At 67.7% G+C, this 222,537-nt stretch carries 219 protein-coding genes, 6 tRNA genes, 2 pseudogenes and 1 riboswitch (2 of these 228 running past the window's edge); of the genes and pseudogenes, 107 read left to right on the forward strand and 120 right to left on the reverse strand.

Translation table 11 applies throughout. The features are described 5' to 3' along the window. Window positions 1–950: the 5' portion of an argininosuccinate synthase gene (locus GB880_RS02230; RefSeq protein ID WP_154492575.1), read on the reverse strand. The gene continues 277 nt to the left of window position 1, outside the view; the window shows 950 of its 1,227 coding nt (coding positions 1–950); its start codon is at window positions 948–950; the stop codon falls past the left edge of the window. Window positions 951–1,096: 146 nt separating this feature from the next. Here GB880_RS02230 and ilvA point away from each other — a divergent pair, with 146 nt between their 5' ends. Beyond that, window positions 1,097–2,335 (forward strand): threonine ammonia-lyase IlvA, encoded by a 1,239-nt coding sequence (gene ilvA, locus GB880_RS02235; protein ID WP_154492573.1) that lies wholly within the window; start codon window positions 1,097–1,099, stop codon window positions 2,333–2,335. A gap of 9 nt (window positions 2,336–2,344) precedes the next feature. On the opposite strand, the gene GB880_RS02240 is transcribed toward ilvA, so the two are convergent. Further along, complete coding sequence (locus GB880_RS02240) at window positions 2,345–2,695, reverse strand: Hpt domain-containing protein (protein ID WP_154492571.1); 351 nt, start codon at window positions 2,693–2,695, stop codon at window positions 2,345–2,347. 100 nt (window positions 2,696–2,795) lie between these two features. On the opposite strand from GB880_RS02240, the gene GB880_RS02245 reads away from it, so the two are divergent. Beyond that, the gene (locus GB880_RS02245) at window positions 2,796–4,073 is read left to right on the forward strand and encodes a PP2C family protein-serine/threonine phosphatase (RefSeq protein ID WP_327077751.1); all 1,278 of its coding nucleotides are present in this window, start codon (window positions 2,796–2,798) and stop codon (window positions 4,071–4,073) included. Between the two features lie 14 nt (window positions 4,074–4,087). On the opposite strand, the gene GB880_RS02250 is transcribed toward GB880_RS02245, so the two are convergent. Together GB880_RS02250 and GB880_RS02255 are read right to left on the reverse strand one after the other, a co-directional pair. Further along, the gene (locus GB880_RS02250) at window positions 4,088–4,525 is read right to left on the reverse strand and encodes an NUDIX domain-containing protein (protein WP_154492569.1); all 438 of its coding nucleotides are present in this window, start codon (window positions 4,523–4,525) and stop codon (window positions 4,088–4,090) included. Window positions 4,526–4,608: 83 nt separating this feature from the next. Continuing rightward, window positions 4,609–4,693, reverse strand: a tRNA-Leu gene (locus tag GB880_RS02255). 248 nt (window positions 4,694–4,941) lie between these two features. On the opposite strand from GB880_RS02255, the gene GB880_RS02260 reads away from it, so the two are divergent. From GB880_RS02260 to GB880_RS02290, 7 genes are all read left to right on the forward strand, one after another. Continuing rightward, window positions 4,942–6,540, forward strand: coding sequence for a GMC oxidoreductase (locus GB880_RS02260; RefSeq protein ID WP_154492567.1), 1,599 nt, complete (start codon window positions 4,942–4,944; stop codon window positions 6,538–6,540). 31 nt (window positions 6,541–6,571) lie between these two features. Further along, the gene (locus GB880_RS02265; RefSeq protein ID WP_154492565.1) at window positions 6,572–7,564 is read left to right on the forward strand and encodes a complex I NDUFA9 subunit family protein; all 993 of its coding nucleotides are present in this window, start codon (window positions 6,572–6,574) and stop codon (window positions 7,562–7,564) included. After that, window positions 7,564–8,367, forward strand: a complete 804-nt coding sequence (locus tag GB880_RS02270) for an undecaprenyl-diphosphate phosphatase (protein ID WP_154492563.1) — start codon at window positions 7,564–7,566, stop codon at window positions 8,365–8,367. Before GB880_RS02265 ends, GB880_RS02270 begins: the two co-directional genes overlap by 1 nt. Before the next feature lie 149 nt (window positions 8,368–8,516). After that, window positions 8,517–10,010 (forward strand): NAD(P)-dependent oxidoreductase, encoded by a 1,494-nt coding sequence (locus GB880_RS02275; RefSeq protein WP_154492561.1) that lies wholly within the window; start codon window positions 8,517–8,519, stop codon window positions 10,008–10,010. Window positions 10,011–10,020: 10 nt separating this feature from the next. Next, window positions 10,021–10,767 (forward strand): hypothetical protein, encoded by a 747-nt coding sequence (locus GB880_RS02280; protein WP_154492559.1) that lies wholly within the window; start codon window positions 10,021–10,023, stop codon window positions 10,765–10,767. Window positions 10,768–10,781: 14 nt separating this feature from the next. Next, window positions 10,782–15,314: a glutamate synthase large subunit gene (gene gltB / locus GB880_RS02285; protein WP_263467252.1), complete on the forward strand. Its 4,533-nt coding sequence runs from the start codon at window positions 10,782–10,784 to the stop codon at window positions 15,312–15,314. A gap of 701 nt (window positions 15,315–16,015) precedes the next feature. Continuing rightward, entirely contained in the window at window positions 16,016–16,903 is an 888-nt protein-coding gene (locus GB880_RS02290) for a cation diffusion facilitator family transporter (protein ID WP_154492557.1), read from the forward strand. 416 nt (window positions 16,904–17,319) lie between these two features. On the opposite strand, the pseudogene GB880_RS02295 reads toward GB880_RS02290, so the two are convergent. The 7 genes and pseudogenes from GB880_RS02295 to GB880_RS02325 form a co-directional block, all read right to left on the reverse strand. Further along, window positions 17,320–17,523, reverse strand: a pseudogene (locus tag GB880_RS02295) (integrase core domain-containing protein); the annotation flags it as partial. Between the two features lie 38 nt (window positions 17,524–17,561). Next, window positions 17,562–18,157, reverse strand: a pseudogene (locus GB880_RS02300) (integrase core domain-containing protein). Window positions 18,158–18,577: 420 nt separating this feature from the next. Beyond that, on the reverse strand, window positions 18,578–19,354 hold the full coding sequence (locus GB880_RS02305; RefSeq protein WP_154492555.1) for a DUF1217 domain-containing protein: 777 nt from the start codon (window positions 19,352–19,354) through the stop codon (window positions 18,578–18,580). Window positions 19,355–19,401: 47 nt separating this feature from the next. Beyond that, window positions 19,402–19,764, reverse strand: coding sequence for a flagellar biosynthesis regulator FlaF (gene flaF, locus GB880_RS02310; RefSeq protein WP_154492553.1), 363 nt, complete (start codon window positions 19,762–19,764; stop codon window positions 19,402–19,404). A 55-nt stretch (window positions 19,765–19,819) separates the two neighbouring features. Continuing rightward, entirely contained in the window at window positions 19,820–20,662 is an 843-nt protein-coding gene (locus GB880_RS02315) for a flagellin N-terminal helical domain-containing protein (protein WP_154492551.1), read from the reverse strand. Between the two features lie 145 nt (window positions 20,663–20,807). Next, the gene (locus GB880_RS02320; protein WP_154492549.1) at window positions 20,808–21,128 is read right to left on the reverse strand and encodes a hypothetical protein; all 321 of its coding nucleotides are present in this window, start codon (window positions 21,126–21,128) and stop codon (window positions 20,808–20,810) included. Window positions 21,129–21,130: 2 nt separating this feature from the next. Further along, entirely contained in the window at window positions 21,131–21,334 is a 204-nt protein-coding gene (locus GB880_RS02325) for a hypothetical protein (RefSeq protein WP_154492547.1), read from the reverse strand. A 96-nt stretch (window positions 21,335–21,430) separates the two neighbouring features. Here GB880_RS02325 and GB880_RS02330 point away from each other — a divergent pair, with 96 nt between their 5' ends. From GB880_RS02330 to GB880_RS02340, 3 genes are all read left to right on the forward strand, one after another. Beyond that, window positions 21,431–22,537: a hypothetical protein gene (locus GB880_RS02330; protein WP_154492545.1), complete on the forward strand. Its 1,107-nt coding sequence runs from the start codon at window positions 21,431–21,433 to the stop codon at window positions 22,535–22,537. 1 nt (window position 22,538) lies between these two features. Next, window positions 22,539–23,207, forward strand: coding sequence for a flagellar hook capping FlgD N-terminal domain-containing protein (locus tag GB880_RS02335; protein ID WP_154492543.1), 669 nt, complete (start codon window positions 22,539–22,541; stop codon window positions 23,205–23,207). A 118-nt stretch (window positions 23,208–23,325) separates the two neighbouring features. Then, window positions 23,326–24,201: a 3-hydroxybutyryl-CoA dehydrogenase gene (locus GB880_RS02340; RefSeq protein WP_154492601.1), complete on the forward strand. Its 876-nt coding sequence runs from the start codon at window positions 23,326–23,328 to the stop codon at window positions 24,199–24,201. A 66-nt stretch (window positions 24,202–24,267) separates the two neighbouring features. Here GB880_RS02340 and plsY read toward each other — a convergent pair whose 3' ends face one another. Genes plsY through GB880_RS02355 form a run of 3 tightly spaced genes read right to left on the reverse strand, consistent with a single transcriptional unit; the run spans window position 24,268 to window position 27,076 of the window. After that, window positions 24,268–24,852 (reverse strand): glycerol-3-phosphate 1-O-acyltransferase PlsY, encoded by a 585-nt coding sequence (plsY, locus tag GB880_RS02345; protein ID WP_154492541.1) that lies wholly within the window; start codon window positions 24,850–24,852, stop codon window positions 24,268–24,270. Continuing rightward, on the reverse strand, window positions 24,849–26,120 hold the full coding sequence (pyrC, locus tag GB880_RS02350; RefSeq protein ID WP_154492539.1) for a dihydroorotase: 1,272 nt from the start codon (window positions 26,118–26,120) through the stop codon (window positions 24,849–24,851). The genes plsY and pyrC overlap by 4 nt, the downstream gene beginning before the upstream one ends. After that, window positions 26,117–27,076: an aspartate carbamoyltransferase catalytic subunit gene (locus GB880_RS02355; RefSeq protein WP_154492537.1), complete on the reverse strand. Its 960-nt coding sequence runs from the start codon at window positions 27,074–27,076 to the stop codon at window positions 26,117–26,119. The genes pyrC and GB880_RS02355 overlap by 4 nt, the downstream gene beginning before the upstream one ends. A 101-nt stretch (window positions 27,077–27,177) precedes the next feature. Between GB880_RS02355 and cobA the strand changes: the two genes are divergently transcribed. From cobA to GB880_RS02390, 7 genes are all read left to right on the forward strand, one after another. Continuing rightward, window positions 27,178–27,918 (forward strand): uroporphyrinogen-III C-methyltransferase, encoded by a 741-nt coding sequence (cobA, locus tag GB880_RS02360; protein ID WP_154492535.1) that lies wholly within the window; start codon window positions 27,178–27,180, stop codon window positions 27,916–27,918. A gap of 53 nt (window positions 27,919–27,971) precedes the next feature. Continuing rightward, entirely contained in the window at window positions 27,972–28,490 is a 519-nt protein-coding gene (locus GB880_RS02365) for a DUF2478 domain-containing protein (protein ID WP_229774328.1), read from the forward strand. Then, on the forward strand, window positions 28,487–28,744 hold the full coding sequence (locus GB880_RS02370) for a sulfurtransferase TusA family protein (RefSeq protein WP_154492533.1): 258 nt from the start codon (window positions 28,487–28,489) through the stop codon (window positions 28,742–28,744). Before GB880_RS02365 ends, GB880_RS02370 begins: the two co-directional genes overlap by 4 nt. Before the next feature lie 75 nt (window positions 28,745–28,819). After that, on the forward strand, window positions 28,820–29,617 hold the full coding sequence (locus GB880_RS02375) for a crotonase/enoyl-CoA hydratase family protein (RefSeq protein ID WP_154492531.1): 798 nt from the start codon (window positions 28,820–28,822) through the stop codon (window positions 29,615–29,617). Between the two features lie 243 nt (window positions 29,618–29,860). Continuing rightward, the gene (gene exbB / locus GB880_RS02380; protein ID WP_154550508.1) at window positions 29,861–30,769 is read left to right on the forward strand and encodes a tonB-system energizer ExbB; all 909 of its coding nucleotides are present in this window, start codon (window positions 29,861–29,863) and stop codon (window positions 30,767–30,769) included. Between the two features lie 3 nt (window positions 30,770–30,772). Beyond that, window positions 30,773–31,210, forward strand: a complete 438-nt coding sequence (gene exbD, locus GB880_RS02385; RefSeq protein WP_154493160.1) for a TonB system transport protein ExbD — start codon at window positions 30,773–30,775, stop codon at window positions 31,208–31,210. A gap of 35 nt (window positions 31,211–31,245) precedes the next feature. Continuing rightward, on the forward strand, window positions 31,246–32,139 hold the full coding sequence (locus GB880_RS02390; protein WP_154493158.1) for a TonB family protein: 894 nt from the start codon (window positions 31,246–31,248) through the stop codon (window positions 32,137–32,139). On the opposite strand, the gene GB880_RS02395 is transcribed toward GB880_RS02390, so the two are convergent. The 12 genes from GB880_RS02395 to hutI form a co-directional block, all read right to left on the reverse strand. After that, the gene (locus GB880_RS02395) at window positions 32,132–33,064 is read right to left on the reverse strand and encodes a hydrogen peroxide-inducible genes activator (protein ID WP_154493156.1); all 933 of its coding nucleotides are present in this window, start codon (window positions 33,062–33,064) and stop codon (window positions 32,132–32,134) included. The genes GB880_RS02390 and GB880_RS02395 overlap by 8 nt on opposite strands. 55 nt (window positions 33,065–33,119) lie before the next feature. After that, the gene (locus GB880_RS02400; RefSeq protein ID WP_154493154.1) at window positions 33,120–34,400 is read right to left on the reverse strand and encodes a hemolysin family protein; all 1,281 of its coding nucleotides are present in this window, start codon (window positions 34,398–34,400) and stop codon (window positions 33,120–33,122) included. Between the two features lie 219 nt (window positions 34,401–34,619). Beyond that, window positions 34,620–35,390: an amino acid ABC transporter ATP-binding protein gene (locus tag GB880_RS02405; RefSeq protein ID WP_154550506.1), complete on the reverse strand. Its 771-nt coding sequence runs from the start codon at window positions 35,388–35,390 to the stop codon at window positions 34,620–34,622. A 3-nt stretch (window positions 35,391–35,393) separates the two neighbouring features. After that, a complete protein-coding gene (locus GB880_RS02410; protein WP_154493150.1) occupies window positions 35,394–36,056 on the reverse strand; it encodes an amino acid ABC transporter permease in 663 nt (220 codons plus the stop codon). After that, window positions 36,056–36,703, reverse strand: a complete 648-nt coding sequence (locus tag GB880_RS02415) for an amino acid ABC transporter permease (RefSeq protein WP_154493148.1) — start codon at window positions 36,701–36,703, stop codon at window positions 36,056–36,058. The genes GB880_RS02410 and GB880_RS02415 overlap by 1 nt, the downstream gene beginning before the upstream one ends. 61 nt (window positions 36,704–36,764) lie before the next feature. Further along, complete coding sequence (locus GB880_RS02420; RefSeq protein WP_154493146.1) at window positions 36,765–37,583, reverse strand: transporter substrate-binding domain-containing protein; 819 nt, start codon at window positions 37,581–37,583, stop codon at window positions 36,765–36,767. Between the two features lie 76 nt (window positions 37,584–37,659). Then, entirely contained in the window at window positions 37,660–39,324 is a 1,665-nt protein-coding gene (gene hutU, locus GB880_RS02425; RefSeq protein WP_154493144.1) for a urocanate hydratase, read from the reverse strand. A 12-nt stretch (window positions 39,325–39,336) separates the two neighbouring features. Continuing rightward, window positions 39,337–40,494, reverse strand: coding sequence for an acyl-CoA dehydrogenase family protein (locus tag GB880_RS02430; RefSeq protein WP_154493142.1), 1,158 nt, complete (start codon window positions 40,492–40,494; stop codon window positions 39,337–39,339). Then, complete coding sequence (locus GB880_RS02435; RefSeq protein ID WP_263467255.1) at window positions 40,487–41,641, reverse strand: CaiB/BaiF CoA transferase family protein; 1,155 nt, start codon at window positions 41,639–41,641, stop codon at window positions 40,487–40,489. Before GB880_RS02435 ends, GB880_RS02430 begins: the two co-directional genes overlap by 8 nt. Further along, window positions 41,638–42,429, reverse strand: a complete 792-nt coding sequence (gene hutG / locus GB880_RS02440) for an N-formylglutamate deformylase (protein WP_263467256.1) — start codon at window positions 42,427–42,429, stop codon at window positions 41,638–41,640. The genes GB880_RS02435 and hutG overlap by 4 nt, the downstream gene beginning before the upstream one ends. Then, on the reverse strand, window positions 42,426–43,967 hold the full coding sequence (gene hutH, locus GB880_RS02445) for a histidine ammonia-lyase (protein WP_263467257.1): 1,542 nt from the start codon (window positions 43,965–43,967) through the stop codon (window positions 42,426–42,428). Before hutH ends, hutG begins: the two co-directional genes overlap by 4 nt. Then, on the reverse strand, window positions 43,960–45,162 hold the full coding sequence (hutI, locus tag GB880_RS02450) for an imidazolonepropionase (RefSeq protein WP_154493140.1): 1,203 nt from the start codon (window positions 45,160–45,162) through the stop codon (window positions 43,960–43,962). Before hutI ends, hutH begins: the two co-directional genes overlap by 8 nt. 91 nt (window positions 45,163–45,253) lie before the next feature. Between hutI and GB880_RS02455 the strand changes: the two genes are divergently transcribed. From GB880_RS02455 to GB880_RS02465, 3 genes are all read left to right on the forward strand, one after another. After that, on the forward strand, window positions 45,254–46,615 hold the full coding sequence (locus GB880_RS02455; RefSeq protein WP_154493138.1) for a formimidoylglutamate deiminase: 1,362 nt from the start codon (window positions 45,254–45,256) through the stop codon (window positions 46,613–46,615). Next, window positions 46,612–47,313 carry a GntR family transcriptional regulator gene (locus GB880_RS02460; RefSeq protein ID WP_263467258.1) on the forward strand — a complete coding sequence of 234 codons (702 nt, stop codon included), beginning with the start codon at window positions 46,612–46,614 and terminating at the stop codon, window positions 47,311–47,313. Before GB880_RS02455 ends, GB880_RS02460 begins: the two co-directional genes overlap by 4 nt. Window positions 47,314–47,378: 65 nt before the next feature. Continuing rightward, the gene (locus GB880_RS02465; protein ID WP_154493134.1) at window positions 47,379–48,167 is read left to right on the forward strand and encodes an inositol monophosphatase family protein; all 789 of its coding nucleotides are present in this window, start codon (window positions 47,379–47,381) and stop codon (window positions 48,165–48,167) included. A gap of 30 nt (window positions 48,168–48,197) precedes the next feature. Here the strand turns inward: GB880_RS02465 and GB880_RS02470 are convergent, their stop codons facing one another. Next, window positions 48,198–50,357 (reverse strand): lytic transglycosylase domain-containing protein, encoded by a 2,160-nt coding sequence (locus tag GB880_RS02470; RefSeq protein ID WP_263467259.1) that lies wholly within the window; start codon window positions 50,355–50,357, stop codon window positions 48,198–48,200. Window positions 50,358–50,463: 106 nt separating this feature from the next. Here GB880_RS02470 and dapA point away from each other — a divergent pair, with 106 nt between their 5' ends. Further along, entirely contained in the window at window positions 50,464–51,339 is an 876-nt protein-coding gene (gene dapA / locus GB880_RS02475) for a 4-hydroxy-tetrahydrodipicolinate synthase (protein ID WP_154493132.1), read from the forward strand. Window positions 51,340–51,407: 68 nt separating this feature from the next. Here dapA and GB880_RS02480 read toward each other — a convergent pair whose 3' ends face one another. From GB880_RS02480 to GB880_RS02505, 6 genes are read right to left on the reverse strand one after another with little or no spacing between them, the layout of a single operon-like run. Then, complete coding sequence (locus GB880_RS02480; RefSeq protein ID WP_154493130.1) at window positions 51,408–51,776, reverse strand: Na+/H+ antiporter subunit G; 369 nt, start codon at window positions 51,774–51,776, stop codon at window positions 51,408–51,410. Between the two features lie 11 nt (window positions 51,777–51,787). After that, complete coding sequence (locus GB880_RS02485) at window positions 51,788–52,057, reverse strand: K+/H+ antiporter subunit F (protein ID WP_154493128.1); 270 nt, start codon at window positions 52,055–52,057, stop codon at window positions 51,788–51,790. Beyond that, on the reverse strand, window positions 52,054–52,545 hold the full coding sequence (locus GB880_RS02490; protein WP_154493126.1) for a Na+/H+ antiporter subunit E: 492 nt from the start codon (window positions 52,543–52,545) through the stop codon (window positions 52,054–52,056). Before GB880_RS02490 ends, GB880_RS02485 begins: the two co-directional genes overlap by 4 nt. Then, complete coding sequence (locus GB880_RS02495; protein ID WP_154550696.1) at window positions 52,542–54,038, reverse strand: monovalent cation/H+ antiporter subunit D; 1,497 nt, start codon at window positions 54,036–54,038, stop codon at window positions 52,542–52,544. Before GB880_RS02495 ends, GB880_RS02490 begins: the two co-directional genes overlap by 4 nt. After that, complete coding sequence (locus GB880_RS02500; protein WP_154493124.1) at window positions 54,038–54,385, reverse strand: Na+/H+ antiporter subunit C; 348 nt, start codon at window positions 54,383–54,385, stop codon at window positions 54,038–54,040. The genes GB880_RS02495 and GB880_RS02500 overlap by 1 nt, the downstream gene beginning before the upstream one ends. After that, window positions 54,385–57,189 carry a monovalent cation/H+ antiporter subunit A gene (locus GB880_RS02505; protein ID WP_154493122.1) on the reverse strand — a complete coding sequence of 935 codons (2,805 nt, stop codon included), beginning with the start codon at window positions 57,187–57,189 and terminating at the stop codon, window positions 54,385–54,387. Before GB880_RS02505 ends, GB880_RS02500 begins: the two co-directional genes overlap by 1 nt. A gap of 108 nt (window positions 57,190–57,297) precedes the next feature. Between GB880_RS02505 and ruvC the strand changes: the two genes are divergently transcribed. From ruvC to GB880_RS02530, 5 genes are read left to right on the forward strand one after another with little or no spacing between them, the layout of a single operon-like run. After that, window positions 57,298–57,792 carry a crossover junction endodeoxyribonuclease RuvC gene (gene ruvC, locus GB880_RS02510; RefSeq protein WP_154493120.1) on the forward strand — a complete coding sequence of 165 codons (495 nt, stop codon included), beginning with the start codon at window positions 57,298–57,300 and terminating at the stop codon, window positions 57,790–57,792. Then, the gene (gene ruvA / locus GB880_RS02515) at window positions 57,789–58,463 is read left to right on the forward strand and encodes a Holliday junction branch migration protein RuvA (RefSeq protein ID WP_263467260.1); all 675 of its coding nucleotides are present in this window, start codon (window positions 57,789–57,791) and stop codon (window positions 58,461–58,463) included. The genes ruvC and ruvA overlap by 4 nt, the downstream gene beginning before the upstream one ends. A gap of 3 nt (window positions 58,464–58,466) precedes the next feature. Next, window positions 58,467–59,408 carry a zinc metalloprotease HtpX gene (gene htpX, locus GB880_RS02520; RefSeq protein WP_263467261.1) on the forward strand — a complete coding sequence of 314 codons (942 nt, stop codon included), beginning with the start codon at window positions 58,467–58,469 and terminating at the stop codon, window positions 59,406–59,408. Beyond that, window positions 59,405–60,430: a Holliday junction branch migration DNA helicase RuvB gene (ruvB, locus tag GB880_RS02525; RefSeq protein WP_154491979.1), complete on the forward strand. Its 1,026-nt coding sequence runs from the start codon at window positions 59,405–59,407 to the stop codon at window positions 60,428–60,430. The genes htpX and ruvB overlap by 4 nt, the downstream gene beginning before the upstream one ends. Then, window positions 60,423–60,833, forward strand: a complete 411-nt coding sequence (locus GB880_RS02530; RefSeq protein WP_154491982.1) for a PaaI family thioesterase — start codon at window positions 60,423–60,425, stop codon at window positions 60,831–60,833. The genes ruvB and GB880_RS02530 overlap by 8 nt, the downstream gene beginning before the upstream one ends. Here the strand turns inward: GB880_RS02530 and GB880_RS02535 are convergent, their stop codons facing one another. Beyond that, window positions 60,834–61,166 (reverse strand): chorismate mutase, encoded by a 333-nt coding sequence (locus GB880_RS02535; RefSeq protein ID WP_154491985.1) that lies wholly within the window; start codon window positions 61,164–61,166, stop codon window positions 60,834–60,836. Between the two features lie 63 nt (window positions 61,167–61,229). On the opposite strand from GB880_RS02535, the gene GB880_RS02540 reads away from it, so the two are divergent. Beyond that, the gene (locus tag GB880_RS02540; protein ID WP_154491988.1) at window positions 61,230–61,424 is read left to right on the forward strand and encodes a hypothetical protein; all 195 of its coding nucleotides are present in this window, start codon (window positions 61,230–61,232) and stop codon (window positions 61,422–61,424) included. Between the two features lie 129 nt (window positions 61,425–61,553). Here GB880_RS02540 and ftsH read toward each other — a convergent pair whose 3' ends face one another. The 12 genes from ftsH to GB880_RS02600 all read right to left on the reverse strand — a co-directional run bounded on the left by ftsH (window position 61,554) and on the right by GB880_RS02600 (window position 72,739). Next, a complete protein-coding gene (gene ftsH, locus GB880_RS02545) occupies window positions 61,554–63,446 on the reverse strand; it encodes an ATP-dependent zinc metalloprotease FtsH (RefSeq protein WP_154491991.1) in 1,893 nt (630 codons plus the stop codon). A gap of 60 nt (window positions 63,447–63,506) precedes the next feature. After that, entirely contained in the window at window positions 63,507–64,748 is a 1,242-nt protein-coding gene (gene tilS, locus GB880_RS02550) for a tRNA lysidine(34) synthetase TilS (protein WP_154491994.1), read from the reverse strand. After that, entirely contained in the window at window positions 64,738–65,670 is a 933-nt protein-coding gene (locus GB880_RS02555; RefSeq protein WP_154491997.1) for a tetratricopeptide repeat protein, read from the reverse strand. The genes tilS and GB880_RS02555 overlap by 11 nt, the downstream gene beginning before the upstream one ends. Beyond that, complete coding sequence (gene pal, locus GB880_RS02560) at window positions 65,670–66,179, reverse strand: peptidoglycan-associated lipoprotein Pal (RefSeq protein ID WP_154492000.1); 510 nt, start codon at window positions 66,177–66,179, stop codon at window positions 65,670–65,672. Before pal ends, GB880_RS02555 begins: the two co-directional genes overlap by 1 nt. A gap of 22 nt (window positions 66,180–66,201) precedes the next feature. Then, window positions 66,202–67,512: a Tol-Pal system beta propeller repeat protein TolB gene (tolB, locus tag GB880_RS02565; RefSeq protein WP_442793779.1), complete on the reverse strand. Its 1,311-nt coding sequence runs from the start codon at window positions 67,510–67,512 to the stop codon at window positions 66,202–66,204. Between the two features lie 75 nt (window positions 67,513–67,587). Further along, window positions 67,588–69,090, reverse strand: a complete 1,503-nt coding sequence (locus GB880_RS02570; RefSeq protein WP_263467262.1) for a protein TolA — start codon at window positions 69,088–69,090, stop codon at window positions 67,588–67,590. A gap of 3 nt (window positions 69,091–69,093) precedes the next feature. After that, the gene (locus tag GB880_RS02575) at window positions 69,094–69,567 is read right to left on the reverse strand and encodes an ExbD/TolR family protein (RefSeq protein ID WP_154493948.1); all 474 of its coding nucleotides are present in this window, start codon (window positions 69,565–69,567) and stop codon (window positions 69,094–69,096) included. Further along, window positions 69,568–70,263, reverse strand: coding sequence for a protein TolQ (tolQ, locus tag GB880_RS02580; protein ID WP_154493949.1), 696 nt, complete (start codon window positions 70,261–70,263; stop codon window positions 69,568–69,570). It abuts the gene before it with no gap. 90 nt (window positions 70,264–70,353) lie between these two features. Then, window positions 70,354–70,746 (reverse strand): tol-pal system-associated acyl-CoA thioesterase, encoded by a 393-nt coding sequence (gene ybgC, locus GB880_RS02585; protein WP_154493950.1) that lies wholly within the window; start codon window positions 70,744–70,746, stop codon window positions 70,354–70,356. Between the two features lie 11 nt (window positions 70,747–70,757). Then, window positions 70,758–71,345 carry a hypothetical protein gene (locus tag GB880_RS02590; RefSeq protein ID WP_154493951.1) on the reverse strand — a complete coding sequence of 196 codons (588 nt, stop codon included), beginning with the start codon at window positions 71,343–71,345 and terminating at the stop codon, window positions 70,758–70,760. A 57-nt stretch (window positions 71,346–71,402) separates the two neighbouring features. Then, window positions 71,403–72,035 (reverse strand): 3-oxoacid CoA-transferase subunit B, encoded by a 633-nt coding sequence (locus GB880_RS02595; RefSeq protein ID WP_154493952.1) that lies wholly within the window; start codon window positions 72,033–72,035, stop codon window positions 71,403–71,405. Next, on the reverse strand, window positions 72,035–72,739 hold the full coding sequence (locus GB880_RS02600; protein ID WP_154493953.1) for a CoA transferase subunit A: 705 nt from the start codon (window positions 72,737–72,739) through the stop codon (window positions 72,035–72,037). Before GB880_RS02600 ends, GB880_RS02595 begins: the two co-directional genes overlap by 1 nt. Before the next feature lie 84 nt (window positions 72,740–72,823). On the opposite strand from GB880_RS02600, the gene GB880_RS02605 reads away from it, so the two are divergent. Continuing rightward, window positions 72,824–73,186: a DUF488 domain-containing protein gene (locus GB880_RS02605; RefSeq protein WP_154493954.1), complete on the forward strand. Its 363-nt coding sequence runs from the start codon at window positions 72,824–72,826 to the stop codon at window positions 73,184–73,186. Here the strand turns inward: GB880_RS02605 and topA are convergent. The 6 genes from topA to GB880_RS02635 form a co-directional block, all read right to left on the reverse strand. Next, window positions 73,183–75,807 (reverse strand): type I DNA topoisomerase, encoded by a 2,625-nt coding sequence (gene topA, locus GB880_RS02610; RefSeq protein ID WP_154493955.1) that lies wholly within the window; start codon window positions 75,805–75,807, stop codon window positions 73,183–73,185. The genes GB880_RS02605 and topA overlap by 4 nt on opposite strands. A gap of 158 nt (window positions 75,808–75,965) precedes the next feature. Continuing rightward, a complete protein-coding gene (locus tag GB880_RS02615; RefSeq protein WP_154493956.1) occupies window positions 75,966–76,802 on the reverse strand; it encodes a ferredoxin--NADP reductase in 837 nt (278 codons plus the stop codon). 15 nt (window positions 76,803–76,817) lie between these two features. After that, window positions 76,818–77,228: a DUF934 domain-containing protein gene (locus GB880_RS02620; protein ID WP_154493957.1), complete on the reverse strand. Its 411-nt coding sequence runs from the start codon at window positions 77,226–77,228 to the stop codon at window positions 76,818–76,820. Beyond that, window positions 77,225–77,956: a phosphoadenylyl-sulfate reductase gene (locus GB880_RS02625; RefSeq protein ID WP_154493964.1), complete on the reverse strand. Its 732-nt coding sequence runs from the start codon at window positions 77,954–77,956 to the stop codon at window positions 77,225–77,227. Before GB880_RS02625 ends, GB880_RS02620 begins: the two co-directional genes overlap by 4 nt. Continuing rightward, window positions 77,949–79,604 carry a nitrite/sulfite reductase gene (locus tag GB880_RS02630; protein WP_154493958.1) on the reverse strand — a complete coding sequence of 552 codons (1,656 nt, stop codon included), beginning with the start codon at window positions 79,602–79,604 and terminating at the stop codon, window positions 77,949–77,951. Before GB880_RS02630 ends, GB880_RS02625 begins: the two co-directional genes overlap by 8 nt. Further along, window positions 79,597–79,941 carry a DUF2849 domain-containing protein gene (locus GB880_RS02635; RefSeq protein ID WP_154493959.1) on the reverse strand — a complete coding sequence of 115 codons (345 nt, stop codon included), beginning with the start codon at window positions 79,939–79,941 and terminating at the stop codon, window positions 79,597–79,599. Before GB880_RS02635 ends, GB880_RS02630 begins: the two co-directional genes overlap by 8 nt. Before the next feature lie 123 nt (window positions 79,942–80,064). Between GB880_RS02635 and GB880_RS02640 the strand changes: the two genes are divergently transcribed. Further along, a complete protein-coding gene (locus GB880_RS02640) occupies window positions 80,065–80,547 on the forward strand; it encodes an Lrp/AsnC family transcriptional regulator (protein WP_154493960.1) in 483 nt (160 codons plus the stop codon). Here the strand turns inward: GB880_RS02640 and GB880_RS02645 are convergent. From GB880_RS02645 to GB880_RS02665, 5 genes are all read right to left on the reverse strand, one after another. Continuing rightward, window positions 80,544–81,650: a pyridoxal phosphate-dependent aminotransferase gene (locus GB880_RS02645; RefSeq protein ID WP_154493961.1), complete on the reverse strand. Its 1,107-nt coding sequence runs from the start codon at window positions 81,648–81,650 to the stop codon at window positions 80,544–80,546. The genes GB880_RS02640 and GB880_RS02645 overlap by 4 nt on opposite strands. 62 nt (window positions 81,651–81,712) lie before the next feature. Next, window positions 81,713–81,949, reverse strand: coding sequence for an Lrp/AsnC ligand binding domain-containing protein (locus GB880_RS02650; RefSeq protein WP_154493962.1), 237 nt, complete (start codon window positions 81,947–81,949; stop codon window positions 81,713–81,715). A gap of 30 nt (window positions 81,950–81,979) precedes the next feature. After that, window positions 81,980–83,356 (reverse strand): MATE family efflux transporter, encoded by a 1,377-nt coding sequence (locus GB880_RS02655; RefSeq protein WP_154493963.1) that lies wholly within the window; start codon window positions 83,354–83,356, stop codon window positions 81,980–81,982. Window positions 83,357–83,420: 64 nt separating this feature from the next. Further along, the gene (locus GB880_RS02660; RefSeq protein ID WP_263467263.1) at window positions 83,421–84,098 is read right to left on the reverse strand and encodes a L,D-transpeptidase family protein; all 678 of its coding nucleotides are present in this window, start codon (window positions 84,096–84,098) and stop codon (window positions 83,421–83,423) included. Continuing rightward, the gene (locus GB880_RS02665; protein ID WP_154494421.1) at window positions 84,095–85,279 is read right to left on the reverse strand and encodes a MalY/PatB family protein; all 1,185 of its coding nucleotides are present in this window, start codon (window positions 85,277–85,279) and stop codon (window positions 84,095–84,097) included. Before GB880_RS02665 ends, GB880_RS02660 begins: the two co-directional genes overlap by 4 nt. A gap of 78 nt (window positions 85,280–85,357) precedes the next feature. On the opposite strand from GB880_RS02665, the gene def (GB880_RS02670) reads away from it, so the two are divergent. The 5 genes from def (GB880_RS02670) (at window position 85,358) to fmt (ending at window position 89,670) form a co-directional block, all read left to right on the forward strand. Then, entirely contained in the window at window positions 85,358–85,879 is a 522-nt protein-coding gene (gene def, locus GB880_RS02670; protein WP_154494420.1) for a peptide deformylase, read from the forward strand. Beyond that, the gene (locus GB880_RS02675; protein ID WP_263467264.1) at window positions 85,872–86,417 is read left to right on the forward strand and encodes a peptide deformylase; all 546 of its coding nucleotides are present in this window, start codon (window positions 85,872–85,874) and stop codon (window positions 86,415–86,417) included. The genes def (GB880_RS02670) and GB880_RS02675 overlap by 8 nt, the downstream gene beginning before the upstream one ends. A 48-nt stretch (window positions 86,418–86,465) precedes the next feature. Beyond that, window positions 86,466–86,966, forward strand: coding sequence for a peptide deformylase (gene def / locus GB880_RS02680; RefSeq protein ID WP_154494418.1), 501 nt, complete (start codon window positions 86,466–86,468; stop codon window positions 86,964–86,966). 76 nt (window positions 86,967–87,042) lie between these two features. Further along, complete coding sequence (locus tag GB880_RS02685; RefSeq protein ID WP_154494417.1) at window positions 87,043–88,686, forward strand: alpha/beta hydrolase; 1,644 nt, start codon at window positions 87,043–87,045, stop codon at window positions 88,684–88,686. 81 nt (window positions 88,687–88,767) lie between these two features. Further along, window positions 88,768–89,670, forward strand: coding sequence for a methionyl-tRNA formyltransferase (gene fmt / locus GB880_RS02690; RefSeq protein WP_154550724.1), 903 nt, complete (start codon window positions 88,768–88,770; stop codon window positions 89,668–89,670). Between the two features lie 7 nt (window positions 89,671–89,677). Here fmt and hrpB read toward each other — a convergent pair whose 3' ends face one another. Further along, entirely contained in the window at window positions 89,678–92,098 is a 2,421-nt protein-coding gene (gene hrpB / locus GB880_RS02695) for an ATP-dependent helicase HrpB (protein ID WP_263467265.1), read from the reverse strand. 156 nt (window positions 92,099–92,254) lie between these two features. Between hrpB and GB880_RS02700 the strand changes: the two genes are divergently transcribed. From GB880_RS02700 to GB880_RS02725, 6 genes are all read left to right on the forward strand, one after another. Then, window positions 92,255–93,622 carry a YcjX family protein gene (locus tag GB880_RS02700; RefSeq protein WP_154494627.1) on the forward strand — a complete coding sequence of 456 codons (1,368 nt, stop codon included), beginning with the start codon at window positions 92,255–92,257 and terminating at the stop codon, window positions 93,620–93,622. 13 nt (window positions 93,623–93,635) lie between these two features. Beyond that, window positions 93,636–94,757, forward strand: coding sequence for a YcjF family protein (locus GB880_RS02705; RefSeq protein ID WP_263467266.1), 1,122 nt, complete (start codon window positions 93,636–93,638; stop codon window positions 94,755–94,757). A gap of 45 nt (window positions 94,758–94,802) precedes the next feature. Then, window positions 94,803–96,854, forward strand: a complete 2,052-nt coding sequence (gene pbpC, locus GB880_RS02710) for a penicillin-binding protein 1C (protein ID WP_263467267.1) — start codon at window positions 94,803–94,805, stop codon at window positions 96,852–96,854. Between the two features lie 66 nt (window positions 96,855–96,920). Further along, window positions 96,921–97,352 (forward strand): alternative ribosome rescue aminoacyl-tRNA hydrolase ArfB, encoded by a 432-nt coding sequence (arfB, locus tag GB880_RS02715; protein ID WP_154494342.1) that lies wholly within the window; start codon window positions 96,921–96,923, stop codon window positions 97,350–97,352. Next, window positions 97,349–97,810, forward strand: coding sequence for an NUDIX hydrolase (locus tag GB880_RS02720; RefSeq protein WP_154494341.1), 462 nt, complete (start codon window positions 97,349–97,351; stop codon window positions 97,808–97,810). The genes arfB and GB880_RS02720 overlap by 4 nt, the downstream gene beginning before the upstream one ends. A gap of 9 nt (window positions 97,811–97,819) precedes the next feature. Continuing rightward, window positions 97,820–99,265, forward strand: coding sequence for an inorganic phosphate transporter (locus GB880_RS02725; protein ID WP_154494340.1), 1,446 nt, complete (start codon window positions 97,820–97,822; stop codon window positions 99,263–99,265). 2 nt (window positions 99,266–99,267) lie between these two features. Here GB880_RS02725 and GB880_RS02730 read toward each other — a convergent pair whose 3' ends face one another. Then, window positions 99,268–100,929 (reverse strand): thiamine pyrophosphate-binding protein, encoded by a 1,662-nt coding sequence (locus tag GB880_RS02730; RefSeq protein ID WP_154550712.1) that lies wholly within the window; start codon window positions 100,927–100,929, stop codon window positions 99,268–99,270. Window positions 100,930–101,064: 135 nt separating this feature from the next. On the opposite strand from GB880_RS02730, the gene smpB reads away from it, so the two are divergent. From smpB to GB880_RS02745, 3 genes are all read left to right on the forward strand, one after another. After that, a complete protein-coding gene (smpB, locus tag GB880_RS02735; protein ID WP_154494339.1) occupies window positions 101,065–101,535 on the forward strand; it encodes an SsrA-binding protein SmpB in 471 nt (156 codons plus the stop codon). Between the two features lie 74 nt (window positions 101,536–101,609). Then, window positions 101,610–102,476 (forward strand): 3-mercaptopyruvate sulfurtransferase, encoded by an 867-nt coding sequence (gene sseA, locus GB880_RS02740; protein WP_154494338.1) that lies wholly within the window; start codon window positions 101,610–101,612, stop codon window positions 102,474–102,476. Continuing rightward, window positions 102,476–103,660: an amino acid aminotransferase gene (locus GB880_RS02745; protein WP_154494337.1), complete on the forward strand. Its 1,185-nt coding sequence runs from the start codon at window positions 102,476–102,478 to the stop codon at window positions 103,658–103,660. Before sseA ends, GB880_RS02745 begins: the two co-directional genes overlap by 1 nt. A gap of 63 nt (window positions 103,661–103,723) precedes the next feature. On the opposite strand, the gene GB880_RS02750 is transcribed toward GB880_RS02745, so the two are convergent. The 3 genes from GB880_RS02750 to ubiA all read right to left on the reverse strand — a co-directional run bounded on the left by GB880_RS02750 (window position 103,724) and on the right by ubiA (window position 107,393). Continuing rightward, on the reverse strand, window positions 103,724–104,056 hold the full coding sequence (locus GB880_RS02750) for a hypothetical protein (protein WP_154494336.1): 333 nt from the start codon (window positions 104,054–104,056) through the stop codon (window positions 103,724–103,726). 31 nt (window positions 104,057–104,087) lie between these two features. Beyond that, window positions 104,088–106,316, reverse strand: a complete 2,229-nt coding sequence (locus tag GB880_RS02755; protein ID WP_263467268.1) for an OmpA family protein — start codon at window positions 106,314–106,316, stop codon at window positions 104,088–104,090. 120 nt (window positions 106,317–106,436) lie between these two features. Then, complete coding sequence (gene ubiA, locus GB880_RS02760; protein WP_229774662.1) at window positions 106,437–107,393, reverse strand: 4-hydroxybenzoate octaprenyltransferase; 957 nt, start codon at window positions 107,391–107,393, stop codon at window positions 106,437–106,439. Window positions 107,394–107,409: 16 nt separating this feature from the next. Between ubiA and GB880_RS02765 the strand changes: the two genes are divergently transcribed. Together GB880_RS02765 and GB880_RS02770 are read left to right on the forward strand one after the other, a co-directional pair. Then, a complete protein-coding gene (locus tag GB880_RS02765; RefSeq protein ID WP_154550597.1) occupies window positions 107,410–108,144 on the forward strand; it encodes a 16S rRNA (uracil(1498)-N(3))-methyltransferase in 735 nt (244 codons plus the stop codon). A gap of 223 nt (window positions 108,145–108,367) precedes the next feature. Further along, the gene (locus tag GB880_RS02770; RefSeq protein WP_154493538.1) at window positions 108,368–108,562 is read left to right on the forward strand and encodes a DUF1127 domain-containing protein; all 195 of its coding nucleotides are present in this window, start codon (window positions 108,368–108,370) and stop codon (window positions 108,560–108,562) included. A gap of 104 nt (window positions 108,563–108,666) precedes the next feature. Here the strand turns inward: GB880_RS02770 and GB880_RS02775 are convergent, their stop codons facing one another. Both GB880_RS02775 and msrA read right to left on the reverse strand, forming a co-directional pair. Then, window positions 108,667–109,548, reverse strand: coding sequence for a 50S ribosomal protein L11 methyltransferase (locus tag GB880_RS02775; protein WP_154493517.1), 882 nt, complete (start codon window positions 109,546–109,548; stop codon window positions 108,667–108,669). Continuing rightward, window positions 109,549–110,133, reverse strand: coding sequence for a peptide-methionine (S)-S-oxide reductase MsrA (gene msrA, locus GB880_RS02780; protein ID WP_154493518.1), 585 nt, complete (start codon window positions 110,131–110,133; stop codon window positions 109,549–109,551). A gap of 139 nt (window positions 110,134–110,272) precedes the next feature. Between msrA and GB880_RS02785 the strand changes: the two genes are divergently transcribed. Then, window positions 110,273–111,280, forward strand: a complete 1,008-nt coding sequence (locus tag GB880_RS02785) for a P1 family peptidase (protein ID WP_263467269.1) — start codon at window positions 110,273–110,275, stop codon at window positions 111,278–111,280. Window positions 111,281–111,517: 237 nt separating this feature from the next. Continuing rightward, window positions 111,518–112,990, forward strand: a complete 1,473-nt coding sequence (locus GB880_RS02790) for an NAD-dependent succinate-semialdehyde dehydrogenase (protein ID WP_154493520.1) — start codon at window positions 111,518–111,520, stop codon at window positions 112,988–112,990. Between the two features lie 60 nt (window positions 112,991–113,050). Here the strand turns inward: GB880_RS02790 and GB880_RS02795 are convergent, their stop codons facing one another. Next, the gene (locus tag GB880_RS02795) at window positions 113,051–113,812 is read right to left on the reverse strand and encodes a DUF1013 domain-containing protein (RefSeq protein ID WP_154493521.1); all 762 of its coding nucleotides are present in this window, start codon (window positions 113,810–113,812) and stop codon (window positions 113,051–113,053) included. Between the two features lie 159 nt (window positions 113,813–113,971). Here GB880_RS02795 and GB880_RS02800 point away from each other — a divergent pair, with 159 nt between their 5' ends. Then, complete coding sequence (locus GB880_RS02800) at window positions 113,972–114,610, forward strand: ribonuclease T2 family protein (RefSeq protein WP_154493522.1); 639 nt, start codon at window positions 113,972–113,974, stop codon at window positions 114,608–114,610. On the opposite strand, the gene GB880_RS02805 is transcribed toward GB880_RS02800, so the two are convergent. Together GB880_RS02805 and GB880_RS02810 are read right to left on the reverse strand one after the other, a co-directional pair. Continuing rightward, window positions 114,607–115,596, reverse strand: a complete 990-nt coding sequence (locus GB880_RS02805) for an NAD(P)H-quinone oxidoreductase (RefSeq protein ID WP_154493539.1) — start codon at window positions 115,594–115,596, stop codon at window positions 114,607–114,609. The two genes, GB880_RS02800 and GB880_RS02805, sit on opposite strands and share 4 nt — an antisense overlap. 11 nt (window positions 115,597–115,607) lie before the next feature. Continuing rightward, on the reverse strand, window positions 115,608–116,294 hold the full coding sequence (locus tag GB880_RS02810; RefSeq protein ID WP_154493523.1) for a COQ9 family protein: 687 nt from the start codon (window positions 116,292–116,294) through the stop codon (window positions 115,608–115,610). Window positions 116,295–116,417: 123 nt separating this feature from the next. On the opposite strand from GB880_RS02810, the gene rpsU reads away from it, so the two are divergent. Further along, window positions 116,418–116,624, forward strand: coding sequence for a 30S ribosomal protein S21 (gene rpsU / locus GB880_RS02815; protein WP_011748553.1), 207 nt, complete (start codon window positions 116,418–116,420; stop codon window positions 116,622–116,624). A 147-nt stretch (window positions 116,625–116,771) separates the two neighbouring features. On the opposite strand, the gene GB880_RS02820 is transcribed toward rpsU, so the two are convergent. The 3 genes from GB880_RS02820 to leuB all read right to left on the reverse strand — a co-directional run bounded on the left by GB880_RS02820 (window position 116,772) and on the right by leuB (window position 119,041). Then, window positions 116,772–116,848 (reverse strand) — tRNA-Pro (locus GB880_RS02820). Window positions 116,849–116,914: 66 nt separating this feature from the next. Further along, the gene (locus GB880_RS02825) at window positions 116,915–117,868 is read right to left on the reverse strand and encodes a DMT family transporter (protein ID WP_154493524.1); all 954 of its coding nucleotides are present in this window, start codon (window positions 117,866–117,868) and stop codon (window positions 116,915–116,917) included. A gap of 54 nt (window positions 117,869–117,922) precedes the next feature. Next, window positions 117,923–119,041: a 3-isopropylmalate dehydrogenase gene (gene leuB / locus GB880_RS02830; RefSeq protein WP_154493525.1), complete on the reverse strand. Its 1,119-nt coding sequence runs from the start codon at window positions 119,039–119,041 to the stop codon at window positions 117,923–117,925. Between the two features lie 153 nt (window positions 119,042–119,194). On the opposite strand from leuB, the gene GB880_RS02835 reads away from it, so the two are divergent. Then, entirely contained in the window at window positions 119,195–119,596 is a 402-nt protein-coding gene (locus GB880_RS02835; RefSeq protein WP_154493526.1) for a hypothetical protein, read from the forward strand. Window positions 119,597–119,642: 46 nt separating this feature from the next. After that, window positions 119,643–120,449 carry a uracil-DNA glycosylase gene (locus tag GB880_RS02840; protein WP_154493527.1) on the forward strand — a complete coding sequence of 269 codons (807 nt, stop codon included), beginning with the start codon at window positions 119,643–119,645 and terminating at the stop codon, window positions 120,447–120,449. Here GB880_RS02840 and GB880_RS02845 read toward each other — a convergent pair. Beyond that, on the reverse strand, window positions 120,446–121,207 hold the full coding sequence (locus GB880_RS02845; protein ID WP_229774377.1) for a protein-disulfide reductase DsbD domain-containing protein: 762 nt from the start codon (window positions 121,205–121,207) through the stop codon (window positions 120,446–120,448). The genes GB880_RS02840 and GB880_RS02845 overlap by 4 nt on opposite strands. Before the next feature lie 124 nt (window positions 121,208–121,331). Between GB880_RS02845 and GB880_RS02850 the strand changes: the two genes are divergently transcribed. Next, window positions 121,332–121,904 (forward strand): YqgE/AlgH family protein, encoded by a 573-nt coding sequence (locus GB880_RS02850; RefSeq protein ID WP_154493529.1) that lies wholly within the window; start codon window positions 121,332–121,334, stop codon window positions 121,902–121,904. A gap of 5 nt (window positions 121,905–121,909) precedes the next feature. On the opposite strand, the gene GB880_RS02855 is transcribed toward GB880_RS02850, so the two are convergent. Then, window positions 121,910–122,875, reverse strand: coding sequence for an L-threonylcarbamoyladenylate synthase (locus GB880_RS02855; RefSeq protein ID WP_263467271.1), 966 nt, complete (start codon window positions 122,873–122,875; stop codon window positions 121,910–121,912). Window positions 122,876–122,994: 119 nt separating this feature from the next. Between GB880_RS02855 and GB880_RS02860 the strand changes: the two genes are divergently transcribed. The 4 genes from GB880_RS02860 (at window position 122,995) to GB880_RS02875 (ending at window position 126,584) form a co-directional block, all read left to right on the forward strand. Beyond that, window positions 122,995–124,686: an acyl-CoA dehydrogenase gene (locus tag GB880_RS02860; protein WP_154493540.1), complete on the forward strand. Its 1,692-nt coding sequence runs from the start codon at window positions 122,995–122,997 to the stop codon at window positions 124,684–124,686. Continuing rightward, window positions 124,683–125,705, forward strand: coding sequence for an MBL fold metallo-hydrolase (locus GB880_RS02865; protein WP_263467272.1), 1,023 nt, complete (start codon window positions 124,683–124,685; stop codon window positions 125,703–125,705). Before GB880_RS02860 ends, GB880_RS02865 begins: the two co-directional genes overlap by 4 nt. A gap of 62 nt (window positions 125,706–125,767) precedes the next feature. Next, entirely contained in the window at window positions 125,768–125,920 is a 153-nt protein-coding gene (locus GB880_RS02870) for an aa3-type cytochrome c oxidase subunit IV (protein ID WP_154493530.1), read from the forward strand. Window positions 125,921–125,936: 16 nt separating this feature from the next. Then, a complete protein-coding gene (locus tag GB880_RS02875; protein WP_154493531.1) occupies window positions 125,937–126,584 on the forward strand; it encodes a hypothetical protein in 648 nt (215 codons plus the stop codon). Here the strand turns inward: GB880_RS02875 and GB880_RS02880 are convergent. From GB880_RS02880 to GB880_RS02890, 3 genes are all read right to left on the reverse strand, one after another. After that, window positions 126,569–126,898: an AzlD domain-containing protein gene (locus tag GB880_RS02880; protein ID WP_154493532.1), complete on the reverse strand. Its 330-nt coding sequence runs from the start codon at window positions 126,896–126,898 to the stop codon at window positions 126,569–126,571. The genes GB880_RS02875 and GB880_RS02880 overlap by 16 nt on opposite strands. Continuing rightward, window positions 126,895–127,674, reverse strand: a complete 780-nt coding sequence (locus tag GB880_RS02885; RefSeq protein ID WP_154493533.1) for an AzlC family ABC transporter permease — start codon at window positions 127,672–127,674, stop codon at window positions 126,895–126,897. Before GB880_RS02885 ends, GB880_RS02880 begins: the two co-directional genes overlap by 4 nt. An 80-nt stretch (window positions 127,675–127,754) precedes the next feature. Then, on the reverse strand, window positions 127,755–128,657 hold the full coding sequence (locus GB880_RS02890; protein ID WP_154493534.1) for a LysR family transcriptional regulator: 903 nt from the start codon (window positions 128,655–128,657) through the stop codon (window positions 127,755–127,757). Window positions 128,658–128,792: 135 nt separating this feature from the next. Between GB880_RS02890 and GB880_RS02895 the strand changes: the two genes are divergently transcribed. The 4 genes from GB880_RS02895 to GB880_RS02910 all read left to right on the forward strand — a co-directional run bounded on the left by GB880_RS02895 (window position 128,793) and on the right by GB880_RS02910 (window position 133,330). Further along, window positions 128,793–129,797 (forward strand): ABC transporter substrate-binding protein, encoded by a 1,005-nt coding sequence (locus tag GB880_RS02895; protein WP_154493535.1) that lies wholly within the window; start codon window positions 128,793–128,795, stop codon window positions 129,795–129,797. An 8-nt stretch (window positions 129,798–129,805) separates the two neighbouring features. Continuing rightward, complete coding sequence (locus GB880_RS02900) at window positions 129,806–130,654, forward strand: ABC transporter ATP-binding protein (RefSeq protein ID WP_229774378.1); 849 nt, start codon at window positions 129,806–129,808, stop codon at window positions 130,652–130,654. A 4-nt stretch (window positions 130,655–130,658) separates the two neighbouring features. Continuing rightward, a complete protein-coding gene (locus GB880_RS02905; RefSeq protein ID WP_154493537.1) occupies window positions 130,659–131,465 on the forward strand; it encodes an ABC transporter permease in 807 nt (268 codons plus the stop codon). 134 nt (window positions 131,466–131,599) lie between these two features. Further along, complete coding sequence (locus tag GB880_RS02910) at window positions 131,600–133,330, forward strand: amidohydrolase family protein (protein WP_154494600.1); 1,731 nt, start codon at window positions 131,600–131,602, stop codon at window positions 133,328–133,330. Window positions 133,331–133,446: 116 nt separating this feature from the next. On the opposite strand, the gene GB880_RS02915 is transcribed toward GB880_RS02910, so the two are convergent. Together GB880_RS02915 and greA are read right to left on the reverse strand one after the other, a co-directional pair. Then, window positions 133,447–134,445 carry a hypothetical protein gene (locus tag GB880_RS02915; RefSeq protein WP_263467273.1) on the reverse strand — a complete coding sequence of 333 codons (999 nt, stop codon included), beginning with the start codon at window positions 134,443–134,445 and terminating at the stop codon, window positions 133,447–133,449. Between the two features lie 16 nt (window positions 134,446–134,461). After that, window positions 134,462–134,932 (reverse strand): transcription elongation factor GreA, encoded by a 471-nt coding sequence (greA, locus tag GB880_RS02920; protein WP_195840890.1) that lies wholly within the window; start codon window positions 134,930–134,932, stop codon window positions 134,462–134,464. A gap of 267 nt (window positions 134,933–135,199) precedes the next feature. On the opposite strand from greA, the gene GB880_RS02925 reads away from it, so the two are divergent. The 11 genes from GB880_RS02925 to GB880_RS02975 all read left to right on the forward strand — a co-directional run bounded on the left by GB880_RS02925 (window position 135,200) and on the right by GB880_RS02975 (window position 147,093). Next, complete coding sequence (locus GB880_RS02925; protein ID WP_154494449.1) at window positions 135,200–136,846, forward strand: electron transfer flavoprotein-ubiquinone oxidoreductase; 1,647 nt, start codon at window positions 135,200–135,202, stop codon at window positions 136,844–136,846. A 107-nt stretch (window positions 136,847–136,953) separates the two neighbouring features. Continuing rightward, window positions 136,954–138,801 (forward strand): tetratricopeptide repeat protein, encoded by a 1,848-nt coding sequence (locus GB880_RS02930; protein ID WP_263467274.1) that lies wholly within the window; start codon window positions 136,954–136,956, stop codon window positions 138,799–138,801. Window positions 138,802–138,804: 3 nt separating this feature from the next. Next, window positions 138,805–139,626, forward strand: coding sequence for a 4-(cytidine 5'-diphospho)-2-C-methyl-D-erythritol kinase (locus GB880_RS02935; protein ID WP_263467275.1), 822 nt, complete (start codon window positions 138,805–138,807; stop codon window positions 139,624–139,626). Between the two features lie 31 nt (window positions 139,627–139,657). After that, window positions 139,658–140,404 carry a pyridoxine 5'-phosphate synthase gene (locus GB880_RS02940; RefSeq protein ID WP_154494037.1) on the forward strand — a complete coding sequence of 249 codons (747 nt, stop codon included), beginning with the start codon at window positions 139,658–139,660 and terminating at the stop codon, window positions 140,402–140,404. 7 nt (window positions 140,405–140,411) lie between these two features. After that, window positions 140,412–140,834, forward strand: coding sequence for a holo-ACP synthase (acpS, locus tag GB880_RS02945; protein WP_154494038.1), 423 nt, complete (start codon window positions 140,412–140,414; stop codon window positions 140,832–140,834). Between the two features lie 57 nt (window positions 140,835–140,891). Further along, entirely contained in the window at window positions 140,892–141,683 is a 792-nt protein-coding gene (gene lepB, locus GB880_RS02950; RefSeq protein WP_154494039.1) for a signal peptidase I, read from the forward strand. A gap of 42 nt (window positions 141,684–141,725) precedes the next feature. Beyond that, window positions 141,726–142,415: a ribonuclease III gene (gene rnc, locus GB880_RS02955; RefSeq protein WP_154494040.1), complete on the forward strand. Its 690-nt coding sequence runs from the start codon at window positions 141,726–141,728 to the stop codon at window positions 142,413–142,415. Then, window positions 142,412–143,323 (forward strand): GTPase Era, encoded by a 912-nt coding sequence (gene era / locus GB880_RS02960; protein ID WP_154494041.1) that lies wholly within the window; start codon window positions 142,412–142,414, stop codon window positions 143,321–143,323. Before rnc ends, era begins: the two co-directional genes overlap by 4 nt. Beyond that, entirely contained in the window at window positions 143,316–143,651 is a 336-nt protein-coding gene (locus GB880_RS02965) for a DUF1491 family protein (protein ID WP_154494042.1), read from the forward strand. Before era ends, GB880_RS02965 begins: the two co-directional genes overlap by 8 nt. Before the next feature lie 97 nt (window positions 143,652–143,748). Further along, window positions 143,749–146,187 carry a DNA topoisomerase (ATP-hydrolyzing) subunit B gene (gene gyrB, locus GB880_RS02970; RefSeq protein WP_154494043.1) on the forward strand — a complete coding sequence of 813 codons (2,439 nt, stop codon included), beginning with the start codon at window positions 143,749–143,751 and terminating at the stop codon, window positions 146,185–146,187. A gap of 153 nt (window positions 146,188–146,340) precedes the next feature. Continuing rightward, on the forward strand, window positions 146,341–147,093 hold the full coding sequence (locus tag GB880_RS02975; protein WP_154494044.1) for an outer membrane protein: 753 nt from the start codon (window positions 146,341–146,343) through the stop codon (window positions 147,091–147,093). A 52-nt stretch (window positions 147,094–147,145) separates the two neighbouring features. Here GB880_RS02975 and pdeM read toward each other — a convergent pair whose 3' ends face one another. Genes pdeM through GB880_RS03000 form a run of 5 tightly spaced genes read right to left on the reverse strand, consistent with a single transcriptional unit; the run spans window position 147,146 to window position 153,212 of the window. Next, window positions 147,146–147,787: a ligase-associated DNA damage response endonuclease PdeM gene (pdeM, locus tag GB880_RS02980; protein WP_154494045.1), complete on the reverse strand. Its 642-nt coding sequence runs from the start codon at window positions 147,785–147,787 to the stop codon at window positions 147,146–147,148. Then, window positions 147,784–150,174: a ligase-associated DNA damage response DEXH box helicase gene (locus tag GB880_RS02985; protein WP_154494046.1), complete on the reverse strand. Its 2,391-nt coding sequence runs from the start codon at window positions 150,172–150,174 to the stop codon at window positions 147,784–147,786. Before GB880_RS02985 ends, pdeM begins: the two co-directional genes overlap by 4 nt. After that, window positions 150,174–151,718 (reverse strand): cisplatin damage response ATP-dependent DNA ligase, encoded by a 1,545-nt coding sequence (locus GB880_RS02990; RefSeq protein ID WP_154494047.1) that lies wholly within the window; start codon window positions 151,716–151,718, stop codon window positions 150,174–150,176. Before GB880_RS02990 ends, GB880_RS02985 begins: the two co-directional genes overlap by 1 nt. After that, complete coding sequence (locus tag GB880_RS02995) at window positions 151,715–152,707, reverse strand: ligase-associated DNA damage response exonuclease (RefSeq protein ID WP_154494050.1); 993 nt, start codon at window positions 152,705–152,707, stop codon at window positions 151,715–151,717. Before GB880_RS02995 ends, GB880_RS02990 begins: the two co-directional genes overlap by 4 nt. Window positions 152,708–152,738: 31 nt before the next feature. Further along, window positions 152,739–153,212: an Lrp/AsnC family transcriptional regulator gene (locus tag GB880_RS03000; RefSeq protein WP_154494048.1), complete on the reverse strand. Its 474-nt coding sequence runs from the start codon at window positions 153,210–153,212 to the stop codon at window positions 152,739–152,741. Between the two features lie 93 nt (window positions 153,213–153,305). Here GB880_RS03000 and GB880_RS03005 point away from each other — a divergent pair, with 93 nt between their 5' ends. Continuing rightward, window positions 153,306–154,709 (forward strand): aminotransferase class V-fold PLP-dependent enzyme, encoded by a 1,404-nt coding sequence (locus GB880_RS03005; RefSeq protein ID WP_263467276.1) that lies wholly within the window; start codon window positions 153,306–153,308, stop codon window positions 154,707–154,709. 133 nt (window positions 154,710–154,842) lie between these two features. Here the strand turns inward: GB880_RS03005 and GB880_RS03010 are convergent, their stop codons facing one another. The 3 genes from GB880_RS03010 to GB880_RS03020 form a co-directional block, all read right to left on the reverse strand. Continuing rightward, window positions 154,843–155,769, reverse strand: coding sequence for a DMT family transporter (locus GB880_RS03010; protein ID WP_154494460.1), 927 nt, complete (start codon window positions 155,767–155,769; stop codon window positions 154,843–154,845). Window positions 155,770–155,918: 149 nt separating this feature from the next. Next, entirely contained in the window at window positions 155,919–156,218 is a 300-nt protein-coding gene (locus GB880_RS03015; RefSeq protein ID WP_019352361.1) for an HU family DNA-binding protein, read from the reverse strand. A gap of 140 nt (window positions 156,219–156,358) precedes the next feature. Beyond that, window positions 156,359–157,840, reverse strand: a complete 1,482-nt coding sequence (locus tag GB880_RS03020; RefSeq protein ID WP_154494461.1) for an AMP nucleosidase — start codon at window positions 157,838–157,840, stop codon at window positions 156,359–156,361. A 97-nt stretch (window positions 157,841–157,937) separates the two neighbouring features. Between GB880_RS03020 and GB880_RS03025 the strand changes: the two genes are divergently transcribed. Together GB880_RS03025 and GB880_RS03030 are read left to right on the forward strand one after the other, a co-directional pair. Further along, a complete protein-coding gene (locus GB880_RS03025) occupies window positions 157,938–158,939 on the forward strand; it encodes an LLM class flavin-dependent oxidoreductase (protein ID WP_154494462.1) in 1,002 nt (333 codons plus the stop codon). Further along, window positions 158,936–159,796: an SDR family oxidoreductase gene (locus GB880_RS03030; protein ID WP_154550622.1), complete on the forward strand. Its 861-nt coding sequence runs from the start codon at window positions 158,936–158,938 to the stop codon at window positions 159,794–159,796. The genes GB880_RS03025 and GB880_RS03030 overlap by 4 nt, the downstream gene beginning before the upstream one ends. 3 nt (window positions 159,797–159,799) lie before the next feature. Here GB880_RS03030 and GB880_RS03035 read toward each other — a convergent pair whose 3' ends face one another. The 7 genes from GB880_RS03035 to dapF all read right to left on the reverse strand — a co-directional run bounded on the left by GB880_RS03035 (window position 159,800) and on the right by dapF (window position 166,626). Continuing rightward, window positions 159,800–160,444: an SH3 domain-containing protein gene (locus GB880_RS03035; protein ID WP_229774442.1), complete on the reverse strand. Its 645-nt coding sequence runs from the start codon at window positions 160,442–160,444 to the stop codon at window positions 159,800–159,802. Between the two features lie 72 nt (window positions 160,445–160,516). Next, complete coding sequence (gene dxs / locus GB880_RS03040) at window positions 160,517–162,445, reverse strand: 1-deoxy-D-xylulose-5-phosphate synthase (RefSeq protein ID WP_154494137.1); 1,929 nt, start codon at window positions 162,443–162,445, stop codon at window positions 160,517–160,519. 24 nt (window positions 162,446–162,469) lie between these two features. Further along, window positions 162,470–163,333, reverse strand: coding sequence for a polyprenyl synthetase family protein (locus tag GB880_RS03045; RefSeq protein ID WP_154494138.1), 864 nt, complete (start codon window positions 163,331–163,333; stop codon window positions 162,470–162,472). Beyond that, window positions 163,333–163,569 (reverse strand): exodeoxyribonuclease VII small subunit, encoded by a 237-nt coding sequence (locus GB880_RS03050; RefSeq protein ID WP_263467277.1) that lies wholly within the window; start codon window positions 163,567–163,569, stop codon window positions 163,333–163,335. The genes GB880_RS03045 and GB880_RS03050 overlap by 1 nt, the downstream gene beginning before the upstream one ends. Beyond that, a complete protein-coding gene (locus GB880_RS03055; protein WP_154494139.1) occupies window positions 163,566–164,483 on the reverse strand; it encodes a histone deacetylase family protein in 918 nt (305 codons plus the stop codon). The genes GB880_RS03050 and GB880_RS03055 overlap by 4 nt, the downstream gene beginning before the upstream one ends. Before the next feature lie 56 nt (window positions 164,484–164,539). Then, the gene (gene mtaB, locus GB880_RS03060) at window positions 164,540–165,802 is read right to left on the reverse strand and encodes a tRNA (N(6)-L-threonylcarbamoyladenosine(37)-C(2))-methylthiotransferase MtaB (protein WP_154494140.1); all 1,263 of its coding nucleotides are present in this window, start codon (window positions 165,800–165,802) and stop codon (window positions 164,540–164,542) included. After that, entirely contained in the window at window positions 165,799–166,626 is an 828-nt protein-coding gene (gene dapF, locus GB880_RS03065) for a diaminopimelate epimerase (RefSeq protein ID WP_154494141.1), read from the reverse strand. Before dapF ends, mtaB begins: the two co-directional genes overlap by 4 nt. A 97-nt stretch (window positions 166,627–166,723) precedes the next feature. Between dapF and GB880_RS03070 the strand changes: the two genes are divergently transcribed. Further along, window positions 166,724–166,799 (forward strand) — tRNA-Lys (locus tag GB880_RS03070). A gap of 117 nt (window positions 166,800–166,916) precedes the next feature. On the opposite strand, the gene GB880_RS03075 is transcribed toward GB880_RS03070, so the two are convergent. From GB880_RS03075 to GB880_RS03105, 7 genes are all read right to left on the reverse strand, one after another. Continuing rightward, the gene (locus GB880_RS03075; RefSeq protein ID WP_154494142.1) at window positions 166,917–167,804 is read right to left on the reverse strand and encodes an SH3 domain-containing protein; all 888 of its coding nucleotides are present in this window, start codon (window positions 167,802–167,804) and stop codon (window positions 166,917–166,919) included. A gap of 446 nt (window positions 167,805–168,250) precedes the next feature. Next, a tRNA-Ala gene (locus tag GB880_RS03080) sits at window positions 168,251–168,326 on the reverse strand. A gap of 90 nt (window positions 168,327–168,416) precedes the next feature. Further along, window positions 168,417–171,254 carry an aminomethyl-transferring glycine dehydrogenase gene (gene gcvP, locus GB880_RS03085; RefSeq protein WP_154494143.1) on the reverse strand — a complete coding sequence of 946 codons (2,838 nt, stop codon included), beginning with the start codon at window positions 171,252–171,254 and terminating at the stop codon, window positions 168,417–168,419. A 173-nt stretch (window positions 171,255–171,427) separates the two neighbouring features. Continuing rightward, window positions 171,428–171,784, reverse strand: a complete 357-nt coding sequence (gcvH, locus tag GB880_RS03090) for a glycine cleavage system protein GcvH (RefSeq protein WP_154494144.1) — start codon at window positions 171,782–171,784, stop codon at window positions 171,428–171,430. 10 nt (window positions 171,785–171,794) lie between these two features. Beyond that, complete coding sequence (gene gcvT, locus GB880_RS03095) at window positions 171,795–172,907, reverse strand: glycine cleavage system aminomethyltransferase GcvT (protein WP_154550621.1); 1,113 nt, start codon at window positions 172,905–172,907, stop codon at window positions 171,795–171,797. Window positions 172,908–173,041: 134 nt separating this feature from the next. Beyond that, window positions 173,042–173,130: riboswitch (glycine riboswitch) on the reverse strand. A 68-nt stretch (window positions 173,131–173,198) separates the two neighbouring features. Further along, window positions 173,199–173,981 (reverse strand): SDR family oxidoreductase, encoded by a 783-nt coding sequence (locus GB880_RS03100; protein ID WP_154494573.1) that lies wholly within the window; start codon window positions 173,979–173,981, stop codon window positions 173,199–173,201. Window positions 173,982–174,053: 72 nt separating this feature from the next. Then, a complete protein-coding gene (locus GB880_RS03105) occupies window positions 174,054–174,776 on the reverse strand; it encodes a response regulator (RefSeq protein WP_154494572.1) in 723 nt (240 codons plus the stop codon). A 151-nt stretch (window positions 174,777–174,927) separates the two neighbouring features. On the opposite strand from GB880_RS03105, the gene GB880_RS03110 reads away from it, so the two are divergent. The 3 genes from GB880_RS03110 to adh all read left to right on the forward strand — a co-directional run bounded on the left by GB880_RS03110 (window position 174,928) and on the right by adh (window position 183,236). After that, window positions 174,928–180,459 carry an alpha-2-macroglobulin family protein gene (locus tag GB880_RS03110; protein ID WP_263467278.1) on the forward strand — a complete coding sequence of 1,844 codons (5,532 nt, stop codon included), beginning with the start codon at window positions 174,928–174,930 and terminating at the stop codon, window positions 180,457–180,459. Window positions 180,460–180,552: 93 nt separating this feature from the next. Next, window positions 180,553–181,605 (forward strand): GAF domain-containing protein, encoded by a 1,053-nt coding sequence (locus GB880_RS03115; protein ID WP_442793955.1) that lies wholly within the window; start codon window positions 180,553–180,555, stop codon window positions 181,603–181,605. 104 nt (window positions 181,606–181,709) lie between these two features. Continuing rightward, a complete protein-coding gene (gene adh, locus GB880_RS03120; RefSeq protein WP_154494539.1) occupies window positions 181,710–183,236 on the forward strand; it encodes an aldehyde dehydrogenase in 1,527 nt (508 codons plus the stop codon). A 28-nt stretch (window positions 183,237–183,264) separates the two neighbouring features. Here adh and GB880_RS03125 read toward each other — a convergent pair whose 3' ends face one another. From GB880_RS03125 to GB880_RS03145, 5 genes are all read right to left on the reverse strand, one after another. Beyond that, window positions 183,265–183,420: a Trm112 family protein gene (locus GB880_RS03125; protein WP_154494540.1), complete on the reverse strand. Its 156-nt coding sequence runs from the start codon at window positions 183,418–183,420 to the stop codon at window positions 183,265–183,267. Window positions 183,421–183,452: 32 nt separating this feature from the next. Beyond that, a complete protein-coding gene (locus GB880_RS03130) occupies window positions 183,453–184,091 on the reverse strand; it encodes an LON peptidase substrate-binding domain-containing protein (protein WP_154494538.1) in 639 nt (212 codons plus the stop codon). 1 nt (window position 184,092) lies between these two features. After that, complete coding sequence (locus GB880_RS03135) at window positions 184,093–185,004, reverse strand: thioredoxin family protein (protein ID WP_263467279.1); 912 nt, start codon at window positions 185,002–185,004, stop codon at window positions 184,093–184,095. Between the two features lie 77 nt (window positions 185,005–185,081). Next, on the reverse strand, window positions 185,082–185,867 hold the full coding sequence (locus GB880_RS03140) for an exodeoxyribonuclease III (RefSeq protein ID WP_154494579.1): 786 nt from the start codon (window positions 185,865–185,867) through the stop codon (window positions 185,082–185,084). A gap of 307 nt (window positions 185,868–186,174) precedes the next feature. Then, on the reverse strand, window positions 186,175–186,861 hold the full coding sequence (locus GB880_RS03145; protein ID WP_154494580.1) for a response regulator transcription factor: 687 nt from the start codon (window positions 186,859–186,861) through the stop codon (window positions 186,175–186,177). A 133-nt stretch (window positions 186,862–186,994) separates the two neighbouring features. Between GB880_RS03145 and ribA the strand changes: the two genes are divergently transcribed. After that, window positions 186,995–188,056 (forward strand): GTP cyclohydrolase II, encoded by a 1,062-nt coding sequence (ribA, locus tag GB880_RS03150; RefSeq protein ID WP_263467280.1) that lies wholly within the window; start codon window positions 186,995–186,997, stop codon window positions 188,054–188,056. Window positions 188,057–188,070: 14 nt separating this feature from the next. Next, complete coding sequence (locus tag GB880_RS03155; RefSeq protein ID WP_154494124.1) at window positions 188,071–188,586, forward strand: L,D-transpeptidase family protein; 516 nt, start codon at window positions 188,071–188,073, stop codon at window positions 188,584–188,586. 28 nt (window positions 188,587–188,614) lie between these two features. On the opposite strand, the gene GB880_RS03160 is transcribed toward GB880_RS03155, so the two are convergent. Next, window positions 188,615–189,763, reverse strand: coding sequence for a THUMP domain-containing class I SAM-dependent RNA methyltransferase (locus GB880_RS03160; protein ID WP_195840888.1), 1,149 nt, complete (start codon window positions 189,761–189,763; stop codon window positions 188,615–188,617). Between the two features lie 225 nt (window positions 189,764–189,988). On the opposite strand from GB880_RS03160, the gene GB880_RS03165 reads away from it, so the two are divergent. Beyond that, window positions 189,989–190,789 carry a VOC family protein gene (locus GB880_RS03165; RefSeq protein ID WP_154494125.1) on the forward strand — a complete coding sequence of 267 codons (801 nt, stop codon included), beginning with the start codon at window positions 189,989–189,991 and terminating at the stop codon, window positions 190,787–190,789. Here the strand turns inward: GB880_RS03165 and GB880_RS03170 are convergent. Beyond that, window positions 190,756–191,577 (reverse strand): metallophosphoesterase family protein, encoded by an 822-nt coding sequence (locus tag GB880_RS03170; RefSeq protein WP_154494126.1) that lies wholly within the window; start codon window positions 191,575–191,577, stop codon window positions 190,756–190,758. The genes GB880_RS03165 and GB880_RS03170 overlap by 34 nt on opposite strands. Continuing rightward, window positions 191,574–192,599, reverse strand: a complete 1,026-nt coding sequence (locus GB880_RS03175) for a diacylglycerol/lipid kinase family protein (RefSeq protein ID WP_154494127.1) — start codon at window positions 192,597–192,599, stop codon at window positions 191,574–191,576. The genes GB880_RS03170 and GB880_RS03175 overlap by 4 nt, the downstream gene beginning before the upstream one ends. Before the next feature lie 411 nt (window positions 192,600–193,010). Here GB880_RS03175 and GB880_RS03180 point away from each other — a divergent pair, with 411 nt between their 5' ends. The 3 genes from GB880_RS03180 to GB880_RS03190 are packed head-to-tail and all read left to right on the forward strand — an operon-like array spanning window position 193,011 to window position 195,537. Further along, a complete protein-coding gene (locus tag GB880_RS03180) occupies window positions 193,011–194,111 on the forward strand; it encodes an isochorismate synthase (RefSeq protein ID WP_229774439.1) in 1,101 nt (366 codons plus the stop codon). Further along, window positions 194,111–194,776: an isochorismatase family protein gene (locus GB880_RS03185; RefSeq protein WP_154494129.1), complete on the forward strand. Its 666-nt coding sequence runs from the start codon at window positions 194,111–194,113 to the stop codon at window positions 194,774–194,776. Before GB880_RS03180 ends, GB880_RS03185 begins: the two co-directional genes overlap by 1 nt. After that, window positions 194,767–195,537, forward strand: a complete 771-nt coding sequence (locus GB880_RS03190) for an SDR family oxidoreductase (RefSeq protein ID WP_154494130.1) — start codon at window positions 194,767–194,769, stop codon at window positions 195,535–195,537. The genes GB880_RS03185 and GB880_RS03190 overlap by 10 nt, the downstream gene beginning before the upstream one ends. Here GB880_RS03190 and GB880_RS03195 read toward each other — a convergent pair. Both GB880_RS03195 and GB880_RS03200 read right to left on the reverse strand, forming a co-directional pair. Next, window positions 195,534–195,785 (reverse strand): phosphopantetheine-binding protein, encoded by a 252-nt coding sequence (locus GB880_RS03195; protein ID WP_229774440.1) that lies wholly within the window; start codon window positions 195,783–195,785, stop codon window positions 195,534–195,536. The genes GB880_RS03190 and GB880_RS03195 overlap by 4 nt on opposite strands. Window positions 195,786–195,795: 10 nt before the next feature. Next, on the reverse strand, window positions 195,796–197,415 hold the full coding sequence (locus GB880_RS03200) for a (2,3-dihydroxybenzoyl)adenylate synthase (protein WP_154494132.1): 1,620 nt from the start codon (window positions 197,413–197,415) through the stop codon (window positions 195,796–195,798). Between the two features lie 182 nt (window positions 197,416–197,597). Between GB880_RS03200 and GB880_RS03205 the strand changes: the two genes are divergently transcribed. Further along, window positions 197,598–198,953 carry a condensation domain-containing protein gene (locus GB880_RS03205; RefSeq protein ID WP_154494133.1) on the forward strand — a complete coding sequence of 452 codons (1,356 nt, stop codon included), beginning with the start codon at window positions 197,598–197,600 and terminating at the stop codon, window positions 198,951–198,953. On the opposite strand, the gene GB880_RS03210 is transcribed toward GB880_RS03205, so the two are convergent. Together GB880_RS03210 and GB880_RS03215 are read right to left on the reverse strand one after the other, a co-directional pair. After that, window positions 198,950–199,357 carry a hypothetical protein gene (locus GB880_RS03210; RefSeq protein ID WP_154550643.1) on the reverse strand — a complete coding sequence of 136 codons (408 nt, stop codon included), beginning with the start codon at window positions 199,355–199,357 and terminating at the stop codon, window positions 198,950–198,952. The genes GB880_RS03205 and GB880_RS03210 overlap by 4 nt on opposite strands. Continuing rightward, window positions 199,350–200,006, reverse strand: a complete 657-nt coding sequence (locus tag GB880_RS03215; RefSeq protein WP_229774441.1) for a DUF5671 domain-containing protein — start codon at window positions 200,004–200,006, stop codon at window positions 199,350–199,352. Before GB880_RS03215 ends, GB880_RS03210 begins: the two co-directional genes overlap by 8 nt. Window positions 200,007–200,148: 142 nt before the next feature. Here GB880_RS03215 and GB880_RS03220 point away from each other — a divergent pair. The 5 genes from GB880_RS03220 to GB880_RS03240 all read left to right on the forward strand — a co-directional run bounded on the left by GB880_RS03220 (window position 200,149) and on the right by GB880_RS03240 (window position 204,719). Then, a tRNA-Gly gene (locus tag GB880_RS03220) sits at window positions 200,149–200,223 on the forward strand. A gap of 189 nt (window positions 200,224–200,412) precedes the next feature. Next, complete coding sequence (gene gndA, locus GB880_RS03225; RefSeq protein WP_154550644.1) at window positions 200,413–201,828, forward strand: NADP-dependent phosphogluconate dehydrogenase; 1,416 nt, start codon at window positions 200,413–200,415, stop codon at window positions 201,826–201,828. A gap of 92 nt (window positions 201,829–201,920) precedes the next feature. After that, window positions 201,921–201,994, forward strand: a tRNA-Cys gene (locus tag GB880_RS03230). A gap of 240 nt (window positions 201,995–202,234) precedes the next feature. Then, window positions 202,235–203,476, forward strand: a complete 1,242-nt coding sequence (gene dcm / locus GB880_RS03235; protein WP_154494269.1) for a DNA (cytosine-5-)-methyltransferase — start codon at window positions 202,235–202,237, stop codon at window positions 203,474–203,476. Between the two features lie 4 nt (window positions 203,477–203,480). After that, entirely contained in the window at window positions 203,481–204,719 is a 1,239-nt protein-coding gene (locus tag GB880_RS03240; protein WP_263467281.1) for a type II restriction endonuclease, read from the forward strand. Here GB880_RS03240 and GB880_RS03245 read toward each other — a convergent pair. The 9 genes from GB880_RS03245 to GB880_RS03285 form a co-directional block, all read right to left on the reverse strand. Beyond that, a complete protein-coding gene (locus GB880_RS03245) occupies window positions 204,628–205,104 on the reverse strand; it encodes a very short patch repair endonuclease (RefSeq protein ID WP_154494267.1) in 477 nt (158 codons plus the stop codon). The genes GB880_RS03240 and GB880_RS03245 overlap by 92 nt on opposite strands. A 36-nt stretch (window positions 205,105–205,140) precedes the next feature. Continuing rightward, a complete protein-coding gene (locus GB880_RS03250; RefSeq protein ID WP_229774458.1) occupies window positions 205,141–205,323 on the reverse strand; it encodes a DUF4326 domain-containing protein in 183 nt (60 codons plus the stop codon). Between the two features lie 174 nt (window positions 205,324–205,497). Beyond that, window positions 205,498–205,818: a hypothetical protein gene (locus GB880_RS03255; protein ID WP_154494266.1), complete on the reverse strand. Its 321-nt coding sequence runs from the start codon at window positions 205,816–205,818 to the stop codon at window positions 205,498–205,500. Continuing rightward, the gene (locus tag GB880_RS03260; RefSeq protein ID WP_154494265.1) at window positions 205,815–206,234 is read right to left on the reverse strand and encodes a hypothetical protein; all 420 of its coding nucleotides are present in this window, start codon (window positions 206,232–206,234) and stop codon (window positions 205,815–205,817) included. The genes GB880_RS03255 and GB880_RS03260 overlap by 4 nt, the downstream gene beginning before the upstream one ends. Then, on the reverse strand, window positions 206,221–206,553 hold the full coding sequence (locus tag GB880_RS03265) for a hypothetical protein (protein WP_154494264.1): 333 nt from the start codon (window positions 206,551–206,553) through the stop codon (window positions 206,221–206,223). The genes GB880_RS03260 and GB880_RS03265 overlap by 14 nt, the downstream gene beginning before the upstream one ends. Then, entirely contained in the window at window positions 206,550–207,053 is a 504-nt protein-coding gene (locus GB880_RS03270; RefSeq protein ID WP_154494263.1) for a hypothetical protein, read from the reverse strand. Before GB880_RS03270 ends, GB880_RS03265 begins: the two co-directional genes overlap by 4 nt. Continuing rightward, window positions 207,050–208,075, reverse strand: coding sequence for a tyrosine-type recombinase/integrase (locus tag GB880_RS03275; protein WP_154494262.1), 1,026 nt, complete (start codon window positions 208,073–208,075; stop codon window positions 207,050–207,052). The genes GB880_RS03270 and GB880_RS03275 overlap by 4 nt, the downstream gene beginning before the upstream one ends. Then, window positions 208,072–208,257, reverse strand: coding sequence for a hypothetical protein (locus GB880_RS03280; RefSeq protein WP_154494261.1), 186 nt, complete (start codon window positions 208,255–208,257; stop codon window positions 208,072–208,074). Before GB880_RS03280 ends, GB880_RS03275 begins: the two co-directional genes overlap by 4 nt. Window positions 208,258–208,450: 193 nt before the next feature. Beyond that, the gene (locus tag GB880_RS03285) at window positions 208,451–208,771 is read right to left on the reverse strand and encodes a helix-turn-helix domain-containing protein (RefSeq protein ID WP_154494260.1); all 321 of its coding nucleotides are present in this window, start codon (window positions 208,769–208,771) and stop codon (window positions 208,451–208,453) included. A gap of 582 nt (window positions 208,772–209,353) precedes the next feature. Here GB880_RS03285 and GB880_RS03290 point away from each other — a divergent pair. The 15 genes from GB880_RS03290 to GB880_RS15850 form a co-directional block, all read left to right on the forward strand. Further along, the gene (locus GB880_RS03290) at window positions 209,354–209,989 is read left to right on the forward strand and encodes a hypothetical protein (protein WP_263467282.1); all 636 of its coding nucleotides are present in this window, start codon (window positions 209,354–209,356) and stop codon (window positions 209,987–209,989) included. Then, a complete protein-coding gene (locus GB880_RS03295) occupies window positions 209,986–211,065 on the forward strand; it encodes a helix-turn-helix domain-containing protein (protein ID WP_263467283.1) in 1,080 nt (359 codons plus the stop codon). Before GB880_RS03290 ends, GB880_RS03295 begins: the two co-directional genes overlap by 4 nt. Further along, a complete protein-coding gene (locus tag GB880_RS03300; protein WP_154494547.1) occupies window positions 211,062–211,448 on the forward strand; it encodes a VRR-NUC domain-containing protein in 387 nt (128 codons plus the stop codon). The genes GB880_RS03295 and GB880_RS03300 overlap by 4 nt, the downstream gene beginning before the upstream one ends. Next, window positions 211,445–211,996: a hypothetical protein gene (locus tag GB880_RS03305; RefSeq protein ID WP_154494546.1), complete on the forward strand. Its 552-nt coding sequence runs from the start codon at window positions 211,445–211,447 to the stop codon at window positions 211,994–211,996. Before GB880_RS03300 ends, GB880_RS03305 begins: the two co-directional genes overlap by 4 nt. Before the next feature lie 222 nt (window positions 211,997–212,218). Continuing rightward, complete coding sequence (locus tag GB880_RS03310) at window positions 212,219–213,595, forward strand: site-specific DNA-methyltransferase (RefSeq protein WP_154494545.1); 1,377 nt, start codon at window positions 212,219–212,221, stop codon at window positions 213,593–213,595. Next, on the forward strand, window positions 213,592–214,329 hold the full coding sequence (locus GB880_RS03315; RefSeq protein WP_154494544.1) for a hypothetical protein: 738 nt from the start codon (window positions 213,592–213,594) through the stop codon (window positions 214,327–214,329). Before GB880_RS03310 ends, GB880_RS03315 begins: the two co-directional genes overlap by 4 nt. 4 nt (window positions 214,330–214,333) lie before the next feature. Next, entirely contained in the window at window positions 214,334–214,975 is a 642-nt protein-coding gene (locus GB880_RS03320; RefSeq protein WP_263467284.1) for an elements of external origin, read from the forward strand. A gap of 159 nt (window positions 214,976–215,134) precedes the next feature. Further along, complete coding sequence (locus tag GB880_RS03325; RefSeq protein ID WP_154494581.1) at window positions 215,135–217,132, forward strand: phage terminase large subunit family protein; 1,998 nt, start codon at window positions 215,135–215,137, stop codon at window positions 217,130–217,132. A gap of 111 nt (window positions 217,133–217,243) precedes the next feature. After that, entirely contained in the window at window positions 217,244–217,447 is a 204-nt protein-coding gene (locus GB880_RS03330; RefSeq protein WP_263467285.1) for a phage head-tail joining protein, read from the forward strand. 1 nt (window position 217,448) lies between these two features. Beyond that, a complete protein-coding gene (locus tag GB880_RS03335) occupies window positions 217,449–218,915 on the forward strand; it encodes a phage portal protein (protein ID WP_263467286.1) in 1,467 nt (488 codons plus the stop codon). 25 nt (window positions 218,916–218,940) lie between these two features. After that, complete coding sequence (locus tag GB880_RS03340) at window positions 218,941–220,911, forward strand: prohead protease/major capsid protein fusion protein (RefSeq protein WP_229774469.1); 1,971 nt, start codon at window positions 218,941–218,943, stop codon at window positions 220,909–220,911. Between the two features lie 108 nt (window positions 220,912–221,019). Further along, window positions 221,020–221,358 (forward strand): DUF2190 family protein, encoded by a 339-nt coding sequence (locus GB880_RS03345; protein WP_154494352.1) that lies wholly within the window; start codon window positions 221,020–221,022, stop codon window positions 221,356–221,358. Further along, the gene (locus GB880_RS03350) at window positions 221,358–221,669 is read left to right on the forward strand and encodes a head-tail joining protein (RefSeq protein WP_154494351.1); all 312 of its coding nucleotides are present in this window, start codon (window positions 221,358–221,360) and stop codon (window positions 221,667–221,669) included. Before GB880_RS03345 ends, GB880_RS03350 begins: the two co-directional genes overlap by 1 nt. Then, window positions 221,666–222,295, forward strand: coding sequence for a DUF6441 family protein (locus GB880_RS03355; RefSeq protein WP_263467287.1), 630 nt, complete (start codon window positions 221,666–221,668; stop codon window positions 222,293–222,295). Before GB880_RS03350 ends, GB880_RS03355 begins: the two co-directional genes overlap by 4 nt. Window positions 222,296–222,336: 41 nt before the next feature. Beyond that, on the forward strand, window positions 222,337–222,537 hold the 5' portion of the coding sequence (locus GB880_RS15850; protein WP_195840867.1) for a TSCPD domain-containing protein. It continues 90 nt past the right edge of the window; only the first 201 of its 291 coding nucleotides appear in the window; its start codon is at window positions 222,337–222,339; the stop codon falls past the right edge of the window.

The raw sequence follows: 222,537 nt of genomic DNA on the forward strand, positions 1-222,537 counted from the left end.
AGCTCGGCATAGCGCGGCATGATCGAATCCTTCAGGTGGCCCGCGCCGCTGTCCAGCGTGATCTGTTCGATGCCGCGATGCGCCTCGAGCAGGATGGTGCCGCCGGGCGTTTCATAGATGCCGCGCGATTTCATGCCGACAAAGCGGTTCTCGACGAAGTCCAGCCGGCCGATGCCGTGCTTGCCGCCCTGTTCGTTCAGCCGCGTCAGGATCGTCGCCGGCGACATCGCCTGGCCGTCGATGGCCACCGCGTCGCCCTTTTCAAAGCTGATCTCGACGAATTCCGGCTGGTCGGGCGCGTCCTCGGGGTTGACCGTGCGCTGATAGACATAGTCGGGCGCGGCCTCGGCGGGGTTTTCCAGCGCCTTGCCCTCGGACGAGGTGTGCAGCAGGTTGGCATCGACGCTGAAGGGCGCCTCGCCGCGCTTGTCCTTGGCGATCGGGATCTGGTGCTTTTCGGCGAATTCGATCAGCTTGGTGCGGCTGGTCAGATCCCATTCCCGCCAGGGAGCGATCACCCGGATCGAGGGGTCAAGCGCATAGGCGCTGAGCTCAAAGCGCACCTGGTCGTTGCCCTTGCCGGTGGCGCCATGGGCCACCGCATCGGCGCCGTGGCGGTGCGCGATCTCGACCAGATGCTTGGAAATCAGCGGCCGCGCGATCGAGGTGCCCAGCAGATAAAGCCCTTCGTAGACCGCATTGGCGCGGAACATCGGAAAGACGAAATCGCGCACGAATTCCTCGCGCACATCCACGATGTGGATGTTTTCGGGCTTGATGCCCAGCAGCTCGGCCTTCTGGCGCGCCGGCTCCAGTTCCTCGCCCTGGCCCAGATCGGCGGTGAAGGTGATGACCTCGCAGCCATATTCGGTTTGAAGCCATTTCAGGATGATCGAGGTATCGAGCCCGCCGGAATAGGCAAGGACGACTTTCTTCGGCGCGTCGGACATGCGGTGACCCCTTTTGGATTTCGGGCAGGGAATAGGCCCATTCGCCGCCTGTCACAAGGGTGAAGGCACGTTCGGACCGCGCTGGCGGACCACACCGCCGCGCAGCCCGACTTGCCAAACGCCGGCTTTCGCGCCATTGCAGGACGATGGAAACCTATGCTGCCTCTGTCCGTCTGGCCCAGGACGCGCTGCGCGACCTGTTCGAGCCGACGCCCTTGCAAAGAAACGACCACCTTTCGGCCCGTTACGGCGCCGAAATCTGGCTGAAACGCGAGGATCTGACGCCGGTGCGCAGCTACAAGCTGCGCGGCGCCTACAACGCCATGCGCAAGATCGGCGCCGGCGCCCAGGGGCATTTCGTCTGCGCCAGCGCCGGCAACCATGCCCAGGGCATGGCCTTTGCCTGCCGCCATTTCGGGGCGCGTGGCACCATCTTCATGCCAGTGACCACGCCGCGGCAAAAGATCGACAAGACGCGCATCTTTGGCGGCGACTCGGTTCAGATCGTGCTGACCGGAGATTATTTCGACCAGACCCTGGCAGCCGCGCAGGGTTTTGCCCGCGACCAGGGCGCAACCTTCCTGTCGCCCTTTGACGATGCCGATATCATCGAGGGACAGGCGACCGTCGGGGCTGAAATACTGCAACAGCTTGATTCGCCCCCGGATCTGGTGGTGCTGCCCGTGGGCGGCGGCGGGCTGGCGGCAGGCGTCACCCGCCTGCTGGCCGAACAGGCCCCGGCCACGCGCATCGCCTTTGCCGAACCGCTGGGCGGCCCCAGCCTGCACGAGGCGCTGCGCGCCGGCCATCCGGTCACCCTGCCCCATGTCGACAATTTCGTCGATGGCGCGGCCGTGGCGCGCATCGGCGATCTGCCGTTTCAGGCCCTTGGCCGCTTTTATCCCGATCAGGTGCATCTGGCGCCCGAGGACCGCATCTGCGGCACCATCCTGGAAATGCTGAACCTCGAAGGCATCGTGCTGGAACCGGCCGGCGCGCTGGCCATCGACGTGCTGCGCGACATCCCCGATCTGGCGGGCCAGCGCGTGGTCTGCGTCTGTTCGGGCGGGAATTTCGATTTCGAGCGCCTGCCGGAGGTCAAGGAGCGCGCGCAGCGGTTTTCCGGGTTGAAGCGCTATTTCATCCTGCGCATGCCACAGCGGCCGGGGGCCTTGCGCGATTTCCTGCAACTGCTGGGCCCGGATGACGATATCGCGCGCTTCGAATATCTGAAAAAGACCGCGCGCAACTTCGGCTCGGTCTTGATCGGCATCGAAACGACGGCGCCGGAAAATCTGGACCGTCTGCGCGAACGGCTGGACCAGGCCGGGATCGGCTACCGCGACATCACCCACGATCCGGTCCTGGCCGAGTTCCTTATCTAGGCCAGCGGATCAGGCGCGGCGCGGCGTCTGACGACGCGTCTGCCCTGCCTGCATATCCCGCATCAGCATCTGTTTCGATTCGGAATAGACCCGCAACAGTTCGTTGATGCAGATGTTGTCGCAATCGCGCGCCGCTGCATGCTGTTCGGCCCGATCGCAAAGACGCCCGAATTCTGCAAAACCCAGGTTTGCCGCGCAGCCCTTGAGGAAATGCAGGTCCGTTTCAAGCCGCGCCGGATCACGACGCGACAGGCGCATCATCACGCCTTCGACTTCGTCGAGAAACAGTTCCAGGATCAGCTGGAACTCGTCGTCGCCAACCTCTTCGCGCAGTTCTTTGATGCGGTCCCAGTCCAGCATTGGCAACCTTTGGCAGAATCACCCCACATGTTTAGCAGATAATTCTCCTCTGGCGGGTTAATGGGGACAATTTTCGCGATTAACGGAACTTTCAGTTCAGTTGGGCTACACCCATGCCATGATGATCCTGGACGCCACGGCTGTGACCTCGATTCCGCAGAACTCGCGGCTAGTTCTGCTGGTCGACGACAGTCGGGCACAGCGGCGGACGCTGGCGGTGCAACTGATCCGCGCCGGCTATCATGTCGTCGAAGCCGCCAGCATCGACGAGGCGCTGGCGATCTGCCAGGAGCGCCGACCCGATATCGTGATCTCGGACTGGATGCCGGGCAGTGCGGGGCTGGAATTCTGCCGCCGCTTTCGCGAGATGCAGTCGGACCGCTATGGCTATTTCATCCTGCTGACATCGCGCAACGACAAGAAGGACGTGACCGCAGGATTGCGCGCGGGGGCCGACGAATTCCTGACCAAGCCGGTGTCGGGGGCCGAACTGCTGGCGCGGCTGTCGGCCAGCGAACGCATCCTGCGGATGGAAGAGCATCTGCGCAATGCCAATGCCCAGCTCAACGACACGCTGACGCGGCTGCGCGAAACCCAAGCGGCCATCGACCGCGACCTGCGCGAGGCGCAGCGCCTGCAACAGGGGCTGGTGCGCGAACGCCAGGGTCATTTCGGCGATTTCGACCTGTCGCTGCTGATGCGCCCAGCCGGACATATCGGCGGCGATCTGGTCGGCTTCTTTCCCATCACGGCGCAGCGTGTGGGAATCTTCGCGCTGGATGTCGCGGGGCATGGCGTGGCCGCCGCGCTGCTCAGCGCGCGGCTGGCAGCATTGCTGTCGGTATCGCCCGATCACAATATCGCGCTGCGCCAGACCGATCGCGGCGAGACCGACGGCCACCCCCCGGCCGAGGTGCTGCGCATGCTCAATGCGCTGATGCTCGACGAAATCCGGACCGATTCCTACTTCACCATGGTCTATGGCGACCTTGACCACACGACCGGACGGCTGCGGCTGGCTCAGGCGGGGCACCCCTACCCGATCCTGCAGCGCCACAACGGCACCATCGAGCGCATCGGTCGCGGAGGCTTGCCCGTGGGCGTGTTCCCCAACGCGGATTACGAAGAGGTGCAGCTGGATCTTGCCCCCGGGGATCGCCTTTTCATTACCTCCGACGGTTTGATCGAGGCAGAGAATCCGCGTGGCGAGCCCTTGGGCGAAGAGGGGCTAGAGGCGATCCTGCGCATCAATGCCAGCCTGCATGGCGACGCGCTGCTGGAATCGATCTGCTGGTCGGCGATGAACTATGCCGGCGGGCAGCGCAGCGACGATATCTCGATCGTTCTGGTCGCCCGTCGTCCCGGCGCGCCGGGCTAGCGCGCCGATCAGGGTCATCGGGCAAGCAACCACGACACAAGCGCCCGCGCCCCCGGGTCTGCCAGCAGATCGGCGACATCGCCCAGCGCGACCCAGTGGGCGCTGTGATGCGGTTCCATCGGCGGGCCGCGGCGCAGGATCGGCCGGGCCAACCAGACGTGGCACAGCTTTTCGGCCCAGAGACCATATTCCGGCATGAAACAGAACCGCCGGTAAGTGCCCAGGTGCCGAGCATTGCCCAGGGTCCAGCCGGTTTCCTCGGCCACTTCGCGATGCAGCGCGACCAGTTGCGATTCGCCCGAATCGATCCCGCCGCCGGGCAGCTGATACTCGGGCTGGGGCTGGTGCTGCAGCGTCAGCAGCGCCCGCCCGCCGCGCAGCAACAGGCCATAGACGCCGGGGCGCAGCCGGTAACGCTGTCTTTGGGGCGGGGGTCCGTATCGGCGGATCATGCGGCTTCATGCACCTGCAAGAAGAACGATTGGTCAGAAACGCAAAACGCGCGCAAGCCCATGGACTTGCGCGCGTTTTGTTTTGGTGCCCAGGAGAGGACTCGAACCTCCACGCCTTGCGGCACACGGACCTGAACCGTGCGCGTCTACCAATTCCGCCACCTGGGCAGGTCGCGTGAGCCGGGTGATTAAGCCCAGTCGCGGGGGGTGTCAACGGCGATTGACGAAAAATTTTTGCCCCATTGTCGTTTTTTGTTTTGACCCCACCGGCGGGCTTTGGCTGACGTCTGGTGCCGCACGGATTTGTGGCCTACACAACCGTGACGAAAGGCGCGATAATCCGCCGCAGCCAAGACGCCTTTCCGCGACAAGTCGTTCAGCCAGCGCAAAAACCATACAGAAAAGCATCGAACTCCATGGACGACATCAGAGCCCGCGATTGGGATGCGATCGTCATCGGCACCGGTATCGGCGGCGGCACTGCGGGGCGCAGGCTGGCCGAAGCCGGGCTTTCGGTGCTGTTTGTGGAAAAGGGCCCAGATCTGGGCGACACGGCGATGCCTGCGCTGAACATGGATGCGCGCCAGCCGGCAGATCGCCTGGCCCGGGGGGCCTGGCCGCGGTTGCTCGAGGCCGAACTCGACGGCCGCTGGTATGAGCTGGACGGCATGATCGGCGCCGGCGTCGGCGGCACCTCGGCCTATTACGCCGCTACGCTGGAGCGCCCCGAACGGCATGATCTGGACGATTCGCCGGAACAACCGCATCCGACGGGCGGCTGGCCCGTGGGCTATGATGCGATGGAGCCCTGGTTCCGCCTGGCCGAGGACTATTTTCACATCAACGGCGAGGCCGATCCCCTGGCCCCGAACGGCGCCTGCCTGCGCCCGCCGGCACAGCCGCTGACCGCCTCGGACGCGGCGCTGATGGACCAGCTAAGACGGTCGGGGCTGCATCCGTATCGGACGCATATGGCGGCGCGCTTTCTGCCCGGTTGCGAAAGCTGCTTCGGCCGCCGCTGCCCGCGGCGCTGCAAGATGGACGGGCGATCGGCCGGCGTGCTGCCCGCGCTTGAGACCGGGCGCGCGGCGTTGCTGGACCGCTGTTCCGTCATCAGGATCGAGGCCGATGCCCAGGGCGTCACCGGACTGCTCTGCCAGCGCGACGGGCATCGCTTCACCCTGCGGGCGCGCCGGTATGTGCTGGCCGCGGGCGGGCTGGGTTCGCCGGCGCTGCTGCTGCATTCCGCCAGCGATCTGTGGCCGCAGGGCCTGGGCAATCGCAACGGTCTGGTCGGACGCAACCTGATGTTCCACCTCAGCGAGATCATCGCCATATGGGCCGGCCATGGGCGGCAGAACGAAGGGCCGTCCCGCTCGATCAGCCTGCGCGATCTGTATTTCATGGGCGGCCAGCGTTTCGGCACCGTGCAGTCGATGGGCCTCAGCGCCGGTTACGGCGAAATCCTGCATTCGTTGAACGGGCATTTCGACCAGTCGCGGCTGCGGCGGCTGCGGCCGCTGCGGCACGGATTGCGGCTGCCGGCGCTGGCGGCGGCGCGGCTGCTCGGCCGGGCAAAGCTGTTTGTCGGCGTGCTCGAGGATCTGCCCTATCTGCACAATCGCCTGCTGCCCGATCCCGCCGATCCCGAAAGGCTGCGCTTTCATTACGACATATCGGACGAGCTGCGCCAGCGTCGCGCCGCCTTTCGCAAGGCGATCCGCGCCGCCTTCCGGCCGCACCGGGCCCTGTTCATGGGCGCCGCGCCACAGCTGAACTTTGCCCATCCCTGCGGCACGCTGCGCTTTGGCGACGACCCGAACACAAGTGTGCTGGACCGCGATTGCCGGATGCACGGCCTGTCGAACCTCTATGTGGCCGATTCGTCCTTCATGCCGACCTCGAACGGGGTCAATCCCAGCCTGACGATCGCCGCCAATGCGCTGCGCGTGGCGGACCGGCTGGCGCAGGGCCTGCACGCCCGGCTTGCCGCTGGCGGCCAGCTTGGCTATTGAGCGCATGAGCACCCACGAACAGGAGCGAGCGATGTCGGCACCCAAGCTTGTCACGATCTACGGCGGCTCTGGTTTCCTGGGCCGGCAGATCGCCCGCATCATGGCCGCCGAGGGCTGGCGCGTGCGCGTTGCCGTCCGCCGCCCCAACCTGGCGGGCGTTGTGCGCACCTATGGCAATCCCGGTCAGGTCGAGCCGGTCCCCTGCAATGTGCGCGACGATGTGTCCGTTGCCGCCTGCATGGCCGAAGCCGATGCCGTCATCAATTGCGTGGGCATCCTGGTGCGCGAGGGCAAGAATACCTTCGACGCCATTCACGAAGAAGCCGCAGGACGCATCGCCCGGATTTCCGCCGAAACCGGCGTCGCGCATATGGTGCATGTCTCGGCCTTGGGCGCCGATCCCGATTCGCCCAGCCGCTATGCCGCCTCCAAGGCACGGGGCGAGGCCGAGGTGCTGCGTTATCGCCCCGATGCGGTGATCCTGCGGCCTTCGGTCATTTTCGGTTCCGACGACAACTTCTACAACCGCATCGCCGCGATGACGCGACTGGGGCCGGTGCTGGTCGTCCCGGGCGCCGATACACCTTTGCAGCCGGTCTATGTGATCGATGTCGCGCGTGCCGCCGCCATGGGCGCCAAGGGCGAGGCTGCCCCCGGCATCTACGAACTGGGCGGCCCCGAGATCCTGACCATGCGCCAGATCGCCCGGCAGGTTCTTGAGGCAACCGGACGCCGGCGCCTGATCCTGGGCCTGCCGCACGCCCTTGCCGGACTGATGGGGGGGGTGCTGGATGCCGTGCAGGTGGTGTCGGGCGGTCTGCTGACCAATCGCATCATCACCCGTGACCAGACGCGCAGCCTACGCCAGCCGAACACCGTCGGCAGCGGCGTCAAGACCTTCGCCGATCTGGGAATCGTGCCGACCTCGGCGCCTGCGGTCATCGGCGACTATCTGTGGCGCTTCCGTCCCGCGGGTCAGTATGAGGCCATTACCGCCTCGGCCAAGAACCTGCGCAGCAACTGATGGACCACAACACGATTGTCGCGGCCCTGCTGGGGCTGCTCGAAGGGCTGACCGAGTTCATCCCGGTGTCCTCGACCGGCCATGTGCTGCTGGCCGGACATTTCCTTGGCTTTGATTCGCCCGGCCGCGCCTTCGAGGTGCTGATCCAGCTGGGTGCCATCCTGGCGATCCTGGGACTTTATGCAGGGCGGCTGTGGCGGATATGTCGCGACGCGCCGACGGATCCGCGCGCACGGTGGTTCATCGCGGCGGTGCTGCTGGCCTTTCTGCCGGCGGCGGTCATCGGGGTGCTGGCGCATCGGCTGATCAAGGAGGTGTTCTTTGAAACGCCGGTGCTCATCGCCTCGATGCTGATCCTGGGCGGGGTGGTGCTGCTGTTCGTCGATCGCATGGCCCGCCAGCCGCGCTATTTCGCGGCCGAGGACATCCCGCTGTCGGCCGCCTTCAGGATCGGGCTGATCCAGTGCCTGGCGATGATCCCCGGCGTGTCGCGATCGGGGGCCACCATCGTGGGCGCGCTGCTGCTGGGGGCCGACAAGCGCTCGGCGGCCGAGTTCAGCTTTTTCCTGTCGATGCCGACGATGCTGGGCGCCTTTGTCTATGACCTCTACAAGAACCGCGACATCCTGGACGCTGCCGCGACCGGCAATATCTTGGTTGGCTTTGTCTGCGCCTTTCTGGCGGCGGTGGTCGTGGTGCGCTGGCTGCTGGGCTATGTTTCGGCCCATGGTTATGCGCTGTTTGCCTGGTGGCGGATCGGTCTGGGAGCCGTTGTCTTGCTGGCTTTGCAGGTTATTGGGTAAGTATTACTTACCTTATTTCCGGCGATACTCGCCGCATCAGGCTTCTGCCGGACGAAAAATCATCAAATAGGTAAGCCCTACTGACTTTTATTTGGCTGCGGCCTGTTCTATCAGGCCTCGACACCCTCGCCAGCGAAGGACGCGCAGCCATGGCCACGCAAAAAATGCTCAGATTCGTCTCGATACCGCGCGAGATGCCCGAGAAGCGCGATGCCACCGCGCGGTCCGAGGATTTTCACGAAATCTACCGCGAATTTGCCGATGCCAAGGCCCGCGAGCAGGCCAGCCGGTGCAGCCAGTGCGGCGTGCCCTATTGTCAAAGCCATTGCCCGCTGCACAACAACATCCCCGACTGGCTGCGCCTGACGGCCGAGGGCCGGTTGCAGGAAGCCTATGCCCGCAGCCAGGAAACCAATACCTTCCCCGAGATCTGCGGCCGCATCTGCCCGCAGGACCGGCTGTGCGAAGGCAATTGCGTCATCGAGCAATCCGGCCACGGCACCGTCACCATCGGCGCCATCGAAAAATACATCACCGACACAGCCTGGGAAAACGGCTGGGTGCAGCCGGCGACCCCGGTGCAGGAACGTCCCGAGTCGGTCGGCATCATCGGCGCCGGCCCGGGCGGGCTGGCAGCGGCCGAGCGCCTGCGGCGCCTGGGCTTTCAGGTCACCGTCTATGACCGCCATGATCGCGCCGGCGGGCTGCTGATCTATGGCATCCCGGGTTTCAAGCTGGAAAAGGACGTTGTCGAACGCCGCACCCGTCTGCTGATCGACAGCGGCGTGGAATTCGTGCTGAACACCGATGTCGGCCGGGACATCAGCTTTGACGCCATCCGCGGCCGGCATGACGCGGTGCTGATCGCGACAGGCGTCTACAAGACCCGCGATCTCGACATCGACAATGCCGCCGCCAAGGGGGTGGTGCGCGCGCTGGACTACCTGACCGCCTCGAACCGGGTCGATCTGGGCGACGATATCCCCGATTACGAGGACGGCGAGCTGAACGCCCGCGGCAAGCGCGTGGTCGTGATCGGTGGCGGCGATACGGCGATGGATTGCGTGCGCACCGCCATTCGCCAGGGCGCACAATCGGTCAAATGCCTGTATCGCCGCGACCGCGCCAACATGCCCGGCAGCCAGCGCGAGGTCCAGAACGCCGAGGAAGAGGGCGTCGAATTCGTGTGGCTGTCGGCGCCGGGCGCCTTCAGCGGCCATGTCACCGGCGAGGCCCGCACCGCCCAGGAACGCGACGTGGACGACACCGGCGAGGTGCCGACCATCAGCGCGGTGCGGGTGCAGCGCATGCGTCTGGGGGCACCTGATGTCAGCGGTCGGCAGTCGCCCGAACTGATCGAAGGCGCCGATTACGACGAGCCGGCGGATCTGGTCATCAAGGCCCTGGGCTTCGAGCCAGAGGATCTGCCGCGCCTGTGGGGGGTCGAAGGGCTCGAAGTCACGCGCTGGGGCACGATCCGCGCCGACTATCAGACCCATCAGACCAGCCTGCCGGGCGTCTTTGCCGTGGGCGACATCGTGCGCGGGGCCAGCCTGGTCGTCTGGGCGATCCGCGACGGGCGCGAGGCCGCCGACAGCATCGCCAGCTATCTGTCGGGCGCGGCCCGTGTCGCTGCCGAATAGGGGCGATGCGATGTCCGCCCCCAGACCTTTCCGCTTCCGGCCCATGGCGGTCGCCGCTTGGCTGAGCCTTGCCGCCGGCGCCGCCCAGGCGGCAGGCTTCACCCCGCCCAAGGGCTGCACGCTGGACATGACCGTGCAGAACCGCAGCTGCACCGTCAGCCAGCATTACCGTTGCGCCCAGGACAAGCCCGGCGACCAGTGGGTGGTCTATTTCGATCGGGACGGCGCCAGCTATCGTTCGCGCATCGATCGCGAAACCCGCTGGATGGAAAGCACCGATCTGCGCACCGGGCTGACCGATGTGCTCGAGGATCAGGCCCGCGACCATGCATCTTTCAGCACGCTGTTGAAAAACGGCCGCGACGATTTCGATTTCTGGACGCGCGCCGACAGCGGCGAAAGGCTGCGCCATGTCGGCCACGACGTGCTGACCGGCCAGAAGGTGCAGATCGACGGCGTCACCCTGGAGGTGACGCAGTTCGAGCTGACCACCTTCAGCGAAGGCGGCGAGGTGCTGATCCAGCGGCGCGGCCAGCAATTCGTCAGCCGCGACCACGGACGGTTCTATGGCGGCATCGAACAATCCAGCGACTGGACCGGCACGGCCCAGGAAACCAACGACAGCCCGGTCACCTTTGCCTTTCCCGGCCAGCCCGGGTTCGGCGCGGTAACACCGGAATATGATTGCGACCTGCAGATGGTGCGCGGCCGGGGCGCCGACATCCTGAGGCAGCTTTTCGAGGAGGCACGGACGTGAAGGGTTTTGAACAGATGAGCTGGGAACAGCAGGAACAGGCCCGCCGCGACTGGATGGCGGAACATTCGCTGTACCGTGCCGAGGACGAACATTCGTCCTGCGGCGTCGGGCTGGTGGTCAGCCTGGACGGCAAGGCCAGCCGCAAGGTGGTGGAAAGCGGCATCAATGCGCTGAAGGCGATCTGGCATCGCGGCGCGGTGGATGCGGATGGCAAGACCGGCGACGGTGCCGGCATCCATGTGCAGATCCCGGTGCCGTTCTTTTACGATCAGGTGCGGCGCACCGGGCACGAACCAGATCAGGACAAGCTGATCGCCGTCGGCCAGTGCTTTCTGCCGCGCACCAACTTTGCCCAGCAGGAACTGTGCCGGACCATCGTGGAATCCGAGGTTCTGCGCATGGGGCATTACATCTATGGCTGGCGCCATGTCCCGGTGAACACCGCGGTTCTGGGCGAAAAGGCCAATGCCACCCGCCCCGAGATCGAACAGATCCTGATCCGCTGTGAAAAGGCCATCGACGAAGAACAGTTCGAGCGCGAACTCTACATCATCCGCCGCCGCATCGAAAAGGCGGCCATCGCCGCGCAGATCGCGGGGCTATACCTGTGCACGCTGTCCTGCCGCAGCATCATCTACAAGGGCATGATGCTGGCCGAACAGGTGGCCGAATTCTATCCCGATCTCAAGGACGAACGCTTTGCCTCGGCCTTTGCGATCTATCACCAGCGCTATTCCACAAATACCTTCCCGCAGTGGTGGCTGGCCCAGCCCTTCCGCATGCTGGCGCATAACGGTGAAATCAATACGCTCAAGGGCAACACCAACTGGATGAAAAGCCACGAGATCCGCATGGCCAGCCGCGCCTTTGGCGACATGGCCGAGGATATCAAGCCGATCATCCCCGGCGGCTCGTCCGATTCCGCAGCGCTGGACGCGGTGTTCGAGGTGATGGTGCGTTCGGGCCGTTCCGCGCCGATGACCAAGACCATGCTGGTGCCCGAGGCCTGGTCCAAGGCCACCACCGACATGCCCAAGCCCTGGGCCGACATGTATGCCTATTGCAATGCGGTGATGGAGCCCTGGGACGGCCCGGCGGCCCTGGCGATGACCGACGGGCGCTGGGTCTGCGGCGGGCTGGACCGCAACGGGCTGCGGCCGTTGCGCTATGTCGTGACCGGCGACAACCTGCTGATCGCCGGTTCCGAAGCCGGCATGGTGCCGATCGACGAAGGCAATGTGCGCGAAAAGGGCGCGCTAGGTCCGGGGCAGATGATCGCCGTCGACATGGCCGAGGGCCGGCTTTACCACGACCGCGAGATCAAGGATCACCTGGCCGCAGCCCAGCCCTTTGGCGAGTGGCTGGAAAAGGTGGTGCAGCTGTCCGAGATGATGAAGGAACTGCCCGAACCGGTCACCTTCACCGGCGAGGAACTGCGCCGCCGCCAGATCGCGGCCGGCTACACGGTCGAGGAAATCGAGACCATGCTGGCCCCCATGGCCGAGGATGGCAAGGAGGCACTGGCCTCGATGGGCGATGACACCCCGCCGGCGGTGCTGTCGGGTCAGTATCGGCCGATGTCGCATTTCTTCCGCCAGAACTTCAGCCAGGTCACCAACCCGCCCATCGACAGCCTGCGGGAATCGCGGGTGATGAGCCTCAAGACCCGTTTCGGTAACCTCAAGAACGTTCTGGACGAATCTTCGGCGCAAACCGAAATCCTTGTGCTGGAATCGCCCTTTGTCGCCAATGGCGAATTCGCCGCCATGATGCGCATGTTCGGTGATGCGGTGACGCAGATCGACTGCACCTTCGCCCAGGATGCCGGGCCCGAGGCCATGGGCGAGGCGCTGGCCCGCATCCGCGCCGAGGCCGAGGATGCCGTGCGTTCCGGCGCCGGCCATCTGGTGCTCAGCGACGAGCGCCAGGGGCCGGAGCGCATCGGATTGCCGATGATCCTGGCCACCAGCGCCATCCACAGCTGGCTGACCCGCAAGGGGCTGCGCACCTTCTGTTCGCTGAACGTGCGCTCGGCCGAATGCATCGATCCGCATTACTTCGCGGTGCTGATCGGCTGCGGCGCAACGACGGTGAACCCCTATCTTGCCCAGGATACCATCGCCGACCGCATCGCCCGCGGCCTGCTGGGCGGCAGTCTGGTAGAAAACATGCGCAACTATCGCGAGGCGATCGATTCCGGCCTGTTGAAGATCATGGCCAAGATGGGGATTTCGGTGCTGTCCTCGTATCGGGGCGGCCTGAATTTCGAGGCGGTCGGGCTGAGCCGGGCGATGGTGGCGGAATATTTCCCCGGCATGCAGTCGCGCATTTCCGGCATAGGCCTGCACGGCTTGCAGGCCAAGCTGAAGGACATCCACCGCAAGGGCTTCCACGAATCCAGCGCCGACCTGCTGCCGATCGGCGGCTTCTACAAGGCGCGGCGGTCGGGCGAAAAGCACGCCTGGGAAGCCAATACCATGCGGCTGCTGCAACTCGCCTGCGAAAAGGCGTCCTATGACGTGTGGAAGCAGTTCACCGCCACCATGCGGGCCAATCCGCCGATTCATCTGCGCGACCTGCTGGACATCAAGCCCCTGGGCAAGCCCGTGCCGCTGGAAGAGGTGGAAAGCATCACCTCGATCCGCAAGCGTTTCGTGACCCCGGGGATGAGCCTTGGCGCGCTGTCGCCCGAGGCGCACATGACGCTGAACATCGCCATGAACCGCATCGGCGCCAAGTCGGACAGCGGCGAAGGCGGCGAGGATCCGGCCCATTCGGCGCCGCTGCCGAATGGCGACAACCCCTGCGCCAAGATCAAGCAGGTGGCCAGCGGCCGTTTCGGCGTCACCGCCGAATATCTGAACGCCTGCGAAGAGCTGGAAATCAAGGTCGCCCAAGGCGCCAAGCCCGGCGAGGGCGGCCAGCTGCCCGGCATGAAGGTCACCGACCTGATCGCGCGGCTGCGCCATTCGACCAAGGGCGTCACGCTGATCTCGCCGCCGCCGCATCACGACATCTATTCGATCGAGGATCTGGCGCAGCTGATCTATGATCTCAAGCAGATCAATCCGCGCGCCAAGATCACGGTGAAGCTGGTAGCCTCCAGCGGCGTCGGCACCATCGCGGCGGGCGTCGCCAAGGCCAAGGCGGACATCATCCTGATTTCCGGCCACAACGGCGGCACCGGCGCCTCGCCGGCGACCTCGATCAAGTTCGCGGGCCTGCCCTGGGAAATGGGCCTGACCGAGGCGCATCAGGTGCTGGCGATGAACCGCCTGCGCGACCGGGTGACGCTGCGCACCGACGGTGGCTTGCGCACCGGGCGCGATATCGTGATGGCGGCAATGATGGGGGCCGAGGAATACGGCATCGGCACCGCGGCGCTGATCGCCATGGGCTGCATCATGGTGCGCCAGTGCCAGTCGAACACCTGCCCGGTCGGTGTCTGCACCCAGGACGAAAAGCTGCGGGCGATGTTCAACGGCTCTGCCGACAAGGTGGTCAACCTGATCACTTTCTACGCGACCGAGGTGCGCGAGATTCTGGCAAGCATCGGCGCCCGTTCGATGGACGAGATCATCGGCCGCGCCGATCTGCTGACCCAGGTCAGCCGTGGCGACAAGTCGCTGGACGATCTGGACCTGAACCCGCTGCTGATCACCGTCGATGGTTCGGAAAAGATCGTCTATGACCGGTCCAAACCGCGCAATGCGGTGCCCGACACGCTGGATGCCGAAATCATCCGCGACGCCAGCCGATTCTTCTCGGACGGGGAAAAGATGCAGCTGAGCTATGCGGTCAGGAACACCCAGCGCACCGTGGGCACGCGCACCAGTTCGATGATCGTGCAGACCTTTGGCATGCGCAACAAGTTGCAGCCCGATCACCTGACCGTGCGGTTGACCGGCAGCGCCGGGCAGTCGCTGGGCGCCTTTGCCGCACCGGGGCTGAAGATCGAGGTCTCGGGTGATGCCAATGATTATGTGGGCAAGGGCCTGTCCGGGGGCACCATCGTCGTGCGCCCGCCCATGGCCAGCCCGCTGGTTGCGTCCGAAAACACCATCATCGGCAACACCGTGCTTTACGGTGCCACTGCCGGATACCTGTTCGCGGCCGGCCGCGCCGGGGAACGCTTTGCCGTGCGCAATTCCGGCGCCAAGGTGGTGATCGAAGGCTGCGGCAGCAATGGTTGCGAATACATGACCGGCGGGGTTGCCGTGATCCTGGGCCGTATCGGCGCCAATTTCGGCGCGGGCATGACCGGGGGCATGGCTTACCTTTACGACATCGATGGCGTTGCCCGCGACTATGTGAATGCCGAAACCCTGATCCTGTGCCCGGTCACCCAGCCGCACTGGGAAGCCGAGCTGAAGGGGCTGATCGAGCGTCATCAGAAGGAAACCGGCTCGCGCCGGGCCAGCGATATCCTGCAGAACTGGGAACAGGAAGTGCAGCGGTTCATCCAGGTCTGCCCCCGCGAGATGTTGCCGCACCTGAAACATCCGATTGCCGACATTCAGGAAGTGGCCGCGGTTCCTGCGGAATAGCCCCGCCGCCGCGAGCCCTGCAGCCGGGCGACACCCACCCGTCGGGCCGCCCGCCCAGGTTGGCCGCGCTGCGGCCAACCTTTCCCGCATCTGCATGTGCGGGACCGGGCCTCGGGGGAGGTTTGGGGTAAAGTCTTGCGCATCCTTTCGACGGTCGAAGAACCGGCCCGGCCGCCCCCGTTCCCTTCTCGGGTCGAATCTGGATCTGCACGGCACCCCGACCTGCACCTCTGATGACAGCCCCCTGGCCTTTCGCCGCCTGTTGGCGCGAAGCCGCGCGCAGGATGCCCGTGCCGGAACCGCCTCATGTCCTGACGCTGGTTCTTGTGCAACACAGCGCCGGGCGGTGGGCCCGGGGATGCGCGCGGGCTGGACATGATCCTGGCCGCGCGGCGTGCAATTGCTGTCCGCCCCCGCCTTGCAACCGGATCCGCTTTGCTGCCGGGACCGATGCTGCGCCGCACTGGTGCCTTGGGCAGCCCCCCTACACCCCACGAACCAGGGATCGCGGGAATCTTGCGTTCTTGCCACAATTGCGGCGACAGAAGGCCCGCCGCCGACCCCGCAGCCGTCGCGCTACGGAAAGAGCGTCCTCTCCCGACCGCCAGCCGATCGCAGGAATATCTCCTTTTGCATGCTTTTCCCGTCACGCATTCCCCGCTAGAAAGCGGCGGCGCCGGCCAGCCAAGAGGAGCCCGACGATGTCCCGCACCGAAAAGATCGCTATCGGCAGCATCGTCGTCGGCCTGGTGGTGCTGGCCTTGAAGGCCGCGGCCTGGTGGCTGACCGGGTCGGTGGCCCTGCTGTCGGATGCGATGGAAAGCACAGTCAATGTCGCCACCGCCATCGCCGCGCTGATTGCCATTCGTATCGCCGCCAAGCCCGCCGACAAGGATCACCCTTACGGCCATCACAAGGCCGAATTCTTCAGTGCGGTGCTGGAAGGTGTCATGATCATTGTGGCCGCGCTGCTGATCCTGCGCGAGGCATGGGCAGCCTTTCAGGCGCCGCGAATGCTGGATGCCCCGATCGAAGGGCTGCTGATAAACGTCACGGCCAGCGTGCTGAACGGATTGTGGTGTTGGGTGCTGATTTCCCGGGGCCGGCAACTGCGCTCGCCAGCACTGGTTGCCGATGGCCGGCACCTGCTATCGGATGTCATCAGCTCCGTGGGCGTCGTGATCGGGGTGGCCCTGGCGCTCGTCACAGGCTGGGCTGTGCTGGATCCGGCCCTGGCGGCGCTGGTTGCGGTCAATATCCTGTGGTCGGGTTGGAAGGTGATGACCAGTTCGCTCTCTGGACTGATGGACGAAGCCGTTTCCGAGGCAACCCTGGACGAGATCCGGGCGACCATCTCGGACACCGCCACCGGCGCGATCGAGGCGCATGATCTGCGCACTCGCCATGCCGGCCAGCGAACCTTCATCGACTTTCATCTGGTCGTCGACGGTCAGACCACGGTGGATCAGGCCCATGATATTTGTGATCGTGTCGAACAGGCCTTGAAATCGCGCTTGCCTGGCGCCCAGATCACCATCCATGTCGAGCCGGAACACAAGGCCAAGCATTCGGGCGTCCTGGTGATCTGAACGCAGCGTTTGCCGGTAGGCTTGGCCCCCGCCCAAGAGCCTGCATGCGCAGCGCTTTTCACGGACATCGCCCCGTTGGCCGCCCGATGCGCCATCCATTTCGCAGCAACCGGCGCTATTGACCGCTAAAGTGAATGAAAGCCATAGTTTCGGGCCAGAAGCCGTTAAGCGACCGATTGGTCAGCACTGACGGATCTGGCCAATGACATCGCCTGCTGCTGGATTTACCTGGATATGATCGCGGCGATGCCTGCTTCAGCATGTCCAGGGCCGGTCTCCATCGAGCATCCGCGCGCGACCTCTCGCAGACTCCGCAAGATGATAACCGACGAGCGTCCCTTGCTTGCTGGGCAAGGCACAGATGGTCCGAGAAAATTGTCGCCATTTTGAGCTGCTTTTGACCTGCCACGGGTCTTTCATCCAGCCACGACCAGAGCCCTGTGGTCATTTACGCCTGTTGGCGCGGGTTGAGCAATCGCTCGGCGCGCGGAACTCTCATCGCGTGCCGCGGGTCGGGCGATTGCGGTTGTCAGATGCAGGGCGAAACCTGCGGGGGTCTGGTAGCCAAGGGCCGAGTGGGGCCGCGCGGTGTTGTAGTAGGTCACCCAGGCGGTGATCAGGTAATCCTCCCCGTATTAACGGGACGCGAGCGTAGCACTCACGCAGCCATTTTCAGCTTCATGGGGGGGGTGTGGCCACCGATGCTCATGCTGGGGCGGTCGTTGTTGTAGGTCCATAGCCATTCGGTGGCGTTCTGCTGCACTTCTTCGATGGTTTCAAAGATGTAGAGGTCCAGCCATTCGTGGCGGACCGTCCGGTTATAGCGCTCGACATAGGCGTTCTGCTGGGGCTTGCCGGACTGGATGCAGGTCAGGACGATGCCCTGCTTCTCAGCCCAGATCGTCAGCGTTGAACTGACATATTCGGGGCCGTTGTCGACCCTGATCGCCAATGGCTTCCCAGCCAGCTCGCGACGCTGATCTGGCCGTGTCACTTTTTTCCTAGAGCCTTTCGCAGCAGATCGGCCTGCATGCTCAGGTCGGCGAACATACGCTTCAGCCGCCGGTTCTCATCTTCGAGCGACTTCATCTGGCTCATCATGGATGCATCCATGCCGCCATACTTGGCCCGCCACTTGTAGAACGTCACGCTGCTGATCCCATGATCGCAGCACAGCCCGGGCACGGGCATCCCGCCCTTCGCCTGGCGCAACACGCCCATGATCTGGGCTTCAGTGAAACGGATCTTCTTCATCGGAATCTCCTCGTTCATCTTGACGAGAAAATTCTACTTCCGCATCCCCTTGACCATGGGGAGGATTACCGCTCCTTCTGCGCATCCGTTAGCCAGAACAAGTTACTCATCATTGCCCCCGTCAGTTCGGGAGCTTGACTCACGCAGCCCGGGCAGTCTCAAGCAGATCAATCGGGCCTGAGCCTAGTTATGGGGAGGATTATCCACTCGACCAACCCAACCGTAATATTCTTCAGCCGGCTCTGGTATCACCCGGAGGAGCTTGGGTAATAGGCAAAGAGCGAGCAGAAGCTGATCCCCATATCGCGAAATATCAGGCGATTAATCAAGCAAGTCACGCAGCAGAGAATAAATAGCAGAATTCGGTATTCCGGATTAAAATTTTCGCTGTGTTGCGCATCCACGTTTACACCCGTGCTATTACCCCCGGAACAGGGCAAGTATCGGTGCCTCTCTGCGGCCATCTTCTGAGTTCTGCTGCATCACAAGGTATCGTGTCAGCAATTTGTCCAGATTTTCCGGGAGAGCAAGCCTGGACAGATCGCTGGTGCCAAAAAACCTTTCGCTAGCATTTTTAACCTCTGCCAGTTGCCGGTCTATGGGCAATCGCATGAACTGCGCCGACCATCCAAAGGCACCCTCGAATACCTTTCGTAACGGTTTGGACGCCAGTATCTGATACCATTTGGCGTCGTTGCTTGAAGCAGACTTCGCCATTTCCGGAAGTTCGCGTTGTGCGTTCATTGCAAGCTCAATCTCCGAATGATTCTTTCCAACCGCCTTTTCGAATAACCTCTGCTGAAACTTTTCAGAAATATCGAGTATCTGTCTTGAGGAAAATCCTGAAAAATCGCTTCGCCACAGACCCAATTCCCGACTCAAGTTGGCATATCTTTTATCCGACAATCGGCCAGCAAGACTGGTCCGGTCGTCAGGATTGGACTCCAGAACCTTCTTGACAAAGTATCGGTTGTTGATATCATCCGCGAGACCGAATGCAGTCAATATCACCGAGCGCAATCGGTAATCGCCGAGGATATCATCTGCGCTTCCAATTCGTGAAGCATTATCCGAGAAATATCTGATGTCGCCCTGAATTTGTCGGTTGGCCGAAAACATGGCGTTCTGCTGCGGCATCGTTCTTTGCAGCATTTTCCAGCCAGCATAGCCGCCTTGTGCCAATCTGACTTGATACATCTATTTCACCGGAACTTGTCAGGGCAATGGTTTTTTGGCTTCACCGATTATTCCAGGTTACCGCGCAAACCCTTCATTATTGCCAGGTTGATATCCACAAGAACATCTGCATCTGCGACGCCGTCAAACACCAAGCTGCCGTGCCTGAGCGAAAACCGGGCCAATGAAAGCAAGGATATTTTTAAATCCTGCGGCAGCCTATTCCCCGCAGCCAACAGGTCATCCTGAAAGCGTGACCACAGCCTGTTGTTGGCATCTATCGCTTTCACCAATAACAAGCGGTCGTCCTGTCGAATGGCGGTTTGCAGTTCCCGGGTAATTCCCGCGATTACCTTGTATTCGATTTCACGATAGGTGCCGATGCCGCTATTGGCATCCCGAAAGGCGTCCGCGGCGGAAAGGAACGACAAGGCGCAACCTCACTAAGAGAAAGTTATGGCGGGCGCTTGCGCGCCCGCTCCAAAATCACTTGAAGAGCGACAGGATCGTTTGCGGCGCCTGATTGGCGATCGACAGGGCCTGAACGCCCAATTGCTGTTGCGTCTGCAGGGCTTGAAGGCGCGCCGAAGCTTCTTCCATGTCGGCGTCAACTAGGGCGCCAATACCGGACTTCAGCGAGTCTGCCAGTTTGGAGACGAAATCGGACTGCTGGTTGATCTGTTTGGCCGCAGTGCCCAAAGCGGCGGCCTGTGTATTGACGATATCCAGCAAGTCTTCGATTTCCCCGATCGCCGTTTGGGCGGTCGTGCTGTCGGTAATCGTGGTGATCGTAGCACCCTCGATATCGGTCTCGAAATCGGCAGAGTTGATGGTGATCGAGTTCTTGGATGTTTGCACCGTACCGGAGGTGCGATCCAGCGAGGCCAGAACGGTGAAGGTGGTCTGGCCAGGAACAGGGTTGGTCTTGAGCAGGTTGACCCCATTCATTTGCGAACCGTCGATGATCTGAGTGATCTGGTTCTTCAACGAAACAATCTGATCGTTGATGGTGCCGAAATCGTTGGCATCGCTGCCGGCGCCGATTGCCAGGTTCTTCATCTCGACCAGACGCTTCTGGATTTCCTCGGCACCGCTGCGTGCCGTGGCCACAACAGCCTCGGCGAGTTTCAGGTTGCTCTGCACGGCCTTGAAGGCCGATTCGTCGCTTTCCATCACTTTCGAGATTGCCCAGACGGCGGCATTGTCCTGGGCGGTGGCGACCTTCTTGCCGGTCGAAATTTCATCCTGGGTCTTGGCCAGGTTGGCGTTGATCCCCTTCAGCGTCTGAAGCGCGACCATCGCACTGTTGTTCGTCAGGATACTGGACATCATTTACCTCCGAAAGAAATGAGATTTGCTGCGGTCGAACATTTGACGCGGCAAGGCATTGGCGGGTTTGTCGTGCCGGCCTGCCATGGCTGGATCAAGGCATGACTCATGGCCGGAAGGCAAACGATTTAATCCAGCAGATTTCTTAAAATCCTTTCCTTTGAACCTGCCGGACAGGATGACGACAAACCTTGCCGAGATCATCGTAAACACGCATCTCTGCATGGTCTGATCTGATCTCCTGGATGTTGGCCAATGCCTGGCGAAAAGCTGCATCCAGAAAGATTGCCCGCGTCTTAATATCGCGCAACAGACCAGCCAATGGGCTGCCTTCGTCCCTGCTTATTTCAGGAATCGGCAATCTGGCAAGTTCCTCGATCCAGATCGCGGCATCTTCATGCTTGCCCTCGATCTGGGCTTTCTGAACCTGACTGGCGATGGATAGCGGATTCCTGATTCGAGCCATGATCAGACCAGACCTAGATCTATCCGCGCTGCAAGCATCTGTGCGTATCGCTCTATCAATAACGAAGAAAATTGACCGCCGTTGAAGTCTTCAGCGGCTGTGCATTTAAGCATCTCGGCCAGAAATACCTGCTCCAGCCCGTCCGCGGAAGCCCGAGCGGACCGGACATTGGCTGTCGTCGGCGCAGAAGTTTCCACAATTTTCATGATTTTCTCCTTTCACAGGGAAAAATACAGCCGAACAGTAAATATTTGGTAATGATGCCAAGGCATGCTGAGGGCAGATTTCCCAGGACAGACCCGATGCCGTTTGCGTTCATGATTTCCCGGCTTGCTCCGTTGCCGATCGCCCCAGATCCCTGCGCCCCGGCGGATACCGCATCCGTCCAGGGTTCAAGTGAGCTGGCCGACGCATTCCTGCGCCAGGTCGAGGCGCCGAGCGGCTGCCCCAAGGACGTAGGCAGGCTTGACCACCCGCGAATGCAGGATCAGACCGAGGATCAGGATGCCCCACCCTTGGGTGGCACAGCAGACCAGCAATCCGACGCGCTGGGGCAAGCTGCAGCACCTGCATCCCAAGGTGCCACTGGCGATCCGGAACCGCAGGCGCAGGGCGAAAGCAGTCTTGATGTGCAGGTATCCGCTGAGAGTGAGGCTGCCATCGCTGCGGCGCCTTCCCTTGCCAAGCCTGCCGCCGAACCCATCGCGGCCAGACATGACCGTGCGGGAGGCGAATCGATATCGACGACGCCTGCGGCCTCGGGGCCGCTTTCATCCCCCCTGGGCGGGTTTGCCGCATCCAGGGCAGAAGCCATTGGCACGCAGGCTGTGGTCACAGACCCTCAAGGCGCCGAAGCGGAAAATGATGCCGAGCACAGTCTTCCCGCGCCCATGATCGCATCGGTCCTTGACGGGCCCGCTCTGCTCGATCAGTTCGCCGCCGCAGTGGCCGAGATCACCGCCCCCTTGCCGTCACCGGACCGACAACCGCCGCCTGCGCACTCTGCCCCTGCACAGCTGCATTCCGACGAACGTCCTGCCGTGCCAATCCATCGGCCCGAAGAGATGAATCTGCAACCACTTCATGGCGCCGAACTGACCTTCGACGCCGATGATCTTGGCCTTATACGAATGGCCATAAATCGATTTGACGATGGCACCATTACGGTCATGTCGGATCGGCAAGAGGTTCTGGAGTTCTTGCGACGCAATTCGGAAATCCTGCACGCCGAGTTGAAGCAGGGCGGCAGCGAAGCGCAGGTGGTCTTTTCCAACGGAATGGGCGGTGGTCGTCGCGATCAGCACCGCGCCGGCAGCGGGCGAGGCGACGCCGTGACGGTTGCCCCCGAACCGGTCGCCACGCCTGCCACACCGCCGGTTTCATTCACACGAATCAGTCTGAGGTACTGACTTGTCCACCATCGAATCACTCCTGTCGACGCCACGCAGCAGCAGCCCATCACTCGGCACCGGCACGGTAACATCAGCCGCCACCGGCCAGTTTGAAACCTTTCTGAAGATGCTTACTGCCCAGATAAAAAATCAGGATCCGCTCAATCCGATGCAAAGCACCGATTTCGCGGTGCAACTGGCGACATTTTCGGGTGTCGAACAGCAGGTGCGCACCAATCAGTTGCTGGAAAGCCTGCTGGCAGGCAGCCAATCCGACCTTGCGGCCTTTTCATCCTGGATCGGGATGCAGGCCCGGACGACCGCACCGGTGGCAGTCGCGGATGAGGAAATTACCCTTGAACATGGCGATATCAGGGCCGGGGACGAGGCCTGGCTGCTGGTGCTTGATAGTCAGGGCAAGGAGGTGGCGCGCAGTCAGGTCAGGCGTGAACAGACAAGCATGGTCTGGTCACGGCTCGACCACGCCGATACCAACCTGCCCGCCGGGAAATACGCCTTCCGGATCGAGATGCGGCAAGGCGGCGATGTCATCGGTTACAGGCCTGTTTCCGTTCCGACCGTCATCACCGGGGTCGAGGCGACCGACACCGGCGTAAACCTGCTGCTGCAAGGCGGCGGCAGCGCACGACCGGCCGAGATCACGCGACTGACAGGGCGCAGCCCGTAAACAAGGCAGGCTTTCTGACGACCCATGCTTCCGCTTCGGGTCAGCCTCCGCGAATTTACATTGATGCGCCCGTCCCTTCTGCCTATCGTCCTGTCTGACCAGTAAGGGGGGCATGGAAATGGCGATTCAATCGGTGGGCGTTATCGGCGCCGGTCAGATGGGTAATGGCATCGCCCATGTCTTTGCCCTGTCGGGCTATGATGTCGTCTTGACCGATATTTCTCGCGACGCCTTGGACAAGGCTCTGGCCCATATCGAACGCAATCTCGATCGCCAGGTCAGCCGCGGCAAGATCAGCGCCGAGGAAAAGGCCGCCGCCATGCGTCGCATCACGACCACCATGTCGCTGGCCGATATCGGCAAGACCGATCTGGTGATCGAAGCGGCCACCGAACGCGAAACCGTGAAACAGGCGATCTTCGAGGACCTGCTGCCGCATCTGAAGCCCGAAACCATCCTGACCTCGAACACCTCCTCGATCTCGATCACGCGTCTGGCCAGCCGCACCGATCGACCGGAACGTTTCATGGGCTTTCATTTCATGAACCCGGTGCCGGTGATGCAGCTGGTCGAACTGATCCGCGGCATCGCCACGAACGAGGAAACCTACAAGGCTCTGGTCGAGGTGGTGGAGCGTATCGGCAAGACCTCCGCCAGCGCCGAGGATTTTCCGGCCTTCATCGTCAACCGCATCCTGATGCCGATGATCAACGAGGCGGTCTATACGCTTTATGAGGGCGTCGGCTCGGTGCGCTCGATCGATCAATCGATGAAGCTGGGGGCGAACCATCCCATGGGGCCGCTGGAACTGGCCGATTTCATCGGCCTGGACACCTGCCTTGCGATCATGAACGTGCTGCACGAAGGCCTGGCCGACACCAAGTATCGCCCCTGCCCGCTTCTGGTGAAATATGTCGAGGCTGGCTGGCTGGGACGCAAGACCGGCCGCGGTTTCTACGACTATTCTGGCGAAGAGCCGGTGCCGACCCGCTAGGCCGGGCCCGCAGGGCCGCGCCGCGCGGGCCCCTCGATGGGGCGCGTGCGGCGCGCCGGTCCGGACTTATCCCTTGCGGCCGATGCGCGGCTCTGTTCCCGCCAGAATCCTGCGGATGTTTGCGTGATGGCGCAGAAAGATCAGCGCCGCCATGAAACCTGTCACCGCCGCCATCGCGCCGCCCTGCAACCACCAGGCAAAGGCCGGGGTCAGCGCGGCCGCAACCAGCGCCGACAACGACGAAATGCGACCCACCGCCGCTGTCAGCAGCCACAGCCCACAGGCGATCAGCCCCAGCCGCCAGTCCAGCGCCAGCAACGTGCCCAGAAAAGTCGCAACGCCCTTGCCGCCGCGAAAGCCCAGCCAGACCGGGAACAGATGCCCCAGGAACGCGGCCGCCCCGGCCAGCATCGCCGCATCCGGCCCCGCCATCGCCCGCGCCAGCAGCACCGCGATCGCGCCCTTGCCCGAATCCAGCAACAACGTCGCCAGTGCCGCCGGCTTGTGGCCGGTGCGCAGCACATTGGTCGCGCCGATATTGCCCGAGCCGATCTGGCGCAGATCGCCCAGGCCCAGGGCGCGGGCAATCACCAGTCCAAAGGGCACCGACCCCAGAAGATAGCCGACGCCGGCCCATAGGATCAGCGTCATGGTTGGCCCCCGAACACGCAGCGGCCGCCGACCCAGGTGCCCAGCACCCGGCCCTGCATCCGCGCGCCGTCAAAAGGCGTGTTCTTCGATTTCGACAGCAGCGCGAAACGGTCCAGGACAAAAGGCGCATCGGCATCGAACCAGACCAGATCGGCTGGGGCACCGGGGCTCAGCCGGCCGGCTTCCAGCCCCAGCCGCCGCGCCGGGTTCAGCGACATTGCCCGCCACAGCTGCGCCAGCCCCAGCCCGCCACCGTGATAAAGCCGCAGCGCCGCCGGCAGCAGCGTCTGCAATCCGACCGCCCCCGGGGCCGCCTCGGCAAAGGGCAGGCGCTTGGATTCCTCGTCCTGCGGGGTGTGAAAGCTGGCGATCACCTCGATCAGCCCCTCGGCCACGGCCTCGATCATTGCCAATCGGTCGTCCTCGGCGCGCAGGGGCGGTGTAAAGCGGAAAAAGGTGCGATAGCCACCGATGTCGTATTCGTTCAGCGTCAGGTGGTGGATCGAAGTGCCGGCGCTGACATCCAGCCCCGCCGCCCGTGCCCGGCGCAGCGCCGGCAGGCTGGCCGCCACGGTGATCTGGTCGGCGTGATAGCGCACGCCGGTCATCGCCACCAAAGCCAGATCGCGATCCAGCCCCATCACCTCGGCCATGGGCGACACCGCCGGCAAACCGTAAAGCGAGGCGAACTTGCCGCTGGTCGCCGCCGCACCCGCCGACAGCCCCGGATCCTGCGGATGGCCGACGATCAGCGCCCCCAGCCCACGGGCATAGCCCATGCAGCGCGCCATCAGCCGGCTGTCGGCGACAACGCGCACGCCATCGGTAAAGGCAACGGCGCCGGCGTCGCGCAGAAAGCCCATCTCGACCATCTCGCGGCCGCTGCGACCCTTGGTCAGGGCCGCCATGTGGCGGATGTTCACCGGCGCATCGGCGGCGCGCCGGGTGGCGAATTCCAGCGATTCGGGGGCGTCGATGGGCGGCTGCGTGTCGGGTCGGGCGATGATCGTGGTCACCCCGCCGGCGGCGGCGGCCAGCCCGGCACTGCGAAAGCTTTCCTTGTGCCGCTCTCCGGGTTCGCCGATCTTGACGCCCCAATCGACCAGACCGGGGGCCAGGTGGCGGTCGCCGCAATCGATCAGCTGCGCCCCCGCCGGGGCCTCGGCCCCCACCGCATCGATGCGGTCATCGCGCACGGTCAGGCTGGCGGGCTCGACGGTCAGCGTCTCGGGATCGACCAGGCGGGCGTTCTGGAAATGCAGGATCATGCCATCATCTCCGCCGCGCGGGCACCGCGTTCGGCCCGAAGGTTGCGCGCCAGCAGGTCCATGGCGGCCATGCGCACCGCCACCCCCATTTCCACCTGATCCTGGATCACGCTGCGGTTGATGTCGTCGGCGATGGTGCCGTCGATTTCCACGCCGCGGTTCATCGGCCCGGGATGCATGACGATGGCATCGGGCGCCGCCAGCGCCAGCTTTTCGGCATCAAGGCCCCAGCGGTGGTAATATTCGCGCTCGGAGGGGATGAAACCGCCGTCCATCCGCTCTTTCTGCAAGCGCAGCATCATCACCACATCGGCGCCCTTCAGCCCCTCGCGCATGTCCTCATGCACCTCGCAACCCCAATCCGCCGCGCCCGAGGGCATCAGCGTCGCCGGCCCGACCAGCCGCAGCCGGTTTTCCATCTTGCCCAGAAGCAACATGTTCGACCGCGCCACGCGGCTGTGGGCGATATCGCCGCAGATGGCGATGGTCAGCCGGTGCAGACGGCCCTTGGCGCGACGAATGGTCAGCGCATCCAGCAGCGCCTGGGTCGGGTGTTCGTGCCGACCGTCGCCGGCGTTCACCACCGCGCAATTGACCTTTTGCGCCAGCAGATCGACCGCGCCCGATTGCGGATGGCGCACCACCAGCAGATCGGGGCGCATGGCGTTCAGCGTCAGCGCGGTGTCGATCAGCGTCTCGCCCTTCTTGACCGATGACGACGCCACCGACATGTTCATCACATCCGCCCCCAGACGCTTGCCGGCCAGTTCGAAACTGGCCTGGGTGCGGGTCGAATTCTCGAAGAACATGTTGATCTGGGTCATGCCCGCCAGCGCATCGGCATGTTTCACCGTGCGCCGGTTCAGATCGACATAGGTTTCGGCCAGGTCAAGCAGGGTGGTGATCTCGGCCGGGGCCAGCGGCTCGATCCCCAGAAGATGGCGGGCGCGGAACATGGTCTGGATCCCCCGGTTCGGTCGCGCCCTCTATCGCAAATGCGCGTCGGCGCGGCAAGCAGCCCCTTGCCTTCACGCGGAAATTGCCGCATCGCCACAGCATGACCAGCAGCGGCCATGTCAGTTTCGTTTCCTCTGGCCCGGGCGATCCCGACCTGTTGACGCTGCGCGCGCTGCAGCGGCTGCAGACCTGCGACGTGGTGCTTTATGACGATCTGGCCTCGGGGCCGGTGCTGGAGCGCGCCCACCCGCAGGCGCTGCGCATCGCGGTGGGCAAGCGCGCCGGCCGCCCCTCGGCCAAGCAAGAGGCGGTGAACGCGGCCCTGATCGAACACGCCCGCGCCGGACGTCATGTGGTGCGGCTGAAATCGGGCGATTCCGGGGTTTTCGGCCGTCTGGAAGAGGAACTGACCGCGCTGCGCCAGGCGGGCATCGCCTATGAGATCGTGCCCGGCGTGCCCTCGGCCATGGCGGCGGCCGCGGTCGCCGGGCTGCCGCTGACACGACGACTGACGGCACGACGGCTGCAATTCGTCACCGGCGCCGATGTGACCGGCGGCTTGCCGCAGGACCAGAACTGGGCCGCGCTGGCCGATGCCCAGGCCACGACCGTGGTGTTCATGGGCCAGCGCACCTTTCCGGCGATGGCGGCCGGGCTGATTGCCCATGGCCTGCCGCCCGACACCCCCGCATTGCTGGCCGAGGCGGTCGGCCACCCGCATCAACGGCTGCTGCGCACCACCGTCGCCGGCCTGGCGGCGCTGCTGGCCGCCGAAGGCCCCAGCCCGCACCCGGCGCTGATCCTTTACGGACCGCTTGCCGCCGGTGACAAGGGTCTCTAGCCGCTTGCACCGCTCTGGTGGCGGTTTATGCTGTTCGGACAAGGGATGAGGACATGATGCTGGCCTATCTGACCTGCCAGGACGCGGCACCGGGGGCTGCCGATCTGCTGATTGCGCAAGCCGTCGCGGAGCTTGAGGCGCGCGGCTTGCGGCTGGCCGGGGCCGTCCAGCACAATATCGATCGCGGCGCAGACCGCGACTGCGACATGGAGCTGCGGATCCTGGGTGACACCGGCTCAGCGGTGCGGATATCCCAGTCGCTGGGCACCTGTTCCCAGGGCTGCCGCCTGGATACGCAGGCGCTTGCCGAAGCCGTCGCCCGCACCGAGGCTGCCTTGGCGCGGGGCGCCGATCTGCTGGTGGTGAACAAGTTCGGCAAGCAGGAAAGCAGCGGCGGTGGCTTTCGCGACACCATTGCCCGGGCCCTGACCCAGGGGATTCCGGTGCTGCTGCATGTGCCGGCCGAACAGATGCCGGCCTTTCATGAATTTGCTCATGATCTGGCGCAGCCGTTGACTGCCGAGGATCTGCCGGACTGGTGCGCGGCCCTGGCCCTGCGGGCCCCGGCATGACCCCCGATCCTGTCATCGACGCGCGCGGCCTGCTGTGTCCGTTGCCGGTCCTGCGGTTGCGCAAGCGGTTGCAGGCGCTGGCGCCGGGCAGCCGGGTGGTGCTGCTGGCCACCGATCCGGCGGCGGCGATCGATGTGCCGCATTTCTGTGCCCAGTCGGGGCATAGATTGCTGGCGAGCCACCCCCAGGCCGAAGGTGCAACCGCCTTCACCGTCGAGCGGGGGCCCGCCTGCGCCATGAAGGCAGGCGTCTGACCGAACGACCCGGCCCCGGGCTGGACGCCGGTGCTACCAGCCCCTATTCCTGCTGCAACTGGTATGGAGCCCGCGATGACCGATCTGACCGAATTGCGCCTGTCAAACCTTCTGGTCGCCCTGGACGGCGATGGCGTTGCCACCGTAACGCTGAACCGCGCCGCCAAGCGCAATGCGCTCAGCGCCGAAACCATCGAGGAACTGGTGACGGTGTTTTCGGCGATGCCGACATCGGGCGCGCGGGCGGTGGTGCTGCGGGCCGAGGGCCCGCATTTCTGCGCCGGTCTGGATCTGGTCGAACACGGGCGCGAAGGCCGCAGCCCGGCCGAATTCATGCGCATCTGCCTGCGCTGGCACGAGGCGTTCAACAAGATTGAATATGGCGGCATCCCGGTCATCGCCGCGCTGAAGGGCGCGGTGGTGGGCGGCGGGCTGGAGCTGGCCTCCTCTGTGCATATCCGGGTGATGGACGAAACCACCTATTTCGGCCTGCCCGAGGGGCAGCGCGGCCTGTTTACCGGCGGCGGCGCAACCATTCGTGTGCCGCGTCTGATCGGTCAGGCGCGCATGGTGGACATGATGCTGACCGGACGGCTGTACTCGGGGGACGAGGCGGTGGCCGTGGGTCTGGCACAATATCGCACCGCCGACAGCGAGGCGCTGGCCTATGACCTGGCGCGGCGCGCGGCCCAGAACACGCCGCTGTCGAACTTTGCCATCTGTTCCGGTATCTCGCACATGCAGAACATGTCCGGCCTGGATGCTGCCTATGCCGAGGCAACGCTGGCCGGCATCGTCAACACCCAGGACGCGGCCAAGGGACGTCTGGACAGTTTTGCCCAGGGCACTGCCGTCAAGATCAAACCCGAATAGGCGTCGCCCGACAGCACGCTTGCACGAACGGGACGGTTTCCGGTCACGGCAACCGACTTGCGGTGTCTTGCCCTGTCGCGGCTCTGCGACAGGGTTCTGCCTGCGCGCGGGCATGAAACCCTCGGGACGCGAGAATAGTTGACAGTTTTACCTTGTTGTTGTTTACCACCCGCCAACCGGCGTGGTGCGGTTCGCGCCCTGTCGCAACAGCACCGCAGCCCAAGGCCGCAAGGACAGACACGCATGACGCCTTCCCCGTTCCTCCGCACGCTTGGTCTCGCCATACTGATGGTCGCAGCCCCCGTCCTGGCGATACCGGCCGGCGCACAACAGGCCGTGGGCGAGCCCGTGGCGCAGCAGGCGTCACCGGCAGGGCCCGCCGAACCCCAGGGCATTGCGCCATCGGCCACCGCGCCCGCAGCCCTGGCCACGCCGGAAAGCGGCGCGGTCGAACGCGACGCAACCCTGCCGCACGACCTGTCACCGCGCGGCATGTTTCTGGCGGCCGATCCGGTGGTCAAGGCCGTGATGATCGGACTGGCCTTCGCCTCTGTGGTCACATGGACGGTGTTTGTGGCAAAGCTGATCGAGCTGTGGACCGCCGGGCGGCGGCTGACCGGCGGCATCCTGCGGTTGGAACGGGCCGCCGACCTGCCCGGCGCGCTGGCCGCCTGCGCGCTGCGCCGCGACCCTGCCGCCCGCATGATGCGCATGGCCGCCGCAGAATACGATCGCGCAGGCCCCCGCCCCCTGGCCGATGGCGTCAAGGAACGTGTCGCCTCGCATCTGGATCAGATCCAGGCGGTCGAAGCCCGCCGCATGACCCGAGGCACCGGGGTTCTGGCCACCATCGGCTCGACCGCGCCTTTCGTGGGGTTGTTCGGCACGGTCTGGGGCATCATGAACAGCTTTATCGGCATTTCCCAGGCTCAGACCACCAACCTGGCGGTTGTCGCCCCCGGCATCGCCGAGGCGCTTCTGGCCACCGCGCTGGGGCTGGTGGCGGCGATTCCTGCGGTGGTGGTCTACAATCTGCTGGTGCGCGTGATCGCCGGTTATCGGCTGCATCTGGCCAACGCCGCTGCGGCCACCAGACGATTGGTCAGCCTTGCGCTCGACAGCCGGTCCGGCAGCGCCCAGACCGAAGGTTGAGCCATGGCGGGCGGGCTGCATGATCCAGACGATCTGGTGGAAAACCACGAAATCAACGTCACACCATTCATCGACGTGATGCTGGTGCTGCTCATCATCTTCATGGTCGCGGCGCCGCTGGCCACGGTGGATGTCAATGTCGATCTGCCGGTCTCGAACGCAACGCCGGCACAGCGCCCGGATCGGCCCGTCTTTCTGAGCGTCAAGTCAGACCTCAGCCTTGCCCTGGGCGACAGCCCGGTGGCTCTGCCGGATCTGGCAGCTGCCCTGGCCACGGCAACCGGTGACGACCGCGAACAGCGCATCTTTCTGCGCGCCGACCGGACGGTCAGCTATGGCGACCTGATGGAGGTCATGAATCGCCTGCGCGAGCAGGGTTATCTGAAGATTGCACTGGTCGGGCTGGAGACCACCTCCGCGCCCGCCACCGTCGCACCATGATCCCCCCTGCATCACGACCCATAGCCGGTGACGGCATGCTGCGCCAGGTAGGGTTGTGGGGCGGCACGGCGGCCGTGGTGCTGGCACTGCACCTTGGGGTTGTCGGCTGGCTCTTCGACAGCGATGCAGTCCCGCCCCCCAGCGGGCTGCCACAGGCCATCATGATCGACCTGGCGCCGCTGCCGGTGGCCCCGCCCGCCGCGCCGGACAATCAGGATTCCGATGCGATGCCGCCGCCGGCCCCCCGGGCCGAGTCCCAGCCTGATCCAGAGCCGGCGCCCGAACCCGAGCCCGAGCCGGCCCCCTCGGAACAGGGGAACATGCAGCAGGATCCAGCGCTGCCTGAACTGCCCGAACTGCCCGAGCTGCCACCGATCGAACAGATGAACAGCCTGTTTGCGCCGCCGCAGGCGGTGGCCCTGCCGCAATCGGCCCGCCCGCGCCCTCGTCCCGTGGCCCAGACCCAGACCCAGACCGAGTCCCAGCGCAAGACCCGGATCACGCAGGACAGAGAGCCGCAACGTCAGACAAAAGCCGCGGCCGAACCCCCGTCCACGCCAGCGTCGGACCAGCCTGCCCGGCGCCAGACTACAGCCTTGCGCGCCCCCACAGCCCCACAAGGCGCCGCGCCACCCGCTGGCGCACCCGCCCCCAGCGCGCGGCAGATGGCAAGCTGGCAGGCGCGGGTCAATGCGGCGGTGGCGCGGCATATGCGGCGCACCCGGCTGTCGATGCGCGACAGCGCCACCATCACCATTCGCTTCACCCTGCTGCCCAACGGTCAGGTGTCAGGCGCACAGCTGATGGGCAGCACCGGAGACCCCGGCAATGACGCGGCGCTGAACCGACAGGCGGCCCGGCTGCCGCGCCTGCCCCCGCCCCCCTCGGGGCAAAGCGCAACCCTGATCCTGCCCGTGCGGATCAACTAGCCTGCCCGGGCAAGGGGGAAACACCCAGCACCGGGGCCAGGCCCCGCACCACCGCCGCCAGCGCACGGGCATCGGCGCCGGCGTCGCCCTTGCGCCGCCAGACCACCGCAAGATCGCGCGAGGGCGCAGGGCTGGCAAAGGGCAGAACCCGCAGCCGGCCGTCGCGGGTTTCCTCGGCCACGGCAAGGCGCGGGATCAGCGTCATTCCCATTCCGCTGGCAACCATGCGCAGCAGGGTCGGCATCGAGGCTGCCTCGAGGTTCAGCTTGCGGCGCGGGCTGTTGAGGCCGCAGACCGCCAGCGCCTGATCCCGCAGGCAATGGCCTTCGGCCAGCAGCAACAGCCGTTCCGGCTGAATGCCATCCGGATGCACCGGATCGGCAGGGCCTGCCGGATCCTGATCGGACAGGGCCACCAGAAAATCGTCGCGCAACACCGGCTCGGCCTGAAGCGCATCATGCGTGGCCGGCAAGGCGACAATGCCGGCGTCGAAGCGGTCGCTGGCCAGACCCGAGAGGATCTCGGCTGTCACGCCCTCATGAAGCTCCAGCATCGCCAGCGGATAGTCGCGGCGCAGGGCCGTCACCAGATGCGACAGCAGATAGGGCGCGACCGTCGGGATCATCGCCAGCCGCAACCGTCCGGTCAGCGGCTTGCGCTCGACCCGGGCCAGGGCCTGCAACCGCCGCGCGCTGTCCATCACCTCTTCCGCCACCGGCAGCAGCCGCTCGCCCAGCGCGGTCAGCCGCACCGTGCCGGCCCCGGCGCTGCGATGAAACAGCGCCCCGCCCAGATGCGCCTCGAGCTGGGCGATCTGACTGGACAGGCCGGGCTGCGACACGTGAACGGTTTCGGCCGCGCGACCGAAACTTCCCTGTCTGGCCACGGCAAGAAAATATGCGATCTGGCGCAGGGTGAACTTCATGCCTGACAGTTAGGTGGGCCACATGAATTGACAAGCCCGACGGCGGCCAGCCGCGTCACTCCCGCGCCTCGCGTGAAATCAGCAGCTTGTCGATGCGCCGGCCGTCCATATCCACCACCTCGATGCGCCAGTCCTGCCAGACGACCACATCCCCCGCCTGCGGCAGCGAGCCGGTGATGTCCAGGATCAGCCCCGCCACCGTCGAATAATCCGGGTCCGGTGGCAGGGTCACCCCGAAGCGGTCGGCAAATTCGTCCACAGGCATCCAGCCCGCAACCAGCATGCTGCCGTCCTCGCGCACGACGACCTTGGGTTCGTCATCGTCCACCCCGGCAAATTCCCCGGTGATCGCTTCCAGCACGTCCATCGGCGTCACCACGCCCTCGAAATGGCCGTATTCGTCATAGACCAGCAGCATCTGGCCGGGCGCGGCGCGCAGCCGGGCGATCACCTCGGGCGCGTCCATGGTCTCGGGGATGATGGGCGCGGGCTGCATCACCTCGCGCAGGTCCAATCGCCCTGACAGCCGCTGCGGCAGCAGATCGACGCTGGCCACCACGCCGATCAGATTGTTGGGATCGCCGTCCTTGACCGGCAGACGCGTGCGGCGCGCAGCCGCAAATCGTGCCGAAACGGTATCCCAGTCGTCAGAGATGTCGATGGCCTCGATCTCGCGCCGGGGGGTCATCAGCCCGCGGGCTGATCGGTCGGCGATACGCATGACGCCGGCAATCATTTCGGTTTCGGCGCGGTGAATGACGCCGGCGGTCTCGGCCTCGGAAATGACCAGGCGGATTTCCTCGTCGCTGATGGTCTGCTTGTCGTCGCCGGACTGGCGCAGCAGGGCCAGAACCAGCTTGCCTGACCGGTCGAGCAGCCAGACCAGCGGCGCGGCCGCCCTGGAAATCATCTGCATCAGCGGCGCCACCCTGGCGGCGACCTTTTCGGGGTTCTTCAGCGCCAGCTGCTTGGGCACCAGTTCGCCGACGATCAGCGAAAGATAGGTGATGGCCACCACCACGCTGCCCATGCCCAGGGGCTGCGCCAGCGAGGCGGGAACCCCCCAGCCGGGCAGCGCAGCCGCCAGCCGCGCCCCCAGCGTGGCCCCCGAAAACGCACCCGAGAGCACGCCCACAAGGGTAATGCCGATCTGGACCGAGCTGAGAAACCGTCCCGGCTGCTCCGCCAGCGCCAAGGCCGTCTGCGCACCGCGATCGCCGCGTTCGGCCTGAACCTTCAGCCGTGCCGGCCGGGCCGAGACGATCGCCAGCTCCGACATCGCCAACAGCCCGTTGACCAGGGTCAGCACGAAAACAATCAGGATCTCGATCCACATCGGCGGGCTCGCTGGAGGTCGGGAAGATGCCAAAGTCGGACAGGACGCGGCAGGCCGCATCGGTCGGATAAGTCGTCCATCATGCGCTAATCGGCAGCTTTCTCCGGCTATGTCCGCCCTTCCTATAACGAGCGGGCGCACGAAGCAATGCCGCGGCGATGCAAAGACCGTGCCGCCGCGTCCGGGGACGCGGCGGTTTGGCGGCGCTGTCGGCAGGAATCAGAAGCTGTTGCGTTCGTGATATGTGCGCAGGAACCCCTGGATGCGGGGATCGTCGGGTTGGTGCAGGATGCGGGCGGGGCTGTCCACGCCCACCAGTTCGCCCTTTTCCATGAAGGCGACCTGATCGGCGACATGGGCGGCAAAGCCCATTTCATGGGTGACCACGACCATGGTCATGCCTTCGCTGGCCAGCGCCTTCATCACGTTCAGCACCTCGCCCACCAGTTCGGGGTCAAGCGCGCTGGTCGGTTCGTCGAACAGCATCAGGCGCGGTTCCATGGCGATGGCGCGGGCGATGGCCACGCGCTGCTGCTGGCCGCCCGACAGCCGCGCGGGATGGTTGTCCATCTTGTCGGCCAGCCCGACCTTGGCCAGCGCCTCGGCGGCGCGACGCTGGGCCTCGGGGCGGGCCATGCCGCGCACCCGGATCAGCCCTTCGGCCACATTGTCGCGTGCGGTCATGTGCGGCCACAGGTTGAACTGCTGGAACACCATGCCGATGCCGCGCCGCATCTCGCGCAGCGCCCGCCCCGACATCCGCCGCCCCGGAGCCTCATAGCCGATCAGCTTGCCGTCGATGCGGATTTCGCCCGAATCGTATTCCTCGAGAAAGTTGATACAACGCAGCAGCGTGGACTTGCCCGATCCCGATGGTCCGATCAGGCAGGTGACCTTGCCGGGCGGAATGGACAGGTCCACATCCTTCAGCGCATGGAACGGGCCGTAGAACTTGTTGACCTTGCGGATCTCGACGGCAGAGGCCTGCATCGCTCAGGTCCTTTCGATCAGATGTTTGGTGATACGGGTTTCCAGCCGGCGTCCCACCCGGCTGATGGTTTCGACCAGCAGCCAGAAGAACAGCGCCAGCACCACATTGGCCTCCAGATAGCGGAAGGTCTCGGTGGACATGCGGCTGACCTGATACATCAGCTCGGGCACGGTGATGATCGACAGGATCACCGTTTCCTTGGTCAGGATGATCGAGAAATTGACCAGCGCCGGCAGCGCCGACACCAGACCCAGCGGCAGCAGGATGCGCCGCACGATGGTCGGTTCGGTCATGCCGATGCTGCGCGCGGCCTCGATCTGGCCATGCGGCACCGCCCGAAAGCCCGAGCGGAAGATTTCCGCGAAATAGGGGCTGCCATAGATGGTCAGGCCCAGCAGGCCCGCCGGCAGCGCGTCCAGCCGCAGCCCGATCAGCGGCCCGCCGTAATACAGCACGAACAGCTGCACCAGGAACGGGGTGCCGCGGATGATCTCGATATAGGCCTGGATCAGCCAGCGCAGCCAGCGCGGGCCATAGCGCTGCATCAGCGCGATGATCAGACCCAGCGCCATGGAAAAGATCGTGCCCAGGATCCAGCACAGGATGGTGACGCCAAAGCCGCGCAGCAATGCGGGGCCGTATTGCTGAAAGATGCCCAGTTCCATCACACCGCCGTCCTGTGTTCCAGATAACGTCCCAGCGCCGCCAGGCACAGGTTGATCGCCAGATAGATGCAGGCGGCGGCGATATAGACCTCGAGCGGGCGGAAGGTGGTCGCGGCCTGCGCCTGGCTGGCGCGGGTGATTTCCAGGATGCCGACCACCGACACCAGCGAACTGGCCTTGACCAGCAGGATCAGTTCGTTGACCAGCGCAGGCAGCGACATGCCGAAGGCCTGCGGCAGGATGATGCGGGTCCAGACGTCGCGCGGACCCATGCCGATGGCCACCGCCGCCTCGGTCTGGCCGCGCGGCAGGGCGGCGATGGCGCCGCGCCAGATTTCGGAAATATAGGCGCTGGCGCAGATACCCACCGAAATCACCGCCGCGGCGATGGGCGGGATGTCGATGCCGATCACCGGCAGCGAATAATAGAACACCAGCAGTTGCACCAAGAGCGGCACCCCGCGCAGGAAACTGACCCAGACCCCGGCAAAGCGGCGCAAGAGCGCATAGGGCGACAGCCGCGCCGCGCAGATCAGCGTGCCGATCACCAGCCCCAGCGCGATTCCCAGCACCGAAATCAGCAGCGTGTAGCGGGCCGCCATCAGCAGGGGCCAGAAACTTTCCAGAAAGACGGGGACAGAGAACATGCGCGCCTCGACTTGGCCGGTCAGGATGGGCGGGCGGGGCCGCGACCCCGCCCGCCTGCGATCATTCGGTCGGAACTTCGCGCGGCAGTTCGGTATAGGTGCCCAGCCACTTTTCCTGGATGGCCTTGACGCGGCCGTCATCGGTCATCTTCAGCAGGGCATCGTTGATTGCCTTGGCCAGGGTTTCGCTGTCGGCTTCCTTGCGCAGCACCCAGGCGAAGTATTTCGGCTCGCCGAACTGGGCGGGCTCGAACAGGGCAAAGGTCTCGGGCCGGTTCTTGACCAGATAGGTCAGGTTCGGCAGCGATCCGGCCACCGCGTCCAGCCGGCCGGCGGCCAGGTCGGCATAGGCTTCATCGGTGGTGCCGTATTCCTTGATGGTGATGCCGCCCAGCTTTTCGCCATAGGCCTGCAACTGCTTGAACTGCGCGGTGCCCTGCTGCACGCCGACGGTCTTGCCCTTGATGTCCTCGGGCTTGGTCAGATCGGCATTGGCCGCGGCCTTGACCAGCGACACGGTGGCATCGGCGATCGGCAGGGTGAAGGTATAGCGCTCGAGCCGCTCGGGGGTGATGGTCACCGGCGCGATCACGATGTCGAACTTCTTCACCTCAAGGCCGGGCAGTTCGGCCGGCCAGGGAATGTCCTGATAGACCGGGGTGACGCCCAGTTCCTTGGTCACCTCGTCGAACAGGTCCTTGGTCATGCCTTCGTAGGTGCCGTTGTTCAGCATGTCGAAGGGCGCGTAATGCATGTCGGTGGCGGTGACGATCTTGCCCGCCGCCTTGATGTCGGCCAGCTGATCGGCCTGGGCGGCGCTGCCCAGCGCCAGGGCGGTCAGGCCGAACAGCGCGGCCTTGAGGCTGTGGGAAAACTTCATCTTCGGTTGCTCCTTGTTGGACGGAGGGGTTTGTCTGGGCGCGGCGCCGGTGCGTTGCGACCCCGCGCCCCTTTGATCAAAGGATCGCGGGCAGATTCAAGCCATGCTCGCGCGCGCAGTCCAGCGCGATCGCATAGCCCGCATCGGCGTGCCGCATGACGCCGGTGGCAGGATCGTTCCACAGCACCCGGGCAATGCGACGGTCGGCATCTTCGCTGCCGTCGCAGCAAATGACCATCCCCGAATGCTGCGAAAAGCCCATGCCGACGCCGCCGCCATGGTGCAGCGACACCCAGGTCGCCCCCGAGGCGGTGTTCAGCAGCGCGTTCAGCAGCGGCCAGTCGCTGACCGCGTCAGAGCCGTCCTGCATCGCCTCGGTCTCGCGGTTGGGCGAGGCGACGCTGCCGCTGTCGAGATGGTCGCGGCCGATGACGATGGGCGCCTTCAGCTCGCCCGTGCGCACCATTTCGTTGAAGGCCAGCCCCAGCTTGTGCCGCAGCCCCAGCCCCACCCAGCAGATGCGCGCCGGCAGGCCCTGGAAGCTGATGCGCTCGCGTGCCATGTCCAGCCAGTTGTGCAGATGCGGGTCATTGACCAGTTCCTTGACCTTCTGGTCGGTCTTGTAGATGTCCTCGGGGTCGCCCGACAGCGCCGCCCAGCGGAACGGCCCGATGCCGCGGCAGAACAGCGGCCGGATATAGGCGGGCACGAAGCCCGGAAAGGCAAAGGCGCGGGTAAAGCCTTCCTCCAGCGCCATCTGGCGGATGTTGTTGCCGTAATCGACGGTGGGGATGCCGGCATCGGCAAAGGCCACCATCGCCTCGACCTGCAGCCGCATCGAGGCGCGGGCCGCCTTTTCCACCGCCTTGGGGTCGCTTTCCTGTTTCGCGCGCCATTCGGCCACGGTCCAGCCGACCGGCAGATAGCCATGCACCGGGTCATGGGCGCTGGTCTGGTCGGTGACGATGTCGGGGCGCACGCCTCGGCGCACAAGTTCGGGAAACACCTCGGCCGCATTGCCGATCAGCGCCACCGATTTCGCCTCGCCCGCCTTGGTCCAGCGGTCGATCATCGCCAGCGCCTCGTCAAGGTCGTGGGTCTTTTCGTCGACATAGCGGGTGCGCAGGCGGAAATCGGCGCTGGCCTCGTTGCATTCGACCGCCAGGCAGCAGGCGCCGGCCATCACCGCGGCCAGCGGCTGGGCGCCGCCCATGCCGCCCAGACCGCCGGTCAGGATCCACTTGCCCTTCAGGTTGCCGCCGTAATGCTGGCGCCCGGCCTCGACAAAGGTTTCGTAGGTGCCCTGCACGATCCCCTGCGAGCCGATATAGATCCAGGATCCGGCGGTCATCTGACCATACATGGCCAGGCCCTTGCGATCCAGCTCGTTGAAATGATCCCAGGTTGCCCAATGCGGCACCAGGTTGGAATTGGCGATCAGCACCCGCGGCGCGTCCTTGTGGGTCTTGAACACGCCGACGGGCTTGCCGGATTGCACCAGCAGGGTTTCGTCGTCCTCGAGCCGCTTCAGGCTGTCCACGATCAGGTCGAAATCCTTCCAGGTGCGGGCGGCCCGGCCGATGCCGCCATAGACCACCAGCTCATGCGGGTTTTCGGCGACGTCGGGATGCAGGTTGTTCATCAGCATCCGCATCGGCGCCTCGGTCAGCCAGCTCTTGGCGGTGATCTCGGGGCCGGTGGGGGGATAGATGTCGCGGATATTGTGACGGGGATTTTCCATGTCTGTCTCCGTTCAGGCCAGCATGTTGCCGGAAATGATGGTGCGTTGGATTTCCGATGAACCTTCGTAGATGCGCATGATCCGCAGGTCGCGGCAGATGCGCTCGACGGGAAAGTCGCGGGTATAGCCATAGCCGCCGTGCAGTTGCAGCGCGGTGTCGGCGATGCGTCCGGCGGCCTCGGATGCGGCCAGCTTGGCCATGCTGGCGGCCAGCGAAAAGCGCCCGCCGCCGCCGTCGTGGGCCGCCTGGCGCTGGCGCGCCGCGTCCTGTGCCAGCAGCAGGGCCGCGCGATAGGCCACGCCCATGTCGGCGATCATCCAGCGGATGCCCTGGCGGTCGGTCAGCGGCATGCCGCCGATCACGCGCTGGCGGGCATAGTCGATGGCCGCGGTCATTGCCGCCTGCGCCATGCCCAGGCATTGCGCCGCGACCTCGATGCGGCCGTTGTCCAGCACCTGCATGGCGGTGCGAAAGCCGCGGCCTTCCTCGCCCAGCAGCGCCTCGGGTGGCAGGTGGCAGTCGATGTTGAGCGTGAACACATGCCCGCCGCGCAGCCCCATGGTGCGTTCGGCCGATCCCGCCTGCAGCCCCGGCGTGCCCCTAGGCAGGATGAAGGCGGAAATGCCGCGATGGCCCAGCGCCGGGTCGGTCACCGCATAAACCACGATGAAATCCGCCACCCCGCCGTTCGAGATGAAGCATTTCGTGCCCTTGAGGTGCCAGCCCTCGGCGGTGCGGCGGGCGCGGGTCTGCATGTCGGCGGGATCAGAGCCGGCGGTGGGCTCGGTCAGGGCAAAGGCGCCCAGCGCCGCGCCCTCGGCCGCGGGCGGCAGCCAATGCTGCCGTTGCGCCTCGGTCCCGCCGATCAGGATGGAATCGGTGGCCAGGTAATGCGCCGTCAGCGCCGATGCGGTCGAGCCGCAGGCCCCCGCCACGATCGCCACCGCAGACAGCAGCGCCGGTGCCGAGATGCCCGAACCGCCATAGGCTTCGGGCAGGTTCGCGCCCATCATCCCGGCCTGGCCCAGGATCGCCAGCTGATCGTGGACGAAACGCCCGCTTTCGTCGGTTTCGGCGGCGCGCGGCGCGATCTGTTCGGCGCAGATGCGGCCCAGCACGTCGCAAAACAGCCGCTCTTCCTCGGCCAGCATGTGCCAATCGTCATTCATGGGTCGCCTCCTTCAGTCCGAACATGCGCAGGATCGCCGCGCGGTCTGCCCCGAGCTGCGGCGCCGATGTCGCCGCCAGCGGCTTGTCGCCATCAAAGCGCACCGGCTGGCCGACGACGGGCGCCCGACCCAGCACCGGATGCGGCAGGTCCTGCACCAGACGCCGTGCGCGGGCGTGCTCGCTGCCTGCCGCCTGGGCGATGTCCCAGATCGGCGCCGCCGGCAGGCCCGCGCCGGCAAGCGCGGCCACCGCCTGTTCGGTCTCGAGCCCCCGCGACCAGGTCTCGATCAGCGCCTTCAGCGCCGGTTCATGGGTGGTGCGGCTTTCGTCGCTGGCAAAGCGCGGGTCGTCGGCCGCCTCGGGGGCGCCGATCAGCGTGGCCAGCGCCGCGAACTGCCGCCCCGACAGCACCGCGATCACCACCTGGCCGTCGCGGGTGGCAAAGCAGCCGAAGGGCGTGGACAGCGGATGGCGGTTGCCCACCCGCTGCGGCAGCAGCCCTGCATACAGGTGCAACGCATGGCTGGTGGTCAGCATGGAAAACAGCGCGTCATACATGGCCACATCCAGCACCGCCCCCTGCCCCGAGCGGTCGCGCCCCACCAGGGCCGCCAGGATCGACCAGCTTGCAAACAGCCCCGCGATCAGGTCGGCGATGCTTTCGCCGGTTTTCAGCGGCGCGCCGCCTTCCTCGCCGGTGCCGGCCATCAGCCCCGACATCGCCTGCACGACCAGGTCATAGGCCGGCAGGTCGCGAAACGGCCCCTGCTGCCCAAAGCCCGAGATCGAGCAATAGATCAGCCGCGGATTGGCCGCGCGCAGCTGATCGGCGCCCAGCCCCAGCCTGGCGGCAACACCGGGGCGAAAGTTTTCGACCACCACATCGACGCGCGCGGCCAGATCGCGGGCCAGCGCCAGATCCTTGGGCTGCTTCAGATCCAGGACCAGGCTGTGCTTGCCGCGGTTGTTCAGGGTGAACAGCGCGCTTTCGCCGTCGCGGAACGGGCCGATATGGCGGTAGTCATCGCCCGCAGGCGGCTCGATCTTGATGATGCGCGCGCCCAGATCGGCCAGCAGAGCCGTGCAATAGGGACCGGCCAGCACCCGCGACAGGTCCAGAACGGTGATGCCCTCGAGCGGCTTCATGGCCGAACCTCGGGCGCCAGTGCGGCCAGGCGTTCCAGGATCGCGCGCAGCGCGTCGCGCAGCGGCTCGGCCCGGGCGGGGTCATAGGCAAAGGGCGGGGCCTCGCTGGCCAGATGCGTGGATTGCGCCAGCTCCATCTGGATCGCATGCACGCCCTGGGCCGGCTGACCGTAATGGCGCGTGGTCCAGCCGCCCTTGAAGCGCCCATTCAGCACATGGCTGCGGCCGGTGGCGGCGCAGAGTTGCAGCGCCGCCGCCTCGATGCGCGGGTCGCAGGACTGGCCGCTGTTGGTGCCGATGTTGAAATCGGGCAGCGTGCCCTCGAACAGGAACGGGATGTGGCTGCGGATCGAATGGCAATCATACAGGATCGCCACCCCGTGCCGGGCCTTGACGCGCGCGATCTCGGCCGCCAGCGCGGCGTGATAGGGGGCGTGGAACCGGGCCTTGCGGGCCGCGATATCGTCGGCGGTCGGCGGCTGGGTCCAGATCGGCTGGCCGTCGAAATCGGTCAGCGGCACCAGCCCGGTGGTGTTCTGCCCCGGATACAGGCTGGCATCGTCGGGCCCGCGGTTGGCATCGATGACATAGCGGTGGAAGGTGGCGCGCACCGTGGTCGCGCCGGGCAGCAGGCCGTCATAAAGCCGCTCGATATGCCAGTCGGTGTCGGCCAGGATCTGGCCGCGATCATTCAGCCGGGCGCGGATGTCGTCGGGCAGCCAGGTGCCGGTATGGGGCAGGCCCAGGATGACCGGGCCATCGCCGCGGCTGACCTCAACCGGGGTCACGGCCGCACCTCGGCCAGCAGATCGGCCGGAACCGCGGCCACCAGTTCGCCCTCGCGGATCAGCCGCGCGGCCTCGACCAGGTCGGGGGCCATGTAGCGGTCCTGGTCCAGCGCCGGAATCGTCCGGCGCAGCGTGGCGATCACCGCCTGCAGCGGCGCCGAGGTTTTCAGCGGCGCGCGAAACTCGACCCCGGCGGCGGCGCACAGCGCCTCGATGCCCAGGATATTCGCCAGGTTGGCATTCATCCGCTTCAGCCGCCGCGCGCCATGGGCGGCCATGCTGACGTGGTCTTCCTGATTGGCGCTGGTCGGGGTGGAATCGGTCGAACAGGGCGTCGCCAGATGCTTGTTTTCGCTCATCAGCGCGGCCGAGGTCACCTCGGCGATCATCATGCCGCTGTTCAGTCCCGGATCGGGGGTCAGGAACGGCGGCAGATCATGGCTGAGCGCGGGGTCCACCATCAGCGCAATGCGGCGCTGGGAAATGGCGCCGATTTCGGCGATGGCCAGCGCGATCTGGTCGGCGGCAAAGGCCACCGGCTCGGCATGGAAGTTCCCGCCCGAGACGATCGCCCCCGCCTCGGTCAAGACCAGCGGGTTGTCGGTGGCGGCATTGGCCTCGATTTCCAGGGTGCGGGCGGCCTGGGACAGCAGGTCGATGCAGGCGCCCGTCACCTGCGGCTGGCAGCGGATGCAATAGGGATCCTGCACCCGGCTGTCGTCGGTGCGATGGCTTTCGCGGATCTCGGACCCCTGCATCAGCCCGCGAATGGCGGCGGCGGCGACGATCTGCCCGCGATGCCCGCGCAGGCTGTGGATTTCCGCAAGAAACGGCGCGGTCGAGCCCATGATCGCATCGGTCGACAGCGACGAGGTGACCAGCGCCGCCCGCGCGGCGGCAAACGCATCGAACAGCCCCGCCAGCGCGAATGCGGTCGAAGCCTGGGTGCCGTTGATCAGCGCCAGCCCCTCTTTGGCGGCCAGCACCACCGGGCGCAGGCCGGCGGCGGCCAAGGCCTCGGCCCCCGACATCTCGCGGCCCTGCCATGTGGCGCGGCCCTCGCCCAGCATGGCGGCGGCCATATGCGCCAGCGGCGCCAGATCGCCCGAGGCGCCGACCGAGCCCTGCGCCGGGATGACCGGCAGCACGCCCTGCGCCAGCATGCCCTCGATCAGGGCGATGACCTCGGGGCGGATGCCCGAGGCGCCGCGCCCCAGCGACAAAAGCTTCAGAACCATCATCAGCCGCACGGTCTGCGGCTCGACCGCCTCGCCCACGCCGCAGCAATGCGACAGGATCAGGTTGCGTTGCAGCGTCGCGGTGTCCTCGGCCCGGATCTTGATCGAGGCCAGCTTGCCGAAGCCGGTATTGACGCCATAGACCGGAACCTCGCCATTGGCGGCGGCGCTGACGCGCGCGGCCGAGGCGGCAATGGCCGGCCGGGCGCTGTCGGCCAGACGCACGGCCAGGCCTTCGCGCCAGACGCGCTGCAACTGTTCAAGCGTGGTTTCGCCGGGGGTCAGGATCAGTTCAGACAAGGGCGCCTCCGAAGATGCGGGCATGAAGGGGGTTGAAGCCGATGCGATAGCTCAGCTCGGCCGGGTGCTGGACGTTCCAGACCGCAAGGTCGGCGCGCATGCCCGCGGCGATGCGGCCGCGATCGGCCAGGCCCAGGGCGCGGGCGGCGTGCCAGGTCACGCCCGCCAGACATTCGGCGGGCGTCAGCCGGAACAGGGTGGCGCCCATGTTCATCGTCAGCAGCAGCGATGTCAGCGGCGAGGTGCCAGGGTTGCAATCGGTGGCCAGAGCCATCGGCACGCCCGCATCGCGCAGCGCCTGCACCGGCGGCAGCCGGGTTTCGCGCAGCGCATAGAAGGCGCCGGGCAGCAGCACCGCGATGGTGCCGGCGGCGGCCATCGCGTCGATACCGTCCTGACCCAGATATTCCAGATGGTCGGCCGACAGCGCCCCGCGCCCCGCCGCCATCGCCGCCCCGCCCAGGTCCGACAGCTGTTCGGCATGCAGCTTGATCGGCAGGCCAAGCTGGCGGGCATGGTCGAAGATCGCGGCCATTTCCGCGCGCGAAAAGGCGATGCCTTCGCAAAAGCCGTCCACGGCGTCGATCAGATCCTCGGCATGGGCGGCATCCATGCCGGCGATGACCACGTCGCGGATATAGGCCTGGCGGTCGCTGGCGTATTCGGGCGGCAGCGCATGGGCCGCAAGCCAGGTGGTTTCGACGTGAATGTCGCGCCGTTCCGCGATCAGTCGGGCGACGCGCAGCATCTTCAACTCGCTGGCCAGATCCAGGCCATAGCCCGACTTGACCTCGATCGTGGTCGCGCCTTCGGCGATCAGATGATCGACCCGCGCCAGCGCCATGCGCAGCAGCTGCGCCTCGTCGGCGGCGCGGGTAGCGCGCACGGTGGACAGGATGCCGCCGCCGGCGCGGGCGATATCCTCATAGCTGGCGCCCTCCAGCCGCATCTCGAATTCGCGGGCGCGGTCGCCGCCAAAGACGACATGGGTGTGGCAATCGATCAGCCCCGGCGTCACCAACCGCCCGCCCATGTCCCGGCGCGGGCCCGCGGCATGACGTTCGGGCAGTTCTGCAACCGGACCGACCCAGCTGATTCGGTCATCCTCGATCACCAGGGCACCCTGGTCGATCAGGCCATAACCGGCTGTGTTTTCGTCGATCGTGGCGATCTGGGCATTGGTCAGAATCTGCATCCCCGCCGGTCCCCGATTGATTTTCATTGCGTCTATGTCTAAACTTATTTCAACGCTATGTCTAAACTTATTTTGCCGGAAAGGGCGCGCGATGGAAACGATCTGGGCACAGTGGGCCTTGCTGCCGCAGGGCTGGGCGCGGAATGTTCGGGTAACGCTGGACCAGGGTCGCATCACCGGCGTGGACAGCGACCAGCCCGAACAGGGGCACCGGGTGCCGCTGCTGCTGCCGGCACTGGTCAATCTGCACAGCCATGCCTTTCAGCGCGCCATGGCCGGCCTGTCCGAGGCGCGCGGGCCGCATCCGCGCGACACCTTCTGGACCTGGCGCCAGATCATGTATCGCTTCCTGGACCACCTCGAGCCCGATGACATCGAAACCATCGCCGCGCTGGTGCAGATGGAGATGCTCGAAGCGGGCTATGCCACCAATGTCGAGTTTCACTATCTGCACCATGCCCCCGGCGGCCGGCCCTACGCCGATATCGCGGAAATGGCCTGCCGCATCGCCGCCGCGGCCGCCCGCAGCGGCATCGGCCTGACCCTGCTGCCGGTGCATTACCAGTTCGGCGGCACCGACCGGCGGGCGCTGGTGTCGGGCCAGGATCGGTTCGGCACCACGCCCGAGCAGTTCCAGCACCTGCTCGAGGCATCCGAGGCCGCCTTGGCCGCCCTGCCCGCCGATACCGGCATCGGTGTCGCGCCCCATTCGCTGCGCGCCGTTTCGCCCGAGGGGCTGGCGCTGTGCGCGGCGCTGCGCCCCGACCGGCCGCTGCATATGCATCTGGCCGAGCAGATCCCCGAGATCGAGGAGATCAGCGCCGCCTATGGCCGCCGGCCGGTCGAATGGCTGCTGGATCATCACCAGCCCGACAGGCGCTGGACGCTGATCCACCTGACCCACATGACCGAGGACGAAAACCGCCGCCTTGCCGCCACCGGCGCCACCGCGGGCCTGTGCCCGATCACCGAGGCCAGCCTGGGCGACGGCATCTTCGACGCCACCACCTGGCGCGAGGCCGGCGGGCGGCTGGGCTTTGGTTCGGACAGCAATATCCGGATCACCCTGACCGAGGAACTGCGCGCCCTGGAATACAGCCAGCGCCTGCGCGACCGTGGCCGCGCCATACTGGCCAGCCGCGAACATTCGACCGGCAGGGTGCTGTATCAGGCAGGGCTGGACGGCGGCGCCACCGCGGCCGGCCGCGACACCGGCGCCATCCGCGCCGGGCTGTGGGCCGACCTGGTCGCCATCGATCTGGACAATACCGTCATGGCCGGGCGCGAGGGCGATCAATTGCTGGACAGTCTGATCTTTGCCGGCCATGACCGGCTGATCCGCGATGTCTGGGCAGCCGGCCGCCATGTGGTCCGCGACGGCCGCCATATGGACCGCGACCGCATCATCGCCGATTATCTGCGCACCATTGCCCGGCTACAGGACCGCATGTGACCGAAAGATCCGCCAGCAAGGCCCAGGCCATCATCGCCGAGGTGCGCCGCCGCATCGTCGACCGCGAATGGCGTCAGGGCGATCGCATCCCCGACGAGGCCGAGCTGGCGGTCGAGTTCGGCGTCGCCCGCGCCACGGTGAACAAGGCCCTGCAGACCCTGGCCGAGGAAGGCCTGCTGGACCGCAAGCGGCGCGCGGGCACCCATGTGACCGTCAACCCCGCGCGCAAGGCCACGCTGACCATTCCCATCGTGCGCGAACAGATCGAACAGGCGGGGATGGTCTACAGCCACCGGCTGGTGGCGCAGCGGCGCAGCCCGCTGCCCGCCGATGTCGCCCGGCGCATGGCCCTGCCGCAGGGCCAGCCGCTGATCCATCTGCGCACCGTTCATTTCGGCGATGACCGCCCGTTCCAGATCGAGGACCGCTGGCTGAACCCCGAGGCTGCGCCGGGCAGCGACGCGGTCGATTTCCAGCGCATAAATGCCAACGAATGGCTGGTGCGCAACTTTCCATGGTCGCGCGCCGACATGGCGTTTTCGGCCGAAAACGCCAATGCCCGCGATGCGCGGTTGCTGGATACCCGTCCGGGCACCGCGCTGCTGATCCTGGAACGCACGACCTGGAACGACCTGGGGGCGATCACCTCGGTCAGGCTGGCCTTTCACCCCGGATATCGGCTGATCGCCACGCCCTGAGCCTGCGACTTCACTTTCGGCCGCGCTTGTCCTAAACGGGGGCCAATCCCCAAAAAGGAAACCCCATGGCCAGCGCCAATCTCAACATCATGATCAAGGCCGCGCGCAAGGCGGGCCGCAGCCTCGTCAAGGATTTCCGCGAGGTGGAAAACCTGCAGGTCTCGGTCAAGGGCGCGGGCGATTTCGTCAGCCGCGCCGACCGCGAGGCAGAACGCATCATCAAGGAAGAACTGCGCGGCGCGCGGCCGAACTATGGCTGGATCGGCGAGGAGACCGGCGAAGAGGCCGGCGAGGATCCGACCCGGCGCTGGATCGTCGATCCGCTCGACGGCACCACCAACTTCCTGCACGGCCTGCCGCATTGGGCGGTCAGCATCGCGCTCGAGCACAAGGGCGAGATCGTGGCGGCGGTGGTGTTCGATCCGGCCAAGGATGAACTGTTCACCGCCGAAAAGGGCGATGGCGCCTTTCTGAACGATCGCCGCATCCGGGTGTCGGCCCGCCGCCAGATGATCGAATCGATCTTTGCCACCGGCGTGCCCTTTGGCGGCCGCGGCACGCTGCCCGCGACGCTGCGCGACCTGTCGCGGCTGATGCCGGTGACCGCCGGCGTGCGGCGCTGGGGCGCGGCCTCGCTGGACATGGCCTATGTCGCCGCCGGCCGCTACGAAGGTTATTGGGAACGCGGCATCAAGTCCTGGGACGTTGCCGCCGGCATCCTTCTGGTCAAGGAGGCAGGCGGATTCGCCGAATCGATCCGCAGCGACGCCAGCCCCATCGAATCGGGCAGCATCCTGGCCGCCAACCCGCAGGTCTTCGACGAATTCGCCGGCATCCTGCGCAGCGCCGACTGATTCCGCATCCGGCCCGTTGTCGTCACGCCGTCATTGCGTGACAGTGCCGGGCGGGCTGGCCTTTTCGGCCTCGGCCGCCGCGGTCTGTTCGGCTGCGGGCGGCCCCAGCACCTCGGCCAGGACACCGCCGGCTGCATAATGGCGCAGGGCGCGTGCCGACAGCATCGGCCGGGCCGAAACCGCCAGCCGCACCGGCGGCGCCGGCGGGGCCGGGCGGATGCCGCCGCCGGTCAAGTCCCAGCTGGGCACCAGCGGCACCGGCGCCCCCTTGATGCGGGCGCGATAGATCGGCAGCGATTCGGCCACGCGCATCACGTAATTGCGGGTTTCGTCAAAGGGGATCATCTCGACCCAGTCGACAGGATCCACGCTGTCGCGCAGATCGCCAAAATCCTGCAACCAGCGCGCCGAACGGCCGGGCCCGGCGTTATAGCCCGCCGCCACCAGCGCGATCGAGGGGCCGAAACGTTCACGCAACCCGCGCAGATAGGCCGCGCCCAGCCGCGCGTTATAGGCCCCGTCCCGCGTCAGCCGCGCCTGGTCGAAAGGCTCGCCCAGACGCCGGGCCATGGCCCGGGCGGTGTCGGGCATCACCTGCATCAGCCCCAGCGCCCCGGCATGTGACGCCACCGTCGGGTTGAACTCGCTTTCGCGGCGGGCAATGGCCATGACCAGTTCCGGCGGCAGGTCCAGCTCCTGCTGTTCCAGGCCGGTCAGCGGGAAATAGGCGGCGGGATAGACCACGCCCTTGGCGGCGGCGGCCTTGGCCAGGCGCAGCGCATGCCAGGGCAGACGCATTTCCAGCATCAGCCGCGCCATGCGGCCGATATCCTCGGGCGCGGCCGTTTCCGCCAGATGCAGAAAGAACCTCTGGCCCTGATCGGGCTGTCCGGCGGCCATCAACCACACGCCAGCCTGCCAGATGCGATCATTGCGCAGGGCCGCGCCGCGCCATTCCGGCAAGCTGTCCCAGCCCTGGCCGGGCAGCGCCAGCTCGGCCTGCATCCCCAGCCCCAGCCGCTCGGCGGCCAATTGGCCATACCAGGCCGATTGCCAGCCCGCCGCACGTCCGAAGGCCGCCTCTGCCTCGGCCGCGCGGCCAGCCCGCTCATGCGCCCGGCCTTGCCAGTAAAGCGCCCGCGACAGCGAGATCGGACTGGCCGAGGCACGCTCAAGCCGCTGGAAATGCGTCAGCGCACGGTCGGCCGCACCTGCGCGCAGCGCGCCATAGCCGGCCAGCCATTCCAGATCCAGAAAGGCCTCGCTGCCCTCGGGCAGGAAATGCGCGCCCGCCAGCCGCTCGGCCAGCGCCCAATCGCCACGGCGCAGGGCAGCACGGGCATAATCGGCACGTTTTCCCGCCCAGGCGGCCGGGTCGCGCAGCGCCTCGGCGCTGGTCGAGCGTTCCAGCATCAGATCGCGCGCCAGGTCGGGCAGCTTGGCCCATACCCGCCAGCGAAACCGGTCGAGCGCCAGGCCGGCATCGGCCTGCTGCGCGGCGGGCAGCGCCAGGATCAGCGCATCCACCCCGGCCTGCCCCGATTGCAGTGCCAGCCGCGCCCTGCCCAATGCCTGCGCCGCGGGCGAGGCCATGGGCAGCACCACCTGCGCGGCCTGCCATTCCCCCAGATCCAGCAAATGCGCCAGCCGCGCATCGTGCAGGTCGGCCACATCTTCGCCATGCGCGGCCAGAAACTGCTGCGCATCCGCCGCGGTCAGCGGCTGTTCCTGCCAGAAACGCCGCGCGGCCTGACGCCCGGCCTCGGCATCCGTGGCCTTCAGCGCCGCGACCAGCGCCAGCGCCCCGTTCACCGTATCGGGCGCGCGCGTTCCGAACCAGGCGATCACCTCGGCCGGCGGCAGGTCGGGGCGCAGCAGCGCATCGCCGCGGCGCCAGAACAGCGCCATTCCCGGCCAGTCGGCATTGCGGGCGGCAAAATCGCGATACTCGGCCCAACTGCCCTGGCCCGCACGCAGGCGCTGCCACAGCACCAGATCGGTGGCGATGGGTCCGGATTGCGCCGCCAGCCGACCGGCCTGTTCCCAGTCGCGCGCGCCCGCAGCCGCCAGGGCACGCGACAGCGCCCCCAGATCCTCGGCCGCCGCCGGCGGCGTGGCCAGCGCCAGCAGCAAGGCCAGCATCGGCATCAGGCGCCCCAGGCGCAGCGTGCTGTCACGCAAAGGATACATCATGGCTTCATTTCTGCGTGGTTGCGGGCGCCGCCGCAACTCACATCCTTGGCAAGCGGCGGCGCTGGATGTAAGGCCATGCGGCAATCAATGTCAGGATAAGCAGATGTTCAAAGGCTCCATGCCCGCGCTGGTCACGCCATTCACCCCGGATGGGGAACTGGATCTTCCCGCGCTGCGAAAGCTTGTGGACTGGCATATCGAGCAGGGTTCTCACGGATTGGTGCCGGTGGGCACCACCGGCGAAAGCCCGACGCTGAGCCACGAAGAACACCGCCTGGTCATCGAAGAGGTCGTGCGCATCACCGCCGGCAGGGTGCCGGTGATCGCCGGTGCGGGGTCGAACTCGACCCGCGAGGGGATCGGGCTGGTCCAGCATGCGCAAAAGGCCGGAGCCGATGCGGCGCTGGTCGTCACCCCCTATTACAACAAGCCTACCCAGCAGGGGCTGATCGCGCATTACACCGCCCTGCACGATGCCAGCGACCTGCCCATCATCATCTACAACATCCCCGGACGCTCGGTCATCGACATGACGCCCGAAACCATGGGCGAACTGGCACGACTGCCGCGCATCGTCGGCGTCAAGGATGCTACCGGCAAGCTGGAGCGGGTGTCGATGCAACGCGCCAGCTGCGGCCCTGACTTCATCCAGCTGTCGGGCGAGGATGCCACCGCGCTGGGCTTCAACGCCCATGGCGGGGTCGGCTGCATTTCGGTCACCGCCAATGTGGCCCCGCGGCTATGCGCCGAGTTCCAGCAGGCGACGCTGGCCGGGGATTACGCCAAGGCGCTGGAATACCAGGACCGGCTGATGCCGCTGCATGTGGCCATTTTCCTTGAACCCGGTGTCGCCGGGGCAAAATACGCCCTGTCGCGTCTGGGCATGTGCGACGAACGCGTGCGCCTGCCGCTTGTCGGGCTGTCGGACCAGACCCGCGGGCGGATCGACGAAGCCATGGCGCATGCCGGCCTGATCTAGGGCCGGCTCCGCGACAGACCCGTCGGCGCGCGGATGCTGTCTGCAATCAGCGCGCAGGTTTCAAGACACTAGCGCGGCAGGTCCGGCTTTTCCGGATCGTCGAACACGGTCCAGACCCGGCCATGGGGCGGCGGCGGCAGTTCGCGCCGCTTCCATCCCAGGTGCATATGCGCCTTGGCGATGAAATAACCGGTCACCGGCGCGGTGATGAACAGAAACAGCGTGATCAGCAGCTCATGCCAGGTGATTCGGCCCAGGTGGGTCGGAAACCAGATCATCGAGGCGATCAGCGTCGTGCCTACCCCCAGCGTCGCCGCCTTGGTCGGGGCGTGCAGGCGCGTCATCGGATCGGGCAGCTTGACCAGGCCATAGGATCCGACCAGCCCGAATATCCCGCCGATGACCAGCAGCGCGGAAACAACGATCTCGGCGATCATGTCCTATCCCCCTATTCGATGATGTCGCCGCGCAGGACGAATTTCGCATAGGCCACGGTCGACACGAATCCCATCATCGCAAACAGCAGCGAGGCCTCGAAATAGATTGCGGTGCCGCGATCGATGCCAAAGATGGTCAGCAGAGCGATCATGTTGATCGCCATCGTATCCAGCGCCAGAACCCGGTCCGACAGACCCGGCGCCACCACCACCCGATACAGGCAGAAAAGCTGCGCCAGCCCGAAACAACCGTAGGCAAAGCTCAGGGCAAGCTCGATCATTCGAAAATCTCCTTCAACCTGGCCTCGTATCGCGTCTTGATGTCATGCAGCACCGCATCCGGATCGGGGGCGTGCATGGCATGGACGAGCAGCGCGCGCCCATCGTCGGACATGTCGCAGCTGACAGTGCCCGGGGTCAGCGTGATGGTCGACGCAAGCGTGACGATCGCCTCGGGCCGGGTCAGGTCCAGCGGCACAACGATCCAGGCCGGGCGCAGCGCATGACGCGGCGTGAACAGAACGATTCGCGCCACGGTGAAATTGGCCCGCACAATGTCCCACAACACCAGGGCGACATAGGCCGGCACCTTGCCCGGTCGGGTCAACCCCCGCGCGCCGGGCCAATAGGGCGCGGTCAACCACGGCACCACCAGCCCCAGCATCGCGGCAAAGATCAGCGAACCCACCGACCAGCCATTCACCAGCAGCAGCCAGGTCGCCGTCAGCACCAGCGACAGCCAGGGATGGGGGAACAGACGGCGCATCATTTCGTGCCCTCCTGTTGCAGCAGGACGGCGGGCAGGTAGCTGTCGGGATCATGCAGCTGCGCCGCGGTCTGGCTGGCAAAGCGCATTGCCGGCTGCGCAAGCAGGCTCAGCGCCACCAGACCCGCCAGCAGCAGCCCCACGGCCAGAACCGCCAGTGGCGGCATCGGTTCGCCCGTCGCCGGCCCGTCGCTTTTCCAGAACAGCAACGAGCCGGCACGGCTGAACCCGTAGATCGCCACCAGCGAGGTGACCAGGATTACCGTCCATATCCAGACGACCGCAGGCGATTGCAGGCTGGCCTGCATCACCAGCAGCTTGCCGATAAAACCCGACAGCGGCGGCATCCCGGCAACGGCGATGGCGCTGACAAAGAACAGTGCCGCCAGCGCGCCCGGCAGCCGGGCGCCCGGACGCAGCCACAGATCGCCGCGACGCTGGCCGATCAGATCCACCACCAGGAACAGCGCCGCGCCTGCCAGGGTGGAATGGACAAGGTAATAGATCGCCGCCGCCGTGGCCTGCGGCGTGAACTGGGCCACCGCGATCACCAGCGTGCCGACCGAACCGATGATGGCAAAGGCCGCCATCCGCCCCAGGTGCCGCGCGCCCAGAATCCCGAACTGGCCAATGACCAGCGTGAACAGCGCCGCCGGCAGCAACAGGTCCGCGACCACCGTCTCGATCACCGCGTCGCGGGGAAATACCATGGTGAAGAAGCGGATGATGCCATAGACGCCCACCTTGGTCATGATCGCAAACAGCGCCGTCACCGGTCCCGGCGCGTTCGCATAGGTCGAGGGCAGCCAGAAATGCAGCGGCACCAGCGCCGCCTTGATGGCAAACATCAGCATCAGCAGCACCGCCCCCACCCGCAGCAGGGCAGTGTCCTGGGCGGGCATCTCGGCCACGCGCTGCGCCATGTCGGCCATGTTCAGCGTTCCCGTGACCGCGTAAAGCACGCCCAGCGCCGCCAGGAACAGGGTCGAGCCGGCCAGGTTGAAGGCGATGTATTGCACCCCGGCGCGCAGCCGCATCTCGCCGCCGCCATGGATCATCAGCCCGTAGCTGGCGATCAGCAGCACCTCGAAGAACACGAACAGGTTGAAGGCGTCCCCGGTCAGGAAGGCGCCGCAGACACCCATCAGCTGGAATTGCCACAGCGCATGGAAATGCCGGCCGCGCCGGTCCCAGCCAGCGCCGATTGCATAGATCAGCACCACCAGCGCCAGCAGCGCCGTCAGCGCCACCATCAGCGCCGCCAGCCGGTCCAGCATCAGCACGATCCCGAAAGGCGCTGCCCAGTTGCCCAGGCGATAGACATGCACCTGTCCGCCATGCGCCTGCGCCAGCAGCATCCCCCCCAGCAGCAGCAGCAGCGCGGTGCCGGTCAGCGACAGCAGCCGCTGGCCGCGCAGATCCTCGCGCAGGGTCAGGATGATCAACGATCCCATCACCGCCGGCAACAGCACCGGCGCGATCAGCACGTGATCCATCATGCGCGGTCCTCCGGCTCGCGGTCGGCGCGGGGCATGTCGACCCGGTCATCGCCGCCTTCAAGGAACGCGCCCAGGGCCATCATCACCAGAACCGCGGTCATGCCAAAGGAGATCACGATGGCGGTCAGCACCAGCGCCTGCGGCAAAGGGTCGCTGTGGGGCGCGCCCTCGACCAGGATCGGCGGCGCCCCGACCATCAGCCGGCCCGAAGAGAACAGGAACAGGTTGATCGCATAGCTGAGCATGGTCATGCCCAGCACCACCGCAAAGCTGCGCCGACGCAGGATCAGATAGATGCCGGCAGCCGTCATCATCCCGATCGCACTGGAAATCAGCAGTTCCATCAGCGCACCTCCGCCTCGCCGCGCGCCTGCCGCGCGATCCGCGCCAGCGAGTTCAGCGCCAGCATCACCGCGCCCAGCACGCACAGAAAAACGCCCAGGTCGAAGCCCATGGCCGAGGCCAGTTCGAACTTCTCGATCCCGGGCAGCTTCACATAGCCGAAGGCCGAGGTCAGGAACGGCCGGTCGAAGAACCATGCCCCGATGCCGGTCACCCCCGCAGCGATCACCCCCGCCCCGATCAGCGCGTGGTAATTGATGCGCTGGCGCTGTTCGGCCCATTCATAGCCCGAGGCCATGTATTGCGATACCAGCGCCACCGACACCACCAGACCGGCGATAAAGCCGCCGCCCGGCATGTTGTGCCCGCGCAGGAAGATGTAGATGCCGATCACCAGCAGGAAGGGCAGCACCAGCCGCGTCGGCACCACCAGCATCAGCGGATGACGTTCGCCCGCGCGGCGGCTGTCGTGCGACCAGTTGCGCAACCGCGCCCCCGAACGGCCCTGGAACAGGTTTTCGGTCAGCGCAAAGATGGTCAGCGCCGCGATGCCCAGCACGGTGATCTCGCCAAAGGTGTCATAGCCGCGGAAATCGACCAGGATGACGTTGACCACATTGGTGCCGCCGCCCAGCTTGTAGCTGTTGGCCAGCATGTAGTCCGAAATCGTCGGAAAGGCGAAGCCGCTGCGCATCACCACATAGGCCAGCGCCCCGAAGCCCAGCCCGGCAGCCACGGCGATGAAGGCATCCAGCCCGCGCTTGCTGTCGGCGCTGTCCACGATGGTGAACTTCGGCAGGAAGTTCAGCGCCAGCAACAGCAGGATCACCGTCACCACCTCGACCGAGATCTGGGTCAACGCCAGATCCGGGGCCGACAGATAGACAAAGGCGCAGGATACCATCAGCCCGATGATGCCCACCAGGACCAGCGCCAGGATGCGCAGACGGTGGAATGCGACCATGCAGGCGGTCGCGACCATCAGCATGACCCATCCGATCAGAACCACCGGCTCGACCGGCAGCATCGGCCGGGTGGCGCCGCCATAGCGGCCGGTGGAAAAGGCCCACAGCCCGCTCAGCAGCACCGTCAGCACGAAGGCGGCAAAGGCGCGCGACATCGACCCGTTGGTCAGCCGCCCGGTCAAGGCCACCGCGGCGCGCGTCACCGCCGCGACCACGGCATCGAAGGTGGCCTTGGCGTCGGGCCAGGCCACCTGCCGGCGCAGCGCCACCAGCCGCGGCTGCAACGCCAGCAGCACCGCCCCACCCAGCACCGCGATCACCGACAGCTTCAGCGCCAGGGTGACACCGTGCCACAGCTTGAAATGCGGATGCACCTCGGCCCCGGTAACCGCGCCTGCCGCCGCCTCGACCAGCCAGCCGGCCATCAGGTTCGGCATCAGCCCGATCAGCACCACCAAGGCCACCAGCACCACAGGCGAGGCCAGCAACCCCGGCCCGGGATCGTGCGGGCGATGCGGGTAATCGCTGCGCTCGGGGCCCAAGAACACCTGCCAGATCAGCCGCAGCGAATAGCCCACGGAGAGCATCGCCCCCAGCGTGGCCAGCGCAGCGATCAGCCAGGGCTGGCCGTGCCAGCTGGTCTCAGCAGCCTGTTCAAGCATCAGCTCCTTGGACAGAAAGCCGTTCAGCGGCGGAATCCCCGCCATCGACAGTGCCGCCAGCGTGCAGATGACAAAGGTCACCGGCATCAGCCGGCGCAGCCCGCCCAGACGGGCCACCGAACGGGTGCCGGCCTCGTGGTCGATGATGCCGGCGACCATGAACAGCGCCGCCTTGAAGGTGGCATGGTTGACGATGTGCAGCATCGCCACCACCGCCGCCGCCTTGGTGCCAAAGCCCAGCAGCATCGTGATCAGCCCCAGATGCGACACCGTCGAGAACGCCAGCAGCGATTTCAGATCGTCGCGGAACAGCGCGATCCAGGCGGCCAGCACCATGGTGATCAGCCCGCCGGTGGCCACCAGATAAAACCAGGCCTCGGTCCCGGCCAGCACCGGCCACAGCCGGGCCAGCAGGAACAGCCCCGCCTTGACCATTGTCGCCGAATGCAGATAGGCCGAGACCGGCGTGGGCGCGGCCATCGCGTGCGGCAACCAGAAATGGAACGGGAACTGCGCCGATTTGGTGAATGCGCCCAGCACGATCAGCAGCAGCGCCGGCAGATAAAGCGGGCTGGCCTGGATCGCCGGCCCGGCCTGCAGGATATCGGAAAGCTCGAAGCTGCCGGCGACCTGGCCCAGAAGCAGCATCCCCGCGATCATCGCCAGCCCGCCCATGCCGGTCACGGTCAGCGCCATGCGCGCGCCTTGCCGCCCCTCGGCCTTGTGGCCCCACCAGCCGATCAGCAGAAAGGACGACAGCGAGGTCAGTTCCCAGAACACCAGCAACAGCAGGATGTTGTCCGACAGCACGATGCCCGTCATCGCGCCCTGGAACAGCATCAGATAGGTCATGAAGCGCGGAAAATTCTCGCGCTCGGACAGGTAGAAGCGGGCATAGGTGATGATCAGCACCCCGATCCCCAGGATCAGGATGCCGAACAGCAGCCCCAGCCCGTCGATGCGAAAGCTGGCGTTCAGCCCCAGCGACGGCAACCATTCCAGACGGGTCATGACCGGCTGGCCAGCCATGACCGCAGGAACATGCAGGCAAAGCCCGATCAAGGCCGCCAGACTGGCCAGGCCGCATGCAAGCGCCGTGGCATTCCGACCCAGACGATAAAACAGGCCCGGCAACAGGGCCCCGACGAAAGGCAAAAGAGCAATCACAGCAGGAGACATGCGGTTTTGTTTCGGGGTGGGGCCCTTTTGTCAAGCCAAACCGGAACTTGCACCTGTTCGATGTTCGCCTTTCGTGCTAGCGATGGGGAAAATCTGTTCGGGACGGGCATGAAGATCATCGGCATAGACCCCGGATTGCGCAACATGGGATGGGGCGTGATCGCCGTGGACGGGCCACGGATGCGGCACCTTGGCAATGGTATCGTCCATTCCGAGGGGGACGATCTGGGGGCCAGGCTGTCGGCGCTGTATCGCGGGCTGTGCGCGGTCATCGCCCGGCACCGTCCCGACAGCGCCGCCGTCGAGCAGACCTTTGTCAACAAGGACGCTGTCGGCACGCTGAAGCTGGGTCAGGCGCGCGGGATCGCGCTGCTCGCCCCGGCCGAGGCCGGGCTGAGCATTGGCGAATACGCCCCCAATGCGGTGAAAAAGACCGTGGTCGGCGTCGGCCATGCCGGCAAGGAACAGATCCAGCATATGGTCGGCTTTCTGCTGCCCGGGGTGGAATTTGCCGGCCCCGATGCCGCCGATGCCCTGGCGGTGGCCATCTGTCACGCCCATCACCTGCAGGGCCGCAGCTTGCGCATCAAGGTGCGGGCATGATCGGTCGCATCGCCGGAACCATCCTGCACCGGGCTCAGGACCATGTGCTGATCGACGTGCGCGGCGTCGGCTATATCGTGCATGTCAGCGAACGCACCGCCGCGGCGCTGCCCCCGGCGGGCCAGGCGGTGGCGCTTTATACCGAATTGCTGGTGCGCGAGGATCTGTTGCAACTGTTCGGCTTTCCGACGCTGGTGGAAAAGGAATGGCACCGGCTGCTGATCTCGGTCCAGGGGGTGGGGGCCCGGGTCTCGCTGGCGATCCTGGGCACGCTGGGCCCGGACGGTCTGGGCCGGGCGCTGGCACTGGGCGACTGGTCGGCGCTGCGCCGCGCGCCCGGCGTCGGGCCCAAGCTGGCGCAGCGCGTGGTGATGGAACTGAAGGACAAGGCGCCCGCGATCATGTCGCTGGGCGGCGGGCTCAGCGTCGATCCCGGCCCGCTGACCGATGACCAGGATGCACCCGCGCCGGCCGCGCGGCCCGCAACGCCCGCCGCACCGGCCGCCGCAACGGCGCAGGCCACGGCCGAAGCCCTCTCGGCGCTGGGAAATCTGGGCTATGCTCCGTCCGAGGCCGCCGCCGCGGTGGCCGAGGCCGCCGGCCGGGAACCCCAGGCCACGACGGCGACGTTGATCCGCGCAGCCCTGCGGCTGCTGGCGCCGAAGGAGTGAGCAATGAACGGAAACATGCGCACCTTTGTGTTGATGGCGGCCCTGACCGCGCTGGTCATGGCCATGGGTTGGCTGCTGGGCGGCCAGGGCGGCGCAGTCATCGCGCTGGTCATGGCGGGGGCGGGCAACCTGTTTGCGTGGTGGAACAGCGACAAGATGGTGCTGCGCCAGCAGGGCGCGCATCTGGTCACCCGCCAGCAGGCCCCCGAACTGGTCGATATGGTGGCGGAACTGGCGCAGCGCGCCCAGTTGCCCATGCCCAAGGTCTATGTGCTGGAAACCGACCAACCGAACGCCTTCGCCACCGGCCGCAACCCGGAAAACGCCGCCGTCGCCGTGACCCAGGGCATCATGCGGGTGCTGGACCGCGACGAGCTGGCCGGGGTGATCGCCCATGAGCTTGCCCATATCAAGAACCGCGACACCCTGACGATGACCGTCACCGCCACCATGGCCGGGGCCATCGCCATGCTGGGGAACATGATGATGTTCTCGTCGATGCTGGGCGGGCGCGAGGACAATCGCGGCGGCGGGCTGGGGGCGCTGCTGGCGATGATCTTTGCCCCGATGGCGGCGGGACTGGTGCAGATGGCGATCTCGCGCACCCGCGAATACGAAGCCGATCGCGAAGGCGCACAGATCTGCGGCCAGCCGCTGGCCCTGGCCGCTGCCCTGGCCAAGATCGCCCGCGCCGCCGGCCGGGTCGTCAATATCCCGGCCGAACGCAACCCGGCCTCGGCCGCAATGTTCATCATCAACCCGTTGCATGCGATGCGGATGGACCGGCTGTTCGCCACCCACCCCCCGACCGAGGAACGCATCGCTCGGCTGCAGGCCATGGCCGGCGGCGGCACGGGCGGGCGCGGCCCCGGCGCGGCCTATGCGCCCTCGCGCATCCCCGCCGCGGGCGGGCGCGAGCCTTCGGGGCCTTGGGGGGGTGCATGATCCAGCCCGATCCGCTGCTGCGCCCGCAGGCGCTGGACACCGACGCCGAGGATCGTGCCCTGCGACCGCAGCGGCTTGAGGATTTTGTGGGCCAGGCCGAAGCCCGCGCCAACCTGCGCGTGTTCGTCGAAAGCGCCCGGCTGCGCGGCAAGGCCATGGATCACACACTGTTTCACGGCCCCCCCGGGCTGGGCAAGACCACGCTGGCACAGATCATGGCCCGCGAGCTGGGGGTGAATTTCAAGATGACCTCGGGGCCGGTGCTGGCGCGCGCCGGCGATCTGGCGGCGATCCTGACCAATCTGGAAGCCCGCGACGTGCTGTTCATCGACGAGATCCACCGCATGAACCCCGCGGTCGAGGAAATCCTGTATCCGGCGATGGAGGATTTCGAGCTGGACCTGGTGATCGGCGAAGGCCCGGCCGCGCGCACGGTCCGCATCGAATTGCAGCCCTTTACCCTGGTCGGGGCAACGACGCGGCTGGGGTTGCTGACCACACCGCTGCGCGATCGCTTTGGCATCCCCACCCGGCTTGAATTCTATACCATCGACGAACTGGACCTGATCGTGTCGCGCGGGGCGCGGCTGATGGGCATTGCCGCCGAACCGGCCGGCACCCGCGAAATCGCCCGCCGCGCCCGCGGCACGCCGCGCATCGCCGGACGGCTGTTGCGCCGCGTGGTCGATTTTGCCCTGGTCGAGGGCGACGGCCGGTTGACCCGCGACATCGCCGACAGCGCCCTGACCCGGCTGGGTGTGGATCACCTGGGGCTGGATACCGCCGACCGCCGTTATCTGGGCCTGATCGCAGAACATTACGGCGGCGGGCCGGTCGGGGTCGAAACCCTGGCCGCCGCCCTGTCCGAAAGCCGCGACGCGATCGAGGAGGTGATCGAGCCCTATCTGATGCAGCAGGGCCTGGTCAGCCGCACCCCGCGCGGGCGCATGCTGGCGCGGCTGGGCTGGCGCCACCTGGGGCTTGATGCCCCCCGAACCCAGGAAAGCCTGTTCGATGGATGAACTCGACCGTCGTATCCGCACCAGTTTCGACCGTCAGACGATGATGCAGACGCTCGGCGCATGCCTGGATGCCATCGCCCCCGGCAGGGTCAGCATCCGCGCGCCCATCCTGCCCCTGGCCCGCCAGCAGCACGGCGCCGGTCACGCCGGTCTGGCCTTCAGCATCGGCGACAGCGCCGCGGGCTATGCGGCACTGACGCTGCTGCCGCCCGAGGCCGAGGTGATGACGGTCGAGATGAAGATCAACCTGATGGCCCCGGCCGTGGGTGACAGCCTGCTGGCCGAAGGGCGGGTGATCCGCGCCGGCCGTCGCATCACCGTTGTTGCTGCCGATGTTTGGGCGCTGACGGCGCAAGGCCGCAAGCACATCGCCCTGTTGCAGGGAACGATGATCCCGGTGTGATCAAGTTCGATCGCCGCCCTGTTCACGCGCCGCCGCCAGAAAGCGGTCCTCTTGCGCGATGAAATGCTCCATCATCAGGCGCCACAATCGTTCGGCAAGATCCGGGTCCAGACCGGCCAGCAGGGCCTGACGCCGCGCGTGGGCGGCAACCTCTTCGACCCTGGCTTCGATGCGTGCGGGCAAGCCTTCGCGCAGCTTGATCCGCGCCGCCTCGTCGATCAGCGCCGATCGTTCCGCCAGCAGGCGGACAAGCCGCGCGTCAAGCGCATCGATGCGCGCGCGCAGGTCGTGCATGGCGGATTGCGGGGGCAAGGGAAGATCGTCCTGACTCATGCTGCAGGCTTGCCCCGGTCCGAGCCGCAAGGCAAGCGTCCCCATCGGCAAGATGTGGCCGATATGTCGCATACTCTCGGCGATTTTCCGCCGATAGGGGAACAAACTGGCACGAATCCCGGTTTCAGGTTCAACTGCAACAGGGCCGCAGGCCTGCTTCGTTCAGAAGGATACGACATGAAAGCAGCCAGTCTTGTCATCAATCTGGGATTCGGCCTGGGCCTGGCCTTGGGGGCGGTGGCCCTGCTGCTGCTGTAGCCGGTCCGGGTCGCCATCGGGCCCTGCCGCCCTCCGGCATGGCCGGGCATCGGCAGAGTTGTCATCAAGACATGCCCCCCGCAAGCGACTGCGAGGGGCATGTTTGAGATCGGGTGGCGGACCACCGGGTCAGGTCTGCGGCGCCACCTCGGGATTCGGTTTTGCAGCCCCCGCACGGGGGATCGCGCTGACCGAGGGGATCGAGGAACTGGGTGTGTCATCATTGCCGCCCAAGGGCTCGCCGCGGATCACCCGACCGATATCCTCGCCGGTAAGGGTCTCATATTCCAGCAACCCCTTGGCCAGGCGCTCGAACTCCTCATGTTTCTCGGTCAGGATGCGATAGGCGGTCTGATAGCCCTCCTCAATCAGGTCGTGGACTTCCTTCTCGATCAGCTCCTTGGTGGCAGCGGACACCGAAAAGCCCCCGGTATTGCCCTGATAGCCCTCATGCGCCTCGGAATAGTCGATATTGCCGACCTTGTCTGACATGCCCCAGCGCATCACCATGGCCCGCGCCAGCTGGCTGGCCTGCTGGATATCGCCCGCCGGACCGTTCGACACGCCCTCTTCGCCGTATTTGATGATCTCGGCGGCCTTGCCGGCCATGGTCATCGCCAGGCGCTGCTTGGCCTCGTCCTTGTGAAAGTTGAGGCGGTCCATCTCCGGCAGGCTGACCACCATGCCCAAGGCGCCGCCGCGCGGAATGATCGTCGCCTTGTAGACCGGGTCGCATTTCGGCAGGCTGAGGCCCACAATGGCATGGCCGGCCTCGTGATAGGCGGTCTTTTCCTTCTGCTCGGGGGTCAGGACCATGCTGCGGCGTTCCACGCCCAGCATCACCTTGTCCTTGGCATTCTCGAAATCTTCCATGGTGACGAAGCGTCGGCCGATGCGTGCCGCCATCAGCGCCGCCTCGTTGACCAGATTCATCAGATCGGCGCCGGAAAATCCGGGCGTGCCACGGGCGATGATGCGCAGATCGACGTCGGGCCCCACCGGCACCTTGCGCGAATGCACCGCCAGGATCTTCTCGCGGCCCTTGATGTCCGGGTTGCCGACATAGATCTGGCGGTCGAAGCGGCCGGGACGCAGCAGCGCCGGGTCAAGCACATCCTTGCGGTTGGTGGCGGCGATGATGATAACGCCTTCATTGGCGTCGAAGCCGTCCATTTCGACCAGCAGCTGGTTCAGCGTCTGTTCGCGTTCGTCATTGCCGCCGCCGATGCCGACGCCGCGGGCGCGGCCAACTGCGTCGATTTCGTCGATGAACACGATACAGGGCGCCGATTTCTTGGCCTGTTCGAACATGTCGCGCACGCGGCTGGCGCCGACGCCCACGAACATCTCGACGAAATCCGAACCCGAGATGGTAAAGAACGGCACGCCGGCCTCGCCCGCGATGGCGCGCGCCAGCAGCGTCTTGCCGGTGCCAGGCGGGCCGACCAGCAGCGCGCCTTTCGGGATCTTGCCGCCCAGGCGGCTGAATTTCTGCGGATTGCGCAGGAATTCGACGATCTCTTCCAGCTCTTCCTTGGCCTCGTCGATGCCGGCCACATCGTCGAAGGTGACGCGGCCATGCTTTTCGGTCAGCAGCTTGGCGCGGCTCTTGCCAAAGCCCATGGCCCCGCCCTTGCCGCCACCCTGCATGCGGTTCATGAAGAATATCCACACCCCGATCAGCAGGATGAACGGCAGCCACACCCCCAGCAGCGACATGAAGCCCGATTGCTGCTGGCGTTCGACACGGACGTCGACGCCCTTGTCGATCAGCCGGTCGGCGATGTCCTCGCCCTGCGGCCGAACCGTGGCATATTGCTTGCCGTCCTTGCCGGTGATGGCGATGTTCTCGCCGTCGATGGTGACGGCGCTGACCTCGTCCTTGTCGACCCGCTGAATGAAATCGGAATAGCTGATCTGGCGGCTGTTCATCTGGGCCGAGCCGTCGCTGAACAGATTGAACAGCGCCAGGATCATCAGAAACAGCACCACCCAGAAGGCGATATTGCGCGCATTGCCCAAGGGCAGGTCCTCCGCGGGAAGAAAGGCTTTGGCCTGAAAATAGGCATTCCCGCGTCAGGTTCAATGCGTTTGAAGCAAGGCGTGGTAATCCGCAAGGCTGCGCAGCGGCTGCAGCCCCCATTGCGATGCTGGCGCAAGGGCGGGCGCTGCAAGCAGACGGTCGCCGCGCCATACCCCCGGACTGGCGGCTGCCTCGTCCCGGGCAAGACCGCTGGCGCGCCAGTCCAGATCGGCCAATGGCCCATGGCCCAGCGCCCGCACCTGCTGGTCCGGGCGCAGGCCATCCACCCGCCAGCGCCCGTCCCAGATCCCGTCCATGCCAAGCAGCGGAGGTGCCCGCAGCGCGGCGGCGGGCTCGCGCATCATCGACAGGTGGCGCGCATCGGCCTGCACGATCACCCCGGCCAGCGTCTGCCGCGTGGGCCCTGCGTCGAGATGCCGCAACAGGTCCAGCAGCGGCTGTCGGCGCGGGCCATAGGGCGCGCCGGTGACGAAGCGCAGACCTGCCACCAACAGCCTGCGACGGATTTCGCGGGGGGCGGCGCGGAAATCGGTCAGCGGCAGCAGCAGCGACCCGGCGCGCACCTGCGCGCGCTGCGAAGCCAGCAACGCGAAATGCGCCAAGGCTTCGCGCGCCATCTCCAGATTGGCTGCCGACTGCGCCATTTGGGCCGCTGACAGCCCGCAATCCGCAAGCGTCTGGCGCATCCGAACCCGCTCGAAATCGCGATTCTGGTTGCTGGGATCTTCGATCCAGTCAATCCCCTGGCCCCGCAGCCATTCGCGCAGGGCTTCCCGCCCCAATCCGAGCAGGGGGCGCAACCACAGCATGCCGCAGGCATGTCGTTGCGCCGCCATCGCCGCCAGCCCGTCCACACCGGCACCGCGTTGCAGCCGCATCAGCAGGGTTTCGGCCAGATCGTCCCGGGTATGGCCCAGCAGCACCGCATCCAGCCGATGTTCGCGCGCCCAGTCTGCCAGCAAGCGCAAGCGCGCCTCGCGGGCCGCCGCCATCAGATTGCCGCCCGGCCCGGGCTGCCAGCGCAAGACCGAATGTGCAACCCCAAGCCGCGCCGCAGCCTGCCCTGCCCAGGTCGCTTCAGCCGCGGATTCCGGGCGCAGCCCGTGATCCACGGTCGCCGCCCGCAAGCCGACGGCACCCCAGCGATGGGCCAGATGCAGCAGTGCCATGGAATCCCCGCCCCCCGACAGCGCAATGCCCACTGCGCCTGTCGCCGGGCCCATCAGCGCCCGCATTGCCGCGCGAAACTCCTGCTCGACAGGTTGCGGGCTAGCCGCCATCCGCCAGATCCGCTGCCGCCTCGGGATCCGTCATGGCTTCGGGCATGATTGCGGCCGGAGCCTCGTCCAATGCGCATTGGCTGGCGTCAAGGCGCCGTTCGGCCTCTTCGGCCTGAGGGGAGTAGGGAAAGCGGGCCAGGATTTCCTGAAGATAATAGCATCCCTCGGCCGGGCCGCCACGCGCAGCCATGGCGCGCGCCAGACCCAGCAGCGCATCCGGGGCATGGGTGCCGTCGGGATCGGCGGCAAAGCTGTCCAGCCAGGCCAGCCCCGCCCCCTGCAGATCACCCGCCGAATCCAGCGCCGCACCGCGCAGGAACATTGCCTGCGCCGTCAGCGCACCACCGGCATGGGTCTGGGCAACGGCCTGGAAGAGTTCGGCAGCGCGGCGAAAGTCACCTTGACCGAGCACCTCCCGGGCCCGGTCGAAATCGGCCTGTTCCGCGGCAGTCGCGACCCCGGCCACGGGGGATTGGGATTTCTGCAAAGCACCCTGCCGGTCGGGCGCAGGTGCCGGGGCGCCGCCACCCTGCTCGCCCAGGGGCGGGGTGGTCAGGCTGCCCAGATCGCAGCCCTCCTCCATCTCGCACAGGCGGAACTCGATGTCGCCGATGCGCGTGGTGCCATCCTTCACGATCCTGTCGATGCGGTTCTGCAACTGTTCGGTCTGCCCGGTCAGGGCGGCCAAGCGCGCCTCCATCGCATTCATGCGGTCGATGGCACTGTCGCCCCCGGCCGCGGCAAAACCGGCCGGCCCCGAGGCCACCAATTCGCCGCGCAGCGCCTGCAGATCGGCCGAAAGCCGCGCCAGTTCCCCGCGAATGTCTGCCAGGGTCTGCGCCTTGTCCTGCGCCAGCGCCGGCAGCGCCGGCAGCGCCAGGACTGCCGACAGCAGCAGGCCGCGAAACGCCGCCCGCGCCATCACATCCCCGCCCCGGGGCTGACCACCGTCACCGCGCGGCGGTTCTTGGTAAAGCATTCCTCGGTCGAACAGATCGCCAGCGGCCGCTCCTTGCCATAGCTGACGGTGCGCAGCCGCCCGGGCTGGACGCCTTGCGAAATCAGATATTCCTGCACCGAATTGGCGCGTCGCGCGCCCAGCGCCAGGTTGTATTCACGCGTGCCCTGTTCGTCGGCATGACCTTCGATCAGCGCGCTGAAGCCGGCATTCTGCCGCAGCCAACCCGCCTGATTGGCCAGGATCAGCCGCGCCTCGGGGGTCAGGGTCGATTGATCCAGCGGGAACAGCACCGTATCGCCGATACTGGTGCGGAAATATTCGGCACTGCCGGGCAGGACAGAACTGCCCACGCCCGCCGGTCCGCCGGCGCCGGCATAGGGATCCTGGATCTGCACATTCTGCGCCGGCCGGGCGCAGGCCGCCAGCACCAGCAAGGCCGCAATGGCGGAAAGTTTGACGATTGGTTTCATGATCCTGTCCATCTCGTGCGCCTTAGGGCAGCAGCGGACCCCAATCGGGGTCCGAAGCCGCGCCGCTGATCTCGACCGGGCGCATGTTGCGCCCGGTGATATCCACCGAATGAAGCCGCGGCTGGCCGTTGCCGCCGGGGGTCACGCGCGTGAACATCACAACGCGCCCATTGGGGGCCCAGGTCGGGCCTTCGTCAAGGAACGATTCCGTCAGCATTTTTTCTTCGGACCCGTCGGTGCGCATCACCCCGATGTGGAACTTGCCCCCCACCTGCCGGGTAAAGGCGATCATGTCGCCCCGCGGAGACCAGACCGGCGTGCCATAGCGCCCCTCGCCAAAGCTGATGCGGCGCGGCTCGCCGCCATTGGCGCCCATGATGTAAAGCTGGGGCGACCCCGAACGGTCGCTTTCGAACACGATCTGGCTGCCATCGGGGCTGAAGCTGGGCGAGGTCTCGATCGAGGGGGCATTGGTCAGCGCCCGCTGCGCACCCGAAGCGGCGTCCATCTGATAGATGTCGGTATTGCCGTTCTGTTCCAGCGAATAGACGATCCAGCGCCCGTCCGGAGAAAAGCGCGGCGAAAAGCTCATCGTGCCCTGCTGACCCGATCCCAGCGGCCGGCTGGCCAGGGTATTGACATCCATCAGCATCGCCTGGGGAAAGCCGGTGGCATAGCTGGTGTAAAGCAGCTTGGAACCATCCGGCGAAAAACGCGGCTTCAGCACCAGCGCCGAATCGTCGGTCAGCCATTTCACATTGGCGCCGTCATAATCCATGATGCCGATGCGCTTGCGCCGCGCGTCCTTGGGCCCGCTTTCCTGCACGAAGGCCACGCGGCTGTCGAAATAGGGGCCTTCGCCGGTCAGCCGGGCATAGACCTGATCGGCCGCCTTGTGCGCCGCGCGCCGCCAGTTGCCGGTGCCGGCATCGAACTGCATGCCGTCGCCCAGCGGCTGGCCGGCAAAGACGTCGAACAGGCGGAACTTGACGATGACCTTGCCGCCCTCGACCCGGACGGCGCCGGTAATCAACGCCTGGGCATTGATCGCCTTCCAGTCCTCGTAGCTGACGGGAGTGTCGAAGCTGTCGGGACGCGCGATATGGGCGCTGGCAGGTATTTCGCGGAACAGGCCGGTGCCGGTCAGGTCGGCCGCAATCAGCTGCTGCACCTTTGCCAGATACTCGCCGGCGCCGCCTTCGTCGTGAAAGGCGGCGATGGCAAAAGGCATCGGCTCGATCACGCCATTGGTGATCTCGATCCGCAGCGGACCGTCCTGCGCCGCCACCGGCGCCACAAGCCCCAGCCCAGCAAGGGCCATGACCGAGGTCAGAAGAAGTCTACGCAACATGAATCGCCCTCGTAAGGTCTGGTTGCAGGATAATGTCTGAAATGCGCGGATGCCATGTCACTTCACCCGCGCGGTGCCGCTGGCGTTGAAGTCGATGATCACGTCCTTCCAGCGGTTGTATTTCTCGACCGGCAGCCGATAGCCGCCGCGCTCGCACATCAGGATCGCGCGGCGCGCGGCCTCATAAGCCTGTTTCGCCGCCGCCTCCGAGCCGCCGTCATGGCCGATCATGCGCAGCGAGCCCTTTTCCACAGTGCCGTCGCGCGCCATCGAGAAGCGCACCGAGACCGTGGTGCGGCTGGCCTCGGTCGACAGCGAGCCGCGGTTCCAGCATTGCTCGACCGCCACCCGGAAGCCGTCCTTTTCGCCCTGCGACAGCGGCGGCCCGTCAACGGCGCCCCCGCCCCCGCCGCTGGCGCCGGCACCCTGCTCGGCCTGATCGGCCTGGGCCTTGGCCAGGGCGGCCTTGCGCTCGGCCTCGGCGCGACGCTCGGCCTCGGCACGTTCCCGGGCCTCGGCGGCCTTTTTCTCGGCGGCGGCCTTTTCGGCTGCGGCTTTCTCCGCTGCCGCCTTTTCGGCTGCGGCTTTCGCGGCAGCAGCCTTTTCGGCGGCGGCCTTTTCGGCGGCTGCTTTTTCTGCGGCAGCCTTTTCCGCCGCCGCCTTCTCGGCCTCGGCGCGACGCTCGGCCTCGGCACGGCGCTCGGCGGCAGCCTTCTGTTGCGCGGCCTGTTCGCGGGCTGCCTGTTCGGCGGCGGCCTTCTGCTCTGACTCGCGCCGGGCGCGGGCGGCGGCGGCATCGGCGGCGCGCGCCGCTTCTGCCTCGGCCTGGCGACGGGCGGCCTCGCGGCGTTCTTCCTGGGCGCGGGCCTCGGCCTGGCGGCGGGCGGCGGCGTCCTGGGCCTGGCGGGCAGCGGTCTCTGCGGCTGCAGCCTCGGCCTGCTCGCGCGCCAGCAGTTCCTGACGCTGACGCGCGGCCTCGGCCGCGGCGCGGCGGGCCTGCACCGCCTCGGCCAGGCCATCCGGGCGCCCGACCGGCCGGCTGGAGGCCAGCGGCGCCAGTGCCGAACGCTGCGCGATCGGGGCCGGGCTGCGCGCCGGGTCAGGCCGGTCGCCGGGCTGCGGCAGCGCGGCGACATCGACCGATTCTGCCGGTGCAGCCGGTTGCTGCGTGCGGCTGAGCACCGCGACCGGACGGTCGGCCCTGGCAAGATCGGACAGGTCGGGGCGGCTTTCCGGCCGCGCCGCGGGCACGGCAAGTTCCGCCGCATCGCCCGCGGTGGCGGGGGCGCCGACCCCTTGCGGCGCGCCGGCGCGATCCTCGACCGCGGGCGGGCGCGGCTGGGCGGGCGTGCTGGCGGCTTCGTCGGCCAGAGGACCATGTCCCGCAGCGGCGGCGGCCAGCGACTGGAACTCGGCCTCGGACATGGTGGCGACCTCGGCCATGCGCACCGCTTCCAGCGGCTGGGGCCGGAACAGCGCCCCGCCGACCAGCGCCGCCCCGATCAGGCCGGCATGGGCGACACCCGACACCCAGTATCCGATGCGATCGGCGCGATCCATGGTCTAGCCACCCGATGCCGCGTCCATGCGCGGTCCGCCGGCATCGGTCACCAGCACGATATTGTTGAAGCCGGCCGCGTTCAGCGCCCCCATCACCTGCATGATCCGCGCATAGGGGATGGAACCATCGGCGCGCAGATAGATCTTGTCGCTTTGTCGTTCGGCCGCCACCGCGCGCAGGCGGGGGATCAGCTGATCCTCGGGCACCTCGGTGGTCATGACCAGGATCGGGCCTTCGGGGGTGACGGAAACGGCCAGCGGCTCTTCGGGTTCGGCCGGCACCGATTGCGCCGCCGTCTTGGGCAGTTCCAGCGGCACCCCCACCGTCAGCAGCGGCGCCGCCACCATGAAGATGATCAGCAGCACCAGCATCACATCCACGAAGGGGGTGACGTTGATTTCGGCCATCGGCTGGCTGCGCGCCCGCCCTCGGCCCCGGCCGCGGCCCGCACCGCACCTGATCACACCCGCGCCCATCTATTCGTCATCCAGCTGACGCGACAGGATGGTCGAGAATTCGTCGGCAAAGGCTTCGTAATTCCCGGTGATCCGGTCGGCATCGGCGCTGAGCTTGTTGTAGAAGATCACCGCCGGAATCGCCGCCAGCAGCCCCAGCGCGGTGGCGACCAGCGCCTCGGCGATGCCGGGGGCGACCACCGCCAGCGAGGTGTTCTGCGAGATGGCGATTTCCTCGAAGGCGGTCTTGATGCCCCAGACGGTGCCGAACAGGCCGATGAAGGGCGCGGTCGATCCCACCGTGGCCAGAAACGGCAGCCCCCCCGTCAGGCGGTCGTTTTCACGGTTGATGGCCACGTTCATCGCCCGGTCGATACGGGCCGTGACACCGGCGATCAGGTTGCCGTCATCGCGGTGGCTGCGGCGCCATTCGCTCATCCCGGCGGCAAAGATGCGTTCGGCCGGGCCCGAGGGCGCATCGCCGATACGGTCGTAAAGATCGTCCAGCGGCTGGCCCGACCAGAAGGCGCGGTCGAAGCGGTCAGCCTCGCGCCGCGCGGCAGTATAGACCAGGAACTTGCGGATGATGATGGCCCATGCCCAGAACGAGGCCAGCACAAGGATCACCATCACGATCTGCACCGTGATCGAGGCGCGAGCAAACAGGGCAATCAGCGAGAAATCGACCGGCTGACCGGCGGCGGCAAGTTGTTCCATGAATTCTGGCCTGTCCTTTGGGCCGCTGGGGCGCGGCTTCTGCCAGCGGGCACTAGCAGATGCGGCGGTCGGGACAAAGACCCGGCGCCGTCAATTATCCGTCAGCAGGGCCGCAGACACCCCTGCGGGGATGCGCGCGGGTCGCCCCCCGGCGCCGACGCAGGCCACGGTGACGCGCGCCGAAAACAGCAGATCGTCCCCGCGCAGAACCTGCTGATCCAGCACCAGCCGCGCTGCCGTGTGCTGATGCAGCACCGACCGCACCGTCAGCGCGTCGTCGAAACGGGCGGGCGACAGATAGTCGGCCTCGACCCGGCGCACGGCAAAGACCAGGCCGTCGCGTTGCATGGCCAGCTGGTCGACACCGCATTCGCGCAACCATTCCGAACGGGCACGTTCGATGAACTTCAGATAGTTGGCATAATAGACGATGCCGGCCAGGTCGGTGTCCTCGTAATAGACGCGCAGGGAAAAGCGGTGCATCCTTGCCCCCTTCATGCTGGCAGGCGTGCCGCCAGGCGCAGCGCATGCGACGGATCGCGCGCTACGGCCGGCAGGATCGGGTCATAGGCGGCGCGGATGATCTGCGCCAGCCGCAGCGATGGCGTCACGTCGCGGGCAAAGGTCAGCATGGCGCGCACCGCCAGCGTCTCGGCCAGCTGGCCCGGATGCGCCCCGGCCAGCGCGCCCCCCATGTTGACCAGGGTGATGCAGGCCCGGATCGCGCCGTCGGCGTCAAAGCGGAACAGCCGGTATTGATCGGCCGAACCCGCCGCCAGCCGCCGGGCCAGGCCCGGTTGCCCGGTCAGCCGGTCGAAGTCGGGCAGGCCCGACAATTCGTCCCAGTCGCGCACGAAAAAGCTCAGCATGTTGGCGCCCATTTCCGGGTCGGTCTCGGTCAGCGGATGGCCGGCATGGGCCAGCACCGCCCCGGTCGCCTGCCGGAACACCGCCAGGCTTTCGTCGGCCAGGCCGAAGATCACCGGCGCCACTGGCCGGCCCCAGCGCGCGCACAGATACCGGCCGTCGCGGGTGAACAGCGCCGCGATGTCGTCGGGATCGGTCTGCGGCACTGCGGGCATCGGCATCCTTGCTGAAGGCGGCCGGGGCGGCAGCGATCGCGCCCCGGCCGGTGTCGTTCAATCGACGATCGTCGCCTCGGTCGCGGCGCGCAGCTCGGCTTCGGTCACGCCATCGGCAAGCTCGACGATCTTCAGCCCGCCGGGCACCACGTCCAGAACCCCGAGGTTGGTGATGATGCGGTTCACCACCTTCTGCCCGGTCAGCGGCAAGGTGCATTCGCGCAGCACCTTGGATTCGCCGGCCTTGTTGGTGTGATCCATCACCACCACCACCCGGCCGACGCCGGCGACCAGATCCATGGCGCCGCCCATGCCCTTGACCAGCTTGCCCGGGATCATCCAGTTGGCCAGATCGCCGTTTTCGGCCACCTCCATCGCGCCCAGGATCGCCATGGCGATCTTGCCGCCGCGGATCATGGCGAAGCTTTCGGCGCTGTCGAAATAGGCGGTCTGCGGCAGTTCAGTGATCGTCTGCTTGCCGGCGTTGATCAGGTCGGGATCCTCTTCGCCTTCATAAGGGAAGGGGCCGATGCCCAGCATGCCGTTTTCCGATTGCAGCGTGACCTCGACCCCCTCGGGGATATAGTTGGCCACCAGCGTCGGAATACCGATGCCCAGGTTCACATACCAGCCGTCCTGCAATTCCCGCGCGGCCCGGGCCGCCATCTGGTTCCGATCCCAACCGGCCATCACGCGGTCTCCTTCTTGCGGGTGGTGCGCTGTTCGATGCGTTTTTCGTGCTGGCCCTGGACCAGGCGATGCACATAGATGCCCGGCAGGTGGATGCTGTCGGGATCAAGGCTGCCCGTGGGCACGATTTCCTCGACTTCGCAGACGCAGACGCGGCCGCATTTCGCCGCCGGCACGTTGAAGTTGCGCGCGGTCTTGCGAAAGATCACGTTGCCCGATTCATCGGCCTTCCAGCCCTTGATGATCGACAGATCCGCAAAGATGCCGCGTTCGAGGATATAGGTCTGGCCGTCGAATTCCTTGTGTTCCTTGCCCTCGGCGATGACGGTGCCGACACCGGTGCGCGTGTAGAAGCCGGGAATTCCCGCGCCGCCCGCGCGCATGCGCTCGGCCAGCGTGCCCTGGGGATTGAATTCCAGTTCCAGCTCGCCCGACAGATACTGGCGCATGAATTCCGCGTTCTCGCCCACATAGGAGGAGATCATCTTGCGGATCTGGCGCGAATCCAGCAGCTTGCCCAAGCCGAAGCCATCGACGCCGCAGTTGTTGCTGGCGATGGTCAGGTCGCGGGTGCCCGCCTTGAGGATCGCGTCGATCAGCAGCTCGGGAATGCCGCACAGCCCGAAGCCCCCGGCCGCGATCAACATTCCGTCATGCAACAGGCCGTCCAGCGCGGCATCCGCGCTCGCATAGACCTTTTTCATCCGTCCCTCCACAGTTGACGGCATTGTTTTGGCCAGTTTCCAACCCCAAGTCAACGAAAGTGCAAGCCGGCACCGAGGGCTGCGATGTTCCCGATCACGCTGCGCCGCGTCTACGATCCCCCGCTTGCCGGCGAGGGCCGCGCCGTCCTGGTCGACCGGCTGTGGCCGCGCGGCATCCGCAAGGCCGAACTGGCCGATGCGCTGTGGCTGAAAGAGGTTGCACCCTCGACCGGGCTGCGGGTGTGGTTTCACCACAACCCGGACCAGTGGGCAGAGTTCAAGCGTCGTTACCGGACGGAACTGGAGGTCGATCCCGCACCCTTGACGCGGCTGCGCCAGCTGGCCCAGACCGGGCCGCTGACGTTGCTATATGCCTCGCGCGACCGCGAACAGAACCACGCGCAGGTGCTGCGCGATCTGTTGCAGGGCGCCGCCCCCCGGGCCTAGCCCTTGGCCGCAGTCTGGGCGCCCGCCTTCGTTGCCGCCGATTTCCTGGGCGCGGCCTTCTTTGCCGCCGGCTTTCCGGCCGCCGCCTTGGCGGTGGTCTTGCCGGTGGCCTTGGTCGCCGCCGCGGCCTTCCTTGCGGCCGGTTTCGCGGCCGGCTTGCGGCCCGATTTCGCGGCCTTTTCGGCGATCAGTTCCAGCGCCCGTTCCAGCGTGACCGATGCCGGTTCCAGATCGCGGGGCAGCGTGGCATTGACCTTGCCCCATTTCACATAGGGGCCATAGCGGCCGTTCAGCACCTGCACCGGACCGCCGTCGGGATGTTCGCCCAGTTCTGCCAGCGGCGCGGCGCTGGCGGCGCGGCCGCGCACGGGCTTGGCGGCCAGCACCTCCACCGCACGGTTCATGCCGATGGTGAACACCTCGTCGACATCGGGCAGGTTGGCATATTTCGACCCGTGCTTGACATAGGGGCCATAGCGGCCGATCCCGGCCTCGACCAGGACGCCGTCGTCGGGATGCGGGCCGATCGGGCGCGGCAGCGCCAGCAGCGCCAGCGCCCGTTCCAGATCGACCGAAGCAGGATCCCAACCCTTGGGGATCGAGGCGCGCGGCGGCTTGGGATTGTCGGCCGTGGCCTCTCCACGCTGGACATAGGGGCCAAAGCGACCGTTCTTCAGGCTGATCTCATCATCCCCGTCCTGGCCCAGCACGGTGTCGCCCACCACCTCGGCATCGGGGCTGCCGATCGGCCGGGTAAAGCGGCACTCGGGATAGTTGCTGCATCCGACAAAGGCACCGCCGCTGCGCGCGGTCTTGAGGTGCAGCCGGCCCTGATGGCACAGCGGACAGGCGCGCGGGTCGGACCCGTCCGGGCGCGGCGGGTAAAGATGCGGGGCCAGCGCCTCGTCGATCGCCTCGAGCACCTCGCTGATGCGCAGCTCGCTGGTGTTTTCCAGCGCGGCGGTGAAATCGCGCCAGAACCGGCGCAGCACCTCGCGGTAAGCCCGCTCGCCCGAGGAAATGTCGTCCAGTTCCCCTTCCAGATTGGCGGTGAAGTCATAGCTGACATAGCGCGGGAAATATTTCAGCAGGAAGATTGTGACCAGCCGGCCCTTGTCCTCGGGGATCAGGCGGTTCTGTTCCTTGCGGACGTAATCGCGGTCCTGGATGGTGGTGACGATGCTGGCATAGGTCGAGGGCCGGCCGATACCCAGCTCCTCCATGCGCTTGACCAGCGTGGCCTCGGTATAGCGGGGCGGAGGCTGGGTAAAATGCTGCTCGGGGGTGATGGCGCGTTTTTCGGCGGCCTCGCCCTGCTGGATCGGCGGCAGGCGGCGGCTGTCCTCGTCATCCTCGTCATCGCGGCCTTGGTCATAGACGCGCAGGAAGCCGTCGAACAGCATCACCTGGCCATTGGCGCGCAGCCCCACCTGGCCGTCGCTGCTGCCGATCTCGACCGTGGTGCGCTCCATCCGGGCCGATTCCATCTGGCTGGCGATGGTGCGTTTCCAGATCAGGTCGTAAAGCGCCTTCTGATCCTTTTCGGCCACCGGCAGACGGTCGGGCGACAGCATCATGTCGGTGGGGCGGATGCATTCATGCGCTTCCTGCGCGTTCTTGGCCTTGTTCTTGTACATGCGCGGGCTTGCGGGCAGGTATTCCTGACCAAATCGGGCGCGGATGGCGTCGCGCGCGGCCATCACCGCCTCGGGCGCCATGTCGATGCCGTCGGTGCGCATGTAGGTGATGTAACCGGCCTCGTAGAGGCGCTGGGCGGCGGACATGCAGGCGCGCGCGCCCAGCCCCAGCTTGCGGCTGGCCTCCTGCTGGAGGGTAGAGGTCATGAAGGGCGGCCAGGGATTGCGGCTGGCGGGCTTGGCGGTGACGCTGGCAATGGACAGATCGCGCGCGCGGATCGCCGCCACAGCCAGCTGCGCCGTCGCTTCGTCGGCGATGTCGAAACGCTCGAGTTTCTTGCCGCCGAAGACGGTCATGGTGGCGTCGAACTCATCACCGCGCGGCGTGGCCAGGCGCGCGTGGACCGACCAGTATTCGCGCGGCCGGAAGGCCTCGATCTCCATTTCGCGGTCGACGATGATGCGCAGGGCGACCGACTGCACGCGGCCAGCCGACTTGGCACCCGGCAGCTTGCGCCACAGCACCGGCGACAGGTTGAAGCCGACAAGGTAATCCAGCGCGCGACGGGCCAGATAGGCATCGACCAGAGGCTGGTCGATCTGGCGCGGATGCGCCATGGCTTCGGTCACGGCCGAGCGGGTGATGGCGTTGAAGGTCACGCGGCTGACCTCGGCGCCCTTCTTCAGGGCCGGGGCCAGGGCCTCGAGCAGGTGCCAGGAAATCGCCTCGCCCTCGCGGTCGGGGTCGGTGGCCAGAATCAGGTGCGGATCGTCGGCCAGCGCGTCCTTGATCGCCTTGACATGCTTGCGCGAGTCGGCGGCGATTTCCCATTTCATGGCAAAATCTGCCTCGGGATCGACGCTGCCATCCTTGGGCGGAAGGTCGCGCACATGGCCGAACGAGGCCAGAACCTTGTAGTCGTCGCCCAGATATTTGTTGATCGTCTTGGCCTTGGCCGGAGATTCCACGACGACGACTGGCATGAACGTTCCTTCGCTTGATTCGGCGCCGGAACATGGGCGCCGGCCGGCGAACTGTCAACGTCAGCCTTTGCCACAGACCCCGCCCAAGGCCACGCCACGGCCCGCGCGCCCCATCGAGGGGCGCCCGTCCCGTGGGGCCATGCCCCCTGGCGCCCCGCTCAGATGCCGTCGCCCACGAAAGCCTTTTCGACCACGAATTCGCGCGGTTCGCTGTTGGCGCCCTCGCGCAGGCCGAAACCTTCGAGCACCTGCTTGACATCGACGTTGAAGGCCAGACTGCCGCAAACCATGGCGCGGTCGTCGGCCGCATTCATCGGCGGCAGGCTCAGATCGGCAAAGACCTTGCCGGTGGTCAGGTTGTCGGTGATCCGGCCCATGCGTGCCGAAGCCTCGCGCGTGGTGGTCGGGTAGTAAAGCAGCCGATTGGCAAATTCGGCCCCGTAGAGTTCGCCCAGCAGCGGATCGTGCTTGAGGTTTTCGACCAGTTCGCGGCCATAGGCCAGTTCGTCGACGTTGCGGCAGGTGTGCATCATGATGACCTGACCGAAGCGCTCATAGGTCTCGGGGTCGCGCATCAGGCTGGCAAAGGGCGCCAGGCCGGTGCCGGTGGCCAGGAACCACAGCCGCTTGCCCGGCAGCAGCGCGTCCAGAACCAGCGTGCCGACCGGCTTGGGGCGCAGGATGATCTGGTCACCCGGCTGGATGTTCTGCAACCGCGAGGTCAGCGGCCCATCCGGCACCTTGATCGAGTAGAATTCCAGTTCGTCGTCCCAGGATGGCGAGGCGATGGAATAGGCGCGCAGGATCGGCTTGCCATTGTCGTCGGGCAGGCCGATCATCACGAATTCGCCCGACCGAAACCGCAGGCTGGCCGGTCGCGTCACGCGAAAGGAAAACAGCCGGTCCGTCCAGTGCCTGACCGCGGTCACGGTCTGGGCGTCGGGCATGGTCTTTGCGGGTTTGGCGGCAGTGTCCAAGGTCAGATCCAGCGTCATGGTCGGGGTCCGGGATTATCTAGTGCAATGAGGAAGGGGACGGAACCCCGAGTTTGAGCCGGCAAGGCGGGCGCGATGGTCCCAGTCCTGCCAATCGGCGCGGGCCTGCCACTGTTCGGCCGGCTGGCGCGCAGCCAGCGCGGCGGTGATGCGCACCTCGTCAAAGCCGACGCGGCGGGCCATGGCATATTGATCGGCGATCAGCCCCCCAACCGCACGCAGGCGACCGCGATAGCCCTTTTCCCGCAGCAACCGCGCCAGGGTAAAGCCCCGACCGTCGGTAAATGCCGGGAAATCCACCGCAACAAGATCATGATCCAGCAGCGAATCCAGCGTTGCCGGATCGGTATCGGGGGCCAGCACCACCGGCTCGGCGCCGTCATCGGCATGAAAGCCGTCATCGCGGACAATGATGTAATCGGTCATGCATTCGCTCCTGCACGGACGGCCTTGCCGCCGATGAAATGGATGCCGCATTCGGTCTTGTTGCTGCCACGCCAGCGCCCGGCGCGCGGATCCTCGCCCGGTTTGATCGGCGAGGTGCAGGGCGCGCAGCCGATCGAGGCATAGCCCTTGGCCACCAGCGGATGGCGCGGCAGATTGTTTTCGGTGATGTAGTCCTGAACATCCTGGGGCCGCCAATGCGCCAGCGGATTGATGCGCAGACGCGACGGCGGTTCCGATTCGAAGAACTCGAGCTGCTGACGCTCGCCCCCCTGGAACCGCTTGCGGCCGGTGATCCAGGCATCGAACCTGGACAGTTCGCGTTCCAGCGGCACGGTCTTGCGAAAATCGCAGCAGGCATCGGTGTTGAACTGATGCAGCGTGCCGTCGGGATCGTTCAGCGCCACCTCGGGCTCGGTGGCGCGGATCACCCGCACATCGGTCAGGCCCAGCTTCTGGGTCACCTCCAGCTGATAGTCCAGCGTTTCCTGAAACAGCATCATCGTGTCGATGAACAGCACCGGGGTGCCCGGCGCAACCACGGAAACCATGTGCAGCAGCACCACCGATTCGGCACCAAAGGAGGACACCAGCGTGGTCGAACCCAGGTCGGGATCGCGCAGCGCCCGGCGCAGAACCTCGGTCGCGGCATGATGGCGATAGCGGTCGTTCAGGCGCGCCGCGCGCGCATCCAGGGTCTGATCAAGCATCGGCTGCATACAGCGCCGCCTTGAACGGAGCCACCCCCACACGGCGATAGGCGTCGATGAAGCGTTCCTCGGGCGATTCGCGCAGCTCGAGATAGGTGTCGATGATGCGGTCGATGGCGCCGACCACTTCCTCGGCCGGGAAACCGGCGCCGGGACGCTGGCCGATGGCCGGGATGTCATAGCCATCGCCACCCAGGGTGATCTGGTAATTCTCGACCCCGGCGCGATCCAGCCCCAGGATGCCGATATGGCCCAGGTGGTGATGGCCGCAGGCGTTGATGCAGCCCGAGATGCGGATGTCGATGCGGCCGATGTCCTCCTCGAGGTCGCGGGCGCGGAAATGGTCGGCGATTTCCTGGGCGATGGGGATCGACCGGGCGGTGGCAAGGGCGCAGTAGTCCATGCCCGGGCAGGCGACGATGTCGCTGATCAGCCCGGCATTGGCAGTGGCCAGGCCCGCGCCCCGCAACTCCTGATACAGGGCGAAAAGGTCGGATTTGTGCACATGCGGCAGGACCACATTCTGGTCGTGGCTGATGCGCAGGTCCGAATGGCCATAGCGCTCGGCCAGATCGGCCAGCAGGCGCATCTGTTCGGCGCTGGCATCGCCCGGGGTCTGGCCCGGCGCCTTGAAGGTCACCTTGACGCTGACATAGCCCGGCGCCTTGTGCGCGGCCAGGTTGGTGTCGGTCCAGCTGCGGAAGGCGGGGTGATCGGCGCGGCGGGCGCTGTAGTCGCCCTCGTCCGCCTCGCGGAACGCCGGCGCGGCGAACAGCCCCTTCAGCGCGGCCAGGTAATCCTGATCGACGCCGGTGAAGGCAGCGCGGCGGTTCAGGAACTCGGCCTCTATCTCTTGACGCATGACCTCGAGCCCGCGCTCGGCCACGGTGATCTTCAGCCTGGCCTTGTATTTGTTGTCGCGCCGGCCCGAGAGGTTGTAGACAGCAATGATCGCCTCGAGATAGGGCAGCAGGTCGGCCTCGGGCAGGAATTCGCGCACCACCTGGCCCAGCATCGGCGTGCGCCCCAGCCCGCCCCCGATCCAGACCTGATAGCCGATGGCGCCCTGATCGTCGCGACGCAGCCGCAAGCCGATGTCATGGGCGGCAATCACCGCGCGGTCCTTTTCCGATCCGGTGATCGCGATCTTGAACTTGCGCGGCAGGAATTGATACTCGGCATGGTCGGTGGACCATTGCCGGATCAGTTCGCCATAGGGCCGCGGATCGGCCACCTCGTCGGCGGCGGCCCCGGCATAGGCGTCCGTGGTGACATTGCGGATGGTATTGCCCGAGGTCTGGATGGCGTGCAGCCCCACCTCGGCCAGAGCGTCCAGCATGTCGGGAATGTCGATCAGCTTCGGCCAGTTGAACTGGATGTTCTGGCGCGTGGTCCAGTGACCGTAGCCCTTGTCCCATTTCTCGGCCAGCAGCGCCAGGGTGCGCATCTGGTCGGGGCTGATGGTGCCATAGGGAATGGCCACCCGCAGCATATAGGCATGCAGTTGCAGATAGACGCCGTTCATCAGCCGCAGCGGCCGGAATTCATCCTCGGTCAGGCTGCCGTTCAGGCGGCGTTCGACCTGGCTGCGGAACTGCTGCGCACGGTGGCGCAGGTATTCGTTGTGCTGGGGACGGGCGTCAAACATTGTTGGCCTCGAATTCGGAGCTGCCCAGATCGGCCTGCTTGCCATGGAAATAGTTGGATGGACCGCGACGACGAAAGGCTTCGCGGAAATGCGCGGGCTCGGGACGACCGTCCGGGCCGCGGCGCGCCTCGGCCAGATAGGGGCCGACCACCAGCGTGCCCTGCGCCATGGCCTCCAGCAATGCCAGTTCGGCGATGGCTTCATCCTCGAAAAGCTGCGCCTCGCGCGGGTCATCCGTCCAGCCGCCGTCGCGCATCCACACGCAATGACCCTGGCGCAGGTCATTTGCGGTAATGACGGCGGGGGTTGCGGGGGATGGGGTAAAGCCTTTGGACATGGCCTGTGCCTTTCGTGTTTCGTGGCCTATATATAGAAAAAAATCCCCCTTATTGACGAGTAGGGCGCGAAAATAAGAAACTTCTTCCGCCCGATAGCGAGACTGCAAGGACCACGTTTCAGAATGAGCGATAACCCCCAAACGCCCGCACGCCTGGATGACACGGACCGCAAAATCCTGTCCCTGCTGCAACAGGACGCCACCCTGTCGCTGGATGACATTGCCGCACGGGTGGGGGCGTCAAAGACCCCGGTCTGGAACCGGATTCGCAAGCTGCGCGAGGCGGGGGTGATCCGTGGCCAGGTGGCGCTGCTGGACCCTGACGCATTGGGGCTGGACGCCTGTTTCTTCGTGCTGATCCGCACCAGCGAACACGATCCCGACTGGGCGCGGCGGTTCCTGACCGCGGTGCGCGCCCGCCCCGAGGTGATCGAGGCCCACCGCCTGGCCGGCGACATCGACTATATCCTCAAGGTGCGGGTCCGCAACGCCCGCGCCTATGACCGCTTCTATCAGGCGTTGATTTCGCAGGTGCGCATTCACAACGTCACCGCGCTTTTGTCGATGGAGGAGCTGAAGGCGACCACCGCCTTGCCGCTCGACTAGCCCCCCAGGGCCCGCAGCGCCCCCGGCAGGGCTTGGGCAAAGGCATCCAGCTCTGCCTCCGGCCCGCAGGAGACACGGATGCAGCGGTTCATCGGCGCCACGCCGGGCATGCGCACGAACACCCCTGCCCGTCCGAGTTCCTGCAACAGCGCGCGGGCAAAATCGCCGTCGCGCCCGGTGTCCAGCGCCACGAAATTGGTGGCCGAGGGCAGCGCGACCAGCCCGTGCTCGGCGCCGATGGCGCTCAGGCGCTGCCGCGCCAGGGCGACCTGATCGCGCAGATGCGCCAGCCAGTCGCGATCCCCCAGCGCCGCCAGCGCCCCGGCCTGGGCAATGCGGTTCACGCCGAAATGATTGCGGATGCGGTCGAAACCCGCGATCAGTTCGGCCGGACCGATGGCATAGCCAATGCGCGCGCCGGCCAGTGCATAGGCCTTGGAAAAGGTGCGAAAGCGGATGACGCGCGCATCCTCGGGGTCGATCCGGGGCAAGGCAGCCTCGGGGGAGAATTCGCCATAGGCCTCGTCCAGCACCAGCAGGCTGTCCGCAGGCATCGCCTCGAGCATCGCCAGGATGCGCGCGCCGGCATGCCAGCTGCCCATCGGATTGTCGGGATTGGCCAGATAGACCAGCCGCGCCCGGTGCTGGCGGGCGGCGGCGACCAGGGCTTCGGGATCCTCGGCATCGTCGCGATAGGGCACCTTGACCAGGCGACCGCCAAAGCCCGCGACATGATAGTTGAAGGTCGGATAGGCCCCGTCCGAGGTCACCACCACCTCGCCCGGCGCCAGCATCAGCCGCACCAAGAGGCCCAACAGCCCGTCGATCCCCTCGCCCAGGATGATGTTTTCGGGCGCGACACCGTGGTGTTCGGCCAGGGCATGGCGCAGGTCGTGATTGTCGGGATCGCCGTATTTCCACACCTCGGCCGCCGCCCTGGCCATGGCCTCGACCGCGCGCGGCGACGGGCCGAAGCCGTTTTCATTGGCCCCCAGCCGGGCGCGAAAGCGGATGCCGCCCTGGCGCTCGAGCGTCTCGGGGCCGGTAAAGGGCACGGTGGCCGGCAGGGCGGCCGCGATGGGGGCAAAGCGAAATCGGCTCATGCGGTCAGCAAAAGCGCAAAGCGGCCGGCCGCGCAAGGCCCGGCGTGCCGCCGGCGGCGCGCTCAGAACGCCTTGAAGGTCATGGTGGTCAGCGTGCGGCGGATGTCGGGGATGTCGAACAGGTTTTCTGCCAGAAAGCGGCCGACATCCTGATCCTCGGGGACGTAGATCTTGGCGATCAGGTCGTAATCGCCCGAGGTGGAATAAAGCTCGCTGACAATTTCGCGGTCATAGATCGCATCGGCGACCTCGTAGGTCTTGCCGGGGGTGCAGCGGAACTGGACGAATACCGGGCGCATGACCGACCTCCTGAAGGTGACGGGCAAAGGTTAGACCGACGCCGCCGGCCGGGTCCAGTCCCCCCGCGCCCAGCCGCGCCAGAACCGCCGCATCAGCAGCACCGCCGCGCAGGTCAGCCCGGCGACCAGCCCCAGCCAAAGCCCCTTGGGCCCCAGCCCCAGCACAAAGGCCAGCCCATAGGCCACCGGCATCCCGATCAGCCAATAGCTGATCGCGGCAATGATCATCGGCACGCGGGTGTCCTGCACCCCGCGCAGCAGCCCCAGCCCGATCACCTGCATCGCATCTGTCAGCTGGAACAGCCCGGCATAGAACAGCAGCCCCGCCGCCAGGGTGATCAGCGCCGGAGTTTCGGGCTGGCGCACGTCCAGATACAGGCCGACAAGCTGACGCGGAAACAGCACGAATGCCGCCACTGCCATCAGCGCAAATATGACCGAAACCACGATCACCGTGACCCCGGCATCGCGCATCCAGACGGCATCGCCCCGCCCCTTGGCCTGGCCGATGCGCACGGTCGCGGCATTGGAGATGCCCAGGTGCAGCATGAAGGTGATCGAGGCGATCTGCAGCGCGATGCCATGCGCCGCCAGCTGCATGGTGCCGATCCAGCCCATCATCACGTTCGAGCCGACGAAAAGCCCGCCCTCGGCCAGCATGGTCAGGCCGATGGGCATACCCAGGCGGAACACCGCCTTCATCTCGGCCCAGTCGGGGCGCCAGAAGCGCTGGAACAGGCGATACTTGCGCGCCGCCGGCAACCATGCGGCATAGCCGATCAGCATCAGCAGTTGCAGCACCTGCACCGACAGCGAAGCGATGGCCGCGCCGCGCACCCCCAGCTCGGGCGCACCCAGGTTGCCAAAGATCAACACCCAGTTCAGCAGGATGTTGACCGGCAGCCCGATCAGCGTCACCCACAGCACCACCTGCGTGCGTTCCATCGCCGCCAGATAGCTGTTCAGCGTCAGCGCGCCCAACACGGCAATCAGACCGAAGCCGGCGATGCGCAGATAGTCCTGCGCCAGCGCCGCAACCACCGGCTCCTGACCGATTGCCAGCAGAATCGGTTCCGAATACCACATCGGTGGCAGCGACAGCAGCGCCACGGCCGTCGACAGCCACAGCGCCATGCGGGTCGAGCGTCGCACCTCGACCTCGTCTCCGCGGGCGATGGCGGCGGCAATCACTCCCATGACGCCGATGCCGAAGCCCATGCCCAGAAAGAACAGGATATGAAAGAACGACGTGGCGATGACCAGCGCCGCCAGTTCCTCGACACCATACCAGCCGATCATCACCGTATCGGCGACCCCGATGGCCATGCGCGCCAGATGGCTGCCGACCAGCGGCAGCCCCAGCGCGAAGGTCGCGCGCAGATGCGGAAGGTATCGCGTCGAAATCATCCCGATGACTTAGCTGCCGGCGCGCGTGGCGGCAAGGGCGGGCATCAGCGCCGGCCGGATCGGCTCAGGGCCGGATCTCGACCGGGGTGCCGATGCGGGCATGGGCAAAGATTTCCTCGATCTCGGCATTGGTGACGGCGATGCAGCCGGCGGTCCAGTCGCCCTTGACGCGATAGCCCTCGGGCACCTGATTGGGCTGGCCGTGGATCATGATGTCGCCGCCGGGGTCGTAACCGCCCCGCCGCGCCGCCGCGCGATGATGCGGTTGCGGGTAATCCAGGCCCAGCGACAGGTGAAAGGCGCTGTTGCGATTCAGCCGGTCGATGCGGAACAGCCCTTCGGGCGTGCGGCCGTCACCCTGGCGCGTCTTGTCGCCTTGGGGCGAAAAGCCCAGCGCGATGCGAAAGCTGCGCGGCGGCCCCTGCTGCTGCCAGACCGTCATGCGCCGGGCGGATTTCTCGATCAGGATGCGCTCTACGGGCGAGGAGATGGGCGCCTGCGGGATGCCCTGTGGTGGCCGCGGCGGGCGGGCCACCGGGGGCCAGCGCAGATCGGGCAGGCGAAATTCCGGCAGGCGGAAATCGGGCAGGCCCGGCCATGGCCCACCCGGCTCAGGCGGCTGCCGGCCGGTGACGGGCGGCGGGGCCGGCGTGGGCCGCGGCTGCGGCGCCCAGACCAGCCACAGTCCCCACAGCAGCGCCGCCATGCACAGCGTCGCGAAAATTCCGCCCAGCCGCCTCATTGCAGGTCGCGGAACGCCTCTTGCAGGCGGGCGACGGCCTCGGCGACGCGGACGCGCGGCGTGGCGAGGTTGAAGCGCAGGAAACCTTCGCCGCCGGTGCCGAAGGTGTGGCCGTGATTGGCGGCGATCCGCGCCTGGCCCTGCACCCGGTCCAGGATTTCCTGATGCGTCATGCCGGTGCCGGAAAAATCCACCCAGGCCAGATAGGTCGCCTGCAACGGCATCGACCGCAGCCCGGCGATGCGGCCGATGCCCTCGTCGAACAGCCGGCGGTTGCCGTCCAGATAGGCCACCAGCCGGTCCACCCAGTCCGCGCCCTGCGGCGAATAGGCGGCGGCCACCATGCCCAGGCCGAACAGCCCCGGCGACAGGCCCAGCGCCACCATGCGCTGCTGCAACTGCCGGCGCAGGCCGGCATCGGCCACGATGATATTGCCGATATGGGCGCCGGCGATATTGAAGGTCTTGGTAGCCGCGGTCAGCGTCACCAGGCGGGGCAGCGCCTCGGGGACAAGGGCGGCCAGAACCTGATGGCGCGGCGAATCGGGCATCACCAGGTCGTGGTGGATTTCGTCGGCCACTAGCACCAGGTCATGGGCGATGCAGAATTCGGCCACCTGCCGCAGCTCTTCGTGCGACCAGACCCGGCCGCCGGGGTTGTGCGGAGAGCACAGGATCATCATCCGTTCGCGCCCGGTCAGCCGCGCGGCCCAGCCCTGCCAGTCCATGCGATACTGGCCATCCTCGACCACCAGCGGGAATTCGACGACCTCGCGGCCGGCCGCCCGTATCACCCGGGCAAAGGCGTGATAGACCGGGGTCATCAGCACCACCGCATCGCCCGGCCGGGTCAGGGCATCGACACAAAGCGCGGTGCCGTTGACCAGGCCATGCGCGGTCAGGATCCAGTCGGGATCGACCTGCCAGCCGTGGCGGTTGTCCATCCACCAGCCGATCGCCTGCAGATAGGCCGGATTGGCGCCGGGATAGCCATAGATGCCATGGGCGGCCATGCCCTCGACCGCGCGCTGGACGACCCGTGGCGGACGGAAATCCATGTCGGCCACCCACATGGCGATTCCCTCGGCCGGGGCGACGCCATAGACGGCCTGCATGTCGTCCCATTTGCTGCAGGCTGTGCCCGTGCGATCGATGATCTCGTCGAAATCGGGTGCGGTCATGGCCCCCTCGCTGCAAGTTTTTCCGCGCAAGCATAGCGGCTTGTTGCGCTGCGCCAAGCCATGTCCTAGATCACGGTCATGACATTGCGCCCCATCCTTCTGCATCCCGACCCGCGGCTGAAAAAGGTCTGCGCCCCCGTGGCGCGCATCACCCCCGAGGTCGAGACCCTGGCCGCCGACATGCTGGCGACCATGTATGACGCGCCCGGCGTCGGCCTGGCCGCGCCGCAGGTGGGCGTGCTGTCGCGGCTTTACGTGATGGATTGCAACAAGGACCCCGAGGCCGAGCCGCAGCCGCTGGTGCTGGTCAACCCCGAGATCACCTGGACCTCGGAGGAGCTGAACACCTATGAGGAAGGCTGCCTGTCGATCCCCGACCATTATGCCGACGTGACCCGCCCCGCCCAGGTGCGCATGCGCTGGCTGGGCCTGGACGGCAAGACGCATGAACGGGAATTCGACGGGCTGTGGGCCACCTGCGCTCAGCACGAGCTGGACCACCTGGATGGTCGGCTGTTCATCGACTACCTGGGCCCGATCAGGCGCCAGATGATCACGCGCAAGATGGTCAAGCTGAAACGCGAGCGGGGTCGTGCCTGAGCTGTTGACGCCCGAGGATCTGGCCGGGGGCGCCCAGCCCCCCGATCTGGCGCGGCTGGCGGCACGGGGCCGGGTGCAGCCGCTGCGCCTGCATCCCGATCCGATCCTGCGCCGGCGTTGCGAACCGGCGGGCGTGCTGGGCTCGGACCAGCTGCGCGACCTGGCCGCAGACCTTCTGGCCACCATGTATCACGCCGGTGGCCGCGGGTTGGCGGCGCCGCAGATCGGCCATGCGCTGCGCATCTTTGTCATGGACCCGGGCTGGAAGGATGGACAGCCCAGCCCTCTGGTGGTGCTGGACCCCGACATCCTGACCCGCTCGCCGGAAACCGAGACCGCCGAAGAGGCCTGCCTGTCGATCCCCGGCCGCAGCCTGGCGGTCCGTCGACCCTGCGCGATCAGCCTGCGCTGCTTTGACCTGACGGGGCTGGAAACCGTGCTGGAACTGAGCGGCATCGCCGCACGCATCGCGCTGCACGAGGCCGATCACCTCGACGGGCGGCTGATCCTGGACCTGGCCGGCGACGACCATGGCTGAGCCGCGCCCCGCCCGCCCGCCTCACCCCGTCCTGCTGGAAGCCATCCGATGACCGTCCGCGCCTTTCTGCCCTATGCCGACCGCCGGCTACACATTCCCGCCGCCCCGGTCGAGGGGATCACCGAAACCGTGCGCATGATCTGGGACGACATGATCGACACCATGGAGGCGATGCCGGGCGTGGGCCTCGCGGCGCCGCAAATCGGCATCATGCTGCGCCTTGCGGTGGTCGATGCCTCGGAACGGCGCGGCCAGGCGCTGCGCATGGCGAACCCCGAAATCCTGCATGCCAGCGTGCAACTGCGCGCGCATGAGGAAGCCAGCCCCAACCTGCCCGGCGTTTCGGCCCGCATCGAACGGCCGCGTGCCGTCACCGTGCGCTTCCTGAATGCCGATGGCGAGATCGAGGAGCGCGATTTCGTCGGGCTCTGGGCCACCTCGGTCCAGCATCAGATCGACCATCTGGCGGGACGGATGTATGTCGATCACCTGTCGCCGCTGCGCCGCAAGATGCTGGTGGCGAAATCGGCCAAGCTGACGCGGCGCTGACGGGCTTTTCTTTGGCCGGTTGCGCCCCTAGCATCGGCCTTGCCACCCGACCCGCCCCGGCAATCGAAAGGGATCGATGCTGCGCCAGTTCTCGCTGCTGCCTCTGCTGATCGGGCTGCTGTTCGTCGCCGCCTCGCTGACACCGTCGCTGGTGCCGCGCGACTGGGTCATGCAGGGCGTCCTGGCCGGGGCCTCGATGGGGGCGGGCTATGTGGCCACGCAATTCCTGCTGGGCCTGTGGAAGGCGCTGGAGCTGCCGGTGCTGCGCGGGCGCGCGGCGCGGCTGGCGCATCTGCTGGTGGCGGTGCCGGTGCTGGCGCTGCTGATCCGCTGCGTGGCCCTGACCGGCCAGTGGCAGGACAGCATCCGCAGCCGCATGGGCATGCCCCCGCTGGAGGCGGCCAATACCACCAAGATGCTGCTGCTGGCGCTGGCGGTGTTTCTGCTTCTGTTCCTGCTGGGCCTGGCGGTGCAGGGGCTGTTCGACCTGCTGCGCAATCGGCTGGCGCGGGTGATCCCCTATCGCAGCGCCAATGTGCTGGGGCTGCTGCTGGCGGCGCTGATCGTGGTGGTGCTGACCCGCGACGGGGTGGTCAATACCGCCATGCGCATCGCCGACCGCTCATATGTCGCGGCCCAGCACCTGACCGATCCCGACGTGCCGGCGCCGGTCGAGGACTGGCGGCCCGGCGGTCCCGGTTCGCATGTGGACTGGGCGCTGATGGGCAAGCCGGGGCGCGATTTCGTCCTGGGGGGCGCCGATGCGGCGGCGATTGCGGCCTTCACCGGCCGACCGGCCCGGCAACCGCTGCGCATCTATGTGGGCCTGGCCCAGGCCGAGGAGCCCGAAACCCGCGCCCGCATCGCCCTGGCCGAAATGCAGCGGCTGGGTGCCTTTGACCGCAAGGTGCTGGTGGTGGCCAGCCCCACCGGCACCGGCTGGATGGACCCGGCCAGCTATGACGCGCTGGAATATCTGCACGACGGCGATGTGGCGACGGTGGCGGTGCAGTATTCCTATCTGCAAAGCCCGCTGGCACTGATCTTTGAAACCGATGCCGGGCTTGCGCAGGCCACGGCGCTGATGCAGGCGGTCTATGACCATTGGCGCGGCCTGCCCGCCGACCGCCGGCCGCGGCTTTACATGCATGGCATTTCACTGGGCGCCTGGTCGTCGATGTATGCCTTCAACCCGTTCCAGATGATGAACGAGCCGATTTCCGGCGCGCTGTGGGTCGGGCCGCCGTTCCCCTCGACCCTGTGGCAACAGACCAATGCCGCCCGCCGTCCCGGCAGCCCCTTTGTCCTGCCTGAAATCGACGATGGCGAGGTGATCCGTTATGCCAGCCAGTTCGCGCCGCCCGACCGCTCGGGGCAGACATGGGGGCGGCTGCGCATCCTGTTCCTGCAATATGCCAGCGATCCGATCGTGTTCTACAGCCCCGCCTCGCTGTGGCGGGCGCCGCAATGGATGCGCGAGCCGCCGGCGCCGGATGTGTCGCCGCTGCTCAGCTTTACCCCGATCGTGACGCAGTTGCAGCTGGGGCTGGACATGCTGGTATCCACCGCGACCCCGCCGGGCTTTGGCCACAATTACCACGCCCATGATTATATCGACGGCTGGCTGGCGGTCACCGCCCCCGCAGGCTGGACCCCGGCCGACATCGCCCGGCTGAAGCAGATCTGTGGCCGCCCCGGCCAGCCCGGCTGCGCGCATTAGCCCGCAGGGGCGGTTTTCATCCGCCGCGCGGACTGGCATATCGGGCCGCAACCCTCCCCTTGCCCAACGACCGAGGCCGACATGCGCGTGATCTTCATGGGAACCCCCGATTTCTCGGTCCCTGCGCTGCGGGCGCTGGCGACGCGGCACCAGATCGTCGCCGTCTATACCCAGCCGCCGCGCGCCGCCGGGCGCGGGCAGAAACCGCGCCTGTCGCCGGTGCATCAGGCCGCGCAGGCGCTGGCGCTGCCGGTGCGCACCCCCGAGCGGCTGAAATCGCCCCAGGATCAGGCCGAATTTGCCGCCCTGGCGGCGGATGTGGCGGTGGTGGTGGCCTATGGGCTGATCCTGCCGCAGCCGGTGCTGGATGCGCCGCGGCTGGGGTGCCTGAACATCCACGCCTCGTTGCTGCCGCGCTGGCGGGGCGCCGCGCCCATCCATCGCGCGATCATGGCCGGCGATGCCGAAACCGGGGTGGCGATCATGCAGATGCAGGCGGGGCTGGACACCGGGCCGGTGCTGGCCAGCGCCCGCACCCCGATCGGTGCGCAGGACACCACCGCCGATCTGCACGACCGGCTGGCGGCGATGGGCGCCGATCTGATCGCCGATGTGCTGGACCGCCTGCCGCTGCCGGCGCTGCCGCAGCCGGACGAAGGGGTGACCTATGCCCACAAGATCGACAAGGCCGAGGCGCGGATCGACTGGTCGCGCCCGGCCGAACAGATCGACCGCCAGATCCGCGGCCTGTCGCCGTTTCCCGGCGCCTGGTGCATGGTCGGCGGCGAAAGGCTCAAGCTGCTGCGCTCGCGCCTGGTGGCGGGGCCGCAGGTCGCGGCGGCGCCGGGCACCGTGCTGGAGGGGTTCACCCTGGCCTGCGGCCAGGGCGCCATCGAGGTGCTGGAGGCCCAGCGCGAGGGCAAGCGGCCGATGCCCGCGGCCGAAATCCTGCGCGGCATGACCTTGCCCCCACGGCTGGACTAGGCGGCCGTCAGCTGCCGCGCGGCTTGGCGCGGGTGGTGGGATCGGCCTCGAGCGGGTTTTCCGGCCAGGGGTGTCGCGGATAGCGGCCACGCATGTCCTTGCGCACATCGCCATACCCCCCCGCCCAGAATCCGGGCAGGTCGGTGGTCACCGCAATCGGCTTGCCGCCCGGCGACAGCATCGAAATGCGCAGCGCCCGGCCGCCGACCACCGGATGCCGGGCCAGCCCGAACAGTTCCTGCAGCCTGACCTCGATGCCCGGTGTGTCCTGATCGTAGTCGATGGGCACCTTGCGCCCCAGGGGCGTGACGAAATGGGCCGGCGCCTCGCGGTCCAGCCGCGCCTGCCCGTCCCAGCCCAGCCGCGCGCGCAGCGCCTCGGTCAGGTCCAGCGCCCGCAGATCGGCCAGCGTCCGTGCCCGGGTCAGCCAGGGTAGCAGCCAATCGGCATCGGCCAGCAGGCTGGCATCATCGACCGGACCCAGTTCGGGCACCAGCGCCATGCGCGCCCGCAGCCGGGAGGCCGCCGCCGTCCAGGGCAGGCCGACCTGCCGCAGCCCGTCCAGCGCCGCACGCGCCAGCGCCTGCGGGTCCGGATCGTCCAGCCCCCGGTCCGACAACACCAGCGCGCCCAGCCGTTCCTGACGCCGGGCCAGCACCCGGCCGTCACGGCGCGACCATTCGACCGTTTCCACCACCGCGATGCGATCGGCGAACAGGGCGCGCAGATCGGCCTCGGTGACCGGCGCGGCCAGGCGGATGCGCGGCTCGCGCGCGGCGCCGTCGAGATCTGTGGCGACCAGCAGCCTCTCGGCCCCCATTGCATCGCCTTCGGCCAGGACCGCGCCCTTGCCGCCCGACAGCACATAGCGCGGCTGATCGCCCTTGCGCCGCAGGCCGATGCGGTCGGGATAGGCCAGCGCCGCCATGGCGCCCGGCGACAGATCGCCCGCGCCCGGCTGTGCGGCCCGGCCGACCAGCCGGCGCAGGCGCCGCGCCTCGTCCCGGATGCGCTGCAGGATAGCGTCGTTGACCGGCCAGGGGTGGCGGTCGCGATAGCCTGCCGGATCGCGCAGCGCCGCCAGCCGCAGACCCAGATCCGCCGGCGCCCCGGTCAGGGGATCGCGGTCGGCCATCAGCGCCGCCAGATCGGCCGCCGCCGCGCCCGCCAGCACCAGCATATGCGCCAGCCGCGGATGCAGCGGCAGCGCCGCCAGCCGCCGGCCGTGATCGGTGATCCGCCCCGCCGCATCCAGCGCGCCCAGGTCGCGCAAGAGCGCCCGCGCCTCGGCCAGGGCGGCAGCGGGCGGCGGGGTCAGAAAGGCCAGATCCGCCCCGTCCGAGCCCCAGATCGCCAGTTCCAGCGCCAGCCCGGCCAGGTCGGCCACGGCGATCTCGGGCGGGGCAAAGGGGGGCAGCGCGCCTTCCTCGGCCCGCGCCCACATCCGATAGCAGATGCCGGCGGCCACCCGACCCGCACGGCCGCGGCGCTGTTCGGCCTCGGCGCGGCTGACGCGTTCGGTGACCAGCCGCGACATGCCCGAACCGGGGTCGAACCGCGCCCGCCGCGCCCGGCCGGCGTCGACCACCACCCGCACGTCGGGCAGCGTCAGCGAGGTTTCCGCGATCGCGGTGGCCAGCACCACCCGCCGCCCCGACGAAGGCCGCAGCACCGCGCGCTGCGCCTTGAAATCCATGGCGCCATAAAGCGGCAAGACCTCGGCCGGCAGGTCCAGCAGGGCCATGACGCGGCGGATCTCGCCCTCGCCCGGCAGGAACACCAGGATGGTGCCGCCCAGATCGCGGGTCGCGGCCTCGGCCTCGGTCACCAGACGCGCGGCCTCGGGGACAAGGCGGCTGCCGGCGGGCAGCGGCCGGTCCAGCCAGCGGGTTTCGACCGGAAAGGCGCGGCCCTGCGACCGGATCACCGGCGCATCATCCATCAACGCCGCCACAGGTTCCGCATCCAGCGTGGCCGACATCACCAGCACCGCCAGATCGGGCCGCAGCGCCAGGCGCGCCTCCCACAGCAGCGCGAGGCCCAGATCGGCGTTCAGGCTGCGTTCGTGAAATTCGTCGAGGATCACGCAACCGACCTCGTCCAGCGCCGGGTCCGATTGCAGCATCCGCGTCAGGATGCCCTCGGTCACCACCTCGATGCGGCGACCGGGCACCGAATCGCCGCGGATGCGATAGCCGATGCTGTCGCCCAAGGCCTCGCCCAGGGTTTCGGCCATACGCTCGGCGGCGGCGCGGGCGGCCAGGCGGCGCGGCTCGAGCATCAGGATGCGGCCTTGGATCACCTCCAGCAGCGCCAGCGGCACGCGCGTGGTCTTGCCCGCGCCCGGCGGCGCCACCAGCACCGCGCGGCCGTGCCGGGCCAGCGCGGTCGTCAGGTCGGGCAGCACGTCGTCGATGGGCAGGCGCATGGCTGCCTTATGGCAAAGCCGCCCGCCCGCGAAAAGGCCCGGGCGCACAGCAATGCAACCAAGCGCCGCGACCGGTTGTTGTCCCGGGCCGGCACCGTCACTACACAGGACCGGCTGGCGCACATATCTTGACCCCGCAACAACGCCGGAGACGTGATGGGTATCGCTGACGATCTGATGCAGGGGCTGGGCCTCGGCGATCCGGTGCTGCGGCTGGGGGTGACGGGACTGTCGCGCGCCGGCAAGACGGTGTTCATCACCTCGCTGGTGGCCAATCTGCTGGACCGGGGTCGGATGGCGGCGCTGAGGGCGGCCGCCGACGGATCGCTGAAGGCGGCCTGGCTGCAACCGCAGCCCGACGATACCGTGCCGCGATTCGACTATGAACGCCATCTGGCGGCGATGACCGGACCCGACCCGCATTGGCCCGAGGGCACGCGCCATGTCAGCCAGCTGCGGCTGTCGCTGCGCGTGCAGCCGCGCGGCATGATCGCCGGCTGGCGCGGCACCCAGGTGCTGCATCTCGACATCGTCGATTATCCCGGCGAATGGCTGCTGGACCTGCGGCTGATGGACCGCGATTTCGACCTGTGGTCGCAAGAGGTGCTGGACCGGATGGTCGGCCGCCCCGGCGCGGACGGGTTTCGCGCCGCCCTGGCCGCGACCGATCCGGCGCGCTTCGATGAAACCGCCGCCCAGGCGCTGGCGGGCGCCTATACCCGGCATCTGCACCTGTCGCGCGAGGCGGGCTGGTCCGATTGCACGCCCGGGCGCTTCCTGATGCCGGGCGAACTGGACGGATCGCCGGCGCTGACCTTTACCCCCCTGCCGCACGAGATGCGCGACAGCGTCCTGGGGCGGGAATTCGCCCGCCGCTTCGGCGCCTACAAATCGCGGGTGGTGCGGCCGTTCTTTCGTGAACATTTCGCCCGCATCGACCGGCAGGTGGTGCTGATGGACGTGCTGGGGGCGATCCATGCCGGTCCGCAGGCGGTCGAGGACATGCGCCGCGCGATGGCCGATGTGCTGACCGCCTTTCGCCCCGGCCGGGCCGGCTGGCTGGCGCAGCTGCTGGGCACCCGTCGGGTCGAGCGCATCCTGTTCGCCGCCACCAAGGCCGACCACCTGCATCACCTGCAGCATCCGCGCCTGACCGCGATCACCGCCGCCATGCTGCGCGAGGCGCGGGACCGCGCCGATTTTTCCGGCGCCCGGACCGAAGCCATGTCCATCGCCGCCCTGCGCACCACGACCGAGGAGATGATCCGCCAGGACGGCGAGGACCTGCCGGCGGTGCGCGGCACGCTGCTGGACGGCCGCCAGGCCGCCTTTTATCCGGGCGAGCTGCCGGCCAACCCAGCCGAGCTGCTGGTGCCCGCCAGCCAGGGCGCGCAACGCTGGCTGGACGGCGATTATGCGGTGATGAGCTTTGCCCCGGCGCCCAACACCTTGCGTCCCGGCGACGGGCCGCCGCACATCCGGCTGGACCGCGCGGCGGAATTCCTGATCGGGGATCGGATCTGATGGGGGAGATGTGATGACCGAACCTCCGAAGCGGCGCGGACCCTTGCTGGTCGAGATGTCGGGCGGCGATGCCCGGCCCGCGCCAGATACCGGCGCCCCCGCGCCAGACCCGACCCCGGACGGCGACCGGCGCGACCGCCGTGCGCCGCGGGCCGAATGGCAGGCGGGGTCGGCGCCCCCCTCGCCCGCCGATGCCCCGGCGATCGAGGACGGCCCGCCGCTGCTGCCGCAGCCGCGCAGCATGCAGATGGTGTCGCGGCTGATGGGGGCGGGCCCCTCGCGGCTGACGCGGTTCTTCATCAACAGCGGGGTGGCGCTGTTCACATTCCTGCTGTCGGTGGCGGCGCTGAACTATCTGACCGATCTGTTGAACCGCTATCCGCTGCTGGGCTGGATCGGCATCGGGCTGATGGCGCTGTTCAGCCTGGCCGCGCTGGCGATGGCCTGGCGCGAATATCGCGCCTGGGCACGCTTTGCCGCCATCGACGGCATCAACCGTGCCGCCGGGCAGGCGTTGGCGACCGGCGATGTCCGCGCCGCGCAGCAGGTGGTGGACCGGCTCGAGGCGCTCTATCGCGGCCGGCCCGAACTGGAATGGGGTCTGACCCGCCTGCGCGAGGGCAAGGCCCAGGCCTATGACGCCGACACCCTGATCGCCCTGGCCGAGACGCAGCTGCTGGCCAGCCTGGATCAGCAGGCCCGGCGCGAGATCGAGGCGGCGGCGCGCACGGTGGCGGCAGCGACGGCGCTGATCCCGCTGGCGCTGGCCGATGTGATCGCCGCGCTGGCAGCCAATCTGCGCATGATCCGGCGCATGGCGGAAATCTATGGCGGGCGGGCCGGCGCGGTCGGCGGCTGGCGGCTGGCGCGCACGGTGATGACGCATCTGGTCGCCACCGGCGCGGTGGCCGCCGGCGACGATCTGGTCCATACCGTCGCCGGCGGCGGCATCCTGGCGCGGGTCTCGAAGCGTTTCGGCGAAGGCGTGGTCAATGGCGCGCTGACCGCCCGCGTCGGCATCGCCGCGATGGAGGTCTGCCGGCCGCTGCCCTTCCTGCACCAGCCCCGGCCCAAGGTCGGCAACCTGATCGCCCGCGGCCTCAAGGGCCTGTTCGGCGAGGATGATCCGCGCTGAGCACAGCCGGTTCCGCCGCGCCGGGCGATGGCGTAAGACAGGGGCATGAGCCCGCGCCGCCTTGCCCTGTCGCTGATGACCGCCGTCCTGGTCCTGGGGATCGGGGCCGGGGCGCGCGACCGGCTGGACGACTGGATCGCGGCCACCCCCCTGCCCCGGCTGCAAGTCGCGGTCGGCGCCGAGGTGCTGGCCCGCGACGGCAGCCTGCTGCGCGCCTTTCAGGTCGCCGACGGCCGCTGGCGGCTGGATGCCGGACCGGTCGACCCGCTGTTTCTGGACATGCTGATCCTGTGGGAGGATCGACGTTTTGCCCGCCACCCCGGCATTGATGCCCGCGCGCTTGTCCGGGCCGGCTGGCAGGCGCTGCGGCATCGCCGGGTGGTCTCGGGCGGCTCGACGCTGACCATGCAGGTGGCGCGCCTGCTCGAGGAAGGGCCGACCGGTCAGTGGCAGGGCAAGGCCCGGCAGATGCGGCTGGCGCTGGCGCTGGAGCGGCGGCTGAGCAAGGCGCAGATTCTCGACCTGTATCTGCGCCTTGCCCCCTATGGCGGCAATGTCGAGGGTATCCGCGCCGCCAGCCTGCAATGGTTCGGACAAGAGCCGCGCCGATTGTCGCCCGCGCAGGCGGCGCTGCTGGTGGCGCTGCCACAGGCCCCCGAATCGCGCCGGCCCGATCGTCACCCGGCGGCCGCGCAGGCGGCCCGCGACCGGGTTCTGGCGCGGGCGGCGGCCGCCGGGCTGATCCCTGCGGCCGAGGCGCGCGCGGCCATGGCCGAGCCGGTGCCGCGCCAGCGCCGCGCCTTGCCCGCGCTGGCCCCGCTGTTGGCGGCGCGGCTGCTGCGCGAACACCCCGGCGCCACCCGCATCGAAACCACCATCGACGCGCGACTGCAACGCCGCGCCCAGGATCTGGCCGCGCGCATCGCCCAGAGCGCCGGGCGGCGGCTGTCGGCGGCTGTGCTGCTGGCCGATCACCGCAGCGGCGAAATCCTGGCCGAGGTCGGGGCGGCGGACTGGACCGACAGCGCCTCGGCCGGATTCGTGGACATGACGCGGGCCTGGCGATCGCCCGGCTCGACGCTGAAACCCTTTGTCTATGGATTGGCCTTCGACCAGGGCCTGGCGCATCCCGAAACCCTGATCGAGGATCGACCCACCGCCTTCGGCCGCTGGCAGCCGCAGAATTTCGACCGCCATTTTCGCGGCACCGTCTCGCTGCGCAATGCCCTGATCTGGTCGCTGAACATTCCCGTGGTCAAGCTGGCCCAGGCCCTGGGGCCGAACCGCATCGCCCAGACGCTGGAACGCGGCGGCATCGCGCTGCGCCTGCCCGGGCAACGGCCGGGGCTCGCCGTGGTGCTGGGCGGCACCGGGGCAACCCTGCAAGGGCTGGCCCAGGGCTATGGCGCGCTGGCCCGCGGCGGGCATGGCATCACCCTGTCGGCGCTGCCCGGCGCCGCCCGGCCTTTGCCCGCGGCGATGTTCGGGCCGGTGGCCGCCTGGCAGGTCGGCCACATCCTGGCGCAGAACCCGGCGCCACAGGGCGCACGCCAGCGGCCCCTGGCCTACAAGACCGGCACCTCCTACGGGCACCGCGACGCGCTGGCCCTGGGCTATGACGGCGCGCATGTCGGCGCGGTGTGGCTGGGCCGGCCCGACGGCACCCCGGTGCCGGGCGCCTTCGGTGGCGATCTGGCCGCGCCGCTGCTGTTCGACCTGTTCGACATGGTGCCGCCCGCGTCGCTGCCCCCGCCGCCGCCGCAAACCCTGACCCTGCCCAACAGCGCCCTGCCGCTGCCGCTGCGCCGCTTTGCCGCGCCGGGCCAGGTCAGCGCGCTGGCGCGCCAGGCGCAGACCGCCGAACCGCTGGCGCTGGTCTATCCCCCCGACGGCGCCGAGATCGCCGCCCAGGGCCCGGTGATCGCCAAGGCGCGCGGCGGGCGCGGACCCTGGACCTTTCTGCTGAACGGCGTGCCGGCGGCGCTGGCGCAGCCGCGGCCCCAAGCCAGCCTGCCCCACCCAGGCCCCGGCTTTGCCGAGGTGACGGTGCTGGATGCCGACGGCGCCGCGGCCAGTGCGGCAATCCGGCTGCATTAGGGTTTTTTGCGCGGATCTGATTCCGTTGGGCTTTCATTGCCGGCGATTTGCGACATATTCGCAGCTATGCTGCGGATCAACGACACCCTGACCATAGCCGATTGGGAACTGTCCGAACAGTTCACCCGGTCGCAGGGCCCGGGCGGACAAAACGTGAACAAGGTCGAAACCGCGGTCGAGCTGCGCTTCGAGGCAGAGCGCTCGCCGCATCTGCCGGAACCGGTCAAGGCGCGGCTGAAACGGCTGGCGGGGCGACGCTGGACGCAGGATGGCGCGCTGCTGATCCGGGCCGAGGACACCCGCAGCCAGGCACGCAACCGCGAACTGGCGCGGGAACGGCTGGCCGAGCTGATCCGCCAGGCGCTGGTGGCGCCGCGCAAACGCATCGCCACCCGCCCCACCCTGGGCAGCCAGCGCCGCCGCCTGGCCGGAAAGACCCAGCGGGGCGTGGTGAAATCGCTGCGCGGCCGCGTTCGCGACCCCGAGGACGGCGCATGATCGCCGCCTTCCGCGACCAGCTTGGCCGGCTGCTGGGCCGCCGCCCGCCCGAGATGCAGGTGGCCGCGCTGTGCCGCAACCCGGCGACGGGCGATGTGCTGCTGATCACCAGTCGCGGCACCGGGCGCTGGGTGCTGCCAAAGGGCTGGCCCATGCCGGGGCGCAGCCTGGCCGATGCCGCCCTGCAAGAGGCCTGGGAAGAGGCCGGCGTCCGCGGTCGCGTGCGGCAGGACGAAATCGGCCGCTATCATTACGACAAGGTCCAGGACCGTGGCTTTGCCATCCCGGTCGAGGTGCGGATCTTTGCCGTCGATGTTGACTCGCTGGGTCAGGATTTCCGCGAAGCGGCCGAACGCAGTCGACGCTGGTTTCCCCCCGATGAGGCCGCGAAGCTGGTCGCCGAAAGCGGCTTGCAGCAATTGCTGCGCAGCCTGCCCGCCGGGCAAGGCCAGGCTTGAGGCCGGATCATGGCGCGCGACCCCTACAGCTTCAGAACCCTCGACAAGGATCTGCGCCGCATGACCCTTGCGGAACATGCGACGCTGCACTCGACGCGCCCGGTGCTGCGCCTTGGGATCGCGCTGATCTTCATGGCGGCCGCCGGATACGGTGCCAGCGCGGTCTTTGTCGGACAGCCGACTTTCGGCATCCTTGCCGCGACGGTGGCGGTTGCCGCCTATCTGGCGCTGTCGATCGGGGCCAATGACGTCTCGAACGCGCTCAGCCCCGCCGTCGGTGCCGGCGCCATCGGCATGACCGCCGGCCTGTGCCTGGTCGCCAGCATGGAGGTCTTGGGCGCAGTGATCGCTGGTCAGGCCGTCACCCGCACCCTGACCCAGGGTCTGGTCGGCGATGCCCTGGGCCAGGGCGAGGCGACGGCGCGGATGATGCTGGCGGCGCTGATGGCCGCGGGCGGGTTCATCACCCTGGCCACCTGGCTCGATGCCCCCGTCAGCACCACCCATTCGGTGGTGGGCGCAATTGCCGGCGCCAGCCTTGCCAGTTTCGGGGTGCAGGCGGTGAACTGGCCTGCGCTTGGGCTGATCGCGGTGGGCTGGATTGCCTCGCCGCTGATTTCGGGGACGCTGGCCGCACTGCTGCTGGCGGCGCTGCGCCGGCTGGTGATGCAGAGGCCAGATCGCGTCGCGGCCGCGCGAATCTGGCTGCCGGCGATGGTGGCGCTGGCCGGCGCGATGCTGGGCGCGGTCGGCGCCCTGGCCTGGCATGACCTGCAACCCGGCCGCATCGTCACCATCGCCCTGGTGGCGGCCCTGGCCGGGGGCATCTATGCCAGGCTGAGGCTTGATCGGGACATTCGTGCCAATCGCGGCGAAAAACTGGCGGTCAAGCGGCTGCTGGCGGTGCCGCTGGTGGCGGCGGCGGCGGTGATGGGATTTGCCCATGGTGCCAACGACACCTCGAACGTGGCAGCGCCACTGGGCATCGTTCTGGACAGCCTGTCGACCCGTGGCGCCCCGCTGGAGGAAGGTCGCCTGGGGCTGCTGCTGGGAGGATGCGGTATCGCGCTGGGGGTGCTGCTGTTCGGCCGGCGTCTGGTGCATATGGTGGGCAGCAAGATCACACGCCTGAACCCTGCGCGGGGGCTGTGCGTGGCCATGGCCACCGCCACCACCGTGCTGGGCTTCTCGGCCCTGGGCCTGCCGGTATCGACCACCCATATCGCCGTGGGCGGCGTCTTTGGCATCGGCTTTTACCGCGAATGGCTGGGCCGACGTCAGGCCCAGCCCCAGGACGAGGACGAAGATGTCTCCCTGCCCGCCGAGGAACGTCGCCGCCGTCATCTGGTGCGGCGGTCCTACATGCGGATGATTCTTGGCGCCTGGCTGGTCACCGTTCCTGCCGCCGCCGCGCTGGCGGCGCTGCTGGTTTGGATCAGCGGGATCCCGGCTTAGGCTCAGGCGCGCAACTGTCCGGCCAGGCCGGCGGCCCGGATTTCCGCCAGTGTCGCCGTCGAGGACAGCGCCTCGGGATCCAGCACCAGTTCGATCAGCGCCAGGCGGCCCGCGTCAAGGGCGCGCTGAAAGGCGGGGCCGAAATCGGCCTGGCGCGTCACCCGCTCGCCATGGCCGCCATAGGCGCGGGCCAGCGCCGCGAAATCGGGGTTGCTCAGGTCGGTTCCCGATACCCGGCCCGGGTAGCTGCGTTCCTGGTGCATGCGGATGGTGCCATAGCGGCCATTGTTGGCCACCAGCACGATCACCGCGGCGCCGGTCTGTGCCGCGGTGGCCAGCTCGTTCACCGTCATCTGCACACAGCCGTCGCCCGCCACGCACACCACCGTCGCCTGCGGCTGTTCCAGCTTGGCCGCGATCGCCGCCGGCAGGCCATAGCCCATAGTCCCCGAGGTCGGGGCCAGCTGGCTGCCGAAACGGCGATAACGGAAATATCGATGCAGAAAACCGGCGTAATTGCCGGCGCCATTGGTCAGGATTGCCTGTTCGGGCAGGTGATCGGCCAGCCAGGCGACGACCGCCTCCATCCGCAGGTCGCCGGGGGTGGGGCGCGGGCGCTGCCAGTCCTCATAGGCGCGGCGCAGCCCTGCGGTCCAGTCGTCCCAGCGGCGCGGCGCGGGCAACGCCGCCAGCCCCGCCACCACCCGGCGCGGATCGGCGACAAGGCCCGGATCGGGCCGCCACAGGTGGCCCAGTTCGTCCGGGTCGGGATGGACATGGATCACCCGCGCATGCGGGTGCGCGGGGTCCATCAGTTCATATCCGCGGGTCAGGGTATCGCCCAGGCGCGAGCCCAGGGACAAGATGCAGTCGGCCTGCGCCAGCGCCTGGCCCAGAGCGGGGTTCATGCCCACGCCCAGATCGCCCACATAGTTCGGATGGGCGTTGTCCATGTGCCCCTGGCGACGAAAGGGCACCGCGACCGGCAGGCCCCAGTTGCCGGCAAGGATCGCCAAATCCTCGGCCGCGCGCTGCGACCACAGACTGCCCCCCGGCACCACCAGCGGCCGGCTGGCACCGGCGAGGGCATCGGCGATGGCCTGCAAGGACTGCGGCGCCACCGCATCCAGCGCCTTCGCGGGCGGGAGAATGTCGGGCACCTCGGCGCGGGCGCTCAGCATGTCCTCGGGCAGGGCCAGCACCACCGGCCCCGGCCGCCCCGAGACCGCCAGGTGAAAGGCCCGCGACAGGTATTCGGGCAGCCGCTCGGTCTGGTCGACCTGGGCCACCCATTTGGCGATGGACCCGAACATGGCGCGGTAATCGACCTCCTGGAAGGCCTCGCGGTCGCGGTCGGCGCGGGCGATCTGGCCCACGAACAGGATCATCGGCGTCGAATCCTGGCGCGCGACATGGACGCCGGCGCTGGCATTGGTGGCACCGGGGCCGCGGGTGACCAGCGCGATGCCCGGCCGGCCGGTCAGCTTGCCCTGCGCCTCGGCCATCATGGCGGCGGCGCCTTCATGCCGGCAGACCACGTTCTGGATGCCGGATCCCCACAGCCCGTCCAGCACCGCCAGAAAGCTTTCGCCCGGCACGGAGAACACCCGCCCGACGCCATTGGCCTTCAGCGCATCGACCAGAATCTGCCCGCCATGCCGCATCCCGATACCCCCTTGCCTGCGGTGCCCCACCCCCAAGGCGTAGCCGGCGGCGCCCGGACTGGCAACGCGCGATCGCCCGCCCGGGCGCGGCCGCGACTTTACTTTGACGCGCCGCGATCCTATCTGTGCCCGATCATGGCCGCGAAATCCGATCCCAAATCCAAGATCATCGCCGAAAACCGCCGGGCGCGTTTCGACTATTTCATCGAAAGCGATCTCGAGGCGGGCATCGTGCTGACCGGGTCCGAGGTGAAAAGCCTGCGCACCGGACAGTCGAACATCGCCGAAAGCTATGCCTCGATCGAGAACGGCGAATTGTGGCTGATCAACGGCTATATCGCCGCCTACAAGCAGGCCGGCGTCTTTGGCCACGAGGAACGGCGCCGGCGCAAGCTGCTGGTGTCGCGCAAGGAACTGTCGCGCCTGTGGCAGGCCGTGGGCCGCGAGGGCATGACCCTGGTGCCGCTGGTGATGTATTTCAACGACCGCGGCCGGGTAAAGCTGAAGATCGGCGTCGCCAAGGGCAAGAAGGTTGCCGACAAGCGCGAAACCGCGGCCAAACGCGACTGGAACCGGCAGAAACAGCGCCTGCTGAAGCAGGGCTGACCGCAGCGGCCATTGCAGCCCTGTCCGTGTCCGGTTACATCGGATGCGTCTTTTTGGCGGCAGGGAGAGGGCCGATGTCCCGGACGAGCGATTCCGACGATCCCAAGGTGCTGGTATCTACCGCATGGCTGGCCGCCCATCTGGGCGATCCCGACCTGCGCATCCTGGACGCAACATGGTTTCTGGACCCTGACCGCGATGCCCGCGCCGAATACATGCAGGCGCATATCCCCGGCGCGCGTTTCTTCGACCTTGACGAGATCAGCGACAAGCGCAGCGATCTGCCGCATATGGCGCCGCAGCCGGAACTGTTCATCAGCCGGATGCGCGCCATGGGGATCGGTGACGGCCATCAGGTGGTGGTCTATGACAATTCGCCGCTGCATTCGGCCGCACGGGTGTGGTGGACCTTTCGGCTGATGGGCAAGCAGGACGTGGCGGTCCTGGACGGCGGGCTGGCAAAATGGCTGGCCGAGGAACGCGAGGTCGAGGACATGCCCCCCGTGATGCGCGACCGTCACATCACCGTGTCGCGGCAGGCGGCGCTGGTGCGCGATGTCACCCAGGTCGCCGCCGCCAGCAAGCTGGGCGATTACGAGATCGTCGATGCCCGCAGCCCCGAACGCTTTCGCGGCGAGGCGCCCGAGCCGCGCCCCGGTCTGCGCGCCGGCCATATCCCGGGATCGCGCAACCTGCCGTTTGACCGGCTTTATCGTGATGACGGAACGCTGAAATCCCCCGACGAATTGCGCGCCGCCTTCGAGGCCGCCGGCGTAGATCTTTCCAAGCCCATCATCACCACCTGCGGATCAGGTGTGACGGCCGCCTCGCTGTTTCTGGCGCTGGAGCGGATCGGGCACCGGGATCATTCTCTCTACGATGGAAGCTGGGCCGAATGGGGCAGCTTCCCTGATCTTAAAATCGCAACCGGAGACGCGTAATGCTGGGCAATCTGAAGCCGCAGGCCCCTGACAAGATCCTGGCCCTTATGGGCGAATTCAAGGCCGATCCCCGCCAAGGCAAGATCGACCTTGGCGTCGGGGTCTACAAGGATGCAAACGGCCATACGCCCATCATGCGCGCCGTGCTGGCCGCCGAAAAGCGGATGCTGGAAACCGAAACGACCAAAAGCTACGCGGGCCTGGCCGGCGAGCCCGATTTCCAGCAGGCCATGGGCGGTCTGATCCTGGGCGACGACTACAAGCCCGAAACCACCGCAGCCCTGGCCACCGTGGGCGGCACCGGCGCCATCCGTCAGGCGCTGGAACTGGCGCGCATGGCCAATCCCGACCTGCGGGTGTTCGTGTCGAACCCCACCTGGCCCAATCACGTCTCGATCATGAACTTCATGGGCGTGCCGGTCGTGGAATACCGTTACTTCGACGCCACCACCCGCGGCGTCGATTTCGAGGGGATGAAGGCCGATATCTCGGCGGCGAAAAAGGGCGACCTGGTGCTGCTGCATGGCTGCTGCCACAACCCGACCGGCGCCAACCTGACGCTGGAGCAATGGGCCGAGGTCGCGGATATCCTGGAAAAGACCGGGGCCATGCCGCTGATCGACCTGGCCTATCAGGGTTTCGGCGACGGGCTGGAAGAGGATGCCGCGGGAACGCGCCTGATCGCCGGCCGCCTGCCCGAGGTTCTGATTGCCGCTTCGTGCAGCAAGAACTTCGGCATCTATCGCGAGCGCACCGGCTGCCTGCTGGCGCTGTGCCCGGATGCGACAACCCGTGAACTGGCCCAGGGGGCGATGGCCTTCCTGAACCGCCAGACCTATTCCTTCCCGCCCTTTCACGGGGCCAAGATCGTGTCGACGGTGCTGAACACGCCGGAACTGCGCGCCGACTGGATGGCCGAACTTGAAGCCGTGCGCGGCGGCATGCTGGGGCTGCGCGCGCAACTGGCGCAGGAATTGCGCGACCTGTCGGGATCGGACCGGTTCGATTTCGTCGGCCAGCACCGCGGCATGTTCTCGCGCCTGGGGGCGAGCCCCGAACAGGTCCAGCGCATCAAGGACGAATTCGGCATCTACATGGTGGGCGATTCGCGCATCAACATCGCCGGCCTGAACCAGACCACGATCCCGGTCCTGGCCCGCGCCATCATCGAAGCCGGCGTCTGAGCCCCCGCCGAACGACCTTGCGACCGCCGGGCACGGACCCGGCGGTCTTTTGCTGTCGGCCGCTCAGGTCCTGCGCGCCAGCTTGCGATCGATATAAGCGCGCAGCTCCTCGATCTCGGTCAGGCTTTCGCGCAACTCTCCCTGAACCGCGCGCAATTCCGCTTCGGCGGTGGACAGACGCGCGACCAGATCCGCTTCGCGCTCTTCCAGTTCGGATATGGCCCGATCGCGCGCCTCTTCGGCGTCGTGCAGCTGCTGGGCCAGGCTTTCCAGCTCGTCCATCTCGGCGCGGGTGACGCGGGACAGGCGGTGGATCAGCCAGCTGGCAAACCAGCCCAGCAGAAAGGCAGCAAACAGGATGATCGCGGTGGCGACGATGAATTCCGTGCGGTTCATGCGGGCGGCTTTCTGGCCTTGGGGTTGCGGATCAGGGTGAGGGGCGGGGCTGCGGGCGAAGATCACGCAGGGCCTCGCGCGCGGGGCGGGTCGCCGCCTCGATCGCGGCAGGGGTCAGCGCCCGGGTCACGGCAGCACTGGCGGCGGCACCGGCCGAAACACCCGTCGCGGCCGGGGCAAGGCTGGCCGTCAGCAGCGGCTGGACCGCCGCCCGCGCCGCGGCCAGTTCCGGCAATGCCGCGCGTTCGGCCGCCTGGGTGGCGGCCTGAGCCGCATCGACCTGGGGCAACAGGCTGGCCGCTGGCCGCGTCGCCGCACGCCGGATCTGTGCCGGATCGCCGGGCAGCCCCAACGCCGGGGCCACCGCGCCGGTCGCGGCCAGGCTGGCCGACTGCGCGGCGCGCGCGGCCAGCACCTCGGGCGGATCGGTGACACCGCTGACCACCATGGGCGCGGCCGGCGCCTCGACCACCACCGGGTCATCGGCCAGCAGCAGGAACTCGATGCGGCGGTTTGCCTCGCGCCCGGCTTCGGTGTCGTTTTCAGCTATCGGACGGCTTTCGCCATAGCCGCGCACGGTCATGTTGCCGACATCGATCCCCGCCCCCTGCATCGCCGCCATCACCGCCTGGGCGCGCGCGCGCGACAATTCGGCATTGAACGCCTCGGAGCCCTGGGAGTCGGTATGGCCGCCGATCTCGATGCGGAAATCGGCGCATTGGCGCATGGTTTCGGCGAGCCGCTCCAGAACCGGCTGCGGATCGCCGGCGATCACCGCGCGGTTCGGCTCGAATCCGATTTCGGATTCCTGCATGATCGCATTCAGCCGGTCGACACATTCGGCGCCGTTGGGCAGGCCCAGCGCCGGGTCCAGACGGCGGTCATAGCGGATCGCCAGCTCGTAACGCGCGCCCGGACCCAGGCGCTGCGCCAGCCGCGCCGCCACCATGTCCGAGGCAGTCTGCTGGCCCGAGACCCCGCTGATGCGTACCAGATCGGGGGTCACACGGGCATTGCCGCGATCAAGCACCTGCAATGCCTCGATGGCGGCGATGGCGCGCAGTGTCCAGCCGGAAGGCACCTCGGAATCGCTGCGCAGCGCGCTGTCCACATGATCGAAACGCGCCCGCGCCAGGCTTTCGACGGCCTGGCGCATGCGCTCGTCGCCGATGCGCCCGCGCAGCGACACCCCGCCGGCATCGGAAAGCGCCGTGAACTCGGCAGGACCGGCGACAGCGGCGCTGAGCTTTTCGTGTTCCGATTCAAGCGTGAACCCGGCTGGCAGCGATGCCTGCAGACGCCCCACCACCTCGTCGAAGCGGTCTGCGGGCACATCCGCGGGGGCAAACAAGGCCACCTGGCTGTCCGAAAGCGTGACCGAACCCGCGCCCAGACTGCTCACCGCCTCGATCGCGGCGACGGCCGCATCGGCCCAGCGCGCGGAAGGTGCGCCCAGTGCCAGCGTGCATTGTGCCTGTTCGGGGCTGCCCGCCAGGCGGCCCGCGGACAGGATGCGTTCGGCGTCCTGGGCACTGTCGGCGGCGCAGGCATCAAAGCGCGTGCCGGTCGCGTCCTTGACGAAACGCAGGGTGAAGGGCGCGATCACCGGGCGGGGGGCGCTGATGTCGGCGGTCAGTGCGACCTCGCGCGGACGCAGCCGGTTCAGCGCCGCCTCAAGTGCGCGCTGATCCTCGGGGCTGTCAGCCAGGGCCCGCACCGTAACCGCGCCGGCGGCAATGGAAATCTTGGCTCGCGGTGCCAGCTGCGCGGCGCGCAGGCCAAAGCCATAGGCGGCCTCCCACCCGTCCGGCACCGGATAGTCGGCGGCCTCCAGCAGGTCGGACACCTGCTTGACCCCGGGCTGGCGCTGCAACCGCTCGACCAGCGCCTGGCGATCCAGTCCGGCCGGCACCAGGCCGATGATCGAGACCTCGTCGCCACTGCGCAACAGCTCGATCTCGAAGGCGGGGGTGGCCAGGGCGGCTGCCGCAGCCACCTGCATGTCGTCAACGACCCGTCCGGCGTCCACCACGGCAGCGGCGCTGCTGCGGGCGCGGAAACGTTGCAGCTCGTTGGGCGCGGTGCCCGAGAGCCGCACCCGCAGCCCGTCGGTCGTCACCTCGGCCCAGGGATAGTCCGCCAACGCCGCCCGCACATCCGCAGCCGAGCGGGTCTCGATGAAATCGGCGGCAGCGCGGGCTGCCAGGAACGAACCGCCACATGCCAGCGCAAGCGCAAGCGCACCGGCCCACACTGCCATGTTGCCGCGCCCTGATTGCCGCCTTTCCTGCCGCCCGGATTTCCGGGGATGGGCCATCGAAGGATCCTTCAGGCTGTTTTTCGACCCGCCGCATGTAAGGGCTGCGGGCCGATTGCGCAATCATGCCACGGCGGCAAGGGCAAGAAACAGCGCAAACAGCAGCCCCGCGTCGCGGTTGCTGCGAAACAGCCGCAGGCAGGCGGCACTGTCGGCGATGTCCAGCCGCGACCATTGCCAGCCCAGATGCGCGCCGAAGCCGGCAACCCCCAGCAGGCCAAGCGCCAGCCCCAAGCCCTGCGCACCCGTGGCCAGCACCGCCAGCGCCAGCAGCAGCACCGCACCCAGGCCAAAGCCCGCCAGCCATTGCGGCGTGCGCGCGCCAAACAGCCGCGCCGTGGACTTGACGCCGATCAGCGCGTCGTCCTCGCTGTCTTGATGGGCATAGATGGTGTCGTAAAACACCGTCCAGCAGATCCCGGCCAGATAGGCCAGCACCGGTGCCGGCGCCAGGTTGCCGGCATGCGCAGCCCAGGCCAGCAGCACGCCCCAGTTGAATGCCAGACCCAGGAACAGCTGCGGCCACCAGGTGAAGCGCTTGGCAAAGGGATAGACCGCGACCAGCGCCAGCGAGGCGATGCCCAGCCCGATCGCCGTGGCCCCCAGCGTCAGCAGGATCACCAGCCCCGCCAGCGCCTGCGCCACCAGCCAAAGCAACGCCCCCCGCACCGTCACCTGCCCCGAGGGCAGCGGCCGCGAACGTGTCCGCGCGACCTGGGCATCGAAATCCCGGTCCGTGATATCGTTCCAGGTGCAACCCGCCCCGCGCATGACCGCTGCACCCAGCGTGCAGGCCAGCGCGATCCAAAGGTCGCGCCATGTCGGGCGATCGGCCAGCATCGCCAGCCCGATCCCCCACCAGCAGGGCAGCAGCAGCAGCCAGGTGCCGATGGGGCGGTCGGCGCGCGACATGCGCAGCCATGGGCGCCAGCCCGCGGGCGCGTGGCGGTCCACCCAGTTGTCGGGCGGCGCGTCGGCCACGCGAGGCGCGGCCTCTGGCATCCGGCGGTCGGTCTGCATTATCCTGCGCCCCATCATGGCGAAAATCAGACTGTTCATAGATCACCCGCTGGACCGGGGACAAGCCGTCCCCCTGAATGCCGATCAGGCGCATTACCTGGGCACGGTCATGCGCCAGGCGCCCGGGGCGCAATTCCTGGCCTTCAACGGCCGCGACGGCGAATGGCGGCTGACGATCACCGAACTGGGCCGGCGCGGCGGCACGGCCCAGGCGCAGGAACCGACCGCCCCGCAGCTGGATCCGCCCGACCTTTGGCTGCTGTTTGCCCCGATCAAGAAGGCGCGCACCGATTTCATCGTCGAAAAGGCCGCCGAGATGGGCGTGGCCCGCATCCAGCCCGTGCAGACCGACCATACCAATGCCGAACGCATCCGCCAGGACAGGTTGCAGGCCCATGCCGTCGAGGCGGCCGAACAATGCGGCGGCACCTTTGTGCCGCCGGTGGCCGAACTGGTCGCGCTGTCGCGGCTGCTGGACAGCTGGCCCGCCGACCGCCGCATCCTGTGGGCGGACGAGGCGCTGGCCGGGCCGGCGCAGGTGCTGTCCGGGCTGCAGCGCGGGCCCTGGGCCATCCTGATCGGCCCCGAGGGCGGCTGGTCCGAGCCCGAACGCGCCCGGCTGGCGTCGATGCCGCAGGTCACCCCCATCGCCTTGGGGCCGCGCATCCTGCGCGCCGACACTGCGGCCGTGGCGTCACTGGCCCTGTGGCAGGCGGCGCTGGGGGACTGGACCGTGGCGGGCGGCGGCTAGGGGCGCAAGCTTCTTGCGCCGAACCGGGCGCCGGCAGCAGCTTCTGCGGCGCCGCGCCGAAAATTGACCGGTTGACGGAAAAATCAATCTGTCACTGACCCTTATGCAGATGCTGCATGGCAGCATTGCCCGGGCGGACGTGGTTTTTTCGCCCTGCGCGATCTATATGCTTGAGCATCAACACAACGCCCAGAATTTGGGCAAATGCTTCAAGGTGAATGTTATGTCGGCGATTGACACGAACCGCGTGCTGAGCGGGGCGGGCTCTTTCGGAATTTTCTCGCGCATCCGTGCGGCCGTGGTGGCCTGGAACGAAGCGCGCGTGACCCGCAACGCGCTGAGCCGCCTGTCGGACCGTGAACTGGATGATATCGGCCTGTGCCGTGCGGACATCGATCAGGTGGCACGCGGCCGCTGATCGGCCCAGCGCCGGGGGCGGTTAGAACCAGCCCCATCAGGAAACAGGCGGCCCATCAAGGCCGCCTTTCCAATTTTGCGGGATGTCCGGCCGGGATTGCGCCACTAGCCCGCCATTTGCGGGCGCGTCACGACCAATGTGGACCACTCGCCCAGGTCATCGCGCTGTTCCAGTGTGAAACCGCCAGCGACATAGGCCGCGATCACCTCATCGGCCTGGGTGGTCAGAATCCCCGACAGGATCGCACGCCCCCCCGGCGCGACATGGCGCGCCATGTCCGGCACCAGATCGATCAGAGGCTGTTTCAAAATATTGGCAAATATCAGATCGAAGGGGGCCGCGCCTTCGATCAGCGGATGATCGAAGCCCACCGCCTCGACACATTCCACGCGGCCGTCAAGCCCGTTGGCAAGAACATTGGCCCGCGCGACATCCACCGCCTGCGGGTCGATGTCGCCCGCCAGCACCATCACCGGAAACGCCCGCGCCGCCGCCATGGCCAGAACCGCGGTGCCGCAGCCAATATCGACGATGCGCTGCGGCTGGATGCCCTGACCGATCAACCGGTCCAGTGCCAACAGGCAGCCCCTGGTGGTGTTGTGATGGCCGGTGCCAAAGGCCATGGCTGCCTCGATCAGCAGCGATTCCGCGCCCGGCGGCACGCGATCGGCGTCATGGCTGCCATGGACGAAGAAGCGCCCGGCCTCGACCGGGGCCAGTTCGCGGCGCACATGCGCGACCCAGTCCACCTCGGGCAATTCCGAGACGGAAAACGGCTCGGCCCCCCAGGCGGCAGCCAGCAGCGCCAGGCCGATGTCGTCGGGGGCCTCGGTGAAATACAGTCCCACCTCCCAGCGGTTCGAGCCGTCCTCGATCTCGAACACACCTGTGCCCACCGGCGGCGGGGTCAGATCCTCGCCCGCCTCGGCCAGGGCTTCGGCTGCCTCGCGGCCGCGGGTGTGGGTCAAAGCGGTCCAGGTCGGCATTCAGTGCTCCTCGGCGATGTCGGCGGCATGGGCCTGGATGCCGGTGCCGCGCAGCGCGCAATAGCCGTCGGGGTAGCGGTCAAGATATTGCTGGTGATCCTCATGCGCGGGCCAGAACGGGCCGGCGGGCACGATCTCGGTAGTGATCCGGCCATAGCCGCCGACCGCCAGACGGTTGCCATAATCGGTGCGGCTGGCTTCGGCCGCGGCCTTCTGGCTGTCGTTGAAATACATGATGAGCGAGCGATATTGCGAGCCGACGTCATTGCCCTGCCGGTTGCCCTGGGTCGGGTCGTGGTTTTCCCAGAACAGCTGCAAAAGTCGCTCATAGCTGATGCGCGAACTGTCGTAGATCAGATGCACCACCTCGGCATGGCCGGTGTTGCCGGCGCAGACCTGCTTGTAGGTGGGATTCTCGACAGAGCCGCCGGCAAAGCCGACCTGGGTCAGCCAGACCCCGTCCTGCTGCCAGAACAGCCGCTCGACCCCCCAGTAACAGCCCATGCCGAAGATGGCCTGGTCGAAGCCCTTGGGCGGTTCGCTGTCCAGCGGCCGGTGAAAGATGCGATGGATAGGGGCAGTCATGGCGGCGTCCTCATGCAGATGCTTGCTTCCTAGCTAGGCAAGGCGGGGCGCTGGTGCAACGCCGGAATGCGGCGCGGGGTTGCGCGGACCCCGCCGCGGGTGCCAGACTGCGCCCGGCATTTGCAATGCAAGGACCGCCATGCGCCCTGGCCCCCGCAACCTGATCACCGATATCGCCGGCCTGCGCGTCGGCAATGCCCAGGACGAGCGGCTGCGGTCGGGGGTGACGGTGCTGACCGGCCCGGGTCCGCTGGCCTGCGCGGTCCAGATCATGGGCGGCGCCCCCGGCACGCGCGAGACCGCGCTGCTTGCCCCCGACAAGCTGGTGTCGGGTGTGGATGCGCTGGTGCTGTCGGGGGGGTCGGCCTTCGGTCTGGCGGCCTGCGACGGGGTCAGCGCAGCGCTGCGCGCCGAAGGTCGTGGTTTTGCCGTCGGGCCGGTGCGGGTGCCGATCGTGCCCGGGGCCATCGTTTTCGACCTGCTGAACGGCGGCGACAAGGATTGGCGCGAAAACCCCTATCCGGCGCTGGGACGCGCGGCCTATGCCGCGGCCAGCACCGATTTCGCGCTAGGCAGCCATGGCGCCGGCACCGGGGCGCTGACCCATGACTGGAAAGGCGGGCTGGGCTCGGCCTCGGCGGTGCTCGACTGCGGCATCGGCATCGGCGCGCTGGTGGTCATCAATGCGCTGGGGTCTGTGACCACCGCCGACGGCCGCCATTTCTGGGCCGCCCCCTGGGAAATGGCGGCCGAGTTCGGCGGCCTCGGGCCCGCCATGACCGCCGATCCGGGGGCCGAGCCGGCGCTGGCCAAGCGGCTGGGCGAGGCGACGACCATCGCGATCGTGGCCACCGATGCCGCGCTGGACAAGGCGGCTTTGACCCGACTTGCCACTGCCGCCCATGACGGCATGGCACGCGCCATCGTGCCCAGCCACACGCCGCTGGATGGCGACCTGGTGTTTGCGGTCTCGACCGGGGCGCGGGCGCTGCCCGATGCGGTCGAATCGTCCTTTCTGCTGGGCCATGCGGCGGCCTGCGTGCTGGCCCGCGCCATTGCCCGCGGCGTCCATGCCGCAAGCCCGCGCCCCGGCGACCTGCAGCCCTGCTGGCGCGAGGCCATGGGGGGCAAGGCCCCCCGCGGCTGAGCGCCCCCTCGATGGGGGCCGAAGCCGCAGCCCGCAGAAACGAAAAAGGGGCGGCGCGAGAGAGATCCGCCGCCCCAGTGATTACACGCCAAGAGGGAAAACCTGACGATACCCCCCCAACGCCCCGACAGCCGTTCGGGTTCATCACATTTGCCGTGAGCGGCCACCGCAGCCCGCTCTTGCCATGCAACCGCAAAAGCGCAAGCCTGCGCACAATGCGACAACAGGAGAAGCCACATGACCCGGCACGCCACCGATCTGAAAATGCTGCTCAAGGATCCGTCCCTGCTGGAAACCCGCGCCTATGTCGCCGGTAAATGGATCGAGGCGGATGACGGCGCGACCTTCCCCGTCACCAACCCCGCGCGCGGCGATGTCATCGCCCATGTCGCCGACCTGTCGCGGGTCGAGGTCGCGCGCGCCATCGCCGCCGCCGCCACTGCCATGCGCGACTGGTCGGCGCGCACCGCCAAGGAACGCGCCCAGGTCATGCGGCGCTGGTTCGACCTGATGATGGAAAACCAGGACGATCTTGGCCGCATCCTGACCGCCGAACAGGGCAAGCCCCTGCCCGAAGCCAAGGGCGAGATCGCCTATGGCGCCAGTTTCATCGAGTGGTTCGGCGAAGAGGCCAAGCGCATCTATGGCGAAACCATCCCCGGACATCAGCCCGACAAGAGATTGACGGTCATCCGCCAGCCGATCGGGGTGGTCGCATCGATCACGCCGTGGAACTTCCCAAATGCGATGATCACCCGCAAATGCGGGCCCGCCATCGCTGCCGGCTGCGGTTTCGTCGGCCGTCCGGCGGCGGAAACGCCGCTGTCGGCCCTGGCGCTGGCGGTGCTGGCCGAGCGCGCCGGCGTGCCGCCGGGGCTGTTCAGCATCGTCACCTCGTCGCGCTCGTCCGATATCGGCAAGGAGTTCTGCGAAAACCCGCTGATCCGCAAGCTGACCTTCACCGGCTCGACCGAGGTGGGCCGCATCCTGTTGCGTCAGGCCGCCGACCAGGTGCTGAAATGCAGCATGGAACTGGGCGGCAACGCGCCCTTCATCGTCTTTGACGACGCCGATCTGGATGCGGCGGTCGAAGGGGCGATGGCCTCGAAATTCCGCAACAACGGCCAGACCTGCGTCTGCGCCAATCGCATCTATGTGCAAGCGGGCGTCTATGACGAATTCGCGCGCAAGCTGGCCGCTGCGGTCGACAAGCTGCGGGTGGGCGACGGCCTGGCCGAAGGCGTGACCACAGGGCCGCTGATCAACGAGGATGCCGTCGACAAGGTCCAGGAACACATCCAGGATGCGCTGGCCTCGGGTGCGCAGGTGATCACCGGCGGCAACCGCAAGCAGGGTCTGTTCTTCGAGCCCACGGTCATGACCGGCATCACCGACGACATGAAGGTCGCCAGCGAGGAAACCTTTGGCCCGCTGGCGCCGCTGTTCCGGTTCGAGACCGAGGCCGAGGCGATCGAACGCGCCAATGCCACCATCTTCGGTCTGGCAGCCTATTTCTACGCCCGCGACATCGGCCGCATCACCCGCGTGCAAGAGGGGCTGGAATACGGCATCGTCGGCGTGAACACCGGCATCATCTCGACCGAGGTGGCCCCTTTTGGCGGGGTCAAGCAGTCGGGTCTTGGCCGCGAAGGCAGCCGCCACGGCATCGAGGATTACCTGGAAATGAAATACATTTGCCTGAGCATCTGACGAAAGATCCCCCGCGGCTCGGGCCTGCGGGGGATCTCTGCGCCGTGCCGGCGGCCGGGATCAGCGGCCGCGATTCCGACCGTCGTCCTCTTCCTCGTCGCTGTCGTCGTCGGGCAGGTTGAAGAAGCTGTCGGCATCCGGTTCGGGCTGCGGCTCGGGCCGGTCGTCCTGGCCCAGGGTAAAGTTTTCCAGCCCCGCGATCGAGGACGGCAGTCGCGGCTCGTCGCCCATGGCCAGCGAGGTTTCCGTGGACAGAAGCTTGCGCCGTTCGTCATCGGTCATCGCGCCACCTTCGGCCGCCTTGCGCTTGGCCGCCTTTTGCACGGCAGCGTCAAGTTCCGACTGCCGGCACAGGCCCAGGGCCACCGGGTCGATGGGCTGCATGTTCTGGATGTTCCAATGCGTGCGCTCGCGGATCGATGCGATCGTCGGCTTGGTGGTGCCGACCAGCTTGGCGATCTGGGCATCGGCCAGTTCGGGATGGAACTTGACCAGCCACAGGATCGCATTGGGCCGGTCCTGACGCTTGCTCAGCGGCGTATAGCGCGGGCCGCGACGCTTTTCCTCGCCCTCGGCGGCGGGGTTGTGCTTCAGTTTCAGCCGATACAGCGGATTCTTCTGGCCCTTTTCGATCTCGGCCGCGTCCAGCTGGTTCGAGGCGACAGGGTCGAAGCCCTTGACCCCGGCAGCGACGTCGCCATCGGCAATGCCCTGAACCTCAAGTTCGTGCATGCCGCAGAAATCCGCGATCTGCTTGAAGCTCAGCGTGGTATTGTCGACCAGCCAGACTGCGGTGGCCTTGGCCATCAGCGGCTTGTTCATGACATTCTCCTTCACATAACTCTTCCGGCCGGGGAAAACGGCTGTGGGCGGCTGCCATTCCATTTTCTGGGGGATTGCGGCGGTATATAGGCGCATGAGGCGGCAAAATAAAGCCTGAATTTCATGGCGACCGAGCGCGGCGGCGGATAGGCTGGGGCCATGAAACTGCGCTTTGCCATCGCCTCCCTGCTGGCCGCCCTGATCGCGCCCGCGGCCCCCGCCCAGGATGTCGCCGGGCGCTTCGACTACTATGTCCTCGCGCTGAGCTGGTCGCCCAGCTGGTGCCGGGCCGAAGGCCAGAGGGAGGGGGCAGATCAATGCGATCCGCGCCGCGATCTGGGCTTTGTCGTGCACGGGCTATGGCCACAATACGAACGGGGATGGCCCAGCAACTGCCGCAGCCCTGCCCGCGGCCCCTCGCGCCGCGAGACCCGCGTCATGGCCGACATCATGGGTTCATCGGGGCTTGCCTGGCATCAATGGCGCAAGCACGGACGCTGTTCCGGGCTGGATGCCGGGCAGTATTTCGACCTGCTGCGCCAGGCCGCAGGCAGCATCCGCCTGCCGCCGCCGCTCGAGGATACCGACCGCGACCTGATGCTGTCCGCACGCGCGGTCGAGGATGCCTTCATCGCGGCCAACCCCGGCCTGGGCCGCGATGGCATCACCGTCACCTGCCGCGCCCGCGCCTTGCAAGAGGTTCGCATCTGCCTGACCCGCGACTTGCAGCCGCGCGACTGCGGCGCCGATGTCCGGCGCGATTGCGGTGGCGATTTCGTGCTGCCGGCAACCGACTAGGCGCCGGCCGGCTCCTGCGGCGCAACCTGCAACAGGATCTTGCCGACATGGGCGCTGCTTTCCATGTGGCGATGGGCCTCGACCGCGTCCTGCAGGGTGAAGCTGCTGTCGATCACCGGGCGCACCGCGCCGGCCGCGATCAGCGGCCACAGTTCATCCAGAAGCGCGCGGGCAATGCGGGCCTTGGCCCGATCCGATTGCGGCCGCAGCGTCGATCCGGTGACGGTCAGGCGGCGGGTCATGATCTGGGCAAAGTTCAGCTCGGCCTTGGCGCCGGCCAGAAAGGCGATCATCACCAGCCGGCCTTCATCGGCCAGCGCGCGGATGTTGCGGGCGATGTAGTCGCCGCCGACCATGTCGAGAATCAGATTGGCCCCGCCTTGCTTGCGCAGGATGCTGACGAAATCGGTTTCGCGGTAATTGATCGGCTGCGCGCCCAGTTCGGCGCAGGCCTGGCATTTGGCGTCGCTGCCCGCCGTGGCCCAGACCCGCGCGCCGCGCGCCCGCGCCACCTGGATCGCCATGGTGCCGATCCCGGACGAGCCGCCGTGCACCAGGAAGCGTTCGCCCGCCTGCAGCCCGCCACGCTGGATCACATTGGACCAGACGGTGAAGGCGGTTTCCGGCAGCGCCGCCGCCTCGCGCAGCGACAGCCCTGCGGGCACCGGCAGCGCATGGGCGGCCGGGCAGGTGACATATTCGGCATAGCCGCCGCCCGGCAGCAGCGCGCAGACCCGATCGCCCGCGCGCCAATGGTCGACGCCCGGCCCCACGGCCACCACCGTGCCCGCACATTCCAGCCCCGGCAGGTCCGAAGCCCCGGGCGGCGGGGCATAGGATCCCGCGCGTTGCAGCACGTCGGGTCGGTTCACCCCCGCCCAGGCCACGCGGATCAGGATCTGGCCATGACCCGCGACCGGCACCGGCCGCGTGGTCGGCCTGAGCACCTCGGCGCCGCCGGGGGCCGAGATTTCGACGGCCTGCATCACATCGGGTATCACCCTTGCCCTCCATTGTGTCGTGCCGACGCATCCGCCCGCAATCCTCCGGGCAGATTGCGCGGTTCGGGCCGCCTGATCCAGCCCGTCGCCAGGTCCGACAGCGTTCCCACCCCCGGGATGGCCCGCAGCCGTGCCTTGAGCGATTCGAATCGCATTACCCCGTCGAGCCGCCGATCCAGGAACGCGCGGGTGTCGGCCAGGTCGGGCGATTCGTCGCCCAGCCAGTAAAGAGCCGTTGCACCATAGACCGCGGACAGGGTGGCACGTTTGGAATACCAGTTCACATCCTGCGAGATGTCGCCCAGCCCTTCCCAGATCGCATCCGCGGTTTCCCACACAAGCCGCGCCCCCAGCCCGGCATGCTGGGGCAGCGCCAGCACCGACGCACCGGCGCGGGCCAGTTCCCGATCGCTCAGCCCCAACCGGTGCATGACCGCCTGGGCGACACGTTCGCGCATCCGCCCCTGCGGCGGATCGCTGGCCAGCCACTGACGGAGGGCCGCGTCGCCCTGACGGTGATAGGCCGCGGCCAGATCGGCGCCGCCGCGCGGCAGATATACCCGGGCCAGATCCGGGCTGATGCCGATGTCGCGGGCGCCCTCGACAATGGCACGATCCCCCATGCCCTCGAACACCACATGCGCCAGCGCGGCCTGGATCAGACGTTCACGTTCCTCGGTCATGATGGCCCCTTGTTCATGGTAACGGTCGCGGCCGGAAAATCTGGACAAAGGCGATTCGCCCTGTTATGAGGCCGCGTCCTGCAAATCTGTTCAACTTTAACCTAGGAAGGTGGTGACAACCACATGCAGGTAAGTGTTCGCGACAACAACGTCGAACAGGCGCTTCGCGCTCTGAAGAAGAAACTTCAGCGCGAGGGGGTATTTCGTGAAATGAAGCTCAAGCAGCATTTCGAGAAACCCTCGGTCAAGAAGGCCCGTGAAAAGGCCGAGGCCGTCCGCCGCGCCCGCAAGCTGGCGCGCAAGAAAGCGCAACGCGAAGGCGCGCTGTAAGACAAGCGACCACATGGTTCGGAAAGCCCCCGCATCGCGGGGGTTTTTCATTGGTCGCGCCGCCCCTGCCCGGAACGGTCAACATGCAACAGCAGACCCGCCGCCGTGGCAGGGGCCTGAAATATTGCATCGACAAGGGATGATGACTGGTCGGAGCGAGAGGATTCGAACCTCCGACCCCCTGCTCCCGAAGCAGGTGCGCTACCAGGCTGCGCTACGCTCCGACCGTGGGGGGCAGGTAGCCCCTGCCGGCCGGGAATGCAAGAGGGAATCGCGCGAAAACCCCTGCCTCAGTCGCGCGCGCGCAGCAGGCGTTGCAGCAGGCTCCAGCGCGGGGCGGTCACGGGTTCGGCGGCGAACTTGGCGCCGCTGGCCGGCCGCAAGGCCGAGGCGCCGCTGCGTTCGCGCATCAGGATGTAAAGCCCCGAGGCCACGATGACCGCCGCCCCGGCAAACGTGGGCAGATCTGGCCGTTCCCCGAACAGGAACCAGCCATAGGCCACTGCCCACAGCATCTGCGAATATTGCATCGGCGCGACATTGGTGGCTTCGCCCGCCTGATAGGCCAGGATCAGCAGGAACCCGGCCACCAGCCCCAGCAGCGCGATCACCCCGGTCAGCGCCAGATCGGCCAGCAGCATCGGCTGATAGGCAAGGCCCAGCGAGGCGCCGGTAATCAGGAAATTGCCGATCATCGGCCATAGCAGCAGGATGACGGTGCGCTCCGACCGACCCAGCTTGCGCACGGCGATGGCCGCCAGCGCGGTGCAGGTGGCGCCGCCCAGCGCCGCCAGATGCCCCAGCCCCAGCGCGGTCGCACCGGGACGCAGCACGATCAGCACCCCGCACAACCCCGCCAGCACCGCCAGCCAGCGGTGCAGGCCCACCCTTTCGCCCAACAGCGGCACCGACAGGACGGTCACGATCAGCGGCGTGGCGAACAACAGCGCATAGACCTGCGCCAAGGGCAGCACCGAAAAGGCATAGAAGCCGCCGATGCCCGAACCCACGATGCACAGCGACCGCAGCCCGACCCAGAACGGATTGCGCGGTCGCAGCGTGCCATGCGTGGGATCGTGCAGCAGCAGCACTGCCAGCGGCGGAAACGACAGCAGCGCCGAAAAGAACAGGATCTGCAGCGCCGGATAGGTTTCGCCCAGCAGCTTGATGATCACGTCATGGGTCGAATAAAGACCCATGGACAACAGGGCGAATACAGCGCCCCTGACATTTCCGGGCGGCATGAGACCTCGCGCAGGGTGGGCATTGCCGCGCCGGCATCCGGCGCGGCCCCCAGATTACAGCGCCGTCAGCGCCGCCACAATCGCGTCCCCCATTTCGCTGGTCGAAACCGCGCGTCCGCCCTCGGCGCCCATCAGATCGCCGGTGCGCACGCCATCGGCCAGCACCTTTTCCACCGCCTTTTCCAGCCGGTCCGCCTCGGCCCCCAGGCCGAAGGAATAGCGCAGGCACATGGCAAAGCTGAGGATGCAGGCGATCGGATTGGCCTTGCCTTGGCCGGCGATGTCGGGGGCCGAGCCGTGGACCGGCTCGTAAAGCGCCTTGGGCCGGCCATTGGCCATCGGCGCGCCCAGGCTGGCCGAGGGCAGCATCCCCAGGCTGCCGGTCAGCATCGCCGCCGCGTCCGACAGGATGTCGCCGAACAGGTTGTCGGTGACGACGACGTCGAACTGGCGCGGATTGCGCACCAGCTGCATGGCGCCGTTGTCGGCATACATGTGCGACAGTTCGACATCGGGATATTCGTTGTCATGCACCCACTGGACTTCCTCGCGCCACAGGATGCCCGATTCCATCACATTGGCCTTTTCCATCGAGCAGACGCGATTGCCGCGCTTGCGCGCCAGCTCGAAGGCCGAACGCGCCACCCGCCGCACCTCGCCCGAGGTGTAGCGCTGGGTGTTGATGCCGACCCGGCCGCCTTCGTTGGCCGGATCGTCGTCGGCGCTGATGCCGCGCGGCTCGCCGAAATAGACGCCGCTGGTCAGTTCGCGCACGATCAGGATGTCCAGACCCGCCACGACCTCGCGCTTCAGGCTGGAAAAATCGGCCAGGGCGTCAAAGCATTGCGCGGGGCGCAGGTTGGCATACAGATCCATTTCCTTGCGCAGGCGCAGCAGGCCGCGCTCGGGTTTCAGGCTGAAATCGAGAGTGTCGTATTTCGGGCCGCCCACCGCGCCCAGCAGCACCGCGTCGACCTGCTGGGCCTTGGCCATGGTGTGATCGGCCAGGGGCTTGCCGTATTTGTCATAGGCCGCGCCGCCCACCGCATCCTCGCTGACGTCGAAACGCAGGCCACGGGCGGTTTCGAACCAGCCGATGATCTTGCGCACCTCGGCCATGACTTCGGGACCGATCCCGTCGCCGGGCAAGATCAGCAGGGAATAGGAGGTCATGGCAGGAATCCTTTGTGCTGCGGGCATTGCGGCCCCCCTAGCCTTGCCGTCCCGCTGCGTCAAGTTCACGGCGAAGTGGCTTGCACCGGACCGGGGCTTGCGGCCGGATGGGCCCGGACGCGCGACCGGCGTCAGGAAGGCAAAGGAAAGATCATGTTTCACGCACGCCTTGTGCCCATCGCCCTGGTGCTGAGCGCCAGCACAGCATTGGCCGACGGCGGGTTGACGGTGCAGCTGCCCGATGTCTCGGGGCTGGATCGCGCCCAGGCCAAGGCCCTGATCGCCGAACTGGCCAATGTGAATGTCATCACCTCGAACTGTCCGGCCTATGCGATCAGCGACGGGGAATGGACGCTGATCACCGGCACCGGCGATCTGCTGGCCGCACAGCTGGGCCTGGATGCGGCCGATTACGACCGCAGCTATTACGGCCCCGCCTTCAAGCTGCTGGACGATCCCGGGGCCTGCGACCGCATCGGCCCGACCGCACGACCGCTGATCCAGCGCCTGATCGGCATGGGCGGCGGCACCACGCCGCTGGCGCCGTCGCAATAGCGGCGGATGGCTTGCCCATGGCCGCCATGCGCCCTAGCCTGCGGCCATGACGGCAGATCCAACCTATCGGGGATTCGCGCTGGATGCCGAAACGGCGCTGGCGCTGTTGCAGTGGCAGACGGAACTGGGCGCGGACGAGCCGTGTCTGGACGCGCCGCTGAACCGCTATGAGCTGAGCGAACAGGTCGATCCAGCAGTCGCGTCGGCCACCGCGGCGACCCGGCCGCCCATCGCGGCGGCGGCAGCCGCTGTCGATCCGGTGGCCCAGGCCACCACCATGGCGACCGCCGCCACCACGCTCGAGGCTCTGGCCGAGGCACAGCAGGCCTTTGACGGCATCGACCTGAAACGCGGCGCGCGCAATTTCTGCTTTGCCGATGGCCGGCCGCAGGCCCGGGTGATGATCGTGGGCGAGGCCCCCGGCGAGGAAGAGGACCGCCAGGGCCGCCCCTTTGTCGGCCGCGCCGGGCAGTTGCTGGACCAGATGTTTGCGGCCATCGGCCTGTCCCGGCAGTCTCCGGATGCGCAAACCGCGCTTTACATCACCAATGTCCTGCCCTGGCGCCCGCCCGGCAACCGCCAGCCGACGGCCGAGGAAATCGCGATGATGCTGCCGTTCCTGCATCGGCACATCCAGCTGGCCCAGCCCGAGGTGCTGGTGCTGATGGGCAATACCCCCTGCGCCGCGCTGTTGCACAAACAGGGCATCACCCGCCTGCGCGGCCAATGGCACAGGGCGCTGGACCTGCCGGTATTGCCGATGACGCATCCGGCCTATCTGCTGCGCACGCCCCTGGCCAAGCGTCAGGCCTGGCAGGATCTGCTGGCCCTGCAGGCACGGTTGCGCGATTAGTCTTTCATGCGGCAGCCGTCGAATTCGACGGCATCGCCGCCGTCGATCAGCGTCAGGCGCAGATCGGCCGGATCGACGGCAAAGGGCTTGCCGGTGCCGGCGACCAGTTCCGCGCGGGCGGTGATGCGGTCCCCCTGCCGCCCCAGTTCGGGCGCCGAAACCCAGATCTGTTCGTCTGCCATCTCGATGGCAACGTCGCTGTCGTCATCGCCATGACCCGATGGCAGGGTCGCCGTGACCTGCATGCCGTCCGCGATCGGATCGATGCGGCAGTCCGGCTGCTGTTCCGATTGTCGAGGTTGCAGCGCCATCGCCGCCTGGATGCGCGGATCGGGATCAGCGCCGGGCGGCGGCGGCACCAATGCAACCTGTGCCGGCACGCAGATATCGAGGCACAGGCCGAAATCCACCGTGACCCTTGGTTCGATCGGACCCGGGCCGGCCGGCAGCAGCTCGATGGGCAGCAGCAGCTGACGGTGATAGCCCAGCGTGCGCTCGCCGCCCGAATCGATCACCTCGGGGCGGGGCCAGATCAGCCGTGCCTGCGCCAGATTGGCCGAGCCCTGCCAGTCGAAGCGCGGCGGCATCCCGGCATCGCCGGGGCTGCGCCAGTAGGTTTTCCAGCCTGGCTCCAGCTCCAGTCGCAATGCGGTGATGCGATGACCCTGCGGCGTTTCCCAGCCGGGCAGCAATTCGGCAGAGACAAGCCCCGGCGGCAGATCCTGGGCCATGACCGGCAGCGCGGTCAGGCAAAGCATGGCAAGTGTTCTCATGCGCCCTGTCTAGCTGCGCCCGACGGCGGTGGTGAAGTCACAACTGCGGCAATCCCTTGCGAAATCCTCTCACAAATCCGATCTTGAAAGAAAGAGGACGGAGCAGATCATGGACAAGTCGAGCAACCTGACCGGCAAGATGCTGATCGCCATGCCCGGCATGCGCGACCCCCGTTTCGAGCATTCCGTGATCCTGATCTGTGCCCATTCCGAGGACGGTGCCATGGGGCTGGTGGTGAACCGCCCCATGCCCGACATCGGTTTCGGCGACCTGCTGGCGCAACTGGGGATCGAGGCCAGCGAGGACGCACTGGATATCCCCGTGCGTTTCGGCGGTCCGGTCGAACCGGGGCGCGGCTTTGTCCTGCATCGCGTGCCGCGCGACATTCAGATCGATGAAAACCGCATGCGCATCACCGACGATCTGGCGATGTCGACCACCCGCGACATTCTCGAGGATTATGCCCGCGGGCGCGGCCCGCAGCCGGCGATGCTGGCGCTGGGCTATGCCGGCTGGGGCCCGGGGCAGCTGGATTCCGAAATCCTGGCCAATGGCTGGCTGACATCGGACCGCGGCGACGAAATCATCTTCGGGGCGGACAATGCCGGAAAATGGCGCGCGGCGCTGAAGGCGCTGGGCATCGATCCGGTGGCGCTGTCGCCCAATGCCGGCCACGCCTGACGGGCCTAGCCGCGCGGCGCGGCGGCCCGGCGCAGGCGGTCGTTGATCGCCAGCCCCAATCCTGTCTGCGGCACGGGCGCCACCGCGATCGGCCGGCCCAGCGCATCGGCCTGGCGCAGCAGATCGAACAACTGCGCCGCCGCCTCGGTCAGATCACCGCCGGCGCTCAGGGTGAACCGGCCGGGCACGGGGCCGAAGCCGATCATCACCTCGTCGCCTTCAGGCTGCATCGCGTCCAGCCGCAGGGGCGCGCGGGGGGCGTAATGGCTGCTCAGCTGTCCCGGCGCCGTGGGCTGTCCGGGATCGGCGGCGCCCCGCGCCAGTGGCTGACCCAGCACCGCCTCGATCCGTTCGGCGGCGATACCGCCGGGCCGCAGCAGCAATGGTTGATCGCCCTGCCAGCCGATGATGGTCGATTCCAACCCCACCCCGCAGGGCCCTGCGTCCAGCACCGCCGCGATGCGCCCGCCAAGCCCGGTTTCCGGGTCAAGAACATGTTCTGCCCGTGTCGGGCTGATCCGCCCCGAAGGATTGGCCGAAGGTGCCGCCAGCGGCCCCCCAAATGCCTCCAGCAGCGCCCGCGCCGCCGGATGCGCCGGCACCCGGATCGCCACCGTGTCCAGCCCGGCCGTGACCAGGCCGGCGATGCCCGCATCCTCGCGCAGCGGCAGCACCAGCGTCAGCGCCCCGGGCCAGAACGCCTGCGCCAGCGCCAGCGCCGGCTCGGACAGACGGGCATGACGCGCAACCGCCGTCAGGTCGGGCAGATGCACGATCAGCGGGTTGAAGCTGGGCCGGCCCTTGGCGGCATAGATCGCCGCCACCGCGCGCCCATTGCGCGCATCGCCCGCCAGCCCATAGACGGTTTCGGTGGGCATCGCGACCAGTTCGCCCGCCGCCAGCACGGCGGCGGCTTCGGCGATGCCCTTGGCATCCGCAGGCAAGGTGCGGGTTTGAATTCGTTGCGTCAACTTCTGTTACGTCGGGTTGTGGTTGCCGACCCAAAGGCGGGGAATATGATCGTTGGCGATCAATTATGCGCCAGCATCGCCTTTGCCAAGGCGCAAGCGCAATGGGGGGAGATTACGCGATGGGCTATCAAGCACCGATCGAACAGATCGGTTTCATCCTGCGACATGTGGTATCGTTCCCGGACCTGGCCGCGACCGAGCGCTTCGCCGAGGCCAGCGACGACACGCTGACCGCCATCCTGGCCGAGGCCGGCAAGCTGGCCAGCGAGGTGATCGCCCCGGTCAACCGCGCCGGCGACCTGACGCCCGCCCGGCTGGAAAACGGCAAGCTGCGCTCATCGCCCGGGTTCGCCGATGCCTTCCGCGCCATGGCCGACGGCGGCTGGATCGGACTGGCCGCGCCGCAGGAATACGGCGGCATGGGCCTGCCGCAGGCGCTGAACATGGCGGTGAACGAGATGATGGCCTCGGCCTGTCTGGCGCTGCAACTCAACCCGCTGCTGACCCAGGGCCAGATCGAGGCGCTGGAGCATCACGGCAGCGAAACGCTGAAGGCGCTGTATCTGCCCAAGCTGATTTCCGGCGAATGGTCGGGAACGATGAACCTGACCGAGCCGCAGGCGGGGTCCGACGTGGGGGCGCTGACCACCCGCGCCGAACGCAGCGACGACGGCAGCTATCGCATCACCGGGCAAAAGATCTTCATCACCTGGGGCGACAGCGACGTGACCGAAAACGTCTGCCATCTGGTGCTGGCGCGGCTGCCCGACGGCGGCCCCGGCACCCGTGGCATCAGCCTGTTCATGGTGCCCAAGCTGATCCCCGATGCCGCAGGCCGCCCCGGGCTGGCCAACAACCTGCGCGTGGTCAGCCTGGAGCACAAGCTGGGCATCCACGGCAGCCCGACCTGCGTGATGAGCTTCGAGGGCGCGCAGGGCTGGCTTGTGGGCGAAGAGCACAAGGGCATGGCCGCCATGTTCACGATGATGAACTGCGCCCGTCTGGGCGTCGGCGTGCAGGGCGTGGCCCAGGCCGAGGCGGCCTTGCAGCAGGCGGTGGCCTATGCCCGCGACCGCAACCAGATGGGGCCGATCATCCGCCACCCCGACGTGCGCCGGATGCTGGCCGAATCGCGGGCCGAGGTTTTTGCCGCCCGCGCGATCTGCCTGGCCTGCGCCATGGCGCTGGACATGGCGCGCGCCACCGGATCGGAGGAATGGGCCGCGCGCGCCGCGCTGCTGACCCCGATCGCCAAGGCGCACGGCACCGATGTCGGGGTGCGGGTCTGCGACACCGCCGTGCAGGTGCATGGCGGCATGGGCTATGTCGAGGAAACCGGCATCGCCCAGTTCCTGCGCGACGTCCGCATCACCCCGATCTACGAAGGCACGAACGGCATCCAGGCCATGGACCTTGTCGGGCGCAAGCTGGCCGATGGCGGTCAGGCGGCGATGGCGCTGCTGGATGAAATCCTTGACGGCGCCAAGGCCGCGCAGGCGGCCCAGCCCGATCTGGCCCATCAGCTGTGGCAGGCGGCCGAAACCCTGCGCGAGGCGACGCAGGAACTGCTGGGGCGCGACATGGCCGAACGCTTTGCCGGCGCGGTGCCCTATCTGTCCGCCTTTGCCCGCGTGCTGGGTGCGCATTACCATTTGCGCGCGGCAATCCAGGGTGGCAGCGCGGTGCTGGCACGTCTCTATATCACCCGTATCCTGCCGCATTACGCTGCCGACCTGGCGGCTGCGCAGGCCGGGCTCGCCGGGCTCGAGTCGCTTGACGAGGATGCGCTGCTGGGTCAAATGGCCGGGTGATACGCAGCGAATTCCATACCCCTCCGGCCGAGGGCGAGGCGATCAAGATCGCCCCCGGCGTGCTGTGGCTGCAAATGCCGCTGCCCTTCAAGCCCGACAGCGTCAATGTCTATGCCCTGCGCGACGATGAAGGCTGGACGCTGGTCGACACCGGCATCGACAGCCGCCGCAGCCGCGCCATCTGGCAGCGCATCCTGAACGGGCCGCTGGCGGGCGCGCCGCTGCGGCGGGTCATCGCCACCCATCACCACATCGACCACATCGGTCTGGCGGGGTGGTTCCAGGCCCAGGGCGCCGAATTGCTGACATCGCGCGCCTCCTGGCTGATGGCGCGCATGGGGCTGCTGGATGTGCAGGAACGCCCGACACCGCAGGCCATGGCCTTCTGGCGGCGGGCGGGCATGCCCCCCGAGATGATCGAGGAACGCAGCCACGAACGCCCCTTCAACGCCTCGGACCTCTGCGCGCCGCTGCCGCCGGGCTATCTGCGCCTGCAGGAAGGACAGCAGATCACATTCGGCAACCGGCGCTGGCAGGTAAGGCTGGGACATGGCCATGCGCCCGAACATGTCACGCTGTGGTCGCTGGATGACGACCTGGTGCTGGGCGGCGACCAGATGCTGGCCACGATTTCCCCCAACCTGGGGGCCTATCCCACCGAACCGCTTGCCGATACCGTTGGCGACTGGCTGGAAAGCTGCGACCGGCTGGCGCCGCACGCGACCCCTGACCAGCTGGTGCTGCCAGGGCACAAGCTGCCCTATCGCGGCCTGCCAACGCGGCTGCGGCAACTGGCCGAAAACCAGCGCGCGGCACTGGACCGGCTGGAACAGGCGCTGCGGCAACAGCCGGCAAGCGCGGTGGGCTGTTTTCCCGTGCTGTATCGCCGCCCCATCGCCAAACCGGAATTCGGACTGGCCTTGGCCGAAGCGGTTGGCCATATCAACCATCTGCACGCGACCGGGCGGGTGTGGCCGGCCGGCACGACCGAATCGGGCGCGGTGCTTTGGGGGGCGTGACAGGGGCGTTGCCATCGGCTATCCCTGCCTCGACACATTCGACCGCCCAAGGGAAGCTCAGCATGGCCTCGCATCACGATTCCTCGGAACACAAGCACGGTGAAATGGACATTCGCGCCCACCAGGAAACCTTTGCGGGCTTCATCCGCGCCACCATCTGGGTTAGCGGTCTGGCACTGGCGGTTCTGGTCTTTCTGGCCCTGACCAACGCCTGATCCGGGAATCGAACGGATGCAAAGACGCGCCTTTCTTGCCTTGGCCGCGCCGGCTGTTCTGGTGGCCTGCGGTGCCGACAACCGCTGGGCCAGTGACGAGGCAGTGCGCCGCGCGCGCTATGTCTCGGACGAGCCGCCGTCGATCACCCTGTTCACGGTGATCGGAATTCCGCGCGGCGAGGGCGGCCACAGCGCGCTGATGGTCAATGCCAGCCAGCGGGTGATCTATGACCCCGCCGGCAGCTGGGAACACCCCGCCATCCCGGAGCGGCGCGACGTGCTTTACGGCATCACGCCGAATTTCAAGAATTTCTACATCGATTACCACGCGCGCGAGACCTATTGGGTGGCCGAGGACACGATCCAGGTGCCCATGGCCGTGGCCGAGGCCGCCCTGCGCGCGGTCGAGGCCCAGGGCCCCTCGAACAAGGGCTTCTGCGCCGTCAACACCGGCAAGGCCTTGCGCCGCGTGCCCGGATTCGAGGGCGCACCGACCGGGTTTTCGCCGATCAGGCTGCGGGAATGGTTCCTGACTCTGCCCGGCGTGGTCAGCAAGAAGCACATGGACGGCGATCCCGCCAACAACCACAATGTGCTGCTGCGGCAGAAAAGCGGCGTGGTGCGCGGCTATGACCAGAACGGCCAGCTTCAGCCGATCAGGTAAAGCGCCAGATACAGGCTGGCCATTCCCGACAGGATGGCCGCCAGCAGATTGCGCGTGACCAGACCCACCGCCACCGTGACCAGCGCCGCCAGCATCCGCGCCGGATCGGGCTGGCCATGGGTCGCGGCCGGCCAGACCACCAGCGGCGCCACGATCGCCGGCAGCACCCCGACCGCGGTATAGCGCAGCAGGCGCTGTGCCCAGACCGGCAGCGGACGGTCGCCCAGCGCCCCCAGGAACGACCAGCGCAGCCCATAGGTGCCCAGCGCCAGCGCTAGGATGATGATCCAGATGGTGCCGCTGCTGTAGTTCATGCCGTGTCCGCCTTGCGCCTTTCGATCCAGGTCTCGACCAGGGCACCGGTCATCATCGCCAGCGGCGCCGCGATGAACAGCCCCAGCCCCGAGGGCAGGAATGCCAGCAGCAGCGAGGCCGCCACCGCCACGAAGGCCGCCGCCAGATGCGGGATGCTGCGCAAGGTCGGCGCGATCAGCGCGATGAAGGTGATCGGCATGGCGAAATCCAGCGCCCAGCTTTCGGGGATCGCCTGTCCCAGCCAGACCCCCAGCAGTGTTGCCAGAAACCAGGGCACGCAGGTGGCAAACACCGTGCCCAGGAAATAGGCGACGCGCTGACGCACGCTCAGGCGCGGGAATTTCTCGTAATGCTGCAACGCCAGGGCATAGTTCTGATCGACCAGCACATAGGAAATCCACGCCCGGTGCCGGGCCGGGGCCGCGCCCAGCCAGGGCACCAGCGATGCCGAATACATCGCCATGCGCAGATTGACCGCGATGGCCGACAAGATGACGATCAGCGCCGGGGCATGATCGGTCATCAGCTGCACGGCGGTGAACTGCGACGCCCCCGCCAGCACCAGCACGGTAAAGCCCATGATCTGCGGAAGGTTCAGCCCCGCGTCCGAGGCCATGACCCCGAACAGCATCCCAAAGGGCAGCAGCACCAGGATGAAGGGCAGCGATTGCACGAAACCGTCGCGCACGCATTGCGCCGGGGTGCGGGCCAGGGCGCGATGCTGTTCGGGCGATAGGGCATCGCCCGCGGGGGCGGGATCGGCAAGGGCGGACATGACCTGAAGAACGTCGATTGGGAAAGATGCGCCCAGATAGTCCCATTCCGCCGCCAAAGGCAAGCCGCGCCGTCCCCCTCTCAGCCGACGGCGGCGCTGAGCGCGCGGGCCAGTTCCTCGGCGAACATGGTGGCGGCCAGGCCCATCACGCGCTTGTCGCGCTGCACCACCGCCAGGATGTTCTTGCCCGAAACGAATTCCCGCACCGGCCGATAGGTCAGCAGGCCGTTCACCTGTTCCTGGGCGATGTCCACCTTGCTCAGAAAGGCGATGCCGGCGCCCGAAATCGCCAGCGCCTTCATCGCCTCGACCGAGTTGGTCAGGAATGTCGGCCGGAAATCCAGCCCGGCGCTGTCGAAGGCGTCGCGAATGATGCCCTGCAACAGCATCGTGTGATCGGCCAGGATCAGCGGATAGGATTGGCACATCGCCAGCGGCAGCGATTTCATCGCCGCCAGCGGATGACCTGGTGTCAGAACCGCGCCCAGGCGGGCCTCGACATTGGCCAGCACCTCCAGCGGCGGCAGGTTGGGCAGGTTGAAGGCCACGCCAAGATCGGCCTTGGCATCGGTCACCGCCTGGACGATGTCGGGGGCGAACATCATGTGGATCGACAGCCGCACCTGCGGGTGGCGGGCCTGGAACGCCGCCGCGGTATGGGCGACGATGCCGCCGGCAAGCCCGTTCATCGTCGCCACGATCACCTCGCCGCCCTGCAGGGTCTTGAGATCGCGGATCTCGGCCTGGACCTGGGAATATTCCTTCAGCGTGCGGCGGGCATGGGCCAGCAGGATTTCGCCCGCCGGGGTCGGACGCAGCCCGCGCGGCAGCCGCTCGAACAACGGCTCGCCGATCTGATCCTCGAGTTTCAGCAGATGCTTGTTGATCGCCGAGGCGGCGATGCGCAGCCGCTCGGACGCGCCGCGGATCGAGCCGCAGCGCGCCACCTCGTCCAGATAGCGCAAGGTGCGGGAGTGAAGCATGGCAGGCCCTTTGAACCGTTCTCGAAACGCGCACGGACAATAGCCGATAAGATGCTTTTCAGAAACGATTCGATGGCTTTTGATGAAAGGGTCACGGCGGGCGCCACAAGCCGCCGGATCAACAGGAGGATCACCATGCCGTTTGCCGACTTCACCCTTTCCCGGCTGACCCGGGCTGCGGTCGCCGCGCTTGCGCTGACCGGCGCGGCCACCGCCGCCGCTGCCGAGGAGCTGGAAAAGGTCACTCTGATCACCAGCTGGTATGCCCAGGCCGAACACGGCGGCTTCTACCAGGCCAAGGCCACCGGCCTTTACGAAAAGGAAGGCCTTGACGTCACCATCAAGATGGGCGGGCCGCAGGTCAACAGCATGCAGCTGCTGCTGGCCGGCGAGGCCGATTTCGCCAACGGCTACGATTTCCAGGTGCTGGGCGGCGTTGAAAACAACCTGCCCGTGGTCGCCGTCGCCGCGATGATGCAGCACGACATGAACGGCATCGTCACCCATCCCGATGTGAAAAGCCTGGATCAGCTGAAGGACAAGACGCTGCTGATGGCCACCAACGCGCGCACCTCGTGGTGGCCGTGGCTGAAGATGACCTACGGGCTCGAAGATTCGCAGGTCAAACCCTATACCTTCAACATCCAGCCCTTCATCATCGATCCCGATGCCGCCCAGCAGGCGTTCCCGACCTCGGAACCCTATTCGCTGCAAAAGCAGGGCGTGGACCACAATTTCTTCCTGCTGGCCGATGCCGGCTATCCGCCCTATGGCGTGACCACCGTCACCCGCCGCGACGTGATCGAACAGAAGCCGGAAGTGGTCGAACGCTTCCTGCGCGCCTCGGTCGAGGGCTGGAAAAGCTATCTTCAGGATCCGGCCCCCGCCAATGTCCTGATCAAGGAAGCCAACCCCAAGATGAGCGACGATCTGCTGGATTTCGCCGTCAAGCGGCTGAAGGAAATGCAGATCATCACCGGCGGCGACGCGGCCACCCAGGGCATCGGCATCATGACCCCCGAACGCTGGAAGGCCAGCTATGACTACATGGTCTCGGCCGGGATGCTGAAGCCGGAAACCGACTGGCAAAAGGCGTTCACCACCGATTTCGTCAAGAACCTGCGCGTGATCGCGCAATGAGGTCCGACATGGCACAGACCACCGCCCTCAGACAGTTCGCACAGACGGAGACCCAGCCCTTGCAGCGCCGCCCCGTCATCGAGATCAACGGCGCCGAAAAGACCTTCGGCAATGGCTTTCGCGCGCTGGAACCGGTCGATCTGACCGTGCGCGAAGGCGAGTTCCTGACCCTGATCGGTCCTTCGGGCTGCGGGAAAAGCACGCTTCTGGGCCTGATGACCAACCTGCTGCAACCCTCGGCCGGCCAGGTGAAATGGTGGGGGGACAGTTTCGAGCGGACCGGCACCCCCGGCAAGTCGCTGTCGATCGTGTTCCAGGACGCCACCCTGATGCCCTGGGCCTCGATCGAAGCCAATGTCCGCCTGCCGCTGGACCTCGCCGGGGTGCCCAGGTCCGAAAGCACCCCGCGGGTGCGCGCGGCGCTGGAAAAGGTCGGCCTGAAGGGCTTTGGCGACCGGCTGCCGCGCCAGCTTTCGGGCGGCATGCGGATGCGGGTGTCGATCGCGCGTTCGCTGGTGACCGAACCCGACCTGCTGCTGATGGACGAACCCTTCGGCGCCCTGGACGAGTTCACCCGCAACAAGCTGGACGCCGACCTGCTGGATCTGTGGCGCGAACGCAATCTGAGCATCGTTTTCGTGACCCATTCGATCTACGAGGCGGTGTTCCTGTCCAGCCGCGTGGTGGTGATGGCGGCCCGGCCGGGGCGGATTTCGCGCATCATCGACATCGACGTGCCCGGCCCGCGGGACGAGGAATTCCGCGGCAGCCCGCGATTCGCCGCGCTGTGCGCCGAGCTTTCGGCGGCGCTGCGCGAGGCCTCGGACCAGTCCGGCAGCCATCCGCAAGACGAGTGATCCCATGAACCACAAACTCCTCGACGCCGATTTCCTGACCCGCACCATCGGCCCGATCGCCGTCGGCCTGGGCATCCTGGTGCTGTGGCAGGTGCTGTGCACCGTCTATCAGGTGCCGATCTATCTGTTTCCCAAGCCGACCGACATCTGGGCCAGCTTCGTCAACGACCTGCCGGCGCTGATGCGGGCGCTGAAGGTGACGATGATGGTGACGCTGCAGGCATTCGTGCTGGCGGTGGTGGTGGGCACGCTGATCGCCTTTCTGTTCAACCAGAGCAGGATCCTGGAAGCCTGCCTGTTTCCCTATGCCATCATCCTGCAGGTCACCCCGATCGTCGCCATCTCGCCACTCATCATCATCCTGATCAAGGATACCCGGCTGGCGCTGACCGTTTGCGCCGCCATCGTGGCGCTGTTCCCGATCATCTCGAACACCACTCTGGGACTGCGCAGCGTCGATCCGGGGCTGGTCAACCTGTTCAAGGCCAATCGTGCCTCGCGCCTGCAGACGCTGATCCGCCTGCGGATCCCCAGCGCCCTGCCCTATTTCTTTGCCGGCCTGCGCATCTCGAGCGGCCTGGCGCTGATCGGGGCGGTGGTTGCGGAATTCGTCGCCGGCACCGGCGGTCTGGGATCGGGCCTGGCCTACGAGATCCTGCAGGCGGGCTTTCAGCTCAACATTCCGCTGATGTTCGCGGCACTTGGCCTGATCACCGCCTTGGGCATCCTGCTGTTCCTGGCGATGGCGTGGCTGTCCAACAAGGCCATCGGTTCCTGGCACGAAAGCGCCGCCGCCGACCGCGCCGGCTGACCTGCGTCCCGGCCCGGCACCATCGGCCGGGCCGCCCCTTCCCCCTTCCCGCCGACCCGCGCCCTGCCGCCGCCGGACCGCCCGGTCCGGCCGGCCCTGCCGACGGCGCCCTTCAGACACAAGGACTGACTTCGATGTATGATTCCGCCACCAACGCCGCCACCGAATACGAAAAGGTCCGCCGGATCTTTGCCATCCTGAACGGCGAGGCCGAGGCCGACCTGCTGCTGACCAATCTCAACATCCTCGATGTGCATGGCGAGACGGTCTATCACGGCTCGATCCTGGTCCATGACCAGCGCATCATCGCGCTGAACCCCGACGCCGAAGCGATCAAGGTGCGCGACACCTTCGACGGCCAGGGGCTTTACGCCATCCCCGGCCTGATCGACGCGCATCTGCATTTCGAATCGCAGCTGGCCCATCCCACCGCCCTGGCCGAGGCGATGGTGCCCTGCGGCACCACCACCATCTATGCCGAATGCCTGGACCTGCTCAGCGCCGCCGGCGAACAGGGCGCCGAGGTCGCGCGCGGGCTGTTTCGCGACTACGACCGGCTGCCCTATCGCCTGTTCGCCTTTGCCCCCGGCAAGAAAACCTCGGCCGAGGTCACGCGGGCGGTGCTGGACATGGAACCGGTCATCGGCCTGGGCGAGTTCGAGCATTTCACCTATTCCTCGGGCGACGAGGACGATTTCCGCAAGGCCGCCTGGGTGCGCGAAAAGGGCGGCTTCATGAACGGCCACTGGGGCGTCACCGCGCTTTCGGACATGGTGCTGAACTACCTGCCCGCCATCGGCGTGTCGAACAACCATGACGTCTGGACCGGCGATGACATCGAAAAAAGCATCCGCTACGGCTTTCCGACCCATATCAAGTTCGGCGTCGGCAGCAACGAGGTCATCAAGACGCTGTTGCGCGCGATCGTGAACCGCAAGTTCCCGACCGACAATTTCATGCTGTGCACCGACAACATCTCGGTCCAGCGGCTGCAGAACCAGGGGCATATGGACTGGATCATCTCGCTGTGCGCGGAAATGGGCATCGACCCGATCAAGGCGATCAAGATGGCGACGCTGAACACCGCGCGCTCCTTTCACATGGACGACAAGCTGGGCTCGCTGACGCCCGGGCGCTATGCCGATATCGTGCTGACCGACAGCCTGTCGCGGATCAAGCCGCTTTACGTGTTCAAGGACGGGGTGCTGGTGGCCCAGGGCGGCAAGCTGCTGCAGAACGCCCGCATCGACTATTCGGCGATGCGCACGCCGGCGGTGCCAGGCCTGGACGATCTGCGGGCCGAGGATCTGGACATCGTGCCGCTCGAGATCGACGGCGACCGCGCCAAGGTCATCCTGTTCGATGTCTACGGCCGCGGCCACGCCAGGTTCAACCAGGAAGTCTGGGTGCCCTATCGCAACGGCAAGGTGGTGCCCGAACTGGACGGCCAGCCGCTGAGCCGGCTGTCGGTGGTGCAGCGCTATGCCGACGGGCCGCGCCATGTTGTCAACGGGTTGTTCAAGGGGGTGAACATCCAGCGCGGCGCGGTCGCCACCTTCTGGCCGGCGCCCAAACCCTATTTCGTGGCGGTCGGTCAGGACAGCGACGAAATGGCCTTCTGCCTGAAGCAGGTGGACCAGTATTCCGGCGCCTGCATCGTCAGCGAGGGCCATCGCGTGACCAGCGTCCTGCCGCTGGAAATCCACGGCGTCATGGCCGACATGGACCTGGATGAACTGAACACCCGCACCAGCGCCATCGACGCAGCCCTGGCCCAGCTGGGCAATCGCAACGAAGGCGAGCCGGTGGTGAACAAGCTGCTGAGCCTGTTCATCTCGCTGCACCGTTTCCGGTTCCTGGAATAGGCGGCACGCTACCGCGCCGAAACCGGGGTCGCGCCAGCACGGCGCGGCCCTTTTTGCCGTGATCTTGCAGGGATGCCTGGCGGTGCGCCACGGGCGCTGGCCCCAGCCCGGCGCGATCAGTCCCGTTCGGCCTCGGCCGGCTGCGGCGCCCCGTCCTGGGCATGGGTGCCCTGGGGGTCGGCCGGGCGCGTCGCGCCGCCGGTCATGCCGCTGACCTGGGCCAGCAGCACGAAGGCACGGCCCGACCGGGTTTCGGCCAGCATCGCCAGAAGCTGCGGGTCGCTGTCCTGGGCGCGGGCGGCCAGCAGGCGGTCGAAATGGCGCAGGAAATGCTGCGCCACATCGCGAAACACCGGATCGTCGCGCATCAGCGCCGCGGCGCTGTCCAGCGCTGCCCGGTCCTCGATCCCCGCCAGCGCCGCGACGCCGGCCCCACGCTCGCCGGCGGCGAATCGCTGCCACAAGCCGGGGTCGGCGGGATGCCCGCTGGTCAGCTCGTCCATGTAGACGCCTTGCGCCGCCAGCAGCGTCACCACGTCCTGCGCCGCCCGGATCAGCCGGGCAAGTTCGGGATGTGCCAGCCCCAGCCGCAGGCAGCGGATCGCCTCGTGATCCTCGGGTCCGTCAGGGAAGTTCAGGGCATGGAACAGTTCGGCCGGGGTCAGCGGCGGCGGCGGCGGATCCAGTTCCAGCTGCGCCTGACGCTGATCGGCCGCGCGCGCGGGGACGGACGCGCGGCCCCGCGCCATGGCCTGGGGGGCGTGCGCAAGGCCCTGCGTGGCGCGCGCTTCGCCGCCAGCGGCGCCGGGGGGGGTTGCACCCTCCTGCATGCGCGCCAGAGCCGCGCGCAGCTCCATCGCCTCTTGGCGCAGCAACGACAGGCTGCGCGCCGACCAGACGGCCAGCCAGATCAGCGCCAGCGGCAGGATCACCCCCACCCACCAGATCAGCCGCGCAGCCACGCCCGTCTCGACCGGTTCGGCCGGTTCGGGGGACATCAGCACGAACACACCCACCAGCAACAACCACGCCAGGCTGACGCCCACGCCGATCGCCAGCACACGGCTGCGCGCCTGTTCGGCGGCGATCCGGCGCAGGACATCAAGCGTGCTCATGGGGGATCACCCTGCCTCAGACATACCGGATCGAGATGATCTCGTAGGATTTGCCACCCCCCGGGGTCACAACCTCGACGCTGTCGCCTTCGTCCTTGCCGATCAGCGCCCGCGCCAGCGGCGAACGGATGTTCAGCAGCCCGCGTTCCAGATCGGCCTCGGCCTCGCCGACGATCTGATAGGTGCGCTCTTCCTCGGTATCCTCGTCCAGCAGGGTGACGGTGGCGCCGAACTTGACGCTGCCGTTCAGCTTGCTGGGGTCGATCACCTCGGCGCGAGAGATGATCATTTCCAGTTCCTTGATGCGACCCTCGACAAAGCTCTGCTTTTCGCGGGCGGCGTGATATTCGGCGTTTTCGGACAGATCGCCGTGTTCGCGCGCCTCGGCGATGGCGCGGATCACCGCCGGACGCTCGACCGAGCGCAATTCGCGCAGCTCCTCGTCAAGCTGGTCATAGCCCGCGCGGGTCATCGGTATCTTTTCCATTCCAGTCCTTCCGGTCGCTGTTGCGACCCACGTCAACGCGAAACAGGTTTGGCAAACGCCCCCGGCCTGCGGCCAGGGGCGCTGCGAATTCCAGAGCGCATCGTGGCCCGAAGCGCCCGGCGTTTCAAGCCCTGCGCAAGGCAACGCGCGACAGACCGCGCGCAATGGCCGGAATGCGCCATTGCTGCGTCGCGTCCGCATTGCGCGCAAGAATGTTACGCGTTAGGAGTTTTGCGCATCATCAAGCCAGGGAGCGGGAACCGAGCCATGTCCGAGATCACGCGCGAAGCGATGGAATATGACGTTGTGATCGTGGGCGGTGGCCCCGCAGGCCTGTCCGCGGCGATCCGGCTGAAACAGATCAACCCCGAACTTTCGGTGGTGCTGCTGGAAAAGGGTTCGGAAATCGGCGCGCATATCCTGTCGGGCGCGGTTCTGGACACGGCCGGGCTGGACCGGCTGATCCCCGACTGGAAGGATCGCGGCGCGCCCATCCATACCGAGGTCACCAGCGACAATTTCTACATCCTGGGCCCGCAGGGGGAAATGCGGGTGCCGAACTGGCCGATGCCGCCCCTGATGTCGAACCACGGCAAGTATATCGTCAGCATGGGCAATGTCTGCCGCTGGCTGGCCGAACAGGCCGAGGCGCTCGAGGTCGAGATCTTTCCCGGCATGGCCTGTTCGCAGCTGGTCTACGAAGGCGACCGCGTGGTCGGCGTCGTTGCCGGGGAAATGGGTCTGGACGCCGACGGCAATCCGGGACCGGCCTATGAGCCGGGCATGGAGCTGCGTGGCAAATATGTGCTGATCGCCGAAGGCGTGCGCGGCAGCCTGGCCAAGGAACTGATCGCCAGATACGACCTTTCGGCCGGGCATGAGCCGCAGAAATTCGGCATCGGCATGAAGGAAATCTGGGAAATTCCCGCCGAAAAGGCCCGCCCCGGCACCGTCATCCACACCATGGGCTGGCCCCTGGGCAAGAACGCCGGCGGCGGCAGCTTCATCTATCATCTCGAAGGCAATCAGGTGCTTGTGGGCTTTGTCGTGCACCTGAACTACGCCAACCCCTATCTTTACCCCTATATGGAGTTCCAGCGCTTCAAGCACCATCCTATGGTGGCCGAGCTGCTGGCCGGCGGCAAGCGCGTGGCCTATGGCGCGCGGGCGATTTCCGAAGGCGGCTGGCAGTCCATCCCCAAAATGACGGTGCCGGGGGCGGCGCTGCTGGGCTGTTCGGCCGGTCTGGTGAACGTGCCGCGCATCAAGGGCAACCACAACGCCATGCTGTCGGGCATCGCCGCAGCCGAGGCAGCGGCCGCCGCCATTGCCGCTGGCCGCGAAGGCGACGAGCTGACCGATTATGAGGCCGAGGTGCGCCAGGGCCCGATCGGCAAGGACCTGCGCCCGGTGCGCAACGTCAAGCCGATCTGGTCCAAGCTGGGGCTGTGGCCGTCGCTGGCGCTGGGCGGGCTGGACATGTGGGTGGCCAACCTGACCGGCTGGAACCCTCTGGGCACATGGAAACATGGCAAGACCGACGCCGCCGCCACCGGCAAGGCCGCCGATTTCCAGCCGATCGACTATCCCAAGCCCGATGGCAAGCTGTCCTTCGACCGGCTGACCAACGTCGCGTTTTCCTTTACCAATCACGAGGAAAGCCAGCCCTGCCACCTGAAGCTCAAGGATCCTTCGGTGCCGATCCGGGTCAACCTGCCCGAATATGCCGAACCGGCGCAGCGCTATTGCCCGGCCGGGGTCTATGAGGTGCTCGAAGGCCCCGACGGTCCGAAGTTCCAGATCAACTTCCAGAACTGCGTCCATTGCAAGACCTGCGACATCAAGGATCCCAGCCAGAACATCAACTGGACCACGCCGCAGGGCGGCGACGGGCCGAATTACCCGAACATGTGATCGGGGCGGGCTGGGGCAGAACCGGCGCGGCGTTGCCCTGCGGCGTCGCCCCGGCTAGGGTCGCGGCCGCGAATAGCAAGGACTGGGCCCGAACCGTGACCTCTCGAATGATCCCGCTGGCGCTGATCGCGCTGACCGCCGCCCCCGTGCTGCCGACGGGCCTTGCCGGTCCGGCAGCAGCCCAGACCCAGGCGCCGGCGGCGGCGCCCGACACGACGCCCGCCGACAGCGCGCGCCCCGCGCATCGCCCGGAAGATTCTGCGGCACCCGCCGATCTGCGCGGGCTGTCGGGCCCCTATCTGGCCGCGCGCATGGCGGCGGTCGAAAACGATTATCCGGCCGCCGCCAATTACTATCTGCAGGCGCTGGCCCAGGACGACACCGACCCCTATCTTCAGGACAGCGCGCTGGTGGCGCTGATTTCCGCCGGAGAGATGGAGCGCGCCACGGCGCTTGCCCTGACCATGGCCGACCAGGGCCGGGCAACCGAGCTGGCGCGGCTGTTGCAGCGTGCGGAACTGGCGCGTGCTGGACGCTGGGACGATCTGGTGGCCGCCATCGACGCCGCGCCGCCCGGCGACACTGCCACGGATGGGATGGCCGGGGCCACGCTGATCGACGGGATGATGCGGGCCTGGGCGCTGCTGGGTGCCGGCAAGGCTGGCGAGGCACTTTCGGCCTTCAAGGAACTGGCCAAACTGCCCGGTGCCGGACCGATGGTGAATTACCATCTCGCGCTGGCCCAGGCGAAGGTCGGCGACTACGAGGGCGCCGAACTGCTGCTGGCGCGCCCCGAAACCGGCGCACATCTCATGGGGCTGATCGCACGCGTGCAGATCCTGTCGCAGCTTGAACGCAACCGCGACGCGCTGAAGCTGCTGGACGACACCCCCGGCCATGCCGAAGAACCGCAGTTGCGCGCCCTGCGCGAACGACTGTCGCGCGGCGAGACGCTGCCCTTTGACGCCATCCGCGGCCCCGCCGACGGGATCGCGCAGGTGTTTCTGACCTTCGGCTCGGTGCTGGGGGGCGACGACGAGATGGACCCGCTGGCGCTGATCCATGCGCGGCTGGCCGCCTATCTGGCCCCCGACATGGGCGAGGCGCATCTGCTGGCCGCGCAGCTTCTGCAGGGGGTGGGGCAGTTCGACCTGGCGGAACGCGAATTCGAGCGGCTGCGCGAACTGGGCGACATGCGCCCCGTGGCCGAACTGACCCGCATCGATGCGCTGGCCCGCGCCCAGCGGCTGGATGACGCCGAAAAGGCGGCGCTGGCCCTGACCGCCGCCCATCCCGAACTGGCCCAGGGCTGGATCGCGCTGGGCGATCTGCTGCGGCAACAGGACAAGTTCCAGCAGGCGGTGCCCGCCTATGACAAGGCGCTGTCGCTGATCCCGGAATCGGATGCCGAGGCGCGCTGGTTCCCGCTTTATGCCCGCGGCATCGCGCTGGAACGCGCCGGCCAGTTCCCGCGCGCCGAGGCCGACTTCCGCGCCGCGCTGAAGATCCGGCCCGATTCCGCGCAGGTGCTGAACTATCTGGGCTACAGCCTGGTCGATCGTAACCAGAACCTGGAGGAAGCCCTGCGCCTGATCCAGCGCGCGGTCGAGCTGCGCCCGGACGACGGCTATATCCTGGATTCGCTGGCCTGGGCCTATTTCCGTCTGGGACGCTATGCCGAAGCCGTGGCCCCGATGGAACGGGCCGTCGCCGCCATGGCCGGCGATTCGCTGGTCAATGACCACATGGGCGACATCTACTGGATGGTCGGCCGCAAGCGCGAGGCGCAGATCCAGTGGCAGCGCGCCCTGTCGCTGAAGCCGGAAAAGGAAGAGGACGCCCGCCGCATCCGTGCCAAGCTGGAAAGCGGGCTGGACGCGGTGCTGGAACAGGAAAAGGCCAATGGCGGTCGTCTGCCGCCGGCGCGCAGTCCCGATGCGCCCAAGGCCGACTGACCCATGAGCCTGCCCCGGCGCGAACCGGCCCCGGCCAAGGTGAACCTGACGCTGCACGTGACCGGTCGGCGCCCCGACGGCTACCACCTGCTTGATTCGCTTGTGGTGTTTCTGGCGCTGGGCGATGTGGTGACGGTCTCGCCCGGGCCGCTGTCGCTGACGCTGGGCGGGCCCTTCGCCGGCCCCTTGGCGGCCGAGGCCGACAACCTGTGCCTGCGCGCCGCCCGTCTTGCCGGGCGCGAGGTGCGCATCCATCTGGAAAAGCACCTGCCGGTCGCCTCGGGCATCGGCGGCGGCTCGGCCGATGCGGCGGCGGTGCTGCGGGCGCTTGATGTCCGTCCGGCGCAGCCCGAACGGCTGGGCGCGGATGTGCCGGCCTGCCTGCTCAGCCGACCCTGCCGGATGCGCGGCCTGGGCGACATCGTCGAACCGCTGCCGCCGCTGCCGCCGCTGCATCTGGTGCTGGTCAATCCCGGTCAGGCGCTGGCGACGCCCGCAGTGTTCGGCGCGCTTCGCCGTGCCGACAATCCGCCGATGCCCGAACGGCTGCCGGCATTTCCCGACAGCGCGGCGCTGATCGATTTCGTCGCCGGCTGCCGCAACGACCTTGAACCCCCGGCGCTGGCGCTGATGCCGCAGATCGGCGATTGTCTGGCGGCGCTGCGCGATCACGGCGCCGCGCTGGCGCGGATGTCGGGATCGGGCGCCACCTGTTTCGGGCTGTTCCTCGACGCCGCCGCCGCCCGCGACGCCCGCGACGCCCTGCGCGCCGCCCGGCCGGGCTGGTGGGTCGCCGCCTCTGGACTTGCCGCGCCAAATCCCTAAACCTGCGTGCATTTCCAACCGGAGAGCCACCATGCTGCGCCTGGGCGTCAACATCGATCACGTCGCCACCATCCGCAATGCCCGCGGCACGCCCTGGCCCGACCCGGTGCGGGCCGCGCAGCTTGCAGAACAGGCCGGCGCCGACGGCATCACCGCGCATCTGCGCGAAGACCGCCGCCATATCTCGGACCAGGACATCGACCGGCTGATGGCGGCGCTGCGCCTGCCGCTGAACCTGGAAATGGCCGCCACCGCGGAAATGCAGGCCATCGCCCTGCGTCACCGGCCACACGCGGTCTGCATCGTCCCCGAACGGCGCGAGGAACGCACCACCGAAGGTGGGCTGGACGTGGCTGGCAACCGCGACTTTCTGGCCGATTTCATCGCCCCCCTGCGCGAGGCCGGCTGTCGCGTGTCGCTGTTCATCGGCCACGAGCCCCAACAGATCGAGGCCGCGGCCCAGATCGGCGCCGCCGTGGTCGAACTGCATACCGGCGCCTATTGCGACCTGCATCTTGAAGGTCGTCCGGCGGAACGCGACCTGGAACTGGCGGCCTTGCGCCGGGGCGCGGCCCAGGCCAGCCTGCTCGGGCTCGAGGTGCACGCCGGCCACGGGCTGACCTTCGACACCGTGGCCCCGATCGCCGCCATTCCCGAACTGCGCGAACTGAACATCGGCCATTTCCTGATCGCCGAATCGGTGTTCATGGGCCTGGACGCCGCGATCCGCGAGATGCGCCGGCGCATGGACGTGGCGCGGGTGCAGGCGACGGCATGACCGCGCCATGATCCTGGGCATCGGCAGCGACCTGGCCAATATCGAACGCATCGCCGGGGTGCTGGCGCGCCACGGCGACCGTTTCCGAAACCGGGTGTTCACCGCGCGCGAACTGGCGCTGGCAGCCCGCCGCGCGCATGAGGCCGCGACCCTGGCCAAGCGCTGGGCCGCCAAAGAGGCCTGCTCGAAGGCGCTGGGCACCGGCCTGGCCATGGGCATCAGCTGGAAGGACATGGCGGTGCGCAACCTGCCCTCGGGTCAGCCGACGATGGAACTGACCGGCTGGGCGGCCGAACGGCTGGCGGCGATGACGCCTGCGGGCCATGTCGCGCGCGTGCATGTGACGCTGACCGACGATCACCCCTGGGCGCAGGCGCTGGTGGTCATCGAGGCGATTCCCGAAACCGTGAGGCCCGGCGCCGGCGCTTGACTTTGCCGGCCCGCGCGGCCCATGAACGCGCGACTTTCGCAGAAAGGAACGGCATCCATGGCCAAAAGCACTGCCCGCAAGGATGGGGGCATCTGGGAGACCATCAAGACCATCTTCTGGGCGCTGCTGATCGCGGGCGTCTTTCGGACGCTGTTCTTTCAGCCGTTCTGGATCCCCTCGGGCTCGATGAAGGACACGCTGCTGATCGGCGATTTCCTGTTTGTCAACAAGATGGCCTATGGCTATTCGGCGGTGTCCTGCCCGTTTGGCCTCTGCCCGATCTCGGGGCGGATCCTGGCCTCGGAACCGCAGCGCGGCGATGTGGTGGTGTTCCGCCACCCCACGCGGGGCGACGATTTCATCAAGCGCCTGGTCGGCCTGCCCGGCGACCGCATCCAGATGCGCGACGGCATTCTCTACATCAACGGCACCGCGGCGCCGCAGACCCCCGCCGGCACCTTCACCGAGGCGCAAGAGCCGCAGGGGCCGCAAGGCAGCCTGCCCTGCCCCGGCCAGATCGCCGCCGCCAGCGACGGCCAATGCGTCGCCCAAAGGTTCACCGAAACGCTGCCTAATGGCGTCAGCCACGACGTGCTGAACCTGGCCGACAACGGTCCGGGCGACAACACCCCCGAATTCACCGTCCCCGAGGGGCATTACTTCTTCCTGGGCGACAACCGCGACAATTCGGGCGACTCGCGCTGGCCGGCGTCTGTGGGCGGGGTCGGCATGGTGCCGGCGGAAAACCTGATCGGCCGGGCCGACCGGGTCATGTTCTCGTCGGCGGGCAAGTCGCTGCTGTATTTCTGGACCTGGCGGCCGGACCGCTTCTTCAAGGCCGTCGATTGAGGATCGTTGCCGCGGCCAGACCCGCCGTGGCACAATGGGACGATGAAGATTTCCGCCGAACTGCAAGCCTTTTCCCGACGCCTGGGGCACGAATTCTCGCGCCCCGAACTGCTGCAACGCGCGCTGACGCATGGCTCCAGCTCGTCGGTGACACGACCCGACAACCAGCGGCTGGAATTCCTGGGCGACCGGGTCCTGGGCCTGACCATGGCCGAGGCGCTGTTTTCTGCCGACAGCGCCGCCACCGAAGGCCAGCTGGCGCCACGCTACAACGCCCTGGTCAAGGGCGAAACCTGTGCCGCCGTCGCCCGCAGCATCGGCCTGGGCGAGGTTCTGAAGCTGGGCCGGTCCGAAATGCTGTCGGGCGGCCGGCGCAAGGATGCGCTGCTGGCCGACGCGATGGAGGCGGTGATTGCCGCCGTCTATCTGGACGCGGGTTTCGAGGCGGCACGCGCCACCGTGCTGCGGCTGTGGGCCGACCGGCTGAAGAACGTCGGCGACGATGCCCGCGACGCCAAGACCGCCCTGCAGGAATGGGCGCAGGCCCAGGGCATGGCGCCGCCGCGCTATGTCCAGACCGCGCGCAGCGGCCCCGACCACGCCCCCGAATTCGAAATCACCGTCCGGCTGGACGACGGCCGGGAAGCCGTCGCCCGCGGCCAGGGCACCAAACGCAGCATCGAGCAGGCCGCCGCCCAGGCGCTGCTGGAGCAGATCGAAGGCACCCCATGACCCAGACACGCGCGGGCTTTGTCGCCCTGATCGGCGAACCCAATGCGGGCAAGTCCACCCTGCTGAACCAGATGGTGGGGGCGAAGGTCTCGATCGTCACCCACAAGGTGCAGACCACCCGCGCCCGCATCCGCGGCATCGCCATGGCCGGCGACAGCCAGATCGTCTTTGTCGACACCCCCGGCATCTTTCGCCCGCGCCGGCGGCTGGACCGCTCGATGGTCAAGGCGGCCTGGGGCGGGGCGGCCGATGCCGACATCATCCTGCTGCTGATCGAGGCCCACCGCGGCCTGACCGAGGGCGCCCAGGCGATCATCGCCCAGCTGCGCGACCACGCCGGCCAGACCCCGGTGGCGCTGGTCATCAACAAGATCGACCGCGTCAAGGCCGAGGCGCTGCTGGCGCTGTCGCAACAGGCCAACGAGGCGTTCCCCTTCGTGCGCACCTTCATGATCTCGGCCGAAAAGGGCTATGGCTGCGACGACCTGCGCGACTGGCTGGCGGCGGAACTGCCGGCCAGTCCCTGGCTTTACCCCGAGGACCAGGTCGCCGACCTGCCGATGCGCATGATCGCCGCCGAAATCACCCGCGAAAAGCTGACCCTGCGCCTGCACGAGGAAATCCCCTATCAGCTGACGGTCGAGACCGAACGCTGGGAAGAGAAAAAGGACGGCTCGGCACGGGTGGATCAGGTGGTCTATGTCTCGCGCCCTGGCCACAAGGGCATCGTGCTGGGCAAGGGCGGCGAGACGATCAAGGCCGTGGGCCAGGCCGCGCGCGCGGAACTGGCCGAATTCATGGGCCGGCCCGTGCATCTGTTCCTGCAGGTCAAGCTGCGCGAGAACTGGCTGGACGAGGCCGAGCGCTACACCGAGATGGGCCTGGATTTCCGCGACGGCGATGGCTGAGCCGCGACTGGCCACCGGCATCTGGGTGGCGGCCTATCTGCGCCGGCTGGGCCTGGCCGACATTCCCGCCTATGTGCTGCATCGCGGCGACGATACCGCCGGCAGCGTGCTGGTCAAATGCGCCAGCCTGGACGGCCAGGCCAGTCTGTGGGCGCGCGAATGGGATCTTGCCAGCGACCGGCGACACTGGGCGCTGGTGATGCAGGCCGACGAGGCGGCGATCGACGCCCGCATCGCCCGCGAACGCGGCCGCGACCCCGACCTGTGGGCCGTCGAGATCGAAAGCCGCGATGGCCGCACCCTGCTGGATCAGGACGGGCTGGCGTGACGGCCCCGGCGCCGCCACGGCAAATCTTGTGGCTTTCCCGTGACATTCCGCCCGCTTGCCCCTATAAGATGCCAGCCCAAGGCAGGATAAGAATACGATGAGCGACCCCGCCCCCCAGCCCATGGATTATGGCGCCGATTCCATCAAGGTTCTCAAGGGCCTGGAAGCCGTGCGCAAGCGTCCTGGCATGTATATCGGCGACACCGACGACGGCTCGGGCCTGCATCACATGGTCTATGAGGTCGTGGACAACGGCATCGACGAGGCCCTGGCGGGCCATGCCGATTTCGTTCGCGTCAAGATCCATGCCGATGGCAGCGTCTCGGTGCGCGACAATGGCCGTGGCATCCCGGTGGACATGCACCCGACCGAAGGCGTCTCGGCGGCCGAGGTCATCATGACCCAGCTGCATGCAGGCGGAAAGTTCGACCAGAACAGCTACAAGGTGTCGGGCGGCCTGCACGGCGTCGGCGTTTCGGTCGTGAACGCGCTGTCGGACTGGCTGGAACTGCGCGTCTGGCGCAACGGCAAGGAACATTTCGCACGGTTCGAGAACGGCGACACGGTCGAACATCTGCGCGTGGTGGGCGATGCCGCGCCCGGCGAAAAGGGCACCGAGGTGCGCTTTCTGGCCTCTTCGAAAGAAGATCGGCCCGATGGCACCTTTTCCAACCGCGACTACAGCTACAAGGTGCTGGAAAACCGGCTGCGGGAACTGGCCTTTCTGAACTCGGGCGTGCGCATCATCCTTGAAGATGAACGGCACGCCGAGCCGCTGCGCACCGAACTTTACTACGAAGGCGGCGTGCGCGAGTTCGTCAAGTTCATCGACCGCTCGAAAACGCCGGTGATGTCCGACCCGATCTTCATCCAGGGCGAGCGCGGCGGCATCGGGGTCGAGGTGGCGATGTGGTGGAACGATAGCTACCACGAAACCGTGCTGCCCTTTACCAACAACATCCCGCAGCGCGACGGCGGCACCCATCTGGCCGGCTTTCGCGGCGCGCTGACCCGTGTCATCACCAAATATGCCCAGGACAGCGGCATCGCCCGCAAGGAGAAGGTGGATTTCACCGGCGATGACGCGCGCGAGGGCCTGACCTGCGTGCTGTCGGTGAAGGTGCCGGACCCCAAGTTCTCCAGCCAGACCAAGGACAAGCTGGTCTCCTCAGAGGTGCGTCCTGCGGTCGAGGGCCTGGTCGGCGAAAAGCTGGCCGAATGGTTCGAGGAAAACCCCGCCGAGGCGAAAACCATCGTCGGCAAGATCATCGAGGCGGCGCTGGCGCGCGAGGCGGCGCGCAAGGCCCGCGAACTGACCCGGCGCAAGACGGCGATGGACGTGGCTTCGCTGCCCGGCAAGCTGGCCGATTGCCAGGAAAAGGATCCGGCGCTTTCGGAATTGTTCATCGTCGAGGGCGACAGCGCCGGCGGCTCGGCCAAGCAGGGCCGGTCGCGCCAGAACCAGGCCGTGCTGCCCCTGCGCGGCAAGATCCTGAACGTGGAACGCGCGCGTTTCGACCGGATGCTGTCCAGCGACCAGATCGGCACCCTGATCACCGCGCTGGGCACCGGCATCGGCCGCGACGAATTCAATCTGGACAAGCTGCGCTATCACAAGATCGTCATCATGACCGATGCCGATGTCGACGGCGCGCATATCCGCACGCTGCTGCTGACCTTCTTCTTCCGTCAGATGCCCGAGCTGATCGAGGCGGGGCATCTCTATATCGCGCAGCCGCCGCTTTACAAGGTGACGCGCGGCCGGTCCGAGGTCTATCTGAAGGACGAGGCCGCGCTGGAAGATTACCTGATCGAACAGGGCATCGACGGCGCCAGCCTGCGGCTGGGCAGCGGCGAACAGATCACCGGCGCCGACCTGGCCCGCGTGGTCGAAGAGGCGCGGCTGGCGCGTCGGTTGCTGCGCGCCTATCCGACGCATTACCCGCCCCATATCACCGAACAGGCCGCCATCGCCGGTGCACTGGTGCAGGGCCGCGTCGATGCCGATGCCCAGGGGGTGGCCAACAGCGTCGCCGCGCGGCTGAACCTGATCGCCGCCGAATACGAACGCGGCTGGACCGGCCGACCGACGCAGGATCACGGCATCCGCCTGACCCGGCTGCTGCGCGGGGTCGAGGAAAGCCGCACCCTGGACGGGCCGATGCTGCGCAGCGCCGAAAGCCGGCGTCTGGGCGCCATGACCGAAAGCCTGCAGGAAACCTATGGCCATGGGGCGCATCTGATCCGCAAGGATCGCGACACCCCGATCCACGGCCCGCTGGATCTGCTGAAGGCGATCTTCCTGGAAGGCGAAAAGGGCCTGTCGCTGCAGCGCTACAAGGGTCTGGGCGAGATGAACCCCGAACAATTGTGGGAAACCACGCTGGACCCGGCTGCGCGCACCATGCTTCAGGTCCGCATCGAGGATCTGTCCGAGGCCGACGACATCTTCACCAAGCTGATGGGCGATGTGGTCGAGCCGCGGCGCGATTTCATCCAGCAGAACGCGCTGAGCGTGGAAAACCTGGACATCTGACCGTCGGCATGTCGCGTCATCTGTTGCGGGGATGTCGCGATGCTGACGAAATGGCTAAAGCTTGACGGGTCCTGCTTGCGAGTCGGGCCTGCCGTGCTAATTTCATGGAAATGGTTTCAGCCGTGCGCCACACGGCAGGTGTATTTTCGGGGAATGATGATGCGTTTTCTTGGCAAGACCGTGGCTTCGGGCGTTCTGGCGACAGCAGCAGCGATTCTGGGCGCCGCCGGCGCGCAGGCCGGGGGATTCGTGGCTCCGGTGGTCGAGGCCGCACCGGCCGCCGTGGCACCGGTGGCGGGTGCCTGGCAGGGTGCCTATGCCGGCCTGACGCTTGGCTATGCCTTCAACGGCGAGGATCGTTTCGGCCTGCATGATGCCGGCGACGATTTCCTGGGCGATGTCGGAACACTGAAGCTGAAGGGTGTGAACGCCGGGCTGCGCGCCGGCTATCGCTGGCAGCGTTCGAACTGGGTCTATGGTCCCGAACTGGCCTTCGACCTGGGCGACGTCAAGGATTCGGTGACCAGTTCGGTCGCGGGCGTGGGCACCGATCTGACCGCGGAATCCAAGATCCGCAACGTCCTGTCGCTGAGCGCAAAGGTCGGCTATCTGGCCCAGCCCGACCTGCTGGTATTCGGCAAGGCAGGCGCGGCGCGCGCCGATGTCGATTACAGCTTCAGCGGCACCGATGACAGCGGCGCCAGCTTCGCCGAGGGTGCAGACTTCGCCAAGACCGGCTATATCCTGGGCCTGGGCGTCGAAAAGCAGATCAGCGATCGGATGTCCCTGTCGGGCGAATACGAATATGCCAATTTCGGCAAGGAAACCCGTCAGTTCGGCGACAACACCACCGAGGCGACGGCCAAGTATCACAATGTCAAGCTGGGCCTGAACTTCAAGTTCTGATCGCCTGCAAACCGGTGACGACAGGCCGTCCCCCGGGGGCGGCCTTTCTGTATCAGCGCAGCGGCACCACCAGCGCCCGACGGCCGCAGGCGATGCCCAGGCCCTGCGGCACCAGCGCGCGCAGCGCCGGATCATCCCGGCTCAGCCCGCCGGTATAGGTTCCATAGGCCGGCAGGATCAGATGGTCGCGGCCCAGCAGAAAGGCCCGCCGGCGCTGCCCGGCCAGCGACAGCACCGGATGATAATGCCCCGAGATGTCGGGCCCGGACCCGGCCTGATGGCGCAGCGTCACCGCGCCCAGCCGCAATTCCGCCAGCATCCGGCCCGGCATTGCTGGCGGCGCACCCGGATCGTGGTTGCCGCCGATCCAGACCCAGTCGCGCCCGCGCGCCATCGCCTCCAGCATCCGCACGGGCTCGGCCCCCAGCGCCGCCGCCGCCGCCAGATCATCGAACCCGTCGCCCAGGCTGATCACCCGTTGCGGGGCAAGGGCGGCGATATCCTGGCCCAGGCGTTCCAGGGTCGCCAGCGTCTCATAGGGTGGCAGCAGCGCGCCGCCGCGCCGGGCCATGCGCTCGGACTTGCCCAGATGCAGGTCGGCGACGATCAGCCAGCCGCCCTGCGGCCACCACAGCGCGCCGCCGGCCCGCGCCACCAGCCGCAGCCCGTGGAAATCGAACGCGTAATCGCTCATGTCAGCCTGTCCAGCCCGGCCGCCTGCATCAATGCCTCGGCCTCGCGTTCGGCCAAACGCTCGCGGCCCTCGCCCCGGATCGGCACCTTGCCCATCTCGAGCAGCAGGGGTGCCGCAAGGGGCGAGACACGCGCCAGCATCCGGTGTTCGCGCCGCGGCGATCGGGCCAGCATCTCCTCGATACGGCCGAAATCGACCAGGCCGCGGCCGGCCTCGTCCGCGGTGATGCGCAGCAACAGGTGGTCGGGGTCATATCGGCGCAGGGTGTCATAAAGAATGTCGCTGGAAAAGGTCGCCTGCCGGCCGGATTTGCGCTGGCCGGGGCTGTTGCGCTGGATCAGCCCGGCGATGGTGGCGACAGTGCGAAAGCTGCGCTTCATCACCGCATTGTCGCCCAGCCAGTCGCCCAGCCCGCCGCGCAGCCGCGACAGGGCCAGCAACGGCGCCGGATCGGCCACCGGGTCCAGCGACCAGACCAGCAGCGCATAATCGGTGGCCAGAAAGCCCAGCGGCCCCAGCCCGTCGGCCTCCATCTCGCGGGTCAGCAGCAGGCCCAGGGTCTGCAACGCATTGCGCCCGGCAAAACCGTAAAGCACGAAGTGCCAGCGCCCGGCATGGGGAAAGCTTTCCGACAGCAACAGGCCGGGTTCGGGCAGACGCGATTGCTGCGCCTGCAGCGCCAGCCAGTCGCGGGCGTCGGCGGGCAGCAAAGGGTGCCGGTCGGGATCGCCCAGCAGCGCCAGCACCCGATGCGCCAACTGCGTGGACATCGCCAGCTTGAGCCCGGAAAAGACCGCGATCCGCGGCTGCGCCCCCGGCTGCGGCGTCACCTCGACCACCATTTCGCGCAGCGCATCCATCCGCACCACCCGCCCGCCGATCAGGAAACTGTCGCCGGGGCTGAGCGTCGCGGCAAAGGCTTCCTCGACCTCGCCCAGGGCTGCGCCGCCGCGCCCGCGGAGCCGCACCTGCATCATCTCGGCCTCGACGATGGTGCCGATGTTCATGCGCAGCAGCCGCGCCGCGCGCGGATCGCGCAGCCGCCAGCGCCCGTCGCGCAGCATCAGCCGCTGCCAGCGGTCATAGGCGCGCAGCGCATAGCCGCCGGTGGCGGCGAAATCCAGGCAGGCGTCGAAATCGGACCGCGTCAGCGCGCGATAGGGGCCGGCGCTGCGGACCTCGGCATAAAGCGCATCGGCGTCGAAGGGGCCGGCGCAGGCGGTCAGCAGGATATGCTGGCACAAGACATCAAGCGGCCCGGGCCCGCGCGGATCGCCATCCAGATCGCCGGCCTGCACCGCCTCGAGCGCGGCGACGCATTCGATCTGCTCGAAACGGTTGGCGGGCACGATCCGCGCGCGCGAGGGCGCATTGTAGCGGTGATTGGCGCGGCCGATGCGCTGGACCAGGCGCTTGACGTTCTTGGGCGCGCCGACCTGGATCACCAGATCGACCGCCCCCCAGTCGATGCCCAGGTCCAGGCTGCCGGTGGCCACCACGGCGCGCAACTGCCCGGCGGCCATCGCCGCCTCGACCCGCTGGCGCTGTTCGCGCGCCAGGCTGCCGTGGTGCAGGCCGATCGGCAGGTTGTCGTCATTGGCCGCCCATAGCGCCTGAAAGAACAATTCCGCCTGGGCGCGGGTATTGATGAAGATGATGGTGGTGCGCGCCTGACGCACCGCCGCCAGGACCTCGGGGATGGCGTAATGGCCGCCGCCGCCGGCCCAGGGTGCCGGGCGCGCGGTCGGCAGCATGGCGATGTCGGGGTCCGGCCCGGGATCTGCGGCGACGATCTCGACCGGCGCTGCACCCGCCATGAACCCGGCCAGGGCTTGCGGGTCGTCGACCGTGGCCGACAGTCCGGTCACGCGCAGCCCCGGCGCCAGCGCCCGCAGCCGTGCCAGCCCCAGCATCAGCTGATCGCCACGCTTGCTTTCGGCCAAGGCGTGCAATTCGTCCAGCACCACCCGCCGCAGCCGCCCGAAGATCGCCGGCGCCTCGGGATAGCTCAGCATCAGCGCCAGGCTTTCGGGGGTGGTCAGCAGGATGTCCGGCGGGTCGCGGCGCTGGCGGCGGCGCTGGCTGGCGGCGGTGTCGCCGGTGCGATCCTCGATCCGCAGCGGCAGTTCCAGTTCGGCGACCGGCCGGCGCAGGTTGCGGGCGATATCGGCGGTCAGCGCCTTCAGCGGCGACACATAAAGCGTATGCAGCCCCCCCTGCGGCTGCTGCAATTCCACCAGCGACGGCAGGAATCCCGCCAGGGTCTTGCCGCCGCCGGTGGGTGCGATCAGCAGGCTGTCGCCCGTTGCCGCCAGCAGGGCCAGCTGATGCGGATGCGGCTGCCATCCCTGCCGCGCGAACCAGTCGCGAAAGGCGCCGGGCAGCATCACAGCAGCGCCTCGAGCGTTTCCAGCCGGTCGGCCTCGGCCGCGGGCTTGTCCCAGCGGATGCGGCTGATGCGGGGAAAGCGCATCGCCACGCCGGATCTGTGCCGGGCAGAACGATTGAGCCCCTCGAAGGCGACCTCGACCACCAGTTCCGGTGCCAGCGCCCGGACCGGGCCGAAACGCTCGACCGTATGGTTGCGCACAAAGCGGTCCAGTTCGCGCAGCTCGGCATCGGTAAAGCCGAAATAGGCCTTGCCCACCGGCACCAGCTGATCGCCCTGCCACAGGCCAAAGGTGAAATCGGAATGAAACCCCGACCGCTTGCCATGGCCACGCTGGGCATACATCAGCACCGCATCCACCACCATCGGGTCGCGTTTCCACTTGAACCAGGGACCACGCGGCCGGCCGGCGACATAGCTGCTGTCGCGGCGCTTGATCATCACCCCTTCGATCACGGCCTCGGGCGGGTCGGCCCGCAGCGCCGCCAGATCCTGCCAGCTACCAAAATCGAGCAACGGCGAAATGTCGATGCGGGGGTCGAAATCAGCGGCTTCCAGCAACGCGCGGCGCTGTTCAAGCGGCAGCGCCCGCAGGTCGCGACCCTGCCAGAACAGCAGATCGTAAAGCCGCAGCGCCGCCGGGTGGCTGGCCAGCAACCCCCGCCCCACCGTCTTGCGGTTGAGCCGGCGTTGCAGCTCGCCAAAAGGGGCCACCCGCCCGTCCCGTCGCACCAGCAATTCGCCATCGGCCGTGCCGTCGAAATCCATCGCCGCGATGACATCGGGAAACGCGGCCGAGATATCCTCGCCGTTGCGGGAATAAAGCCGCCGCTGGCCGCCCTCGCAAACGGCCTGAACGCGGATGCCATCCCATTTCCATTCCGCAAGGAAATCGCCGGGATCCAGTGCCGACAACTGGTCCAGATCGGTGGGCGTGGCCAGCATCACCGGCCGGAACGGCGCCAGCGCCGCGCTGTCGGGGCGCGCGCCCCCACCCAGCCAGCCAAACAGCGGCAGATAGGGCGGGCTGAGCCCGTGCCAGACCTCTTCCAGGTCGGCAACGGTCGGCGTGCCCATGCTGGCCAGCGCCATCCGCGCCATCCGCGCCGACAGGCCGACGCGCAGGTTGCCGGTGGCCAGTTTCAGAAAGGCCAGCCGTTCCGAGCCGCCCAGCCGGTCCAGCATGGTGGCGATGGCGGCGGGCAGTTCGGCCTTGGGCGTGGTTTGCAACAGCGCCACCGCCTGCGACAGCGGCGGGTCGTCCTGGGCGCCCTCGGGCCAGATCAGGGCGATGGTTTCGGCCAGATCGCCGACGAAATCATAGCTCAGCGCCAGCAGCTGCGCATCGATGCGCTGTGCCGCCAGGCCGCGCAGCAGCGACGGCGTGACCCGGCGCAGGTCCAGATCGCCGGTCAGCGCCGCCAGCGCCCAGCCCCGGTCCGGATCGGGCGTGCGTTCCAGGTAATGCACCAGCAATTGCAGCTTGGCGTTGCGGGCGGGCGTGAAGGCCAGGCGTTCCAGCAATGCGGCAAAGGCTTTCATTCGCCGGCCTCGTCCTCGTATCCCACCAGGCGCAGCGGTCGGGCGGGGATGCCCGCCAGTTCGCACCAGCGCATCACCCCGTCCTCGGCCCCGTGGGTGACCCAGACCTCGGCCGGGGCCAGTTCCGTCAGGGTCGCGGTCAATTGCGGCCAGTCCACATGGTCGCTGATGACCAGCGGCAGTTCGACGCCGCGCTGTCGCGCCCGAGCCCGCACCGCCACCCAGCCCGAGGCAAAGCCGATGACCGGATCGCGAAACCGCTGCACCCAGGGGCTTGCAAAGGCCGAAGGCGGCGCGATCACCAGCTGCGCCGCGACATCCTGCGCGGTCGCCGGCACCAGGGGGCCCAGCGCGATCCCCTGATCCTGATAATAGTCGCAGAGCGTTTTCAACGCCCCGTGAATGGCGATCGGGGCGTCGTAGCCCGCCGCCCGCATCAGCGCGATCACATGCTGGGCCTTGCCCAGCGCATAGGCGCCGACCAGATGCGGCCGGTCGGGAAATTCCGCCATGCTGGCCAGCAGCTTGGCCGCCTGGCTGGCCGGATCGGGAAAACGGAACACCGGCAGGCCAAAAGTGGCCTCGGTCACGAAGATGTCGCAGGCCACGGGCTGAAACGGCGCGCAGGTCGGGTTGGGGTGGCGCGAATAATCGCCCGACACCACGATGCGCTGGCCCTTGCCGGTCACCGCGATCTGGGCCGACCCCAGCACATGCCCGGCCGGGTGAAAGCTGACCTCGACCCCGCCCAGGCGCAGCGGCCCTTCGACCGCCTGCGTGCTGCCGGCAAAGCCTTCGCCCATGCGCAGGCGCATGATCTGCAACGTCTGCGCCGTCGCCAGCACCGCGCCATGCCCCCAGCGCGCATGGTCGGAATGGCCGTGGGTAATCAGCGCCCGCGCCACCGGCCGCAGCGGATCGATGTGGAAATCGCCTTGCGGGCAGTAAAGCCCCTGATCGGTCGGCAAAAGAATCGGCTCGCTGCCCATGCGCAACAGGTTCCGGAACAGAACATGAAAATCAACCTTGGGACAACGGCCGCCCCTCGAATATGGTTTCCATAGAGAAAACCCCGGTCACCCGTTCCAGGTCCATGTCGGCGATCAATTGCTTGTAGAGCCGGTCATAGCCGGCCATGTCAGCCACCACCGCCTTGGCCATGTAATCCCATTCGCCGCCGATGCGGTGGAACTCGCAGATCTGCGGTAGCGATTCGATGCGTGCGCGAAAGCGTCGTGCCCAGACATCGTCGTGATGCCGGGTGCGGATCATCACGAATACCGTCAGCCCAAGACCCAGCGCCGCCGCATCGATCAGCGCCCGGCTGCCCCGCAGCACCCCCGATTCCGTCAGCCGCTGCAGGCGCCGCCAGCAGGCGTTCTGCGACAGGCCGACACGATCGGCCAGTTCGCGTTGCGACAGGCTGGCATCGCGTTGCAGCAGTGCCAGCAGCCTGTTGTCGATGTCGTCCAGTTTTACAGTTTGATCGTTCATATGACCACAATATGCGCGAAATTCCGCAAATCAATGCGATGATTCCTGCGCAGGCCCGGGTCAGAATGGCCGCAAGTGACGAAAGGAATGCCGATGTCTGCCTTTGACAGCTATCTGGCCGCGCTGGGCCCCGATCCGCTGGACGCCATCCGCCAGGGCCTGATCGGCCGCGATGCGATGATCGACGGCCCCTTCGGGCCACGCCGGCTGCTCTATGCCGATTACATCGCCTCGGGGCGGGGGCTGATGCCGCTGGAAAACTGGGTGATGCGCCATGTCCTGCCCTGGTATGCCAACAGCCATACCGAGGCCAGCCATTGCGGCGCCGCCATGACCCGACTGCGGCGGGCGGCACGGGCGGCAATCGCCGAAACGGTGGGGGCGGGGCCAGAACATGCGGTGATCTTTGCCGGGGCCGGGGCGACGGCGGGGATCAACCGGCTGGTGCATCTGCTGGCGGCGGGGCCGGAAACCACGGTGCTGATCGGCCCCTATGAGCATCATTCTAACATCCTGCCCTGGCGCGAATCCGGCGCCCGCGTGGTCGAGATCGCCGAGGCGGCCGGCGGCGGGCCCGACCTCGCGGCGCTGGATGCGGCGCTGGCGGCGGCGCCGGGGCGTGTGATCGGCAGCTTCTCGGCCGCCTCGAATGTCACCGGCACGCTCAGCGACGTGGCGGCGATCACGCGGCGGCTGAAGGCGGCCGGTGCCCTGGCGGTCTGGGATTACGCCGGCGGCGCGCCCTATCTGCCCATCGACATGGGGCTGGGCATGGACGCTGTCGTGGTATCGCCGCACAAGTTCATCGGCGGGCCGGGCGCCTCGGGCGTGCTGGTGCTGCGCCGCGACGCGGTGTCAAGCGACCGGCCCAGCCTGCCCGGCGGCGGCACCGTGCGCTTCGTCTCGCCCCAGGGGCACGACTATGCCACTGCCGTCGAGACCCGGGAAGAGGCCGGCACCCCCAATGTGCTGGGCGACATCCGCGCCGCTCTGGCCTTTCTGACCAAGGCCGCCGTGGGCCAGGACCGGATCGCGGCGCAGAACGCGGCCTGGCGGGCACTGGGGCTGGCGCGGTTGCGCGCGCATCCGCGCATCGAACTGTTGGGAAACCTTGATGCGCCGGCGCTGCCGTTCTTCAGCTTTCGCCTGCGCGACGGGCGCGGCGGCTTTGTCCATCAGCAACTGGCCACCCGGATGCTGTCGGACCTTTACGGCGTGCAGGCCCGGGGCGGCTGCGCCTGCGCCGGCCCCTATGTCCACCGCCTGCTGGGTCTGGATGCGGCAAGCTCGGCGCGGCTGCGGGCGGCGATCCTGGCCGGCGACGAACTGGAAAAGCCCGGTTTCGTGCGCCTTAACCTGTGCTGGGCCGCCGAGGAGGACGAGATCAAAACGATTCTGGACGCGGTCTGCGATCTGGCCTGGCAGGCGCCGGCCTATCTGTCGCGTTATGACGCCGATCCTGCTCGCGCCATCTTCAGCCCGATTGCTGCGGCCTGACAGGCGGGGGAACGGCGCGAATATGCCGGCACAGCCGATCCCCGTGTCGCCGCGCCGCCCGCGCGAGCAGGCCGCCAGGACCCGCCGGGCGGCCTGATCGGCATGACGATCACCACAGGGCCAGCCCAAGGGATCAGGGGCGCCCTGTCGTCCCCCCTGACGAAGACACCGCTGCCGCGGATCGATCCGCCGGTGGCGGGATGCGGGCCAGCTGCACCATCAGGATGCCGGCGGCGACAATCGCCGCGCCGACCACATCCAGCGCGCCGAACCGCTCGCCCAGCATCAAGGCGGCGATGATGACGCCAAAGATCGGCGACAGGAAATGAAAGGTCGCCGCCCGCACCGCGCCGACGCGCCCGACCAGCAGGAACCAGATCCAGGTTGCCGCAATCCCCGGCACCAGCACCGAATAGACCAGCGCTGCGACCAGCTCGGCGCTCCAGTGAATCGGGATCGACCATTCCCTGACCGCCGCCGGCACCAGCAAGGCCAGCGCCCCCACCGCCATCTGCAGACCCACGATCATCATCATGTTGCGGCTGCCGCCCGCCCCGCGCGCGGCCAGCGTGGCAAGCGTCAGCGCGATCACCCCGCAGACGCACAGGAACACCCCCCACAGGTCCAGCCCGTGACGCAGCCGCGCCCCCATGATCAGCGTCACCCCGACCACGCCGGCGATCAGGCCGATCACCGCCACCAGCCGCAGCCGTTCGCCGTAAAGCAGCCAGCCCAGAAAGGCCACGATCAGCGGCATGGTCGAGGCGATGATCGCCGAGACCGACGCCTCGACATATTGCATCGCCACCCAGCTGAACCCCAGATAGAGCGCGTTCTGGCAAAGGCCAAAGATCACCACCGTGCGCCATTCCCCCCGGTTGAGCCGCCAGCTTTGCCCCATGGCCCGCGCCAGCCCCACCGCGATCGCGGCCGAAACCGCAAAGCGCAGCACCAGGATGGTCAATGGCGGGGCCGCCAGCACGGCGATGCGGGTGGCGGTGAAGGCCGAAGCCCAGATCAGCGCGAAGCTGACCCCCATCGCGATTGCCTTCGCATCCATGCCGGCCCCCGTTGCTGCGCACCTGTCGGCCCATGGGCTAACAGATCGACAAGCGACCGCAAGGCCAAAGCCGCCCCGGTCCCACGGGCGCCAAACGACAAGGACCGCGCGATAGCGCGCGGCCCTGCCATACACGACTGCGATGCAGATCAGGCGTTGACGCTGTCCTTCAGCGCCTTGGCAATGGTCACCTTGACCACCTTGTCGGCGGGTTTGGTCATCATTTCCTGGGTCTGCGGGTTGCGCACCTGACGCTCGGGGCGGGCACGGCAGGCGACCTTGCCGATCCCCGGCAGCGTCACGGCGCCACCTTCGGCAACAGTGCGCGACACGACGGCCGACAGCGCGTCCAGAGCCGCCGCGGCGGTTTTCTTGTCGCTGCCCATTTCGTCGGCCAGCGTGGCGACGAGTTGGGTCTTGGTCATCGGTTTCGAAGCGGCCTGAGCCATATCCTGTCTCCTCGTTGTTTCCCGTTCGGGAAATTTTCGGACGCCACCTTGGCGGCACGAAGGCCGCTACACAAGCTTTTTGCGCCCATTTCAAGCGATTTCCTTGGAAAATCGCGGCGGGCAGTCGCGAAAACGCCGCGTTAAAGAAAGGCGGTCTCGTTAAAGGACCGCAGCTTGCGCGAATGGATGCGTTCCAGAGGCGTGGCGCGCAGCTTTTCCATCGCCCGAATGCCGATCAGCAGGTGGTTGGCGACCTGGGTGCGATAGAAATCGGTGGCCATGCCGGGCAGCTTCAATTCGCCGTGCAGCGGCTTGTCGGACACGCACAGCAAGGTGCCGTAAGGCACGCGGAAGCGAAAGCCGTTGGCGGCGATGGTGGCGCTTTCCATGTCCAGCGCCACGGCCCGCGATTGCGACAGGCGCTGCACCGGCCCGGACTGGTCGCGCAATTCCCAGTTGCGGTTGTCGATCGTGGCCACGGTTCCGGTGCGCATGATCGCCTTGAGGTCATAGCCGTCAAGCTGCGTCACCTCGGCCACCGCCTCTTGCAGGGCGACCTGCACCTCGGCCAGGGGCGGGATCGGCACCCAGACCGGCAAATCGTCGTCCAGCACGTGATCCTCGCGCAGATAGGCATGGGCCAGCACGAAATCGCCCAGGGACTGGCTGTTGCGCAGCCCCGCGCAATGGCCGACCATCAGCCAGGCATGCGGGCGCAGCACCGCGATATGGTCGGTCGCGGTCTTGGCGTTCGAGGGGCCGACACCGATATTGACCAGCGTGATGCCGTCGCCATCGGCACGTTTCAGGTGATAGGCGGGCATCTGCGGCATCTTGGCGCCGGTGGCGATCACGTCCTCGGGGCGTTCCAGCATCTGGTTTCCGGGCGCGACAAAGCCGGTATAGCCTGACGCGGGATCGGCCAGGGCGCGGCGGGCAAAGGCCTCGAACTCGTCCACATAGAACTGATAGTTGGTGAACAGCACGAAATTCTGGAAATGCTCCGGCAGGGTGGCGGTGTAATGGGCCAGCCGCGCCAGCGAATAATCCACCCGCTGCGCGGTAAAGGGCGCCAGCGGTTGGCTGCCGTCGGGATTGACCAGCCCGACCCCGTTCACGATGTCGTCGTTCATGGTGTTCAGGTCGGGCACGTCAAAGACATCGCGCAGCGAATAGCCCAGAACCCCTTCCTGCGGCACGTTCAGATCGCTTTGCGTGGCCACGGCGAAATGCACCGGCATGGGCGTGTCGCTGTCGCCCACCGCCACCGGCACGCCATGGTTTTTCATCAGCAGCCCGATTTGCTCGGTCAGATAGCCGCGGAACAGATCCGGTCGGGTGATGGTGGTGGCATAGACCCCCGGCACCGTCACATGACCAAAGGACAGGCGGGAATCGGTCTTGGTGTGGCTGGTGATGGTCAGACGCAACTGCGGGTAGAAGGCGCGATAGCGTGCCTGCGGCATGCCACCGCGCAGCGTGGCGACGAAACGGTCCAGCAGAAAGGTCGAGGCGCGCTGATACAGTTCGATCAGCCGCTCGACCGCCGCCGGGGCGGTATCGAAATATTCCAGCGCCGCCCGTTCCGGCGTCTCGATCGGCAGGGCATTTTCGCGGGTCATGGGAACTCCGTCATGTTTGCGCAAACTGTGCCAGCAGCGTCCCGCACTGGCAAGAAGGGCGCGCGCATCCTATCTGTTGGACGAAAGGGGTAAGCCGATGGATTTTTCGATACTTGACCTTGCCGTCGTGGGCGAGGGCCATGACGCGCGCGATGCCATCGCCAATTCCGTGGCCCTGGCCCGCGCCGCCGAGGGCTGGGGCTATCGCCGTTTCTGGCTGGCCGAACATCACAACATGCCGGGCATCGCCAGCGCCGCGACCGCCGTGCTGATCGGACATGTCGCCGAACATACCCGCAGCATCCGCGTCGGGGCCGGCGGCGTAATGCTGCCCAATCACGCCCCGCTGGCGATCGCCGAACAGTTCGGGACCCTGGCCACCATCCATGGCCCGCGCATCGATCTGGGGCTTGGGCGGGCGCCGGGCGGCGATGGCGCCGTCATGCACGCCCTGCGCCGCAGCATGGCGGGAAACGACGATTTCCCCAACGACGTGGTCGAACTGTTGCGCTATCTGGGGCCGCCGGTGCCCGGCGCTCGCGTCGCCGCCCACCCCGGCCAGAACACCAATGTGCCGGTCTGGATCCTGGGATCGTCGCTTTACGGGGCCAGCCTGGCGGCGGCGCTGGGCCTGCCCTATGCCTTTGCCAGCCACTTCGCCCCCGGCGATCTGGATCAGGCGGTGGCGCTGTATCGGTCCCGGTTTCAGGCTACCGAATTTGGCGCGCGACCGCGCTTCATGCTGGCGGTGAACGTCATCGCCGCCGACACCGACCGCGCGGCGCAGCGGCTGCGCAGCAGCCAGATGATCAGCTTTGCCCGCTTGCGGCTGGGCATGCCGGGGCTGCTGCCAGCGCCGGTCGACGATGTGGCCGCAGCCATCCCCGCCCATGTCCTGCCGCTGGTCGAACAGGCGCTGTCGGTCAGCGCCGTCGGCGCCCCCGACACCGTCGCCGAGCGCCTGCGCGAATTGATCGACCGTTATCGCCCCGACGAGCTGATCCTGGTCGGCAATATTCACGACCAGGCGGCGCGGCATCGATCCTTTGCCATGGCGGCCGAGATCCTGCGCGACCTTGCGCCGCGGGTGCCGGCATGAGGGCGCTGATCCTGGGTCATGGCTATACCGCCGGTTTTCTGACGCCGATGCTGCGCGCCCGGGGCTGGCAGGTCATCGGCACCACCCGCAGCGCCCCCCGGCGCGTGGCCGAGGCCGGGGCCGAGCCGGTGCTGTGGCCGGGCGACGAGGCGCGGCTGCGCGACGAGATCGGTCGGGCACAGGTGATTCTGGCCTCGGCCGCGCCGGGGCCACAGGGCGATCCGGTGCTGGCGGCCTTTGGCGCCGATCTGGCGCGGGCGCGGCCGCGTTGGCTGGGCTATCTGTCCACCACCGGGGTATACGGCGATCATGGCGGCGGCTGGGTCGATGAAACCACGCCATTGACCCCCGGCACCGCGCGCGGCCGCGAACGGGTCGCGGCCGAAGCCGCCTGGCGCCAACTGGCCGAAAGTCACGACCTGCCGCTGCACATCTTTCGCCTGGCCGGCATCTATGGCCCCGGCCGCGGCCCCTTTGCCAAGCTGCTGGCCGGCACGGCGCGGCGCATCGTCAAGCCCGGACAGGTGTTTTCCCGCATCCATGCCGAGGACATCGCCCAGGTGCTGATGGCCTCGATCGCGGCGCCCTCGCCCGGCGCGGTCTATAACGTCTGCGACGACGACCCCGCCCCGCCCGAGGCGGTGATCGCGCATGCGGCGCAGCTGCTGGGCCTGCCCCTGCCCCCGGCCGAGGACCACGACCAGGCCGAGATGACGCCGATGGCGCGCAGCTTCTATGCCGAAAGCAAGCGCGTCGCCAATGACCGCATCAAGCGCGACCTGGGCGTGACCCTGCGCTATCCCGATTTCCGCGCCGGGCTGGCGGCGCTGGCCCGGGCCGAGGGGCTGGCACCCTGATCGCTATTGCGCCGGGCGCGGCGCGATCGAGCAGCAGCCCAGCAGCATCCGCGACGGCGACGCCTGCCCGTCCAGGATCACGCTGACCGCCAAGGCATGGGCCCGGTCGGACATGCCGTCGGAACATTGTTCGGGACGCAGAAAGGCCGTCAGCCGGCCCTTGTCGTCGCCGGCGATGATGCCGCGCGTTGGCTCGCCCTCGACGCCGCGATCCATCACCTTGCGCAGGCTGAGCTGACGTTCGCCGGCGTCGGGTTCGCTGAACACCAGCCCCTTGTCGACGACGCGCAGTCCCCAGAACGGCTCGGTGCCAGCGCAGTTCAGCGTCAGCGGCAGTTCCGCCGGTTTCCACACCGCCGGCTGCGGCTTCAGAAAACGCAGCGCCACCCAGCCCGACATCTCGCCGATATTGACCCGACCCCATTTGCCGCTGGCGTCGCGATCCAGCAGTTCGATGCCCTTGGCGGTCGAGGCCAGCGTGCCGATGATCTTGCCCTGGCCGCTGGGGGTCTCGCGCACATTCAGCCGGTCCCAGGTCTCGACCACGGTGACATCGTAAAGGCTGGGCAGGAAATCCTGCGCCGATGCGGTCAGGGGGGCGGCCAGCATCAGGCCGGTCAACAGGATGCGCAACATGGGATCGCTCATGCTCAAAAGTGTCTGAAGTGCAATCATATCAAGGAACTTGCCGGCGCGCGAGCCTTGACGGTCGGGTCCGGGTCAGGCCCGGCGTTCGCCGATGCGGGCCACGCCCAGAACCTCGAGCACCCGTTCCTCGATATCGGCGGCGGACATTCGCGCCTCGTGATACATCGCCTCGGGGGTGGCGTGGTCGATGAAGGTGTCGGGCAGCACCATCTGGCGAAAGCGCAACCCGCCGTCGAACACGCCCTCGTCCGACAACAGCTGCGCCACCAGGCTGCCAAACCCGCCCACGGCGCCTTCCTCGATGGTGATCAGCGCCTGATGACTGCGCGCCAGCCGCAGGATCAGTTCGCGGTCCAGCGGCTTGGCAAAACGGGCATCGACCACGGTAGGCTTGATGCCGCGCGCCATCAGCGCCTCGCGCGCGCGCATCACCTCGGCCAGGCGGGTGCCCAGCGACAGGATCGCGACCCCCTTGCCTTCGCAGATCACCCGCCCCTTGCCGATGGGCAAGGGCGTGCCGCGTTCGGGCATGTCGACGCCGGTGCCTTCGCCGCGCGGATAGCGGAAGGCGATCGGGCCGTCGTCATGGGCGGCGGCGGTGGCGACCATATGCACCAGTTCCGCCTCGTCGGCGGCGGCCATCACCACCATGCCGGGCAGGTTGGCCAGAAAGGCGATGTCATAGGCGCCGGCATGGGTGGCCCCATCGGCGCCCACCAACCCGGCGCGGTCGATGGCAAAGCGCACCGGCAGGCGCTGGATCGCGACGTCATGCACCACCTGATCGTAGCCGCGCTGCAGGAATGTCGAATAAAGCGCACAGAACGGTTTCATCCCGCCTGCCGCCAGGCCGGCGGCAAAGGTCACCGCATGTTGTTCGGCGATGCCCACGTCGAAACAGCGGCGGGGGAAACGTTCGGCAAACAGGTTCAGCCCGGTGCCATCGGGCATCGCCGCCGTCACCGCCACGATGCGGTCGTCGCGGCCCGCCTGATCGAGCAAGGCCCGCGCAAAGACCGAGGTATAGCTGGGCGCGTTCGATTTCGCCTTGGCTTGGGTGCCGGTCGCCACGTCGAACTTGGCGGTGGCGTGGCCCTTGTCGGCGGCGCGTTCGGCGGGGGCATAGCCCTTGCCCTTTTTCGTCACCGCATGGATCAGCACCGGCCCGTCGGCCCGCGCCTTGACCGTGCGCAGCAGCGCCAGCAATTGTTCAAGGTCGTGGCCATCGACCGGGCCGATGTAGGAAAAGCCAAGCTCCTCGAACATGGTGCCGCCCACGGTCATGCCCTTGAGCATTTCCTTGGCGCGCTTGGCGCCTTCCTGCATCGGGGCCGGCAGCAGGCTGACCGCCCCCTTGGCGGCGGCCTTCAGTTCCTGGAACGGGCCGCGGGTGTAAAGCCGGGTCAGATAGGTCGACAGCGCCCCGGTCGGCGGCGCGATCGACATTTCGTTGTCGTTCAGGATCACGAACAGCCGCTTGCCGAGGTGGCCGGCGTTGTTGAGCGCCTCGAAGGCCATGCCGGCGCTCATGGCGCCATCGCCGATCACCGCGATGGCGTCGCCCGGATCTCCGCCCAGTTCGCGCGCCATGGCAAATCCCAGCGCCGCGCTGATCGAGGTCGAGCTGTGCCCGGCTCCGAACGGGTCATAGGGGCTTTCCGACCGTTTGGTGAAGCCCGAAAGCCCGCCGGCCATGCGCAGGGTGCGGATGCGGTCGCGCCGCCCGGTCAGAATCTTGTGCGGATAGCACTGATGGCCGACATCCCAGATGATCTTGTCGCGGGGCGCGTCGAACACGGCATGCAGCGCCACGGTCAGTTCGACCACACCCAGACCGGCCCCCAGATGGCCTCCGGTGACCGACACAGCACTGATGGTCTCGGCCCGCAGTTCGTCGGCCAGCTGCTTCAGTTCGCGGTCGCTCAGCGCCTTCAGGTCCGAAGGCAGCTGCACGCGGTCCAGAACCGGTGTCGCCGGGCGATGATGCGCGTCATGGGTCATGCATTGCCCCTTTCCGGGCGGGTTTCAGGCGTCGCGTTCGATAACGAAACGCGCCAGCTGTCGCAAGTTTCCTGCGGCCTCGCCATAGGGGGTCAGGGCATTTTCCGCGTTGCGCACCAGTTTGCGCGCCTTTTCGCGCGCGCCTTCAAGGCCCAGCAGCGACACGAAGGTCGCCTTGTTGGCCGCGTCATCCTTGTGCAGGCGCTTTCCCGCCTCGTCCTCGTCGCCGGTCACATCCAGGATGTCGTCCTGGATCTGGAAGGCCAGGCCCAGATTGCGCGCATATTCCGCCAGTGGCCCGGTATCCTCTTCCGCCATGATGGCGCCGGCGGTGGCGGCGAACTGGATCAGCGCACCGGTCTTGGCATATTGCATACGCTTGACGGCTGCCATGTCCAGGGGTTCCACTGCGGTTTCGGCGGCAATGTCCATTGCCTGACCCCAGACCATGCCGCGACCGCCGACCGCATCGGAAAAACCGCGGATCAGCGCCAGCCGGGCGTCAGGTGCACCGATGCGCGGATCGGTCAGCAATCCGAAGGCCAGCGATTGCAGGGCGTCACCGGCAAGAATGGCCGTCGCTTCGGACCATTGCACATGCACCGTGGGCAGCCCGCGGCGCAGGTCGTCATCGTCCATCGCCGGCAGGTCATCATGCACCAGGCTATAGGCGTGCAGCGCCTCGACCGCGGCGGCGACGGGCAGCGACTGGCTGTCGGCCAGACCGAACAGCGCCGCCGATTCCATCACCAGAAATCCGCGCAGCCGCTTGCCGCCGATACAGGCATAGCGCATGGCATCGGTCAATTCGCCCTCGGGCAGGCCGGCCATGGCCTCGTCCAGCGCCGCCTGCAGCTGCGCCCGGACCTGTTCGAGCCTTTCGTGCATCACAGCCCCTCGGCCGGGGTGGTGCCGGCCGGCTGGCCATTGGCGGCCAGGGTGATCTTTTCCACCCGCTCTTCGGCCGCGCGCAACAGCTGGTCGCAATGGGCGCGCAACTGCGCACCGCGTTCGTAAAGCGCGATCGATTCGTCCAGCGTCGCCTCGCCATGTTCCAGACGGCCGACGGTGGCCTCAAGTTCCTTCATCGCCTCTTCGAAGGACATGTTCCTGATCTCGGTCACGCGGCAGACTCCTTCAGCACCTCGACATGGGCGCGCGCCGAGCGGCCCAGAGCGGCCAGATCATAGCCGCCTTCCAGCGCCGATACCACCGGGGCCGCGCATTCCGCCGCACAGTCGCAGATCATGCGGGTAATCGCGGCAAAATCGCCCTCGTCCCAGGTCAGACCGGCCAGCGGATCGGCGCCATGGGCATCGAACCCGGCCGAGATCAGCACCAGTTGCGGCTGCCAGTCGCGCACCCGGGCGCAAATGTCGCGCCACACCGCCCGCGCCAGCGCGCCGTCGCTGCCGGCGGGCAGGGGCACGTTCACGATCTGATCGTGCGCCCCGCGTTCGCTTGCCGCGCCCGTTCCGGGATAAAGCGGCATCTGGTGACTGGATGCAAACAGCGCCCGGCCTTCGTTCCACAGCACGTCCTGGGTGCCGTTGCCGTGGTGCACGTCGAAATCCAGCACCGCCACCCGCTCGAGCCGGTGGTGATCCAGCGCCCGCAACGCCCCGATCGCCAGCGACGACAGCAGACAGAACCCCATGGCGCGGTCGCGTTCGGCGTGGTGACCGGGCGGGCGCATGGCGACAAAGGCATTGGCCGCCTGCCCCGCCAGCACCGCATCGACCGCCGCGCAGACCCCGCCGACGGCATGGCGCGCCGCGGTCAGGCTGCCCGGGGCCATATGGGTATCGGCATCCAGCATCGCCCAGCCCTGACGCGGCAGGCGCTGGGACAGCATCGCCAGATGGCTGGGCGGATGGGCGCGCAGGATGTCGGCGTCGGCGGCATCCGGGGCCTCGCGCCGTTCCAGCGTCAGATCCTGCAGCGCCGCCAGCACATGGTCCAGCCGTGCCACCTGTTCGGGATGGCCCGGCGGGGTCACATGGCCCTGCGCCGAAGGATGGGTGTAGAGCAGCGTCATCGGCCAAGGATTAGGCCGGCGACGGGAAGCGGGCAAGAAAATCCTGCCGCGACCGGTCAGGCGATCAGGCGCTGGCCGTCGTGGCCCGCGATCGTCACCTCGAGCAGGGTGCCCTCGGGCATGTCGCGGTCAAAGGCGACTTCGGTGAAATGCTCGGTGCGGCCCAGGCGCGGACCTTCGGTCAGCACCATGCGGCTTTGGCCGTGCTGCGCCTGCAGATGACGCAGCAGGGCGGCATCGCCGGCCGCGCGCAGCCGCGCGGCGCGCGCCTTGATCGTGGGTCCGGGCACGCGCGGCATCCGCGCCGCCGGGGTGCCCTTGCGGGCGGAAAAGGGAAACACATGCAGGAAGGTCAGGCCGCAATCCTCGACCAGCTTCAGGCTGTTGTCGAACATCGCATCGGTTTCGGTCGGAAACCCGGCGATGATGTCGGCGCCAAAGACGATGCCGGGGCGCAGCTTGCGCGCATCCTCGCAAAAGCGGATGGCATCGTCACGCAGGTGGCGGCGCTTCATCCGCTTCAGGATCATGTCGTCGCCCGCCTGCAGCGACAGGTGCAGATGCGGCATCAGCCGTGGTTCGCTGGCAATGGCCAGCATCAGGTTGTCATCGGCCTCGATGCTGTCGATGCTGCTGATGCGCAGCCGCGGCAGGTCCGGAACCAGGCGCAGGATGCGCATGACCAGATCGCCCAGCCGCGGCTGGCCGGGCAGATCGGCGCCCCAACTGGTCAGATCGACCCCGGTCAGCACCACCTCGTGAAAGCCGCGACCGACCAGACGCTTGATCTGTTCGACCACGACGCCCGCCGGCACCGACCGCGAATTGCCACGGCCATAGGGGATGATGCAGAAGGTGCAGCGGTGATCGCAGCCGTTCTGCACCTGCACATAGGCACGATGCCGACCGAAGCCGTCGATCAGGTGGCCGGCGGTCTCGCGCACCGACATGATGTCATCGACCTGCACCCTTTCGGTGCTGCCGATCAGGTCCGGGCCCTGCATCGCCGCCCAGGTGGCGGGCTGCATCTTTTCGTGATTGCCGATGACGCGGGTGACTTCCGGCATGGCGGCAAAGGTTTCGGGCTCGGTCTGGGCGGCGCAGCCGGTGACGATGACCGGGGCGCCGGGGTTTTCGCGCGCCAGCCGGCGGATTTCCTGCCGCGCCTTGCGCACGGCTTCGGCGGTGACGGCGCAGGTGTTGACGATCACCGCGCCCTGCAGGCCGGCCTGTTCGGCCATTTCGCGCATGGCCTCGGATTCATAGGCGTTCAGCCGGCAACCCAGGGTGGCAAGGATGGGCGGTCTGGGCTCTGTCATCCCCGCCATACCCCATCGAATACATGCGCCGTGGGCCCGGTCATCCACACCCCGTCGGCCCGCCAGTCGATGTCCAGAACCCCGCCGGGCACATTGACGCGCACCTGCCGCCCGGTCAGGCCGCGCCGCGCCGCCGCCACAACCGCCGCGCAGGAACACGACCCCGAGGCCAGGGTGATCCCGGTGCCGCGTTCCCAGATGCGCAGCAGGATTTCCTGCGGCGACAGCACCTGCACCAGTTCGACATTCGCGCGTTGCGGATAAAGCGGGTGGTGCTCGTGCTGCGGCCCGAAGCGTTCCAGATCCACCGCCGCCGCATCCTCGACGAAAAAGGTCATGTGCGGATTGCCCATGCCGGTGGCCACCGGATCGCCCGCGATCGGCAGGTGCAGGGTGTCAAGTTCCTGCGCCAGGGGAATCGCCGCCCAGTCCAGAACCGGCGCCCCCATGTTCACCCGCGTCTGCCCGCCACCCGCATCCTGGGCCTGCAGCACCGCATGTTCGGTCGCCAGCCGCAGATCGGGCGCGCCGGTTTCGTCCATCAGATAGCGCGCCACACAGCGCGTGGCATTGCCGCAGGCCGCCGACTGCGAGCCGTCGGCGTTATAGAAAACCAGCCGCGCATCGGCGTTCTGGCCGGGCAGAATCACCGCCAGCTGGTCGAAGCCCACGCCGCGATGGCGGTCGGCCATGGCCGCCACCGTGGCCGCATCGGGCAGCGCGCCGCTTTGGCGGCTGTCGATGACGACGAAATCATTGCCCAGCCCGTGCATCTTCATGAAGCGCAGGCCCTGGCTCTGGCCAAGGTTTTGCTGATGTTCCATGCCGCTGACATACGCCGCCGGAAAAGATTCTGCCAGAGGCGGTGATTTTTCCGCTTGACCCCGCCCGCCGCTGACCCTAGTTAGCCCCCCGTGCGATGGGCCCGTAGCTCAGTTGGTAGAGCAACTGACTTTTAATCAGTGGGTCACAGGTTCGAATCCTGTCGGGCTCACCACTTTCCCCTTACAGTTCAAGAACTTGACTGCTCCGTGCAGGATTGTTCGCACTGGGAAAGGCCCGTGCAGGCAGGCGTTTGCGCCGCCGCAGGTTGCGACGGCGCGTTGCCGGGATTTCAACCCTCTTTCAGATAGCGGCCGTTGACCCAGCCAGTCACCTGAACGCCGCCTGTCGTGGCGATTCGGCACCACCGGCTTTGGCCGATCTGGCGGCAGCCGAGATTGCGCACGCGCGCCCCCGCAGACAGACGGCCCAGGATCGTGCTGCTTGCCGAGGGCTCGGCACGGACGTTCAGCGTGTCGCCGGCGGGCAGGCCGCGCACGACGTAGAAATCGGGGCCATGACCGCCATCGCCCCCTTGCGGAGGCTGCACGGCTATCGGCGGCACCGCAACGCCCGAGGATTCACGCAGATAGCGCCCCGCGACCCAGCCGGTCACATCCATGCCGACGGTCGAGCGCACGCGACACCAGCGCCCCTGCTGCGTGGTCCGGCAGCCAAGATTGCGCACCACTTCGCCCTCGCGCAGCGTGGCCAGCGCCGGCGAACTGGCCGAGGGCTCGCGCCGGATGTTCAGCCGCTGTCCCTGCGCAATCCCGGTGACGGCCCAGAAATCCGGGCCGCCGTCATCGACCACGCCGCCCGGAGGCTTTGGGGCGCCTTCGACAAGGAACTTGGCCGAGACATATCCGGTCAGCTTGCCGTCCATGGCCTCGACGGCGCACCAGCGCACCGACCCCCCGCCAAGACAGGGCCCCTTCTTGACCCGGGTGCCATAGCTGAGCGTGCCCAGAACCGGAAAGATGGGGCCCGGCCCGCCGCGCACGTTCACCGCAGCGTTGCTGGCGATATTTCCGATGGTGACAACACCCGGACCCGTGACCGGCTCGGCCCGCTGCACGCCTTGGGACAGGGCGGGATCGGCCATCAGGACCAGGGCCAGCACAGCCGGCAGGGTCCAACGGGCACGCAGCCCGGTTTCACGCAATGATTGGAATGACATCTGGTTTTCTTTCCCCACGCCGACGACTCGGGCTCATGCTAGCAGCTTGGCGTGCAGCCGGCACCGCTTTTCACGCGAAGCGCAGGGAAAGGCACGAAAAAGTGCTGGGCCATGAACGGATTGGCGCAGGACAGGCGCATGCCGTCCTTGCCCAAAGGTCCGGGACATATGGCCGGCCGGGCAAGACTTCGTCGCCCCAGGCATCGAACGTATCTGCGGGTAAAGCGGCTGGCGGCGTTCACTGCGCCGCGCAGCACAGGCATCACGGGCGCAGCAAGCAGGGGCGGGAGGGCGAAACCCGGGATCGACGCGCAAGGATTCGCCGCATCTGCACCCGCATCCGTCACGGCGCAGCAGATTCCGCAACGCCCTGTGGGTTTTCTGTGGGGCGGCCAGAAAATCAAAGGAAGTTAAAGCAGGAAAATCAGCCGGTTGCTGTTTTCCTTTGGTGGAGCCGAGGGGAATCGAACCCCTGGCCTCATCATTGCGAACGATGCGCTCTACCAACTGAGCTACGGCCCCACTGGCGCGCTATCTGGCCCAGGCGCGCCCCCTTGTCAAGGGGCGCGGGTGAGGGCGTGCCCGCCGGAAGGGCTCCGGCGGGCGACGGCATCATTCGGCCGCTTCGGCGTAGCTGTCCAGCGGCGGGCAGGTGCAGATCAGGTTGCGATCGCCATGGACGTTGTCCACGCGCCCGACCGGCGGCCAGTATTTGTCGACGCGGAACGCCCCGGGCGGGAAACAGGCCTGCTCGCGGCTATAGGCACGGTCCCAGTCGGCGACCAGATCCTCGACCGTGTGCGGGGCATGGCGCAGGGGGCTTGCCTCGGCGCTGATGCGGCCTTCGGCGATCTCGGTGATCTCGGCCCGGATCGCCAGGAAGGCGGTGATCAGGCGATCGATCTCGGCCTTGGTTTCCGATTCGGTGGGCTCGACCATCAGCGTGCCGGCGACCGGCCAGCTCATGGTCGGGGCATGAAAGCCGTGGTCGATCAGGCGCTTGGCGATGTCGTCCACGGTGACGCCGTGATCCTGGAACGGCCGCGTGTCCAGGATGCATTCATGCGCCACACGGCCGCGATTGCCCATGAACAGGATCGGATAGGCCCCGGCCAGGCGGCTGGCGATGTAATTGGCGTTCAGGATCGCCACCCGTGTCGCCTGCGTCAGCCCCTGCCCGCCCATCATCAGGATATAGGCCCAGGAGATCAGCAGGATCGAGGCCGAACCCCAGGGCGCGGCGGAAACCGCACCGGCCTCGCCCGTGCGCGGATCGGCGGGCAGGAAGGGCGCCAGATGCGCCTTGACCCCGATCGGCCCCATGCCGGGACCACCGCCGCCATGCGGGATGGCAAAGGTCTTGTGCAGGTTCAGGTGGCTGACATCGCCGCCGATCTCGCCGGGTTTCACCAGGCCGACCAGCGCGTTCATGTTGGCACCGTCGATATAGACCTGGCCGCCGTGCTTGTGGGTGATGTCGCAGACCTCGCGCACGGTGTCCTCGAACACGCCATGCGTGCTGGGATAGGTGATCATCACCGCCGCCAACCGGTTCCCGGCCTTGGCCGCCTTGTCGGCGAAATCCTCAAGGTCGATGTCGCCGTTGGGGGCCGATTTCACCACCACCACCTTCATCCCGCACATCTGCGCCGAGGCCGGGTTGGTGCCATGGGCCGAGACGGGGATCAGACAGATGTCGCGATCCTCGCCGCGCGACCTGTGATAGGCGGCGATGGTCAGCAGGCCGGCATATTCGCCCTGGGCGCCGCTGTTGGGTTGCAGCGAAAAGGCGTCATAGCCGGTGATCTGGCACAGCTTGTCGGTCAGGTCGGCAAAGACCTCGTGATAGCCGGCGGCCTGGTCCTGCGGCGCAAAGGGGTGCAGGGCGCCAAACTCGGGCCAGGTGATCGGCATCATCTCGGCGGCGGCGTTCAGCTTCATCGTGCAGGATCCCAGCGGGATCATCGCCCGGTCCAGCGCCAGGTCGCGGTCGGACAGACGACGCATGTAGCGCATCATTTCCGATTCGGCCCGGTTCATGTGGAAAACCGGATGGGTCAGGTAATCGCTGTCGCGGATCAGCGCGGGCGGAATGGCAGGCGCGGCCGCGGTTTCCGTGGGGGCAGCGATGCCAAAGGCATCCAGAACCCGGGCGATCACCCCGGCATCGGTGGTTTCATCGACCGAGATCCCGACCCGGTCTGTTCCCACCTTGCGCAGGTTGATGCCGCGATGGCGGGCGGCAGCCATGATCCCCTGCTGGCCGACACCGACGCGCACGGTGATGGTGTCGAAGAACGCCTCCGGCTCGACCTCGGCCCCGGCGGCGCGCAGGGCATTGGCCAGGGTCACGGCGTTCAGGTGCACGCGCTGGGCGATCGCACGCAATCCGGTCGGCCCATGAAATACCGCATAGAAGCTGGCCATCACCGCCAGCAGCGCCTGGGCGGTGCAGACGTTCGAGGTGGCCTTTTCGCGGCGGATGTGCTGTTCGCGGGTCTGCAAGGACAGGCGATAGGCCTGGTTGCCCTTGGCGTCGATCGACACGCCTACGATGCGCCCCGGCATCGCGCGCTTCATGTCGTCGCGGCAAGCCATGAAGGCGGCATGCGGCCCGCCATAGCCCATGGGCACGCCGAAACGCTGTGCCGATCCCACGGCGATGTCGGCGCCCATGGCGCCCGGTTCCTTCAGCAGGCACAGTGCCAGCAGATCGGTGGCGACGATGGCCACGGCGCCTGCGGCATGCAGCGCGGCGATATCCTCGCTGTAGTCGCGCAGATGGCCATGAGTGCCCGGATACTGGAAGATCGCGCCGAAAACGCTGTCGGGGCGGCAATCCTGCGGCTGGCCGCGCAGGATCTCGATGCCCAGCGGCTGGGCGCGGGTCTCGATCACGGCGATGGTCTGCGGATGCAGGTCGTCGCTGACGAAAAACGCCTTGGCCTTGGATTTGGCCACGCGCTGGGCCATGGCCATGGCTTCGGCGGCGGCCGTCGCCTCGTCCAGCAGGCTGGCATTGGCCACCGGCAGGCCGGTCAGATCGGCCACCATGGTCTGATAGTTCAGCAGCGCCTCGAGCCGGCCCTGGGCGATTTCCGGCTGATAGGGGGTATAGGCGGTATACCAGGCCGGGTTTTCCAGGATGTTGCGCTGGATCGCGGGCGGGGTCACGGTGCCGTAATAGCCCTGACCGATCAGGCTGGTCATGACCCGGTTGCGGCCGGCGACCTCGCGCATGCGTGCCAGCAGCGCGGCTTCGGACAGCGCCGGCCAGTCCAGCGGCTGTTTCTGGCGGATGCCGGCCGGCACGGTCTGATCGATCAGATCGTCCAGACTGGCGGCGCCCACGACCTTCAGCATCGCCTGCATCTCGGCGGGCGAAGGGCCGATATGGCGGCGGTTCGCGAAATCATCGGGGTTGTAGTCGGTGGGTGTCCAGGTCGCCATCTCAGCTTTCCCATGTCCGAAAGCCGGGGCTTCGGCTTTCATCCAATGCACGAAGGTGAAGTGATGCTTGGGGGCGCGGAAAAGCGCCCGGAAAGGGCCATGGGCCCCGTGCCAAGAAAGGGGCCGCAGCCCCGCGGGCATCCGGCGCCGGACATGAGCCCGGCGCCGCGCCGTCAGCCGATCATGGCGTTATAGGCGGCCTCGTCCATGAAGCCCGACAGATCGGCCGAGGCCGGCTTGATGCGGAAGAACCAGGCCGCCATCGGGTCGGCGTTGACGCCGCCGGGGTTGTCGGCCAGGTCCTGGTTGACGGCGGTGATGGTGCCGGCCAGAGGCGCCACGATGTCGGATGCGGCCTTGACCGATTCGATCACCACGATTTCCTCGCCCGCTTCGACCTCGCGGCCAACCTCGGGCAGTTCGATGAACACCACGTCGCCAAGCTGCTCGCTGGCATGGGCGGTGATGCCGACGACGACCTCGTCACCGTCCTGTTTCAGCCATTCGTGATCTTCGGTGTATTTCAGCATGCCTTGCCTCTCAGCGCTTGTAGCTCGGTTGGTGGAAGGGAAGCGGCGCGACCCGCACGGCCAGGCGTTTGCCGCGCAGCTCGGCCCAGAGCGTGGAGCCTTCGGCCAGACCGGCCGGCAGGATGGCCATGGCCACGGGGCCGCCGACGCTGGGGCCGAAGCCGCCGGAACAGACCCGCCCCAGCAGGTTGCCGCCCTGGGCGGCGTCGAAGATCTCGACCCCTTCGCGGATCGGGGCGCGGCCTTCGGGGCGCAGGCCCTGGCGGCTGCGGGCCGGACCGGCGGCCAGTTCGGCCAGGATTGCCTCGGCGCCGGGAAAACCGCCCTCGCGCGCGCCGCCCTGACGGCGGACCTTGGGGATCGACCAGCCCAGCCCGGCCTCGCCCGGCAGGGTGTCGGTGTTCATGTCATGGCCGTAAAGCGGCATCCCCGCCTCGAGCCGCAGGCTGTCGCGCGCGCCCAGACCGATCGGCGCCACCTCGGGCTGATCCAGCAGCGCCTGCGCCAGCGCGGTGGCCTGGGCCTCGGGGACCGAAATCTCGAACCCGTCCTCGCCGGTATAGCCCGAGCGGCTGATCCACAGCCGCGCGCCCTGCCAGTCGAATTCGGCGACATCCATGAATTTCATCGCCGCCACGCCGGGAACCAGACGCGCCAGCACCGCCTCGGCCTCGGGGCCCTGCAGCGCCAGCAGCGCGCGGTCGGTGACCGGCTCGACCGAAATGCCCAGCCGCTCCAGCTGGCGCAAATGGGCGATGTCCTGTTCGGCGCAGGCGGCATTGACCACCAGCAGCAGGTGATCGCCCTTGTTGGCGATCATCAGGTCGTCGAGGATGCCGCCATTCGGCGCGGTGAACAGGCCATAGCGCTGGCGACCGGGTTTCAGCCCCACGATATCGGCCGGCACCAGGGTTTCCAGCGCCTGGGCAACATCGGGGCCGCGCAGGATCACCTGCCCCATGTGGCTGACATCGAACAGCCCGGCGCGGCTGCGGGTATGCTGGTGTTCGCCCATCACCCCCATCGGATATTGCACCGGCATTTCCCAGCCGGCAAAGGGCACCATCCTGGCACCCTGCGCCAGATGCAGGTCGTAAAGCTTCGTGCGCCGCAAATCGGCCATGGGCATCCCCCCGTTTTCGCGGACGGACCCGTTCCGTCCCGCCAGATGCCCCCTCTGTCCCTACCCCGCGCGGGGGGCGCCTGAGATCGTTATCCCTTCGGCGGGCGGACCATGCCGCCACTCTCCAGAGCGTTCGCAGGAAAACGGTCCCTTTGCCTGAGAGATTCCCGGGGCGGTTGCTCCTTCGGCCCTGACCTGGGTCAGTGTCTCCCGATTTCCGATTGTTGCCCTAGCCGCGCGGCGGGATTCTGGCAAGAGGCTTCTGCCATTCTGTCGCATCGATCCTGCGCTTCAGATGGTGATATTGGTCGCGCCCCCGTCCAGCAGGATGTTCTGGCCGATGATGAAGCGGGCGTGCTGGCTGCACAGGAAGGCGCAGGTGGCGCCGAAATCCTCGGGCCGACCATAGTTGCGGGTGGGAATGGTGGCTTCGCGCCGCGCCCGCGCCTCGGCCCGGGAAATGCCTTCGGCCCGCGCGACACCCGCATCCAGGCTGTCGGCGCGGTCGGTATCATGGATCCCCGGCAGCAGGTTGTTGACCACGACACCCTGCGCCGCCACCTGGCGCGACATGCCGGCGACAAAGCCGGTCAGCCCGGCGCGGGCGGTGTTTGACAGGCCCAGAACGCCGATGGGCGCGCGCACGGATTGCGAGGTGATGTTGACCACCCGGCCCCAACCGCGCTGCATCATGCCCGGCACCAGCGCCTGCATCAGCGCGATGGCGGTCAGCATGTTGGCGTCGATGGCGCGGATGAAATCGTCGCGCGACCAGTCGGTCCAGCTGCCCGGCGGCGGGCCACCGGCGTTGTTCACAAGGATGTCGGCGCCTTCGGGCAACGCGGCCAGCACCGCCTGGCGGCCGGCATCGGTGGTGATGTCGGCTGCGACCGGGGTCACGCGCACGCCGTGATCGCGGGCCAGATCCTCGGCTGTCTGCTTCAGCGCCTCGGCACCGCGGGCATTGATGACCAGATCGACGCCCGCCGCGGCCAGCGCCTGGGCACAGGCCCGCCCCAGCCCCTTCGACGCGGCGCAGACCAGCGCCGTCTTGCCCCTGATGCCCAGATCCATGCGATCCCCCTGTCAATGACGCAGCCGGCACAGGAAATGCGGACAGGCGGATTTTGTCCAGAGCAGACGCGCTCAGGCGGCCTCGAACAGGCCGATGCTGTTGGCCAGCGTCACCGCCTGGGCGCGGCGGCGGGCGCGGACCTTGGCCATGATCGCGGTCACATGCACCTTGACCGTGGCCTCGGCAATGCCAAGTTCCTGGCCGATTTCCCGGTTGGACCTGCCCTGGCAGATCAGTCGCAGGATGCGCATCTGCTGCGGCGTCAGGCTGGCAAAGCGCCGGGCCAGTTCGGCGCGGGCGGCATCCTCGGCGGGAATGCCCGGCTGATAGCTCTCGGGGGTGACACGTTCGCCCTGCCACATGCGGCGCAGGCTGTCGATCAGCGCCTCGCGGCCAAGGGCCTTGCTGACATAGCCCTGGGCGCCGGCGGCCATGGCCATGGCGATCATCGCATGATCCAGATTGGCGGAAATCATGGTGATCGGCACATCGGGCAGCAACTGGCGCAGGCTCACCAGCCCTTCGACCCCGCGGGCATCGGGAAGGTCACTGTCGAGGATCACCGCATCGGGCGCGCCCTGGCTGCGGATCTGTTCCTGCGCCGCCGCCAGGCTGCGGGCGGTGCGCAGGTTGCGCAGGCCAAGGCCCATCTTCAACGTCAACGCCAGTGCGTCGCACATCAGCGGGTGATCGTCCACGATCAGAACCTCGCGCAGCGAAGCGGCGGGGGTTGTGGCCTGCTGCGCATCGGTTTCGGCGATGCGCCGTGCAGAGGGGGCTTGGGCGTCTGCCATGCGATTCCTCCGACTGGTCCGGGTTTCATCCTACACCCGGCGGGGGTCGGGCCGGCAAGCCCGTTCGCAGCAGACAAGCCGCGACCGGGAACGATTGCCAGCCCCGCCCCGCGGTGCCACAACTGGGGCGGGCGCAGACCGGAGGCAGGACATGCAGAACCCGTTGGCAAGGCGAATCGCAGTGGCCGTGGCGGCGGCATCTGTGGCGGTGGCAATGCTGGGCACACCGGCAGCGGGTCAGACGCCGGGCACCCAGGCCGGGGCGCTGCCCGAACGGCGGCTGTCGCTAGAGGCCGACACCGACCTGCCCGGGGGCGATCTGGGCCCGCTGTTCGACACCACGCTGCAAGCCTGCGTGCAGGCCTGCCTGGCCAATGACGACTGCCAAGCGCTGACCTACAACCAGCGGTCGCGCGCCTGCTTTCCCAAGGGGGCGGAGGCCGGGGCGCCGGTGACATTCGCCGGGGCGCTGTCGGGGCGGGTGGTGACGGCCGACCCGGAAGCCGCGCTGGCTGCCGCCCGCCGCGCCCAGGCCGCAAGCTTTCTGTCGACCGCCGATCTGGACGCGGCCGCCCGGCAGGCGCGGCTGATGCCCGCGCAGCACCCGCCCCTGCCCGGCGCGGCCGGTGTCGATCAGGCCCGCGCCGCCGAGGCGGCTGGCGATCTGGCGGGCGCGGCGCAGATCATCGGCGCGCTGGTCGCGCAGCACGACCGCGCCGGCGACTGGACCGACCTGGCGCGGCTGACGCTTTACACCAGCGACCAGTCCGACAATTCGGCCAGCGCCGCCATCGCGGCAATGGCGGTGAACGGCTATCTGCGCGCCGGTCCCGATCAGGACGCGCTGGCGGCGCGGGCGCTGGGCTGGCTGGCCATGGCGCTGGAGCGGCTGGACCGCGGCCGCGACGCGCTGGCGGCGCTGCGTCTGGCGGCGGCACTGGCGCCCAAGGATGCCGAAATCGCCAGCGCGCTGGAACAGTCGCAAGCCCGCAACGGGCTGCGCGTCACCGACACCCAGGTCGAATCCGACAGCCCCAACCCGCGGTTCTGCGCCGTCCTGTCGCGACCCTTGGCCAAGGGCACCGACTATGCCCCCTTCCTGCGGCTGCCGGCGGGCGACCTGACCGTCGAGGCCGACGACCAGCGGCTGTGCGTCGCCGGGCTCAGCCACGGCCAGCAGGTCGAAATCACCCTGCGCGCCGGCCTGCCGGCCGCCGATGGCGAGGTGCTGGCGCGCGACGTGGCCCTGCGCGGCTATGTGCGCGACCGCAGCCCCGAGGTGCGCTTTGCCGGGCGCGGCTATGTGCTGCCCGCCGGCGGCGACCAGCGGCTGTCGATGGTCACGGTCAATGCCGATCTGGTCGACCTGCGGCTGCTGCGGCTGTCGGATCGCAACCTGATCCGGGCCATCAGCGAACGCATGTTCGCCACGCCGCTGGACAGCTGGCAGGTCGATTACTTCACCGACAGCATGGCGCGCGAAATCTGGCGCGGCCAGGCCCAGGTGGCGCGGCCCATGGGCCAGACGACACCGAACCAGGAGGTGACGACCAGCCTTGCCATCCCGGCCGAGGCCGGCCCGCTCGAACCCGGCATCTACATCCTGCAGGCCAATGTCGCCGGCGAAAACCGGGCCGAGACCGGCGTGGCCGCGCAATGGTTCGTGATTTCCGACCTGGGGATTTCGACCTTCAGCGGCGCCGACGGGCTGACGGTGGTGGTGCGCAGCCTGCGCGACACCGCCCCGCGGCCGGGGGCCGAGGTGGCCCTGGTCAGCCGCTCGAACGAGGTTCTGGCCAGGACCGCGACCGACGATCAGGGCATCGCGCGCTTTGCCCCCGGGCTCAGCCTGGGGCGCGACGGCGCGGCGCCGGCGCTGGTCACGGTCAGCGAATGGCAGGGCACCGGCGCCCAGCGCCAGGCCCGCGACATGGCCTTCCTGTCGCTGACCGATCCCGAGTTCGACCTCTCTGACCGCGGGGTCGAGGGCCAGCCCCCCAGCCCGCCCATCGACATCTTCCTGACCACCGATCGCGGCGCCTATCGCGTGGGGGAAACAGTGAACGCCACCGTGCTGGCCCGCGACGCCCGCGCCGCGGCGCTGGAGGACTTGCCGCTGACGGCAGTGCTGCTGCGCCCCGACGGGGTCGAGGCCGCGCGCATCCGGCCCGACGCCGCCGGCGCCGGCGGCGCCACCCTGGCCTGGACCATCCCCGCCACCGCGCCCCGCGGCACCTGGCGGCTGGAGCTGCGCAGCCAGGCCGATGGCCCCGCCCTGGCCAGCACCCGCCTGCTGGTCGAGGATTTCCGCCCCGAACGCATCGACTTCACCCCGCGCCTGCCCGAGGGCCCGGCCCGCGCCGGCGCCAGCCTGCCCCTGTCCTTGGAGGCGCGCTGGCTGTTCGGCGCCCCGGCCGCCAATCTGCCGGTCGAAGGCACGCTGCGACTTGCGCCCCTGAACAGCCTGCCGGGGTTCGACGGCTATCGCTTCGGCCGCCACGACGACGACAGCACCCCGGTGGTGACCAGCCTGCCCGCGGGCACGACCGATGCCCAGGGCCGGTTCCAGACCCGCCTTGACCTGCCCCCGGCAGGCGAGCTTGGGCCGCGCCCGGTCGAGGCCCGGGTGGTGCTGGATGTCCGCGAAGGCGCCGGCCGGCCGGTCGAGCGCAGCGTCACCCGCGTGGTGATGCCCGAACTGCCCATCCCCGGTATCCGCCCCCTGTTCGAGGGCGATACCGTCCCCGAAAACGCCGAGGCGCGCTTTGCGCTGATTGCCGTCGGGCCGGATCTGAAGCCCGCCCCGGCGCCGCTGCGCTGGGTGCTGAACCGGATCGACACCGAATACCAGTGGTATTCCCTGGGCGGCCAGTGGAACTGGGAAGCGATCACCAGCCGCAGCCGCATCGCCGAAGGCGAGGCCCAGCCCGGCGACACGCCGGCAGAAATCGCCGCCCCCGTCACCTGGGGCCAGTATGAACTGGTGGTCGAGCCGGCCTCGGGCCAGGGCGATGCGGCCGCGATCACCTTCAATGCCGGCTGGGGCGCGCTGGCCAGCGCCGGCACCGAAACCCCCGACCGGCTGCGGGTGCTGCTGGACAAGCCCGCCTATCGCAGCGGCGACACCGCGCGGCTACAGGTTCAGGCCGCCAGCGACGGGCTGGGGCTGGTCTCGGTGCTGTCGAACCGGGTGGTGGCCTTGCAGACGGTGGCGCTGCGGGCGGGCGACAACAGCCTGGAACTGCCGGTGACCGACGACTGGGGCGCGGGCGTCTATGTCACCGTCTCGGCCATCCGGCCGCTGCAGGGGCTTCAGCCGGGCGACCGCAGCCCGGCGCGGGCGCTGGGTCTGGCCCATGCCGGCGTCGATCCGGGGGCGCGCCAGCTGACGGCCAGCCTTGATGCCCCGGCCGAGGCGCGCCCGCGCGGCACCGTTCCCGTCACCCTGCAGGTCAGCGGCGCCGCGCCGGGCGACAGCGTCCATGCCACCATCGCCGCCGTCGATCAGGGCATCCTGAACCTGACCGGCTTTCAGCCGCCCGATCCAGCCCGGCACTATTTCGGCCAGCGCCGGTTGGGGGTCGGGCTGCGCGACCTTTACGGCCGGCTGATCCTGCCCAGCGGCGCCCCCGACGGGGCGCTGCGCGAGGGCGGCGACGCCATGGCCGCCAGCGCCGAGGCCCCGCCCCCGACCGAGGAATTGATGAGCTGGTTTTCCGGCCCGCTCACGCTCGACGCCCAAGGCCAGGCCCGAGTCGAGGTGCCGGTGGGCGATTTCAACGGCGAATTGCGGCTGATGGCGGTGGTCTGGTCGCAACAGGCGGTGGGACAGGCCGATGCCAGCGTCCTGATGCGCGATCCGGTGGTGATGACGGTGACGGCGCCGGCCTTTCTGGCCCCGGGCGATCAGGCCGAACTGGGGCTGCGGCTGACCCATGCCGCCGGCCCCGCCGGCCGGATGCAGCTGGCCATTTCCCAGGACGGCGGCGATGCCGCGCTGGAGGCCAGCCTGCCCCAGGCCGAGATCGACCTGGCCCAGGGCGCCGAGGCGCAGCTGAGCCTGCCGCTGGCCGCCGGCGCGGATCAGGGGCTGGGCCGCCTGCGCCTGACCCTGACCACGCCCGACGGCAGCGCCCTGACCAAGGACATCGCCATCCCCGTGGCGCTGAACGAAGCCGACATCCAGCGCCAGGACCGGCTGCTGATCCAGCCCGGCGAAAGCATCACCGTGCCGCCGGCGCTGACCGCCGAGCTGTTGCCCGGCGCCCAGCTTGGCGCCGCCATCGGTGGCTTTGCCCGGCTGGACGTGGCCGGGGCGCTGATGCGGCTGGCGCGCTATCCTTATGGCTGCACCGAGCAACTGGCCTCGGGCGCGCTGCCGCTGCTGTATTTGCCGGCGCTGGCCGAAAGCCAGGGCCTGACCGAGGACAGCGGCCAGGCGGTGCCGCAAGCGATCGCCCGCATCCTGACCCGGCAGGGCAGCAGCGGCGGCTTTGGCCTGTGGGCAGCGGATCAGGGCGATCTGTGGCTCGAGGCCTATGTCACCGATTTCCTGTCGCGGGCGCGCAGCGCCGGCCAGATGGTGCCCGACACCGCCTTTCGCCAGGCGCTGGACAATCTGCGCAACCGCGTGAACTACGCCACCGAACCGACCGCCGCCGCGGCCGCGGAAAACGCCGCCCTGGCATATGCGCTGGCGGTGCTGGCGCGGGAACGCGCGGCCACGGCGGGCGACCTGCGCTATTACGCCGACACCGCGGCGGCGGCTTTCTCGACGCCGATGGCGGCGGCCAACCTGGGCGCGGCGCTGGCCGCCTATGGCGATCAGCAGCGCGCCGACCGCATGTTCACCCAGGCGCGGCGGCTGATCGATCTGGACGCGCCCGAACCCCAGGGCTTTCGCGCCGATTACGGCACCATGCTGCGCGATGCCGCCGCCGTGCTGGCGCTGGCGACCGAAGCAGGCAGCAAGGCGGTCGAGGCCACCGAACTGTCCAGTCAGCTGGCCCAGGCCATCGCCCGCCGCGGCGAGGCCGGCGAAAGCCTGTCCACGCAGGAAGCGGTCTGGACGGTGATGGCGGCGCAAGCCCTGCATGGCTCGACCCCGCCGGCGCTGCTGAACGGGGTGGCGATGACCCGTGCCATCGCGACCCTGCCCGCCGATGCCAGCCTGGCCAATACCGGCGACCGCGCGCTTGAGGTGACGCTGACCGCGACCGGCAAGCCCGCCGCCAGCCCCGACGCCGGCGGCCGCGGCTACACCATCCGCCGCAGCCATTACAATCTGCAGGGCGAGGCGCTGGATCCCGCCAGCCTGCCACAGGGCCAACGTCTGGTGGTGGTGATCGATGTCATCCCCCAGGCCGAAGGAGGCGGCCGGCTGATCGTCACCGACCCGTTGCCGGCGGGCTGGGAAATCGACAATCCCAATCTGCTGCGCGCCGGCGACGTCGCGGCGCTGGACTGGCTCGAGGGCCAGACCGAGGCCGAGATGGTCGAATTCCGCGCCGACCGCTTTGCCGCGGCGCTGAACTGGACCTCGGCCGAGCCGTTCCGCCTGGCCTATATCGCCCGCGCGGTGACGCCGGGTCGCTATCGCCACCCCGCCGCCAGCGTCGAGGACATGTATCGGCCGGAATACCGCGCTTGGACCGACGGCGGCAGTGTCGCGGTGACGCGCTAGCGCGGCTGCCCGGGCCGATCACGAAAGCATTGCTTGCCGCAAGGGCATGCCTGGGCCCATAGTGGCCCCAGCCCGGCCGCCGCGGAGGAAGCCTTGTCCGACCGATCCGCCTGTCGCCCCGATGCCCGCGTTCCGCCCGGCCACGGCCGGACGGGCAGTCTGGACGCGCGCGGGCAGCCGCCCCGGCACGAGGATCGCGTGGCCCAGGCCGCCGCCTCGCCCGGCGATCTCAGCCGGTTGGCGGCCAGCTGGCGGCGCTCGATGATCCGCCACGGGCTGGATCCGGCCGCGCCACCGCCGCGCCGGCAGGTGCCGGCCGGCGATCTGCGGCTACGCCAGGAACGGCTGGGGCGGCTCATCGCCATCGCCGGGCCGCAGTTCGACCAGCTGTTCCAGTTGCTGGGCGCCGCAGGCTGCAACGTGATGCTGACCGACGCCGAGGGCATCGTGCTGGACCACCGCGTCAGCGCCGCCGATGATGCCACCTTTCGCGGATGGGGGTTGTGGCCGGGCGCCGACTGGTCCGAGGCAGCCCAGGGCACCAACGGCATCGGCACCTGCCTTGCCGAGGGGCGGCAGGTCACCATTCACCGCGACGAACATTTCTATGCCGCCAACATCGGGCTGTCCTGCATGGATGCACCGATCTGGGGACCGGACGGCAGGCTGATGGCGGCGCTGGACGTCAGTTCGGCCCGGGCGGACCACACCCAGGCCTGGAACGCGCTGATCGCGGCGCAGGTGGCCCACAGCGCCCGGCTGATCGAGGCCGCGTTCTTTCGCGCCTCTTTTCCCGGCGCGCGCATCATCGCCGCCCAGCCCGAAACCCCCGAAGCGCCGGCGCTGTTGCTGGCGGTGGATGGCAATGACCTGACCATCGGCGCCAACCGCGCCGCCCGCCGCGCCTTTGGCCTGAAACGCGAAGGTCGCCTGCGGCCGCGCCCGGCTTCCGACCTGCTGGGACGTCCCGACGAGGCCACGGGATTGGAACGTGCCGAACGCGCCGCGGTGATGCGGGCGCTGGCGCGCGCTCAGGGCAATGTCTCGGCCGCGGCCCGCGCCCTGGGGATCGGACGCGCGACCCTGTATCGGCGCATGGCGCGGCTGGGCATCGCGGAAAATCCGGGGCGACTGTCTCGGGGATGAAACACCTGGCCCGGGCTTGCACGCCCGCCGCGTTGACCGGCCGCCCGTGCCGGCGGCAGCCTGTCCCCAGCCGGCCGCAGCGCCGGCACGACAGGAGGAGAACCATGCCGAACGATCAGACCCACCCCTTTCGCGGGGTGAACTCGCTGCCCTTCGAGCAGCGCTATGACAATTTCATCGGCGGCGCGTGGGTGGCCCCGACAGCAGGGCGCTATTTCACCAACACCACACCCATCACCGGTGCCGAAATCGGCCAGATCGCCCGCTCGTCGGCCGAGGACATCGACCTGGCGCTGGATGCCGCCCATGCCGCGCGGGACAAGTGGGGCGCCACCGCGCCGGCCGAACGCGCCAATATCCTGCTGCGCATCGCCGACCGGATGGAACAGAACCTGGAACTGCTGGCCACCGCCGAAACCTGGGACAACGGCAAGCCGATCCGCGAAACCATGGCCGCCGACCTGCCGCTGGCCATCGACCATTTCCGCTATTTCGCCGGGGTTCTGCGCGCCCAGGAAGGCAGCATCAGCCAGATCGACAACGACACCGTCGCCTATCACTTTCACGAACCCCTGGGGGTGGTGGGCCAGATCATTCCCTGGAACTTTCCGCTGCTGATGGCCTGCTGGAAGCTGGCGCCGGCGCTGGCGGCCGGCAATTGCGTGGTGCTGAAGCCCGCCGAACAGACGCCGGCCTCGGTGATGGTGTGGATGAACCTGGTTGCCGATCTCTTGCCGCCAGGCGTGGTCAACATCGTCAACGGCTTCGGGCTCGAGGCGGGCAAGCCGCTGGCCTCCAGCAAGCGCATCGCCAAGATCGCCTTTACCGGCGAAACCAGCACCGGCCGTCTGATCATGCAATATGCCTCGGAAAACCTGATTCCGGTCACGCTGGAACTGGGCGGCAAGTCGCCGAACATCTTCTTTGCCGATGTGGCGCGCGAGGACGACGATTTCCTCGACAAGGCGCTGGAAGGCTTTACCATGTTCGCGCTGAACCAGGGCGAGGTCTGCACCTGCCCGTCGCGGGTTCTGGTGCAGGAATCGATCTACGACCAGTTCATGGAACGCGCCATCCAGCGCACCCGCGCCATCCGCCAGGGCGATCCGCGCGAACGCGACACGATGATCGGCGCCCAGGCCTCGGCCGAGCAACGCGACAAGATCCTGTCCTACCTTGACATCGGCCTGAAAGAAGGGGCCGAGCTGCTGACCGGCGGCCAGGCCGCAGACTTGGGCGGCGAGCTGTCGGGCGGTTACTACATCCAGCCGACCATCTTCCGCGGTCACAACAAGATGCGCATCTTTCAGGAGGAAATCTTTGGCCCCGTGGTATCGGTCACCACTTTCAAGACCGAGGACGAGGCTTTGGAAATCGCCAATGACACCCTTTATGGTCTGGGCGCCGGGGTGTGGTCGCGCGATGCCAATACCTGTTATCGCATGGGTCGCGGCATCAAGGCGGGCCGGGTCTGGACCAACTGCTATCACGCCTATCCGGCCCACGCGGCCTTCGGCGGCTACAAGCAGTCGGGCATCGGCCGCGAAACCCACAAGATGATGCTGGACCACTATCAGCAGACCAAGAACATGCTGGTCAGCTATTCGCCCCGGAAGCTGGGCTTCTTCTGACCCGGGGCGCCGGGCCGGGGCCGAGCGATCAGTCCCGGATCCGGCGCGCCTCACTGACCAGCATGATCGGGATGCCCGACCGGATCGGAAAGGCAAGCCCCGCCGCCTCGGACACCAGTTCCTGGGCGGCGGCATCATAGCGCAGCGTGGTATGGGTCAGCGGGCAGACCAGCGCCTCGAGCATGTGGCGGTCGAAGCCGGGTTCGTTGTCCTGGATCACTGAAGCGTCTCCTCGTGGTCGCCGCCATGCAGCGCGTATTCCAGCAGCCCCTCGAGCAGCGCGCGGCGTTCCGTCAGCGTCGGGGCCTCCAGCAGCGCCTGCTTTTCCTCGGGCGCCAGCGGCAGCAGCATGGACAAGGAATTGATCAGCGTCTCGGCAGGGGCGCTGGCCGCTGCCTCGGCATCGGTGGCCAGACCCCGCCGCTCGAGATAGCGTTGCAGCCGTGCGACGAAAGCCGCGCGATCGAAACCCGCGTCCTCTTCGGCGCTTGCAGCCAGATCGCGGTCATAGCCCGCCCAGCTGACCTGACCCCGCAGATAGGGGGTAAAGCCCGGCCGCACCTGTTCCAGCCGAAAGCGCGAAATCGCCCGCAAGGAAATCATCAGCCGGCCGTCGTCCAGTTCCGAAAACGCGCTGATGCGCCCGGCGCAACCGACAGCGGCCAGCGCCTCGAGCCCGCCTTCGGCGGGCTGGATCATGCCGATCAGCCGCGAAGGGGTCTTGAGCACATCCTCGACCATCTGCAGATAGCGCGGCTCGAAGATCTGCAAGGGCAGCCGCGTGCGCGGCAGCAGCACCGCCCCGCTCAGCGGGAACAACGCCAGGCTGTCCGGCAGGTCGATCCCGCGCAGCATGTCACGAAAAGATCAGCGAGGACAGCTTGCGCCGCCCCTTCTGCACAAGGGGATCATTGGGCTTGAGCGAATCGAAGATGGTCAGCAGCTGCGCCTTGGCGGCGCCGTCGTTCCAGTCGCGGTCGCGGCGGAAACTTTCCAGCAGCTCATCGATCGCCTGCTCTACCTGCCCCGCCGCATGCAGCGCGGTGGCATAGTCGAACCGGGCCTGGGCATCGCCCGGCGCGGCCTCGACCCGCTGGCGCAATTCGTCGAGCGGCCCGGCATTGCTGGCCTGGCGCGCCAGTTGCAGCCGCGCGCGCACGGCCTCGATCGGGGCGGCGCCGGCGATGGCGGCGGGTACGCGGGCAAGTTCGGCCTCGGCCGCGGCCAGATCGCCGGCACCCAGCCGGGCGCCGATCAGCCCGCCCCAGGCCGCGGCGTTCTGGGGTTCCTCTGCCAGGATGGCGGCAAAGGTTTCGGCGGCATCCTCGAAGGCGCCTTCCTCGACCATGGCCTCGGCGGCTTCCAGCGCGGCGGCCAGCCCGCCGTCATCGCCGCCCAGCGCCGCCAGTTTTTCGACGAACTGCCTGACCTGGCTTTGCGGCACCGCGCCCTGGAAGGCATCGACCGGCTGGCCCTGGAAAAAGGCATAGACGGTCGGAATCGACTGCACGCGCAACTGCGCGGCGATCATCTGGTTCTGGTCCACGTTGATCTTGGCCATGCGCACCCGCCCCTTGTGGCGGGCGACCTCGGCCTCGAGCTGCGGGCCCAGGGTCTTGCACGGCCCGCACCAGGGGGCCCAGAAATCGACGATCACCGGCACCGACATCGAGGCGTCGATGACATCGGCCATGAAACTCGCCTCGGTCACATCCTTGATGATGTCGGCAGCGGCGGTCTTTTCGGGGGCAGAGCCAAGCTCGAGCATCGCTATTCCTTTTGCGAAACGGTCGCCTTCTTAGATGGAGCAGCCCCGCCCGCGATGCAAGGCCGCCCGCCCGCGACCTAGAGGTCGAAGCTGGCCAGCACCGGCACATGGTCGCTGGGCTGGTCCCAGCCGCGCACCGGGCGCAGCACGCGGCTGGCGTGGCCGGCACCGGCAATGTCGGGGGTGGCCCAGATATGGTCCAGCCGCCGGCCCTTGTCTGCGGCGTCCCAGTCGCGGGCACGATAGCTCCACCAGCTGTAAAGCCGGCCCTGGGGAATATCCTGGCGGGTGATATCGACCCAGCCGCCGGCGTCCTGGGCCGCGCCCAGATGCTCGACCTCGATGGGGGTGTGGCTGACGATCTTGAGCAGCGCCTTGTGGTTCCAGACGTCATCCTCGCGCGGGGCGATGTTCAGGTCGCCCACCAGGATCGCGCGCGACGGACGGTCGGCGTGAAAGGCGTCGCGCATCTCGGTCAGGAAATCCAGCTTCTGGCCGAATTTCTCGTTCTGTTCGCGGTCGGGAATGTCGCCGCCGGCCGGGACATAGAAATTGTGGATGGTGACGCCGTTTTCCAGACGCGCCGCCACGTGGCGGGCATGGCCCAGCCCGGCATAGTCGCGGTCGCCGGCGTCGGTGATCGGCAGCCGCGACAGGATGGCGACGCCGTTATACCCCTTTTGGCCGCGCGCGACAATGTGGCGATAGCCCAGCGCCTGAAAGCTTGCCAGCGGCAGCTTGTCCACCGGGCTCTTGATTTCCTGCAGGCACAGGATGTCGGGCGCCTCTTCGGTCAGAAACCGCGTCACCAGCGCCTCGCGCAGGCGGACCGAATTGATGTTCCAGGTGGCGATGGTGAACATGAAGGCCCCTTTCTGTCGCCGCCGGACCCTAAGCCGGGCGCGGCCGCTTGTCCACCGCCGGGACCGGTTGTCCCAGGACTGGCAACCCGGCGCCGCGTGGCATCCAGAAAAAAGACCCCGGCCAGCGGCCGGGGCACAGGGACTGCACGTCGGAGGCCCACATGGGCCAGAGGGAACGTGGGCCAGAGGGAACGTGGGCCAGAGGGAACGTGGCCGCATCCACCGACCACTGGGCTTCGCAATCAGAACCCGCAGCCCGGGCGCAGGTTCCCGCCGTTAACCTTTATCAACGGTCGTTCCGGTGCCGTCACGCCACCAGCCGATAGCCGCCCGATTCCGTCACCAGCAGCCGCGCGTTAGAGGGATCGGGTTCGATCTTCTGGCGCAGGCGATAGATGTGGGTTTCCAGCGTGTGGGTGGTGACGCCGGCGTTATAGCCCCAGACCTCGTGCAGCAGCACATCGCGCGGCACCACCCCGTCCTGCGCCCGATACAGGAACTTGAGGATGTTGGTTTCCTTTTCGGTCAGGCGGATCTTGCGGTCCTTGGCGTCGATCAGCATCTTCATCGCCGGCTTGAACGTATAGGGGCCCAGCTGGAAGATCGCGTCCTCGGACTGTTCATGCGTGCGCAACTGCGCACGCAGCCGCGCCAGCAGCACCGGGAACTTGAACGGCTTGGTGATGTAGTCGTTGGCGCCCGCGTCCAGCCCCAGGATGGTGTCGGCGTCGGTGTCGTGCCCGGTCAACATCACCACCGGGCATTTCACGCCCTGCTTGCGCAGCCGCTTGCACAATTCGCGCCCGTCGGTATCGGGCAGGCCCACATCCAGCACCACCAGATCGAAGATGGCGGATTTGGTGCGCTCGACCGCCTCGTGCCCCGACCCGGCCTCGTGGACCTCGAAATCCTCGGTGGCGGTCAATTGCTCGGCCAGGGCCTCGCGCAGGTCTTCCTCGTCATCCACCAGCAGAATCTTTTTCAGTCCGGCCATTCTTGCCTCCTTTGGCTTTATGGCGGAAAGGTGATGGTGGCTGACGGGGGCGTAAAGCCGATTGCAACAGTTCTCACATGGAGTTGTCGGAAAACCGCGCTATGTTTCAGTTTGTTTCAATCCGGCGGGTGCCATGAGCCTGATCCCCACCCTGATCGAGACCCTGTCGCGGGCCCGCGCCGACCTGCGCATGGGGCTGCCGGTGGTCATCGCCGACCAGCTGGTGGCGGCGGTCGAAACCCTGCGCCCCGAGCGACTGGCGGCGATGCGGGCGCTGGGGCCGGCGGTCCTGGCCATCACCCAGCCGCGGGCGGAAACGCTGAAGGCGCGGGTCTATGACGGCGATCTGGCACGCATCGAAATGCCGACGGATGCGGATGTGACCTGGTTGCGCGCGGTGGCCGATCCGGCCGGCGATCTGATGACGCCGCTGAAGGGGCCGTTCCGCAGCCCGCGCGGCGGCGATGTCGCCCCGCATCGCGCCGCGATCGCGCTGGCGAAATCTGCCCAATTGCTGCCGGCGGTGCTGATGGTGGCGGTCGCGCAGCCCCCCGCCGAACTGACCCGGCTGGCGCCCGGCCCGGCGCTGGCGCAGATGGCGGCCGAGGCGGCGATGGCGCCGGTGGCGGCGGCGCGGTTGCCGCTGATGGCGGCCGAGGATGCGCGGCTGCACATCTTTCGCCCCGACACTGGCGAGGCCGAACATTACGCGGTCGAGATCGGCGCGCCCTCGCGTCAGGCGCCGGTGCTGGCGCGGCTGCATTCGGCCTGTTTCACCGGCGATGTGCTGGGCAGCCTGAAATGCGATTGCGGCCCGCAGTTGCAGGCGGCGCTGGCGGCGATGGGGGCGAACGGCAGCGGGGTGCTGCTGTATCTGAACCAGGAAGGCCGCGGCATCGGCCTGGCCAACAAGATGCGCGCCTATGCGCTGCAGAACCAGGGCTTCGACACGGTCGAGGCCAATCATCGCCTGGGCTTTCAGGACGACGAACGCGATTTCCGCATCGGCGCCGGCATCCTGAAACGGATGGGCTTTGCCTCTGTTCGGCTGATGACCAACAATCCGCGCAAGGTGGCAATGTTGCAGGGTCAGGGCATCGAGGTGGCGGAACGGGTGCCGCTGATCACCCCGCGCAACCGTCACAATACCGGCTATCTGGACATCAAGGCCCAGAAATCGGGGCATCTGCTGTGATCCGGCTGACGCCGATGGGGCTGTGGGCACGCGGGCGGGTGCTGCCCTGTTCGGTCGGGCGCGGCGGGCTGCGCGCCGACAAGCGCGAAGGCGACGGCGCGACGCCCCTGGGCCGGCACCGCATCATCGGGCTGCTTTATCGACCGGACCGGGTGGCGCGGCCCGCACCCTGGGCGCGGCCGATCCTGCCGGGCGACCTGTGGTGCGACGACAGCGATCATGCCGCATACAACCGGCTGGCGCGCGCGCCGCTGGCAGCCAGTCACGAGGCGCTGCGTCGCCCCGATCCGCTTTACGACATCGTGCTGGTCACCGACTGGAACTGGCCCGATGCCCGGCCGGGGGCGGGATCGGCGATCTTTCTGCACCAATGGCGGCGGCCGGGCTTTCCGACCGCGGGCTGTATCGCCATGGCGCGGGCCGATCTGTTCTGGCTGGCCGGTGTCATCCGTCCGAACGAGCCGCTGCTGGTCCCCGCCCTGCCGCGCTGGCCCGCGCGCCGGCCCGCCGCCCGCCACGGAAAGGACTGAGATCGGGGGCGGCGGTCCGGCCCCCGCGTCACAGCACCCGGCTTTGCCACAGCCGCACCTTCAGCCCGCCATGGGCGACATAGGGGCCGGGCTCGGCAAAGGGCAGGCCGGTGGCGCGTGCCAGCTGCGCCTCGCTGGTGACCATGCCGACGCGCCAGCCCTGGAACCGCTGGCGCAGAACCTCGCCCAGCGCGGCATGCAGCCCGAACAGCGGCCCCTTGTTGCCGATGCGGGCGCCATAGGGCGGGTTGATCATCACCAGCCCCGGCGGCCCCTCGGGGCGTTCCAGATCGGCGATGGCGGCCTGACGGAACTGCACCCAGGCGTCCACGCCGGCCCGCTGGGCGTTCTGTTCGCTCATGCGGATGGCGCCGGCGTCGCGGTCGCTGCCGAAAAACCGCACCCCCGGCACCCGCGCCACCGGCTGGGCGCGCATGGCCGCCCAGGCCTGCGCGTCAAAGCCGGGCAGCAGCTCGAAGGCAAAGCCGCGCTGGCGGCCGGGCAACAGCCCGGCGGCGATTTCCGCGGCCTCGATCGGAAAGGTGCCCGATCCGCACATCGGGTCCAGCACCGGCTGGGTTCCGTCAAAACCGCATTGGCGCAGGAACATCGCCGCCATGGTCTCGCGCAGCGGCGCCTTGCCCACCGCCTGCTTGTGGCCGCGCTTGTGCAGCGATTCCCCCGATGTATCCAGGCTGAGCGTGCACAGGTCGTCCTCGATCCGCACCTTCAGGGTCAGGGGCGCATCATCGGCCAGCTCCACCCCCAGACTGTCGCGCAGCGCCGCCTCGATGCGCTGGGCGATGGCGCCGGCGTGATAGATGCGCGACTTGCGGCTGGTCGCCTCGACCCGCACCGGCACATCCGGGCGCAACCAGTCGGCCCAAGGGAAACGCCGCGCCCGCTTGTCCAGCTGTGCCGGATGCAGCGCCCGAAAGGCGCCGATGCGTGCCAGCACCCGCGTCGCGCCGCGCAGGGCCAGATTGGCGCGCCAGACCTCGGGCCAGCCGCCGATGAAACCGACCCCGCCGGGGATGACCTGGGCGTCAAGGCCCAGGGCGCGCGCCTCTTGCGCCAGGGGCTCTTCGAGGCCCGGGGTGGCGACCAGGAAAATCTCCATCCGCGCGGGGTCGGCGGCCAGTGGCGCCGGATCGGGGGCGGCATCGCGCGGCAGCATCGCTGGCGTTGCCATGCGGCGCTGCGGCCGGGGTTGCGGCCGGGAAGGGGTCTTGGCGGTCATGACAGGTCCGTGATCGGGGCGATGCATGATGCCTGCCGCCGCAGGCAAAGGCAATCCACCGTCATTGTCGCCGATACGGAGATAAAATTCCACGACTGGCGCCATTTCGGCGCAAACGTCGCCGCGCTATCTTGAGCGCATCCCAGACAGGAGCCCAGGACCATGGCCAGCAGTGACGCCCCCCTTCAGATCGGCCGCGTGGCGCTGATCGTCAACGATCTGAACCGGATCGGCGATTTCTACCAATCCGTGATCGGACTGAACCGGATTTCCGGTGATGGCGAAAGCCTGACGCTGGGCCAGGGCCAGCAGGCGCTGGTCGAACTGCGTCAGGATCGGGCCGCTCGCCCGCGCCCGGAGGAAGCCGGGCTGTTCCATACCGCCTTCCTGCTGCCCGACCGCGCCGCGCTGGGCCGCTGGCTGCGCCACGTGGCCGATGCCCGCCAGCCGCTGACCGGGGCCTCGGACCATCTGGTCAGCGAAGCCTTGTATCTGCGCGACCCCGAGGGCAACGGGATCGAGGTCTATGTGGACCGTCCCCGCGACGCCTGGCCACGCCGGGGCGATCAGGTGGTGATGGATACACGTCGGCTGGATCTGGCCGATCTGGCCGCCGCCGCCGACGGCCGCTGGACCGGCGCCCCCGACGGCACCGTCATCGGCCATGTGCACCTGCAGGTGGGCGATCTGGCCCGGGCCGAGGCGTTTTATACCGACGGGTTGGGCATGAAGCGCATGGCCCATGTGCCCGGCGCCAGCTTCTTTGCCAGCGGCGGCTATCATCACCATCTGGCCACCAATGTCTGGCACAGCCGCGGTGCCGGACCGCGCAGCGCCGATGCCGCCGGCCTGGCCGAGGTGGTGCTGGCCGCCGACCCGGAACCTTTGCACCGGCTGGGCACCGGGCCGCTGATCGATCCCTGGGGCAGTCAGCTGCGGGTCGAGGCCAAGCCCGCCGCCTGACCGGCGGGCTGCCACAGCCCGTTCCGCCGCGAAAAGCGCAGTTCCTGCGGCGGACGAAAACCCGGCTCGTCCATCGGCGCGACGTGACGGATCACCCGCAGGTCGGAGCCATCGCAGTCCAGCACGCAGAATTCGTTCTGCAGGTCGCCGGGGCGGGCGCACAGCGCGGTCCCGGCCTGCAATTGCAGCAAGGGCCGTCCCTGCGGACCCAGAAAGGCGCCAAGCGACCAGCGATGCAGATGTCCGGACAGCACCAGATGCACGCCCTCGGCCTCGAATCGGCCCAGCGCGGTCGTCGCCCCCTGCATCAGCGCCTTGTCCACCTGCGGGCCCTGCTGCATCGGATGGTGCAGGGCCACGATATTGATGCACCCCGCCTCGAGCCCGGCAACGACGCGGGCCACCTGTTCCCGGGTGATGATGCCGCGCTGCCAGGCAAGGGGATCGACACTGTTGACCCCCTGCACGCGCACGGTGCCGACATGCCCGGTGGGCTCCAGTTCCGGGGCGATGTGCCGCTTCCATCGCACATAGGGGGTCAGCATCCGGTCCATCAGCTTGAACAGCGGAATGTCGTGATTGCCCGGCACCGCGATCAAGGGGGCCTCGATCCGGCGCAGGAAAGCGGCGGCCTGGATGAATTGCGCCGAACGGCCGCGATGGGTCAGATCGCCGGTGACGACCACCAGATCGGCGCCCGCAGCGTTGACCCGGTCCAGCAGCGCGGCCTCCAGCGCCGCGCGCTCATACCCGAAATGCAGATCGGACAGATGCAGGATTCGGGTCATGCTGTGCCGGGCCCGTTATCCATGCCCGCCGCCGCGGCCGGTTCTGGCGCCGGCACCAGAACACGCAAGGCCCGCCGCCGCACGCGGCAATCGAACGGCGACTGCATCCATGTCTTTTCCCCGTCATGGGCGACATACTGCCGGCTACGCAAGGTTTCGATGCGGATTTCGGGGGCGGTGATCAGGTCGAAATCCTGATAGCGCGCCGACTTGCCCAGCGCCAGGCGCAGGGCCGCCCGCACCAGCGGCCCCGGCCGGCGCGCCCGCGCAATGAGCAGCGCCAGATCGCCGGCCCGCACGCGGTCGGCCCCCTCGAGCCCGAAACTGTCCAGCTGATAGGCACTCTTGGCGACAAAGACCAGGGCGCTCACGAACTGGCGCTGCTGGCCGTTTGCGGTGACGATCAGCCGCAGCGGCCGGCGCAGGTTCCACAGCGCCGCCACCGCCGACCAATAGGCCGCCAGGCGCGAGCGACCCCAGCGCCGATAGACATCCTCGCGATGCTTCAGGATCTCGGGATAGGCGCCGAAGCTGACATTGTTCAGAAACACCATGCCGTTCATGTCGCCGACATCGACCAGGCGCAGGCGCGGCGCCTCGAACATGCGCAGCGCCTCGTCGGGGGTTTCGCCGCTGCCGAGGTCGCGGGCGAAATAGTTGAAGGTGCCGCCGGGAATGACCGCCATCGCCGCCGGGCTGTCGGCCACGGCGGCCGCCACCGCAGCCTGCGTGCCGTCACCGCCGACCGAAACGATCAGGTCGCAGCCCTGCGCGATCGCCTGCCGCGCCAGTCCCGTCAGATCGGCACCGCTGCCGCTGTCCCGCAGCGTCAGGCTGGCCACGCGTGGCGCCAGCACCCGTTCCAGCCGTTCCGCGATCTGGTCGCCGGCCTGCCGTCCCGAGCCCATGTTGACAAGAACGCAGACCCGCGCCCGGCTCAGGTCGAATGGCTGCCCTGTGGCGGCGTCCGGGCCGGGAACCTGCGGCACGGCGTCGTCATCGATGCGAACCGGACTGGACATGCGGGCACCTGCGATTGGCTACGGCCCCGAACCCCGCGCGATGCAACCGGGTTCCCGCCGCGACACGATTTTGCCGTGACAGCCGCCACATCGTGTCGGAAAGTTAATACCTGATTTTTTTACTTGCCTTTGCGGCGTCGCTTTGCCAGAACGATGCCGGAAGCCATGGGCGGACCTGTCGTGGTCCCCGCCCAGGTCGCAAAGCGTCGACCGCCCGCCACCCCACCGATAGCCATAGCCCGAACACCCGGGCCGGGTCGCCGCCGTGTTGCGCGCCTTGCGGGGCGCGGGGGTGTTCCGGTCTGCAGTCCGAGATTTCGCATGAACCTGCCTCTTTCCCAGACCGCCGCGACGACGGCGATGCCCGTAAGTCAGCCGGCGCCCTTCCGTTTCAGCGGACCCGAGGGCAGCATGACGGCACGAACCGGCCTGCGCCTGCCGCCCGGTCCGGCCAGTGATCGCAGCCAGCGTGCGGCAGCGGCCCTGAACGGCAGCCCGACCGCGGTGGTCGGCGGTGCCCTGCCCTTTGACCGCGACGCCGAAGATTGCCTGTGGCATGCCGATCCTGCCGCGGATGCGTCGCCCGAACCTGTCACCGACCCCATGCCTGCCGCCTGCGAATGGCATGTGCGCGCCGAGCCGGAACCATCCCGATATGCGCAAATGGTCCGGCATGCCCTGGGGCTGATGACGCCGGCGCGCGGGGATGGGCTGCAAAAGATCGTTCTTGCCCGCAGCCTGCTGCTGCAGGCACCGCGACCGATCCCGGTGCCGACACTGATGGCTCGGTTGCAGGCCGATCCGGCAATTACCGCCTTTTGCGTCGCGCTGCCCGGGGGGCGCAGGCTGTGCGGTGCGACGCCGGAACTGCTGCTGGCCAAGCGCGGCGGTGCCATCCGTTCGCACCCGCTGGCCGGATCGGCGCGACGGCTGCCAGACCCGGCCGCCGATCGCGATGCCGCGCGCCGGCTAGAAGCCTCCGAAAAGGACCATCGCGAACATGCCCTGGTGGTCGAGGCGATTCTGGATACGCTTGCGCCCCACTGCCGGCAGCTTGCCTGCCCCCAGGGCACGACGGTGACCGCCACCCGCAGCATGTGGCATCTGGGCACGGCCATCCACGGCCGGTTGCGCGACCCCGACATGCCTTCGATCGCACTGGCCACGGCGCTGCATCCCACGCCGGCCGTCTGCGGCGTTCCCGCGCAAAAGGCCGCCGAGGAAATTTCACGGATCGAGCCCGTGCCCCGCGATTTTTACGCCGGGGCGGTGGGCTGGTGCGATGCCCGGGGCGACGGGATCTGGCATGTCGCCATCCGTTGCGCGCAGATCGACGGCGCGCAAGCCCGTCTTTATGCCGGGGCCGGTATCGTTGCCGGCTCGGACCCCAGCGCCGAAACGGCCGAGACCGCCGCCAAGTTCGGGGCGCTGCTGAGCGCGCTGGGGCTACCGCCCGATGCGGCATCCGCGCTGGAATGCGACGCGGATCGCAGTTTTGCCGGGGGCGCGTGATGGCCCTGCCCGCAATTACCCCATACGATCTGCCCGCCGCCCGCGATCTGCCCGCCGCGCGGGCCCCGTGGCAGCCGCAGCTGCCACGGCTGGCACTGCTGGTGCACGACATGCAGAACTATTTCTGTCGCCCCTTCAACGCGGCCGCGCCCTTGCCCCGGGTCATCGACCATGTCGCTGCCCTGCTTGCAGCCGCACGTGCAGCAGGTGTCCCGGTGTTCTACACCGCCCAGCAGGGCGACCAGTTTCGCCCGGACCGTGGCCTGCAAGCCGATCTTTGGGGCCCCGGGATGCAGGCCATCCCCGAACATCAGGACATCCTGCCCGAACTGGCCCCCCGGTCAGGCGACATCGTTCTGGTCAAGCATCGCTACAGCGCCTTTCAACGCTCGAACCTGGCCAGCCTCATGAGGGCAAGGGGGCGCGACCAACTGCTGATCTGCGGCGTCTATGCCCATATCGGCTGCCTGGCCACCGCGCTCGAGGCGTTCCAGCGCGACATCCAGCCCTTTGCCGTCGCCGACGCGCAGGCCGATTTCTCGCGCCGCGATCTCGATATGGCCATGACCTGGATCGCCGCCACCTGTGGCGTGGCGCTGACCACTGCGGCCGCGCTGGAGGCGCTGCGCGCCGGCCCGGGCGGGGAGGATGCGGCATGCAACTGACCGGATTTCGCGATCGTGCGGCTTTGGTGACGGGCGCCGCCGGTGGCATCGGCCGCGCCGTGGTCGAGGCTCTGAGCAAGGCCGGCGCCTATGTGATCGCCACCGACACCGCGGCTGCGCTGCAGTCGGCACCCCTGCCCGGGATCGATTGCCGGCCAATGGATGTGCGGGACGCCGAAGCCGTCACGGCAACGGTCGCCGACATTGTCGCCGAACAGGGATCACTGCCTCTGGGCGTGCATGCGGCGGGCGTGTTGAGCGTGGGGCCGATAACCCGGATGAGTGCAGAGGAATGGCACCGGGTGATCGATGTGAACCTGACGGGCACATTCCACGTCGCCGGCGCATTGGGCCGGGCGATGGCGCAGGCCGGCGGCGGCGCGATCGTCGCCGTCAGTTCCAATGCGGCCGGAATCCCGCGTATGAACATGGGGGCCTATGCGGCCTCGAAAGCGGCCGTCAGCATGCTGATCCGCTGCCTGGGGCTGGAACTGGCCAGTCGCGGCGTGCGCTGCAACATCGTCGCCCCCGGATCGACACTGACCCCGATGCAGACCGGAATGTGGGATCATCGCCACGGTCACGGAGAAGAGCAGGTGATCGCGGGCGATCTGGCGCAATTCCGCACCGGCATTCCCCTGGGCAAGCTTGCAAGCCCCGGCGATATCGCGCAGGCGGTGATGTATCTGCTGTCGGAACAGGCCGGCCATGTGACCATGGCCGACCTTTACGTGGACGGCGGGGCGACGCTGCGCGCCTAGGGCAGCGTCGCTGACTGACGCTCGGATATCAGCGTCCACCAGGCGGCCAATGTCGGATCGGCCGCCAGTTCCTGGAAACTGACGGGAATGCCCAACGCGCACAGCTCCTGCGCAAGGGACATGACGGAAATGGAATCAAGGCCGTAAAGCACCAGATTCTCGTTCTGATCGACCGGAGTCTCATCCTCGATCAGGCGCTCGATGCGCGATTGCAGCCAGGCGCGGTCGATGCGGGCGGTTTCTGTCATGGTCATCCTCTCAGGCTGGGGTGGTCGCGGCCAGACTGTCCCGCAGCCGGCGCTTGTCGATCTTGCCCACGGCCGTCAGCGGCAATTCCGGCATGGGGCGGAAACGGTCGGGCAACTTGTATTCGGCCAGGCCCAGCGCCAGCAGGTGTCGCCGCAGGGCGGGCGCCGACAGGCGGGCGCCGGCGCGCATGACCAGGCAAGCGCAGCTTTTTTCGCCCAGATGCGGGTCGGCGACGGCGATCAGCGCCGCCTGCTCGACATCGGGATGCCGCAGCAGCAGAGCCTCGACCTCTTCGGCGGCGATCTTCTCGCCGCCGCGATTGATCTGGTCCTTGATGCGGCCCACCACCCGCAGATAGCCGTTCTGCCGCACCACAAGATCGCCCGAGTGGTAAAATCCGTCCGCATCGAAGGCGGCGCTATTCTGCTCGGGGCTGCGATAATAGCCGCGAAAGGTATAGGGACCGCGCACGGCCAGGGCACCCGGACAGCCGTCGGGAACCGGCCGGCCCTGGCCGTCCAGGACCCGGATCTCATCATCCGGGCTGATCGGCCGACCCTGCGTCGTGAAGATTATTTCGGGCGGATCGTCGCGACGGGTGTAATTGACCAGCCCCTCGGCCATCCCGAACACCTGGATCAGGCCACACCCCAGAACCTGCGGCACGCGCCGCGCCATCGATTCGGCAAGACTGGCACCACCGACCAGCAGCCATTCCAGCGTCTGCAACTGCGCCCGGCGACGCGGATCGTCCTCGACCGCGCGAAGCCACAGCGCAACAGCCGGGGGCACCAGCGGCGCCATGGTCACCCGTTCGGTCGCAATCAGATCCAGACAGACCAGCGGATCGGGCGATCCAGCCAGCACCAATGTACCACCGGCGTGAAACACGCCCAACGCCCCGGGGGAACTCAGCGCGAAATTATGCGGCGCCGGCAAGGGGCACAGGAACCGCGTCCCGGACGTCACGCCGCAGATGCGCGCGCTTTCCCGCACACTGTAGTCATAATCGTTATGGGTGCGCGGCACCAGTTTCGGTGTGCCGGTCGACCCCCCCGACAGCTGAAAGAAGGCCACCTGATCGGCCGGCGTCGGAGCTGCGTCCGACGGCAACGGATCCCCGGGGGTCAGCCAGTGTTCCAGGCTGCAACCGGGATCCTTTTCCCCCAGCAACAGCACCTTCTGGACCCCCGCCGCGCGCAACCGGCTGGCAAAGCTGTCGTCGGCGAAAAGTTCGTGGCTGCGCGCAGCGATCACCAGGCGCGGCCGGATCTGCCGGGCATATTCGGCCATTTCGCGTCCACGGTGACTGAACAGCGCATTGACCGGCACCACGCCGATACGCAGCAGCGCCATGAATACGACATGAAATTCGGCCACGTTCGGCAGCTGCACCAGCGCGGTATCGCCCCGCCCCAGGCCAGCACCCGCCAACCTGCCGGCAAGATTGCGTGCCAGCCTGTCCAGATCGGCGTAGCTGAAACGGCGCGGACCGCAGACAATGGCCGTAGCATCCGGGTCGCGCGCCAGCGTGTCGTCGAGAATACGGGTCAGCGGCCTGTCCAGCCAATAGCCTGCCGCGCGATAGCGCGCGGCCAGATCCTTGGGCCAAGGGGTGAATTCGATCATGTCGGTCCTGCCGGTCTTGGGGAAAAAGTCTTTGCCTGGGCCGGCGTCATGATGCCTTGACCGGGGTCGATAGTTGAGTATTTTTATTTGGTTTTCTCGTGCAAAGCAAGCCAGCCCCGCGTTCCCCCTCGACGCTTTCGCCAGCAGTCCACCCTATCTGACGAATCGCCGGGGCCCGTATCATGAACGAACAGCTTGCCGAGGGCGCATGGTTGCCCCTGACCCTGGCTCAGTTGGATTTCTGGGAGGAGTTCCGTCTCCATCCCGGCGCGGGGGTTTCGACCGTCGCCCATGCCGTCGAGTTGCAGGGCGTCGATCAACCCGCAGCCTTGGCCCGCGCCATTCTGCAGACAATCGCCGAAACAGATGCGATGGCATTGCGGCTGCGACTGGGGCGCGACGGCCAGCCGCGCCAGCGCGTCGCCGCCGGCGCCAGGCCCGATCTGCGCGCGCTGGACCTGGCCGATGCATCGCAGCCACGCGACCGTGCTTTCGAGCTGATGCATCACGATGTCGCGGCACCTCTTGATCTGCTGACGGCGCCGATATCGGCGCAGTGGCTGATCCGGCTGGGTCCAGGACATTACATCTGGTATAATCGCAACCATCACATTGCCGTCGACGGTTACGCCATGGCGCTGATCGAACAGCGTTGCGCGCGGCTTTACACAGCGCATCGCTGCGGGCGCGACAGTGCCTCGGGCCCGAAGCTGCGTCCGTTGCGCGATTATCTTTGCGAAGAGGCCAGCTATCGTGCCAGCTCCCGCCATGACGCTGACGGCCAGCATTGGCAGCGGCTGCTGAGTGACGCGCCCCGGCCGCAGGTCTTGCAGAAGGGATCAGAGAACTATCCCGCCCGACCGCTGGCCGCCGGCCATGACCTGACCGGATTGCGCGCCCCGCTGCTGGCGCAAGCGGAAAGGCTGTCGCTGGGATGGCCCGATCTGGCCAGCATGCTTTGTGCGGTCTGGGCCGGGCTTCGTCTGGATGACGGGGCGGTGCGTCGCGAAATGCAGGGAAAGGCGATCCTCATGCCGGTGTGGCTGCCGTTCATGGGGCGGATGGGCAGTGTCAGCGCCGCCATCCCCGCCCTGGTCGTCAATATCCTGCCATTGCTTGTGCGGCTGGACCCCTCCCGCAGCCTGGCGCAGACCCTGACCGAACTGGCGGGCCAGTTGCGCCTGATGCGCCGTCACGGCCGCTATCGCATCGAACAGATCGCGGCGGACTGCGGCATCGGTCATCGCAGCCGGTTCTTCTTTTCGCCGCTGGTCAATGTGCTGCCCTTTGATCCGCCGCAATTTGCAGGATGCGACTGCGACCGTCACGTGCTGTCGAACGGGCCGGGCGACGGTTTCAATATCACCTTGCGCGGCGATTCGCGTGCCGACGGGTTGCACCTCTGGGTCGAGGCCGACCCGCAGCTGACGCCCGCGGCGGGCTTTCGCGGCCTCGCGGCCGATCTGCCCCGTTTCCTGGCCCGTGGGCTGGAGCCTGCCCGGCTGGATCAACCGCTATACAGGATGATCGAACCCTAGGGCGCCACCGCCGGGGCAGGCAGGTATTCCTGGCGCAGGCAGCCGGCGGCATCACGTCCCCCCGGGCCCGGCCGGGGCGCCGGCGGCAGCTCGAACCCGGCGCACAGGCGGAACTGGCGCGGGCCCAGCAACTCATAGCGATAGGGCTGGCTTGTAAAGGGATCCTGCCGGCGCGGCTGCCAGTCGCAGTCGGGCGCCTGCACGTCAAGGCTTTCGGGCAGACGATCGGCCCGACTGCGGGCGATACAGAAAACCCATTGTGCCAGACTGTGCAGATCGCTTTCGCGCTCGGCGTCGCGGCGTTCCTTGCGGGCCTGAACCGGGCCACCGGTCACGATCAGCCCGGCCACCACCGCCAGCAGTGCCAGCAGCGCCAGCGCCGCAGTTGCCCAGCCCTTAGTCATCCAGCTCATCCCGATAATAGGCCAGCACCAGCCCCGCCACCATCGCCACCAGCAGCGCCTTGGCGGTAAAGCGCGCGGTCAGTTCGCCCCCCAGCAAGGCGTGCAGCGCGACCACTGCATCGCCCAGAAACACCAGCGACGCCCCCAGAAGCGTCAGCGAGGCGAACCAGCGCCGCACCAGCGACCGCCCACGGCTGCCCGCCCCCTGCCGCGCCAGCCGCCGGCCCAACAGCACGAACATGGGGGTAAAGGCGATCAGCGCCGCCATCGACCAGCGTTCGGCATAGGTGTTGCCGCCATAGCCCTGCGCCGGGTCGGGGATGGCCCGGTCGATCAGCGCCATGCCCAACTGGCACAGATGCCAGGCCACCATGCCCAGCGACACGAACAGCAAGCCGTAAAGCAGCGCCTCGCGCGCCGAGGCATAGGGGCGCGGGCGCGGCACAGGCGGCAGGCCCGGCCGGGATTGCCAGCCGTCCAGGGCGGCGGAAATCTCGGGCTCGGACCAGCCGGCATCGGCCAGCGCCTGCCGCAACTGCACGGCCGGCGCGCCCTGCGCCAGCGCAGTCCGCACGAATTCCGACAACTGTTCGGATGGTTTCATGCCCGCCTCGAAATCTTCGGCGCCATCCACACACGAACCGCCCATCCGGTCAAGTCCTCGGCCAACCGACAGTCGCGCGCGGAAGAAGGGCAAAATTTTTCCTTGCGGGGCGATTTTTCCCCTTGCAGCCCCCAGCGCACTCTCATAAATGACGCCTCACCGGCGGCAAGGCCACCGGATACGGAGTGCGGGCGTAGCTCAGGGGTAGAGCATAACCTTGCCAAGGTTAGGGTCGTGAGTTCGAATCTCATCGCCCGCTCCAAAAATCTTCCACAATGGAATGCGAAAAGCGGCCTTCGGGCCGCTTTCGGCTTTTTGGCGATTGGTTTGTTGACGCTTGTGTGTCCCGGGCGCGATCTTGGCAGCCCTGCCGCGCGATGTTATCGATAACATCATGCGTTCCGGCGGCGGTGCCGCGTCCTTGCGAACGCGCCTGCGAAAGGATGTCGCCATGACCGACCCAAGCACAGCCACCGCCCGCATCGGCCTGATCGGACTTGGCACCATGGGCGCGGCGCTGGCGGCCAATATCGCCGAAAAGGGCTTCCCCATCGCGGTCTGGAACCGCACCACCGAGGTCACGCGCCGCTTTCACGCCCAGGCCGGGGCGCTGGCCGATCGCATCATCCCGACCGAGTCCCCGGCCCAGCTGGTCGCCGCCATCGCCGCCCCGCGCACCATCATCCTGATGGTGCCCGCCGGCGCGGCGGTCGATGAGCAGATCGCCGCGCTGGCACCCTTGCTGAGCCCTGACGATCTGATCGTCGATGCCGGCAATGCCAATTTCCACGACACCAACCGCCGCGCGGCGGCCGGTCTGCCGATGCGCTTTCTGGGCATGGGCATTTCGGGCGGCGAGGAGGGCGCGCGCCACGGCCCCGCCATCATGGGCGGCGGCGCCCGCGCCGACTGGGACCGCATCGCCCCGATCATGCAGGCCATCGCCGCCCGGGCCGAGGACGGCACCCCCTGCGCAAGCTGGATGGGCGAGGCCGGTGCCGGACATTTCGTCAAGATGGTCCACAATGGCATCGAATATGCCGACATGCAGATGATCGCCGAGGTTTACGGGGTGATGCGCGACGGGCTGGGCCTGTCCGCCGGCCGAATCGCCGAGCATTTCGCCGACTGGAACCGCGGGGCGCTGCAATCCTATCTGATCGAGATTTCGGCCCGCGTCGCCGCCGCCCGCGACCCCTACGGCGACGGGCCGATGCTGGACGCGATCCTGGACGCCGCCGGGCAGAAAGGCACCGGTCGCTGGACCGCGGTCGAGGCCCAGCACCTGGCCGCGCCGATCCCGGTGATCGAGGCGGCGGTGATGGCGCGCAACGTGTCGGCCCGCATCGGCGAACGCGCCGCCGGCCAGGCGCGATTCGGCGCCGGTGCGCAGGGCTTCGTCATCGCGCCGGCGCTACTGGAACAGGCGCTGATCGCCGGCAAGATCCTGTGCTATGCGCAAGGTTTTGCGATGATCGAGGCCGCCGGCCGCGCCTTTGGCTGGCAACTGGACCTGCCCGGCATCGCCCGGGTCTGGCGCGCGGGCTGCATCATCCGTTCGGCGATGCTGAATGACATGGCGGCTGCCCTGGCCCAGGATCCCGGCCGCAACCTGATGATGGCGCCCCATTTTGCCGGCCTGCTGGAAAGAACCACGCCGGCGCTGCGCCAGTTGCTGGCCCAGGGCATCCTGCACGCCCACCCGCTGCCCGCGCTGGGGGCCGGTCTCGCCTGGTTCGACATGATGCGCACCGCGCGCGGCACCGCCAACCTGATCCAGGCGCAGCGCGACTATTTCGGCGCGCATGGTTTCGAGCGGCTGGACGGCCAGGACCATCATCATGGGCCATGGGCCAGGGACGCCTAGCTCCGCCGTGTCGTTCACGGCCCGGCCTCCTGCCCTGCCCCCAGAACCCCCTTGACCCCGGCGTCGGAAAACCCTAGCAAACCCCAGGCTCCGGCGGGTTGGCGGAGAGGTTACGCAGCGGATTGCAAATCCGTGTAGACCGGTTCGATTCCGGTACCCGCCTCCATTTATCTTCAAAAGGTTAGCCCGCAACAGAGCAGCCTGCCGCGGAACGGTTTTCCCATCGGTTTTCCCTTTTCCCGTTTTGTGCTTCGAACGTTCTTCACGTCTCCGGCCGCGAACCTGCGTGCGGGCGCAAGGGCCGTTCAGCCCAAGTTTAGTTCCCGCCTTAATGGGCATTTAACGCTTGTTCCAACATTGTTCGTGTGCGAGTGTGGGAAAAACATTCCCAGGGAGATCAGCCACCATGACCGAGTTTTCCGAGCTTCGCCGTGCCGCGGCTCTCTCGTTGAACGGTGCGGCGGCCCTGCTCGGGGTCTCGAAAAGCACCGTCTACCGCTGGGAACATGGCGAGGTCGCGGCCGAGGCGGAGGCGCTGGCGCGGCTGCGCCGGATGGGCGAGCCGCACCTGCCGCTGGGCGATTTCCGCTTCATCGACCTGTTCGCTGGAATCGGTGGCCTGAGGCGCGGGTTCGACGCCATCGGGGGGCGCTGCGTATTCACCTCGGAATGGGACCGCTTTGCCGAGCGGACCTACCGCGCCAACTTCCGCGACGGGCCGGAGCACCGGTTCGAGGGCGACATCACCAAGGTGGATCCGGCCTCCATCCCGGATCACGACGTGCTCCTTGCTGGCTTCCCCTGCCAGCCTTTCTCCATCGCCGGAGTGTCGAAGAAGAACGCGCTGGGCCGGGCGCACGGCTTTGCCTGCGAAGCACAGGGGACGCTGTTCTTCGACGTCGCGCGGATCATCGAGGCCAAGCGGCCGAAGGTCGTCCTCCTCGAGAATGTGCGGAACCTGCTGTCGCACGACCGTGGGAACACCTTCCGGGTCATCCGCTCGGTGCTGACGCAGGAACTCGGCTACAGGATGGATCACCGCGTCATCGACGCGCGCTGCTTCGTTCCGCAGCACCGCGAGCGGATCTTCATCGCGGCAGTCCGTGGCGATCTCGGGCTCGACGTCGAGCTCAAGACCATGCAGCTGCCGCCGGCCGGGGAAGGCCCGCGCTTCGGCTCCATCCTGCATCGCGAGGACGGGACGGAGACTGATCCTCAGTTTCTCGACGAGCGGGGCCGCGTGCAGGCGCGCTACACGCTTTCCGACCATCTCTGGGGCTACCTTCAGGCCTATGCCGAGAAGCACCGCGCCAAGGGCAACGGCTTCGGCTTCGGCCTGACCGGGCCGAATGACGTCGCGCGCACGCTGTCGGCCCGCTACCACAAGGACGGTTCCGAGATCCTCGTGGATCAGGGGCCGGGGCGGAATCCGCGGCGCCTGACGCCGCGGGAGTGTGCACGGCTCATGGGTTTCGACCGGCCGGGCGGCTCGGATTTCTTGATTCCTGTATCGGACACGCAGGCGTACCGCCAGTTCGGCAACTCGGTTGTCGTGCCGGTGGTGACAGCCGTCGCGCGCCACCTGCGGCCCGTTATCCTGCGGGCTGTCGCCATAGGTCAGGTGCTGGACACCGTCGCTGCGGAGTGAGCCGGTGCGGTACGGTTCCCTGTCGGACCATTTCGTCCGGGTTGCGGCGAAGCGGCTTGCCGTCGTAGAGGCGGACACCCGTCGCTCGAACCAGCACGAGTTCAACGGCGTTGAGGCGCTGCGCAATGTCCTTGGGCCGGAGGAGTTCCGCAACCGCTCTGCCCGGTTCATCTGGCTGGGCGGCGAGAATGAGGGGGTCACGGACACCGCGCCGGTCTCCTGGTATGATTCCCGCCGTAACCAGCCGCACCGCTCGTCCGAGTGGAGGCTCTACTTCAAGGCGAATGCGGTCATGGAGCTGGCCGCCGAGGGCGATCTTCTGGTGATCGGCCTGCGGCCGGACGGGGAGCTCCTTTTCATCGTCGCCCCCGAGCGTTCGACCCTCGAAAACCAGATCGCCTGGCTTTTCGGCCTCGACGGCGAACTGGGCGGCGGTTTCCGTTTTGCGTCCTTCGAAGGGCGCGAGGATCGCGGCTTGGATTTCGTCGCGAATTACGTCCTCGAGGAGCTGGGCATCGAACCGGCCGAGCCCGAGGCCGACCTGCTGGATCGCATCGTGGCCGACTGGGGCCGTGAGTTCCCGCCCTCGCGTGAGCTTTCGGCCGCGGCCCGTAGGCATGCGGTCGCGCCCGACCCGCGCGAGGACGCGGATGGCGCGCTCATGGGCTGGATGGAGTTCGAGGAGGCGCTGTTCCGACGGCTTGAGCGGCGCGTGGTGGCGGAGCGGCTCGGCACGGGGTTTGCGACTGACGGCGAGGCCGATGTCGACGGCTTCCTGTCCTTCTCCCTGTCGGTTCAGAACCGCCGCAAGTCGCGCATGGGCCTGTCGCTCGAGAACCACGTCGAGGCAGTCCTGACCGCCTGCGGCATCCGGCACGAGCGCGGCGCGCGGACGGAGGGCAACAGCCGGCCGGACTTCCTGTTTCCGTCCTCTGCCGCCTACCGCGATCCCTGCTTCGACCCGCTGCTCCTGTCGATGCTCGGGGTGAAGTCGACCCTCAAGGACCGCTGGCGGCAGGTGCTGGCCGAGGCGGCCCGGATCGAACGCAAGCACCTGCTCACGCTTGAGCCGGGCATCTCGGTCGCGCAGACGGACGAGATGATCCGCAACGCCCTGCAGCTGGTCGTCCCGGCCGCGCTGCACCGGACCTTCACCACTCCGCAGGCGGCGTGGCTGATGGATTTCCGGAACTTCCTGGGGGTCGTCGCAGAGCGCCAGGCGCGGGCAGACGCGCGCGGATGACGTCCGCCAGCCGGTCTGCCCGGTGGGTCTCGCACTCCCAGATCACGACGACCTTCCAGCCGAGAGCCTCGAGGGCAGCGCCGTTTTTTGCGTCCCGCTCCGCATTGGCTGTGAACTTGGCCAGCCAGAACCCGGTCCTTGTTCCGGGCACGGTCGCGTTCCTGCATCCTTCGTGCCGGTGCCAGAAGCATCCGTGGACGAACACGGCCGTCCGCAGTGCGGGCAGGACGATGTCAGGCGTGCCAGGCAGGTCGCGGCGGTGCAGGCGGAACCGGAATCCTGCAGCATGCAGCGCCTTTCGGACGGCGATCTCCGGGCCCGTGTCCTTGCCGCGGATGCGCGCCATGTTGGCGCTGCGCGCCTCGGGTCTGAGTCTGTCCGCCATCGACGTCCTTTCTGCTGCGGACAGCCTAAGGCGCCGTCAGCGATTGGCCAGATCGAGCAGCACATCCGCGTGGCAGGGGCAGCCCGGCGGGCACCAGCAGGCCAGCGGGCGCCCGCGAAGTGCTGGCAGACTGGTCAGGACCGCCTGTCGAGCGTCTTCCCGCGCCATCCAGAACGTCTGCCAGCCCTGTTCGTTGAAGGTCGGCGCGCACGGTCTCATCCAGGGGGGACGTTTACCGTCAAGCCAGCGACGATACGCTGCGGCAGCATTGTGACATCTCTGGCACCAGGCGCGCTGCCCTCGCAGCGATTGCCGGCGCGGTCGGGAATGGCAGTGCGGATCGCTTTCCAGTCGGACGGGTAGCGATGTCTGTTTTCCGAGCGAATCGGCATGTCAGTGGCGCGGGTCGAATGGTCGGGAGGCGGCAGCATCTGTGTGGGAGGCATCATGGAACGCTAATCGCGCTGCGATCTCGGAGGCGGACGTTAGCAATTCGACGATGTGTTTCTCCGACAGCTGCAGACTGTAACGGGCGTGGCGGGCGGCGGCGTAGATCAGGTCGGCGGTTGGTAAAGCCGGCACGTCGCTGTCGGCGCTGAAGCGCGCCAGCCGGATGGCAATCACGGCCAGCACGGCTGCGCGGGCCTCCGGGTCGGTCGGGTCGTCTATGTCAATGATCAGACGTCTGGATGTAGGCATGGCGCGCTTAGTCATGGTGCTATGTTTTCGTTCTGCCTGGCGTCCAGCAGGCGGTCTAGCCACGCGATGCTGTCGGTCGGACGGCCGACTACATCCTCAATGCGCCTGATCAGGTGCAACAGCGGATCAATCTCTGCCGCGTCGTCGTCAAGCAGCGTATCGGGGTCGGGCGCGAGTGTTCCGTCATCGTTGCGGCGCAAAGCGCACGAAGATAGGACCAGCGACTCCACCTCGGCGCGCAGTTCCTGTGTGGCCTCACGCAGTAGCGCCAGCGCGCGCTGGTGGATGTCGGCGCGGACATATCCGGTGTCGTCGTCGTCCTGCCGGTGCGCGGACCAGAGGATCAGATCGTCGTCGGACAGCAGCTCTTGTCTGCGCAGCTGGTCGTATTCACCGTGGTCGGTGAGCCAGATTCGCTCAGGTGCTGGCATGGCGTTTCTCATCCGGCAGCACGATCTCCCACCCCTCTGGCACTTGGCGCACGTCGCAGGACGGGCGGATGCGGATGGCCGGTTCCGTCCCGTTCCACGTGATTTCCAGCACACCGCGCGGCAGCTCCTTCATAATGGAAACCAGAGCGGCGGAGTCCTCGATGCGCTTGGCCCACGCGATCACCTCCGGCAGCGCTTCGAGCAGCGCATCCGGAGTTTCGGCGATCACGTTTCCTAGCACGTTGCGGACTTCCTGTTCGGTCCAGCCGGTGTGTTCCACGCACGCACGAATCGCATCGGTCGGGATGCGGGACATCATGCTGCCCCCTGTGACGTGCCTGCGACGAGCTGCAGCCCGGCGCTGGACAGCCACCACCACGAGCTGGCTGGGGTGTTCCCGGTGCCCCATGCGTCCCGGCTGCCGGCGCCGTTGACGAGACCCAGCTGCCAGAGCTCCTGCATCGCCTCGGCGCTGGCGCGCAGGCGGCGGCGGTTGGTGCAGAGGTGAAGCCGCGTGCCGTCCGGCAGGCAGCGCGCATCCAGATCGGCGAGCAGTCGCAGGACGCGGCGCTGATTGGCCGTCAGGCCGCACAGGCCCGGTACCGTGTGCGGCAGCCGCAGTGCGGCATCGCGGCGATGGTTGCGTGGGGCGGTGTCGGCCCAGTCAGGGGCCTCGGTGCTGAGCGCTGGCATGGCATGTCCTTCGTTGACGAGCGGGCTGGCGTGACGACCGGGTTCCGGCAGCGGTCCCGAGCGGGGCGCGCCGCGGATCCACGCGGCTATGTCGAGCGATGTCCAGCGGTTGAGCGGTGTCTTCATTGCAGGTCTCCTTGTTCATGTGAGGATTGACGCCGGCGCTGGGCGCTGAGGGCGTGGCGCTGTTGTCTGGCTGGCCCGGCGTATTTCACGACCATTGCGCGGGCCTTGTGGCCTGTGATCGCCTGAATCTCGTCGTCGCTGCAGCCGGCGGCCGCGAGCTCGGCGGCGGCGGTGTAGCGCCAGCCGTGGATGGTGAAGGCCTCGGCGCCGATGGCGCGCCGGATACGCATCACCTCTGCCGCCACAGCGTGGTAACTGAGCGGCCGCCCGTCTGGTGCGCAGACGATGGTCAGGCCGCGGCGTGGCAGGTCTGCCAGATAGGCGGCCAGTCGGGGCGTGAACGGCACCCACAGCCGCGCGCGGGTCTTGGACTGGCGGACGTCGACGCCGCTGTTGCGGATCGCATCCCAGCGCATTGCGAGGATGTCGCCTATCCTCTGACCGGTGCCGATTCCTAGCTCCATGGCCGTCCGCGCCGGGCTGCCGTGCGGCGCTGCGTCCCCGAACGCCGCAATCATCTCGGTCGGCCAAGGCCGGTGCGGCCCTTCGCCCTCGCGCCGGATGAGCGTGATCCCTTTTGCCGGGTTGTGCGTGAGCCAGCCCATGTCAATGGCCTGCTCGAAGAGCACGCTCAGAACCTGCACGATGTAGTTCGCAAAGCGGAGCCGGTCCCGGTTCTCGTCCCGCGCCCGCAGAACGTGGCGTCGCTCCATCCGCGCTGGCTCCATCTCGCCGAAGGTGGCATCCGCCCATGCCAGAACCTTGTCGTAGTCCGCCTTTGTGCGGGGCGCGAGGCGCGCCCAGCGCGCGGACTCGCGGTAGGCGCGGATCAGCCGTCGGAAGGTGCGTCCGGCCGGCTCCGCAAGCGGGGCGACGCCGCGGCGCGCAGCCGTGTATCGGTCGAGGAAGTCCGGCGCATCCGGCGCCGGCAGCGGGATGCGGTCGCGCCCGCGCTGGAAGTACCAGTAATCGCGGCCCTTGGCGCGCTTGCGCCGGAGATATGGCAGGTCGGGGCGCTTCACCGGCCGGCCCGGAAATCGATGGTGTCGAAGGTCCGGGGCGCCGGCTGCTCGGACTCGGCCGTGGCCTCGATCTCGACGCGGCCGTTGCGGTAGTCGACGACGACGCGGACCTGCCGGGCCCCGCCGCGCAGGGTCGCGCGCACGGCGCTCTCGATCTGGGTGCTGCGGATGGTGGTGGTCATGCGTTCCCCCGTCTGCTGCAGGCATTCTAAAGGGACATTTGTCCCAGTCAACGGTTGAAATCGGAGACAACCGGTGGTAGTCAACCTCCGTCGCATTTGATGTTGGGGTGGCAAGCGATGCGAATCGACAAGGCTTGCGTCGGGACTGCGCTGGCGGAACTGGAATCGGCAATCGCAGCCCTGGTAGAGATCGTCAGTCTTCCGGCCGGAGCCGAGCGGAGCGAACGCGTGCGACGTCTAGCAGGAACTCCTGCTCCTCAGGCGATAGCTGCTGGAATAATCGCAGGAGCTCTGTGCGCAACCGTATCGAAGGGTCCCCAAGGAACTCATCGACGCTGACGCCGAACGCCTGAGCCACGCGAACGCCGTCATCGAAGTTGGTCGACGCATCTTCGCGCTGCAGCATCTTCTTCAGCTGTTCGTACGACACGCCTGACTCGGCCGCCACCTGGCGGAGGCTTTTCCCAGAGAGATCGAGCCATCGGCGAAGGGCAGTACGGAACGGCATCGGCATGGATCATTCCTACTGTGTCCGCGCAGAACGCTAAAGGGACAAATGGCCCTTGACAGGCATGGGGTCATTTGTCCCTTATTGTGTTGATGCGAACCGAACTGATCAGACGTATCGAAACATTCGCGCGGCGCAGGGGCATCGCACCGGCGACCGTGACCAGCCGTGCCGCAGGAAACTCGCGGCTCTACACGAGATTGCTGGCCGGCGGTGACTGCACGACCAGCGTTGCGGAGCGTGTTCTCGGCTGGATCGAGCACCAGGAGGTAATAGCATCACATGCGCTCCCTGCTTCCGACGAGGCGCGGTCGTGACCGCCCCCGTCGCATCCGCCATCCTGCCGCGCGGTGCGGCGGATCCTCGCCGGTGGGAGACCGGCAATGCCCCTCCTTGTTGTGGACCCTACGCGGCGGTGGGACGCCGCCGGAGGTTTTCAGCGCATCGTAGCGGATGCCTCGTCGCGGCGCTGGGAGGCCACTTGCACGCCCTCTGGCAGGCGGCGCTACTTCCATACCAGAAACGCCGCAAAGGCCCCTCACAGGCCGCGTGGTGGCCGCTGACGGGTATCGGCGCAAGGGGGTGCTGGTGACGGTCGCGCGGCCCGCAGGCGGCCCGGCCGTCATGGCGCGCCGGGCCGAGCCGCGCGGATCGGTCGACGACTTTCCCACGCCGCCTTGGGCGGTGCGGGCGCTGACGGAGTGGCTGGTCGGGAGCGGTGTGGAGCCTGGCGGTCTGTGCTGCCGCGAGCCTGCGGCGGGTCGCGGGCACATGGCTCGCGCGCTGGCGGAGGCGTTTAGCGATGTGCATCAGATCGACATCCACGACTACGGCACCGGCAATCTCGACACGGTGGCGGACTACCTCGACGAGCCCTTCTGGCCTTTTGTGGACTGGACCATCACCAATCCGCCTTTCCGGCTTGCGGAGCAGTTCATCCACCATGCGCTGAGCACGTCCGAGGCCGGCGTGGCCATGCTGGTGCGGACGCAGTTTCTTGAGGGCGTCGGGCGGCACGGACGGCTGTTCTCGCGCCATCCGCCGACTGCGGTTCTTCAGTTTGCCGAGCGGGTGCCGATGGTGCGCGGGCGTCTGGACCCGCAGGCAACCACGGCGACCTCCTACTGCTGGCTGGTCTGGGATCGCTGCGCGCGGGGGCCGACGCGGCTGGTCTGGCTGCCGCCGTGCCGGAAGCGCCTGGAACGCGAGGAGGACTGGACGTGAGCCATCACGCCACCAACTGGGCCATCCAGCAGCGCGGACTGGCGCCGGCGACGAAGCTGGTGCTGTGGTATCTGGCGGACCGTCACAACCCGGACTTCGGCTGCTTCCCCAGCCAGGAGCAGCTGGCGGCGGACTGCGAGATGAGCCGCAGGTCGGTGAACCGGCATCTGAACGAGCTTGAGCAGCGTGGTCTGATCCGGCGCGAGGAGCGGATCGATCCGCGGACGAAACGGCAGAGACCAACGCGCTACGTTCTGGCCTTCGAGCCGGAATTCGCCCGCGCGGCGCCGTCTCATCCGTGTGCCAATTCGGCACACGGCTACGGAACGGACGAAGAACACACTGGGGACCCGTGTGCCAGTCTGGCACACGGGTTGGGGCAGAGCCGTGTGCCATCCGTGACCGGAGCCGTGTGCCACAGCTGTGGCACACGTATAACCAGTAAGTTAACCAGTAACGACGACGAGCGCGCGTGCGCGTGCGAGGCGGAGCCGGCCGGCCCGCCGCCATCCGTCCCGCCCGGCCCGACCGGTGCAGGCTGCGAAGACAGCGAGGCTGCGCGGTTGCGCCCGGACGGCCCGGCCGGAGGCGACAGCGGGGGCCCGGGCACGGGGCCTGCGTCAGCCCCGGCGCTGGTGGCGCGGATCTGCGAGGCGCTGGGCGAGCCCGGGCTTGCGGAGGTGCGGTGGTGGCGCATCGAGGCGGATTTCGGGCGGCGGATCGATGCGTGGCGCAAGCTGGGCCTCGACGACGACGCAATCGTCGCGACGGCCCGCTCGTTCGGCCGCGACGTGCCGGAACCGCCGCAGGGTCCCAAGGCGCTGGACGCGGCCATGGTGCGGGCCGCGCAGCGGATCACCGGCCGCGAGGGCGGTGGCGCACCGGCGGCACCGGCGGCGCAGCGGGGTCGGCCGCTTCCGGACGGCGTCCGCGATGCGCTTGATCTGCTGGGCAGGGCCATCGCGGAGGGCCGCTACGTGCCGCCGAGCGCGGTCACGCCGCACGCAGCGCGGGAGATGCTGGCGCGCGGGCTGGTGACCGCGGAGCAGCTGCAGGCGCGGGGTATCGCGGCATGAGCCGGCTGGCGGCACGGGAGGCGGACGTCCAGCGGGCGGTCGTGTCCGCGCTGCGTGTGGCTCTGCCCGCGGCGGTCATCCATCATTCGCCGAACGAGCATCGGGCCGGCGGGGCGGCGGCGCGACGGGTTCAGGGCATCCGGTCCGGCATGGGCCTGTGTCGCGGCTGGTGCGATCTGGTGGTGCTGGCGCAGGGGCGGGTTCTGTTTCTCGAGGTCAAGGGTCCGCGGGGCCGGCTGTCGCCGGCGCAGGAGGCGTTCCGGGATCGTGTGCTGGCGCAAGGCCATCATTGGGCGCTGGTGCGCTCGGTGGATGACGCTCTTGAGGCGGCGGCAAGCGCCGGGCTGGTGGTGCGGGCGCGGGTTGCAGGAGGCCGGACATGACGATGCACGGGAGGTTGGCGGCGCGGGCGCGGCGCGAGAGGATCTGGCGCTGGGCGGTGCAGGAGGGCCTGGCGGAGCGGCACGCCCACGGCAATGCGACGCTGGACAGCGGCGCGGTGATCTGGGGGCTGCTGTGCCACGCTGTCAGGGTCTCGGCCGCGGCGGACCGGGCACCACCGTGGTCAGGCTATCCGACGGCGTCCCCCGGGGCGTGGCTGGCACCGGACGAGATCACGTGGTGGCAGAGGGTCACGGCTGCGCTGCGCGGCGAGACGGATGGTCTGGTGGAGGCGGAGCTGGACGCTGCGGTGCCGCCGTCTACGTTCGACGTCGGGGTGCGGGACGAGGTGCTCGAGCTCTGGCATCGGCATGCGCTTCGGGATCTCGGGGACTGGCGGCGCCTGCGGCGTGCGGTCTACGCGCTGGCTTGCGGCGTGCCGCCGCGGCGGGTGCAGGAGGAGACCGGGTTGTCGCGGGACCGTCTGCGGCATGCGAAGGATCGGGCGGTCAGCGACCTGCTGGCGGCGTGGGAGGGAGCGCAGCCATGAAGGTTGCAACCGTGATCGGGCGGCGTTTGCCCGCCTCCCTTTCCTGCCCCCGGTGGCTCGGGTCCTTCCCGGCGGCAAAACGTATGCGGGGGGCTGGAGCGCATAAGTTCTTTAGTGACAGGGAAAAAACCGGGGTGCGCGGCTTGGGGTGCGCATTCGGGGTGCGCGGGTGCGCAGGTGAGCGCGACGGGCGCTACTGAGGGGAAGCGGAGGCTGGAAACTATGGGGATCGGGGCGCTTCAGGTCGAGTATCGCGACACTAGCGCGCTGGTGCCGTTTGTGCGGAATCCCCGGCTGCACCCGGACTGGCAGATCGCGCAGATCGCCGCTTCGATCACGAAGTTCGGATTTGTGAATCCCATTCTCGTCGGCGGCGACGGCGTGCTGATCGCTGGTCACGGGCGCCTGCTGGCTGCCCAGCGCCTCGGCCTGCAGCAGGTGCCCGTGATCGTGCTGGGGCACCTGTCTGAGGCGGAGCGCCGCGCGCTGCTGGTTGCGGACAACCGGATCGCAGAGAACGCGGCTTGGGACGAGGAACTGTTGCGCTCGATCCTCGGGGAGCTGCGCGAGGAAGCGTTCGACCTCGAGGTGATCGGGTTTTCGGATGAGGAACTGGCCGAGCTGTTTGGCGGCCTCGAGGACGAGTCCGGGCGCAGTGTGGAGCTGGGCGATCCGGATTTCGTCCCGGAACCGCCGTCTGAGCCGGTTACCCGCGTGGGCGATCTCTGGATCCTCGGGGAGCACCGCGTGCTCTGCGGCGATGCCACGCGCGCCGCGGACCTGCAGCGGCTGACGGACGGCCGGTTTTGCGACGCCATGTGGACGGACCCGCCCTATAATGTGGCGTACGAGGGCAAGGCCGGCCGGATCGCCAACGACGATCTGTCGGCCACGGACTTCGCGCGGTTCCTCGTCTCGGCCTTTTCTGCCGCCGCGCAGGTTCTGGCGCCGGGCGCCGCGGTTTATGTCGCGCATTCCGAGACCGAGGGCCTGGCCTTCCGCCGCGCCTTCCGGGATGCCGGGTTCAAGTTAACGGGCTGTCTCGTCTGGGTGAAACCATCGCTGGTCTTGGGGAGGTCGGACTACCAGTGGCGGCACGAGCCCATTCTCTACGGCTGGAAGCCCGGCGCTGCGCATCGCTGGTTCGGGGGCCGGGCGAAGACCACCGTCTTCGACCAGCCCGGCGCCCCGGTGCGCGTCATGCCTGACGGTACCGTGCAGGTGGATGTGGGCGGTCAGGTCCTGGTGATCTCGGGCCGCGAGCTGAAGGTCGAGGCGCATGAGGGCAGCGTGATCCGCGCCGAGAAGCCTGCCCGGAATGCCGAGCACCCGACCATGAAGCCGATCAGCCTCATCCTCGAGATGCTGGAGAACAGCACCAGGCGCGGCGATGTGGTGCTTGATCCGTTCGGCGGGTCGGGCTCGACCCTCATCGCCTGCCATCGGTCCGGTAGGTCGGCCCGGCTTACCGAGCTTGAGCCGCGCTATGCGGACGTCATTGTCGAACGCTGGCAGACCTTCACCGGTCAGCGCGCGGTCCTCGAGGGCGACGGCCGGTCCTTTGCCGAGGTCGCGGCCGGTCGGAGGCGCGCCGCATGACCCGCAAGACCCCGCTGCAGCGGCCGCGGGCCCTGCGTTACCTAGGGAAAACCATTGCAAAGGTCGTCAGCCGGCTTGAGACGGCCGCTGAGACCATCGGGCCGCTGCCGCCGGGCATGCGGATGACGGGCGTGACGGCGGGCCAGTTCTCCGCCATTGATGCGCTTGAGCACATGGTCAACGAGCTCGGGCCCGCCTCGGTCCGGGTCTCCACCTGGACCACCGGCATCTACGATGTCGAACGGACCCGCGCCATTCGGGTGGACGGTCGCATCACGGACGTGCGGTTTCTGCTGGACCGCGGGACGTTCGAGAAGTCGCCGCAGTTTGCAGGCCCGCTCATCGAAGTGCTGGGTGAGAGCGCGTTCCGCTGCCTGTCGGTGCATGCGAAGGTCATCATCGTCGATGGCGGTCCGGGCCGCCGAGCGGTTTTCCGGTCCTCGATGAACCTGAACAAGAACCTCCGGACCGAGCAGTTCGACATCGACGTCGATGACGAGGTGGCCGGGTTCTACGCCCTCTGGTTCGACGGGCTGTGGGAGGAATCGGGCCGGACAAACGACAACCGGCGGATCATCGCGGCCATCTACGACCGCTACCGGGCCCTTCCGGGCGCTGGCGCACCTGCGACCGGCGAGGCCCTGCAGGACCGGCCGGACCTGCGGCAGCGCCGGGTGCGCAAGGGTGATGTGACGATGACCCTGGCGGATCTGCATTCCCTGATCGGGGATTGAGCCCATGGGTATTTCCCGCCGCGAATACGCCCGCCTGCGGGGCGTTTCGGAGTCCGCCGTGCGCAAGGCCATCACCACGGGGCGCATTTCGGTCGAGGCGGACGGGACCATCGACCCGGGCCGCGCCGATCGGCAATGGGACGAACGCACGGACCCGGCCCGCCAGCGCGGCGAACATGCCAGGACCCTCGCGGCCGCCACAGCCGCTGGCACGGCACGTGCTCAGGCCGCCCGCGGCGCACCGCCGCCCGGCACGAGGCCGGTCCCGCAGGCCGCGCTCGAGGCGGTGAGGGAAACGCTGCACGAGGCGGGCGCCGATGCGGAGCCTGGCGAGGCGCCGGGCGGCGAGGTTTCTTTCCTGCGCGCGCGGCTCGCGAACGAGGTCATCAAGGCCCAGCTTGCGAAGGTCCGGCTGGGCAAGGCCAAGGGCGAGCTCGTCGATCGTGCCCGCGCCGCGTCCTTGGTCTTTGATCTGGCCCGTAGGGAGCGCGACGCCTGGATCGGCTGGCCCGCCCGTGTTGCTTCGAATATGGCGGCCGAGCTGGGCACGGACCCGCACCGGCTGGAGGTGGTGCTTGACCGCTATCTGCGGGAGCATCTTGGAGAACTGGCGGAGATCAGGGTTGATTTGGGCGGAGGATCGTGAGGCGCGCAGGCGCGCGGAAGTGGTGTTGTGGCTGGCATCGCTTAAGGTCGACGCGCTGCGTCGGCGCGAGCTGGAGCGTCGGTTTCAGCAGCGGATCGACGAGGAGGGCTGCGGAGCCGTCATCGGCGCATTGCGGGCTGTGGACGGAAGCGAGTTGCGATGAGGGTCGCGGAGTTTGACGGGGCGCGGGAGATTCGGGCGGCCTGGCTGGCCGGTCTGGCACCGGATCCCAAGCAGACGGTGTCGGAATGGGCGGACAGGCATCGCGTCCTGTCCTCGCGGGGATCGTCTGAGGCAGGGCCGTATCGCACGGCGCGGACGCCCTATTTGCGGGAGATCATGGATGCGCTGTCGCCGACCTCGCCGCTGCAGCGGATCGTGTTCATGAAGGCAGCGCAGGTCGGGGCGACCGAGGCGGGGAACAACTGGGTCGGTTATGTGATGCACCGGGCGCCGGGGCCGTTTCTGGCCGTGCAGCCCACAACGGACCTGGCAAAAAGGCTGAGCCAGCAGCGGATCGATCCGCTGATCGAGGAAAGCCCTGCGTTGCGCGCGCTGGTTGCACCGGCGCGTTCGCGGGATTCGGGAAACACGGTGCTGGCGAAGCGGTTTCCTGGAGGTCAGTTTGTCCTGACCGGTGCCAATTCGGCGGTCGGGCTGCGCTCGATGCCGGCGCGCTGGGTGTTTCTGGACGAGGTGGACGCCTACCCCGGTGACGTTGACGGCGAGGGCGATCCGGTGTCGCTGGCGGAGGCGCGGACCGTGAGCTTCGGGCACCGTGCGAAGATGTTTCTCGTGTCGACGCCCACGATCCGCGGGATCAGCCGTATCGAGCGGGAGTTTCTGCGCTCAGACCAGAGGCGTTATCATGTTCCCTGCCCTGTCTGCGGCACGCTGCAATGGCTGAAGTTCGAGCGGTTGCGCTGGCCGAAGGGCATGCCGGACCGGGCGAGGTATCACTGCGAGGCCTGTGAGGAACCGTTCGAGGAGCGGCACAAGACGACGTTCATGGATCCGGCGAACGGCGCGTGCTGGATCGCGACGGCTCCTGCGGAGCAGATCGCATCCGCGGAGGCTGCCGCTACAGCCGGGTTTCACATCTCGGCGCTCTACTCGCCGCTCGGCTGGCAGAGCTGGGCGGAGATCGCGCGCCTCTGGGAGGCGGCGCAGGGAAATGACGCGGCACTCAAGACCGTGAAGAACACGGTGCTAGGTGAGACCTGGGCGGAGCGCGGTGAGGCTCCGGACTGGGAGCGGCTCTACGAGCGGCGCGGGCCGCACCGTCTGGGCGAGGTGGCGGATGGGGTTCTGGTGCTGACGGCCGGGGCGGACGTGCAGCGGGACCGGGTCGAGATCGACGTCTGGGGCTGGGGGCGCGGCCTGCGGTCGTGGCTGATAGAGCACGTCGTGATCGAGGGCGAGATCGGCACGGAGCCGGTCAGGCAGGCGCTGTCGGAGCTGCTGATGCGCACGTGGCGGCATCCGTCCGGTAGCGAGTTGCCCATCTCGCGGCTGGCAATCGACTCGGGGGACGGCGCCACCACGGACGCAGTTTATTCGTGGGTGCGGGCGCAGTCACGGGACCGGGTACTGGCGATCAAGGGGATGCGCGACGGCGTCGTCACCAGCCCGGTTGATGGCCCCAGCTGGGTGGAGGTCACGGAGAGGGGCCGGAAAGTCAGGAGAGGCGTTCAGCTCTGGTCGGTGAGGGTGGGCTTCTTCAAGTCCGAGACCTATCGCTTTCTGCGCCTCGCACAGCCGACGGACGAGGATCTGGAGGCAGGTCGCGGCTGGCCGGCAGGGTTCATTCACATCCCGCGCGGTGTAACGTCGGAATGGGTGCGGCAGCTGACGGCCGAGCAGCTGGTGGCCGTGCGGATGCGGGCCGGCTACATGAAGACGGAATGGCAGCAGCTGCGGGATCGGAACGAGGCGCTGGACTGCCGGGTCTATGCGCGGGCGGCGGCGTGGCTCATGGGGCTGGACCGCTGGGACGAGCCGCGCTGGGAGCAGCGCGAGCTCGCGTTCGAGGCTCCACGGGCCGGGGCGGCGGAGCAGGGCGGTGTTCTGCCGGCGGACATGGCGCCTGATCCTTTTGAGCGCGGCCAGAAGCGTCGGCAGGACTGGATGGGGCCGCGCCCGGGACGCTGGATATGAGATGTTGCATGGCAGTTGCGCATTCGCGCAAAATGTGGTAGCCATCGCAGCATCATCGGAGAGGTGCGCTCGGGAGGACCGAGCGCGCCTCTTGTCGTTTCCGGGGCTGGCATGAGCGATTTTACCGAAGACGAGGCGGCGGCGCTGCGGCGCGCGCTGGCCTCGGGCACGCTGGTCGTTCGGACCGGCGAGCACGAGGTTCGCTACGGCTCCTTCGAGGATCTGCGGGCGAGGCTGGCGTTCGTGGAGGGACGGCTGGCGGCCGCCCTTGCGCCGCGGCCGGTCGCCGGCGTGGCGGCGTTCCGCAGGAGCTGAGATGGCGCGGCGCGGCGGGATCCTCGGCTGGCTGCTGTCGCGGCGGCGGACGGAGCGCGGTGCGGCCGTGCCTGCCTTGCGTTCCTACGACGCAGCAAGCCGCGGCCGCGGCACGGACGGCTGGATCGCCAGCGGGACGAGTGCGGACGTTGAGGTGTCGGCGGCCGGTCCGGCGTTGCGGGATCGGATGCGGGATCTGGTGCGCAACGATCCGCTGGCGGCGAAGGCGGTGCAGGTGCTGGTGTCGAACATCGTCGGCACCGGCATCCGGCCGCGGGCGGCGGGCCCGGACGCCGCAGTGAACCGGGCGGCGGACGAGGTCTGGAAGCGCTGGGCGGAGAAGGCGGATGCGGACGGGCACACGGATTTCCACGGCCTGACCGCTCTGGCGGTCCGGGAGATGGTCGAGGGTGGCGAGGTGCTGGCGAGGCGCCTGCGCCGTCGCGCGTCGGACAGGCTCTCGGTTCCGGTGCAGGTGCAGCTGCTTGAGGCGGATCACCTCGACGCGTCGCGGTCGGAGGTGCGCGGCGACGGATCGCGGATCGTTCAGGGGATCGAGTATGACGCCGGTGGCCGAAGGCGGGCTTACTGGATTCATCCGGAGCATCCCGGCGATGCGGCGGGTTTCATGCGCGGGCTGCGGGACAGTCAGCGGGTGGACGCGGCGCAGATCGCGCATCTGTTCGAGCGCCAGCGGGTGCAGAACCGCGGCGTCCCGTGGGGCGTGCCCGCGATCCGGGCGCTGCGGGATCTGGGCGACTGGCAGGTCGCAGAGCTCAAGCGGAAGAAGATCGAGGCCTCCGTGGTCGGCTTTGTCTTCGGGGCGGACGAGGAGCAGTCGTCCATTGCGCCGGCGGTTTTGGACTCGGACGGAAAGCGGGTCGAGCAGTTCGAGCCCGGTCTGATCGCCTATGTGCGGCACGGGAAGGACGTGAAGTTCAACAGCCCAGGGTCGACGTCCGGCATCTACGAGTGGAACCGGGTACAGCAGCACATCATCGCTGCCGGGTTCCGGGTGCCGTACGAGCTGCTCACAGGCGATCTGAGCCAGGTAAACTTTTCATCGGGCCGGATGGGCCTGAACGAGTTCCGGCGCATGATCGAGGCGGTGCAGTGGCACACGGTCATTCCGCAGTTCTGCGCGCCGGTGTGGCGCTGGGTGATGGAGGCGGCCTGGACGGCCGGCCTTGTGCCTGATCCGGACATTCCGGCGGAATGGGGTCCGCCGCGATTTGAGAGCGTCAATCCGCTGCAGGACGTGACGGCCGACATCCTGGAGGTGCGGGCCGGGTTCTCGACGCTGGCGCAGCAGATCGCGCGGCGCGGCTACGATCCGATGGAGGTGCTGCGCGAGTGGCAGGCGCAGGCCAGCGAGCTGGATGCCGCGGGTCTGGTGTTCGACAGCGACCCGCGGCGGGTGTCGAAGGCGGGTCTGGTGCAGCCCGAGGCCGGCACGGTCTCCGATTGAGGAAACGGAAATGAGGGACGATGTGATGCTGCCGCTGCTGGAGCGGGCGGCTGAGCTGCGCGTGCCGGATGGCGTGGCGGGGGACGGAGAACAGATTGTCGAGGTTGTCTGGACCACCGGCGCCACGGTGCGGCGTGTGCGCTGGGCCTGGGAGGGTCCGGAGGAATACGACGAGGAGCTGGTGGTCGATCCCGGTTCGGTGCGGCTTGGGCGGCTGAACGGCGGCGCGCCGTTTCTTGACTCGCATCAGGGCGGTGGACTCGGGGCGGTTCTGGGGTCGGTGATCCCCGGCTCGGTGCGCCTCGAGGCCGGCAGCGGTGTCGCGCGCGTGCGGCTTACGGGAGCGGAGGATGCTCGGGCCGCAGTGCGGCGCGTGCTGGAAAAGCACGTGGCGATTTCGGTGGGCTACCGGGTTTTTCGATACGAGGTCGTGCGTCGCGAGGGCGGGCGGGATCTCTGGCGGGCGGTGGACTGGGAGCCGCTGGAGATCTCGGCGGTTGCGATCCCGGCGGATGCCGGGGCACGGATACGGGCGGAGCGCGGCATTGAGGCGGTGAACCGGTGCCGGATCATGGTTGGGAACGTCGAGGCCGCGGATGCGGCGGTTGAGCAGGAGGGCGGAATGCTGGAGCAACGGATCGATGCGGGCGTTGTGCCCGTGGTGGACCAGCGCGGTGACGCGCAGGTTCAGGAGGGCGCCGGAGGCGCGGATGAGGTCGAAGAGGTGCGCCGGACGGCTGCGGAGATCCTGCGGCTGTGCGCCCGGCACGAGCTCGGGCAGGAGTTCGCTGCCGATCTGGTGGGGCGAGGGGTGAGTCTGGATCTGGCCCGCGCGGCGGTGCTGGATCGGCTGGCCGAGCGTGACAATCACGGCGCGCGGACGGTGGAGCCCGTGCCGGCGCAGGTGCGCGGCGGGCCTGACCTAGGCTATCGCGATGCGGTGTCGTCGGCACTGCTGCATCGCTACAGCCCGGGGGAGTTCGAGTTGCCGGCCGCGTCGCGGGAGTTCCGCGGCCTGTCTCTGATCGAGCTGGCCCGCCACGCGCTGGGCCGGGCCGGTCGTTCGATGTCTGGCATGTCGAAGATCGAGGTGGCGACGGAGGCGCTGCTGGGCCGCGCGGGGCTGCATTCGACCGGGGATTTCCCGTTCATTCTGGCAAACGTGGCGAACAAGACGTTGCGGCGCGCTTACGAGACGACGCCGCGGACCTTTGCTGTCTGGGCGCGGCAGCGGACCATCGCGGATTTCAAGCCGGTCTCGGTCACGCAGCTGGCCGGCGCGCCCAGCCTGTTGGCCGTGCCGGAGTCTGGCGAGTTCACCTACGGCACTGTCGGCGAGGGGCGCGAGGTCTACGGTCTGCTCACCTACGGGCGGATCGTCGGCATCACGCGGCAGGTTCTGGTCAACGACGATCTGGATGCCTTCACGCGGGTGCCTGCGGCCTACGGCGCTGCGGCGGCGGATCTGGAGTCGGACATCGTCTACTCGATCCTCACCGGAAACCCTGTCATGGGCGACGGTCAGGCGCTGTTCCACGCCTCGCACGGCAACCTCGGCACGGCCGGTGCGATCAGCGAGGCGAGTCTGTCGGAGGCCTACAGGCTGTTCGGCGCGCAGCGCGGCCTTGAGGGGCGGCTGATCGGTGTGCTGCCGCGCTTCATCATCGTGCCGCCGGGCGCGCGGTCGGTGGAGGCGCGCAAGAACGTTGCGGCCACCACGCCGGACGCGGTGGCGGGCGTGAACGCATTCGCCAACCGTCTGGAGGTGGTCGAGGAGGCGAGGCTCATTCCGGCGAGCGGCGCGGACCCGTGGTTCATTGCGGCGGATCCTGCGCGGATCGACACGGTCGAGTACGCCTATCTGGATGGGCAGCAGGGGGTCTATACAGAGGTCCGTCAGGGCTTCGAGGTGGACGGCATCGAGATCAAGGCGCGGCATGATTTTGCTGCCAAAGCCATCGACTGGCGCGGTCTTTACCGGAACGCCGGCGTCTGACCGGCCTGACGTCAGCGCGCCGCGCATCCTTCCGCGCGGCAGCACCTTGATCCGGCCGGCCGCGGATGCCGGCCGGGTCATCTGTTTCGGGAGTGAGGAGAACGTGACATGCGGAACTATTTTGCAGCTGGTGAGCGGCTGGAGATCACGGCCTCGTCGGACATCGCGTCTGGCGCTGGTGTGTTGGTCGGCAACCTGTTCGGGGTGGCAGAGGGGGCGATTGCGAACGGTCAGAATGGCGTGATCGTTCTGACCGGGGTGTTTGATCTGCCCAAGGCGCCCAGCCAGGCCTGGACGGTCGGGGTGCGGGTCTACTGGGATGCGGCGAACGCCCGTTGCACCACGACGGCCAGCGGCAACACGCTGATCGGGGCAGCAGCGGCAGCAGTGGGTGGCGGCGCTGGTGTGACCGTGGGGCGCGTCCGCCTGAACGGGGTTGCGAGCTGATGAGTGCGTTTGCCGCGGCCGTGCGGGCGCTTTTTGCCGACGCTAACATCGGCCGGGACGCGGTCTACATACCCGATGGCGGCGCGCCGGTGTTGGTGCGTGCGGTTGCCCGGCGCGCCGACGCTATCAGCAACTTTGGCGACGCCCGGATTTTGTTGGAGACTACGCGCATCGACCTGCGCGTGGCCGAGGTGCCGAACCCGCGCCCCGGTGACCGTATCGAGATCTACGGCGACGCGTTTCTGATCCAGGGAGAGCCCGTCCGCGACCGCGAGCGGTTGGTCTGGACCGTCGATCTGAGGCCGGTGTGAAACTGAAGCTCGACATCGAGCCCGACATTGTTGCGATGATGGCGGCTGAGGTTGCGGCGGGCGAACGCGCGGTGACGGCTGCAATGCGCGAGGCGGGCGCGGGCCTCAAATCCGCCTGGCGCAGTCAGATCACCGGCGCGGGGCTTGGCACCCGGCTCGGAAACTCGATCCGGCTCGCGACCTACCCGAAGGGCAGTGACAGCCTGAACGCCGCGGCGATGGTCTGGTCGAAGGCGCCGGTCATCGTGGGCGCGCACGACACCGGCCCGCTGATCCGCTCGAAGAACGGATTCTGGCTGGCGATCCCGTTGCTCGCTGCAGGGAAATCCACCCGCGGCGGGCGGATTACACCGGAGGAATGGGAACGGCGCACGGGCCTGCGGTTGCGCTTCATCTACCGGCGCCGGGGGCCAAGCCTGCTGGTGGCCGAGGGGCGGTTGAACACCAAAGGCCGCGCGGTAGCGTCACGGGCGAAGACCGGCCGCGGGCTGACGACTGTGCCGGTCTTCCTGCTGGTCCCCCAGGTCAGGCTGCGCAAGCGGCTGGAGCTTGCGCGGGACGCGGACCGGGCGCTTGACAGCGTGCCAGGGTTGATCGTGGCGAACTGGATGGAGGTGCGCCTGTGACGCGAGAGCACTTGCCGCCTAGACGACCTGCGCGGACACAAATGGTGCGCTGGCGCGACAGGTCGTTGGCGGTGACTGTCGGGTTCGATCCGGTTAGCGGTTCGGTGCGCGAAGTGCGCGCTACCGGGTTCAAGTGCGGGTCTGACATGCAATTGACAATCGACGACGTGTGCGTAGTAGCGTCTCTGGCCTTGCAGCACGGTGCATCCCCCAAGGCGCTCACAAGGTCCTTGGGGACTGTG

Source organism: Paracoccus sp. SMMA_5_TC, assembly GCF_009696685.2.
Lineage (GTDB): Bacteria > Pseudomonadota > Alphaproteobacteria > Rhodobacterales > Rhodobacteraceae > Paracoccus.

Excerpts from the sequence above, each read along its gene's own strand:
- GB880_RS02275 (WP_154492561.1), top strand. The coding sequence starts at position 8,517 with ATGGCCACGCAAAAAATGCTCAGATTCGTCTCGATACCGCGCGAGATG.
- rpsU (WP_011748553.1), top strand. The coding sequence starts at position 116,418 with ATGCAGGTAAGTGTTCGCGACAACAACGTCGAACAGGCGCTTCGCGCT.
- GB880_RS02365 (WP_229774328.1), top strand. The coding sequence starts at position 27,972 with ATGATGCTGGCCTATCTGACCTGCCAGGACGCGGCACCGGGGGCTGCC.
- GB880_RS03035 (WP_229774442.1), bottom strand. The coding sequence starts at position 160,444 with ATGAGCGATCCCATGTTGCGCATCCTGTTGACCGGCCTGATGCTGGCC.
- GB880_RS02535 (WP_154491985.1), bottom strand. The coding sequence starts at position 61,166 with ATGAGTCAGGACGATCTTCCCTTGCCCCCGCAATCCGCCATGCACGAC.
- ribA (WP_263467280.1), top strand. The coding sequence starts at position 186,995 with ATGAGCCTGATCCCCACCCTGATCGAGACCCTGTCGCGGGCCCGCGCC.
- GB880_RS03135 (WP_263467279.1), bottom strand. The coding sequence starts at position 185,004 with ATGCTCGAGCTTGGCTCTGCCCCCGAAAAGACCGCCGCTGCCGACATC.
- GB880_RS02805 (WP_154493539.1), bottom strand. The coding sequence starts at position 115,596 with ATGCAGGCCGTCGAAATCTCGGCCCCCGGCGGCGCCGAGGTGCTCAGG.
- GB880_RS02605 (WP_154493954.1), top strand. The coding sequence starts at position 72,824 with ATGTTCCCGATCACGCTGCGCCGCGTCTACGATCCCCCGCTTGCCGGC.
- gltB (WP_263467252.1), top strand. The coding sequence starts at position 10,782 with ATGAGCTGGGAACAGCAGGAACAGGCCCGCCGCGACTGGATGGCGGAA.
- GB880_RS02250 (WP_154492569.1), bottom strand. The coding sequence starts at position 4,525 with ATGATCCGCCGATACGGACCCCCGCCCCAAAGACAGCGTTACCGGCTG.
- GB880_RS03000 (WP_154494048.1), bottom strand. The coding sequence starts at position 153,212 with ATGAACGATCAAACTGTAAAACTGGACGACATCGACAACAGGCTGCTG.
- GB880_RS02835 (WP_154493526.1), top strand. The coding sequence starts at position 119,195 with ATGTTTCACGCACGCCTTGTGCCCATCGCCCTGGTGCTGAGCGCCAGC.
- gyrB (WP_154494043.1), top strand. The coding sequence starts at position 143,749 with ATGAGCGACCCCGCCCCCCAGCCCATGGATTATGGCGCCGATTCCATC.
- GB880_RS02330 (WP_154492545.1), top strand. The coding sequence starts at position 21,431 with ATGCCGTTTGCGTTCATGATTTCCCGGCTTGCTCCGTTGCCGATCGCC.
- GB880_RS02885 (WP_154493533.1), bottom strand. The coding sequence starts at position 127,674 with ATGTCCGCCCTTGCCGATCCCGCCCCCGCGGGCGATGCCCTATCGCCC.
- GB880_RS02720 (WP_154494341.1), top strand. The coding sequence starts at position 97,349 with ATGATCGCCGCCTTCCGCGACCAGCTTGGCCGGCTGCTGGGCCGCCGC.
- exbD (WP_154493160.1), top strand. The coding sequence starts at position 30,773 with ATGGCGGGCGGGCTGCATGATCCAGACGATCTGGTGGAAAACCACGAA.
- GB880_RS03165 (WP_154494125.1), top strand. The coding sequence starts at position 189,989 with ATGGCCAGCAGTGACGCCCCCCTTCAGATCGGCCGCGTGGCGCTGATC.
- GB880_RS03075 (WP_154494142.1), bottom strand. The coding sequence starts at position 167,804 with ATGTCATTCCAATCATTGCGTGAAACCGGGCTGCGTGCCCGTTGGACC.
- GB880_RS02240 (WP_154492571.1), bottom strand. The coding sequence starts at position 2,695 with ATGCTGGACTGGGACCGCATCAAAGAACTGCGCGAAGAGGTTGGCGAC.
- GB880_RS03305 (WP_154494546.1), top strand. The coding sequence starts at position 211,445 with ATGACGATGCACGGGAGGTTGGCGGCGCGGGCGCGGCGCGAGAGGATC.
- GB880_RS02770 (WP_154493538.1), top strand. The coding sequence starts at position 108,368 with ATGTCGGCGATTGACACGAACCGCGTGCTGAGCGGGGCGGGCTCTTTC.
- GB880_RS02890 (WP_154493534.1), bottom strand. The coding sequence starts at position 128,657 with ATGCTTCACTCCCGCACCTTGCGCTATCTGGACGAGGTGGCGCGCTGC.
- GB880_RS02910 (WP_154494600.1), top strand. The coding sequence starts at position 131,600 with ATGTATGATTCCGCCACCAACGCCGCCACCGAATACGAAAAGGTCCGC.
- GB880_RS02985 (WP_154494046.1), bottom strand. The coding sequence starts at position 150,174 with ATGCTGCCCGGCGCCTTTCGCGACTGGTTCGCGCGGCAGGGATGGCAG.
- GB880_RS02290 (WP_154492557.1), top strand. The coding sequence starts at position 16,016 with ATGTCCCGCACCGAAAAGATCGCTATCGGCAGCATCGTCGTCGGCCTG.
- GB880_RS02270 (WP_154492563.1), top strand. The coding sequence starts at position 7,564 with ATGGACCACAACACGATTGTCGCGGCCCTGCTGGGGCTGCTCGAAGGG.
- GB880_RS03175 (WP_154494127.1), bottom strand. The coding sequence starts at position 192,599 with ATGTCCAGTCCGGTTCGCATCGATGACGACGCCGTGCCGCAGGTTCCC.
- GB880_RS02995 (WP_154494050.1), bottom strand. The coding sequence starts at position 152,707 with ATGGGCAGCGAGCCGATTCTTTTGCCGACCGATCAGGGGCTTTACTGC.
- GB880_RS02840 (WP_154493527.1), top strand. The coding sequence starts at position 119,643 with ATGACGGCAGATCCAACCTATCGGGGATTCGCGCTGGATGCCGAAACG.
- pyrC (WP_154492539.1), bottom strand. The coding sequence starts at position 26,120 with ATGATCCTGCATTTCCAGAACGCCCGCCTGGTCGATCCCGAGACGCTG.
- GB880_RS02845 (WP_229774377.1), bottom strand. The coding sequence starts at position 121,207 with ATGCTTTGCCTGACCGCGCTGCCGGTCATGGCCCAGGATCTGCCGCCG.
- GB880_RS03310 (WP_154494545.1), top strand. The coding sequence starts at position 212,219 with ATGGGGATCGGGGCGCTTCAGGTCGAGTATCGCGACACTAGCGCGCTG.
- gndA (WP_154550644.1), top strand. The coding sequence starts at position 200,413 with ATGACCGACCCAAGCACAGCCACCGCCCGCATCGGCCTGATCGGACTT.
- GB880_RS02775 (WP_154493517.1), bottom strand. The coding sequence starts at position 109,548 with ATGCCGACCTGGACCGCTTTGACCCACACCCGCGGCCGCGAGGCAGCC.
- lepB (WP_154494039.1), top strand. The coding sequence starts at position 140,892 with ATGGCCAAAAGCACTGCCCGCAAGGATGGGGGCATCTGGGAGACCATC.
- GB880_RS03315 (WP_154494544.1), top strand. The coding sequence starts at position 213,592 with ATGACCCGCAAGACCCCGCTGCAGCGGCCGCGGGCCCTGCGTTACCTA.
- GB880_RS03125 (WP_154494540.1), bottom strand. The coding sequence starts at position 183,420 with ATGCTCGAGGCGCTGGTCTGCCCGCTGACCCATACCACGCTGCGCTAT.
- GB880_RS03110 (WP_263467278.1), top strand. The coding sequence starts at position 174,928 with ATGCAGAACCCGTTGGCAAGGCGAATCGCAGTGGCCGTGGCGGCGGCA.
- dapA (WP_154493132.1), top strand. The coding sequence starts at position 50,464 with ATGTTCAAAGGCTCCATGCCCGCGCTGGTCACGCCATTCACCCCGGAT.
- GB880_RS03260 (WP_154494265.1), bottom strand. The coding sequence starts at position 206,234 with ATGCCAGCACCTGAGCGAATCTGGCTCACCGACCACGGTGAATACGAC.
- GB880_RS02655 (WP_154493963.1), bottom strand. The coding sequence starts at position 83,356 with ATGATTTCGACGCGATACCTTCCGCATCTGCGCGCGACCTTCGCGCTG.
- GB880_RS02790 (WP_154493520.1), top strand. The coding sequence starts at position 111,518 with ATGACCCGGCACGCCACCGATCTGAAAATGCTGCTCAAGGATCCGTCC.
- GB880_RS03170 (WP_154494126.1), bottom strand. The coding sequence starts at position 191,577 with ATGACCCGAATCCTGCATCTGTCCGATCTGCATTTCGGGTATGAGCGC.
- GB880_RS02755 (WP_263467268.1), bottom strand. The coding sequence starts at position 106,316 with ATGGCAGTGTGGGCCGGTGCGCTTGCGCTTGCGCTGGCATGTGGCGGT.
- GB880_RS02495 (WP_154550696.1), bottom strand. The coding sequence starts at position 54,038 with ATGGATCACGTGCTGATCGCGCCGGTGCTGTTGCCGGCGGTGATGGGA.
- GB880_RS02420 (WP_154493146.1), bottom strand. The coding sequence starts at position 37,583 with ATGAAGTTTTCCCACAGCCTCAAGGCCGCGCTGTTCGGCCTGACCGCC.
- def (WP_154494420.1), top strand. The coding sequence starts at position 85,358 with ATGACATTGCGCCCCATCCTTCTGCATCCCGACCCGCGGCTGAAAAAG.
- GB880_RS03140 (WP_154494579.1), bottom strand. The coding sequence starts at position 185,867 with ATGTTCACCATCGCCACCTGGAACATCAATTCGGTCCGCCTGCGCGAG.
- GB880_RS02430 (WP_154493142.1), bottom strand. The coding sequence starts at position 40,494 with ATGAATGACGATTGGCACATGCTGGCCGAGGAAGAGCGGCTGTTTTGC.
- GB880_RS03200 (WP_154494132.1), bottom strand. The coding sequence starts at position 197,415 with ATGATCGAATTCACCCCTTGGCCCAAGGATCTGGCCGCGCGCTATCGC.
- GB880_RS03245 (WP_154494267.1), bottom strand. The coding sequence starts at position 205,104 with ATGGCGGACAGACTCAGACCCGAGGCGCGCAGCGCCAACATGGCGCGC.
- plsY (WP_154492541.1), bottom strand. The coding sequence starts at position 24,852 with ATGACGCTGATCCTATGGGCCGGCGTCGGCTATCTTCTGGGGTCGGTG.
- hutU (WP_154493144.1), bottom strand. The coding sequence starts at position 39,324 with ATGGAAAATCCCCGTCACAATATCCGCGACATCTATCCCCCCACCGGC.
- GB880_RS02935 (WP_263467275.1), top strand. The coding sequence starts at position 138,805 with ATGAGCCTGCCCCGGCGCGAACCGGCCCCGGCCAAGGTGAACCTGACG.
- GB880_RS03255 (WP_154494266.1), bottom strand. The coding sequence starts at position 205,818 with ATGACTAAGCGCGCCATGCCTACATCCAGACGTCTGATCATTGACATA.
- GB880_RS02615 (WP_154493956.1), bottom strand. The coding sequence starts at position 76,802 with ATGACGCTGGATCTGACCTTGGACACTGCCGCCAAACCCGCAAAGACC.
- topA (WP_154493955.1), bottom strand. The coding sequence starts at position 75,807 with ATGCCAGTCGTCGTCGTGGAATCTCCGGCCAAGGCCAAGACGATCAAC.
- GB880_RS02415 (WP_154493148.1), bottom strand. The coding sequence starts at position 36,703 with ATGTTCTCTGTCCCCGTCTTTCTGGAAAGTTTCTGGCCCCTGCTGATG.
- GB880_RS02540 (WP_154491988.1), top strand. The coding sequence starts at position 61,230 with ATGTCGCATACTCTCGGCGATTTTCCGCCGATAGGGGAACAAACTGGC.
- GB880_RS03105 (WP_154494572.1), bottom strand. The coding sequence starts at position 174,776 with ATGGCAGACGCCCAAGCCCCCTCTGCACGGCGCATCGCCGAAACCGAT.
- GB880_RS02395 (WP_154493156.1), bottom strand. The coding sequence starts at position 33,064 with ATGAAGTTCACCCTGCGCCAGATCGCATATTTTCTTGCCGTGGCCAGA.
- GB880_RS02880 (WP_154493532.1), bottom strand. The coding sequence starts at position 126,898 with ATGAACTACAGCAGCGGCACCATCTGGATCATCATCCTAGCGCTGGCG.
- GB880_RS02965 (WP_154494042.1), top strand. The coding sequence starts at position 143,316 with ATGGCTGAGCCGCGACTGGCCACCGGCATCTGGGTGGCGGCCTATCTG.
- hrpB (WP_263467265.1), bottom strand. The coding sequence starts at position 92,098 with ATGCGCCTGCCCATCGACGACGTGCTGCCCGACCTGACGACCGCGCTG.
- ruvA (WP_263467260.1), top strand. The coding sequence starts at position 57,789 with ATGATCGGTCGCATCGCCGGAACCATCCTGCACCGGGCTCAGGACCAT.
- GB880_RS03160 (WP_195840888.1), bottom strand. The coding sequence starts at position 189,763 with ATGCTGCCGCGCGATGCCGCCCCCGATCCGGCGCCACTGGCCGCCGAC.
- GB880_RS03270 (WP_154494263.1), bottom strand. The coding sequence starts at position 207,053 with ATGAAGACACCGCTCAACCGCTGGACATCGCTCGACATAGCCGCGTGG.
- msrA (WP_154493518.1), bottom strand. The coding sequence starts at position 110,133 with ATGACTGCCCCTATCCATCGCATCTTTCACCGGCCGCTGGACAGCGAA.
- sseA (WP_154494338.1), top strand. The coding sequence starts at position 101,610 with ATGTCCCGGACGAGCGATTCCGACGATCCCAAGGTGCTGGTATCTACC.
- GB880_RS02665 (WP_154494421.1), bottom strand. The coding sequence starts at position 85,279 with ATGACCGCACCCGATTTCGACGAGATCATCGATCGCACGGGCACAGCC.
- GB880_RS02370 (WP_154492533.1), top strand. The coding sequence starts at position 28,487 with ATGACCCCCGATCCTGTCATCGACGCGCGCGGCCTGCTGTGTCCGTTG.
- GB880_RS02810 (WP_154493523.1), bottom strand. The coding sequence starts at position 116,294 with ATGACCGAGGAACGTGAACGTCTGATCCAGGCCGCGCTGGCGCATGTG.
- GB880_RS02590 (WP_154493951.1), bottom strand. The coding sequence starts at position 71,345 with ATGCCCGCAGTGCCGCAGACCGATCCCGACGACATCGCGGCGCTGTTC.
- cobA (WP_154492535.1), top strand. The coding sequence starts at position 27,178 with ATGACCAGCAGCGGCCATGTCAGTTTCGTTTCCTCTGGCCCGGGCGAT.
- hutI (WP_154493140.1), bottom strand. The coding sequence starts at position 45,162 with ATGCAGATTCTGACCAATGCCCAGATCGCCACGATCGACGAAAACACA.
- GB880_RS02900 (WP_229774378.1), top strand. The coding sequence starts at position 129,806 with ATGGCACAGACCACCGCCCTCAGACAGTTCGCACAGACGGAGACCCAG.
- GB880_RS03180 (WP_229774439.1), top strand. The coding sequence starts at position 193,011 with ATGACGGCACGAACCGGCCTGCGCCTGCCGCCCGGTCCGGCCAGTGAT.
- pbpC (WP_263467267.1), top strand. The coding sequence starts at position 94,803 with ATGAGCCCGCGCCGCCTTGCCCTGTCGCTGATGACCGCCGTCCTGGTC.
- GB880_RS02485 (WP_154493128.1), bottom strand. The coding sequence starts at position 52,057 with ATGATCGAGCTTGCCCTGAGCTTTGCCTACGGTTGTTTCGGGCTGGCG.
- GB880_RS03325 (WP_154494581.1), top strand. The coding sequence starts at position 215,135 with ATGAGGGTCGCGGAGTTTGACGGGGCGCGGGAGATTCGGGCGGCCTGG.
- GB880_RS02905 (WP_154493537.1), top strand. The coding sequence starts at position 130,659 with ATGAACCACAAACTCCTCGACGCCGATTTCCTGACCCGCACCATCGGC.
- GB880_RS02635 (WP_154493959.1), bottom strand. The coding sequence starts at position 79,941 with ATGTCCAAAGGCTTTACCCCATCCCCCGCAACCCCCGCCGTCATTACC.
- GB880_RS02930 (WP_263467274.1), top strand. The coding sequence starts at position 136,954 with ATGATCCCGCTGGCGCTGATCGCGCTGACCGCCGCCCCCGTGCTGCCG.
- GB880_RS02265 (WP_154492565.1), top strand. The coding sequence starts at position 6,572 with ATGTCGGCACCCAAGCTTGTCACGATCTACGGCGGCTCTGGTTTCCTG.
- GB880_RS02800 (WP_154493522.1), top strand. The coding sequence starts at position 113,972 with ATGAAACTGCGCTTTGCCATCGCCTCCCTGCTGGCCGCCCTGATCGCG.
- GB880_RS03285 (WP_154494260.1), bottom strand. The coding sequence starts at position 208,771 with ATGCCGATGCCGTTCCGTACTGCCCTTCGCCGATGGCTCGATCTCTCT.
- GB880_RS03210 (WP_154550643.1), bottom strand. The coding sequence starts at position 199,357 with ATGACTAAGGGCTGGGCAACTGCGGCGCTGGCGCTGCTGGCACTGCTG.
- GB880_RS03130 (WP_154494538.1), bottom strand. The coding sequence starts at position 184,091 with ATGCTGCGCGGGATCGACCTGCCGGACAGCCTGGCGTTGTTCCCGCTG.
- dxs (WP_154494137.1), bottom strand. The coding sequence starts at position 162,445 with ATGACCCATGACGCGCATCATCGCCCGGCGACACCGGTTCTGGACCGC.
- GB880_RS02340 (WP_154492601.1), top strand. The coding sequence starts at position 23,326 with ATGGCGATTCAATCGGTGGGCGTTATCGGCGCCGGTCAGATGGGTAAT.
- GB880_RS02685 (WP_154494417.1), top strand. The coding sequence starts at position 87,043 with ATGCTGCGCCAGTTCTCGCTGCTGCCTCTGCTGATCGGGCTGCTGTTC.
- GB880_RS02555 (WP_154491997.1), bottom strand. The coding sequence starts at position 65,670 with ATGGCGCGGGCGGCGTTTCGCGGCCTGCTGCTGTCGGCAGTCCTGGCG.
- GB880_RS02795 (WP_154493521.1), bottom strand. The coding sequence starts at position 113,812 with ATGAACAAGCCGCTGATGGCCAAGGCCACCGCAGTCTGGCTGGTCGAC.
- GB880_RS02825 (WP_154493524.1), bottom strand. The coding sequence starts at position 117,868 with ATGCCGCCCGGAAATGTCAGGGGCGCTGTATTCGCCCTGTTGTCCATG.
- GB880_RS02745 (WP_154494337.1), top strand. The coding sequence starts at position 102,476 with ATGCTGGGCAATCTGAAGCCGCAGGCCCCTGACAAGATCCTGGCCCTT.
- pdeM (WP_154494045.1), bottom strand. The coding sequence starts at position 147,787 with ATGAGCGATTACGCGTTCGATTTCCACGGGCTGCGGCTGGTGGCGCGG.
- GB880_RS02620 (WP_154493957.1), bottom strand. The coding sequence starts at position 77,228 with ATGACCGATTACATCATTGTCCGCGATGACGGCTTTCATGCCGATGAC.
- GB880_RS02625 (WP_154493964.1), bottom strand. The coding sequence starts at position 77,956 with ATGCTTGATCAGACCCTGGATGCGCGCGCGGCGCGCCTGAACGACCGC.
- ubiA (WP_229774662.1), bottom strand. The coding sequence starts at position 107,393 with ATGCAGACCGACCGCCGGATGCCAGAGGCCGCGCCTCGCGTGGCCGAC.
- GB880_RS02940 (WP_154494037.1), top strand. The coding sequence starts at position 139,658 with ATGCTGCGCCTGGGCGTCAACATCGATCACGTCGCCACCATCCGCAAT.
- GB880_RS03100 (WP_154494573.1), bottom strand. The coding sequence starts at position 173,981 with ATGGATCTGGGCATCAGGGGCAAGACGGCGCTGGTCTGCGCCGCGTCG.
- GB880_RS02490 (WP_154493126.1), bottom strand. The coding sequence starts at position 52,545 with ATGATGCGCCGTCTGTTCCCCCATCCCTGGCTGTCGCTGGTGCTGACG.
- pal (WP_154492000.1), bottom strand. The coding sequence starts at position 66,179 with ATGAAACCAATCGTCAAACTTTCCGCCATTGCGGCCTTGCTGGTGCTG.
- GB880_RS03350 (WP_154494351.1), top strand. The coding sequence starts at position 221,358 with ATGAGTGCGTTTGCCGCGGCCGTGCGGGCGCTTTTTGCCGACGCTAAC.
- GB880_RS03020 (WP_154494461.1), bottom strand. The coding sequence starts at position 157,840 with ATGACCCGCGAAAATGCCCTGCCGATCGAGACGCCGGAACGGGCGGCG.
- GB880_RS02895 (WP_154493535.1), top strand. The coding sequence starts at position 128,793 with ATGCCGTTTGCCGACTTCACCCTTTCCCGGCTGACCCGGGCTGCGGTC.
- GB880_RS02575 (WP_154493948.1), bottom strand. The coding sequence starts at position 69,567 with ATGGGCGCGGGTGTGATCAGGTGCGGTGCGGGCCGCGGCCGGGGCCGA.
- GB880_RS02305 (WP_154492555.1), bottom strand. The coding sequence starts at position 19,354 with ATGTATCAAGTCAGATTGGCACAAGGCGGCTATGCTGGCTGGAAAATG.
- GB880_RS02455 (WP_154493138.1), top strand. The coding sequence starts at position 45,254 with ATGGAAACGATCTGGGCACAGTGGGCCTTGCTGCCGCAGGGCTGGGCG.
- GB880_RS02860 (WP_154493540.1), top strand. The coding sequence starts at position 122,995 with ATGGGCTATCAAGCACCGATCGAACAGATCGGTTTCATCCTGCGACAT.
- adh (WP_154494539.1), top strand. The coding sequence starts at position 181,710 with ATGCCGAACGATCAGACCCACCCCTTTCGCGGGGTGAACTCGCTGCCC.
- GB880_RS02410 (WP_154493150.1), bottom strand. The coding sequence starts at position 36,056 with ATGGAACTGGGCATCTTTCAGCAATACGGCCCCGCATTGCTGCGCGGC.
- GB880_RS03055 (WP_154494139.1), bottom strand. The coding sequence starts at position 164,483 with ATGACGCTGCTCTACACCCATCCTTCGGCGCAGGGCCATGTGACCCCG.
- GB880_RS02470 (WP_263467259.1), bottom strand. The coding sequence starts at position 50,357 with ATGTATCCTTTGCGTGACAGCACGCTGCGCCTGGGGCGCCTGATGCCG.
- GB880_RS02765 (WP_154550597.1), top strand. The coding sequence starts at position 107,410 with ATGGCGAAAATCAGACTGTTCATAGATCACCCGCTGGACCGGGGACAA.
- GB880_RS03010 (WP_154494460.1), bottom strand. The coding sequence starts at position 155,769 with ATGGATGCGAAGGCAATCGCGATGGGGGTCAGCTTCGCGCTGATCTGG.
- ruvB (WP_154491979.1), top strand. The coding sequence starts at position 59,405 with ATGATCCAGCCCGATCCGCTGCTGCGCCCGCAGGCGCTGGACACCGAC.
- GB880_RS02600 (WP_154493953.1), bottom strand. The coding sequence starts at position 72,739 with ATGAAAAAGGTCTATGCGAGCGCGGATGCCGCGCTGGACGGCCTGTTG.
- GB880_RS02705 (WP_263467266.1), top strand. The coding sequence starts at position 93,636 with ATGACCGAACCTCCGAAGCGGCGCGGACCCTTGCTGGTCGAGATGTCG.
- exbB (WP_154550508.1), top strand. The coding sequence starts at position 29,861 with ATGACGCCTTCCCCGTTCCTCCGCACGCTTGGTCTCGCCATACTGATG.
- ilvA (WP_154492573.1), top strand. The coding sequence starts at position 1,097 with ATGGAAACCTATGCTGCCTCTGTCCGTCTGGCCCAGGACGCGCTGCGC.
- GB880_RS02355 (WP_154492537.1), bottom strand. The coding sequence starts at position 27,076 with ATGTTCCGCGCCCGCCATCTTCTGGGGATCGAGCCGCTGGCCCCGGCC.
- GB880_RS02325 (WP_154492547.1), bottom strand. The coding sequence starts at position 21,334 with ATGAAAATTGTGGAAACTTCTGCGCCGACGACAGCCAATGTCCGGTCC.
- GB880_RS03300 (WP_154494547.1), top strand. The coding sequence starts at position 211,062 with ATGAGCCGGCTGGCGGCACGGGAGGCGGACGTCCAGCGGGCGGTCGTG.
- GB880_RS02925 (WP_154494449.1), top strand. The coding sequence starts at position 135,200 with ATGTCCGAGATCACGCGCGAAGCGATGGAATATGACGTTGTGATCGTG.
- GB880_RS03265 (WP_154494264.1), bottom strand. The coding sequence starts at position 206,553 with ATGATGTCCCGCATCCCGACCGATGCGATTCGTGCGTGCGTGGAACAC.
- GB880_RS03145 (WP_154494580.1), bottom strand. The coding sequence starts at position 186,861 with ATGGCCGGACTGAAAAAGATTCTGCTGGTGGATGACGAGGAAGACCTG.
- tolQ (WP_154493949.1), bottom strand. The coding sequence starts at position 70,263 with ATGGAACAACTTGCCGCCGCCGGTCAGCCGGTCGATTTCTCGCTGATT.
- dapF (WP_154494141.1), bottom strand. The coding sequence starts at position 166,626 with ATGGAACATCAGCAAAACCTTGGCCAGAGCCAGGGCCTGCGCTTCATG.
- GB880_RS03345 (WP_154494352.1), top strand. The coding sequence starts at position 221,020 with ATGCGGAACTATTTTGCAGCTGGTGAGCGGCTGGAGATCACGGCCTCG.
- GB880_RS03025 (WP_154494462.1), top strand. The coding sequence starts at position 157,938 with ATGGATTTTTCGATACTTGACCTTGCCGTCGTGGGCGAGGGCCATGAC.
- GB880_RS02530 (WP_154491982.1), top strand. The coding sequence starts at position 60,423 with ATGGATGAACTCGACCGTCGTATCCGCACCAGTTTCGACCGTCAGACG.
- mtaB (WP_154494140.1), bottom strand. The coding sequence starts at position 165,802 with ATGACAGAGCCCAGACCGCCCATCCTTGCCACCCTGGGTTGCCGGCTG.
- GB880_RS03330 (WP_263467285.1), top strand. The coding sequence starts at position 217,244 with ATGAGCGATTTTACCGAAGACGAGGCGGCGGCGCTGCGGCGCGCGCTG.
- GB880_RS02660 (WP_263467263.1), bottom strand. The coding sequence starts at position 84,098 with ATGAGGCGGCTGGGCGGAATTTTCGCGACGCTGTGCATGGCGGCGCTG.
- GB880_RS02315 (WP_154492551.1), bottom strand. The coding sequence starts at position 20,662 with ATGTCCAGTATCCTGACGAACAACAGTGCGATGGTCGCGCTTCAGACG.
- GB880_RS03030 (WP_154550622.1), top strand. The coding sequence starts at position 158,936 with ATGAGGGCGCTGATCCTGGGTCATGGCTATACCGCCGGTTTTCTGACG.
- GB880_RS02750 (WP_154494336.1), bottom strand. The coding sequence starts at position 104,056 with ATGAACCGCACGGAATTCATCGTCGCCACCGCGATCATCCTGTTTGCT.
- GB880_RS02915 (WP_263467273.1), bottom strand. The coding sequence starts at position 134,445 with ATGAGCACGCTTGATGTCCTGCGCCGGATCGCCGCCGAACAGGCGCGC.
- GB880_RS02260 (WP_154492567.1), top strand. The coding sequence starts at position 4,942 with ATGGACGACATCAGAGCCCGCGATTGGGATGCGATCGTCATCGGCACC.
- GB880_RS02650 (WP_154493962.1), bottom strand. The coding sequence starts at position 81,949 with ATGCGCCCGGTATTCGTCCAGTTCCGCTGCACCCCCGGCAAGACCTAC.
- GB880_RS02375 (WP_154492531.1), top strand. The coding sequence starts at position 28,820 with ATGACCGATCTGACCGAATTGCGCCTGTCAAACCTTCTGGTCGCCCTG.
- GB880_RS02500 (WP_154493124.1), bottom strand. The coding sequence starts at position 54,385 with ATGGAACTGCTGATTTCCAGTGCGATCGGGATGATGACGGCTGCCGGC.
- GB880_RS03250 (WP_229774458.1), bottom strand. The coding sequence starts at position 205,323 with ATGAGACCGTGCGCGCCGACCTTCAACGAACAGGGCTGGCAGACGTTC.
- GB880_RS03215 (WP_229774441.1), bottom strand. The coding sequence starts at position 200,006 with ATGGGCGGTTCGTGTGTGGATGGCGCCGAAGATTTCGAGGCGGGCATG.
- GB880_RS02870 (WP_154493530.1), top strand. The coding sequence starts at position 125,768 with ATGGCCTCGCATCACGATTCCTCGGAACACAAGCACGGTGAAATGGAC.
- GB880_RS02730 (WP_154550712.1), bottom strand. The coding sequence starts at position 100,929 with ATGCGGCATGGCGGGCAGATTCTGGTCGATGCGCTGAAGGCCAATGGC.
- GB880_RS03195 (WP_229774440.1), bottom strand. The coding sequence starts at position 195,785 with ATGACAGAAACCGCCCGCATCGACCGCGCCTGGCTGCAATCGCGCATC.
- GB880_RS02570 (WP_263467262.1), bottom strand. The coding sequence starts at position 69,090 with ATGGATCGCGCCGATCGCATCGGATACTGGGTGTCGGGTGTCGCCCAT.
- gcvP (WP_154494143.1), bottom strand. The coding sequence starts at position 171,254 with ATGGCGACCTGGACACCCACCGACTACAACCCCGATGATTTCGCGAAC.
- leuB (WP_154493525.1), bottom strand. The coding sequence starts at position 119,041 with ATGACCTCCTATTCCCTGCTGATCTTGCCCGGCGACGGGATCGGTCCC.
- ruvC (WP_154493120.1), top strand. The coding sequence starts at position 57,298 with ATGAAGATCATCGGCATAGACCCCGGATTGCGCAACATGGGATGGGGC.
- GB880_RS03340 (WP_229774469.1), top strand. The coding sequence starts at position 218,941 with ATGCTGCCGCTGCTGGAGCGGGCGGCTGAGCTGCGCGTGCCGGATGGC.
- GB880_RS02850 (WP_154493529.1), top strand. The coding sequence starts at position 121,332 with ATGGACAAGTCGAGCAACCTGACCGGCAAGATGCTGATCGCCATGCCC.
- GB880_RS02725 (WP_154494340.1), top strand. The coding sequence starts at position 97,820 with ATGGCGCGCGACCCCTACAGCTTCAGAACCCTCGACAAGGATCTGCGC.
- GB880_RS02280 (WP_154492559.1), top strand. The coding sequence starts at position 10,021 with ATGTCCGCCCCCAGACCTTTCCGCTTCCGGCCCATGGCGGTCGCCGCT.
- htpX (WP_263467261.1), top strand. The coding sequence starts at position 58,467 with ATGAACGGAAACATGCGCACCTTTGTGTTGATGGCGGCCCTGACCGCG.
- smpB (WP_154494339.1), top strand. The coding sequence starts at position 101,065 with ATGGCCGCGAAATCCGATCCCAAATCCAAGATCATCGCCGAAAACCGC.
- gcvH (WP_154494144.1), bottom strand. The coding sequence starts at position 171,784 with ATGCTGAAATACACCGAAGATCACGAATGGCTGAAACAGGACGGTGAC.
- GB880_RS02400 (WP_154493154.1), bottom strand. The coding sequence starts at position 34,400 with ATGTGGATCGAGATCCTGATTGTTTTCGTGCTGACCCTGGTCAACGGG.
- GB880_RS03320 (WP_263467284.1), top strand. The coding sequence starts at position 214,334 with ATGGGTATTTCCCGCCGCGAATACGCCCGCCTGCGGGGCGTTTCGGAG.
- GB880_RS02595 (WP_154493952.1), bottom strand. The coding sequence starts at position 72,035 with ATGGCCGGTTGGGATCGGAACCAGATGGCGGCCCGGGCCGCGCGGGAA.
- def (WP_154494418.1), top strand. The coding sequence starts at position 86,466 with ATGACCGTCCGCGCCTTTCTGCCCTATGCCGACCGCCGGCTACACATT.
- gcvT (WP_154550621.1), bottom strand. The coding sequence starts at position 172,907 with ATGGCCGATTTGCGGCGCACGAAGCTTTACGACCTGCATCTGGCGCAG.
- GB880_RS03205 (WP_154494133.1), top strand. The coding sequence starts at position 197,598 with ATGAACGAACAGCTTGCCGAGGGCGCATGGTTGCCCCTGACCCTGGCT.
- GB880_RS02990 (WP_154494047.1), bottom strand. The coding sequence starts at position 151,718 with ATGAAAGCCTTTGCCGCATTGCTGGAACGCCTGGCCTTCACGCCCGCC.
- GB880_RS02785 (WP_263467269.1), top strand. The coding sequence starts at position 110,273 with ATGCGCCCTGGCCCCCGCAACCTGATCACCGATATCGCCGGCCTGCGC.
- GB880_RS02975 (WP_154494044.1), top strand. The coding sequence starts at position 146,341 with ATGATGATGCGTTTTCTTGGCAAGACCGTGGCTTCGGGCGTTCTGGCG.
- rnc (WP_154494040.1), top strand. The coding sequence starts at position 141,726 with ATGAAGATTTCCGCCGAACTGCAAGCCTTTTCCCGACGCCTGGGGCAC.
- GB880_RS02645 (WP_154493961.1), bottom strand. The coding sequence starts at position 81,650 with ATGAGCCGATTTCGCTTTGCCCCCATCGCGGCCGCCCTGCCGGCCACC.
- GB880_RS02505 (WP_154493122.1), bottom strand. The coding sequence starts at position 57,189 with ATGTCTCCTGCTGTGATTGCTCTTTTGCCTTTCGTCGGGGCCCTGTTG.
- era (WP_154494041.1), top strand. The coding sequence starts at position 142,412 with ATGACCCAGACACGCGCGGGCTTTGTCGCCCTGATCGGCGAACCCAAT.
- GB880_RS02405 (WP_154550506.1), bottom strand. The coding sequence starts at position 35,390 with ATGCAGGCCTCTGCCGTCGAGATCCGCAAGGTCAACAAGTTCTACGGC.
- GB880_RS02480 (WP_154493130.1), bottom strand. The coding sequence starts at position 51,776 with ATGATCGCCGAGATCGTTGTTTCCGCGCTGCTGGTCATCGGCGGGATA.
- GB880_RS02390 (WP_154493158.1), top strand. The coding sequence starts at position 31,246 with ATGCTGCGCCAGGTAGGGTTGTGGGGCGGCACGGCGGCCGTGGTGCTG.
- GB880_RS02465 (WP_154493134.1), top strand. The coding sequence starts at position 47,379 with ATGGCCAGCGCCAATCTCAACATCATGATCAAGGCCGCGCGCAAGGCG.
- GB880_RS03015 (WP_019352361.1), bottom strand. The coding sequence starts at position 156,218 with ATGGCTCAGGCCGCTTCGAAACCGATGACCAAGACCCAACTCGTCGCC.
- GB880_RS02875 (WP_154493531.1), top strand. The coding sequence starts at position 125,937 with ATGCAAAGACGCGCCTTTCTTGCCTTGGCCGCGCCGGCTGTTCTGGTG.
- arfB (WP_154494342.1), top strand. The coding sequence starts at position 96,921 with ATGCTGCGGATCAACGACACCCTGACCATAGCCGATTGGGAACTGTCC.
- GB880_RS03185 (WP_154494129.1), top strand. The coding sequence starts at position 194,111 with ATGGCCCTGCCCGCAATTACCCCATACGATCTGCCCGCCGCCCGCGAT.
- ybgC (WP_154493950.1), bottom strand. The coding sequence starts at position 70,746 with ATGCACCGCTTTTCCCTGCGCGTCTATTACGAGGACACCGACCTGGCC.
- GB880_RS03190 (WP_154494130.1), top strand. The coding sequence starts at position 194,767 with ATGCAACTGACCGGATTTCGCGATCGTGCGGCTTTGGTGACGGGCGCC.
- GB880_RS02640 (WP_154493960.1), top strand. The coding sequence starts at position 80,065 with ATGAGCGATAACCCCCAAACGCCCGCACGCCTGGATGACACGGACCGC.
- GB880_RS03280 (WP_154494261.1), bottom strand. The coding sequence starts at position 208,257 with ATGACCACCACCATCCGCAGCACCCAGATCGAGAGCGCCGTGCGCGCG.
- acpS (WP_154494038.1), top strand. The coding sequence starts at position 140,412 with ATGATCCTGGGCATCGGCAGCGACCTGGCCAATATCGAACGCATCGCC.
- GB880_RS03045 (WP_154494138.1), bottom strand. The coding sequence starts at position 163,333 with ATGCACGAAAGGCTCGAACAGGTCCGGGCGCAGCTGCAGGCGGCGCTG.
- GB880_RS03155 (WP_154494124.1), top strand. The coding sequence starts at position 188,071 with ATGGGGCTGTGGGCACGCGGGCGGGTGCTGCCCTGTTCGGTCGGGCGC.
- GB880_RS03335 (WP_263467286.1), top strand. The coding sequence starts at position 217,449 with ATGGCGCGGCGCGGCGGGATCCTCGGCTGGCTGCTGTCGCGGCGGCGG.
- GB880_RS02630 (WP_154493958.1), bottom strand. The coding sequence starts at position 79,604 with ATGTTTGACGCCCGTCCCCAGCACAACGAATACCTGCGCCACCGTGCG.
- GB880_RS03005 (WP_263467276.1), top strand. The coding sequence starts at position 153,306 with ATGTCTGCCTTTGACAGCTATCTGGCCGCGCTGGGCCCCGATCCGCTG.
- tilS (WP_154491994.1), bottom strand. The coding sequence starts at position 64,748 with ATGGCGGCTAGCCCGCAACCTGTCGAGCAGGAGTTTCGCGCGGCAATG.
- greA (WP_195840890.1), bottom strand. The coding sequence starts at position 134,932 with ATGGAAAAGATACCGATGACCCGCGCGGGCTATGACCAGCTTGACGAG.
- GB880_RS02320 (WP_154492549.1), bottom strand. The coding sequence starts at position 21,128 with ATGGCTCGAATCAGGAATCCGCTATCCATCGCCAGTCAGGTTCAGAAA.
- GB880_RS02700 (WP_154494627.1), top strand. The coding sequence starts at position 92,255 with ATGGGTATCGCTGACGATCTGATGCAGGGGCTGGGCCTCGGCGATCCG.
- dcm (WP_154494269.1), top strand. The coding sequence starts at position 202,235 with ATGACCGAGTTTTCCGAGCTTCGCCGTGCCGCGGCTCTCTCGTTGAAC.
- GB880_RS02435 (WP_263467255.1), bottom strand. The coding sequence starts at position 41,641 with ATGAAGCCGCTCGAGGGCATCACCGTTCTGGACCTGTCGCGGGTGCTG.
- fmt (WP_154550724.1), top strand. The coding sequence starts at position 88,768 with ATGCGCGTGATCTTCATGGGAACCCCCGATTTCTCGGTCCCTGCGCTG.